At 70.9% G+C, this 205,991-nt stretch carries 169 protein-coding genes, 3 tRNA genes and 7 pseudogenes (1 of these 179 running past the window's edge); 93 read left to right on the plus strand and 86 right to left on the minus strand.

Annotated elements, in window-relative coordinates:
• The 9 genes from rodA to ACWGJM_RS16105 all read right to left on the minus strand — a co-directional run.
• Positions 1 to 283, minus strand: the 5' portion of a protein-coding gene (gene rodA, locus ACWGJM_RS16065) for a rod shape-determining protein RodA (protein ID WP_453412296.1). 914 nt of this gene lie to the left of the window's left edge; only the first 283 of its 1,197 coding nucleotides appear in the window; the start codon lies at positions 281 to 283; the stop codon falls past the left edge of the window.
• Entirely contained in the window at positions 280 to 2,529 is a 2,250-nt protein-coding gene (mrdA, locus tag ACWGJM_RS16070; protein ID WP_453412297.1) for a penicillin-binding protein 2, read from the minus strand. Before mrdA ends, rodA begins: the two co-directional genes overlap by 4 nt.
• A 152-nt stretch (positions 2,530 to 2,681) precedes the next feature.
• A complete protein-coding gene (gene mreD / locus ACWGJM_RS16075; protein ID WP_453412298.1) occupies positions 2,682 to 3,356 on the minus strand; it encodes a rod shape-determining protein MreD in 675 nt (224 codons plus the stop codon).
• A 14-nt stretch (positions 3,357 to 3,370) separates the two neighbouring features.
• On the minus strand, positions 3,371 to 4,312 hold the full coding sequence (mreC, locus tag ACWGJM_RS16080) for a rod shape-determining protein MreC (RefSeq protein ID WP_453412299.1): 942 nt from the start codon (positions 4,310 to 4,312) through the stop codon (positions 3,371 to 3,373).
• Positions 4,313 to 4,440: 128 nt separating this feature from the next.
• On the minus strand, positions 4,441 to 5,460 hold the full coding sequence (locus ACWGJM_RS16085; protein WP_453412456.1) for a rod shape-determining protein: 1,020 nt from the start codon (positions 5,458 to 5,460) through the stop codon (positions 4,441 to 4,443).
• A gap of 1,383 nt (positions 5,461 to 6,843) precedes the next feature.
• The gene (gene ndk, locus ACWGJM_RS16090) at positions 6,844 to 7,257 is read right to left on the minus strand and encodes a nucleoside-diphosphate kinase (protein WP_453412300.1); all 414 of its coding nucleotides are present in this window, start codon (positions 7,255 to 7,257) and stop codon (positions 6,844 to 6,846) included.
• A gap of 63 nt (positions 7,258 to 7,320) precedes the next feature.
• Positions 7,321 to 7,680 (minus strand): DUF4233 domain-containing protein, encoded by a 360-nt coding sequence (locus ACWGJM_RS16095; protein ID WP_453412301.1) that lies wholly within the window; start codon positions 7,678 to 7,680, stop codon positions 7,321 to 7,323.
• A gap of 8 nt (positions 7,681 to 7,688) precedes the next feature.
• Positions 7,689 to 9,212 (minus strand): bifunctional tetrahydrofolate synthase/dihydrofolate synthase, encoded by a 1,524-nt coding sequence (gene folC, locus ACWGJM_RS16100; protein WP_453412302.1) that lies wholly within the window; start codon positions 9,210 to 9,212, stop codon positions 7,689 to 7,691.
• An 88-nt stretch (positions 9,213 to 9,300) separates the two neighbouring features.
• A complete protein-coding gene (locus tag ACWGJM_RS16105; RefSeq protein ID WP_453412303.1) occupies positions 9,301 to 11,958 on the minus strand; it encodes a valine--tRNA ligase in 2,658 nt (885 codons plus the stop codon).
• 137 nt (positions 11,959 to 12,095) lie between these two features.
• Between ACWGJM_RS16105 and ACWGJM_RS16110 the strand changes: the two genes are divergently transcribed.
• A complete protein-coding gene (locus tag ACWGJM_RS16110) occupies positions 12,096 to 13,049 on the plus strand; it encodes a hypothetical protein (protein ID WP_453412304.1) in 954 nt (317 codons plus the stop codon).
• A gap of 69 nt (positions 13,050 to 13,118) precedes the next feature.
• Here the strand turns inward: ACWGJM_RS16110 and ACWGJM_RS16115 are convergent, their stop codons facing one another.
• The 6 genes from ACWGJM_RS16115 to ACWGJM_RS16140 all read right to left on the minus strand — a co-directional run bounded on the left by ACWGJM_RS16115 (position 13,119) and on the right by ACWGJM_RS16140 (position 18,965).
• Positions 13,119 to 13,400: a hypothetical protein gene (locus ACWGJM_RS16115; RefSeq protein WP_453412305.1), complete on the minus strand. Its 282-nt coding sequence runs from the start codon at positions 13,398 to 13,400 to the stop codon at positions 13,119 to 13,121.
• Between the two features lie 696 nt (positions 13,401 to 14,096).
• On the minus strand, positions 14,097 to 15,383 hold the full coding sequence (gene clpX, locus ACWGJM_RS16120; RefSeq protein WP_453412306.1) for an ATP-dependent Clp protease ATP-binding subunit ClpX: 1,287 nt from the start codon (positions 15,381 to 15,383) through the stop codon (positions 14,097 to 14,099).
• A 192-nt stretch (positions 15,384 to 15,575) separates the two neighbouring features.
• Positions 15,576 to 16,241 (minus strand): ATP-dependent Clp protease proteolytic subunit, encoded by a 666-nt coding sequence (locus ACWGJM_RS16125; protein WP_453412307.1) that lies wholly within the window; start codon positions 16,239 to 16,241, stop codon positions 15,576 to 15,578.
• 70 nt (positions 16,242 to 16,311) lie between these two features.
• Positions 16,312 to 16,917 (minus strand): ATP-dependent Clp protease proteolytic subunit, encoded by a 606-nt coding sequence (locus tag ACWGJM_RS16130; RefSeq protein ID WP_453412457.1) that lies wholly within the window; start codon positions 16,915 to 16,917, stop codon positions 16,312 to 16,314.
• A gap of 398 nt (positions 16,918 to 17,315) precedes the next feature.
• Positions 17,316 to 18,710, minus strand: a complete 1,395-nt coding sequence (tig, locus tag ACWGJM_RS16135) for a trigger factor (RefSeq protein WP_453412308.1) — start codon at positions 18,708 to 18,710, stop codon at positions 17,316 to 17,318.
• 178 nt (positions 18,711 to 18,888) lie between these two features.
• Positions 18,889 to 18,965: transfer RNA gene (locus tag ACWGJM_RS16140), tRNA-Pro, on the minus strand.
• A gap of 165 nt (positions 18,966 to 19,130) precedes the next feature.
• Between ACWGJM_RS16140 and ACWGJM_RS16145 the strand changes: the two genes are divergently transcribed.
• Positions 19,131 to 19,201, plus strand: a tRNA-Gly gene (locus ACWGJM_RS16145).
• A gap of 614 nt (positions 19,202 to 19,815) precedes the next feature.
• Here ACWGJM_RS16145 and ACWGJM_RS16150 read toward each other — a convergent pair.
• Both ACWGJM_RS16150 and ACWGJM_RS16155 read right to left on the minus strand, forming a co-directional pair.
• A pseudogene (locus tag ACWGJM_RS16150) lies at positions 19,816 to 20,328 on the minus strand (protein kinase domain-containing protein); the annotation flags it as partial.
• 57 nt (positions 20,329 to 20,385) lie between these two features.
• Complete coding sequence (locus ACWGJM_RS16155; RefSeq protein ID WP_361796989.1) at positions 20,386 to 20,580, minus strand: hypothetical protein; 195 nt, start codon at positions 20,578 to 20,580, stop codon at positions 20,386 to 20,388.
• 432 nt (positions 20,581 to 21,012) lie between these two features.
• On the opposite strand from ACWGJM_RS16155, the gene ACWGJM_RS16160 reads away from it, so the two are divergent.
• The gene (locus ACWGJM_RS16160) at positions 21,013 to 22,212 is read left to right on the plus strand and encodes an acyltransferase family protein (protein WP_453412309.1); all 1,200 of its coding nucleotides are present in this window, start codon (positions 21,013 to 21,015) and stop codon (positions 22,210 to 22,212) included.
• Between the two features lie 6 nt (positions 22,213 to 22,218).
• On the opposite strand, the gene ACWGJM_RS16165 is transcribed toward ACWGJM_RS16160, so the two are convergent.
• Positions 22,219 to 22,686, minus strand: a complete 468-nt coding sequence (locus ACWGJM_RS16165; protein ID WP_453412310.1) for an HD domain-containing protein — start codon at positions 22,684 to 22,686, stop codon at positions 22,219 to 22,221.
• Positions 22,683 to 24,275 (minus strand): annotated as a pseudogene (locus ACWGJM_RS16170) (ABC transporter permease); the annotation flags it as partial. The gene ACWGJM_RS16165 and the pseudogene ACWGJM_RS16170, both read right to left, overlap by 4 nt.
• A 78-nt stretch (positions 24,276 to 24,353) precedes the next feature.
• On the opposite strand from ACWGJM_RS16170, the gene ACWGJM_RS16175 reads away from it, so the two are divergent.
• Positions 24,354 to 25,013 (plus strand): GNAT family N-acetyltransferase, encoded by a 660-nt coding sequence (locus ACWGJM_RS16175; RefSeq protein WP_453412311.1) that lies wholly within the window; start codon positions 24,354 to 24,356, stop codon positions 25,011 to 25,013.
• Between the two features lie 12 nt (positions 25,014 to 25,025).
• Here the strand turns inward: ACWGJM_RS16175 and ACWGJM_RS16180 are convergent, their stop codons facing one another.
• The gene (locus ACWGJM_RS16180) at positions 25,026 to 26,204 is read right to left on the minus strand and encodes a PP2C family protein-serine/threonine phosphatase (protein ID WP_453412312.1); all 1,179 of its coding nucleotides are present in this window, start codon (positions 26,202 to 26,204) and stop codon (positions 25,026 to 25,028) included.
• A gap of 452 nt (positions 26,205 to 26,656) precedes the next feature.
• On the opposite strand from ACWGJM_RS16180, the gene ACWGJM_RS16185 reads away from it, so the two are divergent.
• Positions 26,657 to 27,910: a GNAT family N-acetyltransferase gene (locus ACWGJM_RS16185; protein ID WP_453412313.1), complete on the plus strand. Its 1,254-nt coding sequence runs from the start codon at positions 26,657 to 26,659 to the stop codon at positions 27,908 to 27,910.
• Between the two features lie 25 nt (positions 27,911 to 27,935).
• On the opposite strand, the gene ACWGJM_RS16190 is transcribed toward ACWGJM_RS16185, so the two are convergent.
• On the minus strand, positions 27,936 to 28,754 hold the full coding sequence (locus ACWGJM_RS16190; RefSeq protein ID WP_453412314.1) for an Fpg/Nei family DNA glycosylase: 819 nt from the start codon (positions 28,752 to 28,754) through the stop codon (positions 27,936 to 27,938).
• 228 nt (positions 28,755 to 28,982) lie between these two features.
• Positions 28,983 to 29,471 carry a ribose-5-phosphate isomerase gene (locus ACWGJM_RS16195; RefSeq protein WP_453412315.1) on the minus strand — a complete coding sequence of 163 codons (489 nt, stop codon included), beginning with the start codon at positions 29,469 to 29,471 and terminating at the stop codon, positions 28,983 to 28,985.
• Positions 29,472 to 29,695: 224 nt separating this feature from the next.
• Here ACWGJM_RS16195 and ACWGJM_RS16200 point away from each other — a divergent pair, with 224 nt between their 5' ends.
• The gene (locus ACWGJM_RS16200; protein WP_453412316.1) at positions 29,696 to 31,117 is read left to right on the plus strand and encodes an amino acid permease; all 1,422 of its coding nucleotides are present in this window, start codon (positions 29,696 to 29,698) and stop codon (positions 31,115 to 31,117) included.
• 61 nt (positions 31,118 to 31,178) lie between these two features.
• Here the strand turns inward: ACWGJM_RS16200 and ACWGJM_RS16205 are convergent, their stop codons facing one another.
• Positions 31,179 to 33,020 carry a serine/threonine-protein kinase gene (locus tag ACWGJM_RS16205; RefSeq protein ID WP_453412458.1) on the minus strand — a complete coding sequence of 614 codons (1,842 nt, stop codon included), beginning with the start codon at positions 33,018 to 33,020 and terminating at the stop codon, positions 31,179 to 31,181.
• 252 nt (positions 33,021 to 33,272) lie between these two features.
• On the opposite strand from ACWGJM_RS16205, the gene ACWGJM_RS16210 reads away from it, so the two are divergent.
• Positions 33,273 to 33,986, plus strand: coding sequence for an LPXTG cell wall anchor domain-containing protein (locus ACWGJM_RS16210; RefSeq protein ID WP_453412317.1), 714 nt, complete (start codon positions 33,273 to 33,275; stop codon positions 33,984 to 33,986).
• 159 nt (positions 33,987 to 34,145) lie between these two features.
• On the opposite strand, the gene ACWGJM_RS16215 is transcribed toward ACWGJM_RS16210, so the two are convergent.
• A complete protein-coding gene (locus ACWGJM_RS16215; RefSeq protein ID WP_453412318.1) occupies positions 34,146 to 34,724 on the minus strand; it encodes a biotin transporter BioY in 579 nt (192 codons plus the stop codon).
• A 431-nt stretch (positions 34,725 to 35,155) separates the two neighbouring features.
• On the opposite strand from ACWGJM_RS16215, the gene ACWGJM_RS16220 reads away from it, so the two are divergent.
• From ACWGJM_RS16220 to ACWGJM_RS16270, 11 genes and pseudogenes are all read left to right on the plus strand, one after another.
• Positions 35,156 to 36,355 (plus strand): ROK family protein, encoded by a 1,200-nt coding sequence (locus tag ACWGJM_RS16220; RefSeq protein WP_453412319.1) that lies wholly within the window; start codon positions 35,156 to 35,158, stop codon positions 36,353 to 36,355.
• A 204-nt stretch (positions 36,356 to 36,559) separates the two neighbouring features.
• Complete coding sequence (locus tag ACWGJM_RS16225; RefSeq protein ID WP_453412320.1) at positions 36,560 to 37,627, plus strand: ABC transporter substrate-binding protein; 1,068 nt, start codon at positions 36,560 to 36,562, stop codon at positions 37,625 to 37,627.
• Positions 37,624 to 38,475, plus strand: coding sequence for an ABC transporter permease (locus ACWGJM_RS16230; protein WP_453412321.1), 852 nt, complete (start codon positions 37,624 to 37,626; stop codon positions 38,473 to 38,475). The genes ACWGJM_RS16225 and ACWGJM_RS16230 overlap by 4 nt, the downstream gene beginning before the upstream one ends.
• Positions 38,451 to 39,185, plus strand: a complete 735-nt coding sequence (locus ACWGJM_RS16235) for an ABC transporter ATP-binding protein (protein ID WP_453412322.1) — start codon at positions 38,451 to 38,453, stop codon at positions 39,183 to 39,185. The genes ACWGJM_RS16230 and ACWGJM_RS16235 overlap by 25 nt, the downstream gene beginning before the upstream one ends.
• Positions 39,182 to 40,516, plus strand: a complete 1,335-nt coding sequence (locus ACWGJM_RS16240; RefSeq protein ID WP_453412323.1) for an LLM class flavin-dependent oxidoreductase — start codon at positions 39,182 to 39,184, stop codon at positions 40,514 to 40,516. The genes ACWGJM_RS16235 and ACWGJM_RS16240 overlap by 4 nt, the downstream gene beginning before the upstream one ends.
• A 20-nt stretch (positions 40,517 to 40,536) precedes the next feature.
• Complete coding sequence (locus ACWGJM_RS16245) at positions 40,537 to 41,439, plus strand: TauD/TfdA dioxygenase family protein (protein WP_453412324.1); 903 nt, start codon at positions 40,537 to 40,539, stop codon at positions 41,437 to 41,439.
• 120 nt (positions 41,440 to 41,559) lie between these two features.
• Positions 41,560 to 42,936: an amino acid permease gene (locus ACWGJM_RS16250; RefSeq protein ID WP_453412325.1), complete on the plus strand. Its 1,377-nt coding sequence runs from the start codon at positions 41,560 to 41,562 to the stop codon at positions 42,934 to 42,936.
• Positions 42,937 to 43,037: 101 nt separating this feature from the next.
• A pseudogene (locus ACWGJM_RS16255) lies at positions 43,038 to 43,193 on the plus strand (Fe-Mn family superoxide dismutase); the annotation flags it as partial.
• A 192-nt stretch (positions 43,194 to 43,385) separates the two neighbouring features.
• Positions 43,386 to 45,566, plus strand: a complete 2,181-nt coding sequence (locus ACWGJM_RS16260; protein WP_453412326.1) for an MMPL family transporter — start codon at positions 43,386 to 43,388, stop codon at positions 45,564 to 45,566.
• Between the two features lie 5 nt (positions 45,567 to 45,571).
• Positions 45,572 to 46,774: a sensor histidine kinase gene (locus ACWGJM_RS16265; protein WP_453412327.1), complete on the plus strand. Its 1,203-nt coding sequence runs from the start codon at positions 45,572 to 45,574 to the stop codon at positions 46,772 to 46,774.
• Positions 46,771 to 47,409 carry a response regulator gene (locus tag ACWGJM_RS16270; RefSeq protein ID WP_453412328.1) on the plus strand — a complete coding sequence of 213 codons (639 nt, stop codon included), beginning with the start codon at positions 46,771 to 46,773 and terminating at the stop codon, positions 47,407 to 47,409. The genes ACWGJM_RS16265 and ACWGJM_RS16270 overlap by 4 nt, the downstream gene beginning before the upstream one ends.
• 8 nt (positions 47,410 to 47,417) lie before the next feature.
• On the opposite strand, the gene ACWGJM_RS16275 is transcribed toward ACWGJM_RS16270, so the two are convergent.
• Positions 47,418 to 48,029, minus strand: coding sequence for a histidine phosphatase family protein (locus tag ACWGJM_RS16275; protein WP_453412329.1), 612 nt, complete (start codon positions 48,027 to 48,029; stop codon positions 47,418 to 47,420).
• Positions 48,026 to 49,474 carry an FGGY-family carbohydrate kinase gene (locus ACWGJM_RS16280; protein ID WP_453412330.1) on the minus strand — a complete coding sequence of 483 codons (1,449 nt, stop codon included), beginning with the start codon at positions 49,472 to 49,474 and terminating at the stop codon, positions 48,026 to 48,028. Before ACWGJM_RS16280 ends, ACWGJM_RS16275 begins: the two co-directional genes overlap by 4 nt.
• Positions 49,475 to 49,638: 164 nt before the next feature.
• On the opposite strand from ACWGJM_RS16280, the gene ACWGJM_RS16285 reads away from it, so the two are divergent.
• The 9 genes from ACWGJM_RS16285 to ACWGJM_RS16325 are packed head-to-tail and all read left to right on the plus strand — an operon-like array spanning position 49,639 to position 58,493.
• On the plus strand, positions 49,639 to 51,072 hold the full coding sequence (locus ACWGJM_RS16285) for an ABC transporter substrate-binding protein (RefSeq protein ID WP_453412331.1): 1,434 nt from the start codon (positions 49,639 to 49,641) through the stop codon (positions 51,070 to 51,072).
• A gap of 7 nt (positions 51,073 to 51,079) precedes the next feature.
• Complete coding sequence (locus ACWGJM_RS16290) at positions 51,080 to 51,961, plus strand: carbohydrate ABC transporter permease (protein ID WP_453412332.1); 882 nt, start codon at positions 51,080 to 51,082, stop codon at positions 51,959 to 51,961.
• The gene (locus ACWGJM_RS16295) at positions 51,958 to 52,788 is read left to right on the plus strand and encodes a carbohydrate ABC transporter permease (RefSeq protein WP_453412333.1); all 831 of its coding nucleotides are present in this window, start codon (positions 51,958 to 51,960) and stop codon (positions 52,786 to 52,788) included. Before ACWGJM_RS16290 ends, ACWGJM_RS16295 begins: the two co-directional genes overlap by 4 nt.
• Positions 52,785 to 53,873 carry an ABC transporter ATP-binding protein gene (locus ACWGJM_RS16300; protein ID WP_453412334.1) on the plus strand — a complete coding sequence of 363 codons (1,089 nt, stop codon included), beginning with the start codon at positions 52,785 to 52,787 and terminating at the stop codon, positions 53,871 to 53,873. The genes ACWGJM_RS16295 and ACWGJM_RS16300 overlap by 4 nt, the downstream gene beginning before the upstream one ends.
• Complete coding sequence (locus tag ACWGJM_RS16305; RefSeq protein WP_453412335.1) at positions 53,873 to 54,694, plus strand: DeoR/GlpR family DNA-binding transcription regulator; 822 nt, start codon at positions 53,873 to 53,875, stop codon at positions 54,692 to 54,694. The genes ACWGJM_RS16300 and ACWGJM_RS16305 overlap by 1 nt, the downstream gene beginning before the upstream one ends.
• Positions 54,672 to 55,745 carry an ABC transporter ATP-binding protein gene (locus ACWGJM_RS16310; protein WP_453412336.1) on the plus strand — a complete coding sequence of 358 codons (1,074 nt, stop codon included), beginning with the start codon at positions 54,672 to 54,674 and terminating at the stop codon, positions 55,743 to 55,745. Before ACWGJM_RS16305 ends, ACWGJM_RS16310 begins: the two co-directional genes overlap by 23 nt.
• Entirely contained in the window at positions 55,742 to 56,770 is a 1,029-nt protein-coding gene (locus ACWGJM_RS16315; protein ID WP_453412337.1) for a 2-hydroxyacid dehydrogenase, read from the plus strand. Before ACWGJM_RS16310 ends, ACWGJM_RS16315 begins: the two co-directional genes overlap by 4 nt.
• A 50-nt stretch (positions 56,771 to 56,820) precedes the next feature.
• Positions 56,821 to 58,248, plus strand: coding sequence for an FGGY family carbohydrate kinase (locus ACWGJM_RS16320; RefSeq protein ID WP_453412338.1), 1,428 nt, complete (start codon positions 56,821 to 56,823; stop codon positions 58,246 to 58,248).
• A 38-nt stretch (positions 58,249 to 58,286) separates the two neighbouring features.
• A complete protein-coding gene (locus tag ACWGJM_RS16325) occupies positions 58,287 to 58,493 on the plus strand; it encodes a hypothetical protein (protein ID WP_453412339.1) in 207 nt (68 codons plus the stop codon).
• Between the two features lie 28 nt (positions 58,494 to 58,521).
• On the opposite strand, the gene ACWGJM_RS16330 is transcribed toward ACWGJM_RS16325, so the two are convergent.
• On the minus strand, positions 58,522 to 59,184 hold the full coding sequence (locus ACWGJM_RS16330; RefSeq protein ID WP_453412340.1) for a mycothiol-dependent nitroreductase Rv2466c family protein: 663 nt from the start codon (positions 59,182 to 59,184) through the stop codon (positions 58,522 to 58,524).
• A gap of 145 nt (positions 59,185 to 59,329) precedes the next feature.
• Between ACWGJM_RS16330 and pepN (ACWGJM_RS16335) the strand changes: the two genes are divergently transcribed.
• Positions 59,330 to 61,909, plus strand: coding sequence for an aminopeptidase N (gene pepN / locus ACWGJM_RS16335; RefSeq protein WP_453412341.1), 2,580 nt, complete (start codon positions 59,330 to 59,332; stop codon positions 61,907 to 61,909).
• A 213-nt stretch (positions 61,910 to 62,122) separates the two neighbouring features.
• Positions 62,123 to 63,178, plus strand: coding sequence for a hypothetical protein (locus tag ACWGJM_RS16340; RefSeq protein WP_453412342.1), 1,056 nt, complete (start codon positions 62,123 to 62,125; stop codon positions 63,176 to 63,178).
• A 29-nt stretch (positions 63,179 to 63,207) separates the two neighbouring features.
• Here the strand turns inward: ACWGJM_RS16340 and ACWGJM_RS16345 are convergent, their stop codons facing one another.
• Complete coding sequence (locus ACWGJM_RS16345) at positions 63,208 to 64,425, minus strand: glycosyltransferase (RefSeq protein WP_453412459.1); 1,218 nt, start codon at positions 64,423 to 64,425, stop codon at positions 63,208 to 63,210.
• 160 nt (positions 64,426 to 64,585) lie between these two features.
• Positions 64,586 to 65,413 (minus strand): SDR family oxidoreductase, encoded by an 828-nt coding sequence (locus tag ACWGJM_RS16350; RefSeq protein ID WP_453412343.1) that lies wholly within the window; start codon positions 65,411 to 65,413, stop codon positions 64,586 to 64,588.
• Between the two features lie 83 nt (positions 65,414 to 65,496).
• Here ACWGJM_RS16350 and ACWGJM_RS16355 point away from each other — a divergent pair, with 83 nt between their 5' ends.
• Positions 65,497 to 66,111: a TetR/AcrR family transcriptional regulator gene (locus ACWGJM_RS16355; protein WP_453412344.1), complete on the plus strand. Its 615-nt coding sequence runs from the start codon at positions 65,497 to 65,499 to the stop codon at positions 66,109 to 66,111.
• Positions 66,112 to 66,115: 4 nt separating this feature from the next.
• Here the strand turns inward: ACWGJM_RS16355 and ACWGJM_RS16360 are convergent, their stop codons facing one another.
• The 5 genes from ACWGJM_RS16360 to ACWGJM_RS16380 all read right to left on the minus strand — a co-directional run bounded on the left by ACWGJM_RS16360 (position 66,116) and on the right by ACWGJM_RS16380 (position 71,191).
• A complete protein-coding gene (locus ACWGJM_RS16360) occupies positions 66,116 to 67,276 on the minus strand; it encodes a serine hydrolase domain-containing protein (RefSeq protein WP_453412345.1) in 1,161 nt (386 codons plus the stop codon).
• A gap of 93 nt (positions 67,277 to 67,369) precedes the next feature.
• Positions 67,370 to 69,127 carry a TIGR03767 family metallophosphoesterase gene (locus ACWGJM_RS16365; RefSeq protein ID WP_453412346.1) on the minus strand — a complete coding sequence of 586 codons (1,758 nt, stop codon included), beginning with the start codon at positions 69,125 to 69,127 and terminating at the stop codon, positions 67,370 to 67,372.
• 247 nt (positions 69,128 to 69,374) lie between these two features.
• A complete protein-coding gene (locus tag ACWGJM_RS16370) occupies positions 69,375 to 69,845 on the minus strand; it encodes an NUDIX hydrolase (RefSeq protein ID WP_453412347.1) in 471 nt (156 codons plus the stop codon).
• Positions 69,846 to 69,854: 9 nt separating this feature from the next.
• Positions 69,855 to 70,742, minus strand: a complete 888-nt coding sequence (locus ACWGJM_RS16375) for a pyridoxamine 5'-phosphate oxidase family protein (RefSeq protein WP_453412348.1) — start codon at positions 70,740 to 70,742, stop codon at positions 69,855 to 69,857.
• Between the two features lie 2 nt (positions 70,743 to 70,744).
• Positions 70,745 to 71,191, minus strand: a complete 447-nt coding sequence (locus ACWGJM_RS16380) for a VOC family protein (RefSeq protein WP_453412349.1) — start codon at positions 71,189 to 71,191, stop codon at positions 70,745 to 70,747.
• A 107-nt stretch (positions 71,192 to 71,298) separates the two neighbouring features.
• On the opposite strand from ACWGJM_RS16380, the gene ACWGJM_RS16385 reads away from it, so the two are divergent.
• On the plus strand, positions 71,299 to 71,838 hold the full coding sequence (locus ACWGJM_RS16385) for a CGNR zinc finger domain-containing protein (RefSeq protein WP_453412350.1): 540 nt from the start codon (positions 71,299 to 71,301) through the stop codon (positions 71,836 to 71,838).
• A gap of 38 nt (positions 71,839 to 71,876) precedes the next feature.
• On the opposite strand, the gene ACWGJM_RS16390 is transcribed toward ACWGJM_RS16385, so the two are convergent.
• The gene (locus ACWGJM_RS16390) at positions 71,877 to 72,617 is read right to left on the minus strand and encodes a hypothetical protein (RefSeq protein WP_453412351.1); all 741 of its coding nucleotides are present in this window, start codon (positions 72,615 to 72,617) and stop codon (positions 71,877 to 71,879) included.
• A gap of 1 nt (position 72,618) precedes the next feature.
• Positions 72,619 to 73,152, minus strand: coding sequence for an RNA polymerase sigma factor (locus ACWGJM_RS16395; protein WP_453412352.1), 534 nt, complete (start codon positions 73,150 to 73,152; stop codon positions 72,619 to 72,621).
• A 371-nt stretch (positions 73,153 to 73,523) separates the two neighbouring features.
• Between ACWGJM_RS16395 and ACWGJM_RS16400 the strand changes: the two genes are divergently transcribed.
• Positions 73,524 to 74,564 (plus strand): aspartate-semialdehyde dehydrogenase, encoded by a 1,041-nt coding sequence (locus tag ACWGJM_RS16400; RefSeq protein WP_453412353.1) that lies wholly within the window; start codon positions 73,524 to 73,526, stop codon positions 74,562 to 74,564.
• Between the two features lie 964 nt (positions 74,565 to 75,528).
• Here ACWGJM_RS16400 and ACWGJM_RS16405 read toward each other — a convergent pair.
• Complete coding sequence (locus tag ACWGJM_RS16405; protein WP_453412354.1) at positions 75,529 to 76,014, minus strand: DUF1203 domain-containing protein; 486 nt, start codon at positions 76,012 to 76,014, stop codon at positions 75,529 to 75,531.
• A 112-nt stretch (positions 76,015 to 76,126) separates the two neighbouring features.
• Between ACWGJM_RS16405 and pepN (ACWGJM_RS16410) the strand changes: the two genes are divergently transcribed.
• Positions 76,127 to 78,703 carry an aminopeptidase N gene (gene pepN, locus ACWGJM_RS16410; RefSeq protein ID WP_453412355.1) on the plus strand — a complete coding sequence of 859 codons (2,577 nt, stop codon included), beginning with the start codon at positions 76,127 to 76,129 and terminating at the stop codon, positions 78,701 to 78,703.
• A gap of 124 nt (positions 78,704 to 78,827) precedes the next feature.
• Here the strand turns inward: pepN (ACWGJM_RS16410) and ACWGJM_RS16415 are convergent, their stop codons facing one another.
• The gene (locus ACWGJM_RS16415; protein WP_453412356.1) at positions 78,828 to 80,288 is read right to left on the minus strand and encodes an FAD-dependent monooxygenase; all 1,461 of its coding nucleotides are present in this window, start codon (positions 80,286 to 80,288) and stop codon (positions 78,828 to 78,830) included.
• A gap of 143 nt (positions 80,289 to 80,431) precedes the next feature.
• Between ACWGJM_RS16415 and ACWGJM_RS16420 the strand changes: the two genes are divergently transcribed.
• Positions 80,432 to 81,004, plus strand: a complete 573-nt coding sequence (locus ACWGJM_RS16420; RefSeq protein WP_453412357.1) for a TetR/AcrR family transcriptional regulator — start codon at positions 80,432 to 80,434, stop codon at positions 81,002 to 81,004.
• A 67-nt stretch (positions 81,005 to 81,071) separates the two neighbouring features.
• Here the strand turns inward: ACWGJM_RS16420 and ACWGJM_RS16425 are convergent, their stop codons facing one another.
• The 3 genes from ACWGJM_RS16425 to ACWGJM_RS16435 all read right to left on the minus strand — a co-directional run bounded on the left by ACWGJM_RS16425 (position 81,072) and on the right by ACWGJM_RS16435 (position 83,738).
• Complete coding sequence (locus ACWGJM_RS16425; RefSeq protein ID WP_453412358.1) at positions 81,072 to 81,347, minus strand: hypothetical protein; 276 nt, start codon at positions 81,345 to 81,347, stop codon at positions 81,072 to 81,074.
• A gap of 63 nt (positions 81,348 to 81,410) precedes the next feature.
• On the minus strand, positions 81,411 to 83,492 hold the full coding sequence (malQ, locus tag ACWGJM_RS16430) for a 4-alpha-glucanotransferase (RefSeq protein ID WP_453412359.1): 2,082 nt from the start codon (positions 83,490 to 83,492) through the stop codon (positions 81,411 to 81,413).
• Complete coding sequence (locus ACWGJM_RS16435; RefSeq protein WP_453412360.1) at positions 83,493 to 83,738, minus strand: hypothetical protein; 246 nt, start codon at positions 83,736 to 83,738, stop codon at positions 83,493 to 83,495.
• 217 nt (positions 83,739 to 83,955) lie between these two features.
• On the opposite strand from ACWGJM_RS16435, the gene ACWGJM_RS16440 reads away from it, so the two are divergent.
• From ACWGJM_RS16440 to ACWGJM_RS16450, 3 genes are read left to right on the plus strand one after another with little or no spacing between them, the layout of a single operon-like run.
• On the plus strand, positions 83,956 to 84,489 hold the full coding sequence (locus tag ACWGJM_RS16440; protein WP_453412361.1) for a PadR family transcriptional regulator: 534 nt from the start codon (positions 83,956 to 83,958) through the stop codon (positions 84,487 to 84,489).
• Positions 84,486 to 85,184, plus strand: coding sequence for an ABC transporter ATP-binding protein (locus ACWGJM_RS16445; RefSeq protein ID WP_453412362.1), 699 nt, complete (start codon positions 84,486 to 84,488; stop codon positions 85,182 to 85,184). The genes ACWGJM_RS16440 and ACWGJM_RS16445 overlap by 4 nt, the downstream gene beginning before the upstream one ends.
• Positions 85,184 to 86,539: an ABC transporter permease gene (locus tag ACWGJM_RS16450; protein WP_453412460.1), complete on the plus strand. Its 1,356-nt coding sequence runs from the start codon at positions 85,184 to 85,186 to the stop codon at positions 86,537 to 86,539. Before ACWGJM_RS16445 ends, ACWGJM_RS16450 begins: the two co-directional genes overlap by 1 nt.
• Positions 86,540 to 86,809: 270 nt before the next feature.
• Here the strand turns inward: ACWGJM_RS16450 and ACWGJM_RS16455 are convergent, their stop codons facing one another.
• Positions 86,810 to 87,346 (minus strand): HNH endonuclease, encoded by a 537-nt coding sequence (locus ACWGJM_RS16455; protein ID WP_453412363.1) that lies wholly within the window; start codon positions 87,344 to 87,346, stop codon positions 86,810 to 86,812.
• Between the two features lie 310 nt (positions 87,347 to 87,656).
• On the opposite strand from ACWGJM_RS16455, the gene ACWGJM_RS16460 reads away from it, so the two are divergent.
• From ACWGJM_RS16460 to ACWGJM_RS16525, 14 genes are all read left to right on the plus strand, one after another.
• Positions 87,657 to 88,763, plus strand: coding sequence for a mechanosensitive ion channel family protein (locus tag ACWGJM_RS16460; RefSeq protein ID WP_453412364.1), 1,107 nt, complete (start codon positions 87,657 to 87,659; stop codon positions 88,761 to 88,763).
• Between the two features lie 441 nt (positions 88,764 to 89,204).
• Positions 89,205 to 90,416 (plus strand): ROK family transcriptional regulator, encoded by a 1,212-nt coding sequence (locus tag ACWGJM_RS16465; RefSeq protein ID WP_453412365.1) that lies wholly within the window; start codon positions 89,205 to 89,207, stop codon positions 90,414 to 90,416.
• A gap of 68 nt (positions 90,417 to 90,484) precedes the next feature.
• A complete protein-coding gene (locus ACWGJM_RS16470) occupies positions 90,485 to 91,828 on the plus strand; it encodes an ABC transporter substrate-binding protein (protein ID WP_453412366.1) in 1,344 nt (447 codons plus the stop codon).
• 2 nt (positions 91,829 to 91,830) lie between these two features.
• Positions 91,831 to 92,799: a carbohydrate ABC transporter permease gene (locus ACWGJM_RS16475; RefSeq protein ID WP_453412367.1), complete on the plus strand. Its 969-nt coding sequence runs from the start codon at positions 91,831 to 91,833 to the stop codon at positions 92,797 to 92,799.
• A 2-nt stretch (positions 92,800 to 92,801) separates the two neighbouring features.
• Positions 92,802 to 93,695, plus strand: coding sequence for a carbohydrate ABC transporter permease (locus ACWGJM_RS16480; protein WP_453412368.1), 894 nt, complete (start codon positions 92,802 to 92,804; stop codon positions 93,693 to 93,695).
• Positions 93,696 to 93,701: 6 nt separating this feature from the next.
• On the plus strand, positions 93,702 to 94,967 hold the full coding sequence (locus ACWGJM_RS16485) for a 6-phospho-beta-glucosidase (RefSeq protein ID WP_453412369.1): 1,266 nt from the start codon (positions 93,702 to 93,704) through the stop codon (positions 94,965 to 94,967).
• Entirely contained in the window at positions 94,958 to 95,929 is a 972-nt protein-coding gene (locus tag ACWGJM_RS16490) for an N-acetylglucosamine kinase (protein ID WP_453412370.1), read from the plus strand. The genes ACWGJM_RS16485 and ACWGJM_RS16490 overlap by 10 nt, the downstream gene beginning before the upstream one ends.
• A gap of 136 nt (positions 95,930 to 96,065) precedes the next feature.
• Positions 96,066 to 97,493, plus strand: coding sequence for a hypothetical protein (locus tag ACWGJM_RS16495; protein WP_453412461.1), 1,428 nt, complete (start codon positions 96,066 to 96,068; stop codon positions 97,491 to 97,493).
• A 14-nt stretch (positions 97,494 to 97,507) separates the two neighbouring features.
• Positions 97,508 to 98,515 carry a glutamate ABC transporter substrate-binding protein gene (locus ACWGJM_RS16500; protein WP_453412371.1) on the plus strand — a complete coding sequence of 336 codons (1,008 nt, stop codon included), beginning with the start codon at positions 97,508 to 97,510 and terminating at the stop codon, positions 98,513 to 98,515.
• A gap of 73 nt (positions 98,516 to 98,588) precedes the next feature.
• Positions 98,589 to 99,920 carry a hypothetical protein gene (locus ACWGJM_RS16505; protein WP_453412372.1) on the plus strand — a complete coding sequence of 444 codons (1,332 nt, stop codon included), beginning with the start codon at positions 98,589 to 98,591 and terminating at the stop codon, positions 99,918 to 99,920.
• The gene (locus tag ACWGJM_RS16510) at positions 99,917 to 102,427 is read left to right on the plus strand and encodes a tetratricopeptide repeat protein (protein ID WP_453412373.1); all 2,511 of its coding nucleotides are present in this window, start codon (positions 99,917 to 99,919) and stop codon (positions 102,425 to 102,427) included. Before ACWGJM_RS16505 ends, ACWGJM_RS16510 begins: the two co-directional genes overlap by 4 nt.
• A 3-nt stretch (positions 102,428 to 102,430) precedes the next feature.
• The gene (locus tag ACWGJM_RS16515; protein WP_453412374.1) at positions 102,431 to 103,813 is read left to right on the plus strand and encodes a PP2C family serine/threonine-protein phosphatase; all 1,383 of its coding nucleotides are present in this window, start codon (positions 102,431 to 102,433) and stop codon (positions 103,811 to 103,813) included.
• A gap of 101 nt (positions 103,814 to 103,914) precedes the next feature.
• Entirely contained in the window at positions 103,915 to 105,261 is a 1,347-nt protein-coding gene (locus ACWGJM_RS16520) for a vWA domain-containing protein (protein WP_453412375.1), read from the plus strand.
• A 57-nt stretch (positions 105,262 to 105,318) separates the two neighbouring features.
• Positions 105,319 to 106,944, plus strand: a complete 1,626-nt coding sequence (locus tag ACWGJM_RS16525) for an FHA domain-containing protein (protein WP_453412376.1) — start codon at positions 105,319 to 105,321, stop codon at positions 106,942 to 106,944.
• Between the two features lie 26 nt (positions 106,945 to 106,970).
• On the opposite strand, the gene ACWGJM_RS16530 is transcribed toward ACWGJM_RS16525, so the two are convergent.
• On the minus strand, positions 106,971 to 107,960 hold the full coding sequence (locus ACWGJM_RS16530) for a methyltransferase domain-containing protein (RefSeq protein WP_453412377.1): 990 nt from the start codon (positions 107,958 to 107,960) through the stop codon (positions 106,971 to 106,973).
• Positions 107,961 to 108,037: 77 nt separating this feature from the next.
• Here ACWGJM_RS16530 and ACWGJM_RS16535 point away from each other — a divergent pair, with 77 nt between their 5' ends.
• Positions 108,038 to 108,451 (plus strand): globin, encoded by a 414-nt coding sequence (locus ACWGJM_RS16535; protein WP_453412378.1) that lies wholly within the window; start codon positions 108,038 to 108,040, stop codon positions 108,449 to 108,451.
• Positions 108,452 to 108,478: 27 nt separating this feature from the next.
• Here ACWGJM_RS16535 and ACWGJM_RS16540 read toward each other — a convergent pair whose 3' ends face one another.
• Genes ACWGJM_RS16540 through ettA form a run of 3 tightly spaced genes read right to left on the minus strand, consistent with a single transcriptional unit; the run spans position 108,479 to position 111,231 of the window.
• Positions 108,479 to 109,153: a hypothetical protein gene (locus tag ACWGJM_RS16540; RefSeq protein ID WP_453412379.1), complete on the minus strand. Its 675-nt coding sequence runs from the start codon at positions 109,151 to 109,153 to the stop codon at positions 108,479 to 108,481.
• Entirely contained in the window at positions 109,150 to 109,560 is a 411-nt protein-coding gene (locus ACWGJM_RS16545; RefSeq protein ID WP_453412380.1) for an acyl-CoA thioesterase, read from the minus strand. Before ACWGJM_RS16545 ends, ACWGJM_RS16540 begins: the two co-directional genes overlap by 4 nt.
• Before the next feature lie 6 nt (positions 109,561 to 109,566).
• Entirely contained in the window at positions 109,567 to 111,231 is a 1,665-nt protein-coding gene (gene ettA, locus ACWGJM_RS16550; RefSeq protein WP_453412381.1) for an energy-dependent translational throttle protein EttA, read from the minus strand.
• Between the two features lie 821 nt (positions 111,232 to 112,052).
• On the opposite strand from ettA, the gene ACWGJM_RS16555 reads away from it, so the two are divergent.
• Positions 112,053 to 113,078 (plus strand): cytochrome P450, encoded by a 1,026-nt coding sequence (locus ACWGJM_RS16555; protein ID WP_453412382.1) that lies wholly within the window; start codon positions 112,053 to 112,055, stop codon positions 113,076 to 113,078.
• Positions 113,079 to 113,105: 27 nt separating this feature from the next.
• Positions 113,106 to 113,459 (plus strand): DUF190 domain-containing protein, encoded by a 354-nt coding sequence (locus ACWGJM_RS16560; RefSeq protein ID WP_453412383.1) that lies wholly within the window; start codon positions 113,106 to 113,108, stop codon positions 113,457 to 113,459.
• 39 nt (positions 113,460 to 113,498) lie between these two features.
• Here the strand turns inward: ACWGJM_RS16560 and crcB (ACWGJM_RS16565) are convergent, their stop codons facing one another.
• The 7 genes from crcB (ACWGJM_RS16565) to ACWGJM_RS16595 form a co-directional block, all read right to left on the minus strand.
• Positions 113,499 to 113,873, minus strand: a complete 375-nt coding sequence (gene crcB / locus ACWGJM_RS16565) for a fluoride efflux transporter CrcB (RefSeq protein ID WP_453412384.1) — start codon at positions 113,871 to 113,873, stop codon at positions 113,499 to 113,501.
• On the minus strand, positions 113,870 to 114,220 hold the full coding sequence (locus ACWGJM_RS16570) for a DUF190 domain-containing protein (RefSeq protein ID WP_453412462.1): 351 nt from the start codon (positions 114,218 to 114,220) through the stop codon (positions 113,870 to 113,872). Before ACWGJM_RS16570 ends, crcB (ACWGJM_RS16565) begins: the two co-directional genes overlap by 4 nt.
• Positions 114,220 to 114,708, minus strand: a complete 489-nt coding sequence (gene crcB, locus ACWGJM_RS16575) for a fluoride efflux transporter CrcB (protein WP_453412385.1) — start codon at positions 114,706 to 114,708, stop codon at positions 114,220 to 114,222. The genes ACWGJM_RS16570 and crcB (ACWGJM_RS16575) overlap by 1 nt, the downstream gene beginning before the upstream one ends.
• Positions 114,709 to 114,830: 122 nt before the next feature.
• Positions 114,831 to 116,282, minus strand: a complete 1,452-nt coding sequence (locus tag ACWGJM_RS16580) for a Cys-Gln thioester bond-forming surface protein (RefSeq protein WP_453412386.1) — start codon at positions 116,280 to 116,282, stop codon at positions 114,831 to 114,833.
• Positions 116,283 to 116,454: 172 nt separating this feature from the next.
• Positions 116,455 to 116,898, minus strand: coding sequence for a single-stranded DNA-binding protein (locus tag ACWGJM_RS16585; RefSeq protein WP_453412387.1), 444 nt, complete (start codon positions 116,896 to 116,898; stop codon positions 116,455 to 116,457).
• A gap of 212 nt (positions 116,899 to 117,110) precedes the next feature.
• Positions 117,111 to 119,417, minus strand: coding sequence for a GTPase (locus ACWGJM_RS16590; RefSeq protein ID WP_453412388.1), 2,307 nt, complete (start codon positions 119,415 to 119,417; stop codon positions 117,111 to 117,113).
• A gap of 3 nt (positions 119,418 to 119,420) precedes the next feature.
• Positions 119,421 to 121,028 (minus strand): dynamin family protein, encoded by a 1,608-nt coding sequence (locus ACWGJM_RS16595; RefSeq protein ID WP_453412389.1) that lies wholly within the window; start codon positions 121,026 to 121,028, stop codon positions 119,421 to 119,423.
• Positions 121,029 to 121,295: 267 nt separating this feature from the next.
• Here ACWGJM_RS16595 and ACWGJM_RS16600 point away from each other — a divergent pair.
• Positions 121,296 to 121,368 (plus strand) — tRNA-Arg (locus ACWGJM_RS16600).
• Between the two features lie 610 nt (positions 121,369 to 121,978).
• Here the strand turns inward: ACWGJM_RS16600 and ACWGJM_RS16605 are convergent.
• Positions 121,979 to 122,231 (minus strand): annotated as a pseudogene (locus ACWGJM_RS16605) (hypothetical protein); the annotation flags it as partial.
• On the opposite strand from ACWGJM_RS16605, the pseudogene ACWGJM_RS16610 reads away from it, so the two are divergent.
• The 6 genes and pseudogenes from ACWGJM_RS16610 to ACWGJM_RS16635 all read left to right on the plus strand — a co-directional run bounded on the left by ACWGJM_RS16610 (position 122,157) and on the right by ACWGJM_RS16635 (position 127,099).
• Positions 122,157 to 122,886, plus strand: a pseudogene (locus ACWGJM_RS16610) (GntR family transcriptional regulator). The pseudogenes ACWGJM_RS16605 and ACWGJM_RS16610 overlap by 75 nt on opposite strands.
• Positions 122,887 to 122,990: 104 nt before the next feature.
• Positions 122,991 to 123,470 (plus strand): hypothetical protein, encoded by a 480-nt coding sequence (locus ACWGJM_RS16615; RefSeq protein ID WP_453412390.1) that lies wholly within the window; start codon positions 122,991 to 122,993, stop codon positions 123,468 to 123,470.
• Positions 123,471 to 123,879: 409 nt separating this feature from the next.
• On the plus strand, positions 123,880 to 124,404 hold the full coding sequence (locus ACWGJM_RS16620) for a hypothetical protein (RefSeq protein ID WP_453412391.1): 525 nt from the start codon (positions 123,880 to 123,882) through the stop codon (positions 124,402 to 124,404).
• Between the two features lie 47 nt (positions 124,405 to 124,451).
• A complete protein-coding gene (locus ACWGJM_RS16625) occupies positions 124,452 to 125,156 on the plus strand; it encodes a hypothetical protein (RefSeq protein WP_453412392.1) in 705 nt (234 codons plus the stop codon).
• Between the two features lie 5 nt (positions 125,157 to 125,161).
• Positions 125,162 to 126,277 carry a hypothetical protein gene (locus ACWGJM_RS16630; RefSeq protein ID WP_453412393.1) on the plus strand — a complete coding sequence of 372 codons (1,116 nt, stop codon included), beginning with the start codon at positions 125,162 to 125,164 and terminating at the stop codon, positions 126,275 to 126,277.
• 576 nt (positions 126,278 to 126,853) lie between these two features.
• The gene (locus tag ACWGJM_RS16635) at positions 126,854 to 127,099 is read left to right on the plus strand and encodes a PhzF family phenazine biosynthesis protein (protein ID WP_453412394.1); all 246 of its coding nucleotides are present in this window, start codon (positions 126,854 to 126,856) and stop codon (positions 127,097 to 127,099) included.
• A gap of 73 nt (positions 127,100 to 127,172) precedes the next feature.
• Here ACWGJM_RS16635 and ACWGJM_RS16640 read toward each other — a convergent pair whose 3' ends face one another.
• Complete coding sequence (locus tag ACWGJM_RS16640; protein WP_453412395.1) at positions 127,173 to 127,664, minus strand: molybdopterin-dependent oxidoreductase; 492 nt, start codon at positions 127,662 to 127,664, stop codon at positions 127,173 to 127,175.
• 197 nt (positions 127,665 to 127,861) lie between these two features.
• Here ACWGJM_RS16640 and modA point away from each other — a divergent pair, with 197 nt between their 5' ends.
• Genes modA through ACWGJM_RS16655 form a run of 3 tightly spaced genes read left to right on the plus strand, consistent with a single transcriptional unit; the run spans position 127,862 to position 130,646 of the window.
• Complete coding sequence (gene modA / locus ACWGJM_RS16645; RefSeq protein ID WP_453412396.1) at positions 127,862 to 128,689, plus strand: molybdate ABC transporter substrate-binding protein; 828 nt, start codon at positions 127,862 to 127,864, stop codon at positions 128,687 to 128,689.
• Positions 128,686 to 129,549 (plus strand): molybdate ABC transporter permease subunit, encoded by an 864-nt coding sequence (modB, locus tag ACWGJM_RS16650; protein WP_453412397.1) that lies wholly within the window; start codon positions 128,686 to 128,688, stop codon positions 129,547 to 129,549. Before modA ends, modB begins: the two co-directional genes overlap by 4 nt.
• Positions 129,546 to 130,646, plus strand: a complete 1,101-nt coding sequence (locus ACWGJM_RS16655) for an ABC transporter ATP-binding protein (RefSeq protein ID WP_453412398.1) — start codon at positions 129,546 to 129,548, stop codon at positions 130,644 to 130,646. The genes modB and ACWGJM_RS16655 overlap by 4 nt, the downstream gene beginning before the upstream one ends.
• Positions 130,647 to 130,763: 117 nt before the next feature.
• On the opposite strand, the gene ACWGJM_RS16660 is transcribed toward ACWGJM_RS16655, so the two are convergent.
• A complete protein-coding gene (locus ACWGJM_RS16660; RefSeq protein WP_453412463.1) occupies positions 130,764 to 131,225 on the minus strand; it encodes an ABC transporter permease in 462 nt (153 codons plus the stop codon).
• 110 nt (positions 131,226 to 131,335) lie between these two features.
• On the opposite strand from ACWGJM_RS16660, the gene ACWGJM_RS16665 reads away from it, so the two are divergent.
• Together ACWGJM_RS16665 and ACWGJM_RS16670 are read left to right on the plus strand one after the other, a co-directional pair.
• A complete protein-coding gene (locus tag ACWGJM_RS16665) occupies positions 131,336 to 132,103 on the plus strand; it encodes a TetR/AcrR family transcriptional regulator C-terminal domain-containing protein (protein ID WP_453412399.1) in 768 nt (255 codons plus the stop codon).
• Positions 132,104 to 132,225: 122 nt separating this feature from the next.
• A pseudogene (locus tag ACWGJM_RS16670) lies at positions 132,226 to 132,330 on the plus strand (chaplin); the annotation flags it as partial.
• Between the two features lie 247 nt (positions 132,331 to 132,577).
• Here the strand turns inward: ACWGJM_RS16670 and ACWGJM_RS16675 are convergent.
• On the minus strand, positions 132,578 to 134,791 hold the full coding sequence (locus tag ACWGJM_RS16675) for an MMPL family transporter (RefSeq protein WP_453412400.1): 2,214 nt from the start codon (positions 134,789 to 134,791) through the stop codon (positions 132,578 to 132,580).
• A gap of 312 nt (positions 134,792 to 135,103) precedes the next feature.
• Between ACWGJM_RS16675 and ccrA the strand changes: the two genes are divergently transcribed.
• Complete coding sequence (gene ccrA / locus ACWGJM_RS16680) at positions 135,104 to 136,414, plus strand: crotonyl-CoA carboxylase/reductase (protein WP_453412401.1); 1,311 nt, start codon at positions 135,104 to 135,106, stop codon at positions 136,412 to 136,414.
• Between the two features lie 588 nt (positions 136,415 to 137,002).
• On the opposite strand, the gene ACWGJM_RS16685 is transcribed toward ccrA, so the two are convergent.
• From ACWGJM_RS16685 to ACWGJM_RS16695, 3 genes are all read right to left on the minus strand, one after another.
• Complete coding sequence (locus ACWGJM_RS16685; RefSeq protein WP_453412402.1) at positions 137,003 to 138,091, minus strand: right-handed parallel beta-helix repeat-containing protein; 1,089 nt, start codon at positions 138,089 to 138,091, stop codon at positions 137,003 to 137,005.
• 163 nt (positions 138,092 to 138,254) lie between these two features.
• Positions 138,255 to 139,535 carry an IPT/TIG domain-containing protein gene (locus ACWGJM_RS16690; RefSeq protein WP_453412403.1) on the minus strand — a complete coding sequence of 427 codons (1,281 nt, stop codon included), beginning with the start codon at positions 139,533 to 139,535 and terminating at the stop codon, positions 138,255 to 138,257.
• Positions 139,536 to 139,654: 119 nt separating this feature from the next.
• Entirely contained in the window at positions 139,655 to 140,401 is a 747-nt protein-coding gene (locus tag ACWGJM_RS16695; RefSeq protein WP_453412404.1) for an IPT/TIG domain-containing protein, read from the minus strand.
• 790 nt (positions 140,402 to 141,191) lie between these two features.
• Here ACWGJM_RS16695 and ACWGJM_RS16700 point away from each other — a divergent pair.
• Positions 141,192 to 141,635 carry an ATP-binding protein gene (locus tag ACWGJM_RS16700; protein ID WP_453412464.1) on the plus strand — a complete coding sequence of 148 codons (444 nt, stop codon included), beginning with the start codon at positions 141,192 to 141,194 and terminating at the stop codon, positions 141,633 to 141,635.
• A gap of 687 nt (positions 141,636 to 142,322) precedes the next feature.
• On the opposite strand, the gene ACWGJM_RS16705 is transcribed toward ACWGJM_RS16700, so the two are convergent.
• The 4 genes from ACWGJM_RS16705 to ACWGJM_RS16720 form a co-directional block, all read right to left on the minus strand.
• Complete coding sequence (locus tag ACWGJM_RS16705) at positions 142,323 to 143,618, minus strand: macrolide family glycosyltransferase (RefSeq protein ID WP_453412405.1); 1,296 nt, start codon at positions 143,616 to 143,618, stop codon at positions 142,323 to 142,325.
• Between the two features lie 153 nt (positions 143,619 to 143,771).
• Positions 143,772 to 144,674, minus strand: coding sequence for an alpha/beta hydrolase (locus ACWGJM_RS16710; RefSeq protein WP_453412406.1), 903 nt, complete (start codon positions 144,672 to 144,674; stop codon positions 143,772 to 143,774).
• Positions 144,675 to 144,841: 167 nt separating this feature from the next.
• Entirely contained in the window at positions 144,842 to 151,534 is a 6,693-nt protein-coding gene (locus ACWGJM_RS16715; RefSeq protein ID WP_453412407.1) for an SDR family NAD(P)-dependent oxidoreductase, read from the minus strand.
• Positions 151,535 to 151,577: 43 nt separating this feature from the next.
• Positions 151,578 to 153,320 carry a fatty acyl-AMP ligase gene (locus ACWGJM_RS16720; RefSeq protein WP_453412408.1) on the minus strand — a complete coding sequence of 581 codons (1,743 nt, stop codon included), beginning with the start codon at positions 153,318 to 153,320 and terminating at the stop codon, positions 151,578 to 151,580.
• A 209-nt stretch (positions 153,321 to 153,529) separates the two neighbouring features.
• Here ACWGJM_RS16720 and ACWGJM_RS16725 point away from each other — a divergent pair, with 209 nt between their 5' ends.
• Positions 153,530 to 154,981, plus strand: a complete 1,452-nt coding sequence (locus ACWGJM_RS16725) for an MFS transporter (RefSeq protein WP_453412409.1) — start codon at positions 153,530 to 153,532, stop codon at positions 154,979 to 154,981.
• A 91-nt stretch (positions 154,982 to 155,072) separates the two neighbouring features.
• Here the strand turns inward: ACWGJM_RS16725 and ACWGJM_RS16730 are convergent, their stop codons facing one another.
• A complete protein-coding gene (locus ACWGJM_RS16730) occupies positions 155,073 to 155,729 on the minus strand; it encodes a GAF domain-containing protein (RefSeq protein WP_453412410.1) in 657 nt (218 codons plus the stop codon).
• A gap of 272 nt (positions 155,730 to 156,001) precedes the next feature.
• On the opposite strand from ACWGJM_RS16730, the gene ACWGJM_RS16735 reads away from it, so the two are divergent.
• Positions 156,002 to 157,018, plus strand: a complete 1,017-nt coding sequence (locus ACWGJM_RS16735; protein WP_453412411.1) for an alpha/beta fold hydrolase — start codon at positions 156,002 to 156,004, stop codon at positions 157,016 to 157,018.
• 86 nt (positions 157,019 to 157,104) lie between these two features.
• Here ACWGJM_RS16735 and ACWGJM_RS16740 read toward each other — a convergent pair whose 3' ends face one another.
• The 5 genes from ACWGJM_RS16740 to ACWGJM_RS16760 all read right to left on the minus strand — a co-directional run bounded on the left by ACWGJM_RS16740 (position 157,105) and on the right by ACWGJM_RS16760 (position 159,262).
• Positions 157,105 to 157,383 (minus strand): hypothetical protein, encoded by a 279-nt coding sequence (locus tag ACWGJM_RS16740; protein WP_453412412.1) that lies wholly within the window; start codon positions 157,381 to 157,383, stop codon positions 157,105 to 157,107.
• A 54-nt stretch (positions 157,384 to 157,437) separates the two neighbouring features.
• Complete coding sequence (locus ACWGJM_RS16745) at positions 157,438 to 157,713, minus strand: hypothetical protein (protein ID WP_453412413.1); 276 nt, start codon at positions 157,711 to 157,713, stop codon at positions 157,438 to 157,440.
• Positions 157,714 to 157,961: 248 nt separating this feature from the next.
• Positions 157,962 to 158,234, minus strand: a complete 273-nt coding sequence (locus ACWGJM_RS16750) for a hypothetical protein (protein WP_453412414.1) — start codon at positions 158,232 to 158,234, stop codon at positions 157,962 to 157,964.
• Between the two features lie 238 nt (positions 158,235 to 158,472).
• A complete protein-coding gene (locus ACWGJM_RS16755) occupies positions 158,473 to 158,748 on the minus strand; it encodes a hypothetical protein (RefSeq protein WP_453412415.1) in 276 nt (91 codons plus the stop codon).
• A gap of 235 nt (positions 158,749 to 158,983) precedes the next feature.
• Positions 158,984 to 159,262 (minus strand): hypothetical protein, encoded by a 279-nt coding sequence (locus tag ACWGJM_RS16760; RefSeq protein ID WP_453412416.1) that lies wholly within the window; start codon positions 159,260 to 159,262, stop codon positions 158,984 to 158,986.
• Positions 159,263 to 159,572: 310 nt separating this feature from the next.
• Here ACWGJM_RS16760 and ACWGJM_RS16765 point away from each other — a divergent pair, with 310 nt between their 5' ends.
• Complete coding sequence (locus ACWGJM_RS16765) at positions 159,573 to 159,842, plus strand: chaplin (RefSeq protein WP_453412417.1); 270 nt, start codon at positions 159,573 to 159,575, stop codon at positions 159,840 to 159,842.
• Between the two features lie 71 nt (positions 159,843 to 159,913).
• Here the strand turns inward: ACWGJM_RS16765 and ACWGJM_RS16770 are convergent, their stop codons facing one another.
• The 3 genes from ACWGJM_RS16770 to ACWGJM_RS16780 form a co-directional block, all read right to left on the minus strand.
• A complete protein-coding gene (locus tag ACWGJM_RS16770) occupies positions 159,914 to 160,780 on the minus strand; it encodes a tyrosinase family protein (protein WP_453412418.1) in 867 nt (288 codons plus the stop codon).
• A complete protein-coding gene (locus ACWGJM_RS16775; RefSeq protein WP_453412419.1) occupies positions 160,777 to 161,268 on the minus strand; it encodes a tyrosinase family oxidase copper chaperone in 492 nt (163 codons plus the stop codon). The genes ACWGJM_RS16770 and ACWGJM_RS16775 overlap by 4 nt, the downstream gene beginning before the upstream one ends.
• 1,047 nt (positions 161,269 to 162,315) lie before the next feature.
• A complete protein-coding gene (locus ACWGJM_RS16780; protein WP_453412420.1) occupies positions 162,316 to 162,951 on the minus strand; it encodes a hypothetical protein in 636 nt (211 codons plus the stop codon).
• 340 nt (positions 162,952 to 163,291) lie between these two features.
• Between ACWGJM_RS16780 and ACWGJM_RS16785 the strand changes: the two genes are divergently transcribed.
• Genes ACWGJM_RS16785 through ACWGJM_RS16820 form a run of 8 tightly spaced genes read left to right on the plus strand, consistent with a single transcriptional unit; the run spans position 163,292 to position 172,727 of the window.
• The gene (locus ACWGJM_RS16785) at positions 163,292 to 164,359 is read left to right on the plus strand and encodes a DUF3344 domain-containing protein (RefSeq protein WP_453412421.1); all 1,068 of its coding nucleotides are present in this window, start codon (positions 163,292 to 163,294) and stop codon (positions 164,357 to 164,359) included.
• A 50-nt stretch (positions 164,360 to 164,409) separates the two neighbouring features.
• Positions 164,410 to 165,684 (plus strand): glycosyltransferase family 4 protein, encoded by a 1,275-nt coding sequence (locus ACWGJM_RS16790; RefSeq protein WP_453412422.1) that lies wholly within the window; start codon positions 164,410 to 164,412, stop codon positions 165,682 to 165,684.
• The gene (locus ACWGJM_RS16795) at positions 165,681 to 167,105 is read left to right on the plus strand and encodes an exopolysaccharide biosynthesis polyprenyl glycosylphosphotransferase (protein WP_453412423.1); all 1,425 of its coding nucleotides are present in this window, start codon (positions 165,681 to 165,683) and stop codon (positions 167,103 to 167,105) included. The genes ACWGJM_RS16790 and ACWGJM_RS16795 overlap by 4 nt, the downstream gene beginning before the upstream one ends.
• Before the next feature lie 6 nt (positions 167,106 to 167,111).
• On the plus strand, positions 167,112 to 168,449 hold the full coding sequence (locus ACWGJM_RS16800; RefSeq protein WP_453412424.1) for an O-antigen ligase family protein: 1,338 nt from the start codon (positions 167,112 to 167,114) through the stop codon (positions 168,447 to 168,449).
• Positions 168,446 to 170,137 carry a murein biosynthesis integral membrane protein MurJ gene (gene murJ, locus ACWGJM_RS16805; protein WP_453412425.1) on the plus strand — a complete coding sequence of 564 codons (1,692 nt, stop codon included), beginning with the start codon at positions 168,446 to 168,448 and terminating at the stop codon, positions 170,135 to 170,137. The genes ACWGJM_RS16800 and murJ overlap by 4 nt, the downstream gene beginning before the upstream one ends.
• Complete coding sequence (locus ACWGJM_RS16810) at positions 170,121 to 170,885, plus strand: polysaccharide deacetylase family protein (protein ID WP_453412426.1); 765 nt, start codon at positions 170,121 to 170,123, stop codon at positions 170,883 to 170,885. Before murJ ends, ACWGJM_RS16810 begins: the two co-directional genes overlap by 17 nt.
• Before the next feature lies 1 nt (position 170,886).
• Positions 170,887 to 172,047: a glycosyltransferase gene (locus ACWGJM_RS16815; RefSeq protein WP_453412427.1), complete on the plus strand. Its 1,161-nt coding sequence runs from the start codon at positions 170,887 to 170,889 to the stop codon at positions 172,045 to 172,047.
• Positions 172,044 to 172,727 carry a lipopolysaccharide biosynthesis protein gene (locus ACWGJM_RS16820; protein WP_453412428.1) on the plus strand — a complete coding sequence of 228 codons (684 nt, stop codon included), beginning with the start codon at positions 172,044 to 172,046 and terminating at the stop codon, positions 172,725 to 172,727. Before ACWGJM_RS16815 ends, ACWGJM_RS16820 begins: the two co-directional genes overlap by 4 nt.
• A 29-nt stretch (positions 172,728 to 172,756) precedes the next feature.
• Here the strand turns inward: ACWGJM_RS16820 and ACWGJM_RS16825 are convergent, their stop codons facing one another.
• Complete coding sequence (locus ACWGJM_RS16825) at positions 172,757 to 174,058, minus strand: glycoside hydrolase family 26 protein (protein WP_453412429.1); 1,302 nt, start codon at positions 174,056 to 174,058, stop codon at positions 172,757 to 172,759.
• Positions 174,059 to 174,274: 216 nt separating this feature from the next.
• Here ACWGJM_RS16825 and ACWGJM_RS16830 point away from each other — a divergent pair, with 216 nt between their 5' ends.
• Together ACWGJM_RS16830 and ACWGJM_RS16835 are read left to right on the plus strand one after the other, a co-directional pair.
• The gene (locus ACWGJM_RS16830) at positions 174,275 to 175,528 is read left to right on the plus strand and encodes a carboxylate--amine ligase (RefSeq protein ID WP_453412430.1); all 1,254 of its coding nucleotides are present in this window, start codon (positions 174,275 to 174,277) and stop codon (positions 175,526 to 175,528) included.
• On the plus strand, positions 175,528 to 176,796 hold the full coding sequence (locus tag ACWGJM_RS16835) for an NAD(P)-binding domain-containing protein (RefSeq protein WP_453412431.1): 1,269 nt from the start codon (positions 175,528 to 175,530) through the stop codon (positions 176,794 to 176,796). The genes ACWGJM_RS16830 and ACWGJM_RS16835 overlap by 1 nt, the downstream gene beginning before the upstream one ends.
• A 68-nt stretch (positions 176,797 to 176,864) precedes the next feature.
• Here the strand turns inward: ACWGJM_RS16835 and ACWGJM_RS16840 are convergent, their stop codons facing one another.
• The 3 genes from ACWGJM_RS16840 to ACWGJM_RS16850 form a co-directional block, all read right to left on the minus strand.
• The gene (locus ACWGJM_RS16840) at positions 176,865 to 177,437 is read right to left on the minus strand and encodes a chaplin (protein WP_453412432.1); all 573 of its coding nucleotides are present in this window, start codon (positions 177,435 to 177,437) and stop codon (positions 176,865 to 176,867) included.
• Between the two features lie 213 nt (positions 177,438 to 177,650).
• A complete protein-coding gene (locus ACWGJM_RS16845) occupies positions 177,651 to 178,541 on the minus strand; it encodes an ABC transporter permease (RefSeq protein ID WP_453412433.1) in 891 nt (296 codons plus the stop codon).
• Positions 178,538 to 181,189, minus strand: coding sequence for an alpha/beta fold hydrolase (locus tag ACWGJM_RS16850; protein WP_453412434.1), 2,652 nt, complete (start codon positions 181,187 to 181,189; stop codon positions 178,538 to 178,540). The genes ACWGJM_RS16845 and ACWGJM_RS16850 overlap by 4 nt, the downstream gene beginning before the upstream one ends.
• A 115-nt stretch (positions 181,190 to 181,304) precedes the next feature.
• Here ACWGJM_RS16850 and ACWGJM_RS16855 point away from each other — a divergent pair, with 115 nt between their 5' ends.
• Positions 181,305 to 181,727, plus strand: a complete 423-nt coding sequence (locus ACWGJM_RS16855) for a GNAT family N-acetyltransferase (protein ID WP_453412435.1) — start codon at positions 181,305 to 181,307, stop codon at positions 181,725 to 181,727.
• A 3-nt stretch (positions 181,728 to 181,730) separates the two neighbouring features.
• Here ACWGJM_RS16855 and ACWGJM_RS16860 read toward each other — a convergent pair whose 3' ends face one another.
• Positions 181,731 to 183,128 (minus strand): APC family permease, encoded by a 1,398-nt coding sequence (locus ACWGJM_RS16860; protein ID WP_453412436.1) that lies wholly within the window; start codon positions 183,126 to 183,128, stop codon positions 181,731 to 181,733.
• A 292-nt stretch (positions 183,129 to 183,420) separates the two neighbouring features.
• Here ACWGJM_RS16860 and ACWGJM_RS16865 point away from each other — a divergent pair, with 292 nt between their 5' ends.
• On the plus strand, positions 183,421 to 184,257 hold the full coding sequence (locus ACWGJM_RS16865; protein ID WP_453412437.1) for a hypothetical protein: 837 nt from the start codon (positions 183,421 to 183,423) through the stop codon (positions 184,255 to 184,257).
• A 49-nt stretch (positions 184,258 to 184,306) separates the two neighbouring features.
• Here ACWGJM_RS16865 and mmsA read toward each other — a convergent pair whose 3' ends face one another.
• From mmsA to iolC, 5 genes are read right to left on the minus strand one after another with little or no spacing between them, the layout of a single operon-like run.
• On the minus strand, positions 184,307 to 185,818 hold the full coding sequence (gene mmsA, locus ACWGJM_RS16870; protein WP_453412438.1) for a CoA-acylating methylmalonate-semialdehyde dehydrogenase: 1,512 nt from the start codon (positions 185,816 to 185,818) through the stop codon (positions 184,307 to 184,309).
• A gap of 14 nt (positions 185,819 to 185,832) precedes the next feature.
• Positions 185,833 to 187,725, minus strand: a complete 1,893-nt coding sequence (gene iolD, locus ACWGJM_RS16875) for a 3D-(3,5/4)-trihydroxycyclohexane-1,2-dione acylhydrolase (decyclizing) (RefSeq protein WP_453412439.1) — start codon at positions 187,723 to 187,725, stop codon at positions 185,833 to 185,835.
• Positions 187,722 to 188,537 (minus strand): 5-deoxy-glucuronate isomerase, encoded by an 816-nt coding sequence (iolB, locus tag ACWGJM_RS16880; RefSeq protein ID WP_453412440.1) that lies wholly within the window; start codon positions 188,535 to 188,537, stop codon positions 187,722 to 187,724. Before iolB ends, iolD begins: the two co-directional genes overlap by 4 nt.
• A gap of 7 nt (positions 188,538 to 188,544) precedes the next feature.
• Positions 188,545 to 189,474, minus strand: a complete 930-nt coding sequence (locus tag ACWGJM_RS16885; protein ID WP_453412441.1) for a Cgl0159 family (beta/alpha)8-fold protein — start codon at positions 189,472 to 189,474, stop codon at positions 188,545 to 188,547.
• A 14-nt stretch (positions 189,475 to 189,488) separates the two neighbouring features.
• Positions 189,489 to 190,439: a 5-dehydro-2-deoxygluconokinase gene (iolC, locus tag ACWGJM_RS16890; RefSeq protein WP_453412465.1), complete on the minus strand. Its 951-nt coding sequence runs from the start codon at positions 190,437 to 190,439 to the stop codon at positions 189,489 to 189,491.
• Between the two features lie 126 nt (positions 190,440 to 190,565).
• Between iolC and ACWGJM_RS16895 the strand changes: the two genes are divergently transcribed.
• The 3 genes and pseudogenes from ACWGJM_RS16895 to ACWGJM_RS16905 all read left to right on the plus strand — a co-directional run bounded on the left by ACWGJM_RS16895 (position 190,566) and on the right by ACWGJM_RS16905 (position 193,030).
• Positions 190,566 to 191,483, plus strand: coding sequence for a sugar phosphate isomerase/epimerase family protein (locus ACWGJM_RS16895; protein ID WP_453412442.1), 918 nt, complete (start codon positions 190,566 to 190,568; stop codon positions 191,481 to 191,483).
• Between the two features lie 150 nt (positions 191,484 to 191,633).
• A pseudogene (locus ACWGJM_RS16900) lies at positions 191,634 to 192,425 on the plus strand (helix-turn-helix domain-containing protein); the annotation flags it as partial.
• Between the two features lie 404 nt (positions 192,426 to 192,829).
• Positions 192,830 to 193,030, plus strand: coding sequence for a helix-turn-helix transcriptional regulator (locus ACWGJM_RS16905; RefSeq protein ID WP_453412443.1), 201 nt, complete (start codon positions 192,830 to 192,832; stop codon positions 193,028 to 193,030).
• Between the two features lie 52 nt (positions 193,031 to 193,082).
• Here ACWGJM_RS16905 and ACWGJM_RS16910 read toward each other — a convergent pair whose 3' ends face one another.
• A complete protein-coding gene (locus tag ACWGJM_RS16910) occupies positions 193,083 to 194,126 on the minus strand; it encodes a zinc-dependent alcohol dehydrogenase family protein (protein ID WP_453412444.1) in 1,044 nt (347 codons plus the stop codon).
• Positions 194,127 to 194,376: 250 nt separating this feature from the next.
• On the opposite strand from ACWGJM_RS16910, the gene ACWGJM_RS16915 reads away from it, so the two are divergent.
• The 4 genes from ACWGJM_RS16915 (at position 194,377) to ACWGJM_RS16930 (ending at position 198,564) form a co-directional block, all read left to right on the plus strand.
• A complete protein-coding gene (locus ACWGJM_RS16915; protein WP_453412445.1) occupies positions 194,377 to 194,895 on the plus strand; it encodes a hypothetical protein in 519 nt (172 codons plus the stop codon).
• A gap of 31 nt (positions 194,896 to 194,926) precedes the next feature.
• Positions 194,927 to 195,871, plus strand: coding sequence for a PrsW family glutamic-type intramembrane protease (locus tag ACWGJM_RS16920; RefSeq protein WP_453412446.1), 945 nt, complete (start codon positions 194,927 to 194,929; stop codon positions 195,869 to 195,871).
• A gap of 73 nt (positions 195,872 to 195,944) precedes the next feature.
• Positions 195,945 to 196,184: a heavy-metal-associated domain-containing protein gene (locus tag ACWGJM_RS16925; RefSeq protein WP_361453067.1), complete on the plus strand. Its 240-nt coding sequence runs from the start codon at positions 195,945 to 195,947 to the stop codon at positions 196,182 to 196,184.
• Between the two features lie 82 nt (positions 196,185 to 196,266).
• Positions 196,267 to 198,564, plus strand: a complete 2,298-nt coding sequence (locus ACWGJM_RS16930; protein WP_453412447.1) for a heavy metal translocating P-type ATPase — start codon at positions 196,267 to 196,269, stop codon at positions 198,562 to 198,564.
• Positions 198,565 to 199,388: 824 nt separating this feature from the next.
• Here ACWGJM_RS16930 and ACWGJM_RS16935 read toward each other — a convergent pair.
• A complete protein-coding gene (locus tag ACWGJM_RS16935) occupies positions 199,389 to 200,678 on the minus strand; it encodes a citrate synthase (protein ID WP_453412448.1) in 1,290 nt (429 codons plus the stop codon).
• A 212-nt stretch (positions 200,679 to 200,890) separates the two neighbouring features.
• A complete protein-coding gene (gene recD2 / locus ACWGJM_RS16940; RefSeq protein ID WP_453412449.1) occupies positions 200,891 to 203,182 on the minus strand; it encodes an SF1B family DNA helicase RecD2 in 2,292 nt (763 codons plus the stop codon).
• Between the two features lie 53 nt (positions 203,183 to 203,235).
• On the opposite strand from recD2, the gene ACWGJM_RS16945 reads away from it, so the two are divergent.
• The 3 genes from ACWGJM_RS16945 to ACWGJM_RS16955 form a co-directional block, all read left to right on the plus strand.
• Positions 203,236 to 203,763, plus strand: coding sequence for a hypothetical protein (locus ACWGJM_RS16945; protein WP_453412450.1), 528 nt, complete (start codon positions 203,236 to 203,238; stop codon positions 203,761 to 203,763).
• 99 nt (positions 203,764 to 203,862) lie between these two features.
• On the plus strand, positions 203,863 to 204,702 hold the full coding sequence (locus ACWGJM_RS16950) for a GRP family sugar transporter (protein ID WP_453412451.1): 840 nt from the start codon (positions 203,863 to 203,865) through the stop codon (positions 204,700 to 204,702).
• A 108-nt stretch (positions 204,703 to 204,810) separates the two neighbouring features.
• The coding region (locus ACWGJM_RS16955) for a MerR family transcriptional regulator (protein ID WP_453412452.1) at positions 204,811 to 205,991 on the plus strand (1,181 nt) is incomplete at its 3' end.

The raw sequence follows: 205,991 nt of genomic DNA on the forward strand, positions 1-205,991 counted from the left end.
GCAGGGTGCGGTGGCCGAGCCAGATCGTGCCGATCATCAGGGCGAGCCCGATGCCGGTGTTCATCAGGTGCCGGAGCAGGAAGTAGTAGGGGTCGCCCTGGTTGATCTCGGTACGGTTGCGGGTCGCGGAGTAGACGAGCAGCGAGCCGAGCATCGACAGGGCGAGGCCCGCGAGCAGTATGGGCCAGTCCAGTCGGCGGGCCACCGAGTCACGGGCGAGGAGCCGGGTCCAGCCGGCCCGCTCGGGGCCGTACCCGGAGACGGAGAAGCTGTTGCCGGTCATGCGGGCATCCTCCGGCTTCCCCTCTTGCGAGGTCGCCTGCGGGTGTTGCGGTTGCCGGTCCCGGGCGAGGCGGTGGTCGCCGGGGGCTGGGACTCGTCCGGGGCGGGCGAGCCGGACGGGGTGGCCTGGATGTCCTTGGCGGGGTCGCCGGAGATCTTCGGGGCGGCGATCGTGCCGTCCGTGCGGACCTTGGGCAGGCCCTTCTGCGGGGTGGGCAGCAGCGCCTTCTTCTTGTCGATCGAGCCGTCGGACTGGACGCCGTAGAGCGCGCTGTAGATGTTGCGCACGGCCTCACCGGAGGCGCCGGAACCCGTACCGGCCTGGGCGATGGTCATGATGACCGTGTAGTCCTTGGAGTAGGTGGCCAGCCAGGACGTGGTCTGCTTGCCGTAGACCTCGGCGGTACCGGTCTTGGCGTGCAGCGCGATCTTGTCCTGCGGCCAGCCGCCGAACTTCCAGGCGGCGGTACCGCGGGTGATGACGCCCGCGAAGGCGTCGTTCATGCCCCTGAGGGTGGCCTGGCTGACCGGCAGCCTGCCGTTCTTCTTGGGCTTGATCTCCTGGACGGTCTTGCCGTCGGCGCTGATGACCGCCTTGCCGATGGTCGGCTGGTACATGGTGCCGCCGTTGGCGACGGCACCGTAGATCGCGGCCTCCTGGATCGGGGTGACGAGGGTGTCGCCCTGGCCGATGGAGTAGTTGATCTCGTCGCCCTCGCGCATCTTGTTGCCCTCGAGGCAGTTCTCGTACGCGATCTTCTCCACGTACGAGCCGTCCTTCTTGCCGGTCTTGCACCAGGCGTCCTTGTTGGCCTTCCAGTAGTCCAGCTTCCACTGGCGGTCGGGGACGCGGCCGGTGACCTCGTTGGGCAGGTCGACGCCGGTCTCCTTGCCGAGGCCGAACTGGTGGGCGGTCTTGAAGAAGTAGTCCTTGGGCTCGCCCTTCTTGGGGTTGATGCCGCCGTCCTTCTTCCACTCCCGGTCGGCGAGGCCGTAGAAGACGGTGTCGCAGGAGACCTCGAGGGCGCGGCCGAGCGAGATCGGGCCGAAGTTCTCGCCCTCGAAGTTCTTGAAGACCTGGCCGCCCACCGAGTACGAGCTGGTGCAGGGGTAGCCGCCGTCCCAGACGTAGCCGGCCTGGACCGCGGCGGCCGTGGAGACCACCTTGAAGGTCGAACCGGGTGCGGCCTGACCCTGTATGGCCCTGTTGAGCAGCGGGTAGTCGGAGTTCTTGCCGGTGAGGGCCTTGTAGTCCTTGGCGGAGATGCCGCCGACCCAGACGTTGGGGTCGTAGGTCGGGGCGGACGCCATGGCGACGATCCGGCCGGTCTTGGCCTCCATCACGACGACGGCGCCGGAGTCGGCCTTGTAGTTCTCGCCGGTGATCTTGTCGTACTGCTGGCGGGCGACCTTCATGGCGTGGTCCAGCTCGTACTCGGCGACGCGCTGGACGCGGGAGTCGATGCTGGTGACGAGGTTGGCGCCGGGCTCGGCGGCGTCGGACTCGGCCTTGCCGATGACGCGGCCGAGGTTGTCGACCTCGTAGCGGGTGACTCCGGCCTTGCCGCGCAGCTCCTTGTCGTACTGGCGCTCCAGGCCGCTGCGGCCGACCATGTCGGAACGCAGGTAGGGCGAGTCGGTGTCCTTGGCCTGCTGGATCTCGTTGTCGGTGACCGGCGAGAGGTAGCCGAGGACCTGCGCGGTGTTGGCCTTGCCGGGGGCCCCGTAGCGGCGCACGGCCTCGGGTTCGGCGGTGATGCCGGGGAAGTCCTCGGCGCGCTCCCGGATCTGTAGGGCCTGCTTGGGGGTGGCCTCGTCGGTGATCGGGATCGGCTGGTACGGGGAGCCGTTCCAGCACGGCTGCGGGGTCTTGGCGTCGCACAGCCGGACCTTCAGCATGACCTCTTCGGGGTCGATGCCGAGGACCCCGGCCAGCTTGGTGAGGACCGCCTTGCCGTCGTCCTTCTGCTTCAGCAGATCGGTGCGGGAGGCGGAGACCACCAGCCGGGTCTCGTTGTCGGCGAGCGCCACGCCCCGCGCGTCCAGGATCGACCCGCGTACGGCGGGCTGGACGACCTGCTGGACGTGGTTGCCGGACGCTTCCTTCTGGTACTCGGCGCCCTCGCGGATCTGGAGGTACCACAGGCGGCCGCCGAGGGTGCCGAGCAGGGAGAGGACGAGGATCTGGATCACGACGAGCCTGATCTGGACCCGTGGGGTCCGTCCGGTCTCGGGAATGTTGGTCACTGCGGCTGCCTCCCCCTCTCAGTGCGTGTATGTGTCATATACGACGAAGCTGTGCGCGTCCGGGTGCGGCCCCCGCGCTCGTCCTGGGCGCGGGCCCCGCGTCTGTCCTGGGCGCGGGTCCCGCGTCTGCACAGCCGTCAACTGTCCGCCGGTCACAGCCGCTTGACCCCCTTGATACGGCTCACGCGCGCGGCGCGGGTGCGGGTCTTGGCTTTCAAGCCGCTGAGGCCGCCGCGCTGGCTGCCGATGCGGAGCCCGGTGCCGGAGGAGAGCCAGCCGGAGGAGATGTCGGTGGCCTTGGCGGAACCGGTCTCCGCGAGCGGGTCGTTCTCGGCGCGGCGGGCCAGGGCGATGATTCCGGGGACGACGAACGGCGCGAGGAGCAGGTCGTACACGGCGGCCGAGGTCAGCAGGCCGACGAGCCCGACATGGCGGGCGGCGGTGTCGCCGACGAGGGCGCCGACCCCGGCGTACAGCAGCGTCGAGCCGATCGCGGCGGCGACCACGACGACCATCGGGCCGGTGGCGGATTTCAGGCGGCCGTTCTCGGGCTTGATGAGTCCGGCGAAGTAGCCGATGACGCACAGCACCAGCGCGTAGCGGCCGGCGGCGTGGTCGGCGGGCGGGGCGAGGTCGGCGAGGAGTCCCGCGCCGAAGCCGACGAGGGCGCCGCCGACATGGCCGTAGACGATGGCCAGGCCCAGCACGGTGAGCAGCAGCAGATCGGGCACCGCGCCCGGGAGGTGGAGGCGGGCGAGGACACTGACCTGGATGACCAGGGCGACGACGACCAGCGCGGTGGAGAGCAGGATCCGGTTGAGGCGCATGGGACTTCGAGCTCCTACTGCTGCTGCTGGTCGTTGGCGGTCGCGTCGGACGACGGGGTGACCGTCACGGTCACCGTCGGCGTCGGGGTCGGCTTCGGCTTGGCCGGCAGCACCTCGTCACGCGGGTCCTTCTTCGGGGCCTCGACGACGACACCCACGATGTCCAGCTTGGTGAAGCCGACGAACGGGGTGACGTAGAGGGTGCGGGTCAGGCCGCCGCCGGAGGGGTCGATGCGGGAGACGACACCCACGGGGACACCGGGCACGAACGGCTTGTCGGCCTGGGAGCCGAAGGTGACGAGCCGGTCGCCCTTTTTCACCTCGGCCTTGCCGTTGAGGAGTTCGACGCGCAGCGGGCGGTCGCCCTGCCCGGAGGCGAAGCCGAGCTCGTCGCTGCCCTCCATGCGGGTGCCGACGGTGAAGTCGGGGTCGTTGGCGAGCAGCACGGTGGAGGTGTTCGGGCCGACGGTGGTGACGCGCCCGACGAGGCCGTCCCCGTTGAGCACGGTCATGTCCCGCTTGATGCCGTCGTTGGCGCCGACGTCGATGGTGACGGTCCAGGAGAAGCCCTGCGCCGATCCTATGGCGATGACCTCGGCGCCCTTGATGCCGTACTGCCCCTCGCCGGCGATCTTCATCATCTTGTCGAGCTGCTTGAGGCGGCTGCGGTTGCGGTCGCTGCTGCCGAGCTTCGCCTTGAGGGCCGCGTTCTCCTTCTCCAGCCGGGCGAGCCGGTCGTGTCGCTCACCGGAGTCACGGACCGCGGAGACGGCGTTGCCGACCGGGTCGACCGCCGACGACACCCCGTTCTCGATCGGGCCGAAGGCCGCGGCCGCGGCCTGCCGGGCGCCGTCGACCGGGGAGTTCTCGCCGCCGCGGATGTCCACCGTGATCAGTGCGAACGCGATGGCGATCAGCAGCACCAGGAGCAGCCGGCTCTCTTTCGTGTCCCTCACGTGCGACGGCCGTGCCCTTCCTCATTGGAATGCGACTTGGGAATGAACTTGTGGGAGCTTATGCCTCTATATCAACGATCCGCCGTACGAGAGGAGATCATCTCGTACGGCGGAATCGAAGAGTCACGTCATCTGCGCGGCTGGGCGTCGAGCACCTGCTGGAGCGCCTCGAACTCCTCGACGCACTTGCCGGAGCCGAGCGCCACGCTGTCCAGCGGGTCCTCGGCGATATGGATGGGCATTCCGGTCTCGCGACGCAGCCGCTCGTCGAGGCCGCGCAGCAGGGCGCCGCCGCCGGTGAGCACGATGCCCCGGTCCATGATGTCGCCGGACAGCTCCGGCGGGCACTTGTCCAGGGTCGTCTTCACGGCGTCGACGATCGCGTTGACGGGCTCCTCGATCGCCTTGCGCACCTCGGCGGCGGAGATGACGACGGTCTTGGGCAGCCCGGAGACGAGGTCCCGGCCGCGGATCTCGGTGTGCTCGTCGTCTTCGAGTTCGTACGCCGAACCGATCGTGATCTTGATCTGCTCGGCCGTCCGCTCACCCAGGAGGAGGCTGTACTCCTTCTTGATGTGCTGGATGATCGCGTTGTCCAGCTCGTCGCCCGCGACGCGGATGGACTGGGCGGTGACGATGCCACCGAGCGAGATGACCGCGACCTCGGTGGTGCCGCCGCCGATGTCCACCACCATGTTGCCGGTGGCCTCGTGGACCGGCAGGCCGGAGCCGATGGCCGCCGCCATGGGTTCCTCGATGATGTGCACCTGGCGGGCGCCGGCCTGGGACGACGCCTCGATGACGGCGCGGCGCTCGACGCCGGTGATGCCGGAGGGCACGCAGACGACGACGCGCGGCCTGGCGAGGTACCTCCGCTTGTGGATCTTCAGGATGAAGTAACGGAGCATGCGCTCGGTGATCTCGAAGTCGGCGATGACGCCGTCCTTCAGCGGACGTACGGCGACGATGTTGCCGGGGGTCCGGCCGATCATCTTCTTCGCTTCGGCCCCGACCGCGAGGATGCCACCGGTGTTCGTGTTGATCGCGACGACGGACGGCTCGTTGAGTACGATCCCGCGACCCCTGACGTACACCAGCGTGTTGGCGGTCCCGAGGTCGACAGCCATGTCACGGCCGATGAACGACATTGAGTTCCCCATCAGGATTCTTCTGGCCTTCCCACGAGCTTTTGAGGGCTTTTCAGGTAGGCGAGGTGGGTGCTGTGACGTGAAGGCCTCCATCGTAAACGGGCCTGCACGAACACTGCGCGAGGGTCTTCGCCATTGTCAGCAGATGGGCGAGTGCCTCGCTTGTGGAGACGGCCCAACGGGGGCATGCGTTCCCCCGATCGGCACGCATATGCCAAGCGACGGTCGAAAAGGTACGGGCGCCGCAGCTCAGCGGGCGGGTCGAGGTGACACACCCTCAGAAAAATCCTCGGAAAATTCGCCTCGCGAAGGCCGACACCACCGACACTCCGAGCTCACGCAACCCGAACGGACGCCGCTACGCGGGGCTTGACCGAGCCGGGTGGACACGAGCGGGAACGCCGCAACACGAGCACGCCCGTCCAGCAGACAGCACGCGGCCTCCGGTACGGGGGCTTGGCCGAGCCAGGTGGGCACGAGCGGGAACGGCGCAACACGAGCAGGCCCGTCCAGCAGACAGCACGCGGCCTCCGGCACCCGAACGGACCCCGCTGCGCAGGGCTTGACCGAGCCAGATGAGCACAAACGGGAACGGCGCAACACGGGCACGCCCGTCCAGCAGACAGCACGCGGCCTCCGGCACCCGAACGGACCCCGCTGCGCAGGGCTTGACCGAGCCAGATGGGCACAAACGGGAACGGCGCAACACGAGCACGCCCGTCCAGCAGACAGCACGCGGCCTCCGGCACCCGAACGGCTCGCCCGAGCACGGGCACGAATCCGCCCGCGAGCACGGCGGCGCGGAACGGCCCGACAGTCGCGCCGCTGACGCCGCTGTGGCAGCACAACCCGGCAGGAGCCGCAGGCATCGGGTGAGGCCCGGCCGGACGTGGCCCGCCCGCCCCGGCCCGGCGGGCATGGCGCCGGCCGATGCGCGGGGCCTGGCCGAGACAGCCCGCCTCCGGTCCCCGGCGCCCGGCGGACACCCTCCCCGCCCTCCCGGAGGGACCCGGCGGGGGTCCAGCATGGCCCCAGAGCCTGACATGCCTGGACGGGGCCGGACGCCCGGTCCGACGGGACGGTGCGGACGCTGGTGCCCGGGGCCCGGCCTGGGCTGCCCGCCCGCAGTCCACGGCGCCCGGTCCCGGCGGGCCCTCGCCGCGCAACCCCCGGCAGGGGCCGGCAGGGATCAGGGAGCCTGACACGCCCTAACGCGGGACGTCCGCCGCGGCGGGACGGGGCGGGCGCCGATGTGCGGGGCCCTGCCGGGTCAGCCCGCCTCCGGTCCCCGGCGCCCGGCCCGGCGGGCACCGCACCATGCGCACCCCCGGAGGGACCCGGCCCGGGCTGCCCGAACCCGGCCCGCTCAGCCCCCGGCAGGGATCAGGCGTGGGTGGGGAAGAAGATCTTGACCTCGCGGTTCGCCGATTCCTCGGAGTCGGAGGCGTGGATCAGGTTCTCGCGGACGATGACGCCGTAGTCGCCGCGGATGGAGCCGGGAGACGCCGCGATCGGGTCGGTGGGGCCGGCCAGGGCGCGCAGGCCCTCGATGACCCGCTCGCCCTCGACGATCATGGCCACGACCGGGCCGGAGGCCATGAACTCCACCAGCGGCTCGTAGAAGGGCTTGCCCTTGTGCTCACCGTAGTGCTGCTCCAGCGTGTCCTGGTCCAGCGTGCGCAGCTCCAGCGCGGTGATCTGCCAGCCGGCCTTGCGCTCGATGCGGCTGATGATCTCGCCGGTCAGGCCGCGACGGACGGCGTCGGGCTTGAGCAGGACGAGGGTGCGCTGGGTCACTGGGAGGCTCCTTCTGACTGACGTATACGTGGCACGAGATTACAAGGTCGGGCTCCGCGGTTGTTACGCAGCGTCAGCTGTGGTCGAGCTCTCCGCCTGCGCCGCGAATCTCGCCTTCGCCTCGTCCACCTTCCGCCCGAAATGCACCGACGCCCACCACAGCGCCGCGAACACCACACCCAGGATGAACATCATCGGGACGAAGAACCCGGAGGCGACCAGCGCGATCTGAAGCGCCCAGCCGAGGGCCACGCCCCCGGGCCGGGTCACCATGCCGCACAGCGCCACGCTCAGGAACATGGCGATGCCGCACACCGTCCACACGGTCGACGTGGACAGGTCCTGGTCCTTCATCGCCACCAGCCCCGCGAAGCCGATGATGAAGAACTCCCCGATCAAGGTCGAGGAACAGAGCGTACGCATGGGAGCCCTCAGCCCCTTCCCAGCAGCAGCCGGGCCTCGCCGACCGTGATGACGGAACCCGTGACGAGCACACCGCCGCCGGCGAACTCGCCCTCCTCCTCGGCCAGCGTGATCGCCGCCTCCAGCGCGTCCGGCAGCCGCGGCTCGACCTGCACCCGCTCCTCGCCGAACACCTCGACGGCGACAGCGGCCAGCTCGTCGGCGTCCATCGCCCGGTGGCTGGAGTTCTGCGTGACGACGATCTCCGCGAAGAGCGGCTCGAAGGCCTCCAGGAGACCGCGCACGTTCTTGTCGCCGCTGGCTCCGACCACACCGATCAGACGGCTGAAGTCGAACGCCTCCCCCACGGCATCCGCGGTCGCCCGCGCGCCCGCCGGGTTGTGCGCCGCGTCCAGCACGACGGTGGGCGACCGCCGTACGACCTCCAGCCGGCCCGGCGAGGAGACCGCCGCGAAGGCCTTGCGGACGGTGTCGATGTCCAGCCGCTCCGCCCGCTGCGCGCCGACCCCGAAGAACGCCTCGACGGCCGCGAGCGCCACAGCCGCGTTGTGCGCCTGATAGGCACCGTGCAGCGGGAGGTAGACCTCCTCGTACTCGCCACCCAGCCCGCGCAGCGTCAGCAGCTGCCCGCCTACCGCGACCTGCCGCGCCACGACGCCGAACTCCAGCCCTTCCCGGGCCACGGTCGCGTCGACCTCCACCGCCTTCTTCAGCAGCACCTGCGCCGCGTCCACCGGCTGCTGGGCCAGGATCACGGTCGCGTCCTGCTTGATGATCCCGGCCTTCTCGCCGGCGATCGCGGCGTGCGTCTCCCCGAGCCGGTCGGTGTGGTCGAGGTCGATGGGGGTGACGACGGCGACGTCCCCGTCGATGACGTTGGTGGCGTCCCAGGAGCCGCCCATGCCCACCTCGACGACGGCCACATCCACGGGCGCGTCCGCGAAGGCCGCGTACGCCATGCCGGTGAGCACCTCGAAGAAGGAGAGCCGGAACTCCTGCTGACCGTCGACCATCTCCACGTACGGCTTGATGTCCTGGTACGTCTCGATGAACCGCTCGGCGGTGATCGGGGCGCTGTCCAGGCTGATCCGCTCGGTGATCGACTGCACGTGCGGCGAGGTGTAGCGGCCGGTGCGCAGCTCGAAGGCGCCCAGCAGCGCCTCGATCATGCGGGCCGTGGAGGTCTTGCCGTTGGTTCCCGTGATGTGGATCGAGGGGTACGAGCGCTGCGGCTCGCCCAGGACGTCCATCAGCGCGGAGATCCGGCTGACGGAGGGCTCCAGCTTGGTCTCGCCCCAGCGCGTCGCCAGCTCCCCCTCGACCTCGCGCAGCGCCTTGTCGACCTCGGGGTCCTCGGGCCGCGTCGGGACGTCCGCCTCCGGCGGCCCGCCCTGCGTGCGCAGGGTACGGCTGCCGGCCTCGATCACCGCGAGGTCGGGGTCACGGTCCGTCTCCGCCGCAACGATCTCGTCGAAGGAGTCGAGGGGGTCGAGCGGGTCGGGCTGGTCGCTGTTGCCGGGGAGGTCACTCACGAGGCCAGTCTACGGAGCCGCGGTGACAGAGGTGGGCGAAGGCCCCCGGAGCTGGATGTTCCGGGGGCCCTGACCTAGGTACGACCGCTCAAGCGGAAGGGAGCCGGTCCAGCTGGGCCTGGATGCGGGCGATGTCCTCGTCCGCCTTCGCCAGCCGCGTGCGGATCTTCTCCACCACGTTCTCCGGCGCCTTCGCCAGGAACGCCTCGTTGCCGAGCTTGGCCGTGGCCTGGGCCTTCTCCTTCTCCGCGGCCGCCAGGTCCTTGGCCAGACGCTTGCGCTCCGCCGCCACGTCGATCGTGCCGGAGAGGTCGAGGGCGACCTCGGCGCCCGCGACGGGGAGGGTCGCGGTCGCCGTGAAGGAGTCGCCCTCCGGCTGGAGGCGCAGCAGCTGGCGGATGGCGGCCTCGTGCGGGGCGAGCGCCGTGCCGTCGAGGGCCAGACGGGCCGGAACCCGCTGGCCCGGCTGGAGGCCCTGGTCGGCGCGGAAGCGGCGGACCTCGGTGATGACGGACTGGAGGGTCTCGATCTCCTTCTCCGCCGCCGTGTCCCTGAAGCCACCCGGTGCGTCAGCACCAGGAACCGACACAGCGGTCGGCCACTCGGCGATGACGACCGACTCACCGCCCGTGAGGGTGGTCCACAGGGTCTCCGTGACGAACGGGACCACCGGGTGCAGCAGCTTCAGCGTGACGTCGAGGACCTCGCCGAGGACCCGCTTGCTGACCTCGGCCGCCTCGCCGCCCGCCTGGAACGTCGTCTTGGACAGCTCGACGTACCAGTCGAAGACCTCGTCCCACGCGAAGTGGAAGAGGGCGTCGGAGAGCTTGGCGAACTGGAAGTCGTCGTAGAACGCGTCGACTTCGGCGATGACGGAGTTGAGCCGGGAGAGGATCCAGCGGTCCGTCGCCGACATCGCGGACGGGTCCGGCAGGGGGCCGTCCACCGTCGCGCCGTTCATCAGCGCGAAGCGCGTCGCGTTCCAGATCTTGTTGGCGAAGTTGCGGGAGCCCTGGACCCAGTCCTCGCCGATGGGGACATCGACACCCGGGTTCGCGCCACGGGCCAGAGTGAACCTGAGCGCATCGCTGCCGTACTTGTCCATCCAGTCCAGCGGGTTGACCGCGTTGCCAAAGGACTTCGACATCTTCTTGCCGAACTGGTCGCGGACCATGCCGTGCAGGGCGATGGTGTGGAACGGCGGGGTGCCGTCCATCGCGTACAGGCCGAACATCATCATCCGGGCGACCCAGAAGAAGAGGATGTCGTAGCCGGTGACCAGGACGGAGTTCGGGTAGAACTTCGCGAGCGACTCGGTCTGTTCGGGCCAGCCGAGTGTGGAGAACGGCCACAGGCCGGAGGAGAACCAGGTGTCGAGGACGTCGGTGTCCTGCTTCCAGCCCTCCGCCTCGGTGCCGGGCGGCTCCTCGTCGGGGCCGACGCAGACGACCTCGCCGTTCGGGCCGTACCAGACCGGAATCCGGTGACCCCACCACAGCTGCCGCGAGATGCACCAGTCGTGAAGGTTGTCGACCCAGTCGAAGTACCGCTTCTCCATCTCCTGCGGATGGATCTTGACCTTGCCCTCGCGGACGGCGTCACCGGCGGCCTTCGCCAGCGGGCCGACCTTGACCCACCACTGCATGGACAGCCGCGGCTCGATGGTGGTCTTGCAGCGCGAGCAGTGGCCGACGCTGTGGACGTACGGCCGCTTCTCGGCGACGATCCGGCCCTCGGCGCGCAGCGCGGCGACGATGGCGGAGCGTGCCTCGAGCCGGTCCAGGCCCTGGAAGGGGCCGTGGGCGGTGATGACGGCGTGCTCGTCCATGACGGTCAGGGACGGCAGGTTGTGGCGCTGGCCGATCTCGAAGTCGTTCGGGTCGTGGGCCGGGGTGACCTTGACGGCGCCGGTGCCGAACTCGGGGTCGACGTGCTCGTCCGCGACGACCGGGATGGAGCGGTCGGTCAGCGGCAGCCTGATGAGCTTGCCGACCAGGTGCTTGTACCGCTCGTCCTCGGGGTGGACGGCGACGGCGGTGTCACCGAGCATGGTCTCGGCACGGGTGGTGGCGACGACGATGGTGTCGTCCCCGTCGCCGTACTTCATCGAGACGAGCTCACCGTCGTCGTCCTGGTACTCGACCTCGATGTCCGAGATGGCCGTCAGGCACCGGGGGCACCAGTTGATGATGCGCTCGGCGCGGTAGATCAGCTCGTCGTCGTAGAGGCGCTTGAAGATGGTCTGGACGGCCTGCGAGAGCCCCTCGTCCATGGTGAAGCGCTCACGCGACCAGGCGACACCGTCTCCCAGGCGCCGCATCTGCCCGCTGATCTGCCCGCCGGACTCGGCCTTCCACTGCCAGACGCGCTCGACGAAGGCTTCCCGTCCCAGGTCGTGCCGGGACTTGCCCTCCTTGCCGAGCTCCCGCTCCACGACGTTCTGCGTGGCGATACCGGCGTGGTCCATGCCCGGCTGCCACAGCGTCTCGTAGCCCTGCATCCGCTTGCGGCGGGTCAGGGCGTCGATGAGCGTGTGTTCGAAGGCGTGCCCGAGGTGCAGGCTGCCGGTGACGTTCGGCGGCGGGATGACGACCGTGTACGGAGGCTTGTCGCTCTTCGCGTCGGCCTCGAAGTAACCGCGCTCTACCCAGCGCTCGTACAGCGGCCCCTCTACATCGGCCGGCGCGTACTGGGTCGGCAGTTCGGTGTCGGGCGCTGGTGGCTGCTGCTGAGCGTTCTCGGTCACGGGGTCAGTTTAGAGGTGTCACGGGGTGGTCCCGAAACGCCTTTGTTCTGTAACGGTGGGGGCCCCGATGCGGTGTGCCTCCTGCGCCTGAGCCAGGATGTCAGGAACACATAAGCAGTCTGGAGGGGAACCCAGAAATGAGTCACAACCAGCCGGGCCCGTACGGCGGGCAGCCCCAGCAGCCCGGCCCGTACGGCCAGCCGGGCCCGTACGGCCAGCAGCCGCCGCAGGCTCCGCAGCCCGGCTACGGCTACCCCCAGCAGACTCCGCCGGCCCCGCCGCAGCCCGGGTACGGCTACCCGCAGCAGGGCGCCCCCCAGCAGCCGAACCCGTACGGCCAGCAGCCGCCGTACGGCCAGCAGCCCTACCCCACCGTCCCCCAGCCGCCCGTGCCCGACGGGGGCAAGAAGAAGACGGGCCTGATCATCGGAGCCGTGGCGGTCGTGGCGGCGGTCGCGGTGGGTGTCTTCTTCGTGGTCGGCAGCGGCAGCGGCAGCGGCAGCGGCGGTGTCACGGACGACGGCGCGCACAAGCTGACGACGCCGGCGAAAGTGATCAACGGGACGTACAAGAAGTCGGACAGTGCCGACTCCGCGGACAAGATGACCGCCGACGACAAGGCGGACTTCGAGAAGTGGGGCGTGAAGGACCCGACGGACGTCAGCGCGGGCTACGGGCAGGGCACGGGCCTCAGCGCGAAGAACCTCTCCTTCAGCGGTGTCTACGGAACCATCGACGACCCCGAGGCCGTGGTCGACGCCATGTTCGCCAAGGTCAAGTCGGAGTCCGAGAAGGACAAGGACACCAAGGGCACGATGCTCGGGAGCCCCGAGGCGGTACACCCGTCGGGCTTCTCGAACGGCATCATGAAGTGCCAGGTGGCCGAGATCCAGAACGACAGCTCGGCGAGCTCGGGCGCCGGCGCGGCGAAGACCGTCAAGTTGCCCATGTGTATCTGGGGTGACCACAGCACGGTCGCGGTGGTCACGTCGTTCAGCCTCGCCCAATTCGCCAGCGGTGACGGCGGCTCGGTCGACGACGTGGCAGCCCTCGCGGCCAAGCTCCGCAATGACGTGCGCGTCAAGGCGTAGCCACAACGACGCGAGGGGGCACCTCGTCAGCGAGCGCCCCCTCGCGTCACAGCAGTAACCATCAAGGCGTCAGGCCCACAAGCAGGCCTTCGTCGCCACACTGTTCGATACTCCCACTTCAACGAGCTTGGTCACACATATCGGATTGGCCGCCTTTTGACTTCCCAGCCCGGTGGGCAGCGCCCCGTGGGTACAAGCGGTTGTCACCTTCGCGCCGACGGTGTACCCGTAGGTCTGGACAACACCGGTGCACTGGGCGACGGTGGCCGAGGCTGACGAAGCCGTGACGAGCGGCGCAGCCCCCGCCGCCACAATCACACCAACCGTTGCCAAAATACGCTTCGCCTTCATTGCTTGGAACCCTCCCGTTTCAGAGACACCAGTCACTCGAACACATGACCGATGCGGTCGAGTTCATAAGATCATGAAATTGGATTACCTCCAAGACGTGGCGTGGACCTGACCAAATTCCATCGCTGCGCGGGCTGAATAACGAGGCCGGACACCACATGACGATGAACCTTGCTGAAGGGTTCTGTCGGTCCAGGCGGCGGGCACTTTCTACGTGCAGGTGAGACACGAGGTCGCGTGTGCTGAGTGGGTGCTCCTGGAAAGGGGGCCGGCGATGGCGCCGAAGTCAAAGTATCCCCGGGTCCGTGTCCGATGGCCCGTCCCCACCCGGACGTGCGTGGCTGGTAACGGCGGGCTGGGAGCTCCGGGGAGAAGCCCAAGTGCCGCCGTACCAGCCGGGTGCGGCCTTCTCTGAGCGTTGCGAACACGGTGGCCCGCTGCGTCATACCCTGCGCCTTACAAAGAGCGGCGAGTTCATAGCCACACTCCGTGTCGAGCATCTCCCGCTGGATCTCGTCGATGCGGGCGCACCTCTCCGGAGCAACGTCGGCGATCAGGTTCGCCATGGCGCCGAGTTCGGCTTCATGCCCTCCTTCTCCCTCAGTTCTTCCGCCGTCGGCCGCCGCAGGGAAGATCCCAAAAGGGAAAGGCGCCCAGCGATATCGCCGGGCGCCCCCTGTGACGTACCAGAACCGCCTACGCCGTCTTCTGCTCCCCCGAGCCCCGTCCCCGCGCATCCCGCGGGATCAGGGTCGGGTTGACGTTGGAGCGGACGACGTCGGCGGTGATGACGACGCGGGCCACGTCCTTGCGGGACGGGACCTCGTACATCACCGACATGAGGACCTCCTCCATGATGGCGCGCAGGCCTCGCGCGCCGGTCTGGCGGAGGATGGCCTGGTCGGCGATGGCCTCGAGGGCCTCGCGCTCGAAGTCCAGTTCCACGCCGTCGAGTTCGAAGAGGCGCTGATACTGCTTGACCAGGGCGTTGCGGGGCTCGACCAGGATCTGAAGCAGGGCCTCGCGGTCCAGGTTGTGGACCGAGGTGATCACCGGGAGACGGCCGATGAACTCGGGGATCATGCCGAACTTGACCAGGTCCTCCGGCATGATGTCCTCGAAGACGTCCTTGGCCTCCAGCTCGCGCTTGGAGCGGATCGTCGCGCCGAAGCCGATGCCCTTCGCGCCGGCTCGCGACTCGATGATCTTGTCCAGGCCCGCGAAGGCACCGCCCACGATGAACAGGACGTTCGTCGTGTCGATCTGGATGAACTCCTGGTGCGGATGCTTGCGCCCGCCCTGCGGCGGCACCGAGGCCGTGGTGCCCTCGAGGATCTTCAGGAGGGCCTGCTGCACGCCCTCGCCCGAGACGTCCCGGGTGATCGACGGGTTTTCGCTCTTTCGGGCTACCTTGTCGATCTCGTCGATGTAGATGATCCCGGTCTCGGCCTTCTTGACGTCGTAGTCCGCCGCCTGGATCAGCTTCAGCAGGATGTTCTCGACGTCCTCGCCGACGTACCCCGCCTCCGTGAGCGCCGTCGCGTCAGCGATCGCGAACGGCACGTTCAGCATGCGCGCCAGGGTCTGGGCGAGGAGCGTCTTGCCCGAACCCGTGGGGCCCAGCAGGAGGATGTTGGACTTCGCCAACTCGATGGCGTCGTCCCGGCCCTGGGCCCCGCCGTTCTCACCGGCCTGGACCCGCTTGTAGTGGTTGTACACCGCGACTGAGAGCGCCTTCTTGGCGGCCTCTTGCCCGACTACATAGCCCTCGAGGAACTCGTAGATCTCGCGGGGCTTGGGAAGTTCCTCCCAGCGCACCTCGCTCGTCTCCGCGAGCTCCTCCTCGATGATCTCGTTGCAGAGATCGATGCACTCGTCGCAGATGTACACACCGGGCCCTGCGATGAGCTTCTTGACCTGCTTCTGGCTCTTGCCACAGAACGAGCACTTGAGCAGATCGCCGCCGTCACCGATGCGTGCCACGGTGTGCTTCCCCTTCGCCTGGGAGACGCCTGGACGCTAAGAGTCCAGCGGCTCCTGGTGCTGCCTTATTCCGACGGTACCTTGCCGGGCCCCCCGTTCGGGCCCCCCTTGGCACGGTTCACTTTGACGTGCACCTTTCCGCGCACAGGGTCAAATCGTGCCAAGGGTGGCAGACGACAACATCACCCCGCGTCAGCGGACGGATTCGTTGTTCATCTTCCGGGTCGAGATGATCTGGTCGACGATGCCGTACTCCAGCGCTTCCTCGGCCGTGAGGATCTTGTCGCGCTCGATGTCCTCGCGGACCTGCTCGATCGGCCGGTTGGAGTGCTTGGCCAGCATCTCCTCCAGCTGGGTGCGCATCCGGGCGAACTCGTTGGCGATGATCTCCAGGTCGGAGAGCTGTCCGCGGCCGGTGCTGCCGGCCGGCTGGTGGATCAGCACGCGGGAGTTCGGCAGTGCCATGCGCTTGCCCGGCGTACCGGCGGCGAGCAGGATGGCCGCGGCCGAGGCGGCCTGGCCCATGCAGACCGTCTGGATGTCCGGCTTCACGAACTGCATCGTGTCGTAGATCGCCGTGAGGGCGGTCATGTCGCCGCCGGGGCTGTTGATGTAGATCGAGATGTCCCGGTCGGGGTCCATCGACTCCAGGCACAGCAGCTGCGCCATGACGTCGTTGGCGGAGGCGTCGTCGATCTGGACGCCGAGGAAGATCACCCGCTCCTCGAAGAGCTTCGCGTAAGGGTCGTACTCGCGGATGCCCTGGGAGGTGCGCTCGACGAAGCGCGGGATGACGTAGCGGCTGTCGGGGCGCGGCCCCTCGTACAGGCCGCTGGCGGCGCCGGGGAAGTCGTTCATGTGCGTATTCACCGTCCTGGTGGCGTTCTGGGGAGTGGAGTCTCGGCGGTACGGGGCGAAGCCGGGCCGGTCAGGCACCGGTGCCGCCGCCTCCCGGAACACCGGAGGCATGCGTGATGATCTCGTCGATGAGACCGTACTCCTTGGCCTCCTCCGGGGTGAACCAGCGGTCGCGGTCACCGTCGCGGACGATCGTCTCCACCGTCTGGCCGGAGTGGAGGGCTGTCAGCTCCGACATGCGCTTCTTGGTGCGCAGCAGGTACTCGGCCTGGATCTTGATGTCCGAGACCGTACCGCCGAGGCCCGCGGAGCCCTGGTGCATCATGATGTCCGCGTGGGGCAGCGCGAAGCGCTTGCCCGCGGTGCCGCCGGTGAGCAGGAACTGGCCCATCGAGGCCGCCATGCCCATGGCGATGGTGACCACGTCGTTCGGGATGTACTGCATGGTGTCGTAGATCGCCATGCCCGCCGTCACCGAGCCGCCGGGGCTGTTGATGTAGAGGTAGATGTCCTTGTCCGGATCGGCGGCAAGGAGCAGCAGCTGTGCGGTGATCTTGTTGGCGATGTCGTCGTCAACCTGCTGGCCGAGGAAGATGATCCGCTCGTTGAGCAGCCGGTTGTAGACCTGGTCGCCGAGGCCACCACCGATGGAAGGCTCGCCGGCGGCGGAGGGCATCAGATTCGTCACGTATCCACCTGCTCGTCTTACGACGGCGCCGGGCCGTCTCACGTGTTCCCTGCCAGGGGGCTGGGGCGGGTTCGGGGACTCCCCTGCCCCCGTATTCATGGACCCTAACGCGCGGGTCCCTTCGGGGAATCCCGTGGAAGGGGGTGTTCGCCGGGGGCGTAGCGGTGGCCTCCGGTGGCCTCCCGTGGATCGGCGGGTGCGGCAGCGGTGGGGGGCGGTGCGGCGCCGATGCCGGGTGCGGGTGCGTTGGGGCTTGTCGCGCCCCTCGGGGAGCCGCCTTCGACACAGCCTCGTGCCCCCCAGGCAGGCCCCTCAGGGGGGCAAACGGGCCCCGGGGGAGCAATTCCCCGGGGCCCGTCCTGAGTGCTTCAGAGGCGCCGTAGGGCTCAGCCCTCGGTCTTCTCCTCGGCGGCCTCGGCGGCCTCGGCGGCCGGAGCCTCGGTCTCGGCCTCGGCCGTCTCGGTCTCCTCCTCGTCGTCCAGGTCGACGATCTCGCCGTTGGTGTCCTTCACCGTGGCGGCCTCGACCACGACGGCCAGGGCCTTGCCGCGGGCGACCTCGCCGACGAGGAGGGGCACCTGGCCGCCCTCGACGACAGCCTGGGCGAACTGGTCGGGAGACATGCCGGAGGAGGCGGCGCGCCGCATGAGGTGCTCGGTGAGCTCCTCCTGGTTGACGTTGAGCTTCTCCAGCTTGACCAGCTCGTCGAGGACGAACTGGGTCTTGATGCCCTTGACCGCGGCCTCGCGGGTCTCGGTCTCGAACTCCTCGGCGGTCTTGCCCTGGAGCTCCAGGTACTTGTCGAGGTCAAGGCCCATCTGGCCGAGCTGGTGGTGCTCGAGGTTGTGCTTACGGGTGTTGATCTCGTCCTCGAGCAGCTTCTCGGGGACGGGCACCTCGACGAGCTCCAGCAGCTTGTCCAGCACGCGCTCCTGGGCCTGCGTGGCCTGGTCGTACTGCTTCATGTTGGCCAGCCGCTTGCGGCTGTCGGCCTTGAGCTCCTCGAGCGTGTCGAACTCGGAGGCGAGCTGCGCGAAGTCGTCGTCCAGCTCGGGCAGTTCGCGGGCGGCGACCTGGGTGACCTTGACGGTGACCTCGGCCTCCCTGCCCGCGGCGGAGCCGCCCTTGAGCTCGGAGGCGAAGGTGGCCTCCTCGCCGGCGGACAGGCCCTTCACGGCGTCGTCGATGCCCTCCAGCAGCTCACCGGAGCCGATCGTGTAGGAGACGCCCTCGGCGACGCCGTCCTCAAGGACCTCGCCGTCGACCTTGGCCTGGAGGTCGACGGTCACGACGTCGCCGTCCTCGGCGGCGCGCTCGACCGGGGAGGTGGAGGCGAAGCGCTCGCGCAGCTGCTCGACCGACTTCTCCACGTCCTCGTCGCTGACCTCGACGGCGTCGACCTCGACCTCGATGCCGGAGTAGTCCGGGATCTCGAGGGCCGGGCGGATGTCGACCTCGGCGGTGAAGTTCAGCGTCTCGCCGTCCTTCAGCTCGGTGATGTCGACCTCGGGCTGGCCCAGCGGGCTGAGCTCGGCCACGTTGACCGCCTCGGTGTAGAACTTCGGAAGCGCGTCGTTGACGGCCTCCTCCAGCACCGCACCGCGGCCGAACCGCTGGTCGATGACACGGGCCGGGATCTTGCCCTTGCGGAAGCCCTTCACCGTGACCTGCTGGTTGATCTTCTTGTACGCCGCGTCGAGGCTGTCCTTGAGCTCCTCGAAGGGCACCTCGACAGTGAGCCGAACCCGGGTCGGGTTCAGGGTCTCCACGGCGCTCTTCACGGTTCGGTCTCCTTGTGGCTGACTTCTTGGTTTCTGCCGAGCCAGACAGGTCCGGCGGATTTCGCCGCCCGGAGGAGTTCGTAGGCCGAGTGGGCCGGGACACACGGGCGCGCAGCTTGCATAGTAACCGCAGCCGCTCAGCGCCCCAAAAGGCGATCATCACGGTGACGTGACTCTGTGGTCGGGGTGGCGGGATTTGAACCCACGGCCTTCCGCTCCCAAAGCGGACGCGCTACCAAGCTGCGCCACACCCCGTGCTGGTGCGACACGTAGGGTACATGCCCAGGCCGGTCACGTCGGCCGCTTTCCCGCACGACCGCCCCCGCGAAATCCCCGCAGACCAACGCGTTGGCCTGTGCGGCATGCGACCCGCTACGATGCCTTCTGTCGCCGCGGTCCCGGGACCAGCGGCGCACGCGTGCGGGCGTAGCTCAATGGTAGAGCCCTAGTCTTCCAAACTAGCTACGCGGGTTCGATTCCCGTCGCCCGCTCTGTACGGCCCTGGGGCCCGGTTTCCGTTTCGGCGGGGCCGGGCCCCTGGCGTTTTCTACAGGTGGCGGATGTCCGCGGAATAGACGGCGCGAATGCCGTACGGGACGTAGAGGGCGTCGCCGTGGACCAGGGGGGTCGGGCCCACGTACACGAAGACGTGATCCGTGCGGGCGTCGACCCCCGGCCCGCCCGCCGGTTCGACGGAGGAGTGGGTGTCCCACAGGGTGCGGCCGGTGGACGGGGTGACGGCCCGGACCTCGCCGATGTTGAGCGTGAAGTCGAGGGTGCCGCGGACCACGGTGGGCGTGGAGCCGGACGGTACGGCGCGGGCCAGGGGGACGACACGGGGTGAGCGGTCGCTCACGTCGAGCAGGGTGAGGCGGCGGTAGGCGGGGCCCGAGGCGTCGTCGGGGGCGTTCGGGGACGTGAGGAGGACCAGACGGCCCTCGGACCGGCCGGCCAGGGTGAGGGCGCCTTCCACCCTGGCGGCCCATCGGGCTCTGCCGTCGGCCGGGCCGATCTCGGCGATCCGGGTGTGCTTCCCCTTGGGGTCGACGCACAGCAGGTAGCCGTGGCCCGCCGCGGCACGGACCTCGAGCGCGTCGCCTGCGGCGGACTCGGTGGCGCGGGAGATGCCGAAGTCGATGACGCGGGGGCCGTCCTCGGCGAGCATCACGTCGGCCGGCTTGAGGTCGCGGTGGACCACGCCGGCGCGGTGGATGTCGCGCAGCGCCTCGGCGAGGCCGGCGGCGAGTTCGCGCAGCCGGGGTGGGGGAAGCGGGCCGTGCCGGCGGACGAGGTGCCGAGGTCTTCGCCCGGTTTGTAGAGCGTGGCCATCCAGGGGCGCGGGGCGTCGGCGTCCACCACGGGCGCCGTGAAGGCGCCGCTGACCTGGCGGGCGGCGGCCACCTCGCGGCGATGGGGGTCCCCCCGCTCGAGCGAAGCCGAGAGTGGGGGAGGGTGCGGTACTCGTCGTCGTCGGCGTACTGGGCGTGGACGACCTTGACGGCCAGGCGGCGCCGGAGGCGGAGCGGGCGAGGTAGACCACGCCCATGCCGCCGCTGCCGAGGCGGTCCTCGATCCGGTAGCCGCCCACCTCGGCCGGGTCCGAGTCGCGCAGCGCCATCCCCGTAGGTTCCCCCCCCCGTTGTCCCGTTGTGCGTCGGGTGCCGCCGACCGCGGGTCAGAAGTTGATGGAGTTGATCGAATCCGCTATCGAGTTCAGGAACCGTTGGATGGACGGAGCCATCCCGGTCGAGGCCAGGAAGAAGCCGAAGAGCACCGCGACGATGGCGGGGCCGGCCTTGATGTTCCCCCCTCTGATCAGCACCACAAGGATGATCGCCAACAGCAACACCACGGACAGTGAAATGGCCACAACTGATCACACCCTCGGTCGGTCCGCACTCCCGGAACCATCGTGCCACCAACCGGGCCGTCCTATGCGGCACGTGACACAACGTCGGCCCCGCCCGTTCCAAGTCCGGCGCCCCGCACACTAATTCGAGGCCCCACACGCGTCGGCATCCACCGGGAACCCACAGGGAATTACACGACTTCGTTTCCCTGTCCACACATCCTGTGCGCGGGTAATTCGAATTGTTGGCGCAGAGACGACGTTATGCACCAATTAGTCGGGATGAATCGGGACATCGGGGCCATCTGGCGTTCCCTCGCGGCTCATTGATGTGCTCACCATCACGTGGACAGACAGGTCGAGTTCGTTAAATCCGGGGTACCCGCAGTCCGATAACCAGGAATGACGTACGGGGTTTTACGAAATCCCGGAGCCGACGCTAGGGTGCCTGAGATGTTTGACGCCGCCTCGCCCCACGGCCAGCACCGAAGGCCACTCCCCCCGGCACAGTCGCCGACGGAAGGAGTGCCCAGTCCGCGTACCCCGACGGGCGCGCAGCAGTCACGGCAGCAGCCGACACGGGCGGACAGACCGGGCAAACAGCGCGACGCGTTCTTCGACAACGCCAAGTACCTCGCCATCGTGCTGGTCGCCATGGGGCACTCGTGGGAGCCCCTCAAGGGCGACAGCCGCATCCTCGAGGGCCTGTACTCGGTCGTGTACAGCTTCCACATGCCGGCGTTCATCATCATCTCCGGCTTCTTCTCGCGCAGTTTCGACATGCGCCCCGACCGGCTGAAGCGGCTGATCACCGGCGTCGCCGTGCCGTACATCGTGTTCGAGACCGCCTACCCGCTCTTCAAGCGGTTCGTCGACCACTCCCCCGGCCAGGAGATCAGCCTCCTCGACCCCTGGTACCTGACCTGGTTCCTGTGCGCGCTGTTCATCTGGCGGCTGACCACGCCCATCTGGAAACTGGTCCGCCACCCGCTCCCGGTCGCGCTCGGCATCGCCATGCTGGCCGCCGTCACTCCGAGCATCGGCGACGATCTGGACCTTCAGCGCGTCCTCCAGTTCCTGCCGTACTTCGTGCTGGGCCTGTGCATGAAGCCCGAGCACTTCCAGCTGGTGCGCCGCCCCTGGGTGCGGGCCGCCGCCGTACCGGTGTTCGCGGCCGCGCTGGCGGTCGGCTGGTGGGCGGTGCCCCGCATGAACACCGCCTGGTTCTACCACCGTGACTCGGCCCAGGAACTGGGCGCGCCGTGGTGGTCGGGACCGGTCATGGTGGTCGCGATGTTCGGCTGCTCGCTGCTGCTGACCGCCTGCTTCTTCGCCTGGGTGCCCGGCCGGAAGATGTGGTTCACCACGCTGGGCGCGGGCACGCTGTGCGGCTACCTGCTGCACGGATTCCTGGTGAAGTTCGCCGACTACCAGGGCTGGTTCGACCACGCGGCCCTGCACCGCCCGCTCGGCGAGATCCTGGCGACCGTCACCGCGGCCGCCGTCGTCACACTCCTGTGCACCAGCCCCGTACGGCGCGTGTTCCGCTTCGCCATGGAGCCGCAGATGAACTGGGCGTTCAAGCAGGACGCCGCCGAACTCGCCCGCGAACGCCGGCAGCGGGAACCCGAGCGCGAGAAGGTCAGCGTCTAGCCCCCGTCATTCCCCGGGCGTCCCGAGACCGAGAAGTGCGCGCATCCGTGTGTACTTCTCGGTCAGTCGTCTCCGGGTCGCCCCGTCCAGCACGGCCAGCCGGTCCGGGTCCGCGTTGTGGGCGAGGTCGGCCTCCTTCACCAGCAGCGCGCCGGGCGTGGCGAGAACGCGCCGGGCGTAGGCCTCCGGGCTCTCCCCCGCCCGCTTGGTGAGCGCCAGCACGATGTCCTTCGTGCGGCGGCTCAGCGCGGCCTCCGCCAGCCACTCCTCGGAGAGGGCGTCGTCCTCGACCGCGTCATGCAGCCAGCCCGCCGCGATCTGCGCCTCGTCGCCGCCCCGGGCCCGGACGCCCTCCGCGACGGCCCGCAGATGCCCGGCGTACGGCCGCCCCGCCTTGTCGGTCTGCCCGGCGTGGGCGGCGCACGCCAGGGTCTCCACCTCGGCGAGGGTCAGCGGGGGGCGCGTCTCGGTCATTCCCCCAGTGTCTCCCGGCGCAGCGCGGCCCGGGCCGGAAGGGTCGCCGCGGCCACCCCGAGCAACACGACACCGCCCGCGAACGCCCCGTAGACCAGCGGCGGTATGTACGGCGCCTGTCCCGTCAGCCCCTTCATCATCGGCACCAGCGTGGCCAGCGCGATCGCGGTGCCCAGGCCGATGCCGGTGAGGGCGACCAGGAGGGCCTCCCAGCGGATCATGCGCAGGATCTGCCGGCGGGTGGAGCCGATGAGCCGGAGCGTGCCGAGCTCCCGCCGCCGGTCGAGGACCGTCATCACCAGCGTGTTCACGGCGGCCACGGCGGCGAACCCGCCGAGCACGCTCGCCATCACGGCGTTGGCCCAGGCGTTCAGCTCCCGGTCCAGCGACCGGGCGGTGGTGTACCCGCCCCGGTCCAGCACCGTCCCCAGGGGCGCCGGCGCCCGTGCCGTGCCGCCCTTCGTCCACAGCTCGGTGTCGAAGGCCGCGCTGACGTGGCCGGCCAGCGCGGCGCGGCCGAGGGTGACCTGTGAGAGTCCCATGCCGCGCGCGTACGTCGCCACGACCAGCGGCGTGGTCCTGGTCCCGTCGGGCAGGTACAGGCGCAGCCGGTCGCCGACCCCGACGTGGGCGTTCTGGGCGAGGGAGGCGTCCAACGCCACCTCGCCGGGCCGCAGCGACAGCCGTCCCCGCCGCGCCCCCAGGTCCTGTACGGCGGCCAGGTCCCGTACCGTCCCCGTGACCCCCTGCGCGCTCGCCGACTCCAGCGACCCGGAGACCGGCACGAGCACCGAGGTCCGCAACAGGCCTACGGCGGCGGTGACTCCGGGGGTGTCCTGGGCCCGCCGCACGGCGTCCGGGGCGAGCCCCGGATCGGCGGTGACGATGTGGTCGGCGGTGACGCCGGCGCGCTGCTGATCGCCGGTCACCTTCTCCTCGCTGGTCTGCATGAACACCAGCACCGAGGAGAACGCCATGGCGAGCACGATCGGCGTGATCGCCGAGGCCAGCCGGCGGGCGTTGGTACGGGAGTTGGCGGCGGCGAGCGCCCCGGCCGCCCCCGCGCCCCGCAGCGCCGGCCCGAACAGGGCCGCGAACGCCCGGGCGAGCAGCGGCCCGAGCAGCGCCACGGCCAGCATGAACAGCAGGACGACACCGAGGGCGGCGTTGGCCGCGTCATCCCCGGTCAGCGAGGAGGCCAGCCCCGCGCAGACGAACCCGCCGGCGGCCGCGGCGATCCCGAGCGGCGTACGGATCCACCCGATGCGCAGCCGCTCCACGGACGCCTCGCCGAGCGCCTGCCCCGGCTTGATCCGGGAGCGGGAGCTGCGGCGGGCGGCCGTGTACCCGGCGCACAGGGCGGTGAGCAGGACCGTGCCGACGGCGGAGACCAGCGGGATCCAGCCCACGGCCAGGTCGACGGCCCCCGGAATCGCCCCCCTGTCCTTCAGCTGTCCGAACCACCACCGGGCCAGGACGATCCCCGGCAGGCAGCCGGCCGCGCCCGCGAGCGGGGCGAAGAGGAGGTGCGCGGCCCGCACGGCGACCCGCTCACCGCTGGTCGGGGCGGGGGAAAACCCCACTCCTCGATTCCCTCGCACCCGTCGCCGCACTCATGTTGTAATAGACACTTGGTCATTTCAGCTATTACATACTTCGGAGGGGTCATGCCGTTCGCGAACACCACGGACGCCGTACGGGCATGGGTCGACGGATGGGTCGTGTCGCGGGGCGCGGGCGAACCGGTGTCCCGGCCCTGGGGTTTCACGGTCGACGTCGGCCTGCCCAAGGAGGTGGCGCGGCATGTCCTGCCCGCCGCCGACGAGGCGACCGTGCGCAAGATCGTGGAGAACACCACGGCACCCGGCATCTGGCTGAAGACCTTCGTGGCACCGCGGACCCTGGAGGCCTGGCTGCCACCCGGTTGGGCCCTCGCGGGCGGCCGTGCCTTCCTGATGACCGCCTCGCTGCGCACCGCCGAGGCCCCGGCCGACGTCCCCGACGGCTACCGGCTGAGCAGTTGGAACCGGGCCGGGGTGACCCGCGTGCTGGTACGCGCCGCCGACGGCGCGTTCGCGGCGCGCGGGCAGATCGCGGTCACCGATGGGACCGCCGTCGTCGACCAGGTGGAGACCGACCCGGCGCACCAGCGGCGGGGCCTCGGACGTCTGGTGATGGGAACGCTCGCCCGCACCGCCGCCCGGGCGGGGGCGACAGCGGCCGTACTGGGCGCGACCGAAGAGGGACGGGCCCTGTACGAGACGGTGGGCTGGCGGGTGCGGGCCCCGCTGACCGCGGCCACGCGGGTCACGGAGGAGGCCCTGTAGGCCCGGGCCGTCTCAGCGGGCCTGCTGGGCGGACGGGCCTTCCCGGCAGATCAGCAGCAGCGCCCGGTCGTCGTTGACGTCCTTCGCCACGGCCTCGATGAGATGCCAGGCCGCTCCGTGGAAGCCGCCCGCGACATAGCGGTCGGCCTCGCCGGTGAGCCGGTCGATGCCCTCGACGATGTCACGGTCGGACGTCTCCACCAGGCCGTCCGTGAACAGCATCAGCACGTCTCCCGGCCGCAGCGAGCCCTTCACGGGGTCGAACTGGGCACCGTCGTACACACCGAGGAGCGGACCCTCCGCGGCCTTCTCCTCCCAGCGTCCGCTGCCCGCGCTGAGTTGCAGGCCCGGCGGATGCCCCGCCGAGTACAACTCGTAGTCCCCGGAGTCGAGATCCAGCACCAGATGGATCGAGGTCGCGAAGCCCTCGTCCCAGTCCTGGCGCAGCAGATAGCCGTTGGCCGCCGGGAGGAAGGCATGCGGCGGCAGCGAGCCCAGCAGCCCCCCGAACGCCCCCGACAGCAGCAGCGCCCGCGACCCCGCGTCCATGCCCTTGCCGGACACGTCCGTGAGCACGGCCTCCAGCGTGCGCCCGCCGTTGGTACGGGCCGCCACCACGAAGTCACCGGAGAAGGACTGCCCGCCCGCGGGCCGCAGCGCCATCTCCCGGTGCCAGCCCTGTGGCAGTTTCGGCAGCTTGCTCTGCACCCGGATCCGCTCGCGCAGGTCGAACAGCATGGTGCCGCCGCGCCGCCACGGCACGCCGACCCGGCTGCGGAACTGCGCGGTGAGCAGCCCGAAGAACCCGCAGGCGGCGACCACGAGCACCACACCCGGCGTGACCCTGGAGGGCCCCTCGGTGTACGGGCCAAGCCGCACCGACTCCACGATCAGCGCCGTGGCCGCCGCCGCGTACAGCCCGAGCAGGCTCGCGGGCCGCAGCAGCAGGCCGCCCGCGACGATCGGCAGCACCAGCGTGGCGGGTGAGCACCACACCGAGTTGGCGAGGGTCATCGACGCGAGCACCGGGATGGTCAGCAGCAGTCCGGCCAGCGCGATCCAGTCCGAGCCGTCGCCGCGGAAGTAGTCCACCGCGCTTCTGCGCAGGCCGACGCGGGCCCGGTGCCACTGCATCTTCCACCGGGCCGTGAACGTCTCGGCCTTCGAGCGCCGCTCTCGTCCTGCTGCCATTAGTTCGGGACCCTATCCATCGGACCAGGCGCTTGGCACGGGAGGTCCGACTTATCCCCCGTCCGAGATCTCACCTCACAGTCAGCAACGATGGTGACTGTCACCATCGTGGCCGTGAACGACCGGGCTTGTGTACTCGGTCGTTCCCACCACGTCGCGCTCCCGACTGTCCCCTACGACAGGACGGTCACGGGCCGTATCCACCACACCCCTGGTTCCGGTCCACCACACCCCTGGTTCCGGCGTCGGCAGCAGCTTCACCTGGACCACCAGCTTCACAAGCCCGGACGGTAGTACGACTGACGGACGCATGGGCGGAACTCGTCAGACGATCACTGCGACCAGTTACTCGTGGCACAGCCGTTCGCATTCCACCGGCTCGCCTGGCAGGCGTGCCGCAACCCGGCGGAAATTCGTTCGCCCGCCCCACGATGCGCTGGTACGCATGGTCCATGGGGACAGAGCTCGCGAGTAGCCCTTCGGCCGATCTGCGGGTGCTGCGGCCGGACGACTGGGACCAGTGGTACGACAGCCTGCTCCGGTCCTTCGGCGGGGTTCCGGAGGCGGCAGAGGAGCGGGAGCTGTGGAACTCGCTGACCGAGACCGAGCGTTCGATCGGCGCCTGGGACGGTGACACGGTCGTCGGTACGGCGTCGGCCTTCAGCTTCCGGCTGACGGTGCCCGGCGGAGCCTCGGTGCCGGCCGCGGGGGTCACCATGGTCAGTGTGGCCGCCACGCACCGGCGGCGCGGTGTGCTGACCTCGATGATGCGGCGGCAGTTGGACGACGTACGGTCCTGGGGATGGCCGCTGGCGGTGCTGACGGCGTCCGAACCGGCCATCTACGGGCGGTTCGGGTACGGCGTGGGGACGTACAACGTCAACGCGCGGATCGACACCACCCGGGTGCGGTTGTCGGTACCGCCCGGCACCGATGACGTACGGCTGCGGTACGCCGCGCCGGCCGACGTCCTCGACGCGTGCGAGGCCCTGTACGCCCGACGGGTGCCACTGCGGCCGGGAATGGTGGCGCGGCCGCCCGGCTGGGAGCGGCTGATGCTTCTGGACCCGGCGAGCGAGCGGGACGGGGCGTCGCCGTTGCAGTGCGTGGTGGCCGAGCGGGGCGGGGAGTTGGTGGGGTACGCGCGGTTCCGGGTCAAGCCGGACTGGGAGCCGGCTGGGCCCAGGGGGACCGTGGTGCTGGAGAACATGGAGGCGCTGGACCCTGCGGCGCACGCCGCGGTGTGGCGGTTCCTGTTCGGCATCGACCTGACCACGGTGATCGACGCGCGACGGCGGCCGGTGGACGAGCCGTGGCAGTACCTGGTGTCCGACGTCCGGCGGTGCGAGCTGCTGGTGCGGGACTCGCTGCACGTGCGGCTGGTCGACGTGGGCGCGGCGCTGGCGGCGCGCGCCTATCAGGCACCGGTGGACGTCGTGTTCGAGGTCGAGGACTCCTTCTGCCCCTGGAACGCGGGGCGTTGGCGGCTGACCGGCGACGCGAAGGGCGCGTCCTGCGAGCGGACCGAGGACGCGGCCGATCTCGCGCTTTCCGTCCGGGAGTTGGGGGCCGCGTACCTGGGCGGCGCCTCACTCGCCTCACTGGCGGCGGCCGGGCTGGTGCGGGAACTGCGGGAGGGGGCGTCGGCGGAGGCTTCGGTGGGGTTCGGGTCGGCGGTGGCGCCTTGGCTGCCGCACGGGTTCTAGGGCCGGCGGCCGCGTCCCGGTGTCCTCAGCGCTGCTGGCAGGTCGGGCACCAGAAGAGGTTGCGGGCGGCGAGGTCGGCGGTGCGGATGCCGGTGGCGCAGATGTGGCAGCGCAGGGTGGCCCGGCGGTAGACGTACACCTCGCCGCCGTGGTCGTCGACGCGGGGCGGGCGGCCCATCGCCTCGGGGGTGTGCTCGGGGCGGACGGTGTCGATGCGGTTGTTGCGGACGCCCTCGCGCATGAGCTCGACGAGGTCGGCCCAGACCGCGTCCCATTCGGCGGGAGTGATGTCGCGGCCCGCGCGGTACGGGTCGATGCGGTGCCGGAAGAGGACCTCGGCGCGGTAGACGTTGCCGACACCGGCGATGACCTTCTGGTCCATCAGGAGCGCGGCGATCGTCGTACGGCTGCGGGAGACGCGCCGGTACGCGGCTTGCGGGTCGGCGTCCGTGCGGAGAGGGTCGGGGCCGAGGCGGTCGTGTATCGCCTGCTTCTCGGTGTCCGTGATCAGGGCGCAGGTGGTGGGGCCGCGGAGGTCGACGTACGAGGTGGCGTTCGCGAGGCGGAGGCGGACGGTGTCCGTGGGCGGGGGGGCGGGGGCGTCGCCGAAGGTGACCTTGCCGAAGAGGCCGAGGTGGATGTGGATCCAGTCGGTGTCCTCGGGGTCCCGGAAGCCGAGGAAGAGGTGCTTGCCGTGGGCTTCGGTGCGGGTGAGTTCCGTGCCGGTGAGGAGTTCGGCGGCGTCGGAGAACTTGCCCTGGGGGCTGGTTACGCGGGGGGTCGTGCCGGAGAATCGGGCGGCGTAGTCGTGCGCCAGCCGGTGAATCGTGTGCCCCTCTGGCAAGGTGGCCGTACCTTCCCCCGGGGCTCCGCCCCGGACCCCGCCAGGGGCTGTCGCCCCTGGACCCCGTTTCCCACTCACCCACCCGTGACGGTCGGCTGAGAAGTTGCCCCACCTGGGGCTCCGCCCCAGACCCCGGCCGGCAGCATCCAGCCTGTGCGGCGTTTGCGGACGAGGCCCGTTCAGGGCCGGGGCCGATGCGGGGGTCTGGGGGCGGCAGCTCCCAGGGGCTCAGTCCTGCTGGGGGTGGTGGGCCGGGATGGGGGGCAGGTCACCCGTCGTCTCGTAGGCCGACAGCATGTCGATGCGGCGGATGTGACGCTCGTCACCGGAGAACGGCGTGCCCAGGAACGTCTCGACGAACTTGGTCGCCTCCTCCTGGGTGTGCATGCGCGCACCCACCGCCACGACGTTGGCGTTGTTGTGCTGGCGGCCGAGGGAGGCCGTCTCCTCGCTCCAGGCGAGGGCCGCGCGGACGCCCTTGACCTTGTTCGCGGCGATCTGCTCACCGTTGCCGGAGCCGCCGATCACGACGCCGAGGGAGTCGGGGTCCGCGGCCGTGCGCTCCGCGGCGCGGAGGCAGAAGGGCGGGTAGTCGTCCTGGGCGTCGTAGATGTGCGGGCCGCAGTCGACGGGGTCGTGGCCCGCCGCCTCGAGCCATTCGACGAGGTGGTTCTTGAGTTCGAAGCCCGCATGGTCGGAGCCGAGATACACGCGCATGAGATGAGTGTGTCATGGGTGTTTCGGGGCAGCAGCCCCGGGATGCCGCGAGGGAAAATGTGAGCCGCACCATAGAAGCTCAAGGAAACCTCAAGTAACAATCCGGATTCAGAGGTTCCCGAATTCATTCACCTCGGATTCACTGGACCGGCTCGTACAAGGCCGCACAACGGCATCCCCCCGTGTACGGGAATCCGCTCCACCGGCGCAAAGGAAATCCGTCCATGACCCCTGGTTCCGGACTTCAGGCAGGACTCAAGAACCGGCATCTGACCATGATCGCCATCGGCGGCGTGATCGGTGCCGGACTGTTCGTCGGCTCCAGCTCCGGTATCGCCACCGCAGGGCCCGGCATCCTTCTCTCCTACGCCCTCGTCGGCACGCTCGTCGTGCTGGTGATGCGGATGCTGGGTGAGATGTCCGCCGCCAACCCCACCTCCGGCTCCTTCTCCGCGCACGCCGACCGGGCGCTGGGCCGCTGGGCCGGGTTCTCCATCGGCTGGCTGTACTGGTTCTTCTGGGTGGTGGTGCTGGCCGTGGAGGCCACCGCCGGCGCCAAGATCCTCGAGGGATGGATGCCCGCCGTCCCGCAGTGGGGCTGGGCACTCATCGTGATGGCCGTGCTCACCGCCACCAACCTGGTCTCCGTCGGCTCCTACGGCGAGTTCGAGTTCTGGTTCGCCGGCATCAAGGTGGTGGCGATCGGCGCGTTCATCGTCGTCGGCGCGCTGGCCGTCTTCGGCGTACTGCCGGGCGTACACGCCGACAAGGCGAGCTTCGGCAACCTGACCTCCCACGAGGGCTTCCTGCCGCACGGCCCCGGCTCGATCCTCACCGGTGTGCTCCTGGTCGTCTTCTCCTTCATGGGCAGCGAGATCGCGACCCTGGCGGCCGGCGAGTCCGAGGACCCGCAGCGGGCGGTGACCAAGTCGACGAACAGCATCATCTGGCGTATCGGCGTCTTCTACCTGGGCTCGATCCTCATCGTCGTCTCCCTCCTTCCCTGGAACGACCCGTCGATCAAGGAGAAGGGCTCCTACGTCGCCGCCCTGGACTCCCTCGGCATCGCGCACGCCGGCGAGATCATGAACTTCATCGTGCTGACGTCGGTGCTGTCCTGTCTCAACTCCGGTCTGTACACGGCCTCCCGCATGGCGTTCTCGCTCGGCCAGCGCGGTGACGCGCCCAAGGCGTTCGCACGTACGACGTCCCGCGGTGTGCCGATGGCCGCGATCCTCGCCTCCGTCGTCTTCGGCTTCGTCGCCGTCTTCTTCAACTACAAGTTCCCGGACTCGGTCTTCCTGTTCCTGGTCAACTCCAGTGGCGCGGTGGCCCTGTTCGTCTGGCTGGTCATCTGCTTCTCGCAGCTGCGCATGCGGCGGATCATCCAGCGGGAGGCGCCGGAGAAGCTCGTCGTGAAGATGTGGCTGTACCCGTACCTGACCTGGGCGACGGCCGCGCTGATCGTGTTCGTCCTCGGCTACATGCTGACCGACACCGAGCACGACGGCCGCGAGACCGTGCTGCTGTCGCTGCTGGTCGCGGCGTTGGTGATCGCGATCGCCGTGGTGAAGGAGAAGGTCGTCGGCGGCCGTACGGCCGAGGCCGTGGAGCCGGCGCCGGCCGACGAGGTGTCCGTCGGCTGATCCGGCGAACCACTGCCGCGTTCCGGGGAGGAGTCCGTGAGGGCTCCTCCCCTTCGCCTGTTCACAGCACCGTGAAGCTCTGCTTGACCTTGTCGTACGTCGCCAGCGCCTGGGCCTCGATCTCCGGCTGGTACCAGGTGTTGACCTGGTACGACTTCCCGTTCGCGTCGAAGCCGAGCAGCTGGGCGTGCCAGGCGACGCCCTTGAGCGTGAAGGTGTACTCCCAGACCACCGCCGGGTGACCGTGGAAGGTCGTCTGCGCCAGGCGGATCTTCGCGTAGCCCTGGCCCTGCCGGGCGTCGCGCTCCGAGGCGCGCCAGGTGTCCATGAGGTCGCCGTGGGCCAGGGAGGACTTGGCGACCAGTTCCTGACGGCCGTCCGGCGAGGTGTAGTGCACCTCGGCGCCCGTCTTCACGTCGCGCCGCCAGCCGTCCGGCGTCCGCCAGGCGTACCCGCCCGCCTCCCGGTGCGCGCCCGGCGGCAGGCTCTGCGGGCGGGAGGTGCCCTCCACGGCGGGCGACGGGCCGCTCGGGGCGGTGGTGGAAGCGGCTGAGGTGACGGGCGAGGGCTTCGCCTGCGCACCGCCGCCGCCCGGGCCGCCGAGCGAGGTGGCGAGCAGGACGCCTGCCACCGCGGCGGCGGCGACCGAGCCGAGGGCGGCGAGCAGAGCGGCGCGGTGGCGGCCTCGGCCCGGGGCGGTCGCGGGCCGTTCGCCGGGGGGCCGGCCCGCGGTACGGGTGCCGTGCGGGTCCTGTGGACCGGCGAGCGGACGGCACTGGGTCTCCGCCTCGGACGGTACGGCGCCGCGGCCGGGCTCGGTCACGGGACCTGGCTCGGCCGCAGGAACCGGCTCGGGCTCCGGAGCGGGCTCAGTCGCAGAGACCGGCTCGGGGACGGGCTCGGGGACGGGCTCGGCTCGCGGCGACGTCTCTTCGCTCGACGGCACCGCATCGCACACCGGTTCGGGCTCGGGCTCGGGGACAATCTCCGGCTCCGGCAGCCGGGGATCCCGGGCCGGGCGCAATTCCGGCACCGCCACGAACGCCAGTGTGGGCCGTTCTCTCGGGGGCCAGGGAAAGACAGGGGTCGCTTCCGCCGTTCCCGTTCCCGAAGGGCCCTCCCTCACCTGGAGCGTCGGCGTCGGCGTCGGGTCTGAAGACGCCACAGGGCGCAGGGCCGCCTCGATCTCGGTCAGTTCCGGCCTGGTCGAGGGTTCCTTTTCCAGGAGGGCGGCCAGGATGTCGCGCAACGGACCCGCTTCGGGCGGCAGTTCGGGTTTCTCGTAGAGGACGGCGTGCAGGGTGGCGAGGGTCGTGTCGCGGGAGAAGGGGGAGCGGCCGGCCAGGGCCGCGCAGAGGGTGGCGCCCAGGGACCACACGTCGGAGGGCGGCCCCTGACGGCGGCCGGAGATGCGCTCGGGCGCCATGTAGTCGGGGGAGCCGACCAGCATGCCGACCATGGTGAGCGCCTTGGCGTCCTGGATGGCCGCGATGCCGAAGTCGGTCAGGACGACCCGGTTGCCGACGGCCTCGACCAGGACGTTCCCCGGTTTGATGTCCCGGTGCAGCACGCCCCCGGCGTGCACCTGCCGCAGCGCCGCCACCAGCCCCAGCCCGATCCGCGCCGCCTCGGGCGGGCCGAGCGGTCCCTCGGTCACCATGATCTGCTCCAGCGAGCGTCCGGCGATCAACTCCATGACGATCCACAGGCGTTCACCCTCGTCGACGACGTCGTAGACGCGTACGACGTTGGGGTGGTCGATCCGGGCCGTGGCCCGCGCCTCGCGCAGTGTGCGTTCGCGGCGGGTGCGGGCGTCCTCCGCGTCGAGTCCGTCGATCCGCATTTCCTTGACCGCGACCTGCCGGTCGAGTATTTCGTCGACGGCCCGCCACACCCGCCCCATTCCCCCCTGACCGATGCTCTCGATCAGCCGATAACGCCCCGTCACCAATAACCCGGGAGCACCACCGCTCCCCGTATTTCCCGTCGTTCCCGTATTCCCCGGCAATCCGCTGCACCCCCCTCAACGACCGCCCCAGCCGAAACACAACGGTCACACTTCGTGCCGTACCAGCATAGTGCGGAGAAATCTTGTGGTACCTCTTCAAGTACTGCGGATTCAGGCGCAGTCCAGGGGGTTGCAAGGGGGACGAACATGAGTTCTCGTCAGATGGCGGCCATCGCGGGATCGCTGCTCACGGCATCTTTTTCGGCCGTGCTGCTCCTTCCGTGCTCGGCCGTCGCGGACGATCAGGGACCGGCAAGCGGCAAGGGGGGAAAGGCCGTTGACGAGGCGCCGGCGGGCGTGAAGCTGAGCACCACGCTGCCGTCGCGGATCTCCGTCGACAACAGCTCGCAAAAGACGGCGATCACCGTCACGGTGAAGAACGACGGAAGCAAGGACAGCGGAGACATCAGGCTTTTGGTGGTCGGTTTCGACGGCCTGAAGGTCAACGACGTCAAGGGCTGCTCGGCGATCGCGAAAAAGGACCTGCCGGAAGGTTCGAACAGCGGTTTCAGCTGCCCGGTCGGCTCACTCGCCGCCGGCAAGTCGAAGTCGTACGCGGTCGACGCCAGGTACGACCTGGACAAGGCGGGGAAGATCTGTCTGCCGGTGAAGACCGCCGACGGGAAGAAGACCTTCTGGCAGCAGGGACCGGTGCCGTTCGGGACGACCAACCCGTCACCGAACGCCCCGGCGACCCCACTGCTGCTCGGCACCGACAACAAGCCGGTGGGCCCGGCCGGCGACCAGTTGCCCAAGACCGGGGTGGGCCATGACGTCCTGCCGCTCGGCGCCGTCGGCGGCGCTCTGATCGCGGCCGGCGCGGCCGGGATCTGGTGGACGCGGCGCCGGCCGCAGGGCTGAGCCGGAAATCGCGCAGGGCGGCCGCGTCACCTGACGGAACCCGTGAGGGAACCTGCCAGGTGACGCTGCCGCCCTGTGCCGTGCGACCGATCAACGTGCGACCGATCAACGCACGACCAATCGACGTACGACCGATCAACGTACGACCGATCTACGGCCTCAGCGCTTGACGAGCTTCCAGGCGGTGGGCAGCAGGCCCATCGCCAGGGCGGCCTTCAGGGCGTCGCCGAGCAGGAAGGGGGTGAGGCCGGCGGCGATCGCGGCGGACGCCGAGATGCCGGCGGCGTAGGCCAGGTAGGGCACGCCGACGGCGTAGATGACGGCCTCGCCGAGGATCATCGTGCCGGCCATGCGCCAGGCGTTGCGGTCGGCGCCGCGGCTGGCCAGCTCGCCGACGAGCGCGGAGGCGAGCAGCATGCCGAGGACGTAGCCGAAGGACACCGCGCCGGAGCCTGAGGTGCCGTCCGCGAACCAGGGCACGCCGGCCACGCCCGCGAGCGCGTACAGCGCGAGGGAGAGGAAGCCTCGGCGCGCACCGAGGGTGGTGCCGACCAGCAGGGCGGCGAAGGTCTGGCCGGTCACCGGCACCGGGGAACCGGGCACGGGGACGGACAGTTGGGCCGCGAGGCCGGTGAGCGCGGCGCCGCCCAGCACGAGCGCGGCGTCGCGGACGCGCGACGCGGGCAGGAGGTCGGCGAGGACTGCACCGGGGCGAGCGGTGGCGGTGGCGGTGCTCATGGGGACTCCGCGAGAGGTGTGGGCAGGTGGGAACACCGTGACGCTATACCGGTGTCCTCGAGCCGATCACCGTCAGCGCTCGACAAAGGGTGGAACGCGGGCTTGGTGGAGTCCTGACAAATGGTGCTGGTTACACCGGGTACGGCGTGACACCGGTCACTGAGGCAGGGATGTTTCGGTCACCTTCCGGGCCGCCGCGGCGGCTGTAGGGTTTCACCAAAGGAATCCTAGTGGGCTGGTCGGATTCACCGTTCCTGCCCTACCCTTCCAAGCATGGTTGCCCAGGCCCGGTACTTCACGTCGCGTCGCTATGTCGACCTGCGACGCCAGGGCACGGCCACCTGTCGCCGTCCGATGTGAGGCGGGCGGAGCGGACTCGGCACGCCTCGATCCCGAGACGTGTCAGCCCCGTTCCTTAAGGACGGTTTCCCATGCCCCGTACCGCGGCATCCACCCTTGCCTCCCCCGTCCCCCGTGCCGCCGACAGCGACCGCCGGCGCACCAGTGCCAGCGTCGTGCTTCGGTCCGTGCTGGAGCACGGGCCGGTGGCCCGCAGCACCATCGCCCGGCTGACCGGGCTGTCCCCGGCGTCCGTGACCGACTACTGCGCCCGCTTCACCGAACTCGGACTGATCCGCGAGGCCGCCGCGCCCCGCCGGTCGAACGGGGTCGGCAGGCCCCATGTGCCCGTCGATCTGGACGACTCGCGGTTCGTGGTCGGCGGGGTGCACATCGCCGTGCCGTACACCACGGTCGCCCTGCTGGACCTGCGCGGGCGGGTGCTGGCCCGCCGGGAGCTGAAACACGAACGCGTCGATCCCGGCCGGGTGCTGGCGCGGGCCGCCGACGGGCTGGCGGCGCTGCTCGCCGAAACGCCGGGCGCCAGACCCCTGGGGGTCGGGGTGGCCGCCGGGGGCTGGGTGGACCGGGACTCCGGGACCATCGTGGAGCACCCGCTGCTGGGCTGGCGGGACGTGCCGGTGCGGGATGTGCTCGGCGCGCGCACCGGGCTGCCCGTCCATGTCGACGGGCACGCGCGGGCGTTGGTCAACGGGGAGCGGCTGTTCGGGCGCGCGCGGGGCAGTACGAGCGTGCTGCACCTGTTCGTCGGCAATGTGGTCGACGCGGCCTTCGCCACCCATGACGCGGTGCACTACGGGCCGCGTTCGCAGGCGGGCGCGATCGCCCATCTGCCGGTGCCGGGCGGCACCGAGCCCTGCGCGTGCGGGCGCACCGGCTGCCTCCAGGCCGAGCTGAGCGAGCGGACGTTGTGCCGACGGGCCCGGGAGGCCGGGGTCGTCGACGGGACGAACCCGATGCACGTGGTCGGTGCGGCGGCCGCCGGCGACGCGGTGGCCGTGCGGCTGCTCGTGGAGCGGGCCACGATGATCGGGCGGGCCGCGCGGCTGCTGCTGGACGTGCTCAACCCGGAGACGGTGGTGGTGACCGAGGTGGGTGTCATGCGCCGCGAGGACTGCCTGAACGCGTTGCGCGAGGCGGTCGGGGCGGACCGTGCCGGGGATGTTTTCGCGACGAGTTTCTCCGACAGCGTGCTGGCCGTGGCGGGCGGATCCGTGGTTCTCGATGTGCTCTATCGGGATCCGCTGGGCGCGTCACCTGAAGCTAGTTAATTCAGAAACTCCGAATGTTGACAGGGGGCGCTCATGACCGGGAACATCCTGGTCATGACCTGTCGCACCCTTTGTTGCTGACGTGTTGACGCGCCGTGAAGCGCGTATCTCCCCTGCGTGAATTCCCCTTCCTCGGCCTTCTGCTGCCCGGAATTCCGCATGCTTTCCCATCTGCCTGCGCATAACAACTCAGGGAGCACTCCCATGTCTTCTCCGCCCGTTTCCGGCTTTGACCGCCGTCTGTTTCTCACCTCCCTGCTGGGCGCCTCCGCGGCGGCCGCCGGCCTGAGCGGATGCGCGGGCGGCAGCGCCGCCGCCGACAGCGAGGGCGTCTCCACCAAGCCCCTCGCCGACAAGGTCCCGGCGGGCACCAGCCTGAAGATCGCCTCCTATCTGAACCAGCAGCAGCTCCAGTTCAAGCTGGCGAAGCTGCCCAAGCTGCCGTTCACGGTGTCGAGCTGGGTGAACATCGGGGCCGGTCCGGACGTCATCAACGCCTTCCGTGCGAAGTCCCTCGACCTCTCCAACAACGCGGGCATCCCGCCGATCCAGGCGCACTACCAGGGCTTCGACGCGAAGATCGTGGCGATCGACATCACCCGCAAGCCCAACTACCTCTTCGCCACCAAGCCCGGCAGCGACATCCGCACGGTCGAGGACTTCCGTGGGAAGCAGCTCGCCTTCTCGCAGGGCCAGGCGCAAGGGGTCGTGCTGCTGCGGGCGCTGAAGAAGGCGGGCCTGAAGTACGACGACGTGAAGCTGGTCCCGCTGACCAGCAACCAGTTCTTCACCGCCCTTCAGTCCGGGCAGGTGGACATCGCCCCGCTCGCCATCAACCAGGCCCCCGCCTACCTGAAGCAGTACGGGGCCAAGGGCGCCCACGTCGTCAAGACCGACGTCGTCGACCTGCTCAACCTGCTGTGGGCGCCGCAGTCCGTGCTGAACGACTCCGCGAAGGCCGCCGCGATCGCCGCGTACATCCCGCAGTGGGCCAAGGGCCAGGTGTGGCAGTACGAGCACCCGGACGTCTGGAACCAGGAGTTCTACGTCAAGACGCAGAACCTGACCCTCGCCCAGGCCAAGTCGATCAGCGACCTCGCCAACAAGCCGCTGTTCCCGCCCAGCTGGGACGAGGCGATCAAGTGGGAGCAGGAGACCGCCGACCTGCTCGCCGAGGGCGGCTTCGTGAAGAAGTTCGACGTCTCCTCGCTCTTCGACCACCGCTTCGAGTCCATCGCGGCCAAGGCCGTACCGGCGGAGTACCGGAGGTGAGCGCCGTGACCACCACAGTGAACGCGACCGGCGTCGCCACCGCCGAGGACGAGGCCCACCGGGTACGCCGGCGCCGCCGGCTCGCCCCCGGCAAACCCCTCCCCGCCGCCCGTCTGATCGGCCCCGCCGTCCTCGTCGCCCTCTGGGCGGCCGCCTCCGCCGCCGGAGCCCTCGACCCCGGCGCGATCCCGGCCCCCTGGACGGTCCTGAGGACCACCGGCCACCTGTGGACCGACGGCACCCTCCCCACCGACATCCTGACCTCCCTGGAACGAGCCGCCTACGGCTTCGCGATCGGCCTGACCGCCGGTGTCGCCCTCGCGCTCGTGTCGGGGCTCAGCCGGGTCGGGGAAGCCCTGATCGACGGGACCGTGCAGCTCAACCGGGCGATCCCGACCCTCGGTCTGATCCCGCTGTTCATCCTCTGGCTGGGCATCGGCGAGACCTTCAAGATCGCCATCATCGCGATCGTCGTCTACATACCGATCTACCTCAACACGCATTCCGCGCTCTCCGGCATCGACAGCCGGTTCGTCGAACTCGCCGAGGTGCAGGGCCTGTCGAGGCTCGCGTTCATCCGGCAGGTCGTCATCCCCGGTGCGCTGCCCGGATTCTTCGTGGGACTCCGGCTCGGCGTCACCGGGTCCTGGCTCGGCCTGGTGGTGCTGGAGCAGATCAACGCCACCAGCGGCCTCGGCTACATGATGTTCCAGGCCCAGAACTACGGCCAGACCGACGTCATCCTCGTCGGCCTGCTGATCTACGGCGTCTTCGGCCTGGTCTCCGACAGCGTGGTCCGTATCGTCGAACGGAGGGTGCTGTCGTGGCGACGCACACTGGGCAGCTGACCCGTCCCACCGTCCAGCTGCGGGGCCTGACCCGGTCCTTCTCGGGCCGCACGGTCCTCGACGGCATCGACCTCGACCTGCCCGCCGGGCAGTTCACCGCCCTGCTCGGGCACAGCGGCTCGGGCAAGTCGACGCTGCTGCGGGCGGTCGCGGGCCTGGACCACGGCGTCGAGGGCAGCGGGCAGCTCACCGCGCCCGAGCGGGTGTCCGTGGTCTTCCAGGACTCACGGCTGCTGCCGTGGCGCCGGGTCCTGGACAACGTACTCCTCGGCACCGAGGGCAAGGACGCCGAGGAACGCGGCCGGGCCGCCCTCGAAGAGGTGGGGCTGGGGGGCCGCGAGCGGGCCTGGCCCGGCGAGCTGTCCGGCGGCGAGGCCCAGCGCGCGGCCCTCGCCCGCTCCCTGGTCCGCGATCCCGAACTCCTGCTGGCCGACGAGCCGTTCGGCGCCCTGGACGCACTCACCCGGATCAAGATGCACAACCTGCTGCGCGAGCTGTGGAAGCGCCACGAGCCCTCCGTACTGCTCGTCACCCACGACGTGGACGAGGCGATCGTGCTCGCCGACCGGGTCCTCGTCCTGGAGCAGGGCCGCATCGGCCTCGACCTGACCATCGACCGCCCGCACCCGCGCTCCTACCGGGAACCGGTGCTCGGCGAATACCGCGAGCGGCTGCTGGCCGCGCTGGGCGTGACGGAGGACCACGCATGACGAGACAGCTCCACCTCAACGCGTTCCTGATGAACACCGGCCACCACGAGGCGTCCTGGCGGCTCCCGGAGAGCGACCCGCACGCCCACGTGGAGCTGGACCACTACGTCCAGCTGGCCCGGATCGCTGAGCGCGGCACCTTCGACTCGCTGTTCCTCGCCGACGGCCCCCAGCTGTGGGGCAACCTGGCCCAGCGCCCGGCCGGCGCCCTGGAACCGCTCACCCTGCTCACCGCGCTGGCGACGGCCACCGAGCACATCGGTCTGATCGCCACCGCCTCCACCTCCTACAACTCCCCCTACAACCTGGCCCGCAAGTTCGCCTCGCTGGACATCATCAGCGGCGGCCGGGCCGGCTGGAACATCGTCACCACCGCCGGTGCCGAGGCCGCCCGCAACTTCGGCCTCGACGCCGAGCCCGCGCACGCCGAGCGGTACGCCCGCGCCGCCGAGTTCCTCGACGTGGCTCTCAAGCTCTGGGACAGCTGGGAGGACGACGCGATCGTCGGCGACAAGGCGGCCGGTGTCTGGGGCGACGACGCCAAGATCCACCCGCCCCGGCACAAGGGCACGTACTTCAGCGTCGAGGGCGCCCTCAACGTCCCGCGCTCCCCGCAGGGTTACCCGGTCCTCGTGCAGGCGGGCTCCTCCGAGGACGGCAAGGCCTTCGCCGCCCGCTACGCGGAGGCGGTGTTCACCGCCCAGCAGACCATCGAGGACGCGCGGGCCTTCTACGCCGACCTGAAGTCCCGTACCGCGCAGGCCGGCAGGGACCCCGAGCACGTCAAGGTGCTGCCCGGCATCGTCCCCGTACTCGGGTCGACCGAGGCGGAGGCGCGGGCGAACGAGCGGGTCCTCGAGGACCACATCGTGTACGACCACGGCACGGCCCGCCTGGAGAGCCTGCTGCAACTGGAGCCGGGCACCCTGGAGCTGGACGAGCCGCTGCCCGCCGATCTGCCTCCCGAGTCCGCCATCGAGGGCGCCAAGAGCCGCTACACGCTCGTGGTGGAGCTGGCCCGGCGCGAACGGCTCACCGTCCGGCAGCTCATCGGACGGCTCGGCGGCGGGCGCGGGCACCTCACCTTCGCCGGTACACCCGAGCAGGTCGCGGACCAGATCGAGCGCTGGTTCACCCAGGGCGCCGCCGACGGCTTCAACATCATGCCCGCCGTACTGCCCTCCGGCCTGGAGGCGTTCGTCGAGCACGTCGTCCCGATCCTGCGCACCAGAGGCCTGCTCCGCGGCAAGTACGGCCCCCGCCGGACCCTGCGGGAGCGCTACGGCCTCCCCCGCCCCGCCAACCAGTACCTGACACCCGCGTTCGCCTGAGTCGTCCGGAAGGAATCCTCATGTCCATCGAGATCACCAAGGTCACCGCACGCATCGGCGCCAAGGTCTCCGGCGTCGACATCTCCCAGCCGCTCGCCCAGGAGGAGGCCGCCGCGATCCGCGAGGCCCTCGACGTCCACAAGGCGCTGGTATTCGACGACGTGCACCTCGACGACGCCGGCCAGCAGGCCTTCGCCCGCCACTTCGGCGACCTGACCACCGCCCACCCGACGGTCGGCGCGGTCGAGGGCGCCCCGAACGTGCTGCCCGTGGACAGCGAACGGGGCCGCGCCAACCACTGGCACACCGACGTCACCTTCGTCCTCAACCCACCGCAGGCCAGCACCCTGCGCAGCATCACGATCCCGCCCTACGGCGGCGAGACCCTGATCGCCAGCTCGGCCGCCGCCTACCGCGACCTGCCCGAGCCGCTGCGCCGGCTGGCCGACACCCTGTGGGCGGAGCACACCAACGACTACGACTACGCGGTGCCGGACGAGGAGGTCGACGAGGAGAAGGCCGCCCAGCGCGCCCAGTTCACCTCGATCAAGTACCGCACCGCCCACCCGGTGGTCCGGGTGCACCCGCTGACCGGCGAGCGCGGACTGTTCATCGGCGGGTTCGCCCAGCGGATCGTCGGCCTGTCGACCGGCGAGTCCCGCAAGATCCTCGACCTGCTCCAGGCGTACGTCACCCGGCCGGAGAACGTGCTGCGCTGGCGCTGGTCGCCGAACCAGCTGGTCCTCTTCGACAACCGGATCACCCAGCACTACGCCATCGACAACTACGACGGGCAGCCACGCCGGCTGCACCGGGTGACCGTCGCCGGTGACGTCCCGGTCGGTATCGAGGGCAAGGAGAGCTACTCGATCGAGGGCGACGCCTCGCACTACACGCCCGTACTCACGCCGGTCGCCGCGTAACCGGACGGGCACCGCCCGTACGGCGGGCGTCCGGATAGTGGGCGGCTTCTCCGTGCGAGCGGAGGGGCCGCCCACACTGTGGGCGTTTTTGCCCATCTATCGCACTGGACGAGCCGCGCCATGCCCAGCACCACCGTCAAGGCTCCACCGGAGTCGGACACCTCCCTCTCCCACGGCCTCAAGCAGCGCCATCTGTCGATGATCGCCCTCGGCGGCGTGATCGGCGCGGGCCTGTTCGTCGGCTCCGGCGCGGGCATCGCCGCCGCCGGACCGTCGATCGTGATCGCCTACACCCTCTCCGGCCTCCTGGTGATGCTGGTGATGCGGATGCTCGGCGAGATGTCGGCCGCGTACCCGTCCTCGGGCTCCTTCTCCGCGCACGCCGAGCGGGCGATCGGCCCGTGGGCGGGCTTCGCCGCGGGCTGGTCCTTCTGGGTGCTGCTGTGCACGGCGGTCGGCCTGGAGGGCATCGGCGCCGCGCACATCGTCACCGGCTGGCTGCCGGGCACGCCCGAGTGGGCGTGGGTGGCGCTGTTCATGGTGGTGTTCTGCGGCACGAACCTGGCCGCCGTGAAGAACTTCGGCGAGTTCGAGTTCTGGTTCGCCGCGCTGAAGGTCGGCGCGATCAGCCTCTTCCTGGTCCTGGGCGTGCTGGCCGTCGCCGGCGTGCTGCCCGGCGCGGACTCGCCCGGCGCCTCGCATCTCACCGACTTCCTCCCGAACGGCAGCGAGGGCCTGGTCATCGGCCTGCTCGCCTCCGTCTTCGCGTACGGCGGTCTGGAGACCGTCACCATCGCGGCGGCCGAGTCGGAGAACCCGGTGCGGGGTGTGGCGAGCGCCGTCCGCACGGCCATGTGGCGCATCGCGCTGTTCTACATCGGCTCGATGGCCGTGGTGGTCACCCTCGTCCCCTGGAACTCGAAGGCGGTCGTGGAGAAGGGCCCGTACGTCGCCGCCCTCGACCACCTGGGCATCCCGGGCGCCGGCCAGTTGATGAACGTGGTCGTCCTGGTGGCCTTGCTCTCCGCCATGAACGCCAACATCTACGGATCCTCGCGCATCGCCTACTCGCTGGTGCTGCGCGGCCAGGGCCCGAAGACGCTGGCGAAGATCTCCGGCGGGGTGCCGCGCGCCGCCGTGCTGACCTCCTGCGTCTTCGGCTTCGTCTGCGTGCTGCTCAGCTACTGGCGCCCGGACGACGTCTTCCCCTGGCTGCTCAACATGATCGGCGCGGTGATCCTGATCGTCTGGATCTTCATCGCCGTCTCCCAGCTGCTGCTGCGCCGCCGCGTGGAGCGGGACGCGCCGGAGAAGCTGGTCGTACGGATGTGGGCGTTCCCGGTGCTGACCTGGGTGGCGCTGGCGGGCATGGCGGCGGTGTTCGTCCTGATGGCCCGGGAGCCGGACACACGGGTGCAGCTGTACTCGTCCGGCGGGATGACACTGTTCCTGGCCGCGGTCGGCTACGTCTGGCAGCGCAGGCGCGCCAAGTCCTGATCCCCTCCCCGCTTCCCCTCCCGAAACGCCCCCGCGACACCCTCGCGGGGGCTTCTTGTTGCTAGCGTGTAATTGCAAGCTCATTGCAATAAGCCTCGAGGGTCTTCGACGCCTCGGAGCATGCCTTCTACCTCCAGTACAAGAACCGGAAGGTCGACTTCATCGAGGCCATGTGGCAGGTCGTCAACTGGCAGGGCGGGGCCCGCCGGTACGAGGCCGCCAAGTCCCGGGCGGACGTCCTGCTCCTGGCGTCCTGACGGCGCCCCCCGATCGTCCCGCCTCGTGATCGTCTTCTCACCCTTCACGACGGCGGGCGGAGAGAAGGAGGCCCTCGTGAGCACGTGACTCACGGGGGCTTTCCCCTCCTTGCGGGTCCACCGATCGGTGGACGGCAGGTTCAACCGGGTACCCGTTTCCCGCAACTGCCTTGCACGGCAAGGCTTTGGGGCATGAGAACACCGACTGTGCGCATAGCGAGCTGGAGTGCGCGGCACCCCTGGAAGGCGGTCCTCGGCTGGCTGCTGTTCGTGGCCTTGTGTCTGGGCGTCGGCGGAGCCGTCGGCACGCACGGGGCGACGACCGCGGACTACCGGGTCGGCGAGGCGGGCCGGGCGGAGGCCATGGCGGCCGAGGGGCACCTGGAGCGGCTGTCCACCGAGCAGGTGCTGATCTCGGCGCGCTCGGGCGCCCTGGACGACCGGGCCGACTCCGCCGCGCGGGACCTCGGCGCGCGGATGAAGCGGCTGCCCGAGGTCGCGTCCGTGGCCGCCCCGGTACGCTCCTCGAACGGCCGCCTCCTCATGGTCGAGGTGTCCGTGAAGGGCGAGGAGCGGGACGCGAAGGACAAGGTCGGCGCCCTGGTCGCACAGACCCAGGCCGTGCAGCGGGCCCACCCCGAGCTGCTGCTCCAGGAGACCGGAAGTCCCTCCATCAGCAAGGGGGTCGACGAGCAGCGCGGCGACGATCTCGCCCTCTCCGAGAAGATCACGCTGCCGGTCACCCTGGTCACCCTGCTGGTCGCCTTCGGGTCCGTCACCATGGCCGCCGTACCGCTGCTGCTCGCGCTGTCGTCGATCGCGGCGGCCGTCGGGCTGGCGATGGTCGCCTCGCACGCCTCGCCCGACGCGGGGGTCGGCACGAACGTGATCCTGATGATCGGGCTGGCGGTCGGCGTCGACTACACACTCTTCTACCTCAAACGGGAGCGGGAGGAACGGGCCCGCTCGAGCGGCCGGCTGGGCAGCGAGGCGCTGGTGGAGCTGGCGGCGGCCACCTCCGGACGGGCGGTCGTGGTCTCCGGGCTCGCGGTCGTCACCTCCACCGCCACGCTGTATCTGGCCTCGGACGTCATCTTCTCCTCGCTGGCCACGGGCACGGTCGTGGTCGTCCTGGTCGCGGTGGCCAGTTCGCTCACGGCACTGCCCGCGCTGCTGGTCCTGCTCGGCAGGCGCGCCGAGCGCCGGGCGCTCCGGCGGGCGGGGCGCGGGAAGCCCGCCCGGCGGCTGAGGGGTGAGGGCGGCGGACGGTTCTGGTCGGCCCTGTTGCGGCCCGCCGCCCGGCATCCGCTGGCCGCGCTGTGCGTCCCGGTCCTGGCGCTGCTCGCCCTCGCCGCCCCGCTCGGCGGCCTGAAGATCACCGAGATGAGCCGGGACACACACTCCCGGGAGATCCCCGCGATGCGGGTGTACGACCGCCTCAACGCCGCGTTCCCGGAGCACCGGGTCACCCACCAGGTCGTCGTACGGGCCACCCCGGAGCGGTCCGGTGACGTCACCGCGGCTCTGCGCGCCCTCGCCCACCGAGCCGCCGGCGACCCGCTGTTCACCGGCGCGTCCCGGATCCGCACCTCCGCCGACCACCGCACCAGCACCCTCGAACTACGGGTGCCGTACCTCGGCAACTCCCCCCAGGCGTACGACTCCCTGGACCACCTGCGCCACACCTACCTGCCCGCCACCGTCGGCCGGATCACCGGCGCCGAGTACGGCGTGACCGGCGACGTCGCCCGCTACACCGACTATCCGGACCACCAGAACGGCAAACTGCCCCTCGTTCTCGGCGCGTTGCTGCTCGTCACCTTCGCGATGACCCTGTACGCGTTCCGTTCCGTCGTCCTCGGCCTGATCGGCGTCGCCCTCAACCTGCTGTCCGCGGCGGCGGCGCTCGGTCTGCTCGTCCTCGTCTTCCAGCACACCTGGGCCGAGGGGCTGCTCGGCTTCCACTCCACCGGGTCGATCGGCTCGCGCGTGCCGCTGTTCCTGTTCGTGATCCTCTTCGGACTGTCCATGGACTACCAGGTGTTCGTGGTGAGCCGGATCCGGGAGGCGGTCCTCGCCGGCACCCCGACCCGGCGGGCGGTCCTCGACGGGATCCGCCGGTCGGCGAGCGTGGTGACCAGCGCGGCCGTGGTGATGACGACGGTCTTCGTGAGCTTCGTCTTCCTGCACATCATCGAGATGAAGCAGATCGGCTTCGTCCTGGCGGCGGCCGTCCTGCTGGACGCCTTCGTCGTACGGATCCTGATCCTGCCCGCGGCACTGCTGCTGCTCGGCGAGCGCAGCTGGTGGCCGGCACGGCCGGCCGCGCGTCCGGAACCCGCTCCCGGCAACGCGCTGGTCGACGTACGTTGATCGGTATGACCGCTCTCGCCGTGCCCTCCGCCGACGCCTTCTGGGCCGTGTCGCTGCGCCGGTGGAACGCGGTGTGCTGGGTGCTGTTCGCCGCGATGGCCGTCGGGATCGCCGCGATCGGCGGTCCCGACCGGGACACCTACGCGGCCCTCGCCCTGCTGGCCTGCGTGGCGGTGAGCTTCGCGGTGCTGCACCGCTTCCCGGCCAACGCCGTCGTACGGCCGCACGGCTATCTCGGGGCGCTGGTGGCCGCGCTCGGCGGCCTGGCCTACCTGGGCTCCAGCTACGCGGCCCTGTTCATGGTGACGCTGCCGCACTACTGGATGTTCGGGCGGACCCGGCGGGCCTCGATGGCGTTCCTGGGGCTGGCCACCGTCGGCACGCTCGCGGGCAGCTGGGTGCGGCAGGGCTGGTCGGCGGAGTTCTTCGGCGAGACGGCGGTGTCCACGCTGATCGTGGTCGCGGTGGGCGTGCTGATCGGGCTGTGGGCGCGAGCGGTGGTCGAGCAGAGCGCTGAACGCGCCCGGCTGATCGTCGAGTTGGAGCGCACCCAGGCCGAGCTGTCCGAGGCGCACCAGCGGCAGGGCGCGGCGGACGAGCGGGAGCGGATGGCACGGGAGATCCACGACACCCTCGCGCAGGGCTTCGCGTCCATCGTGGTCCTCGCCGAGGCCGCCCGATCCGGGCTCGCCACCGACCCCGAGCGCACCGCCCGGCAGCTGCGCTCCATCGAGTCGACAGCCCGCGAGAACCTCGCGGAGGCACGCGAGCTGGTCGGCTCGGCGCAGCACGGCGGGCGGGCCGCGGCCGGGTCCGTGGCACAGACGCTGCGCCGGATCCTGGACCGGTTCGCGGAGGACACCGGGCTCACCGTGGAAGCCGAACTCGCCGACCTCGACTGCGACCAGCAGAACCGGATCGCGCTGCTGCGCTGCACCCAGGAGTCCCTGGCCAACGTGCGCAAGCACGCCCGCGCCTCCACGGTCGGCGTGGTGCTGGCCCGGCGGCCGTACGGGGTGGAGCTGGAGGTCACCGACGACGGCACCGGGTTCGTGGTGGAGGCCTCGACGGGCTTCGGTCTGGACGGGATGCGCAAGCGGCTGGCGGAGCTGGGCGGACGGCTGACGGTCACCAGCTCGGTCGGGGACGGCACGCGGATCCTGGCGATGATTCCATTGGGGCCGGTCGACGGCGGGGGGACGGCATGACGAGCGGGGTGCTGCGCGTGGTCGTGGTGGACGACCACACGGTGATGCGGGCAGGGGTGATCGCGCTCCTCGACGGCGAGGCGGGCATCGAGATCGTCGGTGAGGCGGGTGACGGCCGCGCGGCCCTCGACCTGGTCGCCCGGCACGATCCCGATGTGGCGCTGGTGGACCTGCGCATGCCGGTCCTGGACGGGGTGACGACGACCACCGAGATCGTCGCCCGGTATCCGCGCACCCGGGTGCTGATCCTGACCACGTACGACACCGATGCCGACGTGGAGCGGGGCGTGGAGGCCGGGGCCATCGGCTATCTGCTGAAGGACACCACCCGTGAGCAGCTGGCCGACGCGATCCGGGCGGCGGCGCGCGGGGAGACGGTCCTGGCGCCCCGGGTGGCGGAGAAGCTGGTCGCGCGGATGCGGCGCCCGGTGCAGGAGCCGCTGACCGCCCGGGAGACCGATGTCCTGGGCGCGGTCGCCGACGGGCTGACCAACGCCGAGATCGGCCGCCGGCTGGTCATCTCGGAGGCCACCGTGAAGACGCATCTGCTGCGCCTGTTCGCGAAGCTGGATGTGAACGACCGCACGCGGGCGGTGGTGGTGGCGATGGAGCGGGGGCTGCTGCGGCGGCCCTGAGCCGGGCCCTACGGCTCGCAGGGCAGGTTGAGCGACAGCAGGGAAGTGGTGTCGCCGTCGATGCGGACCTCGCTCACGGCCGTGTTCTCCAGGCGCGGGAACACCCGGCGGTACTCGGGCAGGGGAATGGACAGCAGTCGGCACAGCACCAGCCGGAGCAGGGTGTTGTGGGCGACGACGAGGACGCGCCCGCCGGGGTGCGCGGCGGCGATGCGGCGCAGGGCGGCCGTGCCGCGGGTGGCGGCCGCGAGGGGGTCCTCGGCATCCGGGAAGGGGTGGGCTACCGGGTCGGCGCGGAAGGCGTCGGCCGCGTCGGGGTTCTCGGCGGCGAACTCGGCCAGCGTACGGCCCTCCAGCACCCCGAAGTCGCTTTCCCGCAGGCCGGGTTCGCGCTGCGGGGTGAGATCGAGGGCGTGGCAGGCGGGGTCGGCGGTGCTGATCGCGCGGGAGAGGGGGGAGGTGACGATCGCGTCGACCGGGTGGGCGGCGGCCCACCGGCCGAGCGCCTCGGCCTGGGCCCGGCCGGTGTCGGTGAGGGCGATGTCGCTCACCCCGGCGTAGCGGTTCTCGGCGTGCCAGACGGTCTGCCCGTGCCGGGCCAGGAGGAGGGCGGTGCTCATGCGTCCGCAGTATTCCCCTCGAGGCGGGCGCGTGCGTGGGCGGCGACCGGGCCGGGCAGCCAGCCGCGTGCCTGGAGGCCGTCGAGGAGGCGGGCGTACGGCTCGGTGAAGCGGGCGGTGCGGTCGGGGCGGGGGTCGACGACCGTGCGGACGTGGACCATGCGGTCGGCGGCGTCGGCGAGGGTGGGGGCGGCGCCGGTGCCGTAGGCCGCCAACGCGGCCATGCCTAGGGCCGGTTCGGTCTGTTCCGGTATGCGGGCCGGGCGGCCCAGGATGTCGGCGCGGAGCTGGTTCCAGTAGGCGCTGCGGGCGGCTCCGCCGGTGAAGGTGAGGGGGCCGCCGAGGGGGGCGCCGAGGTGGTGGAGGTAGTCCAGGCAGAGGCGTTCCACGAAGCCCACGCCCTGAAGCAGGGCGGCCCACAGGTCGGCGTCCGACACCGGGTCGCCGAGCAGCAGGGCGGTGGCGTCCGGGCGGCGGAACGGGAACCGCTCGCCCGGTGAGACCAGCGGGTAGGCGACCGCGTTCGACGGCTCGAAGGCGGCGGCACGGGCGTCCAGGGCGGCCGGGTCGGCCCCCGGGAAACGCGCGGCCAGGACCCCCGCGCCGGCGCTGGAGGCACCGCCGGGCAGCCAGCCGCCGTCCGGCGCCCGGTGGTTGTAGACCACGCCGGCGGGATCGCGGACCGGGTCGGCGGCGGCGCCCTTGAGCACCAGGGTCGTCCCGAGCACCGAGTTCCAGGCGCCCGGGCGCAACGCCCCGGCGGCGATCTGTGCCGCGCACCCGTCGGTCATGCCCGCGATGACGGGCGTACCGGCGGGAACGCCGGTGGCCTCGGCGGCTGCCGGGCAGACCTCGCCGAGCCGGGTGCCGGGTCGTACGACGTCGGGGAGGGCGTCCGCCGGGACGCCGGGGATCTCCGGCCAGGCGTCGCGCCGGAGGTCGTACGCCGTCTTGAGGGCGTGGCTGGAGTCGGTGGGGACCGGGTGGCCGACGAGGTGTGCGGTGACGACGTCGGGCTGGTGGGCCACCTTCCCGGAGCTCCCGTTCGCGAGCAGCCACAGGACCTTGGGCAGCGCCCAGGTGTCCTGGACCGCGAGCCCGGCCTCCCGCAGGCGCGCCGCCTCGGCCCTGGCCCGCCCGTCGTCGTACATCAGCGCGGGCCCGAGCGGCTGCTCGTCCGGGTCCGTCAGCAGCACGGTCCCGGAGGTACCGCACACCGCCAGCCCGCCGACCCGGCACGCGGCCGGCAGCGCCTGCCGGGCGGCAGCGCACACCGCCTCCCACCACTCCCCCGGCTCCTGCTCGTGTCGCGTCCCCTCGCGCCGCCCGTGCCGCAGCGGGGCCGAGCCGCTGCCCACGACCGCGCCGTCCGCCGTCACGAGCAGCGCGCGCACGCCCTGCGTCCCCAGGTCGATCCCCAGCCATGCCTCGGCCCCGGGTCCCATCCGGACCTCCCACACATCGCGACCCGTTCTGTGAACTTCCCACTCTGCACCGAGATTTCACCCCGCACGAGGGATTGACGGCCTTCTTTCTCCGTTACACCCTCTGTTATCGAGTCGACTCGACGTGTTAACCCGACCGGCCCCGACCCCCACGGAGGTCACGGATGGACAGGCACGCGCACGACCGCCGACGCTTCCTCGCCCTCACCGGAGGCCTCACCGCCGCCACCGTCGCGGCCCCGCTGCTCACGGCCTGCGGCGCGGGCTTCGGCGGGAACGACGACAAGGGCGGCGGCTCGGCCGCGGACGACGTCACCGGCTCCTTCGACTGGAGGCGGGAGAAGGGCACCACCGTCAAGGCGCTGCTGAACAAGCACCCGTACACGGACGCCCTGATCGCCGACCTGAAGTCCTTCACCGCGAAGACCGGCATCAAGGTGGAGTACGACGTCTTCCCCGAGGACAACTACTTCGACAAGCTCACCGTGGACCTCTCCAGCGGGCGTGCCTCGTACGACGTCTTCATGCTGGGCGCCTACATGGTGTGGCAGTACGGGCCACCGGGCTGGCTGGAGGACCTCGGGCCCTGGATGCGCAACTCCTCGGCCACCGGCGCCGAGTGGGACCAGGCGGACTTCTTCCCCAACCTCCTCCAGGCCGACCAGTGGTCCCTGAAGGCCGGCGCGCCGCTCGGGCAGGGCGGGCAGTACGCGCTGCCGTGGGGCTGGGAGACGAACGTCGTCGCCTACAACACCGAGGTGTTCGGCAAGCTGGGCCTGAAGCCCGCCGAGACCTTCGACGAGCTGCGCGAACTCGCCGGGGTGATCAAGAAGAAGGCGCCGGGCGCCGGCTTCGACGGCATGTACGGGATCGCGGTACGCGGCTCGCGCAGCTGGGCCACCATCCACCCCGGCTTCATGACGATGTACGCCCGCAACGGGCTGCACGACTTCACCGTCAGGGGCGGGAAGCTCACGCCCGCCATGAACAGCCCGGAGGCCGTCGCCTTCACCCGGGACTGGGCGGGCATGGTCAAGCAGGGCGGGCCGCCCTCGTGGACGTCGTACACCTGGTACCAGTGCTCCAGCGATCTCGGCGCGAAGAAGGCGGGCATGCTCTTCGACGCGGACACGGCCGCCTACTTCCAGGCCGTGAAGGGCGCCTCGCCCGCCTCCGGGAAGATCGCCTTCCACCCGGGGCCGAAGGGCCCGGACGGTTCCCTCGCCACCAACATGTGGATCTGGTCGCTCGGCATGAACGCCAAGAGCAGGAAGAAGAGCGCCGGCTGGCTGTTCCTCCAGTGGGCCACGGGCAAGGAGCATCTGCGCAGGGCCGCGATCACCAACAACCACATCGACCCGGTGCGCAAGTCGGTCAGCCAGGACGCCGCCTACAAGGACAAGATGAGGCACCTCCCCGGCTTCATCGAGACCTTCGAGACGGTCGTGGACCAGACGAAGATCCAGTTCACTCCGCAGGCCCAGTTCTTCGACGCCACGACCAGCTGGGCGGCGGCCCTCCAGGAGATCTACGGCGGCAAGGACGCGGGATCCGTGCTCGACGGACTGGCGGGCGACCTCAAGTCCAAGGTGGGGTGAGGAACGGATGGGCTGGCGGCTCACTCTCCGGCCGTACTTCCTGATCGTCCCGGCGCTACTGCTGACCTGCGGGATCCTCTACCCGTTCGGACTTGGGCTCTACTACACGCTGTTCGACTTCTCGGCGAGCAAGCCGCAGCCGGACATGGTCCGCCTGCACAACTACGAGACGGTCTTCACGCAGGACGCCTTCTGGAACTCGGCCTGGGTGACCGTGCTGTACGCGGTCGGCGCCGCCGCCGTGGAGACCGTGCTCGGGGTGACGGTCGCCCTGCTGCTGCATCGGTCCTCGCTCGTCGGCCGGATCCTGGAGAAGATCCTGATCCTGCCCCTGATGATCGCCCCGGTGATCGCGGCGATCATGTGGAAGCTGATGCTCCAGCCGTCCGTGGGGGTGGTCAACCACCTGCTGAAACCTTTCGGGTTGGGGGGAGTTCAGTGGACGGACACCCCGACGGGCGCGCTGCTGTCGTCCATAGCCGTGGACGTGTGGGTCTACACCCCGTTCGTGGCGATCCTCGCCCTGGCCGGGCTGCGGTCCCTGCCCGTCTCCCCGTTCGAGGCGGCGGCCGTCGACGGCGCCCGCTGGTGGTACACCTTCCGGCGGCTGACCCTGCCGATGCTGTGGCCGTACGTGCTGGTCGCGGTGATCTTCCGGTTCATGGACTCGCTGAAGGTGTTCGACATCATCTACGCCCTGACGGAGGGCGGGCCGGGCGACTCGACGGTGGTCCTCCAGATCCGGGCGTATCTGGAGGCGATCCGCTTCCAGCGGTACTCCTTCGGGATCAGCTACACGATCGTGCTGTGGGCCGTGGTGTATCTGGCCGCGATGGTGCTGGTGCGGCATCTGGGGCGGATCCAGCGGCGGGCGGCGGAGGTGAAATGACGTACCGAAAGCGCCTGTCGGGGTGGCTGGCCGACGCCGCCCTCGTCCTCTACTTCGTCTTCGCGCTGTTCCCCGTCGCCTGGATGGTGATCCTGTCTCTGAAGCCCGCGGACCAGCTCTTCAGCACCTACTTCTCCTTCTCGCCGACGCTGGACGGCTACCGGACCGTCCTCGGCGACAGCGAGGGCATCCCCTTCGTCCGGTTCTTCGTCAACAGCCTGGTGGTGTCGGTGGGCGCGGTCGCGCTGTCGCTCGTCGTCGGCCTTCCGGCGGCGTACGCCTCGGCGCGCTGGCGGTTCAAGGGCTCGGAGAACCTGATGTTCACGCTGCTGTCGTTCCGGTTCGCACCCGAACTGACCGTGATCATCCCGCTGTTCGTGCTGTACCAGAAGCTCGGGCTGTTCGACACGTACGTCGGCATGGTGTGGGTGCTGCAACTGGTCACCCTGCCGCTGATCGTGTGGATCATGCGGTCGTACTTCGCCGATCTGACCCCCGAGCTGGAGCAGGCGGCCCTGCTCGACGGCTACACGCGCAAGCAGGCGTTCTTCCGCGTCGCCCTTCCCCTGGTCAAGCCGGGGATCGCGGCCGTGTCGCTGCTCGCGTTCATCTTCGCCTGGAACAACTTCGTCTTCCCGCTCATCCTCACCTCCAACGAGGCCCAGACGGTGACCGTGGGAGCACTGTCCTTCCTCGGCGGCGACCGGCCCAAGTACAACCTCACGGCCGCCGCCGCGCTGGTGTCCGTCGTACCGCCGCTGCTGCTGGCCCTGACCATCCAGCGGTACCTGGTGCGGGGGCTGTCCTTCGGGGCGGTGAAGTCATGATCGGGCTGCACGGCATCCGCAAGGCCTACGGGCGTACCACCGCCCTCGACGGCCTGGAACTGGATGTCGAGGAAGGGGAGTTCTTCTGTCTCCTCGGTCCCTCCGGGGCGGGGAAGACCACGACCCTGAAGACCGTTGCCGGTCTGGAGCAGCCCGACTCGGGCACCGTCGAGATCGACGGCCGTGACATGCGCGGGGTCGAGCCCTACGACCGGGGCGTGGCCATGTGCTTCGAGAGCTACGCCCTTTACCCGCACCGGTCCGTGTACGACAACCTCGTCTCGCCCCTGCGCTCTCCGAGGCACCGGTTGCCGACCGCCGAGGCACGGGACCGGGTCGGCGCCATCGCGGAACTCCTCGGCATCAGCGCGCTGCTGAACCGGTCGGTGGGGCAGCTGTCCAACGGGCAGCGGCAGCGCGTGGCCCTCGGCCGGGTGCTGGTCCGCCCCGCCCGCGCCTTCCTCCTCGACGAGCCCCTCTCCCACCTGGACGCCAAGCTGCGCCAGCAGATGCGGGCCGAACTGAAGGCGATCGGGGCAGTGCGGCGCACGACCACCCTGTACGTCACCCACGACTCGGTGGAGGCGCTGGCCCTCGGCGACCGGATCGGGGTCATCCGGGACGGGCGGATCGTGCAGACGGGGACCCGGGAGGACATCTGGTACCGGCCCTGCGACACGGAGGTCGCGCGGGCGTTCGGGCGGCCCCGGATCAATCTGCTGCCGGGGGTGGTGACGGAGAGCGGGGTGCGGTCGGACGGCGGGGTCGAACTGCCGGTCCGGGCGAAGGCGTCCCCGGGGACCGAGGTCCTGGTCGGCGTACGTCCCCGCGACCTCACGCTGAACGGCGATGGCCACGAGCTCACCGGCACCGTGTACGTCACCGAGGTGCTGGGCCGGTCCGTCGAGGTCACCGTCCGGCTCGGCGAAGGGAAGCAGCACGTGTCGCTGGTCGCCCCGCGCGGCGACGCGGCGCGGCTGCGTCCCGACGATCCGGTGCGGCTGACGGTACGGCCTGAGAACCTGCTGCTGTTCGAGGCCGACCGGCCGGAGCGCCCAGGACGACGGATCGGGAAGAGCGCGTGATGAGCAGCAGTGGTGCACAGCAGGGTCCCGCGGCCCGCCAGGCCGCCATGGCCGAGCGGGTGCTGGCCGACGGCTCGGCGACCGCGGCGGAGCTGGCCGAGCGGTTCGGGGTGAGCCTGATGACCATCCACCGGGATCTCGACGAGCTCGAACGGCAGGGGATCGTGCGGAAGTTCAGGGGCGGGGTGACCGCGCAGCCGTCAGGTGTCTTCGAGTCGAACGTCCAGTACCGGCTGAAGACCATGCGGCCTCAGAAGGCCGCCGTCGCCGAGCAGGCGCTGAAGCACATAGAGCCCGGCATGGCGATCCTGCTCGACGACTCCACCTCCACCCTCGAAATAGCCCGCCGCCTCCGGCTCGGCGAGATCACCCCGCTCACGGTCGTCACCAACTTCCTGGAGGCGATCAACCTGCTGTCGGACCAGCGGGGCATCCACCTGATGGCGCTGGGCGGCGACTACGACCCGCTGCACTCGTCGTTCCTGGGGGTGTCCTGTGTGGAGGCGGTCGGACAGCTGCGGGTGGACGTCTGCTTCGCGTCCACGTCGGCCGTGCACGGGGGTTACGCCTACCACCAGGAACAGCACATCGTGTCCGTGAAGCGGGCGATGCTCGACGCGGCCGCGCGGAACGTCCTGCTGATCGACCACACCAAGCTCGGCCGGGTCGCCCTGCACCGGGTCGTCCCGCTCTCCCGCTTCGACCTGCTTCTCGTCGACGACGGGGCGTCGCAGGAGGCGCTGCGGGACCTGGACGAGCACAAGGTCCGTTACGAGGTTTGCGTGACGAAGGGCAGCCATGACGGGACTGGAGCTACGTGAACTGCGCAAGACCTACCGGGCGCGGGGGCGGCCGGCGGTGGACGCCGTACGCGGCATCGACCTGGGTCTCGGTTCCGGGGAACTGCTCGGGCTGCTCGGCCCGTCCGGGTGCGGCAAGTCGACGACCCTGCGGATGATCGCCGGTCTGGAGACGGTGACCGACGGGGACATCCTGGTCGGGGGCGCGTCCGTGGTGCGCCGGCCCGCGCAGGAGCGGAACATCGGGGTGGCGTTCGAGAACTACGCGCTGTATCCGCCGCTGACGGTGGCGGAGAACCTGGCGTTCGGGCTGCGGGCCCGCCGGCGGGCGGCCCGGGGGGACGTCGCCCGCAAGGTCGCCGAGATCGCCGAGCGGGTCGGCCTCACCGGTATTCTCGACGCCCGCCCGGCCGGGCTGTCCAGCGGGCAGAAGCAGCGGGTGTCGCTGGCCCGCGCCCTGATCCGCGAGCCGGACGTGCTCCTCCTCGACGAGCCGCTCTCCCATCTGGACGCCGCCCAGCGCGACACCACGCGCCGCGAGCTCAAGCGCATACAGCGGGAGCTGGGGCACACCACCATCCTGGTCACCCACGACCAGGAGGAGGCCCTCTCCCTCGCCGACCGGATCGCGGTGATGAAGGACGGCGTGATCCAGCAGCTCGGCACGCCGTTCGAGATCTACGACAGTCCCGCCACCACCTTCGTCGCGGACTTCGTCGGCGAGCCCGCGATCAACCTGCTGCCCGGCATCGCCACGGCGGACGGCCACGCCCGCCTCTCGGCCACCATGCGGATCGCGCTGCCGGTACCGGTGGCCGAGGGCCGCGCGGTGGTGGTCGGGATCCGCCCGGAGGACCTCGAGCTGACGGGTGCGGACGGCATCCCCGCCCGCGTGGTGGCCCACGAGCCGCTCCTGGAGTCGGGGATCGCCACCCTCGCCCTCGACGGGGTGGAACGCCCCCTCGTCGTCCTCACCGGCCCCGAGGTGCGCCTCGCGCACGACGACCAGGTCCGGGTGGCGCCCGGGCTCACCCATGTCTTCGACGCCGAGACAGGAGACTCTCTGCGATGACCTCCGCCCGCAGTGTGCGTGTGGTGGCCGCCGGCGACCACTTCGTCCTGCCGTCGCTCATCACGGAGGCGCTCGCCGACGAAGCCTCCTGCGATGTCGAGGAGTTGACTCTCGGGTGGCCACTGGAACCCTTCGGCCAGGTCGCCGAGGTGAGTGAGGCGAGCGACGCCGAGGACGAGCTGATCGAAGCGCTCGCCGACGCGGAGGTGCTGGTGACCCAGATGGGCCCCGTCACCGCGCGCGTCCTCGGCGCCTGCCCCCGGCTGCGGCTGGTCGTGGTCTGCCGGGGCGGCCCGGTCAACGTCAACCTGGACGCGGCCAGGGCGCACGGCGTCCGGGTGTGCTTCGCGCCCGGCCGCAACGCCGCCGCCACCGCCGAGTTCACCGTCGGCCTGCTGCTCGCCGCCCTGCGCCGCATCCCGCAGGCCCACGACCTGCTCGCCCGGCAGGGCAGTTGGGCCGGGGCGGCCTACTACACCTATGAGCACAGCGGCCTGGAGCTGGAGGACCTGCCCGTCGGCCTGGTCGGGTACGGGGCGGTGGGCAGCCGGGTCGCGCGGGTGCTGTGCGCCTTCGGGGCGCGGGTGATGGTGTACGACCCGTATGTCCGCGGGGAGGTCCACGGCCTGCGGCTGGCCTCCCTGGACGAGCTGCTGCGCCGCTCCCGGGTGATCACCCTGCACGCCCGGCTCACCGACGAGACGCGCGGGCTGATCGGCGCCCGCGAGCTGGCGCTGCTGCCGCCCGGCGCGGTGGTGGTGAACGTGGCGCGCGGCCCGCTCCTCGACGAGGACGCGCTGTGCGACGCGCTGGAGAGCGGGCGGCTGTCGGCGGCGGCCCTCGACACGTACGCGGTCGAGCCGCTGCCGCCGGACGCGCGGCTGACGGGGCTGGCGGAGCGCGTCGTGCTGACCCCGCACCTGGGCGGGGCCAGCCGGGCGGTGGCGGAGAAGGCCGCGCGGATCGCGGCGGCGGAGGTGGGGCGCTGGGTGCGCGGGGAGCCGCTGGCTCACTGTCTGACGTGACGGTCGTACCGGAAATGGTCGTAGCGGGAATGGTCGTACCGGGAGGGGACATGTACGTCGGGATCGATGTGGGCACGTCCATGGTGAAGGCCGCCGCGTTCGACGCGACGGGGCGGCAACTCGCCGTCGAGGCCCGCCCGGTGGGCCTCGATCTGCGTGAGGGGCGCGCGGAGCAGGACATGGCGGAGGTGTACGGGGCGGTCGTCGCCGTGCTCGGCGCGCTGACCGCGCGGGTGTCTCAGGGGGTGGAGCTGGCCGGGCTGACCGGGCAGGGCGACGGGGTGTGGCTGGTCGACGCCGAGGGGCGGCCGGTGCGGCCGGCGGCTTCCTGGATGGACGGCCGGGCGCACGAGCTGCTCGACCAGTGGCTGGCGGACGGGACGTTCGAGACGGTGTTCCGGCGCACGGGCAGCGCCATGTTCCCGGGGTGCCCGGGGCCGCTGCTGGCCTGGTTCGACCGGTACGAGCCCAAGTCGCTGGACGCGGCGACGGCTGCGGTCTACTGCAAGGACATGGTCTTCCAGCGCCTGACGGGCGCGGCCCGGGCGGTGACGGACGCGTCGGACGCGTCGATGCCGTTCCTCGACCCGCGCACCCGGTCCTACGACAACCGGGTCGTGGAGCTGCTGGGGCTGACCCACCGCAGGCGCCTGCTCGCCCCGGTCAGCGACCCGGTGGCGACCGGCGAGGCGCGCGGCGAGGGGCTGCCGCCCGGCACGCCACTCGCCAACGGCCCGTACGACCTGCCCGCCTGCGCGCTCGGCGCCGGAGTCACCCGGCCCGGCGACGGCCTGCTGATCGTCGGCACCTGCCTGGCCGCCCTGGTCGCCACCGACGACCTGGACCTGACCGGTGAACCGGCCGGCCTGTACATCTCCACCGACCGGCCGGGCCACCGGCTGCGCGCGATGCCCGCGATGGTCGGCACGGCGGCCCTGGACTGGGTGCTGTCCACGACGGGCGTGCGCCACGACGAGGTGGACGCCCTGCTCGCCGAGACCCCGCCCGGGGCCCACGGAGTCCGCGTCCTGCCCTATTTCGCGCCCTCCGGTGAACGCGCCCCCTTCGTCGAGCCCCGGCTGCGGGCCGAACTCACCGGGATCTGCCTGGAGTCCACCCCGGCCGACCTGATCCGCGCGACCTGCGAGGGCATCGGCTACGCGGCCCGGCACTGCCTGGCGGCGGCGGGTCTGACGGGGACCCTGGCGGTGTGCGGCGGCGGCACCCGCAGCCCCGCCTGGATGCGGCTGCTGGCCGATGTGCTGGGCCGGCCGTTGCGCGTGGTCGAGGGCGAGGTGGGCGCGCGGGGCGCGGTACTGGCGGCCGCCGAACGGTACGGGGTGGCCCTGGACGCGGACACCTGGACCCGGCCGACGCTCGTGGTGGAGCCGGACGCGGACCGGGCGGCGTACTACGCCAAGGGCTACGAGCAGCACCTGGAAAGGCTGGCGGAGGCCAGGGCCCGGGCGCGGCGGTGACCGCGACCCGGCCCGGCGCCCCTTACGGAAGGCGGTACATGGAGTTCAAGCGATGCCCGAGCTGCGGCGGCCCGTTGCAGGCGTTCCGCCCGCTCACCGACGAGGAGAAGGAGTATGTGCGCAAGGAGAAACCGGACCACGCGCCCGACGCCTACGTGCGCTGCACCCGGGAGGGATGCCGCCGGTACCAGCGCAGCTGGAACTGGACCGACGGTGGTTGGTTCCCCCCTCCCGAGGATGCGTGAGGGTCGGGCGCCGATCGGCGGCCGGGGATCAGAGGTTGCTGAAGTCCGGGCCCTTGGTCCGGGTCCGCTTGATCTCGTAGAAGCCGGGGACGGAGGCGACCGCGAGAGTGCCGTCCCAGAGGCGGGCGGCTTCCTCGCCCTTGGGGGCGGGGGTGACGACGGGGCCGAAGAAGGCGATCTGCTCGCCGTCGGGGCCGGGCACCGCGATGACCGGGGTGCCGACGTCCTGGCCGACCTTCTCGATGCCCTCCTTGTGGGAGGCGCGCAGCTCGGCGTCGAACTCGAAGTCCTCCTGGTCGGCGTAGTCGATCAGGCCGGCGGGCAGGCCGGCGTCCTCGAGGGCGCCCGCGATGGCCTCGGGGGTCGGGCCCTCGCCGTTGTTGTGGAAGCGGGTGCCGAGCGCGGTGTAGAGGGGGCCGAGGACGTCGGCGCCGTGCTTCTGCCAGGCCGCGGTCACCACCCGGACCGGCTTCCACGCCTTGGTGGCGAGCATGTCCCGGTACTCCTCGGGCAGCTCGTCCAGCCTGTTCTCGTTCAGCACCGCGAGGCTCATGATGTGCCAGCGGACCTCTATGTCCCGGACCTTCTCCACTTCCAGCACCCACCGGGAGGTCATCCAGGCCCAGGGGCACAGCGGGTCGAACCAGAAGTCGACGGGGGTCTTGCCGGAGGCGGTCGTGGTCTCGGACATGGCTCTCCTCGGAAAACGGGTCGTTTCCTGGGGCAACACCAGGATCGCCGGGCCCATTCCCGCTGTCCGACGTCAGGGGCGCATGGCAGGATCGGTCCTGTTGTCCTGTTCAGACGTACCCCCGAAGATGAGGGAGCTGCCGCCCGTGCCCGGTGAGAATCTGTCCCGCGACGAGGCCCGGGAACGGGCCGCCCTGCTGTCCGTCGACGGGTACGAGGTGTCCCTGGACCTGCGGTCCGCGGTCGGTGACGGCAACGGCGAGCCGCGCACCTTCCGCTCGGTCACCACCATCCGGTTCCGGTGCAACGAGCCGGGCGCCTCGAGCTTCGCCGACCTGATCGCTCCGAGTGTGACCGCCATCACGCTCAACGGGAAGGATCTGGACCCGGGCGAGGTCTTCGACGGCTCACGGATCGCCCTGGAGGACCTGGCCGCCGAGAACGAGCTGACCGTCGACGCCCGGTGCGCGTACTCCCGCACCGGCGAGGGCATGCACCGCTTCGTCGACCCCGAGGACGGCGAGGTCTACCTCTACACCCAGTACGAGCCGGCCGACTCCCGCCGTGTCTTCGCGAACTTCGAGCAGCCCGACCTCAAGGCCCCCTTCCGCTTCGAGGTGCGGGCGCCGCAGGGCTGGACGGTGTGGAGCAACGGCACCGGCGAACTCACCGACGGTGTCTGGCGGTTCGCGGAGACGAAGCCGATCTCGACCTACATCACATGTGTCGTCGCGGGCCCGTACCACTACGTGACGGACTCCTACTCGCGCACCTTCGAGGACGGCTCCCGGCTGGAGATCCCGCTCGGCGCCATGTGCCGCAAGGGCCTCGCCCCGTATTTCGAGGCCGACGACGTCTTCCTGATCACCAAGCAGGGGCTGGACTTCTTCCACGACCACTTCGACTACCCGTACCCCTTCGGGAAGTACGACCAGGCGTTCGTGCCCGAGTACAACCTCGGCGCGATGGAGAACCCGGGGCTGGTGACCTTCCGCGAGGAGTACATCTTCCGCGGGAAGGTGACGCAGGCGTCGTACGAGAGCCGGGCCAACGTCATCCTGCACGAGATGGCCCACATGTGGTTCGGCGACCTGGTCACCATGGAGTGGTGGGACGACCTGTGGCTCAAGGAGTCCTTCGCGGACTTCATGGGCACGTTCGCGAACGTGGGCGCGACCCGCTTCACGAACGCCTGGATCACCTTCGCCAACCGCCGCAAGGCCTGGGCCTACCGCGCCGACCAGCTGCCCTCCACCCACCCCGTCACCGCCGACATCCGCGACCTCCAGGACGCCAAGCTCAACTTCGACGGCATCACCTACGCCAAGGGCGCCTCCGTACTGAAGCAGCTGGTGGCGTACGTCGGCCAGGACGCCTTCCTGGAGGGCGCCCGCCGCTACTTCAAGCGCAACGCCTACGGCAACACGCGCCTCGGCGACCTGTTGTCGGTCCTGGAGGAGACCAGCAGCCGGGACCTGACCGGCTGGGCGCGCTCCTGGCTCCAGACGGCCGGGGTCAACTCGCTCACCCCGCAGGTGCTGCTGGACGGGGAGGGCCGGATCGCCGAGCTGGCCGTGCTCCAGGAAGCCCCCGAGTCGCACCCGGAGCTGCGCCCGCACCGGGTGGCGGTGGGCCTGTACCGGCGTACGCCCGAGGGAACGCTGGAGCGGTACGCGCGCGTGGAGGCGGACGTCGAGGGGCCGCGGACGGTGGTGGCGGAGCTGGCCGGTGCCGACGCACCGGAGCTCGTCCTGGTCAACGACGACGACCTCACGTACTGCAAGATCCGCTTCGACGAGACCTCGCTGGCCACCCTGCGGGAGCACCTCGGCGCGATCACCGACCCGCTGGCCCGCGCTCTGTGCTGGTCGGCCCTGTGGAACCTGACCCGGGACGCGCTGCTCCCGGCCCGGGACTTCGTCGACCTGGTGCTGCGCTTCGCGGGCCGGGAGTCCGAGATCGGCGTGGTGCAGATGCTGCACGCCTGGGCCGAGTCGGCGCTGGTGCACTACGCGGCCCCGGACTGGCGGGAGACCGGCGAGCGGCTGCTCTCCGAGGGTGCCCTGCGGGAGCTGCGGGAGGCCGAGGCGGGCAGCGAGCACCAGCTGGCGTGGGCGCGCTTCTTCGCGTCGGCGGCCACCGGCGAGGACGATCTGGCGCTGCTGAAGGAACTGCTGGACGGCACCGACACGATCGAGGGGCTGGAGGTGGACCAGGAGCTGCGCTGGGCGTTCCTGGAGCCGCTCGCGGCGCACGGGGTCGCGGACGAGGGCGTGCTGGCGGCCGAACTGGCCCGCGACGACACGGCGTCCGGCAAGCGCCACCAGGTGCGCTGCCTGGCCGCCCGTCCGTCGGCGGCGGTGAAGGCGCAGGCATGGGCCCAGGTCGTGGAGTCGGACGTGCTCTCCAACGCGCTGGTGGAGGCCACCATCGCGGGCTTCGCGCAGGCCTCGCAGCGGGAGTTGACGGCGCCGTACGCGCCGAAGTACTTCGCGGCGATCGAGCGAGTGTGGGGCGAGCGGTCCATCCAGATCGGCATGGACGTGGTGCGGGGACTGTTCCCCTCCTTCCAGGACTCGCCGGAGACGCTGGCCGCGGCGGACGCCTGGCTGGCGGCGCACCCGGACGCGGCGCCCGCCCTGCGCCGGCTGGTGCTGGAGGCGCGGGACGATCTGGCGCGGGGGCTGCGGGGGCAGGCGTGCGATGCGCGGGAAGCCGTGGCCTGAGCCCAACCTTTGGCCTGAGATCGGCCGGTCTGTGACCGTTACGGAATTCAGGCAATAGGAGCCGTAACCCCTGGTCCGCACCCGAACGGACCAGGGGTTTTCCACGCCTACTCGGCATCCGAACATCCGTCCTTTAGTCCTGGCTTGTCCGCATTTAGCGACGGGCGTGTAACAGCGGTTAGAGGAGGGACCGGACCCGGGAATCGGGTCGGCATGACGCACAACACCCCGCTCTCCCCCCGCCCCCTCCGCCACCTCTCCGAGGTGCACCGCCGTGTGATGACCGCGGCCCAGCTCCGCTCCCACGGCGTCACCCCCGCCGAACTGAACGACCAGTGCCGCCCCGGCGGCCCATGGCAGCAGCTCCTGCCCGGCGTCACCCTGCTCCACCCCGGCCCGCCGACCAGCGAAGAGCGCCTGCACGCGGCCCTGATGTACGCGACGAAGGATCCGATGACCAGGGCGCCCGGGGCACCCGGGGTGCCCGAGCAGCCCAGCGCGGAGACCCCGCACCGCCCGGTGTACGCGGACGCGATGATCACGGGCCTGGCGGCCCTGACGCTGCACGGCTTCACATCGGCGCCTCCGCTGCCGTCCCTGGAGCACATCGACGTCCTGGTCCCGCGGCTGCGCCGGCTGCGTTCCGCGAGCTACGTCCACGTCGTCCGCGCGGTCGGCCTGCCCGCTCCGCGCCAGGTGACGGGCCTGCCGGTGGCACCGGTGCCGCGGGCGCTGGCGGACGCGGTGGCCGGGCTCGCGGACGCGGCGGCGGTCCGCCGGCTGCTGACCGAGGCGGTGCGCGCGGGCCACTGCGAGCCGGCCGCCGTCGTACGGGAGTTGACCCAGGCGAAGCTCCTGACCCGCCCGCACGTGGTGGACGCCGTGGACTCGCTGCTGGCGGAGGGCCGGGCGATCGCGGAGGGCCGCCTGTACCGGATGGTGCGCGAGTACGGCCTTCCCGACCCGGTCTGGAACGTCGACCTCCGCCTCCCCGGCGGCCCACACCTCGGCGGCCTGGACGCCTACTGGCCCCAGCAGGCGGTCGCGGTGGAACTCGACACGCGGGCCCCGCGGCAGGAAGAGGACGCGATGTGGTCCGAGTACGCCCGAAAGCGGGAGCACCTGGAGCGGCTGGGCATCACGGTCGTCCACATCACCCCGAGGAAGCTCCGGGACTCGATGGAACAGCAGGCGACGGTCATCCGCACGGCCCTGATGGCGGCGGCGGACCGCGACCCGGCCGCGTATGTCGTGGTCCTGCCCCGGTAGTGGGGGTGGAGCGCCCACTGTCCCTACCTCTACCTCTCCCAGGCGCCGCCGAGCAGGTCCGGACGGAGTCCGTCGGCCGGCTCGCCGGCGTGGGAGGAGTGGACCCGCTCGAGCAGTGCGGCGTACGCCGCGATCATCCGGGTGCGGCTGAAGCGCTCGCGGCTCCGCAACAGGGCCGGGGCGAAGCCGGCGCGGCCGGCGACCGCGCCCGACCAGGCCAGGGCGATGGCGTCGGGGTCGGGCGGGGTGACGACGCCGTGACCGGAGACCAGGGCCGCGCTGTCGCCGATGTCGGTCGTCACGGGGACGGCCCCGCACATCATGCCCTCGATGAGGCAGAGCGGTGCCGCCTCCCCGGAGGAGGAGGTGAGGGCGACCACGTCGGCGGACGCGTACACCGCTTCCATGTCACCCCGCACCCCCAGCAGGTGCACCCGGTCGGTGAGGGACGCCCCCCACTCCCCGAAGGCGGCCTCGATGTCGGCCGCCAGAGCCGGGTTCCCGGGCGTCATCCCCGCCCCGCACATCAGCACATGGCCCCCGCCCTCGCGCCCCAGCCAGGCCCGCGCCGCCCGCAGGAAGAGCGGGACGTTCTTCATGGCGGCGTACCGGGCGGCGAAGACGACGACCGGCGCCGGGCCGGGTATGCCGAGTGCCGTGCGCAGGGCCAGCCGCCGGGCCGGGTCCGGGCGGAACCGGTACAGGTCCACCCCGTTGGGGATGACGTGCAGCAGCTCGGCCGGGATCCCGGCGTCCCGGTACGCGGCCCGCGTCGACTCCGCGCAGCACACGCACGCCACCACCGTGCCATCGGTGATGGCGGCCTTCAGCTCGTCCAGGGCGGTTCCCTGGTTCTCGGGGTCGGAGCGGTGCAGGCAGACCACGACCGGACGGCGGGGCAGCCCGGCCTGGTTCAGGAGCGCCAGCGGCTGCTCCTTGAGGGAGAGGATCACGTCGGCCGCCGCCATCGCCCGAGCCGTATCGGCCAGTTCGGGCCCGCCGAAAACAGCCGGACGATCGTCCGAACCGGCATGGCCGCGCCCGAGGGTGCCGACACCTACCCCGGCCGCCGTCAGCGACCGGTAGCAGGTGTCGTCCTGCATCCGCTGCCGGGTCGCCTCCCGGTGCACCTCGCCGTGGATGCTGAGTACCCGGTGGTCCTGGCCGCCTTCCGCCAGCCCCAGTACGACATCGCTGTGCACGATCCGGGCCCCTCCGGAGAAGAAGCCCTCGTAGACCGACAGCACTCGCAGTCCGTGTCCCGTACGCATGCGATCACCCGCCTTGCACATGAATCGAGCCAAACCCGTGAACAGCGGGTCAGCCGATATGAGGCGGTACGGACGTTTCGTACGGATGAACTGGACGTCTCGTATCGAAGTCGGGTCAGTTACACCCCCTCACGGCTCACCGGAACGCCTCGACGTTCCGCGCCGCCCACTCCGCGAAGGTGCGCGGGGCCCGCCCCAGGACCCGCTCCACATCCGGGCTGGCCTGCTGTTCCTCCGGCATGGGGGCGCCGAGCAGGGCCAGCGTGCCCGTCACCACCGGCAGCGGCATGAACGCGGCCATCTGCGCCTCGGCCTCCTCCCGCGTCTGCTCCACGAACCGGACCGGCTCGCCGAGCGTCGCCGCGAGGTCGGCCGCCCGCTCGCGCGGGCTCGTGGGCGCGGGGCCGGTGAGGGTGTAGGTCGCTCCGGCGTGGCCGGGGCCCTCCGCACGGAGGACCGCCGCGCCCACCGCCGCCACGTCGTCGGGGTCGACGAAGGGCAGGCCCACGTCACCGAAGGGCGCCGCGGCGGTGCGGTGCAGCCGTACCGGCTCGGCCCAGGCGAAGGCGTTCGACGCCAGGCCGCCGGAGCGCAGGATCGTCCACTCCAGGCCCGATTCCCGCACGGCCGCCTCGAAGCCGGCCGCGTGCCCGTACACCTGCGGGCGGGTGCCGGCCCCCTGGCTGGAGAGCAGCACCAGCCTGCGTACGCCCGCCGCCTTGGCCGCGCCCACGATGCCCTGCGGGTCCTCTCCCGCCACCAGCAGGAACACGGCCTCGGCGTCTTCGAGGGCGGGGCGCAGGCTCTCGGCCTCCCCCAGGTCGGCGGCCACCGCCCGCACCCCCGGCGGGACGTCCGCGTCGGTGATCCGGCGGGCCACCCCGGTCACCCGCTCTCCGGCCCCCGACAGCAGCCGCACCAAGGTCCGGCCGACGTTGCCCGTTGCACCCGTCACGACGATCATCTGATCCCCCAGCAAGTTAGTTAGCTGACTGACTTACTTCGACGAGGAGACCGTAGCACGGATCGCCGCCTAAAGTTAGTCGGGTGACTGACTCACAGAGTTCGGGACAGAATCCGAGAGTGAAGGCCGCCGGAGCCAAGCGGCGGCGGCTGATGGCCGCCGCGGCCGAGGTGGTACACCGGCAGGGCGTCGAGCGGACCACGATCGCCGACATCGCCCGCGCCGCCGACGTGCCGACCGGGAACGTCTACTACTACTTCAAGACCAAGGACGATCTCGTCGCGGCGGCACTCGCCGAGCACTCCCGCCAACTCGACTTCCTGGTCGACGAGTTGGAGCGAATCCCCGGCCCCCGCGAGCGCCTCATGGCGTTGGTGAGCGGCTGGGTGGAGCAGCGTGAGCTCGCGGCCCGCTTCGGCTGCCCGACCGGGACGCTGGCCGCGGAACTGGACAAGCGGGCGGAGGGCGGCCTCGACGCCGAGGCCGGAAAGGTCATGAGGCGGCTGCTCGACTGGGTGGCAGCGCAGTTCGGGGAACTGGGCCTGCCCGACCCGGACGGGCTCGCGCTGACGCTTGTGGGCGCCTACCAGGGCATGTCGCTGCTGGCCAACGCCCTGCGCGACCCGGAGATCATGACGAAGGAGGGAGCACGGCTGATCGACTGGCTGAGCTCCCTCCCCGGCGGAGAAGAGGACTAGCGGCTCACTTGCCGCAGTACTCCGCGTCGACCACCGCGTCGCTGTCGCCCGTCCAGTCCCCGTTGAAGTTGAACGCCAGCGCGTGGCGGCCGTCCGCCGTCGTGGACGCCCAGGACGAGGAGCCGTGGATGCCGCCGTCATGGCCCCAGACGTGCACACCGCAGGAGAGGGTGGTGTCCATGAGGCCGAGGCCGTAGCGGATGTCGGGGGCTTGTTCGATCTTCACGGTCGTTTTCATCTCCTTCAGCTGCCGCGGCAGGAGGAGGTTGCCGCGCAGGAGGGCGCGGTAGAAGCGGGTGAGGTCGGCGGAGTCGGAGATGATCTCGCCCGCGGAGGAGGCGATGGAGGGGTTGAGGCGGGTCACGTCGTACGTGGGGCCCGTCGCCGTCTGCGCCAGCTTGCCGTAGGCGTGGCTGCTCGGGTGCGGCACGGTGACCCGTGTACCGGGGACCGAGGTGCCCGTCAGCTTGAGCGGGTCGATGATGCGGTGGGTGATCTCCTGGGCGTACGAGTGGCCCGTGACGCTCTTGATCACCATGCCGGCGAGGACGTAGTTGGTGTTGGAGTACTTCCAGGAGGTGCCCGGCGCGAAGTCCGGCTTGTGGCGCATGGCGATGGCCACCAGCTGCCGCGCCGTGAGGGTGTCGTAGCGGTGCTTGAAGAAGCCGTCCTTGAGGAAGTAGGTGCGGCCGAAGTCCTCGTCGGCCGTGTAGTTGAAGATGCCGCTGGTGTGGTTGAGGAGCTGGCGGACGGTGATCGCGCGGCCGTCGTGACCGTTGCCGTACACCACGCCCGGCAGCCATTTCTCCACCTTGTCGTCCAGGGACAGGCGGCCCTCCGCCTCCAGCTGGAGCAGGACGGTGGAGACGAACGTCTTGGTGATGCTGCCGACGCGGTAGCGGTCGTCCGCCGAACGCGGGGCGCCCGTGCGGAGGTTGCCGGTCCCGGCCGTGGTGGACCAGGTGCCGTGGGCGTCCTTCGCCGTGAGGGTCACTCCGGGGACGCCGGCCTCGACCGCCGCATCGACCGCCTTGCGGGTGGCCGAGTGGCCGGTGGAGCGGTCGGTGGCCCCCGCGGCGGGAGCGGCCGCCAGGGCCGGTCCCGCCAGGGTCGCCGACAGGGCCAGGGCGGCCGCCGCTCCGGCCAGTACCTTGCGTGCACGCATGTCTTCCCCCATCAGTGCCGTCGAGCTCGGTCGCCGGGAGGGACACTACGCCGCGTGCGGAGGTTGACTCGGGGTGGGCCGGTTGGGTGAGTTTCAGCCCTTCTTCAGAACCAGCTCCGTGTTCCGGTCGGCCGGGTCGCCCGCGAGTGTCTTGTTGGCGCCGGGGGCGTTGTAGGAGAGCTCGCGGTAGAGGGCGGCGAGGCCGGTCTGGGAGAGGTCGGTGAAGTCCGTGCGGTGGGGGGCGGCGGACTCGACGAGCGTGGTGAACAGGGAGATGGTGCCGTCCTTGTTGTCCACCAGCTCGATGACGCGGGCGAGCTGGGGGAAGTCGACGTGGGAGGCGGTGGAGATCTCCCAGAACGAGCGGTTCCCCGAGGCCTTGTGCGGGGTGACGACGTTCCGGTGGATGTGGCCGTTCACCCAGGCGAGGACGTTCGCGTGGCGGGCCAGGACGGACACGACCTCGCCGCCGTTGTGGCGGCGCTCGGACGGACGGGCCGGGTCGGGGCGGGTGTTCGTCATCGTCTTGCTGGTGTGGTGGCTGAAGACGACGGCGTACGAGTCCTTGTTGTCGGTGAGGGTCTTGTCCAGCCAGTTCAGCTGGGCGGTGCCGATGGAGCCCTCGTAGTGGCCGCCCGGGTCGGTGGTGTCGAGGCTGATGCCGATCACGTCGTCGGAGATGCGGAAGGCGTAGTACTGGGTGCCCGCGTCCACGTTGGCCGAGGAGTAGCCGTGGCCGACCGGGCCGAGGCCCTGATAGGCCGGATCCAGGTGGGCCTTGAGGTAGTCGGCCGGGGTGTAGGGGGCGCGCTTCTCGTCGGGGGTGACCGAGCGCATGGACCGGGTGTGGGCCTTGAGGAAGTCCCGGTACTGCACGCCCTTGGGGTCCTTGGCGTTCTTGATGGCGTCCTGGAGCTTCTTGGCCTCGGCGGCGGACACGCTGAGCAGCTTCTTGCCGCCGATGGCCGCCTCGGCGAGGTAGGAGTCGCCGTGCGAGCCGTAGCAGCCCAGCGGCAGGGAGTCGTGGTTGCCGACGGTGGAGTACCAGGGCAGGTTGAGGCCGGGGCTGCGGGCCTCGCGGACGGCGGCGGCCAAGTAGCCCTTGAGGTGCGGGAAGCCGAGTGCCTTGTCGTTGTCGCGGAGGGTGGAGTCGGGCTGCCAGTACAGCTTCATACCGCTGTTCTGAGCGCCCTCGTAGTGCCTGGGGTCACCGGAGTTGGGGGTGATCCGGCCGCCGGACATCACCTTCATGAACCACTCCAGTTCGGAGTGGGCGTTGTTGTCGGTGTTGTCGCCGGTGGTCATGACGAAGTGGAGCGGGGCGCCGGTGACGGGGGCGCCCCGCAGGGCGTTGACCCGCTCGACGAGCGAGATGGCGCCCTGCACGGTCAGCGCCTCGTGCGGGCGCCAGGCGTGCGGGTCGGTGGAGCGCAGGAACTCCAGGCGCAGCGGGTGCTGGACGTCCATCAAGTGCAGGTCGGTGAACTGCACGAACGCCGCGAGGGCCGTACGGCGGTCCGCGCGCCCGGACTTGGGCGTGGCCAGGTCGCCCCTCACGACGCGTTTCCAGCCGGCGCCGTCGCCGAGACGGCGATAGCCGGAGCTGTTGCGCGGGGCGGCGACACTCGCGACCGTCGTTCCCTTGGTGTACGGGGCGAGCGGCGGGGCAGGCGCTTTCCGGGAGTTGGCGACCGGCGCCTGTCCGGACGTCGTGGTGGTGGCGGCCTGGCTGTCCGTCGGGCGCAGGGCGTATCCCACGCCCGCGGACAGCGTCACCGCCCCGGCGGTGGCCAGGACGGTACGGCGGTTGACCCCCAGCGCGGTGCTGGCGACAGAGCGTATGCGCGACATGGCGCGATCTCCCCGAGTGCGAACTGCGTCGGCAGTGGTCGCGGGCGGTCGCTTTGGCGAACATCCCGCTCACTGTGGATCGTTGGCACCGGGGATGACCTGCGCGTGAACGAGACGGCAACGCGCAGCGCCGATCACCGTACGTGGATCATGGTGTATCCGGCGTGGTCATGGAGCGGTCCGCGGGTGGCCGGAGGGCGGTCACTCCGCGTTCATCTGGCGGGGTAGGGGACAGGCCCCGGGGCCGTTACCCGGAGCCTTCCGCCCCGCCCGGGACACGGCCCGCCACCGGGCGTTCGCGCCACAGGCGCAGGGCTACGTCGACCAGGCGGACCCGGGTGAGGCCGGGTACCGCGTCCAGGTCCTGCCATGCGGCCAGGTCGGTGGAGCCGTTCACCTCGTTGCGCAGTTCGCCGCCGGTGACGCGGCCCTCGTAGATGATCCGGACGCCGTGGTGGTCGGTCAGGGGGCGCAGGGTCCCGCGGCGGAAGACGTGGCGGGAGGAGTCCACGCCCAGGAGGCCGGTCACCTCGATCCGGTAGCCGGTCTCCTCGGTCAGCTCACGGCGGACGGTGTCGTACGGGTCCTCGCCGTGCTCCATGCCGCCGCCGGGCAGGACCCATTCGGGCGTGCCGTCGGGGGCCGGTGAACGGGCGAGCAGGATCTGTCCGTCGCGGACGCACACGGCGTAGGCCGCCACCCTCAACTTTCGGCGCATGGATGGACGTTAGCCTGCCGGGTCCGGGTTGGCCGGTGAGTATTCCGGCGGTGACCAGCGCAGCGGCAGCGCGGACTCGGTCTCCACGGCCTCCGTGAGGGTGAAGCGGACCCGGCGTTCGCCGTCCGTGCCGTACTCGGTGCGCGCCTCGCCGGTGAGCTGGAGGGTGGTCCCCGTCGTCCAGTCCATCAGGAGCAGTCCGGCGCGGGGGTCGGTGAGGAGGTTGCCGAGGGTGAGGAACATGGAGTTGCCCGGATAGTCCCCCCAGGTCAGTTCCCGGGGTGACGCGAGGTGGACGAAGCCGGGGTTGCCGCCGCGGTGGCTGGTGTCGGCGCCGTGGGGGTGGACGGTGGCGAGGAAGAAGGTGTCGGCCGCCTCGATGAACCGTGCCTGGGCAGCCGACAGTTCGGCGGTCCGGCGGGGGGTGCCCGGGACTCGGTCGGGCACGGTCTCGTAGGTCTGCCTCTTCTGGAGGTACTTGGGGCAGTTGGAGAACACCTGGTCCGCCTCGACCGCGAAACCCCGTTCCGTGGGACGGAGGCGGCCGTTCAGGCGCATGCGGCGGCGGGTGCGGGGGTCCAGGGCGATGGTGCCGACGGGGGTGCCGGGCGTGGTGAGGGCCGTCGCGAGGGGGTCGGCCGGGGGTGGCCCTCCCGCGACGGACATCCGGTGCGGGCCCGTCGCCCGCACGAAGCCGGGGGTGCCCCACAGGGGCGTGGCCCAGACCCTGCCGGTCCCCGGGTCCGCCGCGCCCACGATCAGCAGCGGCTGGAGCTCCAGGAAGGCGGCGGCGACCGGTTTGATGCCGGTGCCCATGGCGCGGCCCACGTGGTCGGCGAGTTCACGGACGCCGACGCGGTCCTGCACGGCTCGGGAGCCTTGGTGGTAGACGGCCATGGCTAGAAGAAACCGCAGGTCGGCGCGGAGGTGTGCGGGGCGGGGGCGCCTTCGAGGCCGTGCGGCACGGAGATCTCCAGGCGGGTGCCGTCGGGGTCGTGGAAGAAGATGCCGCCCGAGGCCGCGCCTTCGCGGTGGGCGACCACGCCCTCGTAGGCGAAGTCGACGCCGTGGGCGCTCAGCGCCTGCTGGTACTGCTCGACCCGGGCGAAGGAGTCGGCGGTGAACGCGAGGTGGTGCAGGCCGGCCCGGGCGGGGTCGTACGGCCCCTCGGCCTGCTGCCAGATGGTGAGGACGGGACTGTCGCCGCCGTCGCCGAGGAACGCGTACCGCCGGTCGTCCTCCTTGCCCTCGGCGAGCAGCGTGAAGCCGAGGACGTCCCGGTAGAAGGCGAGCGAGCGGTCGAGGTCGGTGACGTTCAGGCCGGTGTGGCCGGTGCGCAAGGTCATGGTTGTTCCCCTCATTCGATATAACCTCTATGAAGATGTTAAGGGGTTAGAATCGTGCGCGTCAACCGGTCACGTACCCTTGAGTGGTTAGCGAAGAAGGAGTGCCGATGCCCGCCGCCGCCCTCGACCCCCGCCCCCTCACCGGTGAGCCGCTCGCGCTCGACCTGCTCAACACGCGGTGGAACCGGGAGGGCGTCACGCAGGACCTGCTCACCGGCACCGACGGGCTCGCGGTGTGGCTGGCGGGCAACGGGCTGGAGTACGAGCCCGACGCGCGTACGCTGCGGCACCTCCTCCAGGCCCGGGACGCCCTCAAGGCGGTCGTGGACGGGTCGCCGGAGGAGGGGGCGCCGCTCGTCGACGCCGTGCTGGAACACGGGCGGATCCGGGCCGGGCTCAGTGCGGAGGGGCCGACCGAGCGGGCCGAGTTCAAGGACGCCTCCTGGGGGCCCGCCTGGCTCGCCGCCCGGAACTACCTGGAACTGCTGACCACCGCGCCGGACCGGATCCGGACCTGCGCGCACGAGACGTGCGTCCTGCACTTCTTCGACACCTCACGCAACGGCACCCGCCGCTGGTGTTCGATGGCCGCGTGCGGCAACCGCGCGAAGGCGTCCCGCCACTACGCCCGCTCGAAGGAGAGCTGAGCCGCGGGGCGGGCGCCCTCAGGACGCCCGCCCCTTCGTCATTCGCAGGCGACGTCGCCGGACGCGGGCAACTCCTCGGTGATGGCGGCGCGCTCCCGGGCGATCCCGGCGGCATCGGTGATCCACAGGTCCGGGTTCGTGGCCTCCTTCTGGATCCCCGCGAGCACATGCTGCCCCGGCCGTGGGTCGGGGACGGCCGCCCGCTCCACCTGGAAGGTCACCTCGGCCTTGCCCTTCGCGGGGATGTAGGAGCGGGTCACGCGCAGGGTGACGCGGTCCTCGCCGGTGCCGTGGACCGGCTGGACCTTCGTGACGTCGCCCTCGACGAGCAGGCGGGCGCAGGTGAGGCGGGCGGGTCCCTGGGCGCTGCTGCCGGACGGCACCGACTTGTCGCTCGCGGAGCCGCCCGAGTTCTCGTCGGCGCCGTTGTTCGACGCGACGAGCCAGCCCAGGCCCAGCACGGCGGAGGCGACGGAGGCGGTGACGAGCGCGCCGAAGGAGAGGGTCCGCACGCCGGGGTGGCGGTACCAGCGCTCTCTGGGCGGGGCGGGTTCCGGTGCGGGGCGGGGGCGGGGCGCGGTACCGGCCAGCGTGTCGCCGATGATCCCCAACTGCTCCCGCAGCAGGGCCACATCGGCCGCGGCCGCCCGGTGTTCGGCCATGAAGGCAGCGTCTGCGCGGGCCTCGCCGGGCAGCGGCTCGTCGGCGAGCACGGCCAGCAGCGCGTCCAGCTCGTCGTTGCCGTCGTTGCCGTCGTAGCCGTCGTGTTGGGCGGTCACGTCACACCACCTCGTCCTCGTGCAGGCGGGCGCGCAAGGCGCGTACCGCCGAGTGCAGCCTGCTCTTGACCGTGCCCTCGGGGATGCCGAGTTCCTCGGCGATCCCGCGCACCGGCAGGTCGGCGTAGAAGCGCAGGACGAGGATCTGGCGCTGGGCGTCGGGCAGGTCGTCCAGGCCCCGGGCGACGGCGAGGGAGATCAGGCTGGTGTCCTCGCCGGAGGGGTGGTCGGCCTGCCGGAGCGCGGCCAGGCGCTCGCCGAGCCGTTCCTGGCGGCGCTTGGCGCGGTGCCAGTCCATGGCGAGGTTGGAGGCCACGACCGCCGCCCACGCGGACACGTCGCGCGGCGCCTCCTGCCCGCCCGCGGCCCGCTCCAGCAGCCGCAGGCGGACCTGCTGCACCCCGTCCGGCAGGTCCGCCTGCGGTACCCCGCCCAGCGCGAGCACCGCCCGCACCCGGCGTTCCTGTGCCGCGTCCAGCGGGTCGTCCCCTACGTGGTCCGCCCCCTGGCCGCGGCGGGCCTTTCTGCGCAGCACAGCCGCTCCTCCCCTCGCCGCGTTTCCCCTATGACGCCGGAGCGGTGGGAAACGTTCGGCCCGCCGCGGTCCCTTTTTCGGCCTCCCCTTTCACCGGTGCGGGCAGAGGCATACGTCACACCGCCGTGTGCGCGACGCGGTGACGGGCAGGGACCGGGCAGCACAGCTTGCGGCGGAGAGCGCCCGTCGGGGAAATTTCTCCAGCTCAGCGCGGTGCGGACGGCAGGACCGCAACCGGCCGCAGGGTGATCGCGTCCCATCCCTCGGGCACGCGCGCCAAAAGATTGGACACACTGGCCGGGGACGGCCGCATGATGGAAAGGCCCCCAGCCACGCAGGGGGCATCCGCCAGCCACGGAGAAGGAGTCGCAGTGAGGGTCGGAATCGTCGGAGCCACCGGTCAGGTCGGCACGGTCATGCGCAGGATCCTCGCGGAGCGTGACTTCCCCGTCACGGAGCTGCGGCTGTTCGCCTCGGCCCGCTCGGCCGGGACGGTGCTGGACGGCGTGACGGTGGAGGACGCGGCGACCGCCGACTACACCGGGCTCGACATCGTGCTCTTCTCCGCGGGCGGCGCCACCTCCAGGGCGCTGGCCGAGAAGGTCGCCTCCCAGGGCGCCGTGGTGATCGACAACTCCTCGGCGTGGCGCAAGGACCCCGAGGTGCCGCTGGTGGTGTCCGAGGTGAACCCGCACGCGGCCGTGAACCGGCCCAAGGGGATCATCGCCAACCCGAACTGCACGACCATGGCCGCCATGCCGGTGCTGAAGCCGCTGCACGAGGAGGCGGGCCTCGAGGCGCTGGTCGTCGCCACCTACCAGGCGGTGTCCGGCTCGGGCCTCGCGGGCGTGGCGGAGCTGCACGGACAGGCGCAGAAGGTGGTCGCGGACGCGGACAAGCTCACCCACGACGGTGAGGCGCTCGACTTCCCCGAGCCGCAGGTCTACAAGCGCCCCATCGCCTTCAACGTGCTGCCCCTGGCCGGCAACCTGGTCGACGACGGCCTGAACGAGACCGACGAGGAGCAGAAGCTCCGCAACGAGTCCCGCAAGATCCTGGAGATCCCCGCGCTGAAGGTCTCCGGCACCTGTGTGCGCGTCCCGGTCTTCTCCGGCCACTCCCTCCAGGTCAACGCCCGTTTCGCCCGCCCGATCAGCGTGGAGCGCGCGACCGAGCTGCTGGCCGGCGCCCCGGGCGTCGCCCTCACCGACATCCCGACCCCGCTCCAGGCGGCCGGCAAGGACGCGTCGTACGTCGGCCGCATCCGCGGTGACGAGACGGTGGAGAACGGCCTGGCCCTGTTCGTCTCCAACGACAACCTCCGCAAGGGCGCGGCCCTGAACGCCGTGCAGATCGCGGAGCTGGTGGCGGCGGAGCTGTCCTCCGCCAAGAAGGACGTGACACCCGAGTAGGACGCGTCACCCGAGCAGGACGTCTCGCCCAGGGGGCGGTCGCCTTCGGCCTCTGTGGCCGGGAAGGCGACCGCCCCCTCGGCGTGTACGTGACACGCTGACCGGCGTACCCGCCGAGCCGGTGCGGATCGCCGTGTGCCGGCGCAGCGCCCCCGGCGTGCCGGTGGTCGACGTCTCCGCCCTTGGTCCTGGCGGAGTACTGGTCCACCGCCCGCACCCGTCGCGCCCCGCTTGAGGTGGCGAACCCGACGCCCGGCGCGCCGGTGGTCCTGGAGTACGACCTCGTGCCGAACTCCCCCGTCGGCTGGTTCGAGGCGTACGAGAGCGACGCCGGCGGTGCCGAACGCCCGCCGCCGCTCCCGCCCGGCTCCGGGACCCGCGGCCGTGCCCTGCTCTTCGCAGACGGCAGGGCCGCGACCCGGATCGGTTCAAGGGGCTGGCCCGCTGGTCGCTGCGGCTGCTGCCGCTGTCCTCGGCGCGGGTCCTCGCCGACGGCATCGAGGGCCGGGGCACGGAGGTCCTGGCGCACCGGGGAGACCCCGTCCTGCTCACCCTCACCTCCCCGGCGCGCCGCGCCGGCTTCCACCAGGTGCAGGCGGGCCCCTCGACGCGCTGTCCCCGGCCGTGGTCCTGGCCCAGACGGGTGGCGAGGACGGCCGGGGCCCCGTCCAGGCCCACCCCGGAACGGTCACCTGGGTCACCGTCGGCACCCGCGACGGCCAGCCGTGGGCCCTGGGAGTGACAATCCACTACACCGGCCGTCCCGGCGACGCCCGCCTGGAGTGCGGCGAGGAAGCGGCCGGGGAGCCGGTCGACCTGTGGCTCCTCGACAAGAACCTGGCACCCGACCGCCGCCTCGCCTCCGGCCGCGGCCGTCACCCCCGTCGAACCGGGCCTGATCCAGGTACGCGGCCGCTCCCGCTGGACCCTGACCGTGGGCGGCTGACGGCGCGGACGAGGGCCCTCAGGGGCGGCGCACCTCGTACAGGAAGCACCCGTACTCCACCGCCCGCACATGGACGACGGCCACCGCGGGGTCGGTGAAGGCCTCCGCGAAGGCCGCGTCGAACCCCTCGGGGCCCGCGGGGTTCTCGACGAGCCGTCCGCCCAGGATGTGCCCGTCGGCGGAGTAGCGGCGGACCGTGCGGTGGGCGTTGGTGAAGGGGTGGCCGTCGCCGTCCGGGCCCGGGCATTCATCCGCGTGGATGAAGACCGGGCCCTGTTCGTCGTAGGCGCCCGGGACGGCGCCGTGCTCCGCGGCCCAGCGGCGCAGGGGCGCGTAGGAGACGAGCGCGATCCGCTCGCCGGGGGCGCTGTGGCGCAGGCAGCAGCGCAGCGGGGAGCCACCCTCCTCGTCGGTCAGGGCAACCGTTCGCCGTCCGGCGTCGTCAGCACCGCGGAGTTCCTTCAGGGCCCGCGGTTCGATGGGTCGTGCCGTGTAGGTCGTCATGGGCCCAGGCTGGCGCGATCCCGTGCCGGCCACCGGCGGGATCCGGACATCGCGTTCGGCGCGGGTCACGTGGAAGGATGGCGCAACCGACACATAACGAGGAGATGACCGCGTGCCTGGCACAAACCTGACTCGCGAAGAGGCGCAGCAGCGGGCGAAGCTGCTCACCGTTGACTCGTACGAGATCGATCTCGACCTCTCCGGCGCGCAGGAGGGCGGTACCTACCGGTCCGTGACCACGGTGCGCTTCGACGTGGCGGAGAACGGCGCCGAGTCGTTCATCGACCTGGTGGCCCCGGCCGTGCACGAGGTGACGCTCAACGGCGATCCCCTCGACCCCGCCGAGCTCTTCAAGGACTCGCGGATCGCCCTTCCCGGGCTGCTGGAGGGCCGCAACATCCTCCGCGTGGTCGCCGACTGCGCGTACACCAACACCGGCGAGGGCCTGCACCGCTTCGTCGACCCGGTCGACGACCAGGCCTATCTCTACACCCAGTTCGAGGTGCCGGACGCCCGCCGGGTCTTCGCCTCCTTCGAACAGCCCGACCTGAAGGCGACCTTCCAGTTCACCGTGACGGCGCCGACGGGCTGGACCGTGGTGTCCAACTCGCCGACGCCCGAGCCGAAGGACGACGTCTGGGTCTTCGAGCCGACCCCGCGGATCTCGACGTACATCACCGCGCTGATCGTCGGGCCGTACCACTCGGTGCACAGCGTGTACGAGAAGGACGGGCAGAGCGTGCCGCTCGGCATCTACTGCCGGCCCTCGCTCGCCGAGTTCCTCGACTCGGACGCGATCTTCGAGGTGACCCGGCAGGGCTTCGACTGGTTCCAGGAGAAGTTCGACTACGCGTACCCGTTCCAGAAGTACGACCAGCTCTTCGTGCCGGAGTTCAACGCGGGCGCGATGGAGAACGCGGGTGCCGTGACCATCCGCGACCAGTACGTCTTCCGGTCGAAGGTGACGGACGCGGCGTACGAGGTGCGCGCGGAGACCATCCTGCACGAGCTGGCCCACATGTGGTTCGGCGACCTGGTCACCATGGAGTGGTGGAACGACCTGTGGCTGAACGAGTCGTTCGCCACCTACACCTCCATCGCCTGCCAGGCCGCCGCGCCGGGCTCGAAGTGGCCGCACTCGTGGACCACCTTCGCCAACTCGATGAAGACCTGGGCGTACCGCCAGGACCAACTGCCGTCCACCCACCCGATCATGGCGGACATCCGCGACCTGGACGACGTGCTGGTCAACTTCGACGGCATCACCTACGCCAAGGGCGCCTCCGTCCTGAAGCAGCTGGTGGCGTACGTCGGCGAGGACGAGTTCTTCCGGGGCGTGCAGGCCTACTTCAAGCAGCACGCGTTCGGCAACACCCGTCTGTCCGACCTGCTCGGTGCCCTGGAGGAGACCTCCGGCCGGGATCTGAAGACCTGGTCGAAGAAGTGGCTGGAGACGGCCGGCATCAACGTCCTGCGGCCGGAGATCGGGACGGACGCCGAGGGTGTCATCACCTCCTTCGCCGTCCGCCAGGAGGCCCCGGCCCTGCCCGCCGGTGCGAAGGGCGAGCCGACACTGCGCCCGCACCGCATCGCCGTCGGCCTGTACGACCTGGATGCCGCGAGCGGCAAGCTGCTGCGCGGTGAGCGGGTGGAGCTGGACGTCGACGGCGAGCTGACGGCCGTACCGCAGCTGGTCGGCAAGCGCCGTCCGGCGGTGATCCTGCTCAACGACGACGACCTGTCGTACGCCAAGGTCCGGCTGGACGAGGAGTCGCTGAGGGTCGTCACCGAACACCTCGGCGACTTCCAGGAGTCCCTGCCGCGCGCCCTGTGCTGGGCGTCGGCGTGGGACATGACCCGGGACGCCGAGCTTCCCACCCGGGACTACCTCTCCCTCGTGCTGTCCGGCATCGCCAAGGAGTCGGACATCGGTGTCGTGCAGTCGCTCCAGCGGCAGGTGAAGCTGGCGATCGAGATGTACGCCGACCCGGCCGCCCGTGAGGCGCTGCTCACCCGCTGGACGGACGCCACGCTGGCCCACCTGCGGGCGGCGGAGCCGGGCAGCGACCACCAGCTGGCGTGGGCGCGGGCGTTCGCGGCGACGGCCCGTACGCCGGAGCAGCTGGATCTGCTGGAGGCGCTGCTGGAGGGCACCCAGACGGTCGAGGGCCTGGCCGTCGACACCGAGCTGCGGTGGGCGTTCGTGGAGCGGCTCGCGGCGGTCGGCCGGTTCGACGAGGCGGAGATCGCGGGCGAGTACGAGCGGGACAGGACGGCTGCCGGTGAGCGGCACGCGGCGACCGCGCGGGCGGCCCGGCCGACGGTGGAGGCCAAGGAGGAGGCCTGGGCGTCGGTCATCGAGTCGGACAAGCTGCCGAACGCCGTGCAGGAGGCCGTCATCGCCGGCTTCGTGCAGACCGGCCAGCGGGAGCTGCTGGCGGCGTACACGGAGCCGTACTTCGAGGTCCTGAAGGACATCTGGGACTCCCGTTCGCACGAGATCGCCCAGCAGATCGTGATCGGTCTCTACCCGACGGTCCAGGTCTCGCAGGACACCCTCGCCAGGACGGACGCCTGGCTGGCCTCCGCCGAGCCGGGCGCGGCCCTGCGCCGGCTGGTCTCGGAGTCCCGTGCGGGCATCGAGCGCGCGCTGAGGGCACAGGCGGCGGACGCGGCCGCGGCCGGCTAGTCCTTCGCGACACGTACGCCCACGGGGCGCCCGGCAGCACGCCGGGCGCCCCTTTCCGTCACCCGGCGCGTGAGCGGCGCGGCGGGCGGCGCCGTCTGGCAGAGCAGACGGCCGGGGGCGTAGCTCACCCCACGTGGGCGGTGAGGGCCGCCTCGATCGCCGCCGTGCCGGCCGCGTCGGCCGCCCAGGCCACGTATCCGTCGGGGCGGACCAGCACGGTCGTACGGCGGTCGCTCGCCCAGCGCGCCACGACCAGCCGGTCCGCGCGCCCGGGCCCGTCCTCGTACGCCTCCGGGGTGATCAGCACGAACCGGCCGCCGCGCAGCGCCTCGTAGAGGCGGCTCCCGCCGGACAGGCGGACGTCCGGGACACGGGTGCCGGTGAGGCGGTGGGCGCCCTTCGGCGCGCCGTAGTCGTAGCCGATGCCGGTGACCTGGGCGGCGACCTTGCGGCGGGCCGGGCCGACCGCGTCGAGGAACGTGGTGAGGGCGGCCCGCAGCGCCAGCTCCCAGGGACGCTTGGCCATGGCGAGGCGGACGATGCCGCCGCTGCTGCGCAGCACGGACCTGCCGACGGGGTGGCGCTCGGCCTGATAGGTGTCGAGCAGGGCCTCGGGGGCGTGGCCGTGCACGACCTGGGCGAGCTTCCAGCCGAGGTTGGCCGCGTCCTGGAGGCCGGTGTTCATGCCCTGCCCGCCGGCCGGGGTGTGCACATGGGCGGCGTCGCCGGCCAGGAAGACCCGGCCGACCCGGTAGGCGGGCGCCTGGCGTTCGTCGCTGTGGAAGCGGGACATCCAGCGGGCGTCGTGCATCCCGAAGTCGTGGCCGAGGGCGAGCCGGGTGATCTCCTTGACCTCCGCCAGCTCCAGGGGCTCGTGGTCCGGGACGTCGCGGCCTCGGTGCCAGCCGATCACGCGGTAGTAGCCGTCGCCGAAGGGGGCGATGAAGGCGAAGGCGTCGCCGACGGCGTTGACGGTGAGCAGGCTCTCCGGCTTCTCGGCGAGCAGCACGTCGGCGAGGACGACGGAGCGGATCACCGACTTGCCGGGGAACGGCAGCCCGATCGCGTCCCGCACGGCGCTGCGCATGCCGTCGGCGCCGACGGCATAGGCGGCCCGCAGTGTCCCGGCGCCGCCGTCCGGGCCGCGGACCTCGACGGTGACGCCGTCCGCGTCCTGTGTCAGGCCGGTCAGCTCGGTCTCGTACCGGAAGTCGACGCCCGCCTCGGCCGCGCGTCGCTCCAGCACCTTCTCGACCTCGTACTGCGGGAGGACGAGCAGGTGGTTGAAGCGGGACGGGAGGGCGCCGAGGTCGACGGTGAGGCGGCCGAAGAGGCGGAGCCGGTCGAGCGGGCGGCCGACCCCCTCCAGGTCGTCGGCGAGGCCGCGGGCGTCGAGCTGCTCGAGGGCGCGGGCGTGCAGGACGAAGGCGCGGGAGAGGTTGCTGATCCGGTGCGGGCGCTTCTCCACGAGGGTGACGGGGACGCCGGCGGCGGCGAGGTCGCCGGCGAGGAGGAGGCCGGTGGGCCCGGAGCCCACGACGATGACGCGGTGGGCGGTGCGGGTGGTGCCAGTCGTGCCGTTCATGAGGGCCTCCTGGGGCGCGGTCGCCTATTCGTCAACAACCGTTGGCCAACGCCTGTTGGTCAACGCCTGTTGGCAAGCCTAGGGCCGCGGCGGCAACAGGTCAACACTTGTTGGCCTACGACCGTTGACCTAACCTCTTGGGCATGAACGCCAGCACAGGCTCCCGCCGCTCCGAAGCCACCCGCAACGCGATCCTCGCCGCCGCCCGGGAGCGTTTCGCCACCGACGGATACGAGCGGGCCACCATCCGCGCGATCGCCGGGGACGCGCACATCGATCCGTCGATGGTGATGCGGTACTACGGCAACAAGGAAGGTCTGTTCGCGGCGGCCGTGGCGATCGACCTGCGGCTGCCGGACCTGGACAAACTGCCGCACGAGGAGATCGGGCGGGCGCTCGTGACGCACTTCCTCGGGCTGTGGGAGGACAACGAGGAGCTGACCGCCGTACTGCGGGTCGGCCTCACCAACCAGGCCGGGGCCGAGCGCATGCGGGGCATCTTCCGGGACCAACTGCTGCCCGCGGCCCGGCAGGCCTGCCCGGACCCCGATCAGGCCCCGGTGCGGGCCGCCCTGTGCGCCTCGCAGCTGCTGGGGCTCGCGCTCACCCGTCATGTGCTGCGCTTCGGGCCGGCCGCGGACCTCACCCTCGAGGAGATCGTGGGATGGCTCGCGCCGACCGTCCAGCGCTATCTGACGGCGCCCGGTCCCGCCTGAACCGGGGCGCCGGGAAACACGCCGAGGGCGCCGGCGTCACCGGCGCCCTCGGCGGGAGTCGCGAAGGTCAGGCCTTGGCCTGGACCTTGGTGTTGATGTTGGAGCTGGTGTCGTCCGCCTTCTTGTGGGACTTGTCCAGCACCATGACCAGGCCGGTGATGACCGCGAAGATCACGATGGGCAGCACGACGTAGAGGCCCAGCGTCGCGCCAAGACCCAGCGGCTGGCCGGGATCGTCACCGTCGTCGCGGGTCAGCGCGAGCGCGGGGGACGACATGAGCAGCATCATCAGCGTCGTACCGGCGGCCAGGGCGCCGGCGCGCAGGGCGTTCTTCTTGTCCACGTTGCCAAAGTATCGAACGCCGGAATGAGCCGCGCGCCCGGGGTGGCCTATGCACCCCACGGCTCAGCCCTCCCCCAGCACGGCGAGCAGCGCCCGCAACCTCGGCGACCCCGTCAGCTCCTCCAGCGTCACCGGGCGTCCCGCCGCGTCGGCGATCGGCAGTCGCCAGTTCGGATACTGGTCCCAGGTGCCGGGGAGGTTCTGCGGGCGGCGGTCGCCGATGCCGTCCGGGAGCCAGACGCCGATCATGCGGGCCGGGGTGCGCAGCAGGAAGCGGTGGACGGCCTGGATCTCGGCCTCCTCCCCCGCGGCAGCCGCGGACTCCTCCCCCAGTGAGGCCGCGGAGCCGAGCAGACCGAGCCGGTCGAGGACGGCCAGCCACTCCCGGGCGTCGGCGGCCGCCTCCGCGCGCTCCTCGGCCAGGGGGCGGGTGAGCAGGCCGAGGGAGTCGCGGAGTTCGACGTGCTCGCCGGTGAGGCGGGCGGCGGTGGGCGGCAGGTCGTGGGTGGTGGCGGTGGCCAGGCAGTCGGCGCGCCAGCTCTCCGGCGGCAGCGGACGGCCGTCGCCCTCCCAGTCCCGTTCGAACCACAGCACCGACGTGCCGAGCACCCCGCGCCGCTGGAGCGTCTCGCGCACCCCGGGCTCCACCGTGCCCAGGTCCTCGCCGATGACCACGGCCCCCGCCCGCGAGGCCTCCAGCGCCAACAGGGCGAGCATGGCCTCGGCGTCGTACCGGACGTACGTGCCCTCCGTCGGCGGACCGCCCTGCGGCACCCACCACAGCCGGAACAGACCCATGACGTGGTCGATGCGCAGGGCACCCGCGTAGCGGAACAGGGCACGCAGCAGGCGGCGGTAGGGGGCGTGGCCGGAGGCGGCCAGGCGGTCGGGGCGCCAGGGCGGCAGGCCCCAGTCCTGGCCACGGGCGTTGAAGGCGTCGGGCGGGGCGCCGACGGACATGCCGGCGGCGAAGTGGTCCTGCTGCGCCCAGGCGTCGGCGCCGCCGGGGTGCACACCGACGGCGAGGTCGTGGACGATGCCGACCGGCATGCCCGCCTCGCGGGCGGCGCGCTGGGCGGCGATGAGCTGCTCGTCGGTGAGCCAGGCGAGCCAGGAGTGGAAGTCGACGCGGTCGGCGAGGCCGGCGCGGGCGCGGGCGGTCTCGGGCGAGCGCGGATCGCGCAGCCCGGCGGGCCAGGCCTGCCAGTCGGAGCCGTGCACCTCGGCGAGGGCGTACCAGGTGGCGTGGTCCTCGAGGGCCCGGCCCTGTCCGGCACGGAAGGCGGCGTAGGCGGCCTGCCGTCCCGGCCCGAGCGGGACCCGGCGCACGCTCTCCAGCGCCTCCCGCTTCACCTCCCACACCGCGTCACGGTCGATCAGCGCGCCCTTGCCGAGCACGCCGGCGCGGAGCCGGGCGGCCCGCTCCAGGACGGCCTGGAGGTGCTCGCGGTCCTCGGCGTAGGCGTACTCCGGGACGTCCTCGACCCGCAGGTGGACCGGGTCGGGGAAGCGGCGGGAGGAGGGCCGGTAGGGCGAGGGGTCGGTGGGGGCGCCCGGTACGGCCGCGTGCAGCGGGTTGACCTGCACGAATCCGGCGCCCGCCGTGCGCCCGGCCCAGGCGGCCAGCTCGGCGAGGTCACCGAGGTCGCCCATGCCCCAGGAGCGGGAGGAGAGCAGGGAGTAGAGCTGGACGAGGAGCCCGTAGGAGCGTCCGGTGCGTGTGGGCAGCCGGGGCGGCGCGACGATCAGGTGTGCCTCGGCCGTGCGCCCGTCGGGGGCGGTGGCGGTCACGCGGTGGACGCCCGGCGGGAGCCCCTCGGCGGCGGCCCGGGTCTCGCCCTGCTCGGTCTCGACGCTCAGCCGGGTACCTGCGGGCAGGGCGGCGAGGGCGGCCGGACCGGCTCCGGCGTCGGTCCAGTGGACCAGGGTCGGCGGCAGCAGGCGCTCGCGCAGCTCGCGTTCCCGGCCGGCGAGGGCTTCACGAGTGGCCTCGGGGGTGGAGGCGTCGACGCCGAGGGCGGCCAGGACGGCGACGACGGCATCGGCGGAGGCCGCGACCGTGCGGTCCGGGGACGGGCTGTAGGAGGTGGCGACGCCATGCAGCTCCGCGAGCCGGGACAGCTCCTCGTCGAGGGGTTCGGCCATCTACAGCGCCGGGCCGTAGGAGTCCGGGATCGGGTCGGACTCGCTGGTCAGCGGGGCGGTGTCGGAGAGCGGCGGTTCACTTGTCAGGGGCTCGGCGTCGGGCAGCGGCGGCTCGCTCGTCAGCGGCGCCTCGACGTAGCTGCCCTCGGCGCTGAAGACGCAACCGTGCGGGTCCTGGGGCTCGGCGGGCGACTCCGCCGCGGGTTTGAAGAGGGCGGGCAGCGGGGGGTGTGTCAGTGCGGCCACGGGGGACTCCTTGAGGTTGCGATCGGTACGGCGGTAGGTGCGGGATATCGCAGGCCTACCCAGTGGACGCGACGGCAGACGTGCGACCGGGAAGTACGTGATGAATACCGCATGCCGTTCGGCCGTCCCTTGTGTCGCGCTGAGGTGGCGCTCTCGCACCGTCCGTTCCCGCGACGACTATTCACTCAGTACATGTAGCTAGTGCATACTGATCTCCATGAGCACCCGGCACATCCTTCTGGGGCTGCTCGCGGCGGGGCCGAGCCATGGCTACGACCTCAAGCGACGCCACGACGAACGGTTCCCACAGGCCCGGCCACTGGCTTACGGGCAGGTCTACACCACATTGCAGCGCCTCGTCCGTGACGGTCTCGCGGAGATCGACGGCACGGACGCGGACGGCGGACCGGAGCGGACCCTGTACCGCTCGACGGACGCCGGTTCGCACGAACTGACCCGGTGGGCGGCCGAGATCGCCCCGCCGGCACCGTTCGTGACGAACGAGATCTTCGCCAAGGTCGTCGTGTCGATCCTCGCGGGCGGCGAACCGGCCGCCTACCTGGGCGCCCAGCGTGCCGCCCACATGGAGCGGATGCGGGAGCTGACGGTCCTCAAGACCGCCGTGAACTCCGATCTGGCGACCGTGCTCTCGGCGGACTACGCCCTCAACCACCTCGACGCCGACCTCCGCTGGATGAACACCACGGCGGCCCGGCTGATCACTCTGACCGCGGAGGTCGACGCAGCATGAACAGCAAGGGGGACCCCTCGGTGCCGCTTCTCGCGGGCCGGGACCTCGTCAAGGCGCACGGCAGGACCCAGGCGCTGCGCGGCGCCTCGGTCGAACTGCACGCCGGCGAGATCCTCGCCGTCACCGGGGCCAGCGGCAGCGGCAAGTCCACGCTGCTGCACTGCCTCGCGGGCATCGCCCGCCCGGACCAGGGCTCGGTGGCGTACGACGGGCAGCGGCTCGACCGGATGCCGGAAGGACGGCTGAGCGAGCTGCGCCGCTCCGACTTCGGCGTGGTCTTCCAGTTCGGGCAGTTGATCCCGGAGCTGACCGCCGTGGACAACGTGGCGCTGCCGCTGATGCTGGCCGGAACCGCTCGCGCCGAGGCGCGGGAGCGGGCGGGCGAGTGGCTCGAGCGGTTCGGGGTGCGCGGGCAGGAGGAGCTGCGGCCGGGCGAGCTGAGCGGTGGCCAGGCGCAGCGGGTCGCCCTGGCCCGGGCGCTGGTGACCGGCCCGAGGGTGGTCTTCGCGGACGAGCCGACGGGGGCGCTGGACTCGCTGGCGAGCGAGCAGGTGATGACGGCGCTGGTGCACACGGCCCGCGAGTCCGGCACGGCGGTGCTGCTGATCACGCACGACGCGCAGGTCGCGGCGTACGCCGACCGCGAGGTGCGGATGGGTGACGGGACTCTGGCGCCGGCGGGGGTGGCCGCGTGATCGCCGCAGACGTCCGTCTCGCCGTGCAGCTGACCCGGGGTTCCGACCGGCGTGAGTGGTGGCGGGTCGCGCTCACCGCGGTGGGGGCGGCGCCGGCGACGGGGCTCTCCCTGGCCGCCGTCACCCTGGCCTCGGTCCGGGGGTATCGCAACGTGTCCGTCGGCAGCGGACTGCTGGACAACCCCGGCGAGCGCTCAGGGGTGATCGTCTGCCTGCTGCTCCTGCTGGTGCCGGTGCTGGGCTTCCTCGGGCAGTGCGCCCGGATCGGCGCCGTGCACCGCGACCGGCGGCTGGCCGGGCTGCGGCTGGCGGGCGCCACCCCGGCCCAGGTGCGCCGGATCGCCGCGGTGGAGACCGGGCTCGCCTGTCTGCTGGGCTCGCTCCTGGCCACCGCCGTCGCGGTCCCGGTCCTGCTGGGCCTGTGGGCCGACCCGACCGCCGTGACCTGGGCCGGCCTCGTGCTGGTCGCCCTCGGTGTGCCGGTGCTGGGCGCGGCGACGAGCGCGCTGGCGCTGCGCCGGGTGGTGGCCTCGCCGCTCGGGTGGGTGCGCCGGGTGCGGCCGAGCAGCGGCCGGGGGCCGGGACTGGTGTTCACGGGCGCGGTGGTGGTCGTCCTGCTGCCGGCGCTCTGGGCCGTCGCGAACACGTCCAGTACCGACCGCGGCCAGCTGCCGCTGACGGTGTTCGGCCTGGTCGTGGTGGTAGGCGCGGGCACGGTGTGGCTCGCCGGTGGCACGGCCGGGCTGACCGGGCGGCTGCTGGCGGTCCGGGCCCGCTCGGCGGCGACGCTGATCTCGGCGGAGCGGCTGCGCGACGACCCGTGGGCGGCGGCCCGTACACACGCGGCGGTGCTGCTCGTCACGATCGTCGGCACCGGCTTCGTCGGCGTCCGCCAGGTACTCCTCGCCGATCTGCACGCCATGGACCGCGAAGGCCACCTGGGCATGAGCATGCCCTTCTACACGACGGGCATCGACCTGACGGCCGCCGCGATCCTCGTCGCCCTCGCGATCACCCTCTCCGGGCTCGCCGTCGGCACCGCCGAGTCCCTGGCGAACCGCCGCCGCGGCCTGGCCGCGCAGGTCGCCGCCGGGGTGCCGCGGGCCGTGCTCGGCCGGGCGCTGCTCCTGGAGACGGCGCTGCCGCTGGCCCCCGCCGTCGCGCTGGCGGGCGCGGGCGGCATGGCGATCGGCATCTGGTACGCCTCGGTCGCCGGCGACCACGTCGCACCGGCCGTGCCGTGGGTGGCGCTGCTGGTCCCGGTCGTGGTGTACGCGTGCTGCCTGCTGGCGGCGGCCACCTCGCTGCCCATGCTGCGCCGCTCGGCGCACCCGGCGGAGCTGCGCTACGCGTGACCGCCGGGTGAGTGTCCGGCCCCGGGGGCACGGGGGACCCCCGGGACCGCACCACGCGCGCGCTGCGGGACACGCGAAGGCGCAGGTTGCCGCCGGAGTGCCGCGGGCCTTGCTCGGCCGGGCGCTGCGCCTGGAGACGGCGGCCGCTGGTCCCGGTCGGGGGGCGCGTACTGCCCGTCGGCAGCGGCCACCTCACTGCCCGGTCCCGCGGGCACGGGGGACCCCCGGGACCACGCCGCGCGCCCCGGGGGTGTACGAAAGCCCGGACCGTCAGGCGGAGATGCCGTCGATCCGGGCCAAGGCGTCGTCCGCGCCGAACGGCTGCAAGTACGGCAGCCAGCGCGGGTCCCTATGGCCGGTCCCGATGATGCGCCAGGCCAGACCAGTGGGCGGGGCGGGTTTGTGGCGCAGCCGCCAGCCGATCTCGACGAGATGACGGTCGGCCTTCACATGGTTGCAGCGGCGGCAGGACGCCACCACGTTGTCCCAGACGTGCTTGCCCCCGCGGCTGCGCGGGATGACGTGGTCGACGCTGGTTGCGACGCCACCGCAGTACATGCACCGGCCCCCGTCGCGCGCGAAGAGCGCGCGCCTTGTCAGAGGAACGGGCCCCCGGTAGGGAACCCGTACGAATCGCTTGAGCCGGACCACGCTGGGTGCGGGGACTGTGATGGTCGCGCTGTGCATGTAGGCGCCGGATTCCTCGAGGGAGACGGCCTTGTTCTCCAGTACGAGGATGAGCGCGCGGCGGAGCGGTACGACGCCGAGTGGCTCGTACGACGCGTTGAGGACCAGGACGTGCGGCACGGGTGCCTCCTTGGGCGTCGGCGGCGCGTGGCTCGCGCCGGGACGATCTGTAGTCAGTCTCCCCTCAGGGCTGGTGGAAGCGCCACCATCTCCCGGTAACGGGCTGGGAGTGTTTTCGACCACATCGCATTCATCCCCCGGATCATGGCCTGTTCAAGCGCAGGTGAGCACGGTCTCTCCTTCACGGATCCGGCGTTGGCACACACAATGCCCCGTTAGTGTGGTGGTTCTGCCCGTCCGGTGACCTTTCCGTGACCTGAGCGACATTGACGTCGCACCGGACGGGTGCTTGCGCCTGGAGGTACCTGCCGTGTCCTTGCCCGCCGTCCTACTGGCCGCCGGTGCGTCGCCGTCGCCGTCGCCGTCCCCCTCGGGGACGACGGCCACCGTGCCGTCGCTCCAGGACGCCCAGGAGAGCGCGACGAACGCCGCCAGCTGGGTGGAGCAGAACTGGTCGACCTGGCTCGCCATGGGTCTTCAGATCCTGCTGGTCCTGGTCGTGGCGATCGCGCTCAGAGCGGCGGTGCGGCGGGCGATCACCAAGCTCATCGACCGGATGACCCGGACCGTGCAGGCGGTGGACGGCTCCGCGCTGGGCGGGCTGCTGGTCAACGTCGAGCGGCGCCGGCAGCGGGCGGCGGCGATCGGCTCGGTGCTGCGCTCGGTGGCGAGTTTCCTGATCCTCGGCACGGCCGCGCTGATGATCCTGTCCACCTTCAGGATCAACCTGGCCCCGCTGCTGGCGTCCGCCGGTGTGGCCGGTGTGGCGATCGGTTTCGGTGCCCGCAACCTGGTCACCGACTTCCTCTCCGGCGTGTTCATGATCCTCGAGGACCAGTACGGCGTCGGTGACGTGATCGACGCGGGCGTCGCCTCCGGCGAGGTGATCGAGGTCGGGCTGCGCGTGACCAAGCTGCGCGGCGACAACGGGGAGATCTGGTACGTCCGCAACGGCGAGGTCAAGCGCATCGGCAACCTCTCCCAGGGCTGGGCGACGGCGGGCGTGGACGTCACCGTCAAGGCGCACGAGGATCTGGACCGGGTGAAGGCCACCCTCGACGAGGTCGCCGAGAAGATGAGCAAGGAAGAGCCCTGGAACGAGCTCCTGTGGAGCCCGATCGAGGTGCTCGGCCTGGACAGCGTGCTGCTGGACTCGATGGTCGTGCGGGTCTCCGCCAAGACCATGCCCGGCAAGTCCCTGGCGGTCGAGCGCGAGCTGCGCTGGCGCGTCAAGCGCGCCTTCGACGCGGCGAGCATCCGCATCGTGGGCGGCGCGACGGCCGTCCCGGGGGAGGACGAGACCCCCGACCCGACGGCCGCGGTGGCCGCCCCCTCGGTGTACTCCAACTCGGACTCCCCGCAGGTGGCGGCAGCGACGCCGATAGCTCCGCAGAGGTCGGCGCCTCCGGGCAAGTAGCGGAAGGGCTCGGCACACACGTTCGAGTGAACGGCAGGGGCATCCGGCGCCGAGTGGGCGCTGGGTGCCCCATCGTCCTGCCGGGGCACCCAGCGCGGGCTCAGCCTGGCGTCAGCCCCATCGATCTGTTGATCGCGATCGAGGAAGCGTCGGTGGCGCCGATTCGACCCGAGTACGTCGCGGGGACGGCCATCGTGCCACCGCAACCGAACGACACGGCCCCGTTCCTCACCGTCCGAACCGGCCGGAGGCCACCCGCCCCCGAGGTAACGACTCCGTTGCCTCGGGGGCGGTGTCTATTGACGCCCGCTTCGTCCTGGGCATACCTTCCTCCCACCCAATAGGAAACTTTCCTAACAATGATCGATCAGTGATCACCGGGTGGACGTGATCCCCAGGTCACTGGGAAGCTGGGCAGTTGGAAAGGCAGGTGTCGAACCCATGGCAGGATCCGCCGGCACGCCGGGCACCCCGCGCGTCCTGCGCGCCATGAACGACCGCGCCGCCCTCGACCTCCTCCTGGAGCACGGGCCGCTGTCCCGCACGCGGATCGGCAAGCTCACCGGCCTTTCCAAGCCGACCGCCTCTCAGCTCCTGGCCCGTCTGGAAGCGGCGGGCCTGGTCCTGGCCACCGGCACCAGCGAGGGCCGCCCGGGACCCAACGCGCAGCTGTACGCGGTCAACCCCGCCGCCGCACACGCCGCGGGGCTCGACGTCACCCCGGGCCGGATCCGCGCCGCCGTCGCCGACATCACCGGCCGCACGGTGGGCGAGTACGAACTGCTCACCCCCGGCAGGCGCCCGGAGCAGCCCGTCGTCCGGCAGGTCACGGACGCCCTCGACGGCGCGGTGAAGGCCGCGGGACTGGCCCGGGACGACGTCCACCGGCTGGTCATCGGCACCCCGGGCGCCTTCGACCCGGGCACCGGCCGGCTCCGCTACGCCTCCCACCTGCCCGGCTGGCACTCCCCGACGCTGCTCGACGAACTCGCCGCCACGCTGCCGATGCCGGTCGAGTACGAGAACGACGTCAACCTCGTCGCGATCGCGGAGCAGCGGCTCGGCGCGGCCCGGGGCCACGCGGACTTCGTCCTGCTGTGGAACGAGGAGGGCCTCGGCGCCGCCCTGGTCCTCGGCGGGCGGCTGCACCGCGGCTGGACCGGCGGCGCCGGGGAGGTCGGCTTCCTGCCGGTGCCGGGCACCCCCCTGGTCCGTCAGGTGACCAAGACCAACAGCGGTGGTTACCAGGAACTGGCGGGTTCGCAGGCCATCCCGAAGCTGGCCCGTGAACTCGGCCTCGGCGACCTGCCGTCGGGCCCGTACGCCGAAGTCGCCGCCGAGTTGGTGGCCCGCTCCGCCGATCACGCGGGCGGACCGCACCGGCAGCTGCTCCAGACCTACGCGACCCGGCTCGCCACCGGTCTCGCCTCCCTCGTCTCCGTCCTCGACCCCGAACTCGTCGTCCTCAGCGGAGCCTCCCTCACCGCCGGCGGCGAGGTGCTGCGCGCGCTCGTCCAGGCCGAACTGGAGGAGCTGGCGGCACCGCGCCCGCGCCTGGTCGTGGGCGACGTCCGTGAACATCCCGTCCTGCGCGGCGCGCTGGAGAGCGCGCTGGCGACCACCCGCGACGAGGTCTTCGACACCTCGCGCTGAGCCTCCCGCACCACCCCCTTCCCGCACGACCCCCTTCCCTCATCGCCCCGCCCCAGGGAGACCCCGTCATGCCCGAAGCCATACCCGGAGCTGTCCGAAAGACGGCTTTTGCCCTCACTGCCTCGCTGGCGTTGCTCACCACCGCCTGTACCGGCCAGACCGGCTCGAGCGCCTCCGACGACGCCTCGAAGGACACCACCATCAACTTCTGGCACGCCTGGAGCGCGCCGAACGAGGTGAAGGGGGTCAAGGCGCTGATCGCCGGATTCGAGAAGGCACACCCCAACATCCACGTCAACGTCGTCGGCAACATGACCGACGACAAGATGAACCAGGCGCTGCGCACCGGCGGGGACAAGGCGCCGGACGTCATCTCCTCCTTCACCACCAACAGCGTGGGCACGTTCTGCTCCTCGGGCGCGCTGGTCGACCTCAACCCGTTCTTCAAGAAGTCGGGGATCGACCCGGAGAAGACGTTCCCGAAGGCGATGAACGAGTACACCCAGTTCGACGGCGACCGCTGCTCGGTGCCGCTGCTCGGTGACGCCTACGGGCTCTACTACAACAAGACGGCGTTCAAGAAGGCCGGCATCACCAGCCCGCCCAAGACCTGGTCCGAATTCAAGGCCGACGCGAAGAAACTGACGATCACTCAGGGGAACGGCTACAAGCAGCTCGGTTTCATGCCGGACTACCACGGCTGGGAGACCACGACCGAGCACTATCTGGGGCAGTTCTCCCCGACGTACTTCGACAGCAAGGGCAAGTCGAACGTCGCCAAGGACCCGGCCTTCGCAAAGGCCTTCACGCTCCAGAAGAACCTCGTTGACGAACTCGGCGGATATCAGAAGCTGGAGAAGTTCCGGGCCACGCTCGGCGACGAATGGGGCCCCAAGCACCCCTTCCAGACCGGCCAGGTCGCCATGCAGCTCGACGGTGAGTGGCGGCTCGGCATGGCCCTGGCCGCCAAGCCGAAGTTCGAGACAGGCGTCGCCCCGCTGCCCGTGAACGACGACCAGGCGTCCCAGTACGGCAAGGGCTACATCACCGGCACCATCGCGGGCATCGCCGCCACCAGCAAGAAGCAGAACGCGGCCTGGGAGTTCGTCAAGTACATCACCACGGACACGGACGCGGTGGTGAACTTCTCCAACGCCATCCACAACGTGCCGTCCACACTGGCGGCCCTCAAGTCCCCGAAGCTGAAGTACGACCCGCGCTTCAAGACGTTCCTGGACATCGCGGCGAACCCGGAATCCACCACGGCTCCCGCCTCGATCAACGGCGGTGTGTACCTGACGACGATCCAGCAGTTCGGTTACGACTACGAGAGCGGAAAGGCCACCGATCTCAAGGCGGGCCTGAAGCGGGCCGCCGCGCAGATCGACACGGACATCGCGCAGGCCAAGTAGCGATGAACACGATCACCCTCGCGTCGAAGCGCCGCCGGGCCGGCCTCGTGGCGAAGCGCCGTAGAAGGGCACTGCGCACGGCCGCCTTCATGTCGCCCTGGCTGATCGGATTCGCGGTCTTCTTCGCGTATCCGCTGATCTCCACGGTCTATTTCTCGTTCATGCACTACGACGGCTTCAAACCGCCGACGTGGAGCGGAACGAAGAACTGGAAGTACGTCTTCGAGCACTATCCCTTCTTCTGGCCCGCGATGCGCAACACCCTGTGGCTGGTCGTGGTGATGGTGAGTCTGCGGGTCGTCTTCGGACTCGGCGTCGGCCTCCTCATCACGAAGATCAAGACGGGCACGGGCGTCTTCCGCACCCTCTTCTACCTGCCCTACCTGGCCCCGCCGGTCGCCGCGACCATGGCCTTCGCCTTCCTCCTCAACCCCGGCACCGGCCCGGTGAACTCGCTCCTGGAGAAGGTGGGCATCCCGGCCCCGGGCTGGTTCAACGACCCGACCTGGTCCAAGCCCGCGCTGACCCTGCTGGCCCTGTGGGGCGTCGGCGACCTGATGGTCATCTTCATGGCCGCGCTGCTGGACGTACCGGCGGAGCAGTACGAGGCGGCTGAGCTGGACGGGGCGTCGGCCTGGCAGCGGTTCCGGTACGTGACGCTGCCGAACATCTCGCCGATCGTCATGTTCGCCGTCGTCACCGGCGTGATCCAGACCATGCAGTACTACACACAGCCACTGATCGCCGGCAAGGTCGCCTCGGGCGTGATCCAGGGCGCGGGCACCCAGTTCGAGCCCGGCTACCCGGAGAAGTCCACGCTGACCCTCCCCCAACTGGTCTACAACCTCGGCTTCCAGCGCTTCGACTACGGCTCCGCGTGTGTCGTCGCCCTGGTCCTCTTCGCCCTGTCGATGGTGTTCACCGCGTTCCTGATGCGGCGCCGGGGCGGTCTCATCCAGGCAGGTGAATGACGATGACCCAAGTGCTGGACAAGCCGGTCGGGCTGACGGCTCCCGTCTCCCCCGCCGAGCGCACCGCCCGCCGCAGGGCGCTCCTGGAGTGGGTCGCGATCCACTCCCTCGGCGTGGCGGCCGCCCTCTTCTTCACCCTCCCGTTCGTCTTCGTCGTCCTGACCTCGCTGATGAGCGACAGCCAGGCGCTCAGCCGGGACCTGATCCCGCACACCTGGGAGTGGGGCAACTACCGGAAGGTGTTCGACACCCCGGGCTTCCTGACCTGGTGGAAGAACACGCTGATCTATGCCGGCCTGGGCACCGTCCTGACCGTGGTGTCCTCGATCCCCGTCGCGTACGCGCTCGCCAAGTTCCGCTTCCGGGGCCGCAATCTGTCCCTCATGCTGGTGATCTCGATGATGATGCTGCCCCCGCAGGTGATCATCATCCCGATGTACCTGTTCTGGGCGAAGCAGCTGGACCTGTCGGGCACGCTGTGGCCGCTGATCATCCCGATGGCGTTCGGCGACTCGTTCTCCATCTTCCTGCTGCGGCAGTTCCTGACGACGATCCCGAACGAGTACCTGGACGCGGCGAAGGTGGACGGCTGCGGCGAACTGCGGACCCTGCTGAAGGTCGTCCTGCCGATGGCGAAGCCCGGCATCGCGGCCGTCGCGCTCTTCCAGTTCTTCTACGCCTGGAACGACTACTTCGGGCCCCAGATCTACGCCTCCGAAAATCCGGGCGCCTGGACCCTGAGTTACGGCCTGGAGTCCTTCAAGGGCGCGCACCACACCGACTGGAACCTCACCATGGCCGCCACCGTGCTGGTCATGGCCCCCGTGATCCTCGTGTTCTTCTTCGCCCAGAAGGCGTTCGTCGAGGGCGTCACGCTCACCGGAGTGAAGGGTTAACCACGTATGAAACTCACCGTGGTCGGCGGAGGCTCGACCTACACGCCCGAACTCATCGACGGATTCGCGCGCCTGAGGGACACCCTGCCCATCGAGGAACTGGTGCTCGTCGACCCGGCCGCCGACCGCCTGGAGCTGGTGGGCGGCCTGGCCCGCCGGATCTTCGCCAAGCAGGGCCACGGCGGCCGGATCGTCACGACCGCCGACCTGGACGCGGGCGTCGAGGGCGCGGACGCGGTGCTGCTGCAACTGCGCGTCGGCGGGCAGGCGGCCCGTGAGCAGGACGAGACCTGGCCGCTGGAGTGCGGCTGTGTCGGGCAGGAGACGACCGGCGCGGGCGGCCTGGCCAAGGCGCTGCGCACAGTCCCGGTGGTGCTCGGCATCGCCGAGCGGGTCCGCCGCGCCAACCCGCGCGCGTGGATCATCGACTTCACCAACCCCGTCGGCATCGTCACCCGTGCCCTGCTCCAGGCCGGGCACAAGGCGGTCGGGCTGTGCAACGTGGCGATCGGCTTCCAGCTGAAGTTCGCCGGCCTGCTCGGCGTGACACCCGCCGACGTCCACCTCGACCACGTCGGCCTCAACCACCTCACCTGGGAGACCGGCGTCCGCCTCGGGGGCCCCGAGGGCGAGAACGTCCTGCCCAAGCTGCTGACCGAACACGGCGAGACCATCGCCGGCGACCTGCGTCTGCCGCGCCCGCTCCTGGACCGCCTGGGCGTGGTCCCGTCGTACTACCTGCGGTACTACTACGCGCACGACGCGGTGGTGCGGGAGCTGCGCACCAAGCCGTCCCGGGCGGCCGAAGTGGCCGCGATGGAGAAGGAGTTGCTCGCGATGTACGGCGATCCGGCCCTGGACGAGAAGCCGGAGCTGCTCGCCAGGCGCGGCGGCGCCTACTACTCGGAGGCGGCGGTCGACCTGGCGGCGGCCCTGCTGGGCGGAGCCGGCAGCCCGTACCAGGTGGTGAACACCCTCAACCGGGGCACCCTGCCGTTCCTGCCCGACGACGCGGTGATCGAGGTGCAGGCCGCGGTCGGGCCGACGGGTCCCGCCCCGCTGCCCGTGCCCGAGGTCGACCCGCTGTACGCGGGGCTGGTGGCGAACGTGACGGCGTACGAGGAGCTGGCCCTGGAGGCGGCGCTGCGCGGGGGACGGGACCGGGTGTTCCGGGCCTTGCTGTCCCATCCTCTGATCGGCCAGTACGAGTACGCCGAAGCCCTCACCGACCAGCTGATCGCGCACAACCGGGAGCACCTCGCGTGGGCCTGACCGCAAGTGTCCTCGCCATCGACGCGGGCAACAGCAAGACCGACGTCGCGGTCCTGGCGGCGGACGGCCGCGTCCTGGCCACGGCCCGCGGCGGCGGGTTCCGCCCGCCGACGGTGGGCGTGCCCGCGGCGGTGGACGAGCTGGCGCGGGCGGTGGCCCGGGCCTGCACAGCCGCCGGCGTGGACTCCGTCTCCCATGTCTCCGCCTGTCTCGCCAACGCCGATCTGCCGGTGGAGGAGGAACAGTTGGCGGCCGCGCTGCACGCGCGCGCGTGGGGTGCGACGGTGGAGGTCCGCAACGACACCTTCGCGATCCTGCGGGCGGGGGTCGCCGAGCCCCGGGGCGTCGCGGTGGTCTGCGGCGCGGGCATCAACTGCGTGGGCATGCGCCCCGACGGGCGCACCGCCCGCTTCCCCGCCCTGGGCCGCATCTCCGGTGACTGGGGCGGCGGCTGGGGCCTGGCGGAGGAGGCCCTGTGGTTCGCCGCCCGCGCGGAGGACGGCCGGGGCGAACCCACCGAGCTGGCGCGCACGCTCCCGGCCCACTTCGGGCTGGACTCGATGTACGCCCTCATCGAGGCCCTCCACCTGGAACGCGTCGAGCACCTGCGGCGGCACGAGCTGACGCCGGTGCTGTTCGCGACGGCGGCGGACGGCGACGCGGTGGCACGGGCCGTGGTGGAACGGCTGGCCCAGGAGGTGGTGACCATGGCCTCGGTGGCGCTGTCCCGGCTGGACCTGCTGGACGAGGAGACGCCGGTACTGCTCGGGGGCGGGGTACTCACGGCAGGGCACGCCCAGCTCGACGACCGGATCGGGGAACTGCTGGCCGTGCGGGCGCCGAAGGCCGTGGCACGGGTGGTGACGGCGAGCCCGGTCCTCGGGGCGGCGCTGCTGGGGCTTGACCGGTTGGGGGCGGCGGCCGAGGCGGGGGAACGGGCGCGGAGCCACTGGGAAGCCTGAGGACGCCGGCGGCGCCCCTCCCGTGGAACCGAACAGAATCCCGGCGCGTATTCATGGGCAACGGGGAGGTGACAAAGCCGCCCCCCGCTGCCCAATGTCGGACCCGGCGGTGATACTGGTCGGCAAGCAGATGACCATGGGGGAGGTCAACGTGACACAACCGCCGACGAGCAGCGCGGCGCCACCGGTTCCGGCACAGGCACCGGTACCGGTTCCGGCCCGGACACCGGCGCCCGTCCCCGCGCCGCCCCGGCGCACCGCGTTCGCCGAGGGCGTCGACCGGTTGCGCGCCGCGGCGACCACGGAACCGGGCCGGCTGCGTGTCATCGGTGCCGTGCTGGCCCTGCTGGTCGTCGTGTTCGGCGCGGTCACCGCATGGCAGGAGAGCGACCGGGCGGCCGCGGCCGACGACGTGCTGCACAGCAGCCAGCCGCTCAGCTCGGGCGCGGCCGACATCTACCGCTCCCTGGCGGACGCCAACACGGCCGCGTCCAGCGGTTTCCTGGCCGGCGGTCAGGAGAGCTCGGCCTCCCGCGATCGGTACGAGAACGACATCCGTACCGCCGCGGCGGGGCTCGTCACGGCCGCCGCCGCCTCCGATCCGGGCTCCCCCTCGGAGGCGACCGTCACCAAGCTGAACAAGCTGCTCCCGGAGTACAAGGGCCTGATCGAGCGTGCCCGCACGTACAACCGGCAGGGCTATCCGGTGGGCGGCGCGTATCTGCGGTACGCGAACGAGAAGATGCAGGAGGAGATGCTCCCGGCGGCCGAGGAGCTCTACAAGAAGGAGAACCAGCGGCTGAGCGCGGACTACGCGGACGCCACGCCCTATCCGTGGGCCGCGATAGCGCTCGGCGTTCTCGCGCTGGCCGGGCTCGCCTGGGCCCAGCACCGCGAGTACCGGCGCACCAACCGGGTCCTGAACCACGGCCTGGTCGCGGCGACGGCCGCCGCCACGGTGGTCCTGCTCTGGCTGGTCGTCGGCCACGCCGTCGCCCGCGCGGGCCTCGACGGCTCCTACGACCACGGCGTGCGCTCGCTGAACGTGCTGCACGACGCCCGCATCGCCTCCCTGAAGGCGCGGGGCAACGAGAACCTCAGCCTGGTGGCGCGCGGCGCCGAGACCGTCAAGGTCGGCGACACGACCTACGACGCCTACTACTACGCCTTCGACAAGGACATCAAGGATCTCGGCAAGGGCCTGTCCAAAGCGGCCGGCCTCGCCGACGACCAGGCGGGCACCAAGCCGGTCCAGGCGGCCGAGGGCAACATGACCGAGTGGAAGAAGCGCCACACGTCGGCCCGTTCCGAGGACGAGAACGGCAACTACGAGCAGGCCCTCGACCTGGTGATCGGTGCGAAGGGCGCGACCGGCGAGTGCTTCGACGCCGTGGACCGCAACCTGAAGGACGCGCTCGCGCACGAACAGGCCGAGTTCCAGCAGTCCGCCGGCGACGGCCGCGACGCGATGACGGGCCTCCCGACCGGCGCCGCCGCCCTCGCCGTCCTCGGCGCGGCCGGCGCGGTGTTCGGCATCGGCCGCAGGCTTTCGGAGTACCGGTGACAGGGGGCATGAGCATGCACGCACAGCGAGTGCGGGCCGCGTTGCGGGGCTGGGGCGGGGTGGGCGCGATGGCGGTCGTGTGCGCGCTGGCGCTGGGCTTCGTGCTGTTGTTGCCGCTGAGCCAGTCGCACGGAAGCGGTGGGCAGGACCTCGGCGGGCAGGGTGTCGCCGAGGGGCGTCAGGCTCGGGCCGAGACGTGCTCGGCTCCCGAGAAGCAGACGCTGTCGCCATCGGGCGCGGACGGTCCCACGATCGACAAGATCAAGGCCCGCCAGGGCGACAAGCGCAAGATCATCGTGGGCGTCGACCAGAACAGCTACCGCTGGGGCTACCGCAACCCCAACACCAAAGGCGCGGAACTCGAGGGCTTCGACATCGACCTGGTGCACCAGATCGCCGAGGACATCCTCGGCGACCCGGACGCCGTCCAGTTCAAGGCCATCCCCACCAGCCAGCGCACCGAGGCCGTCAAGACCGGCCGCGTCGACATGGTCGTCCGCACGATGACCATCACCTGCGAACGCCTGGACGAAGTCGCCTTCTCCGCACCGTACTTCAAGACCGGCCAGCAGGTGCTCGCGCCCAAGTCGTCGCCCATCAAGGGATACGGCCCCACGCTGGCGCACCAACGGGTGTGCGCGGCCGCCGGTTCGACCGCCTACGCCCGGCTGGACCACGACAAGATGGCCGGCAAGCTGGTCGCCGTCCCCAACCAGCTCGACTGCCTGGTACGGCTCCAGCTCGGCGAGGTCGACGCCGTCGTAACCGACGCCGCGCTCGCCGCCAGCCAGGCAGCCCAGGACCCGACGGTCGAACTGAAAGGCGACCCCTTCACCACCGACTACTACGGCGTGGCGATGAACAAGGACGCCAAGGATCTGGTACGCCGGGTCAATCAGATCCTGGTGCAGTACCGCGCGAGCGGCTGGCAGGCGTCGTACGACAAGTGGCTGTCGGCGACACTGGGGGCGGACTCCGGCCCGTCGAAGCCACCCGCCCCGGACTATCTGCGCAAGAGCTGACGGGGGCGTCGCGCGGGCGATCTTCGGGCATGAACTCCAGCAGACTTGAGGCGACGGAAGCGAGAGGTGATCGATGGGCGTCACGGACCCCGCCGGGCCGGTGATGGACCGGGACGAGGTGGACCGTGCGCTGGCGCGGCTCGGCGCGGAGCACGAGGCGATCGAGACCTCGTTGCTCGCCCTTCAGGACCACGCGGGCCGCAGACTCCTCGAAGGCGCCGAACTGACCGGCATCACCCAGGAGCGCTGGACGGCCACGGAGGCGTCGATCACGCTGCTGTGGACGTACTTCGACGCGTACACGGCCGCGCTGCGCAGCGCCCGGGAGATCCGCGCCCGGCGCCGCTGGTCCAGCCGCGAGGACCTGGTGGAGCTGACCGAGCTGCTGCGCGGCGAGTCCGTCACGGTCGCGGGCAGCGCGACGGCGACCGCGAACGCGCCGACGCTGCTGTCCGCCCCGGGCCGGCTCAGCGAACAGTTCTCGCTGGCCGGTCTGGTGGACCGGATGAACGAGCTGTACGCGCGCTCGCTGGACATGGTCGTCGCCGCCGACGCCGTGTGGTCGGCGCTGCCCGCCCGGATCGATTTACTGGCCGCGGAGCTCCAGCGCACGCGCAAACTGGCGCACTCGGTCGGCGTGCGCCCCGGAGAGCATCCGGCGGGCGACGACCTGGAGCGCATCACGCGCACGCTGACCCGGCTGCGCGAGCAGGTGGTCTCCGACCCGCTCGCCTTCTGGGTGCCGGCCGAGGGCAGTTCGGCGCCGGGCGGCGGCAGGCCGGACACCACCGTGTACGACCGTGAGGCACGCGCCCTGGAGGACGTACGGCGGGAGATCGACGCCGTACTGACGGTCCGCCAGGACGCCGAGCAGCGGCTGGTGAAGCTGCGGGACGTGCTCTCCCGCGCGGACCGCACGCTCGCCGAGGCCCGCACCGCGCGCGGCGAGGTGCTGGCGAAGATCGCCGCCACGGAGGTGCCGGTGGTCAGCGGCCCGCCGACCGTGCTCCAGGAACAGCTGGCGGCGGCCGCCGAGTACCGCAGACAGGCCCAGTGGCACCGGCTCTCCCCGCTCCTGGAGTCGCTGGAGCAGAAGGCGGAGGACGAACTGCTGCGCGCCCGCGAGTCCCTGACCGCGGTCACCGCACCGCTGGCGGTCCGCGCCGAACTGCGCGGCCGCCTGGACGCGTACAAGGCGAAGGTCGCCCGGCACGGGCTCGCCGAGGACCCGTTCCTCGTCGAGCGCTACGACGCGGCGCGCCGCATGCTGTGGAGCGCGCCCTGCGACCTGCGGGTCGCCGAACAGGCCGTGCTGCGCTACCAGCACGCGGCGGCCGAACTGATCGGCGCGCCGCGCGTGCCGCAGCAGGGCGGGCCCGAGGACCGTAGGGGGGAACAGACGTGAGTCAGGCACAGCAGACGTGTCAGCGGCCGGGCTGCGAGGGCAGTTACGAGGACGTGGGCGGCGGCGAGCTGTACTGCGACACCTGCGGTCTCGCCCCGGTCGTCAGCCCGAGCGGCATGGTGGGCTCGCCGCCCACCGGGATCACCGGCGGCGGCAAGGGCTCCTCCGGCAGTTCCAGCGCGCGTTCCAGCAGCCGCAGTTCGCGGACGTCGTCGCACTCGTCGAAGTCCCGCCGTTCGGTGTCGGGGCGGCTCTCGCGGTCCGTGTCGGGCAAGTCGACGGGCCGCTCGGTCTCGGTGCGCAGCTCCGGTTCCAACGCCGGGTCGTCGGGGCGCAGCAGGCTGGGCGCCGGGCTGGTGACGGTGCCGCAGGTGCCGCGGCCCGACCCGCGCGCGATGGTCCAGGAGAACCCGGAGGTGCCCGAGCGCAAGCGGTTCTGCTCGCGCTCGGACTGCGGCGTGCCGGTCGGCCGGGCGCGCGGGGAGCGGCCGGGGCGCACGGAGGGCTTCTGCACCAAGTGCGGCCACCCGTACTCCTTCGTGCCCAAGCTGAAGGCCGGGGACATCGTGCACGGCCAGTACGAGGTCGTGGGCTGCCTGGCGCACGGCGGCCTGGGCTGGATCTACCTGGCGGTGGACCGCGCGGTCTCCGACCGGTGGGTGGTGCTCAAGGGCCTGCTGGACACCGGTGACCAGGACGCGATGGCGGCGGCGATCTCCGAGCGGCGCTTCCTCGCGGAGATCGAGCACGCCAACATCGTGCGGATCTACAACTTCGTGGAGCACCTCGACCAGCGTACCGGCTCCCTCGACGGCTACATCGTCATGGAGTACGTCGGCGGCAAGTCCCTGAAGGAGATCGCCAACGCCCGCCGCGGCCCGGACGGCAGGCGGGATCCGCTGCCGGTGGAGCAGGCGTGCGCGTACGGCATCGAGGCGCTCGAGGCGCTCGGCCATCTGCACAGCCGCAACCTGCTGTACTGCGACTTCAAGGTCGACAACGCCATCCAGACCGAGGACCAGCTCAAGCTGATCGACATGGGCGCGGTGCGCCGCATGGACGACGACGAGTCGGCGATCTACGGCACGGTGGGCTACCAGTCGCCGGAGGTCGCCGACGTCGGCCCGTCGGTGGCGTCCGACCTGTACACGGTGGGCCGTACGCTCGCGGTCCTCACCTTCGACTTCCAGGGCTACACGAACGTCTTCGTGGACTCCCTGCCCGACCCGGACAACATCGAGGTCTTCCGCCGGTACGAGTCCTTCTACCGGCTGCTGGTCCGCGCCACCGACCCGGACCCGGCCCGCCGGTTCGCCTCCGCGCAGGAGATGTCCGAGCAGCTGACGGGCGTCCTGCGGGAGGTCGTGTCCCTCCAGACGGGACGGCCCCGGCCCGCGCTGTCGACGCTGTTCGGGCCCGAGGTGAAGGTCACCGACACGGAGCTGTTCCCCAAGCCGGCCGGGGACGTGTCGCTGCTGGGGGCGAGAGCGGCGCAGGTGAAGGGCGGAGCCACGCCCGCCGCCCTGCCCGCGGTCCCGGGGCACTCCCCCGACGGCACCGCCGGCCTCGTCAGGCCCGTCCACACGGCCGCAGCCGCCCTCGCCCTGCCCGTACCGCACGTCGACCCGGCCGACCCCAACGCGGGCTTCCTGGCGGGCCTGATGGCCTCCGCGCCGGGTGAGCTGATCGGCGCGCTGGCGGCGGCGCCGCAGCAGACCGTGGAGACGCGGCTGAAGCAGATCCGCGCCCGGCTGGAGCACGGCGACTCCGGGGCCGCGCTGACGTCCCTGGCGCGGCTGGAGAAGGAACGGCCCGACGACTGGCGGGTGGTGTGGTACCGGGGCGTGGCCGCGCTGGTGACCGGGGACTTCGAGGGCGCCGCGCTCTCCTTCGATGCGATCTACGACGCCTTTCCCGGTGAGAGCGCCCCCAAGCTTGCTCTCGGCCTGTGCGCGGAGGTGCTCGGGCAGCTCGACAACGCCGCCGAGTACTACCGCCTGGTGTGGTCGACCGACCCGAGCCATGTCAGCGCCGCCTTCGGCCTGGCCCGCGTGCAGCTCGCGGCCGGGGACCGGCGGGACGCCGTACGGACGCTGGAGTCGGTGCCGGAGTCCTCCATCCACTACACGGCGGCACGCGTGGCCGCCGTACGGGCGCGGCTGAGGCAGCGCACGGCGACCGCCGCCGACACGCCGTTCCTGGAGGACCTGACCGCCGCCGCTGCCCAGGTCGAGGCGCTACAGGCGTACGGTCTGGACCCGGCGCGCCGCGAGCAGTTGTCGGCGGAAGTGCTCGGCAGCGCGCTCGACTGGATACTCTCCGGGGGCGAGAGCACCCAGCCCGCCGCCGGCGGCCGGGTGTTGCTCGGCAGCGGTCTGGACGAGCGGGGCCTCCGCTTCGGCCTGGAGCGCGCCTACCGCACGCTGGCCCGGCTGGCGCCCGGCGGTGAGGAGAGGATCGACCTGGTGGAACGGGCCAACCGTTACCGCCCCCGGACGTGGGTGTAGTTGATGTCGCAGATGCCCCAGCAGGCCGCGCTGTCGCAGTGCCCGAACTGCGCGGAGCCGCTCGAGTCGGATGACCGTTTCTGCGGTGTGTGCGGGTACGACCTGTCGGCGGTGCCCGCACCGCCGCAGGACCACCCGACGCTCACCATGAACGGCTCGGACGGTCCCGGCCGGGTCACCGGCCGGATCCCCGGCCAGGGGGCCGCCTGGCCCGGTGTGCCGGCTCCGGAGGGAGGCTCCGGCACGCCCGCGGCGGCGCACCTGCCGACGGACCTCCCGGGCACCGACTCCGGCGGCTCCCCGCTGCCACCGGACACACCCGCGCCTGAGGCGGTCCCCGCGCAGGCGCCGGGCTCCCCCGCGTCCCCGGTCTCCGGCGTCCGCTTCGACCGGCCCCCGCAGCCCGACGACTACCCGTTGCAGGCGCCCGACCCGCGGGCCGCCGCCGACGCCGCGAGCGCGGCCGAGGAGGCCAAGGTGTGCGTGGCGTGCCGGGCGGGCCGGGTGGACAGCGACGGCTACTGCGAGAACTGCGGGCACGCCCAGCCCCGCGAACGCGACCACATGGAGCAGGAGTCCGGTCCGGTCGCCGCCGTCAGCGACCGCGGTCTGCGCCACCACCGCAACGAGGACGCCTTCGCCGTCGGCCACGCCGCGCTGCCCGACGGCTCGCCCGTGGCCCTGGCGATCGTCTGCGACGGCGTCTCCTCCGCGACCCGCCCCGACGATGCCTCGATGGCCGCGTCCCGGGCGGCGGGCGAGTCGCTGCTGGCCGCCCTGACGCACGGCACCCACCCGCAACAGGCCATGCACGACGCGATCGTGGCCGCCTCCCACGCGGTCAACGCCCTCGCGGACGAGCCCGCCGGGGCACGCGAGCACGCCGTGCACCAGAACGCCCCCGCCTGCACGATCGTCGGCGCGGTGGTCACCTCCGGCCTGCTGGTCGTCGGCTGGGTCGGCGACAGCCGCGCCTACTGGGTGCCGCTGGACCGCGCGGCGCCCCCGGCCCGGCTCTCCGAGGACGACTCCTGGGCCGCGCAGATGGTCGCCGCGGGCCTGATGAGCGAGGCGGAGGCGTACGCCGACGAGCGGGCCCACGCCATCACCGGCTGGCTCGGCGCGGACGCCTACGAACTGGAGCCGCACACCGCGTCCTTCAAGCCGGACCGGCCGGGGGTCGTGGTGGTGTGCACGGACGGGCTGTGGAACTACGCGGAGACGGCCGGGGAGATGGCCGAGGCCGTCCCGCTCGACGTCGCCGCCCGCCCGCTGCACGCCGCCCGGGTCCTGGTCGGCCACGCCCTGGACGGCGGGGGCCACGACAACGTAACAGTGGCCCTGCTGCCGTTCCCGGCCCCGCCGCAAGGGGCAGGATCGGCCTGAGGGGCCGCACACGGGGAGGCCCCGTGCGGACCGGAGGGGACCGGTCCGCATAAAGTCATCGCCCACGGCATCGTGGGTTCGGAGGGGGATTCAGAGCGATCATGGCCAATTTCTCGAAGTCGAACGTGCCGCAGTTCTCGGTGGACGTGTACCAGAACGAGTACCTGCCGGAGAGCGGCCGCGAGGTCAACGCGATCGTCACGGTGACCGCGACCGGAGGCGGGACGATCGGGAGTGCGGCGACGGCTCCCCACTTGTACACCGCCGGCCAGGGCCCGTCCGCCGCCGTGGCGATCATGGTCGACTGTTCGGGGTCGATGGACTACCCGCCGACCAAGATGCGCAACGCCCGCGACGCCACCGCCGCGGCGATCGACACCCTGCGCGACGGCACGCACTTCGCGGTGATCGGCGGCACGCACGTGGCCAAGGAGGTCTACCCGGGCGGCGGCCGGCTCGCGGTGGCCGACGCCACCACCCGGGAGCAGGCCAAGCAGGCGCTGCGCCGGCTCAGCGCGGGCGGCGGTACGGCCATCGGCACCTGGCTGCGGCTCGCCGACCGCCTGCTGTCCTCGGCGGACGTCGCCATCCGGCACGGCATCCTGCTCACCGACGGCCGCAACGAGCACGAGTCGCCGGAGGATCTGAGGGCCGCCCTCGACGAGTGCGCCGGACGCTTCACCTGTGACGCGCGGGGCGTGGGCACCGACTGGGAAGTGAAAGAAGTCACAGGGATCGCCTCCGCGCTGCTCGGCACCGCCGACATCGTCGCCGATCCGGCCGGTCTCGCCGCCGACTTCACGCGGATGATGGAGACGGCGATGGGCAAGGAGGTCGCCGACGTCGCTCTCAGACTGTGGACGCCGGTCGGCACCACCATCCGGTTCGTCAAGCAAGTGGCTCCGACGGTCGAGGAGCTGACCGACCGCCGCACCGAGGCGGGTCCGCGCGCCGGGGACTACCCCACCGGCTCCTGGGGCGACGAGTCGCGTGACTACCACGTATGCGTCGAGGTCCCCGCGGCCGGCATCGGCCAGGAGATGCTGGCCGCCCGTGTCTCGCTGGTCGTTCCGCAGCCTGGGGGCACGGTGCAGAACCTGGGCGCCCAGGGCCTTGTACGGGCCGTGTGGACCGACGACATGACCGCCTCCACCTCGATCAACCCGCAGGTCGCGCACTACACCGGGCAGGCCGAACTGGCGCAGGCCATCCAGCAAGGACTTGACCTTCGCAAAGCGGGCGATTTCGATGGAGCAACGGCCAAATTGGGGCGGGCGGTTCAGCTCGCCAGTGCCTCCGGGAACGCGGATACTGCGAAACTGCTTGCGAAGGTGGTGGACGTGGTCGACGCCGCGACAGGTACTGTGCGACTGAAGGCGAAGGTCGCGGAGGCCGACGAGATGACTCTCGAGACACGGTCCACAAAGACTGTTCGTGTAAAGAAGTGACGTAGAACAACCCGGATCGACCCAGCAGGAACCTGCGAGAGAGGGGGACGCGCCGACATGCCGACCTGCCCGAACGGACACCAGTCGGGTTCCGACGACTGGTGCGAGGTCTGCGGTCACCGCATGGCCGGTGCCGTACCTCCGCCCCCTCCGCCGCCGCCCGCCGGCGGTGGGTACGGGTTCCCGCCGCCGCCTCCCGGTCAGGGTGGCCAGCCCGGCGGGCGCCATCTGTCCTCTGTGCCGAACCATGAGCCGGAGCTCTGCCCGCAGTGCCGCACGCCCCGCGAGGGCGGTGCGCCGTTCTGCGAGGAGTGCCGCTGGAACTTCCTGACCAACACGGCCACCTCCTACACCCCGGCCGCCCCGCGCCCGCCCGCGTCGGGCCCGGCCGCCCCCCGCTTCCAGCCGCCAGGCCCGTCCTACGGCGGCGGCGACTCGTTCGAGTACCAGGGCTCGCGCCCCTCGCAGATGAACCGGCCCGCCGAGCCGATCCCGCCGAACCCCTTCGGCAGCGAGCCGTCCGGCCCGACGCCGTTCGGCGGCGAGCGCGGCCCCGGCGGTCCGGGTGGTCCGGGTCAGGGCCCCGGCCCCCAGGGCTTCGGCGGCGAGCGCGGTCCGGGTGGTCCGGGTCAGGGCCCCGGCCCCCAGGGCTTCGGAGGCGAGCGCGGCCCGGGCGGTCCCGGTCAAGGCCCCGGCCCCCAGGGCTTCGGCGGCGAGCGCGGCCCGGGTGGTCCCGGTCAGGGCCCCGGCCCCCAGGGCTTCGGAGGCGAGCGCGGCCCGGGCGGTCCCGGTCAGGGCCCCGGCCAGGGCGGTCCCGGCGGTCCCGGCCCGTCCGGCTTCGGTGGCGGTCAGGGTCCGGGCGGTCCCCCGCCGTTCGGCCGCGAACCGTCGGGCCCCAGCGGTCATCCCGGTCCGCCCGCCCCTCCCGGTCCCGGCGGTCCCGGCGGCTTCGGTGGCCCCGGTGGTCCCGGTGGCTTCGGCGGGGACCCGTCGCGGCCGGTTCCGCCGCCGCCCGGTCCCGGTGCCACGGCCGGTGGTCCGCCGCCCGCGTTCCAGCAGGCCGGTCCGCCCGCCCCGCCGGCCTTCCCGCAGGAGACCCGTCGGCCGCCGTCGGGCGGTCCGTCCTTCGGCGGCGGTGACGACGACTGGGTGATCTCCCCGCCGTCGTCCGCGAACCCCTCCGGCCCGGGCGGGGGCTACGGCTACCCGCAGCCCGGCGGCACCCAGGCCCCCCAGGCCCCGTCCGGCTACGGCTACCCGCAGGCTCCGCAGGGCCCGGCCACCTGGACGGCGACCATCGGCCCGGACCGCGAGTACTTCATGGCGATGATGCAGCGCTCCGGCCCCGAGGCCACGGGCCTGAATCTGCCCGCGTACTCGCCCGAGCAGCAGCGCACGCTCGCCGGCAACCAGGTCACCATCGGGCGCCGCCGCCACTCCACCGGCGACACCCCCGACATCGACCTGTCGGTGCCGCCGGAGGACCCGGGCGTCTCGCACCAGCACGCGGTGCTGGTCCAGCAGCCGGACGGCAGCTGGGCGGTCGTCGACCAGAACTCGACCAACGGCACGACGGTCAACGGCGGGGAGGAGCCGATCCAGCCCTTCGTGCCGGTGCCGCTCCAGGACGGCGACCGGGTGCACGTGGGCGCCTGGACGACGATCACCATCCGGCGCGGATAGTCGCGGGCCCGGCGCCGGGGCACTGGTCACGGGAGGGGCCAGGTGTGCGGCCCCTCCGGGTCGTCCAGCCAGGCCCACTCGCGGTCGCCGCCGACCGTGACGCCGTACCGCTCGCGCGGGGGCCTGCCCTCGCGCTCCCACAGCGCGTACGCCTCCTGGGGGGTGAGGCTGCCGCGGGTGAGCGCGAGCAGGAAGCGGAACAGCTCCTGCTGGCGGGCCCGAGGAGGCAGCCCCTCCAGGGACATCGGCTCTCGCTCGGGCCGGTGCTCGCCGCGCAGCGGGACGAAGAACGCCGGTGTGGCGAGGAAGTGGCCCTCGGCGTGCCCGGCGTCCCGTACGGTCAGCGCCACCAGGCCGGTGGCGAGCGGCGTCAGGATGCGCGCGCCGGGACGGCACTGGGCGAGCCAGGCGCGCGGCACCGACGGCAGGGCGCAGGTCGCGATGATCCGGTCGAAGGGGGCGCGCTCGGGGACTCCGCGCGCCCCGTCCCCGGTGGCCACGGCCGGGTGGTACCCGGCGGCGGCCAGGTGGCGCCGGGCCGACTCGGTGATCTCCGGCTCCAGGTCGACGGTGGTGACCAGGTCGTCGTCGCCGAGCCGGTGGGCGAGCAGGGCGGCGTTGTAGCCGGTGCCCGCGCCGATCTCCAGCACCCGGTCGCCGTCCCTCACCCGCAGCTCGGCGAGCATCTGGGCCATCAGCGAGGGCTGGCTGCTGGAGGAGAGCAGTTCCCCGTCCCGCAGCCGGGTGGCCAGCGGGGCGTCGGCGTAGGCGCCGCTCAGCCAGCGCTCCCGCGCCTCGGCGTCCGGGCTCTCGCCCCATCTGCGCTCGTAACCGCCGGCGGCGCCGACGTAGTAGTACGGCACGAAGAGGTGCCGCGGCACCGCCGCGAAGACCTCCCGCCACACCGGATCGGCGTTCCAGGCCCCGCTCGCGTCGATCTCCCGCACCAGCGCGGTCCGCGCGGCGGCAGCGAGTTCGGCGAGTCCCTTGTCGTCGTCGAGAGCGTACGAGCCCATGCGTCCACTGTGCGGCGCCGAGCGGCCGGAGGCGAGTGGTCCTAGGGCCTCAGTCCTCGGCCGGGGCGTCTGAGACCATGGGGTACGTGAATGAGATCCGGCGCGGCACGCTTCAGGAGAAGACCTTCTACGAACAGGTCGGCGGGGAGGAGACCTTCCGCCGGCTGGTCCACCTCTTCTACCAGGGGGTCGCCGAGGACCCGCTGCTCAGGCCGATGTACCCGGAGGAGGACCTGGGTCCGGCCGAGGAGCGGCTGACGCTCTTCCTCATCCAGTACTGGGGCGGCCCGACGACGTACAGCGACAACCGCGGCCACCCCCGCCTGCGCATGCGCCACGCCCCCTTCACCGTCGACCGGGCGGCGCACGATGCCTGGCTGAGGCACATGCGGGCGGCCGTCGACGAGCTCGGCCTGTCCGAGGAGCACCAGCGCCAGCTGTGGAACTACCTGACGTACGCGGCGGCCTCGATGATCAACACCGCCGAGTGACCGAGGCGGGCCGAGCCCCGGTCGCGGTCAGCGCACGCTGAGGCCCAGGGTCCCGAGTCCCGCCGTGCGCACGGCGACGGACCCGTACGGCGTGCGCAGCCTGAGCCACGTGCCCGACGAGAACAGCCCCAGGCCGCCCTCGCCGCCGGGTCGCAGGAACCCCAGCGACTGGGCCGCGTGCACGGCCCGCACCGGGAGGCCGGTGTCCGCGACCGTCCGGGACCAGATCTCCCGCCCGATCCGGTCGAGCTCGGCGCGGGTACGCAGCTCGGGCGCCAGCTCCTGCGTACGGGACCGGAATTCGGCGACGGCGGCGGCGACCATGGTCCGCAGGGCGTCGGGCGCCGGCAGTCCCGGCTCCGCCCGCCAGCCGCCGCGCGGCGGAAGCACCCCCGCCCACGGCGGCCCTGTCACCGCGCCCGGGACGACGGCCGTGGCCGCCGTCTCGTCGACGGACTCGAGGAACTCACCCGCGGACACGGTCACGTCCAGTGTGCGGTCCAGTCCGTCCTCGTACGGCTTCTCGAGCCGCACCGCGCGGATCGCCAGCACCTCGAAGGACGGCGGCCGCCCGAACACGGCGAGCGCGGTCCCCGCGGCCTGAAGACGCACGGCGGCCCCACGGTCGTAGTGGAGCAGCCGGGCGAGGAAGGCGGCGAGATCGGTCGCCTCCTTCTCGTCGGCGAGCTGGAGCACCGTCATGCGGCGACGGCCTCCTCCTCGTCGTCCATGTACCCCTGGAGGAACTCCCGCTCCTCCTCGGTGATCCGCCGCGGCCGCTGGGCCTCGAAGTCGAACGGCACGACCACCGTCGAGGCCCGTACATAGACCAGGTCGTCGTCCTTCACCTCGTAGGTGATGGTGAAGGACGCGGCCCTGATCTCACTGACCCACAGCTCGATGTCCACCGGGTGGTGGCGGTGGACGAGCTGCCGCTTGTAGTCGATCTCATGGCGCGCCACCACGGACCCCTGCTTGAACTCCTTTTCCGGGCGGAACAGGAAGTTGATACGGGCCTCTTCCAGGTAGCGGATGAAGACCGCGTTGTTGACGTGCCCGTACGCGTCCATGTCCGACCAGCGGAGCGGGCAGCGGTAGATGTGGCGCAAGACCGATCAGCCCCGGGTCAGCTTCTTGTAGGTGGCGCGGTGCGGACGCGCGGCGTCCGGGCCCAGCCGCTCGATCTTGTTCTTCTCGTACGACTCGAAGTTGCCCTCGAACCAGAACCACTTGGAGTCACCCTCGTAGGCGAGGATGTGCGTGGCGACACGGTCGAGGAACCACCGGTCGTGGGAGACGACGACGGCGCAGCCGGGGAACTCGAGCAGAGCGTTCTCCAGGCTCGACAGGGTCTCGACGTCGAGGTCGTTGGTCGGCTCGTCGAGGAGCAGCAGGTTGCCGCCCTGCTTGAGGGTGAGCGCGAGGTTGAGCCGGTTGCGCTCACCGCCGGAGAGGACACCGGCGGGCTTCTGCTGGTCCGGGCCCTTGAAGCCGAAGGCGGAGACGTAGGCACGGCTCGGCATCTCGACCTGACCGACGTTGATGTAGTCGAGCTCGTCGGAGACGACGGCCCACAGCGTCTTCTTCGGGTCGATGTTCTCGCGGCTCTGGTCGACGTACGAGATCTTGACCGTCTCGCCGACCTTGATGTCACCGGAGTCGGGTGTCTCCAGCCCCTGGATCATCTTGAAGAGCGTGGTCTTGCCGGCGCCGTTCGGGCCGATGACCCCGACGATGCCGTTGCGCGGCAGGGTGAAGGACAGGTTGTCGATCAGCACCTTCTCGCCGAAGGCCTTGTTGAGCTTGTCGACCTCGACGACGACGCTGCCCAGCCGCGGACCCGGCGGGATCTGGATCTCCTCGAAGTCCAGCTTCCGCATCTTCTCGGCCTCGGCGGCCATCTCCTCGTACCGCGCCAGACGCGCCTTGGACTTGGCCTGCCGCCCCTTGGCGTTGGACCGCACCCACTCCAGCTCGTCCTTGAGCCGCTTCTGCCGCTTGGCGTCCTTCGCGCCCTCGACCTTGAGGCGGGTGGCCTTGGTCTCCAGGTACTTGGAGTAGTTGCCCTCGTAGCCGTGCAGACGGCCGCGGTCGACCTCGCAGATCCACCCGGCGACGTTGTCCAGGAAGTACCGGTCGTGGGTGACGGCCACGACAGTGCCCGCGTACTTGGCGAGGTGCTGCTCCAGCCAGTTCACGGACTCGGCGTCGAGGTGGTTGGTGGGCTCGTCGAGGAGCAGCAGGTCGGGCGCTTCGAGGAGCAGCTTGCACAGCGCGACGCGGCGCTTCTCACCACCGGAGAGGTTGGCGACGGGCCAGTCGCCGGGCGGGCAGCCCAGCGCGTCCATGGCCTGCTCGAGCTGGGCGTCGAGGTCCCAGGCCTCCGCGTGGTCGAGCTCCTCCTGGAGCTTGCCCATCTCGTCGAGCAGCGCGTCCGAGTAGTCGGTGGCCATCAGCTCGGCGATCTCGTTGAACCGGTCGAGCTTGCCCTTGATCTCGGCGACACCCTCCTGCACGTTCTCCAGGACGGTCTTCTCCTCGTTCAGCGTGGGCTCCTGCATCAGGATGCCGACGCTGTAACCGGGCGTGATGAAGGCGTCGCCGTTGGACGGCTGCTCCAGCCCGGCCATGATCTTCAGCACGGTCGACTTACCGGCACCGTTCGGACCGACGACGCCGATCTTCGCCCCCGGCAGGAAGTTCAGGGTGACGTCGTCGAGGATCACCTTGTCGCCGTGCGCTTTGCGCGCCTTGCGCATGGTGTAAATGAACTCAGCCAAGAGAAACCGTCCGGCAGCTTGAAATCTGGCAGTGGGCAGATACACCCCATCTTGCCCGACGGCTACCCCTGGACGGAAACCCGTTGGGCTGGGGGCTTCTGACCTGGGGCTTCCCTACCGCGGCCGTTGCCGCACCTGTCGCTGCCCGAGCTACCGCCTTGCTTCGCTGAAGCACTGTGACGGTCCAGGGGCACCGGCCGCGGTCGGCCAGTCGTCGGAAGCTGGTCGGCCAAGGGCCCGGATACGGCGATCGGAGTTGGGTGCGTGCGACCGATGTCCTATATCACACATATAGGACATATGTGGCAGCATTGCGTATGTGGCATCCGGTGCTGAAGACAGACGAGAGGAGTGCATCATGATCGCCAAGCTGCTCGGCAAGCTGTCCTTCGCCCGCCACTACGGTGCGTACGGGGAACACGAGTGGGACGCGTACGCCGGCGACGACTCGGCCTGACCGCACTGCCGGCGGGCGCCCCCGGGCGTCCGCCAGCCACACTGCCGGCGACATCGGCCTGACAGATAAGAGAGTCAGGGACGATCTCATGGGCCGAACGAATGAGCCGCCGCGGTTGCCCGAAGGAGGCTTCGCGGCCTGGAGCCGCGACCGGCTGGCAGTGGCGCGCCGTGGCGCTGACGAGTGCGGGGACGTCTGGCAGCTGGAGCAGGGTGTCTACGTAGCCGCTTCGGCCGAGCCGTGTGAAGAAGTCCTGCGCCGCGCGCAGGACTACCCCAAGGCGCCCTCACCACTCTTCCCGCCCTTGAAGCGGTCGAGCGGAGCACCGACGCCTGAGGAGCGTGCGCGCGCTCACGCCGCCCGCATGCGCGGACTACGCCCGCATGCGGTTGCAGCCCGGATCGGTGAGATCGCGCCCGGCGCCGCTCGATTTGCCGACCAGTGGCCCGCCGGCCAGGACGTCGAGATTCTGCCCCCGGTCCGGCACGCCCTGGCAGAGATCGGTATGCGCTACCTCTTCTCCGAAGACGCTCCCACCCTGCTGCCCTTTGCCCAACAGCTCTTCCTGGCCCGGGAGGTGCTCGTACGCCCCTCGCGCTGGATATTGCCGCGCTGGATCCCCACACCGGCACGGCGGTTCCGTACACGGCAGCAAGTCGCCTTCACCAACGCTTTGCGGCCCATCGTCCGCCGGCGCCGGTCATCGGGCCGACTCGGTGACGACATGCTGGGACAGATACTCCAGCCCTCCTCCCGCCACGGCCTACTGCCGGAAGAGGCCATCCTCGACACCCTCCCCGGAATCACCGTCGCCACCTTCGAGACACCTTCCCGGGCAGCCGGATGGATTCTGCTCTACCTGGCCCGGTACCCCCAGGCAGCCGGCCGGGTCGCGGACGAAGCCGCCTTGCTGCCCGCAGACCCCGCCGCGACGACCAGCACCCACCTCGACGGCCTGCAATACACCCAGGCACTGGTACGCGAGGTGCTCCGACTGCACCCCCCGAGCTGGCTACTGACCCGCCGCGCCGCGCGAGAGACCCAGCTCGCCGACTACACCATCGCCGCCGGGTCCACCGTTCTCGTCTGCCCCTACACCGCCCACCGCGACGCACGGGAACACTCCGACCCGGACCAGTTCCAGCCCGAGCGCTGGCTCGATCATTCGGGCTCGCCGGCGGAACCCGGGGTATTCCTCTCGTTCGGTACCGGGCCGCATGGCTGCGAGGGAGCCGCTCTGGCCATGGCGATGCTGACGCTCCTGACCGCGCAGACCGCCCGCCGCTTCCACTTGAGCGAGCCGCCCGGACCGGAACCCAGCTACCAGGTCACCACCTTCGAAGGTCTCACGACTGCCGGCTTGCGCCTGCGTGCCACTTTGCGCAGCTGAGGGCAGTCCTGCTTGCAAAGAGATCAGATGAAAGACATGGGAACGGCCCTACAGCTGACGATCTTCGTCGAGGAAAGCGACACCTGGCAGCACAGGCCCCTGTCCGCCGAGATCGTGCACCGCGCCCATGAGGCGGGGCTGGCCGGTGCGACGGTCCTCCGTGGAGTCGAGGGATTCGGGGCCTCATCCGTGATACACGGCCCGCGGCTCCTGTCGCTCAAGCAGGACCTGCCGCTGGCGATCATCATCGTCGACGACGAGGAACGCGTGCGCCGCTTCGTTCCGGTACTGCGCGAACTGGTCGACGAAGGGCTCGTGATCGTCGAGCGGATCGAGGTCGTCCAACGCGCGGAGCGGGATCCCGTTCAGGCGCGTGCCTGAACGGGCTGTGGGGGTTGTGGGGCTCGTGGGGACTGTGGTCTAGCCGAAGGCGGCCTGGGCGAAGGTCATGCCGATGAAGACGGCTCCCAGCCCGGCGATCACCGAGGCCACCACGTTGGCGGCGGCGAGGAAGCGCGCTCCGGCCTCGACCAGGCTGAGCGTCTCGTAGGAGAACGTCGAGTACGTGGTCAGGGCCCCGCACAGGCCCGTGCCCAGGAGAAGCTGGATGCTCTGCGAGCCGGATCCGGTGAGCGCCGCTCCCGCCAGCGTGCCCAGGATCATCGATCCGGTGACATTGGCGGCGAACGTTCCCCAGGGGAACGTACTGTCGTGGTGCGCCTGGACGGTCCGGTCGATCAGATACCGCAGGGGGGCGCCGACGGCTCCCCCGAGGATGACGAGCAGATACCTCATGGGGCCGCGGTCTCCCGGCCCTTGTAGTGGACCACCTCCACTTCCTGCATGGTGATGAGGCCGCTCACGGGCAGTTCTTCGAGCTGGGACATGAACGCCCGGATGCGGTCTTCCTCGTCGACGATGACGACGGCCGTCGGCAGGTCGTCGGCCATGGACAGCAGTCGTGTGGTGTGCACGACCGATGTCGCTCCAAAACCCTCCACACCCCGGAAGACCGTCGCCCCCGCCAGGCCGAAGGCATGGGCGCGGTGCACGATTTCCGTGAACAGGGGCTTGTGGTGCCAGGTGTCCGTGTCGTCGACGATGATCGTCAGGCGCAACGCGCGTCCGTGGAGTCTCATGATCACGGTCCTCTCGTCACCAGGATGCGCCGGATGGCGACCATGCCGGTCTTCGCGGCGGCCAGTGCGATGACCACGGTCGCCGCCAGGTAGGCCAGGGCGATGCCGGCCCTGTCCGCACGCACCAGACGTTCGATGTCGACGCAGTACGTGGAGAAGGTCGTGAAGCCGCCCAGAACCCCCGTGCCGAAGAATGGGCGCAGCAGCGGGTGCACGGTGAGGACTTCCGTGATCAGCACCATGAACATGCCGATGACCAGGCATCCCACCCCGTTGACACCCAGCGTCGTCCACGGGAACCCGGCCTTGCCCGTCGGCCAGAGCAGTGCCGCTTCGTAGCGGGCGGTGGCACCGAGGGATCCGCCCACGGCGATGACTGCCAGTACCTGGAGGTACCTGCGGCGGGCCTCCCGGCGCACGCGTGCCTGTGCCGCCGCGGACTCTTCCACCGCTGCGGTCGCAACCGAGTGCTGCCCAGGCTCATCACTCACGTCGCCTCGCCCCACATACTCCGAGGCCATCCAGCTCAAGGCGAACCTTTAAACCAACCCTAAACCTTGACCCGGGGGGCGCCAGACGACGTCTGGTACGGCCGCTTCCCGGACTCCCGTTTCTAGGACTCCCGCCGCCGGAGCACCACCAGCACCCCGCCCCCGATGACCACCAGCCCGATCGCCACGCCCGCGATCAGCGGGGTGATCGCGGAGCCGCCCGTCGCGGCCAGGTTCGTGTCGGTGGTCGTGCCGCCCACTGACGCGGGGCTCGGCTCGCTGAGTGTCTGGACCGCGTCGCCTGCTTCGTCGGACTGGGTGTGGCAGTCCAGGACCCCCGTGAAGCGCTGCTGGAAGCCGTTCGGGCCGGTGATGGCGAAGTCGTAGGCCTGGTCTTCCTGGAGGGGGATCGTCACCGTGCGGGTGGCGCCCGCGGGGATGGTGTACTCGGTTTCCATCAGCGAGAACGTGAACGGTTTGTCGCCCGTGTTGGCGCCGGTGATGTCCAGGACGCCCTTGGCACAGTTCTCGGTGGCCGACAGCGCCGGTATCGCGCCCTTGGCCGCCCAGCCGGCGCTCGCGGTGGCGGAGACCGTCGACTCGCTGGAGCCGGCCAGGATCTGGGTCTGGCTGCGGCTCTCGGAGGTGAAGGCGCGGCCGACCGGGACGCTGGTCGATGCCTGCACCGTCAACTCGGCCGATCCTCCCCCACTGCTGAACGCGTGGGCGGTACCCCCAGCCGCGTCCTCGGGGACGTCGAAGAAGAGGCGGCTGCCGTCCGCGGCGGACGTGACCGGCTTGCCGGTCTTGTCGACGATGCGGACGCCGGTGATCGCCGCGTCGGCCGGCGGTGTCACCGTCACGCTGCGCGCATTGGTGTGCACGGTCACCGGGCCGAGCAGTCCGCCGGGCCGGCCGGAGACCGCGGGCGGGTCGAGGGTGAGGGAGGCGTCGGGCTCCGCGATGGAGCGGGCGCTCTTCTCCAGGTAGTCCGCGAGCTTCTCGGCCTGCGGGTCGACCGCCTCGACGTCGGCGCCGTCGGAGTAGCGCCAGACGGCGACCTGTGTGCCCGCCGCGGCGTCCTGCTCGGTGAGCCCGCGGACACCCGCCCGGCCGGCCAGCGCCGCGAGGTCGTTGACCTGGGGGTAGGAGTTCTGAAGGATCCAACGGATCCTGCCCGCGTTCTTGTTGGTGCCGAGCGAGGTCTCGCTCCAGGGGGCCTCCTGGTACTTGGCGTCCTTCTGCGTGGGGTTGCGCAGGTCGACGCAGTACGTCTGGAGGGTGCCGCCGCCCTCGACGGACATCTCGAACAGGCCCGCGGACACCCGCTGGTCGCCGCCGTCCTCGTGGATCACGGCCTCGCCGTACGTCTTCAGGCCGCCGATGGTGGCGGTCGCGCCGCCCTGGTGCTGCGACGTCCCGTCGGCGGCGGCCGCACCGGCTCCGGCCAGCAGGCCGGCGGCCACCAGCCCGGTGACCAGGGTCGCGGCGGCGAGGCGGGCCGGCCCGCGTCCGCGCGCGGAACGCGCGGACGCTGTGGCGCACCCCGAGGACCCAGAGAACGCAGAAAGCACTAAATTCCCCTTCGAGCAGGACCCGTTGACGTGGGGGGAACGGTCCCACCAGCAGAATCAGCAGCCCCGAGAGCTACGCCCGGCATCTTATGGATCAAGCGCACCGCGCTTGGCGGTCATATCGTCGGATGACCGATCCGACTCGGAATCGTTATCGCGGCTGTGGCTGACGTCACGTCACCGTGGCCGGTTCCGGCTGCTGTTCCGCGGGCGGTGTCTCCCACGTGGGTTCCGGCCGGCGCGGGAGCGCCGCCTCGGGCCTGGGCGCGCGCAGGAAGGCCGAGGTGCCGCGGGCCATGTCGTGGCCGATCGCCGCGGCGTCGATGTCCGCGGAGACCCACTTCTGCCCGTCGCGCGTCTCCTCACGCACCTTCAGCCTGCCGTGGACGACGACGGGATCGCCCAGGTTCAGCGAGGCCGCCGCGTTGGCGGCCAGCTGACGGTTGGCCCACACGGTGAAGTAGTTCGTGCTGCCGTCCGTCCAGACGTTCTTCTCGCGGTCCCAGTAGCGCGGCGTCGCCGCCAGCCGGAACCGCACCGACGGGCCCGAGGCCAGGTCGCGGTACGTCAGCTTCGTCGCCACGTTGCCCACCACGCACACCATCGTCTCGTTCATCGCGGATCCCTCCCTCACGCGTACGGGCCCGTCCCGTACGGCTGCGTCCGGTCCGTCGATCGCGTATCGCCGCCGCAGAGCGTCGTGCGTCGCGATCGCCGTGGGACCAGACTGCCGCCGTCGGGACGAGCCCGCCGAGCGCTGTGGACCACCGGCCGGCTGTGGAGAACTCCCTCACCCGGACGAGTGGTTCACCCTCCCGATGGCAGGGATCACCCCACTGTCGCCCCCGCCCTCGTCACCCGCCCGTACTGCTCCCGCACCTCCCGGTACCGCAGCAGCTCCGCGGCCACCGGATCGAGCACCCGGGCCCGGCCGCAGCCCGCCGCGGCCTCCCGTAGCCGGCGTTCCGCCTCGAGGCCGTAGCGCCGTGCCGGGCCCCGTGCCGCCATCCGGCAGCCCCATTCGACGAGCGGCCCGCCGACGATGCCGGACACCATCAGCAGCACCGGCACGCCCAGATTGGGCGTCATGACGCCGACGATCTGCCCCAGCAGCCACAGGCCGCCCACGATCTGAAGAAGGGTCATCGCCGCCTGGGCCAGCACGGCCACCGGCCACCAGCCCGGCCGCGGTGGGCGCCCGGCCGGCATTCCGGCCCGCGCCGCCAGCTCGTCCAGCGTCTCGGGCAGCCCCTGGGAGCCGCGTACGGCCGCCTCGCGCACCGCCTGCGCCCAGGGTGTGGGCAGCCCCGCCGAGGCCCGGTCGGACACCGTGCGGACCGCCTGCTCGACGCGCTGGCGGGCGGTGGCCTCCTCGTCCGCCGGGGGACCCACGGGAAGCCGTCCCGTGGTGGGTTCGTGCCGGCCCTGGCACCACCGCCACAGCCGCATCCAGGGCGTGCCGCAGGCCCGGTTGGCGTTGCGCAGCCAGGCGCGTTCGGCGGCCTCGCCGGCGGCGGTGGCGCCCACGGCGTCCGCGAGCCGGGCGGCGAACTCCTCCCGCGCGTCCTCGCTCAGCCCGATGCGCCGCCCGGTGGCGTACACGGGCCGCAGCCGGTCCGCGGCGGCGTCCACGTCGGCCGCGATACGGCGGGCCGCCGCACCGCGCTCGGACACGAACTGCCCGAGCGCCTCACGCAGATCGCCGATGCCGTCCCCGGTGAGCGCGGACAGGGCCAGCACGACGGCGCCCGACTCGCCGTACTCCCCCAGGGCGACGCCGTCCTCGTCGAGCAGCCGCCGCAGGTCGTCCAGGACCTGGTGGGCGGCCTCGCCGGGGAGCCGGTCGACCTGGTTGAGGACGACGAACATGACCTCCGCGTGGCCCGCCAGGGGCCGCAGATAGCGCTCGTGGAGCACCGCGTCGGCGTACTTCTCGGGGTCGACGACCCAGATGACCGCGTCGACCAGCCGCAGGATGCGGTCCACGTGCTCCCGGTGCTCGACGGCCGCGGAGTCGTGGTCGGGCAGGTCGATCAGGACCAGCCCGCGCAGCTGGTCGTTCTCCGCGCTGAGCATCGGCCGGCGGCGCAACCGTCCGGGGATGCCGAGCCGGTCGATCAGGGTGGCCGCGCCATCGCTCCAGCTGCACGCGATGGGCGCGGCGGTGGTCGGCCGCCGTACACCGGTCTCCGAGATGGCGACCCCGGCGAGGGCGTTGAACAGCTGCGACTTGCCGCTGCCGGTGGCGCCGGCGATGGCTACGACGGTGTGCTGGCCAGAGAGCTTGCGACGAGCCGCCGCCTCGTCGAGGACCCGGCCCGCCTCGGCGAGCGTCCGGCTGTCGAGCCGGGTGCGGGAGAGCCCGACCAGTTCGCGCAGGGCGTCGAGGCGTGAGCGCAGGGGGCCGTCGTAGGCGAGGGGGGTGACCGGCTGGGCGCTGGGCTTCCTGGTGTCGAAGGCGGAGACCTGCTCGGCGGCGGCCGCGGCGGTGGTCTCGGTCACGCGCCGGGCGATGAGGCCGTCGTCCCAGACGTCCACGGGGTCGTCCGCCGGTTCGGGGGCGGCGGCGTCCCGCACGCGCGCGTGCTGCCCGTTCCGCGCCTGCTCGCCCTTGTCCGTCGCCTCGCTTCCGTCCGCGTCCTGCGCGGCCTGCGCGGCCAGCGCGGCCAGCGCGGTCTTCGCGGCGGTCTCCTCCGGGCGGGCCGGACGGGGGGCGCCTGGTGACGAGTCCTCGGCGGGGTGGCCGTTCCCCTCGCTCACGGGAGTGGGGGGCGGCTCGTGGGGGGCCGCTTCGGCGGTGGGATCGGGGGCGCTGTGATCGGCGCGGTCGGCGCTGCTGTCCGCGCTAGGGGCCGCGTCGCGCTCCGCGTTGCGATCCGTACCGCGGTCCGCGTTGCGATCCGTACTGCGGTCCGGGCCACGATCCGTACGGCGGTCCGTACCGCGGTCCGTACCGCGGTCGGGGCCGCGATCCGTACTGCGTTCGATGGGGTCGGCCTGACCCATGCGACCGACGTGGTCGATGCGGCCGGGTTGATCGTCCATGTGACCTGTGGTCTCCATGTGCCCGGTGGTCTCCATGTGGCCGGTGGTCTCCATGTGGCCGGTGTGGTCCTGGTCAGTGACGGCGGTCACCGGTCACCTCTCCTTCTGCAGCACGGACAGCGCGGCGATGAGTTCGGCCTGGGGTTCGGGATGGACCTCGAGGGCGTCGAGCGGGGCGAGACGGCGTTCGCGTTCGCCGTGCATGACACGGTCCACGTAGTCGGCGAGCAGCCGTCCGGCGCGGTCCCGCAGCCGCAGCGCGCCGTGGGCGCCGATCCGCTCGCCGAGCCCCTCGCTCGCGGAGCGCGCCCGGCGGCCGCCGAGCAGCGCGGTGGCGACCAGGGCGGCGACGACTTCCGGGTCCGGGGCGACGCTGCGGTCGAGCTCGCGCACCTCGTCCTCGGCATACTCCTCGAGCTCGCGCCGCCAGCGTCGTACGGCGAGTCCGATGCGGTGTTCGGCGCTCTCCGGGGACGGATCCCGTTCGGTGAGACCGGGGGAGTCCGCGGCCGGCTCGCGCCGCCAGGAGTCGTCCACGCGCTCGTCGGCGGCGGTGACGGAGCACAGCAGCAGTGCGGCCAGGCTCTCCGCCAAGGCGTCGAGGAGTTCCCCGGCTGTGCAGTCGAGCGGGAAGGCGCGCCAGCGCTTGAGCGCGTCCCCGGCGAGTACGGCTCCGCCCTGGAGCCGTCCCCGTACGCGCGCGTGCTCGCTGTCGTACGCCGCGTCTACGGCGGCCGTGAGCCGCAGGGCGGCCGCGTACTGGGCGGAGGCGGCGGCGGCCAGTTCGGGCAGCCGCGCCTTGAGCGAGTCGAGGAGGCCGTACGCCGTGCGCCCCATGACGTGCTGCCGGGATCCGGGATCGTGCGCCTGCTGGAGGAGCCAGGCCCGCAGCGGGGCGACGGCGGTGGCCGGCAGCAGGCCCCCGCCCCAGGCCGACTCGGGCAGCTCGGGCACCGTGAACCGGGGTACGTCGCCGAGTCCGGCCTTGGCCAGCAGCGCGCCGTACTGCCGCGAGACCTCGGAGACCACCTGGTGGGGCACCCGGTCGAGGACGGTCACCAGGGTGACGTCGTACTCCTTCGCGGTACGCAGCAGATGCCAGGGCACCGCGTCGGCGTACCGGGCGGCCGTGGTCACCATCACCCAGATGTCGGCCGCGCAGATCAGTTCGGCGGCGAGGACACGGTTGTCGGCGACCAGGGAGTCGATGTCCGGCGCGTCGAGCAGGGCGAGCCCGCTCGGGAGGCTTTCGGCGGTCTCGATCCGCAGCACGCGCACGGGATCGTCGTTGGGGATCGCGAAGTCGTCGCCAGCGTCCCGCTGGGGCGCCCACGCGCGATTGAGGTCGGGCAGCACCCGCATCCCGCTGAACCAGTGATGGTCCTCCGGGTTGCAGACCAGCACCGGCGTCCGGGTCGTCGGCCGCAGCACGCCTGCCTCGCTGACCCGTCGCCCCACGAGGGAGTTGACCAGCGTCGACTTGCCGGCCCCGGTCGAACCTCCCACGACTGCCAGCAACGGCGCTTCGGGCTCCCGCAGGCGGGGCACCAAGTAGTCGTCGAGCTGCGCGAGCAGTTCGTCGCGGTTGGCACGCGCGCGTGGGGCCCCCGCCAGGGGCAGCGGGAAGCGTGCGGCGGCGACACGGTCGCGCAGAGCGGAGAGTGCGTCGAGCAGCTGAGGCCGTACGTCCAAGGTCACCACATGCGAAGAATGCCCAATTTTGGGGGAATTCTGAAGCATATAGACGTGTCTGCGTGCCGACAGAACAGAAAGGGCACAAGGGACGACTGGGGCACGGGCACAGTCCAGGCATAACGAGTGCACAACACCCGATGGCGTCGGACGCCAAAAGCGGTGCACGATTCGTACCTGCCTGCGATTATCAGGACCGCTTCACCGAACCTCCACATCGAGCCACGGAGGCGAAGCAACAGGGACAAGGAACCGGGAGCCCTATCCTTGTCCCCGGCCCCCGTAGCTCAGTGGATAGAGCAGGCGCCTTCTAAGCGCTTGGCCGCAGGTTCGAGTCCTGCCGGGGGCGCCCATGTTCCGCCCTCCTTCGGGAGGGCGTTTTTGCTGGTCAGGACGGGTGCCGACCGACACGACGAAGCCCCGGACACCCCCTTGATGATCAAGGGCAGACTCCGGGGCTGTCCGGCTGTCACCGGGCTTTCGCGGGTGGCTGTGTCGAATGCGTGTCGAAGTTCTCGAACGGGCGAGGATCAGCCAGCGCCCGGCACCTCCGGCTCCGGGAGATCGCCCGCGGCTTCCAGCCGCCGTTTGAGGTCCGGCAGCTGCGGCGGGATTCCGTCGTCGAGCCACTTCGTCAGGCGCGTGTTCCGGTTGTCCCTTACGGGCGCTGCGCCACGCCCGACGGATGACGGATCCGGCGAGGATGCCGCCGGTCTCCCCCTGGAAGAGCAGATCACCCGGCTGGAGCTGTTCGTCCTCGATGTGCTGGCGCAGGATGCGCGTGAGCCGGCAGGTCGATCGGTGCGGAGACCGGCGAGGACTCCGTGCAGGCAAGGTGCGTGCCGATACAGCAGGCAGTCGACCGGTAGGGGACGGCCCAGGCATCGGCGATCTGGGGCTGTCGGCGAGGAGGCATCAGCCGACTCCGGCGAGTCGCGACCAGGCTTCAGGCCCTCCAGGCCGCCGGCCGTCCCCGCCTTCCCTTCGACCGCTGACGCGGCGACGGCGGTGCGGCCGTTCAGGCTGGTGCCGAGGAGCCCGAACCGATCGGCCTCGGCCACCACTTCCAGGACCTCCCGCCATAAGTCGGCGGAGAGCGATTCCGGTACCTCCGCTTCGACCGACGGTGTACCGGTCGTGCTCCTCCACGCGTGTGGCAAGCCCGACGGCGGACAGCCCGCCGACGAACTCCGGCGGCGGATCGAGGAGCACGTATGGGAGCCAGGGGATCGTCTGCCCTCCCGCGCTCAGATCGGCCAGGAGTGCTGCTGATTTCCCAGGGTGTGCTGGAGGGCCGCGCCGGTACGGGCACGTACGTCGCCGAGCCCCGGCAGCGGGTGCGAGTGGTTCGTTCCTCCGCGCGTGAGCGGCCCGACGGATCGCCGTTCCGGGCGGACATGAAGGCCTTGGGCAGCCAAGGGGATTGGGAGAGCCGGACCGATGCCAAGGTGTCGGCTCCGGCGGACATCGCGACGCGGCTCGGCATCGCCGAGGGCGACCTGTGCGTCCGGACGACGTACGAGTTCCTGGCCGACGGCAGGCCGGTGCAGCTGTCGACGAGCTGGGAGCCGTACGACCTCACCGCCGGCACTCTCGTCGTCCTCCCCGAGGGAGGGCCGCACGCCAGGGCGGGTGTCGTGAACCGCATGGCCGCGATCGGCGTCACCGTCAGCCATGCCGTGGGACAGCCGGAACCGAGGCAAGCGACCAGCGAAGAGGCGTCGCTCCTGGGCGTCCAGAAGGCCGCGCTTGTCACGCACATCCGGCGTACTACAGCGACCAGGGGCGCCCGGTGGAGACGGCGGACATCGTGGCGCCCGCCGCTCACTGCGAGATCGTCTACGAGATCCCGATCAACCGTCACTGATGGCTGTCCCGCAAACGCGAGACGATCTCGCCAAGGACTACGGCGCCCACTTCCGTGGTGAGAGCCACTGGTACCGGTGCACTGGTTGAGCCAAGCTGCGGCACATGGACTGGATGCCGCTCCTCTCGACACTGACCGGTGCCGTCATCGGCATCACAGCCACTTTGATCGCCGATCGCGACCGGTGGCGGCGGGAGGAGGCCAGGCATGCGTTGGAAGTACGGCGCGAGGTGTACACGGAGTTCGTGTCCGCCCTCAAAGCGGCAGGAGAAGAGATGCGGGCCGTCGCCTTGGGCGATCACATGTCCGAGTCGGCGCGTGATGCGGCCGTGAGGGAGGCCGTCCGTGGTACCGGCCTCTATACAGCCAGTGAACGCCTTTGGCTCGTGGGCCCGCCGCAGGTTGTGGCGGCGTGTAACGAGGCATTTCACGGCCTGCGCGCGATACGCGACGCTTACGCTCGGGGGGTGGCAGTCGGCTCCGCCGAGGAAGCGTCCCTGGTAGGAAGGCGTCGCTCGGCCATGGCTCAGATGCGTCGTCTCATGCGTGAGGACCTAGGTTTTGGGCCCCTCGGGATCGAGTGATCGTCACCAGACCCCGAGAACAGGCATGTTCAGGCAGCTTGCGCCGTCGGGCCGGCCGCGACAGCCCGTCCCTCACGCCGACGGGTGCCCTGTCAGCCATTCTTCTTCCGCGATGACCTTTCGGCCGCTACTCTCGCAGAAGCGTGATTCTCCGTTTTCACTCTGCGGTAGATCAACTGGAGGGCAGATGGTGCGCCGGTGGATTCCCGACACCAGTGAGATCGAAGTGGCGTGCACTGAGAAAGCGAACGATCCGTCGGAAGCCGCCGATCTTCTGATAACTGGGGAAGAGTCAGAGGTGGCGCTCAGCAATTCGCTCACCGAGGGCACGGCCTGGCAGCTCGTCAACGGGACATCGGGGTCTCTGGGCGTCGTGGGCAAGAGTGTCTGGCGCCGTCGGTAGTCGGGTATGGGCGCGCTGTCCGCTACAGTGGCGATATTGCTACTGATTGCGTTTCTCGTTCTCATTCTTTCGCTCGTGGCGTCGATTATTTCTTCGGCCTTTCCAGGGAAGATCAACCCTGCACCGCTCACCATCGCTCCGGACTGGCGCCTCTTCGGTCCTCGCCCCATTTCTACCGACCGTCACCTGGTCGCACGTCGCCGGGATCGAGGGAGCAGCCATTTCACGGCATGGGAGACGCTGTGGAGCCAACAAGGGCCCCGGCCGACCCGTTTCCTCTGGAATCCCGACCGACGTGTGACAACAGCGCTGTTCCAGTTGGAAAGCCAACTGTCCAAGGCTGCCAGGTCGAACCGCGCCGTGACCGAATCAGCCGCTTATCTGGCACTACGGGACATGACCGTTGCCGCCATGGCAGGTGACGGAGAAGACGGGGATCTCCAGTTCGCCATCCTGGCCAGCGATTACTCGGCGGGTGAGCACGCATACCGAGTGGTGATGCGCTCCGAGGTAATTGCGATGGGGACATGAGTCCGGATGGGGCGCTGCAGTCAGCTTGTGCACTGACGTCGATAGGCGTGATCATCGGATCCGCCGAATGGCTGTGGCTCTCCGGCCGGCCCCTCACCCGAACCGCGCTGTCAGCATTCTCATCGACAGACGGGCTTCCTCTGCTCCTGTCACGATCGGTCTTATCCGGACGCATCATCTCTGCGACCGGAACACTGGTCGGTGTTTTTCATCCACCATTACTGACTCCGTCGGTGGTTCTGGTGGTGTTTTTCTCCGTCCTGGCACTGCTCCTTCACCCCTTGGGTCTGGAAGCGGCCGACTTCATCGCACTCGGTACATTTATTGCCATCGCAGTCAACCGACTCCGACCGGATGAGATTGACGCGCGACTCGCATGCATACTGCTCTGCATCATGGTCTCCCTGAGCTACGTTGCCGCCGGTACATGCAAGTTCTTCTCGGACGTATGGGGAACCGGAAGGGCTCTCCCGGGTGTTCTGAAAACGGTCGCGTTCGGTACGCCGACGCTGTCCGCCCGTGTACAGGGGCGGGTCGTCACGCGGTACGCCGAGTGGGCGGTCATCTCCGCGGAGATCAGCTTTCCTGTGGTTCTGCTACTGCCCGGGTGGGCCGCGTTTGCCATCCTGTCCGGACTGGCGCTCTTCCATCTCCTCATCGCCATGACCATGGGTCTCAACTTGTTCTTCTGGGCATACGCGGGAGTGCTGCCATGCGTCTACTACGTATCCCGCGCACTGACCGGAGGGTGAACACAATGACGACGTCAGGAGAAAACGAAAACGGTCGAGACAAGAAGCAGATCGCCTTCGCCATCACCGTTCTGACGCTTTTGGTGGTGCTCCAGACCCCGTTACCGGTGCTGCTGCTGCGTAACTTCATCTCGGCCGATGACGCGGACAACCTCACCTCGTCCCTGCGCGCATCGGTTCCCGGCATCATCGTCGCACTGCTGGTCGCCTTCACCTACGAGCGAGCCAAGGACAAGGCGTTCACCACGGATCTTTCCGAGCTGAAGCGGTCGCTCGGCGAGGCCCGGCAGGAAATCGCCGACGAGCGCATCACCCTCGCCAACGAAATCCTGAGTCATCGCGACCCGGCCGATCTGGTCAAGTTCGGACTGGAAAGGGTCTACGGGGCGAACGGGCACATTGAATCGCTGATGAGCGCCATAATCTCGGACCGGCACATCTACCGGGATGTCGACTGCTTCCACTATCTTTCGGACACACCAGGCGGCGATGCGTGGAAAGTGGAGACGACGTACCGCGTGACCGTGCATGATCTGCCCGTCTACCTCACGGCACTCACCATCGGCAATTCCTCGGCCGCGCACCTCGCTGCGGAATGCCCCAAGCTGATCCAGATCCTCTCCTACGAGGATGACATGGGAATCGCCCGGGCTGTCGACTCACTGAAGTCCTCGCACGACTCGGTGCGCTTCATGGTGTCCACGGACGACGGGGCGAACCGTTCGGTGGTCTCCTCCCGGATGGAGGAAGTTCCCGAGGACGAGTACGAAGGCTATGGTGTGCCGCTGACCGGACCGTTCGGAGAACCGGTCAAGCTGATGCGGAACATCATCCCCAACGGGGCGAACAACCAGGTCACGGTCACCACCAGGTCGATCGGGGAAATCCCCCGCGATACGCGCTTCTGTTACTACTGGGAGGATCGGCCGGCTTATGTACGGCGCGTCATCTTCGACTGGAGCCGTATGACGTTTTCCGCCGACAGCCCACCGAATCACCGGGTTGTGCCGTTCTTCATTCCACGGGGAACGACTCCGGTCGTGGACAGTTCCACCAACCGGATCGAGATCGCGGTCGAACAGTGGCTCACGCCGGGGCAGGGCGTCGTTCTGCTCTGGTGACCACGGCTTCGGCAAAGTTGCTCGGTGCCCAGATGCCCGCTCACATTCCTCGCCCCCCGTCTGGTCCGCAGCATCCTGGGCAGCGGCTACCGCGTCACAGTTCTGAGAGAGGAGGGGACTGCCCATGCCGGAGCATCGATCTTCGGTCGACCAGGTGCCGTTCGCGCTGGTCGACGTCTTCGCCGACGCGCCGTTGAGCGGCAATCCGTTGGCCGTCGTCGATGTGAGCCGAAGGGCGCGGCGGGGCGGGATGTGGCGGCCCGGCTGCGTTCCTTCACCGCGGGCGGGAGCCCATGGTGGTGGCTCTTCGAGACCGGCCGCGTGGCACGGCCGGACGACGGCGGCTGTGTCACGCAGCAGATCGGCGACCGGGAGTCGGACGTCCTCGTCCTCGGTGACGCCCTCGGATGGTGCAGGAGCCCGCGCGCTTCGGCCAGGAAGCGGAGCGGGAGGCCGTGGCCGACGCCCTGCGGCTCCGTGTGGAGGACCTCGACCTTCCGCTGACCCTGCGGAGCGTCGACACCGGCGCCGGCCATCTCCTCGTCCCGGTCACGGACACCGCGGCGCTCACACGATGTGCGCCCGAGAAAGCCGCGCTGGTCCGGGTGGCACGCCACGTGCCGGGCGCAGGGTGTCTACGTGGTGGTCATCGGCGACGAACGCCCCGTAGCCCATGTGTCGGCACGATTCTTCAACCCCGGCTCCGGACTCGACGAGGACCCGGCCACCGGAAGCGCCCCGGCCCAGCGTCATCGACATCCATCTCGACCACGGTTCCCGGCCGGTGGTCACGGGTCGCTGCGCCACCTCCGTCAATGGTGAGTTGAGCGCTGGTTCGATGCGGCAAGGTGAGTGATCCGCCTCCCCGCCTGCGGCCCGGAACAACCCGAAGCTCTCACCAGGGTCCGCTCGTCGCCGGGTAGCCGCCGTCCACCCGGATCGCCTCGATGCCGCTGATGTGTCTGGCCCCGCAGCGGTCCTGGGGCAGGACGAGCTGGGGGCCGGCACGGTCGAGCGGGGTGTCGTCGACGGTGGCCGCGAGGAGGACGGGGGCGCGGCCGAAGTCGGGGTCGATCTCCGCCCAGGACAGCAGGGCGTGGTGGCCGTCCGCGCCGCGTACGGCGATCAGGAAGCGCAGTCGGTCCTTGCGGCGGGCGGGGTCGAAGACCGGACCGGCGGCCGACAGGACGTCGTGCAGGAGCGGGCCGGTGAAGGTGTGGTGCCGGCTGCCGCTGGTGGCGCATTCGAAGCTGACCCGTGTCCGGTGCTGGGGCCAGGCGAGCAGTGCGGCCACCGTCAGACGGGCCGGCCGGGCCAGGTCACCGGTGAGGACGACTTCCGCCGCCGGAGCGGCGGCCGTACCGGCGGCTGCGAGGGACTGACTCACGGGCTACCACCTCCCGGATGACCGTACCCGCCGCCACATGTCGTACAAACGCATATACCAGCCCCACCGGCCAGCAGCCCTGCTCATGCGGCGAGACGCGGACTTTCGCCTTGCATCTGCGGCATTATCATCGGTCCATGGGGGGATGCCCCTGGTCAGCCGGGAGCCGGCTGAGGAACAGAGGGAGTGGACCCGTGATGACCCGTTCCGTGCGTCGGACCCGCCGGATGCTTCAGGTGACCGGCGCGGGCGCCGCCGCCCTGCTGGCCCTGAGTGCCTGCTCGTCGTCCGACTCGGACTCCTCCACGAAGTCGGACTCCTCGGCTTCGGCTTCCTCGTCGGACAAGTTGTCCGGCACGGTGACGGTGTTCGCCGCCGCCTCGCTGAAGGAGAGCTTCACGACGCTGGGCAAGGAGTTCGAGAAGGAACACCCGGGTACGAAGGTCACCTTCAGCTTCGGCGGCAGCGACTCCCTGGCCGCGAGCATCACCGGCGGCGCCCCGGCCGATGTGTTCGCCTCCGCCAGCCCCAAGACCATGGCGATCGTGACCGGCAAGAAGGACAACGCCACCGAGCCGGTCACCTTTGTGCGCAACCAGCTGGAGATCGCCACCCTGCCGGGCAACCCGGACAAGGTCTCCTCCCTGAAGGACCTCACCACGTCCGGTCTGAAGGTCGTACTGTGCGACAAGGCGGTGCCGTGTGGCGCCGCCGCGCAGAAGGCCCTGGACGCCGGCAAGCTCAAGCTCACGCCCGTGTCCTACGAGCAGGACGTCAAGGCCGCGCTCAACAAGGTGGTGCTGAAGGAGGCCGACGCGGCGGTCGTCTACAAGACCGATGTGCACGCGGCGGGTGACAAGGTGGAGGGCGTGGAGTTCCCCGAATCGGCCAAGGCCGTCAACGACTACCCCATCGCCCTGCTGAAGGACTCGAAGAACGCCGAGACCGCCAAGGCGTTCATCGCGCTCGTGCGGTCCGCCGAGGGCCAGAAGGCCCTGACCGAGGCCGGGTTCCTCAAGCCGTGACCTCCCCGCACGACGAGTCCGGTGCCGTGGCCGACACCCTGGCGGGTGGGCCACGGCGCGGACGTGTCCGGGCGGGCGTCGGACGGGGCGCTCCGCTGCCGCTGCTGGTTCCCGCGTTGGTGGGGCTGGCTTTCATGGTGCTGCCGCTGATCGCCCTGCTGATCCGTACGCCCTGGCGCACCTTGCCGGACCTGCTGACCAGCACGGAGGTGTGGCAGGCGCTCCAGCTGTCCTTGGTGTGCGCGACGGCGGCGACCGCGGTGAGTCTGGTGCTCGGGGTGCCGCTGGCCTGGCTGCTGGCGCGGGCCGAGTTCCCGGGACGCGGGCTCGTCCGGGCGTTGGTCACCCTGCCGCTCGTGCTGCCGCCGGTGGTCGGCGGTGTGGCGCTGCTGATGGCGCTCGGCCGCAACGGGGTCGTGGGGAAGTGGCTGGACGCCTGGTTCGGCGTCACGCTGCCGTTCACCACGGCGGGCGTCGTGGTGGCCGAGGCGTTCGTGGCGATGCCGTTCCTCGTCATCAGTGTGGAGGGCACGCTGCGGGCGGCCGACCCGCGCTACGAGGAGGCCGCGACCACCCTGGGCGCCTCCCGGTTCACCGCGTTCCGCCGGGTCACCCTGCCGCTCATCGCCCCTGGTGTCGCCGCCGGTGCCGTACTGGCCTGGGCCCGCGCGCTCGGCGAGTTCGGCGCGACGATCACCTTCGCCGGCAACTTTCCCGGCCGTACGCAGACCATGCCGCTCGCCGTCTACCTGGCCCTCCAGAGCGACCCGGAGGCCGCGATCGCCCTCAGCCTGGTGCTGCTGGCCGTGTCGATCGCGGTCCTGGCCGGTCTGCGTGACCGCTGGATGACCGCCTCATGACCGACACGGAGAAGGTGACCCCCCATCCCGCCGCCACGGGGGGTTCCGGTCCGGCCGTGGAGGGGCTGGACGCCCGCCTGGTCGTCGAACGCGGCGCTTTCCGTCTCGACGTCGCCCTCACGGCCGCCCCCGGTGACGTCGTCGCCCTGCTCGGTCCCAACGGCGCCGGCAAGACCACCGCCCTGCGCGCCCTCGCCGGTCTCGTTCCCCTCACGGACGGCCATCTGCGTCTCGACGGCGCCCGGCTGGACCGTACGCCGCCCGAGTCCCGCCCGGTCGGCGTGGTCTTCCAGGACTACCTGCTGTTCCCGCACCTCACCGCCCTGGACAACGTCGCGTTCGGCCCGCGCTGCCACGGCACCGGCAAGGCGGAGGCCCGCGCCCAGGCGGCCGAGTGGCTGGACCGCATGGGCCTCGCCGCCCACGCCGGCGCCAAGCCCCGCCGTCTCTCCGGCGGTCAGGCCCAGCGTGTCGCCCTGGCCCGCGCCCTGGCCACCCGTCCCCGGCTGCTGCTCCTCGACGAGCCCCTTGCCGCGCTCGACGCCCGGACCCGTCTGGACGTCCGCGCCCAGCTCCGCCGTCACCTCGCCGAGTTCGAGGCCGTCGCCGTGCTCGTCACGCACGACCCGCTGGACGCCATGGTGCTGGCCGACCGGCTGGTCGTCGTCGAGGAGGGCCGTGTCGTCCAAGAGGGCACGCCGTCCGACATCGCCCGCCATCCGCGTACGGACTACATCGCCCACCTCGTCGGCCTGAACCTCTACCGGGGGCGGGCCGAGGGTCACGCGGTCCATGTCGACGCGGGGCCAGTGATCACGACCACGGAGGATCTCACGGGGCCGGTCTTCGTCGCGTTCCCGCCGAGCGCGGTCACTCTGCACCGTGAGCGCCCTACCGCTTCCAGCGCCCGCAATCTCTGGCGGTGCGAGGTCGCGGGTCTGGAGACCCACGGCGATCAGATCCGTGCCGATCTCAGCGGCGGACTCTCCCTCGCGGCCGACCTTACGACGGTGGCCGCGGCCGAGCTGGGGCTCCACCCGGGGGCCGTGGTGTGGGCGACGGTCAAGGCCGCCCAGACGCATGCCTACCCGGCCTGAGCGGGTCCGCGCGCCTCGGCTTCGCCGTCGGGGGTTCCGGGTTCCCACCCGCACCACCCGTACAGCTCTGCGGGTGGCCCCCGTGGGACTGGTTCGCCGTCGACGGCTGACCACTCGTCACTTGGCGGCCGGGGCCGTCGCCGCCGGGGCGGTCGAGGTGCGGTTGAAGGAGGACTTGGACCAGGTGTAGCCGAGGGCGGTGAGGGCGAGGCACCAGGCGAGGGAGAGCCAGGCGTCGTTGCCGATGGGGGTGCCCTCGAGGAGGCCGCGGAGGGTGTTGATGACCGGGCTGAGGGGCTGGTAGCGGGCGAACTGCTCCACGCCGGCCGGCATCGAGCTCGTCGGCACGAAGGCGCTGCTGATGAAGGGGAGGAACTGAAGCGGCAGGGTGAGGCTGTTGGCGCCCTCCAGGCTCTTGGTGGCGAGGGCGAAGGCGGTGACCAGCCAGGTGAGGGCCAGGGTGAGCAGGGCGGTGACACCGACCACCGCGAGCCATGCAAGGGGTGAGGCGTCCGGGCGGAAGCCGAGGGCGACGGCGAGGCCGAGGACCACCGCGACGCTGACGAGGGTGCGGATCAGGGCCTACAGGACGTGGCCGGCCAGGATCGGGGAGCGGGCGACGAAGCGACTTGCACGGCGTGCAAATCCGAACTCGAACACTGTTTAAGTTCGTGGGCTACGCTGGCCGCATGGCGCGTGAAACGTTGAATCGCGATCAGATCGTCGAAGCAGCGATCGAGCTCCTCGACGACGAGGGAGTCGAGGGCCTGAGCATGCGGCGCCTCGGCAAACGGCTGAACTCAGCCGCGACGGCCATGTACTGGCACGTCGGCAACAAGGAGAACCTCGTCGTCCTCGCCGCCGACCGGGTGTGGGGCGAGATCGAGCTGCTCGACCCCGCCGAGACGGGCTGGCGCACCGCCGCGCGTGCCCTGGTGCAGGACACGTACGCGATGGTCAAACGCCACCCCTGGCTGGTCCCCGCGATCAGCACGCACTTCGTCTACGGCCCCGGCATGGCCCGCTTCCAGAACCATTCGTACGCCGTCTACGAAGCGGCCGGATTCACCGGACGCGACCTCGACCGGGCCGTGAACACCGCCTTCACCTTCGTGGCGGGCACCGCCCTGCTGGACGCCACCCAGGCCGCCGCGTCCCGCGCGAAGTCCACCGACGTCGCCGCCCAGGCGGACGAGATCGCCGCCACCTATCCCCGGCTGCGCGAGCGCATGGAGGCCCTCGGCGACGCCGATCCGGCCGAGCTGCTCAGCCAGAAGTTCGCCTTCGGCCTGGAGACCATCCTCGACGGCCTCGAGGCCCGGCTGCGCGGTGAGGGCGCCCGCTCCCCCGTGAACGCGCCGGCGGCCGCCGAGCCCGCGGAGGAGGAGACGTCCGGTGCCGCCGGGGTACCGACGGCCGCCGGTGCCGCCCACGCCGTGCGGGGGCTGTTCCACTGAGGACCGCGGCGCCCTCATGACGTCCGCCGCCCGGCCGGCGTCAGCAGCAGCCGGTCCGCGATCAGGGGCAGCAGGAGCCCGGGCACCTCGTCGACGCAGAAGTGCCCGCCGGGCAGAACGTGATGTCGCACATCGCGAAGGCGGCCGCCGTGACCATCGGCCCGGGTGCTCACGGCGCGGCCGCCGATTCGCCCGGCGGCGGGTCGGCCGACGTCGTCCAGGTCCCGGCCCATGTGCCGGTGGAAGTCTGCGAGAACACCGCCGACGCCATCGCCCTGCTGAACCCCGGCCTTCGGCAAGGCCTGCGTCAACTGAGGCCGCCACCACAAGCACGACCAGGGCGCGACCCGGCGCCAAGGCCACTGATCCGACCGCATCGCGCGGAAGAACCGCGCCACCTCGAGCGCCGGCAATTTCTTCTTCGGCCCGGTCGCGCGTGCCGACGAGATCTTGCGGGAGGCCCTCACGTCGGGCTCACGACGCGGCCGGCACGTCGGTGTGGTCGGCGTCCTGTCGCGTGGCGTGGCGCGTCGGCAGGCCGGCGCCTTCGATGTCGACATCGGGCAGCACGCGTTCCAGCCGCCGCGGCAGACTCCACGCGCGACGGCCGAGGAGGTACAGCACGGCCGGGACCAGGGTCAGGCGGACGACGAAGGCGTCCACGACCACTCCGACGGCCAGCGCGAAGCCGATGGACTTGATCACTGGGTCATGGCTGAAGACGAAGCCGCCGAACACGGCTGTCATGATGAGCGCGGCCGCGGTGACGACGCGTCCGCTGCGGGCCAGGCCCTGGATGACGGCTGCCCGGGCGTCACCTGTGTGACGGAAGTGTTCCCTCATACGGCTGACCAGGAAGACCTCGTAGTCCATCGCGAGCCCGAACAGCACGCCGATGAGCAGCACGGGGAGAAAGCTCACCACCGGGGCCGCCGCGGCGATCCGGAAGACACCGGCGAGGTGCCCTTGCTGGAACACCCAGGCCACGACGCCCAGCGTGGCGGCGACGGACAGCAGGAAGCCCAGAACGGCCTTGACCGGAACCAGCACGGAGCGGAAGGCGATCGCCAGCAGGAGTACGGCCAGCGCCACGATGACGCCCAGGAACAGCGGCAGGGCGGCGGAGAGCTTCCCGGAGACGTCGATCGCCGCGGCCGTGGCGCCGGCGACGTAGGCGGTGCCGCCCGCCTTCCGGACCGCTGCCGTCGCGTCGTCCCGCAGCCGGTGCACCATGTCGGTGGTCGCCGGGTCGTCCGGGCCCGTCCCGGGTACCAGCCCGATGACCGTCACCGTGCCGTCCCGGTTGACCACCGGCCGGGTCACCGTCACCACATCGGGATCCTTCGCCAGGGCGGCCGTCAGTTCTCTGATCGCCCCGGGCCGATCCGGGGCCGCGACGTGCGTGGTGTCGGCCACCACGGCCAGCGAGGCGTTGAAACCGGGGCCGAAGCCCTCGGCAAGGAGTTCATAGCTCTTGTGCTGGGTACTGGCTTTCGGCTGTGTCTCGTCGCTGGGGAGGCCGAGGCGTAGCTCGCGGGCCGGCAGGGCGAGCACGAACAGTGCCACCACCGCGGTCAGGGCGACGGCCCATGGAGCTTTGGTCACCGCTCGGCCCCAGGCGGAGCCCCATGTGCCCGCGGTCCGGGGCCGGTCCGCAGGGCCGCGCCGGGCGGTGTTCCCCCTGGGCCGCAGGCGCTCCCCGGCAAGTGAGAGCACCGCGGGCACCAGCGTGAGGGCGACCAGAATGGCCACCAGAACAGTGGCCGCGGCGGCCAGGCCCATCACGGTCAGGAAGGGGATGCCGGTGATCGTGAGTGCGGAGAGGGCAACGACCACGGTCACACCGGCGAAGAGCACCGCACTGCCGGCGGTTGCGACCGCCCGGGCCACGGAGTCGCCGATGTCCGAGCCCGGCTCGGCCAGTTGCTCGCGGTGCCGGGCGACGATGAACAGTGCGTAGTCGATACCGACCGCCAGTCCCAGCATCAGGGCGAGCACCGTCGCCGTGTTGGTCATCTGTACGAAGCGGGACACGAACTCGACGCCGAGGACGCCGATGCCCACCCCGACCAGCGCGGTCATCAGGGGAAGCCCGGCCGCGAGGAGCGAGGCGAGAGTGACCGCGAGGACCAGATAGGCCAGGAGCGCACCGAGGCCCTCGACGGGACCTCCCAGTTCGGCCGGTGGCGACGAGACGGATCCCGCGAATTCCACCCGCAGTCCGGCCGCCCGGGCCGGCTCCATGGCGTCATCCAGTCTGTCCTTGGCGGACTGCAGAACGTCGCCCGGCGACTGGCGGAAACGGACGTCGGCATAGCCGATGGTTCGGTCCTTTGCGAGGGTGCCGCCCTGAACGGGATCGGTCACCCGCAGGACCCCGGGAACGCCGGCTGCGCGCCGCAGCGCGGAGGCGATCGCCGTCCGCGACCTCCGCGTCGTGAGATCCGAGCCGGTCGGGGCCTGTAGCACCACCCGGGCCACACCCCCCGCGGTCTCGGGGAACTTGCTGTCGAGGAGGTTCTGGGCCTGCTGTGATTCGACCGCGGGAACGGAGAACTCCGTGCTGAGCCGGCCGTGCAGGGTCGTGCCCAGGCTCGCGACCGCCAGCAGAAGCAGCAACCAGGCGCACAGAACTCGGCCACGGTGGCGGATCACCCATCGGGTCGACATGTACAGGCACACGGCCACGTATGTTCTCCCTAGGGGTGCGCTGGTCCGCCGGGGTTCGGTAACCCCTGACACTTGGCACCACTATGGTGCGTAATGCACTGAAGTGTCCTGTGTACTTACTCCCTTCGGAACGGGGGGACGTAGCCGGAACGGCGAACGGACACGTGTCCGGCACGGACGCCTTGCTCTCTTGGCGGTATCAGTCCGTTTTTGCGGTTGCGGCATCGGTGGGGCAGAGGCTTGCTGGAGATCAGTTCCTCGAGAATCCGGCAGGCGTGCGTCGAGCGTGCGCCACACCATCCGCCAAAGGGAGACCCGATGCAGTCCTCCATGTCTGAAGCAGTCCTTGCAGGTGCCGACGCCGCGGACTTGGAGTCCCTTCCTGTGCCGGAGCACTTCCCTGCCGCCACCGTCCGTGCGGAGGACGTCGACGCCTTCCAGTCCGTGGAAGACAAGGACGTCCGGAAGTCTCTCGCCGTCACCCAGGTTCCCATGCCGGAACTGGCCCCCGACGAGGCCCTCATCGCCGTCATGGCGAGCTCGGTCAACTACAACACCGTGTGGACGGCCATGTTCGAGCCCGTCCCGACGTTCCAGTTCCTCAAACAGATGGGAAAAGCGGGGGGTTGGGAGGCACGGCACGACCTCCCGTACCACATCGTGGGATCGGACGCATCGGGCGTCATCGTCCGTACGGGCTCCTCGGTGCGCAAATGGAAGGTGGGCGATCACGTGGTGATCTCACCCGCCTACGTCGATGAGCAGGACCCCGACACCCATCGGGACGGAATGCTCGGCGAAGGACAGAAGGCCTGGGGTTTCGAGACCAACTTCGGTGGGCTTGCGCACTACGCCATCGTGCGGGCCAGTCAGCTGATGCCGAAGCCCGCCGCACTGAGCTGGGAGGAAGCCGCCGTCAATCCGCTGTGCGCCAGCACCGCCTACCGCATGCTGGTCAGTGAACGCGGAGCCCGGATGAAGCAGGGCGACGTCGTCCTCGTATGGGGCGCGACCGGCGGTCTGGGCGCCTATGCCGTCCAACTCGTCCTCAACGGAGGCGGCATCCCAGTCGGGGTGGTCAACTCCGCGGAAAAGGCGGAGGTGCTCAGATCACTCGGATGCGAAGCCGTCATCAACCGCTCGGAGATCGAGGAGGGGGATCACACCCTCCTGCAACGGCCCGACGGCTGGAAGAAAATGGGTCGCGCGATCCGTGAGGCCGTTGGGGAGGACCCGCACATCGTGTTCGAGCACGTCGGCAAGAAGACCTTCGCCGCGTCGGTCTTCCTCGCCAGGCGGGGCGGCACCGTCATCACCTGCGGATCCAGCACGGGTTACGAACACCTCTACGACAACAGGTATCTGTGGATGCGGCTGAAGAAGATCATCGGGAGCCACGGTGCCAACCTTCACGAGCAGTGGGAGGTCAACCGGCTCATCGCACTGGGACACCTGGTTCCTGCCCTGTCCGAAACATACCCGCTGGACGAAGTGGGTGCGGCGGCACGCACTGTCCAGACCAACCAGCACATCGGCAAAGTCGGGGTCCTGTGCCTTGCCCCCCGGCCCGGGATGGGCATCACCGACCCGGAGGCGCGCTCACGAATCGGCGAGCGGCGCCTCAGCGCGTTCCGCAGGTGACCGGCGTTCCTGGCAGGTGACAGGCATTTCCTGGACAGTGTGAACCGCCCGGCGGATCGGCCCCGGCACAAGAGGCGATCCGCCGGGCCTCTTACGGCGTCGTGATGCCCACGTCGACGCGGCAGGCAGGCCACACGGTGGCCCCCGCTCAGGGCCGCTCTCGCTCAGTCAGCCGCTCCGATGCATGCCTCGGTGAGCGGATCCGCTTCTGGCACGGGTGACGACACCATCGGCTCGCGCAGTCGCCAACGCCCGGGAATCGGGGCGACCTTGCTCCGCAATGAATCACACCGGCGGCATCGAGCGCATCGATCACCGCTGCTGACGGGTCTGACGCCCGCCGGGGCAGCGGGCAACGTGGCGGTTCAGGTGACCACCCCGGCGAGTAGCGCGACCGTGTCGGGCGGGTTCACCTGCACCGCCTAGGTGTCGCGTCCACCGAGGCCGGTGGCGCACACCACGGACAACCGAACTCGAACGGATGAGGGCCTTCTGCCCCGGTACGGACCGCAAGATCCGTACCGGCGACCGGAAGGCCCTCGTGCCGCTGTGCCGTAGGGGTCGCTCCGACGTCTCGTCGACCGCACGTCACCGGGTGCAGCCGGTGACGGCGCCGGTCGGAGCGCAGTTGTCGGGGGCGTTGCCGTTGACAGGGGTGCGCACCAAGGTGACCGAGCCGCCGGCCCGGAAGATGCCGCCGCCCTGGCCTGCTGCCCGGTTGGCGGTGACCTTGCCGGCGAGGAAGTAGGAGGTGCCGGCCTGGTTGTACAGGCCGCCGCCGTCGAGTTCGGCTGTGTTGCCGACCACCGACGTGCTCAGCAGGCGCACAGCGCTGCCGAAGTTGGCAATTCCGCCGCCGTGGGAGGCCGCCGTGTTGCCGCTGATGTCACCGCTGTTGACGGTCAGGGGCCCGATGGCTGTGAAGATGCCGCCGCCCTCAAAGGTGTCGGTTGTGTTGCCGCGGACGAATGTGCCGTTGAGCACGGTGGTTCCGTTAGTGGCCAGTCCCCCGCCGGTGAAGGTCGCGGTGTTGCCGTAGATGGATCCGCTGTTGACGGTCAGCCTGCCGGAGGTGTCGACGTGAATTCCGCCGCCGTCGGAGGCGGTGTTCTGTGTCACGGCGCTGCTGGTCAATCGTGCGGTGCCACTGGAGGCCACCTCGATGCCCCCGCCCGTCACCGAAGCGGTGTTGCCGGTGATCCGGCTGGCGGCCAGGCTGAGGGTTCCCCGGGTCAGGATGCCGCCACCTACGCTACCGGGCTCCGATGTGGCACTGCCGTTCGACAGGGTGATCCCCTTGAGTGTGAGGGATCCCTGGGGTGCGACTTCGGCGATGCGGAACGGAGTCGCCGTAGCGCGGGTGACGGTTGCGGTGCCGGTGTCGGCGACGATGGTCAGGTTTCCGGTGATGACGGGAAGACCGTCGGCGCCGTGGGGGCCGGTGGGTACCGCCGGAACGGTGAGCTTGTACTCGCAGCGCGACGAGAGAGCGATCGTTCCGGTGCCACGGGCGTTGGCGCGGTTGATCTGTCTGATCAGCTCGTCGACGTCTCCGCATGGCACCACCGCACCAGGTGCCTGCGGGCTTGCGGCAGCGGCCGACGTGGCAATGCCCGAAACGGACGTGCTCAGCAGTGCGGCCAGGACCAGGGCACGCGTCTTCTTCACGGTCAGCACCGGTTCTCCCTTTGTTTGACTGTTGGGCGGCAATCTCCTGAGCCGGGTCGTGGGCGGGAATTGCCGCCTCGACAGTCCAACCTGACCGTGATCGTGGGCGGACTGCATCCAGTGGAATCCGGATGGGTGAGGGCGTGCGTCTCCGCGACGTTTCCGCGCGGATTCAGATAGCTGGGGCCGCGATCCGGGTGTAGGTGAGGGAGTTGCTGGTGCCGGCAGCGGTGATGACCGTGACCGGGACCGGCCCGGCGGTACCCGCGGGGGCCACTGCCGTGAGCTGGGTCGGTGAGAGCACCGTGAACGCCGCCGGAGTGGAGCCGAACTGGACAGCGGTGGCGGTGGTGAGGCCGCTGCCGGTCACGGTGATGACGGTGCCGGCGTTGGTGGGTCCCTGGTTGGGGACGACGGAGACCAGCGTGGGTGCCGCGAGGTACTGATAGGTGACGGCGTTGCTGGTGCCGCCGGGGGTGGTCACCGTCACCGCCGCCGCACCCGCCGCATGAGCGGGAGCCACCGCCGTGATCTGCGTGGCCGAATCCACCGTGAACGACGTCGCGGCCACCCCGTCGAACCGCACCGCCGACGCACCGAGCAGGCCTGTGCCGGTCAGTGTCACGATGGTGCCGCCCGCGGAGCTTCCGGAGACGGGCGTGACGGCGGTCAGCGAGGGCACGGCGGCGTAGAAGAAATAGGCCTGAGGGTTGTCGGGGTTGCTCGTACCCCCCGGCGTGGTCACCGTCACCGCCGCCGCACCCGCCGCATGAGCAGGAGCCACCGCCGTGATCTGCGTGGCCGAATCCACCGTGAACGACGTCGCGGCCACCCCGTCGAACCGCACCGCCGACGCACCCGAGAGATTCACCCCCGTCAACGTGACCGCCGTCCCCCCCGACACCGGCCCCTGCACAGGCGACACACCCGTCACCGACGGCACCCCAAAATAGGTGAACGTCAGAGAATTACTCGTACCCCCCGGCGTAGTCACCGTCACCGCCGCCGCACCCGCCGCATGAGCAGGAGCCACCGCCGTGATCTGCGTGGCCGAATCCACCGTGAACGACGTCGCGGCCACCCCGTCGAACCGCACCGCCGACGCACCCGAGAGATTCACCCCCGTCAACGTGACCGCCGTCCCCCCCGACACCGGCCCCTGCACAGGCGACAGACTCGACAGGGACGGAGCGGACGCGGTGCCGTAGATGAACGGGACCGTCTGGCTACTGGTGCCCTGGCTGGTGGTCACGGTCACGTTCACCGTGCCCGTGCCGGGCGGGGTGACCGCCGTGAGCTGAGTGCTGTTCATCACGGTGAACGACGGCGCGACGGTGGCGCCGAACCGTACGGCGGTGGCGCCGGTGAAGCCGCTACCCGTCACGATGACGGTGGTACCGCCGGCGGTCTGCCCCTGGTTGGGACTGACCGAAGAGACCACAGGGGCAGCCATCGCTGTAACTCCTCCAGTACAGACACGTCCGCGTACGCGGGTGTGGGCCGTCCGGGCGGAGGGGGGCCGCCGCCCGGACGGGGTGCATTGCCTTCGCTGCGCGAAGGGCGCCGGGTGGGTCAGATGCCGGGCCCTGCGACGTAGGTGAACGCACCGGCCGCCGTGTCGGACCCGGCCGGGTTGCTCACCACCACGTCGGCCGCGCCGGCCGTACCGGGCGGGGTGACCGCCGAGAGGGTGGTGGCGTTGATCACCGAGAACGGTGCCGGGCTACCGGCGAAGGTGACCGACTCGGTGCTGCCGAGGTTGGTGCCGGTGATGGTCACCGCGGTCCCGCCCGAGGTCGGGCCGGAGGTCGGGGTGACGGTCGTGATGGTCGGGTCGTCGATGTAGGTGTAGCTCAGACCGTTGTTGGTGCCGCCCGCGGTGGTCACGCTGACTCCCACCGGTCCGGCTGCGGCACCGGCCGGGACGGTGACGGTGAGCTGGCTGTCGGTGACCACGGTGGGCGTGGCGGTCACCCCGCCGAAGGACACGCTGGTGGCCGTGGACAGACCGGTACCGCTGAGGGAGATGGTGTTGCCCCCGGCCAGCGGCCCGGAGGTGGTTCCCAGGGACGACTTGAACGGGGCGCCCACGTAGAAGAAGGACACCGGGTTGCTGGTTCCGCCCGGAGTGGTCACGGTGACACCGACCGTGCCGGTGCCCGAGGGGGACACGGCGGTGACCTGGGTCGGCGACACCTGGGTGATGCTGGTGGCGGACTTGGTGCCGAACTTCACCGCGCTGGTGTTGGACAGGTTCGTACCCGTGATGGTCACGAGCGTCCCTCCACCGGTGGAACCCTGATTCGGAGTAATCGGCATGACGCGACTCCTCGCTCATTGATGGGGACATGAGAGGAACCGGCAGGGGACGCCCGGTCACTGATGTGGCGTCGTCGGGGATCGAGCCGCCGTCAACGGCATGCCTCGTCCGTGTCCCGACCCCTTCAGGCGCCGGCAGCGGTACCGGACCCAGGGCGATCGAGAAGACATCCCCGCACGCACGGCGGGGGTCACAGCAGCCGGCGCCGCCTCCCCTGGGCAAGGAGAAAAACCGGCATGCGCTGCCCGTCTCCACGTTCCCCCGGCACGGGGATGGGCAGCCCGCCGGTTCACACACTCAGTGACCCACAGCTCCAGTCGAGTGACAAGGGCCGGTCAATCGCATCACCCGAACGGAGTAGTCAGCGATCGTGCGGACCCGCCCTTCACGGGAGTTCCCGGGACTCCGGTCGAGACAGGTCCTCCGAAATGGTGAGTTCGGGAAGCGGTCGGAAGCGACTCGCTCGCCCAAACGCCTCCATGTGAGCGCACAGGGGCATTCAGACGATCCGACTAACCACTCCGAACCCCCTTGCCTCCACAATCAAATCCCGAATCCCCCTCTCTCCCCCGTTCCCCCGGGTACGGTCTGACTGCCCATCACCGATGGACCGGCAATAATAACGACTAATGGACCGGATTACTTCACCAGGGGCGGAACGTGGAAGAAGTCAATCAACCGGTGTGCGATTCCTCCGATGCAACATGCCGATACCGGGATTTCCTTCACGGTATTCCGGGAACGTGCCCACAGTTACAGACTCCCTTAGTCGGCCAGGGCTCCGAAGCGGTGCTCATCAGGCTCCCATGCACGGCCAGGTCGGTTTCCATCACGCGGCGACACGTACACGAATCCCTGCTGTCATGGCAGGTCAGCCCTTCAGTGATGGACAGGCTGATCCTCGTCGTCTCCGAGCTGGTCACCAACGCCGTACAGCATTCCGCATTGCCTCAACAAGCCGCCCGTAGCGGCGTCCAATCCTATTTCGAACTGGTCATATATTTACTCATGGACCGGATCCGCGTCGAAGTACTCGACACAAACCGCAGCCTGCCGGTCCGCCTCGCCGGCCATGAGTACGCCGAGGCCGGAAGAGGAATGGAAATCATCCAGTACTGTTCACGCGACTGGGGCGCCGAAAGACTGTGCGCGGGCGGAAAGATGGTCTGGTGCGATGTGGATATGGACGAATCTCCCGCTGATCGCGGCGGCACGGTGCAGGCACCTGCCTGACACATGACCGGCCCACAGTCCGGAGGCCGGGCTCCCCTCACCGCAGGTGTCCGGGGAAACCGATCGAGCCCCCGCAATGCGCCCCTGCAATGCGCCCCTCCGATGGGGTGACGATCCGTCATCTTCCTTGCGGCATATGCCCCTTCCTGCGTCACTGGAGACATCCAACCGGTGGGCAGCCCATCCCTCCGGGGAGCGCGACTGCGGTGTCGCCTTCGGCTGCCCTCAGGGGCAGTGCAGTACTGGCCGCGCCGAAGCCGCGATGGGCGTCCCCGGAAGGGGTTGGATAGCCAGTCGGTGCCACATCCGTGGCACCGACTGGTCGGTTGCCCGGCACCGGCCTTCATCCGGTGCTCACACCGGGAGCGACAGGACCACACCCCATCGAGATTCGGATCACGCCAATGAGACCAACACAGGTGACAGCGGATGAGAACTTCGACGAAGGGTGCCGCGTGAGCCAGACGGCGCGCCGTCTCACCGTCGCCGACGTCGCGTGCGCTTTGGCACCTCTGGACCTCGCCGTTCTGCGAACGCTGTCGGCGGACGAACTCGAGCAGCAGCTCGAGGCCCGCTGGGCTCTGTACCGCCACCTGGACGCCGCATCCAGCGGACGGTACGAACGCCGGCGCAGAGACGGGAAGGGGGAGATCTCAGCGTTGCTCGACCTGATCGGCTCCTTGGTCGTCAATGTGCACGAGGCAGAGGCTCACTTGGCGGTACGGCGCCGTGAGGCTCTCCGCTCACCGCACCGCACGGCGCACCGGCATGCGGCAACGACGGCCGGACGCTCCTGACCGCGCGCTCCACCACGTCCGCGGCCGCCCGCGCGCCCCCGGCCGCCCGGGCCTCCAGCTGCATGTTCCTCACCTGTGCCGCGATCCGGCCGTCGCCGACGACGTCCAGGAACGCTTCACGAAGCGTCTTTGGTGTCAGGTCCCGCGGTGGCAGGCGTCGGCCCAGGCCCAGTCGCTCGACCTGGCGCGCGTTGACCATCTGCTCGGCCATACGCGGGATGACCACCAGCGGAACCCCGTGGTACACGGCCTCCATGATGCTGCCCATCCCGCCGTGGCTGACGAAGGCGCCCGCCTGGGAGAGGACCCTCAGTTGAGGGATGCTGTGCATGATGTGGATGTTCTTCGGCACGGCGGACACGGTCCGCGGACCGGGCTGGTCCCCGACGGCCATGACGACGTCCCAGGAGACCGGCTCGAACGCCTCCAGGCAGGTCTCGACAAACGAACCGGAGACGCCGGGGGACGATCCCATGGCAATGGCCAGGAGAGGCCGGCCGTCGGATGGCGGGTGCCAGTCCCCCTGGAAGTTTCGCGGCCCCAGTGCCGGTCCGACGAACGTGTGCACCTCGCCGACCGTCTCGAGTCGCCGCTGGAAGGACTCGACCGTGAACACCACGCTGGACGACGGCTCGGTGAGGAAGGACTCGACGCCACCGCGGACACCGTTGCCGCTCAACAGTGAGCGGATGACTTCGTAGAACTCGGTCTGGCGGAGCGAGGAGACGCCGCACATCTCGCTCTCCCAGCCGGCGTACGGAGCATGGCTGCAGTTGAGCTGCACGGCCGGAACCCCGATGCGGTCCGCCACCACCTGCCCGGCCCAGGCCAGCAGATCATGGAGGATGACGTCCGGTCTGTCCCGGGTGAAGACGTCGAGCAGCCGCGGTACCAGCTCGCATGCCTGGCGGGCGAGCAGGACAATCCCGGCTTCCAGGTCGCCGTCCGGGATGGCGCCCACGGGCGGGCGGGACACCAGGGGAAGAAAGACGTCGGCACCGGCTTCAAGGACCGGCACGGCGAACTCCTCGCTCGCCACGAATGTCACGCGGTGCCCGCGCAGCACGAGTTCGCTGACCACCGCCAGAGTGGGCAGGACATGGCCGGGCTGAGGAATGGTGACTACGGCGACGTGCGCGCCACGCGCCTCCTCGAGTGGGCGGGACGGCTGAGCCTGGCCTGTCACGGTGGCTCCTTTCAACCGTGGGTCGCGATGCACGAGTGCCTGTGAACAGGCATTCTCAGGTGCCATGCCAGCACAGCGGACAGGCAACGGCATCTCAAGGAGTTCCGGACGAGCGCCGGCGGACGCCGTCGCGTGCAGCCCGTACTACTCCGATCAGGTCTTGCCTTCAGCCTCGAGTGCCGAGAGCACCAGGGGCCACATGCGGTGCAACTCGCGTTGCCAGTACGGCCAGGAATGGGTGCCGGGCCGGAACAGGTCGGTGGTCACCTTGACGTCGGAGAGGCGCAGTGCGCGGGCGAACGCCGCGGTCGAGGGACCCAGAGGTTGCTCCAGCAGGGAGGCGGCCGGGTCGAACGCGCTCTCCAGTCCCCCCGGTACGCCCGTTCCGGCGTAGAGGTAGACCCACACCTTCTTGAACCGGCTCACCATACGGGAGGGGTTGTGGGCATCCCAGATCCGTCGCTGTTCGTCCGGGCGCCCCCACAGGCGTTCAGGATCGACGTTCTCCCGCAGGCATGTGGCGCCGATCCCGAATCGCATGACCGGGTCGGAGGTGTCGACGATGCCGCTGAGTGAGCCGGCGAACCGGTAACCGCCGGGGTGACGTGCGGCGTAGTCCAGAGCCCCCAGCCCGCCCTCGGACAGCCCGATGACGGCCCGTGAATCGTTCGCCCGGAAGGCGCGTTCCATCAACTGCGGCAGCTCTTCGGTGTGGAACGTCTCCCAGCGGGGACCTGACCCCGTGCCGTGGTCCCACCAGTCGGTGTAGAAGCCGGCGCGTCCCCCTTCCGGCATGACGACGAGGACGTCCGCGGGACCGGAGAGCTCCTCCACGTCGGTTTCACGGGTCCACGACGTGTAGTCGTCGCTGGCGCCCTGAAGCAGGTAGAGAACCGGGAAGGTTCGCGTCGACTCCTTCCGCCAGTGCCTGGGGAGGATGACACGCACCGGAATACCGTCTCTCATGGCCGGTGATTCCACCGTGAGGTCGAGTGTGCGCTCGTCGAGGTACCGCGCATGGCTGATGTAGGCGCCGTCGTCGGCGTGGGGGGGCACGTTGCCGGATCGAGCGACCGCGGTTTGCCCGGCGGACGTACCCAGCAACGACATCAGCAACATGCCGCTGAGCAGAAAGGCCTGGCCGCGCCGTGAGCGGCCGGTGGGAAAGGCGGCTCGGGTACGGCCACGGACGCCTGTTGAGCACGGCGGCCACGATCGACGGCTCACCCGGACACCGCCAGCGACTGAGTGACGTGGTCCGCGATCGCCGTCACGTGCGGCGGGTCGATCAGGGACAGGTGGTCGCCCTCGACGGGCACGACTTCGAGACAGGGGCACAGGGGCGCCCAGCCCAGGTCGGCCTCCGTTCTGAGGTAACGCGGGTCGAGGGCCGTCGTCAGGCGCTGCGCCCGCTGCGCGCGGTAGAGCACCACAGGGCCGCTGTACGGACGGGGCACGTATCGCTCACCGACGCGGGCGTCGATGTAGGAGGTGCGCTGGTGTTCCATGACGCCCGGGCTCATGTCGAGCCCCGCCGCCGCCACCGCGCGCATGACGACGTTGATCTGCTGGTCGTCGGGCGTGGCCGCGAGTTCGTCGTAGGGCAGCTCAAGGCGCTGTCCGTAGGTCTTCTCGATGTACGCGGCGAAGCGGCGGAAGCGTTCGAGCAACAGCTCCGGCGAGTTCATCTCCGGCAGGGCGGCGGGCAGGATGGTGTCGATCAGCCCGAGGAAGGTGATGCTTTCGCCCGCCTCCCTCAGCTGCTGCGCCGTCTCGTAGGCGAGGCAGCCGCCGAAGGACCACCCGAGGAGTTGGTAGGGCCCCTGCGGCTGGATCCGCCTGATGAAGGACAGATAGCGCGCGGCCTTCTCCTCCATCGTGTCCACGGCGTCCAGCCGTTCCATCCCGTACACCGCCTGGTCCCGGGGCAGGAGCTGGGACAAGGGCCGGTAGACGGACGTGGGACCGCCGGCGGGGTGGAAGGTGAACAGGGGAAGCCTGGAAGAACCCGGCCGGGGCGGTCGCAGCGTGCTCACGACTCCGTCGCCGGCCGGGTTCACGGCCGGCCTGATGAGTTCCGCGATGGCGGCCACCGTCCCGTGCTTCAGCACGGCCTCGGTGGTCAGCGTGAGCTCGACGTCCTCGCCCAGGCGGCGGCGGATCGCCTCGATGAGTCCTTCCGCGGTGCGCAGGTCCGCGCCGGCCTCGAGGAGGTGGCAGCGGACGTCCGAAGGGGGGTCCCGCAGGACTTCACCCCAGGCGCCGGCCACCAGACGCTCGGCGGCGTCCCGCGGTTGGATGGAGGACGGCAGCGTCGGGGCGGGCATGACCGTGAAGGCAGGGGCGGGACTGCTCGTGTGGGGTTCCGCGGCAGTCGGTGCCGAGGCGGTGGCCCGCGCCGGCGCGTCGTGAGTGTCGCGTCCGAGCCCGAGCTCTGCCCGGACGGTCTCGCCGACCTCACGTAGTGTCGCCCCGCGCAGCATGAGGTCCGCGGGCAACTCGACGGCGAAGTCATGCAGCACGGCGTTGCGGATACGCACAGCCATCAGGGAGTCCAGCCCGAGCGCGGGCAGCGGCACCGCGTCGTCGAAGTCCGGCACTCGGAAGCCCATGATCGCAGCCGTACGTTTCACCAGCCGCTGGTAGACCATGCCCGCGGCATTCTCACCGAGGCTCTCGACGGCGCCGGGTCCGGGCCAGTCGTCCCAGGACGTGTCCTCGGCGCGGAGGCTGTCGGTGAAGAAGGGGATGTCGGCCAGCCCTGGGAAGGCCCCCAGGATGCGCCGGCTGTCGAGATGCACGACGCCTGTGTGCGTGCTGTTGTGGACGACGAGGGTCTGCAGGGCGTCCAGTCCTTCCGCCGTGCTGAGGGATTCCAGAGCCGGATTGGCGGGAGCGGCGCCGGTGTCCCTCCAGGGGCCCCAGGCGATGGACGTGGCGGGCTTGCCTTCCGCTCTGCGGCGATGTGCGATCGCGTCCAGCCAGGCGTTGGCGGCCGCGTAGCCGGACTGACCCGGTGAGCCGAGCAGGGCGGCCGCGGAACTGTAGAACACCCACCAGTCGATGTCGTGGGTGTCGATGGCCGCCTCCAGGTGGAGCGCACCCGTGACCTTGGGCCGTAGGACCAGGCGGATGTCGTCGGCGTCCAGGTCGGTGATCATCCGGTCGTGCAGGACGCCGGCGCAGTGGGCGACCCCACGCAGTGCGTGTCCCTCCTCCAGTGCGGCCCGGACCAGGCGCGGCGCCACTTCGGGGTCGGCGATGTCCCCCTGTACCACGGCGATGGACGTCCCCAGCTCGCGCAGGCCGGTGATCACCTCTTCCGCTTCCGGCGTAGCCGGCCGCCGTCCGTTGAGCACGAGCCGGCCGGCTCCCTGTTCGGCCAGGCGACGGGCCGTTGCGAGGCCGAGGCCGGTGAGGCCGCCGGTGATGACGTACGAGCCGTTGCGGCGTACGAACGGTGCCGCGTACTGCTGTTCCGTCCAGTCGGCGGGAGAGAGCCGGGCGACTCGGCGGGTGCCCGCTCTCCACACGACCTCGTCTTCGGGACTGTTGCCGAGGAGCTCGTGAACGAGGTCCTCGACGTTGTCGAACTGGTCGTCGATGTCGACCAGGCAGGCGCTCAGGGCGGGTTGCTCGACGGCGAGCACGCGCACGAGGCCGCGCAGGCAGGACAGCGGCGGCTTGCCGAGCTCACCCGGTACGGCGGCGCGGGCCCGCACGGTGACGAGCCAGAGGCGGGGCTGATGCCGCGCATGGGGGGCGGAGGCGAGCTGCCGCGCGACGCGCGTGGCGCTGCACAGGGCGTCGCTCTGGGACTCGGGCGTCCCGGTGAGCAGCAGCACGACCGCTCGGGGAGCTGTCGGCATGGTTCCCTCCGGCCAGTCGTCGAGCAACCGGTCGCAGGGTGCGGCGAGCGCGCGGGTCGTCGTGCGGACGCCCTTCTCCTCCAGTGCCTTCGCGAGGGCGGCGGACAGGACGCTGTCACCGCCGGTCGTGGGATCGTCGACGAGGAGCAGGGCGCTGTCGAGCGGTGCCGGGAGCGGGACGGGCGACTTCTGCCACTGGATGTCGTAGGCGAGCGTTTCCAGGGGGCGGGGCACCTCGCCGTGCTCGGCGGGGCGCAGCCGCAGCCCTTTGGCGGTGATGCGCGCGTCGGCCCCGCTCGCGACGATGTCCCAGCCGGAATCCGCGGTCCCGTCCGGCGACGGAGAAGCCTCGATGGTGTATGCCGCGCTCAGGTCGAAGGGGTTGTGGATGCGCAGGCATCGCAGGACCGCAGGGGCCACCTCCGCTCCGGTGGCAGCGCCGTCGCGGACGCTGTCGCCGGGTTCACGGGAGCCGTGCTCGTCACCGTGCTCGTCGCTGCCGTGCCCGTCGGATACGCCCGCTTCGGCCGGTGCGTACAGCATCGCGGCGAGGAGTTCCTCCCACGGTTCCCCGGTGCGTTCCTCGGCGTCGGCTCGGCCCCAGTGGCTGACGACCGCCGGTGGCACAGACGGGATGCCGTCGTCCGGTGCGGGACGGGTGGGGATCCGCGCCGACGCGTGGCAGGTCCAGGAGCCGCTGGTGGTGCGGGCGTTGACCGTGACGGCCGCGTGGGCGCCGGAGGGTTCCCAGACGACGGTCACCGGTGTCCTGCTGGCCAGGGACAGCCATCGGTGGATGACCAGGTCCTCCAGGCACAGTTCTTCGAGGCCGTCCCGCCCGTGGATCTCCTGGGCCGCCGCGATCATCAGTGCGGCGGCCGCGGGCAGGGTGAGGACCGGCCGGCCGTGCAGCGTGCGTACGGCGGTATGGGTGGCGTGGGCACCCAGGTCGGTCTGCCACAGGACGGCACCCGTGCGCGGGTCGTCGGTTCGACGGCCCAGCGGGGAGTGGCCCGCGTCTCCGGTCGCCGGGCCGCGGCGGGCGAACCAGTGGCGCTCGTGACGCCAGGGTGGGCTGGGCAGCGGGATCCGCGTCCCGGCGGTCCAGAGCCGGTCCTCGTCCACCCGTGCTCCGGCGAAGTGCAGCCGGACGAGTGCGCCGCGCAGGTCGACCGCCTCGTCGGCCCGCTTGCGCAGTGTGGGGACCACCACCGCTTCGGGTGTGTCGGTCGCCTGGAGGGTTTCGGTGAGGGGAATCAGTGCGACGGGGTGGGGCGACACCTCCAGGAAGAGATCGTTTCCGTCTGCCGCGGCGGCTGCGACCGCCTGCTGCAACCGGACGGGGCGGCGGACGTTGGCGCACCAGTAGGCGGCGTCGGCGTCGACGGGGGCACGCGGGTCGTCGAGGACGGTGTTGTACCAGGTGACCTGCGCGGTGCCGGCCCGAACTGTGCCCAGGGCCTCGCGCAGCCCGGGCAGGATCGGATCGACGGCGGCCGAATGCCCCGCTCCGCCGACGTCGAGGAGCCGTGCCATACGGCCCTGTCCGGCCAGTTCGTCAACCAGGCTCCGGACGGCCGGGGCCGGTCCGGCGACGGTGCATCTGCGCGGGGAGGAGTGCACGGCGATCTCCACGCCGGGAAAGCGCGGCAGAATCTCGGCGCGCTCCTCGTCGGCCAGTTCGACCGCGGCCATGGCGCCGGCGCCTTCGCTGTCGATGCCGGCGAGCCGAGCCGACCGGTCGAGGACGACACGCAGACCGTCGGCGACGTCCAGTGCGCCGGCGACGACCGCGGCGGCGACCTCTCCCATCGAGTGGCCGATGACGGCAGCGGGTCTCACTCCGTGGGCGAGGAAGGTGTGTGCCAGGGCGATGTGCATCCCGAACAGCAGCGGCTGGATGTGCTCGACGCCCGCTTCCCGCTCGTCCCGCAGCAGGTCCCGCAGGGACCGACCCGTCCGGGCGAGGAACACCGGGTCCAGCGAGCGCACCGCCGCGTCGAATGCGGGCTCGTCCCTCAGCAGGCCCAGTCCCATGCCCGGCCACTGAGAGCCGTGGCCTGAGAAGACGAAGACGGGACGGCGGGCGCCGGACGACCGCGCCGGGAGGTCGTCGGTGCCGGGAGGTACGCAACCCGGCGCTTCCTCTCGGCGTGCCAGGGCTCCGAGCAGTCCGGCCGCCTCCTGACGGGTGCGCGCGACGACGGCGGCGCACACGGACCCTCTGCGGTGGCGGGCCAGTGTGTGGGCGACGTCCCCGAGCTGAGGTGCGTCGTCGGCTGACAGCAACCGGGCCAGGCCTGCTGCCACGTCGCCGATCCGGTCGTGGGACCGGGCCGAGACGACGAGGACGTGGGCGCGTGCGGCCCTGCCGTCCTGGTCCTCGGTCCGCGGTCCGGTCGCCGGTGCCTGTTCCAGGACGACGTGCGCGTTGGTGCCTCCGAAACCGAAGGCGGACACGCCGGCGCGGGCCGGACGGGTGCCCCGGTCCGGCCAGTCGGTGGGCTCGGTGACGATGTGCAGGCCGAGGGAGTCGAAGTCGATGTGCGGGTTGGGCTCGTGGAAGTGCAGGCTTCCCGGGATACGGCGGTGGTGCAGCGCCAGTACCGTCTTGATCAGGCCGACGATCCCCGCGGCGCCTTCCAGATGGCCGACGTTGCTCTTCACGGAGCCGATGAGCAGGGGCTGGTGCGCCGGCCTGCCACAGCCGACCACGGCACCGAGCGCACCGGCCTCGATGGGGTCTCCCAGCAGGGTGCCGGTGCCGTGTGCTTCGACGTAGTCGATGTCGGCGGCATCGACCCGGGCGTCGTGCAGCGCACCGCGCAGCAGGTGTTGCTGGCCCGCGGGGCTGGGAGCCATCAGGCCCGCCGAACGGCCGTCGCTGTTGACCGCCGTCCCCCTGATGACGGCCAGCACCCGGTCGCCGTCGCGCAGGGCGTCGGAGAGCCGTTTCAGCACGACGACTCCGCAGCCCTCTCCCCGGGTGATGCCGTCGGCGGCCGCGTCGAACGGCTTGCAGCGGCCGTCCGCCGCCAGCGCTCCGGCCTGTTGGAAGGAAGCGGTGACCATGGGCGATAAAAGGACGTTGACACCTGCCGCGAGCGCGGTGTCGCACTCACCGGCGCGCAGGCTGCGGCATGCCTGGTGCACCGCCACCAGGGACGAGGAGCAGGCCGTGTCGACGGTGATACTCGGTCCGTGCAGGTCGAACAGGTACGAAATCCTGTTGGCGGCGATGCTTCCGGCGGCTCCCGTGCTGGTCCACGGGGTCAGTCGCGTGGGATCCGACGTGGTCAGATGTCCGTACTCGAGGGCGCTGAGACCGACGAACACCCCGGTTTCGCTGCCCTGGAGGCTGTGCGCGGGAAGTCCGGCGTGGTCCAGGGCTTCGCAGCTGACTTCCAGCAGCAGGCGCTGCTGCGGGTCCATCATCTCCGCCTCACGCGGCGTGATACCGAAGTGGTCGGCGTCGAACGCCTCGATGTCGTCGAGGAAGGCGCCGTGACGCGTGGTCCGTTCCAGCAGGGCCGCGATGCCGGGCACGGCGGCGAAGTCACGCCAGCGCCTGGCGGGGACGGTGCCGACGAGGTCGCTTCCCGCGGTCAGGTGTTTCCAGAAGGACTCGGGGCCATTGACGTTGCCGGGAAGACGGCAGCCGACCCCGATGATCGCGACGGGGGACGACGGTCGGGCGACGTCACCCCCGGCGGCCGGAACAGGCGACGGCTGCCGCGGCTCCTCCTGGTCCTCCTCCGGCACGGGCCCCGTGCTCCTGGCCAGACGCTCCACGAGGGATCCGATGGTGGGGTTCTCCCACAGCAGCGTGGCCGGCAGAGGTGTGCGCCGGAATCGCTCCAGTCGTCCGGCGATACCCACGGCCGCACGGGACGTCAGGCCGTACTCCACCAGGGGACGGGCGTCGTCCAGGTCCGCCTCGGAGATGCCGCAGGTCTCGCAGACGAGTCGGCGCAGGAACGCCCGCAGCTCTGCGGCCGAGACGGGTACCGGCTCGGGCTGGGCGGCCGACTGCGTTCCTGCTTCCATCTGTCCCTCTCCCTGCACCTTCACGAACTGCCGGTCGTAGGTTTCAGGCGCCTGTCCCCGCAGCCCACGCGCCCGCCAGGTACTGGTCACGGCAGGCGCTGCGGGCGACCTTGCCGCTGGTGGTGCGCGGGACGGTGCCACGTGGTGCCAGCACGAAGGCATGCAGGGCGACGCCGTGCCTGGCGGCGACCGCGGAGCGCACCGCACGGGTCACCTCCTCCGCCAGCACCTCGGGCTCGGTCACCTCCCGGGCGTGCTCGGCCACGACGGCCAGTCGCTCGCCGTCGGTGGTGGACAGGGAGAACGCGGCGATGTGGTGCGGGCGGATCGCCGGATGAGCCGCCTTGACGGTCTCCTCGATGTCGTGCGGGTAGTGGTTGGTCCCGTCGATGATCACCAGGTCCTTCAGACGGCCGGTGACGTAGAGCTGCTTGTCGTGCCACACGCCCAGGTCACCGGTGCGCAGCCAGGGGGCGGCCGGGTCGTCGCCGCCGAGTACCGCGCGGAAGGTGGCCTCGCTCTGCTCGTGGTGGTTCCAGTAGCCACGTCCGATGTTGGGGCCGCGCAGCCAGATCTCACCGACGGCTCCCTCTTCCCGACGCCTGCCTGTCGCCGGATCGGCGATCGCGATGTCCTGTCCCGTCGGCCGGCCGCATGCGACGAGTTCGGTCACCGCCCGGTCGTCGGAGCTCTCCGAGACGCGTGCTACTCCCTCCCCGATGGCTTGCCGGTCGAAGGAGGTGACGGTCGGCTCCTCTCCCGCCGGTGTGGCGCACACGAAGACGGTCGCCTCGGCCAGACCGTAGGAGGGCCGCATCGTCGTACGCCGCATACCGACGGGCGCGAAGGCCGTCTGAAAGCGCTCAAGAGTGCGAGGCCCGATGGGTTCGCTGCCGTTCACCATGGCAGCGACGGAGTCCAGCGACAGTTCGGCGCGTTCCTCGGCGTCCACCCTCTGTACGCAGTAGTCGTAGGCGAAGTTGGGCGCGGCGGTGAGCGCTCCGTGGTACTGCGTCAGCAGGCGCAGCCAGCGCACGGGTTGCTGGATGAACGCCAAAGGATCCATGAAGACCGACGGCAGGTGACCGATGATCGGCAGGGCGATGGCCAGTACCAGCCCCATGTCGTGGTAAAGCGGCAGCCACCCGACGGTGCAGTTACGGCCTCGCCGGATGTCGTAGGCCTCGAGAGCCTGCCGGGCATTGGCGCACACATTGGCGTGTGTGATCACCACTCCGGAGGGAATTCTGGTGGAGCCCGAGGTGTATTGCAGATAGGCGACGTCATTCGGCAGCGGTTCGTCGAAGTCCTCCCGCACTCCCACCGAGTTCTGTGCCAGCTCCCGCTCGGTGACGACCTGGAAGTCGGCGGACATGCCGTGCGTCGCACAGAAATCCGTGAGCGGCTCGCGCTGTTCCTCGACGGTCAACAGGATTTTGGGTGATGCGTCCCGCAGCACCGCCGCGAGCTTCTCCGCGTGCCCCGGCAGGGACGGCGAGAACAGGGGAACGGCGATTGCGCCGGCACAAGCGGCGGCGAGGAAACCCACAACGTATTCGAGGCTTTGCGGAGCGACGACCGCGACCCTCTCCCCCATCGCATCGGCGCAGCGCAGAGCCCAGGCGGCCCGCCGTACCCGCTCGTCCAGTTCCTTCCAGGTGAGTGTGGAGGCCACACCCCGGGTGTCGGTGCTGTGGTCGACGAATGTGAAGGCCACTTCGTCGGGTGTGAGAGCAGCGACTCGGGCAAGGTGGTGGCTGATGGTGTCTGTCACCGAGAATGGCACTGGCTCACCGCACCTTCGTTTTTCAGCAGGTCACAGCGCCCGTCAGCGCAAGCAGTGGAACAACAGCGAAACATGAAGCTGTCCGCCTTCTCCGGTGACACGCCGATACAAGCCTGCGCCGCGCTCACCTCATGGCTCCGCAACACCTATATTTCGCACGTGAAGGCAATCCGGGTACCGCGCCGGGCATATCACTGCGGCCAGGAACCATGAGTCGGCTACGCACCGCGAGCGTCGTTACGGCGGTCATTCTCGCCACGTTCCTGACGGCTCTCGACAACAGTGTGGTGAATGTCGCCCTGCCTCAGATGCGCAGGGAACTCGGTATGAACGACACGAGCTTGAAGTGGGTGGCGACCGCGTACCCGCTGTCGCTTGCCAGCTTTCTGCTGTTCGCCGGCCAGCTGACCGATGCCAGGGGGCGGCGCTGGTCCCTGCTGACCGGGCTTACGGCGTTCACCGCGGCCTCCGCCTGCTGCGCGCTGTCGGGCACCGCGGGGGTGCTCGTCGGCTTCCGCACCGTACAGGGCGCCGGCGCGGCGTTCATCCTGCCCGCCTCGTTGGCGGTGCTGTCCCACGACCTGCCGCGCGGTGTGCGCACAGCCGGATTCGGTGCGACGACCGCGGCACTGGCGTCCGCGCTGGCCTTCGGACCGGTCGTCTCCGGCGTCGTGACACAGCACTGGGGCTGGGAGTGGCTCTTCGTGCTGAACATTCCGCTGGGAATCGCCGGCTTCCTCGTCGGCATCCTTGCCCTGCCCGGCGCCGGACGCGACCCACGCCCGTCGCCCTACGGCGTCGCCGCAGTGCCCCACCGCGTGCTCGCGCTGACGTGCCTCTCCCTTGCCGCCCTGGTCTACTGTCTGATTCAGGGACCCGCATACGGATTCGGTGAGCCGACGGTGATCGTCTCGGGTGCCGCCGCCGTCTGCGGTGCGGTCGCACTGTGCCGCCGGCGAGGACCGCGCCACAGTGCCGCGCTGGGCGAGTTGCTGCACCGGCGGCCCTTCATGGGTGGGCTGGTCACCCAGCTGTTGTGGGGGCTGGGGGTGAGTGGCGTCTACTTCTACACCTCCCAGTTCCTGCAGAGCGGTTTGCGGCTCAGCCCTACACAGTCCGGGCTGACCTTCACGCCCGTGGTCGCGGCGCTGTGCCTCACCGCCCCGTTCGTGGCGGCCATGGCCAGGCGGTGGGGAGACGGCCGGATCGCCGCATCGGGGCTGATCCTGGTGGCCTGCGGACTGCTCCTGGTCGCACTGGGCAGTCGCTACGGCGAGCTTCTCGACCTGACGCCGGGACTGGCCGCGGTGGGCGCGGGTTCGGCCCTCGCGCTGCCCATGACGACGCGAGCCCTGGAGTCCTCCCCCGGCCATCTGTCCGGCTTCGCCGCCGGCTTGTTCAGTGCTGTCCGTGAGCTGTCAGGTGTCTTCGGCATCGTGCTCGTGGGCGCCGTCGTGACCTTCGTGCAACGCTCGGCGCTGTCCGGGGGAGCCGAGTACCAGGAAGCCCTGCGGACGGGGTACCAGGCCGGTCTGTGCATGGCGGCGGCGCTGGTCGGAGCGGGTGCACCGGTCGCCGTCTGGGCCCTGCGCCGCCCTCCGGGAAATGACCGGGAGCGCGGCTGCCGGGTCGTCGAGTCATCGGCCGGAGGCAAGCCGTAGTCCCCCTTCCGCGCTCAGTTCCCGTTCGTCTCGCTGCTGCCGTCGTCCGCCGTGTCGCTTTGTGCGGTGGCTCCCTCGTATCCCGCCGCGATCACCGGCCGGGTTCCCATGGCCTTCTCGGCGCGCCCATCGCCGGTCCGTCGGCCGGCCCGCGGTCCGCCATGTGCACGGCCCCCAAGAGCAGCGAGAACAGACGTATGAGGCTTTCGCCTGTCTCCGCGAAGGCGTCGACGTGGGGCGCGTCCAGTATGAGCACCCCCACGGGCCGGTCCCCCGCGTGCACGGGGGCGATGATGGACGACCGGTAGCCGTCCCCCAGGTTGATCATCGGGTAGCCGCTGGTCGAGAGTGTGTCGTCGATCCTGACGGTGGTCTTGCGGCCGAGGGCCCACAACAGGTCCCTACCGTCCGGCTCGTCGGTGGTGTACTCATCGGGAGCCTGGCTCACGTCACCGTACTGTCCTCGTCGCCGAAGGCTGCGGCCGTCTTCGGCGAGGGCGTAGTAGGCGCACCTGGTGCCGGGATCCCCATGGGTGGCGGCCAAGGAGCAGAGGTTTTCGCTGAAGGCGGTGATCTCCTCGTCAGCGAGCTTCGCCTTCGAGCGCAGCGCGACATAGGCGGCCAGGCTCGAGCATGCGGTTCCCGCGGTGATGAACGTGATCTGCACGACGCCGGCCACGTAATTGACGACTGAGCCCGCGGCGAATGCCGCGCCGGGGAACAGCGCCGCCGCCGCGGTGATCAGCATGCGCCGGCTCTTCCTCGATCGTCCACCCATGGCTGCCCCTTGACCGAATCCTCAATCACCGCGGTTTTCCGGTGCAGTGGATGGGCAGCGCACTGACGTCTGCATCCAGTGACTCCGACCGCAGCAGCCACGGACAACAAGCATGGACAACAATCATCCGAACGGATTAGGGATCCACCGGAATAGTCACATAATGCGGGAGCGTCTCATACGCGGCGACTTCTGAAATACCAAGGCGCACATCCATTCAATTTCACCGGAATCGCCCACAAATGACGGATTACGTCAAGAAGGTGGCATTTCGCGCAATCATGGCAGGGTTCGCCATCGTTCCATCTACCCGGGAGCCGTTCATGCGCAGTGCCGTCACCACCGCCCAGGTCGAGGAGCGGAGTCTCGCTTTCGAGGGTTTCGCTTACGGGTGCCGCATCGTCCACCAAAGAGCCCCGCAGACGGCGCCGCTGGTGTTGCTCGGAGGCTCGTCCCAGAACAGATATTCGTGGCAGGGACACGAGAGGTGGCTGGCACCGCTGTGCACGTTGATCACCGTGGATCTTCCTGGTTACGGCTCCTCGAACTTCCTGCCCGCGGAATACGGCATCGACTTCCTTGCCGCCGCGGTCAAACACATGCTGGTGGAGATCGGGATGCCGCGGGTGAATCTCTTCGGCGGCTGCTTCGGTGAGGTCGTGGGTCTCCGATTCGCGCAGCTCCATCCGGAGTTCATCAGTCGCATCGTCTTCTGCGGCGCGGCGAGACGCCTTCCTGAGATCTATTCCGAAGCTGTGCCGCGTCTGTCTCGCGCGCTCGAACGCGGCGAGATCGCACAGGCCGCCGGCGGACTGGTCCGGCTGTTCATGTCGAACCCCGGTGCCGGTCAGGTGCGCAGGCACGCGGCCGTGGCACGCCTCCTCCATCGGCAGTTCATGGACCAGACGCCGGACGAGCTGAAGAAGGCGGTCGAGCACAACACGCGGCTGATGACGCACGGCTGCTTCCGGCCATTGCCCATCCCCCATGTGCCGTCTCTGGTGTTCACCGGGGAGTACGACACCCTGTGCACGCCCCAGATGGGTCGTGAGGTCGCCGCGGCGATGCCATCAGCGCGGTTCACGACGATCAAGGACGCCGACCACCTGGTCACCGTCGAGCGCATGCAGGAGACCGCGGACCTGATCGGCCGGTTCTGCACCGACCGGCCCATCGACGGTCTGCCGTACTGCAACGCCGTCGAATCACCGTCTGCCGGCCCTGTTTCCGCACATCGCTGCCGCATTCCAGCACAGTGAGCGACCACGGGCGGAGCGACATACGCAGAATGGCCGGGCCCTGATATCGGGTTCCGGCCATTCTCCGCTGTGTGGACTCGTGGGCGTCAGGACTTCTCGCCAGGGATGGCAGCGCTGCTGACACAGGAGACCTGACCGCCCGCAGCCGGGCAGTTCTGCGTCGAGTAGTTCACGACCGTGACGTTTCCGTGCCTGTCGGTGGTGACCTGGTACTCGCTCACCTGTACGCAGCGCACGTGGCCCTTGCCGTCGTCGGCGCACTTGTCGGAGCCGTCACCGGCGAAGGCCTGGGCGGCCCCGGCGCCGATCAGAGCGAAGCTCCCCATGACGCCGACTGCCGCGGCGATTTTCTTCGAATTGAGCATCTGCCTTTTCCTTTACAGTCGGTCCCCGTGCTGCCTAGATCACCTCACAAGTGATCACTTGCCGACGGGGGCGGCCTGCGTGCAGTTCACCGACTTGTGCTTGCTGAGGTCGTTGACCTGGAGGCCGAGGACGTTGACCACGACATTGACGTCGTGGACGTTGATAAGGCCTCCCTGCCAGGTCGACTCGTTCGCCGAACACGTCTGGCTCTGCTTGGGGTCGACCTTGGTCTGCGAGTCCCCATCCGCAGCGTGGACGACGCCGGCGCCCAGGAAGCTGACGCTGCCGAGCATGGCCACAGCGACTGCCGCCTTCTGGTACTTGCGCATTGCTTCTCCGCTTCTTGAGTTGACACAGCTCGTAATGGGCTAGCAACTGACAGTCGCCAACTGTAGGGGACGTTTGCGGCCTTTGGCGGATGAAACGCTCAAGCGCCCAAGCTTACAAAAAATGCCACAATCCTACACTTCTGCATATGACTTGGGCGCCCGAAGTGGGCATCGAGTCAAACGGCAGGCCCCGGGGCTCGATAACCTGCTTCGAGCCCCGGGGCCTGCCTAGATCACCCGATCGGCGATCAGTGACCGATGGTGAAGATCTGGGTGCAGGTCACCGACGTGTGCTCGCTGGTGTCACTCTTCTGGGCGCCCAGCGCGTTGACCGGGGCGGTGTTCCCACTGAGCGTCTCGGAGCCCTCGGCGTAGCTCTTGTTCGCCGAGCACTGCTGGTTCTGCTTGTTGTCCAGCTTGACAGCCGCGTCGTCATCTCCGGCCTGACTGACGCCCGCGCCGAGGAAGCCGACGCTGCCGAGCATGGCCACCACGACTGCAGCCTTCTGGTACTTGCGCATTACCTCTCCGTTTCTCGTGTCGACACAACCCGTAATAGGTTGGCCACCGACAGTTATTAACGTAAGTGACTTTTGCGGCTTTTGACAGGAGAAACGCTTAAACGCGCAGATTTCTTGAATAATGGCATAATCTGATTGACATAGGCGGTCAGGACTTCCTGGAAAGCAAACGGCAGGCCCCGCGGCTCGAACACGATGGTTCCAGCCGCGGGGCCTGCGCAGATCACCCGATCAGTGACTACTTGCCGATAGTGAAGAGCTGGGTGCAAGTCACCGAGGTGTGCTCGCTCTTGTCGTTGTACTGCAGGCCGGCGGCGTTGACCGGGGCGAAGTTTTCGCTGCCCGTCTTGGAGCCCGTCAGGTAGGTTCCGTCCGCCGAGCACGACTGGTTCTGCTTGTTGTCCAGCTTCACCGTCGCGCCGTCGTCACCATGGGCCTGGCTGACGCCCGCGCCGAGGAAGCCGACACTGCCGAGCATGGCCGCGACGACCGCAGCCTTCTGGTACTTGCGCATTACCTCTCCGTTTCTCGTGTCGGCACAGTCCGTGATGGACTTGCCACTGACAGTCACCAACACTAGGCGACATTTGCGGCTTCTCATAGGAGAAACGCACGCACGCTTAAATTTCTTGAACAGTCGCAGTATCAGGGACTTCTACGCATGCATCGAGTGGCCGAACGGCAGGCCCCGCGGTTCGAACGCACCGGTTCACACCTCGCGGGGCCTGCCCAGATCATCCGTTCGGCGATCAGTGACCGATGGCCAAGACGTTGGTGCAGTCGTTGGAGGAGTGCTCGCTCTTGTCGGCGAACTGGAGGCCGGTCGTGTTGGTCGGCAGCAGGAGGTCGCTGCCCGTCTGGGTACCCGCGAGGTAGGTCCTGTCCGCGGAGCACAGGTTGGTCTGCTTGTTGTCCAGCTTGAACTTCCCGCCGTCCTCATCGCCGTGGGCCTGGCTGGTGCCCGCACCGAGGAAGCTGACGCTACCGAGCAGAGCCATGACGACTGCGGCCTTCTGGTACTTGCGCATTACCTCTCCGTTTCTCGTGTCGACACAACCCGTGAGGGGTCGGTCACTGACAGTCCTCAACTTAGAGGATCTTTTATGCTTTTCCCATGAGACACGCGCGATTGAGCATGTTTTCTGACAAAGGGATGTTCTGACATCGAGCTGCGCAACCCTACGGATGACGGCAGAAGTCACGCCTGTCCGGCGAAGTCCCCATGTAAGGGTGATCTGGTGACAAACAGCCGTAACCGGCTCCGGGTCGTCGCGTTGAGCGGGGAGTGCGGTCGCGCGTCATGCCGCCGCGCTTATACAAGTCACAAAGGAGAACGTGATGTCTCTCATCGCGAAGGCGGGGATCGCTGCTCTCGGCACGGGCGCCGTGGTCCTCAGCGGGGCGGGTCTCGCTGCGGCAGGCGCCGGCGCCGAGGGCGCGGCGATCGGCTCGGGCGGCCTGGCGTCCGGCAATGTCATCCAGGTGCCGATCCACGCGCCGATCAACGTGTGCAACAACACCGTCCACGGGCTCGCTGCTCTCAACGCGACCTTCGGCAACGCCTGCAAGAACGGCCACCACCACAAGAAGCACAATTACGGCAACTGACCTCTGTCGTTCTGGCCAGAGAGCCCCGGCGCGATCAAGCGCCGGGGCTCTTCCCATGAATCTGCGTCAGATCACGCGTACCGGTAGATCCGGCCGACGTCCTCGAGTTCGTCCGGAGTCACGTCCCACGGCGGCAGCTTCTGGTGCCGTGCCACGATCCGGTCGCGCTGCTCGTCGCCACGGCCGGGCGGTGTCGCGGGCAGATAGCGGGCCCCGCGGTGCCTGCGCTGCCAGCGGTACCACTGGAGATCGACGAAGGCGTGATGCAGCCAGAAGACCGGGTCGTTGACGGAGGCGCCACCGAGCATCGCCCCGCCGACCCAGCGGTGCACCCGGTTGTGGTTGTACCAGGAGGCGCTGCCCCGGCCGGTGCTCCAGCCCTCCAGCCTGTTACGGAAACCTCGTGTGACCGTCGAGTCCCAGGGCGCCGTGTCGTAGGCGGGTTCCTGCAACGCCCACTCCAGCTCGCTCTTCGTGGGCAGGTCGATCGGATCGCGGGAGCGGCCGAGGTCCCGGGTGAGGAACTCCTCGTCCGTCTCGCCCACCTTGATGGTCCAGTTGCCCTCCCGGTGGGCGAACGGACCGGTCATCACCTGGTGGTCGGCACGGCGTCCGTCGCCGCCGAGCAGGTCCGCCGTCCAGGGGACGGAGGTGGTGGTGCGGTCACGCGTCCAGTCCCAGTACGGAACGGTCACCGAGGAGTCCACACGGCGCAGCGCGCGCTCGAGGTCGAGAAGGAACCGGCGATGCCAGGGCAGGAAGGAGGGTGCCATGTGCGCGGTACGCAGTCCCTGCTCGCCGTCGGGCGAGAAGTACTCGATGTGCATCCGCACGAACTCGTCGTACTCGCCTCGCCGTTTGACCTCCAGCAGCGCTTTGACGAACCGGCGCTTCTCGGCTCCCGTGAGCGTGCCCGCGTCCTTGCGCACGTACGTCATGCCCGTCCCCCCATGTGGGAGTGCTCCGCGCCCACCGGCCCCGGAGCCAGGTCGCGCAGCCGCCGGCCGGGGCCGAGTTCGTCGACGGCGGCGCGGGCGGCCTCGAGCGGTGTCCGGTACGAGCAGTAGTGGTCGACCATGCTCAGCCAGGTGCCGTCGGCACGGCGCATCAGATGCAGCGGGCGGCCGTCCACGGTGACGTGCCACCGGCCGTCCTCTGCGGCTCCTCGCTCGGGGACCCACATGCCCAGGATGTGACGGCCGCGGTACGTCTGGTCGAAGGCGGTGCCGTTCGGGTGGTCTCCGGCGGGGGATCCGTGGCGTGAGGACCGGAGCGCGGCGGCCACCGGAGCCAGGGCGGCCGCAGCCGCGCAGGCGAGCAGACCGAGCGTCGCGTTCCGTCGTGTACCGCCTGCCGGTCCGGGTCGACTCGGGCCCGGTGCACCGTCCTCGGCGCCCACCGGCACTCCGCCGATGCCGACGACCATCGTTCACTCCTCGTCCGGTTCGGTTGTCCCGCTAGCGCGGTCCGGTCACCGATAGGGACGCGTGTTCAGGTCGGTCCTACGCACGGTCCCCGGCGTCGTCGCCAGCCCTGTACACGGAGGGACGGCCCTCGGATTCCACCGAGGGCCGTCCCTCCGTACGGCATGGTCCGAGCCCTACAGCCACAGATTGCCGTGGACCGGCTTGACCTGGCTGACCGCGTTCGAGGCGTCCTTCGCCGAGGGGATCAGCGAGTTGTGACCGCTCACGCTGAGGGGGAACTTGGTGGTCACGCCACCGCTGAGGTCCGTGTTCGCCAGGTCCGGGGTGCTCGGGACTGCGGGGGCGCTCTGCGCGACCGGAGCACTTGGAGCCGCCGGAGCAGCGGGAGCACTCTGAGCGACCGGAGCACTCGGAGCCGCCGGAGCAGCGGGAGCACTCTGAGCCACCGGAGTAGCGGGAGCGCTCTGAGCGACCGGAGCAGCGGGAGCGCTCTGAGCGACCGGAGCCGCCGGAGCACTCTGAGCCGCCGGAGCAGCGGGAGCACTCTGAGCAACCGGAGCACTCGGAGCCGCCGGAGCACTCTGAGCCGCCGGAGCAGCGGGAGCGCTCTGAGCGACCGGAGCACTCGGGACCACCGGACCAGCGGGAGCACTCTGAGCGACCGGAGCACTCGGAGCCGCCGGAGCAGCGGGCGCACTCTGCTCGACCGGAGCACTCGGAGCCGCCGCAGCGCTCTGGACGTCAGGCGCACTCTGGACGCCGGTCGCACCCGGGGCGACGGAGGCGTCCTGGGCGAACGCAGGCGTGCCGACGCTGGCAGCAATCATGGATCCGGCAAAGACGGCGACAGCCTTCAGGGGCTTCATCGTGTTCCTTTCTGCGGCAACGCGGGTTGCCGGAGGGGACTCTGTCGCCGTGTGTAACGAGCTCTGACCGGTGCGGAAACCGGAGGCGCCGAAGATTGCGAGTCCTCATATGAGATCACTCGCGGTGCCGTTCCGGCGGCCGGCACCACGACTGGACGGGGAGAACCGTACGGGAGGCGCTCACCAAGCCTGCGGCACCACCGTCGTCGGCAGCGAGATCGCGGGGAGCGTCACGGCCGGCACCTCGGACACCGATGTCGACGGGATCTCGGTCGGCGCCGGCAGCGCGTTGTCGACCAGCGTGGCGGTGAGGAGCTTGATCGCGTCGGTCAGCAGCTCGGTGGCCGACGGATACACCTGGTCGATGTCACCGGAGACGGCCGCCTGCACGAGATTGTCGATGGCCTCCTCGAGGGCGTCCAGGGCGTCGCTCGTGGGGTCGGCGGCTCGCCGCTCGGCCGCCCCGGGTGCGACGGTGCCCCGAGTGAGCGCGGGCAGCGCGCCCCTCGTCGCGGCCTTGGCAGCCGCCTTGGCCAGGGCGCGCTTCGCGGCGTCGCCGAGTTTCCGGGCCTCGGCGGCGGACAGCCGGCCGTTGTCCGCCTGGAGCGCCGCGTCGACCAGGTCGGTGACCGCGGTGGCCTCAGCGCCGAAGGAGTTGAGGCTTCTGAGCTTGGCGACAAGCGCGTCCGCCCCGGGGAGCGGCGTGTCGGGCGACGCCGCGTGGCTGCGCTCGAGGGCCGGGTCGGCCGCCATGGCGGCGGGCCCGGTGATCCCGACCAGGACTGCGGCGCACAGTGCGCCGGACGCGATACGCATGGGGGTTCCTCTCGACGGGTGCCGATCTTGAACCCACCGTGGAAGCACTCAGGGCTGCCTGCAACCGGGCGTACGCCAACCAGGGAGAGCACCCGCCGAAGGGGCGAGTGCGGACGGGGGCCGACCGTTCGGTGACACGCGGGACGGCGCCGGTTTTGTGCGCCGATGGCGTGATTCTGTGAAGCTGACTGACTTCACGATTCCGACACACATGCCCGGTTTCACCATACTTGTCTGGTTAGCGGTTAGCGTGCGGACTTCCCGACGCACCCCTCCGGGCGGACACATCGCGCTCTGCCGCTGCTGCACCGCCACCTGTTCCGAAAGGGCAACGACGGTCATGCCCCATTACCTGGGTCCGCTGCTTCGCCGTGCGACGGTGGGCGTCCTCGCCCTTGCCGCGATGGGGGCAGCCGGCAGCTCCCCGTCGGCCGCGACGGCCTCACCGGAGGCAACGAGCCTCACGTTCGCCCAGCGGTACCGCGCCCACCTGCACGGCGGCATCGTGCGCGCGGCCAACTCCTCCATCAGCTGCCGCACGGCACCCGCGTGCTCCGACGTGCAGTCCGGCGGGGGCGGTGTGAACGGTGACTTCGACATGTTCTACGTCGACGTCGACGGCGACCCGAACACCTACAACTCCTCCCGCGCGGAGGTCCGTCTGCCCGCCGGCTCCCAAGTGACGTACGCGCGTCTGTACTGGGGCGGCAACCTGCGCGTGGGCGAGCAGAAGCCGCCGGAGGACAACGAGAAGGTACTGATCGCCGAGCCCGGCGGCGAGTACAAGCCGCTCCGCGCGGACACGGTCGTCGGACACCGCGTCGCCGACGGCGCGGAAGCCTTCCAGGCCTCGGCGGACGTGACACAGATGGTCCGGGACAGCGCGCCGGGCATGTACAGCGTGGCCCAGGTCAACGTGGCGATGGGCAGGTCCCAGGCCGGGGCATGGGGAGGCTGGACGCTGGTCGTGGCGTACCAGAACCCGGCGGAGCCCGTGCGGGACCTCGCGATCTGGGACGGTTTCGCACGGCTGAAGTCCCACGACGCGGAGCTGCGGCTCCGTGACGCCAACTTCGCCGCCGGCGCGGGCGGCTACGCGGGCCTGGTGGCGTACAACGGCGACCGCGGCGTCACCGGCGACTCGCTCACCATGTCGACCGGCCACGACGGATCCATCGCTCTCACCGGCCCCGCCAACCCGCCGGACGACGTCCTGAACTCCACCATCGCCGACTGGGGGACCGCGCGCGTGCCGGCGTACGCCAACAACCTCGGCTTCGACTCCGACGTGTTCGACCTCGGAAGGGGCCTCCAGCAGGCCGGTGACCGGGTGAACCTGCGGCTCGCCTCCAACCGGGACTCGGCCTGGGCCGGCGTTCTCTTCGCCGCCGTCGACGCCCAGCAGTGAATCCGTCGCCCCCCGTTCCGGGCGCTTTCGCGAGCAAGGAAGCCGTGCATATGCATCCGTCATCCACCAGCCGCCGGCCGCGGGTCATGCACCTCACCCAACCTGTGGACGGCGGGGTCGCGCGCGTGGTGACCGACCTGGTCCGGGAACAGCTGGCCGACGGCGCGGACGTCGTCGTCGCCTGTCCCGACAGCGCGCTCACGGCGGAACTGCGGGCGCTCGGCGCGACCGTACGGCACTGGTCCGCGACACGGTCGCCGGGGCCGACGCTCGCGCGGGAGGTACGGCACCTGGCGCGGCTGATCGACGAGGTACGCCCCGATCTGGTGCACGCCCACAGCGCGAAGGCCGGCCTCGCCGGGCGGCTCGCGGTGCGCGGGCGGATCCCGACGGTCTTCCAGCCGCACGCGTGGTCGTTCGAGGCGGTCGGCGGGATCACCGCGAACCTCGCGCTCAAGTGGGAACGACGGAGCGCCCGTTGGGCGACCCGCGTAATCTGTGTGAGCGAGGCGGAGCGCGCCACCGGGGTACGCGCCGGGATCTCCGGCCGGTGGACCGTCGTCCCCAACGGCATCGATCCCGAACGCTTCCACCCGGCCCCGGCCGGCACCGTGCGGGCCGGCCTCGCACCGCTCGCCGGCATCGACCCGGCGGCGCCGCTCGCGGTCTGCGTGGGCCGACTGTGCCGGCAGAAGGGTCAGGACGTCCTGCTGCGGGCGTGGGACACCGTCGCACGCCGAGTGCCCGACGCCCGCCTCGTCCTGGTCGGTGACGGACCGGACAGCGACCGGCTCCGCCGGGAAGCCCCCCCGTCCGTGGTGTTCACGGGCGCCGTCGCCGACGCCTCGCCCTGGTACCAGGCCGCCGATCTCGTCGTCCTGCCCTCCCGCTGGGAGGGCATGGCGCTGGCCCCGCTGGAGGCGATGGCCTGCGGCCGGCCCGTGGTGGTGACAGACGTCGACGGCGCCCGCGAGAGCCTGCCGCCCTCCTTCGCCGCCCATTGCCTGGCCCCCCCGGAGGACCCGGCGGTGCTGGCCGGGGCAGTCACGGAGCTGCTGCTCGACCCGCCGCTGCGCGAGTCGCTCGGCGACCGGGCCCGCCGGCACGTGCTGTCCACCCATGACGTGCGGCACACCGCCCAGGCGGTCGCGGACGTCTACCGCGACCTGCTCGGCACCTGGCCCGCCACCCGAAGGGCGGGCCGGTCCCGAGCGCACGAGCGTGCCGAGCCCGGCCGGCCGCTCGGCACCGGCGGTGGCGCCGAGGCGAACCAGACAAGACAGCGCGTCGCGCCCACCGAGCACAGGGAGTCGAACCACTCGTGACCGCCGAACGTACCGTCCCCTCCCCCGGCCTACAGCCGCGGGACCACCAGTCCTCACCCGTCTCGGTCATGCCGCCGCGCGGCACCGCCCCCGGCATCCGGTTGCCCGCCCAGCGGCCACCGGCGCGCTCGGACTCGCCGGTGCCGCTGCTCGTCGCGGACGGCATCGCCGCCCTGGTCGGCAGCCTGGCACTCACCGAGGGCCACCACCCGGTGGTCATGGCCCTGCTGATCGTCGCATCTCTGCTGCTGCGCCCTCGCGAGACCCGGCCACCGGTGCCGGCGCTGCTGGATGAGCTGCCCGCCGTGTGGGGCCGCATCACGGTGGCCTGGCTGGCGCTCGCGGCGCTCGTGGCGGCCTACCAACCCGAGCACACCCTGTCCGTCCGCACCGTACTGACCGGCCTCGCCCTCCAGGCGACGGCCGGCTTCGCGCTGCGCGGCGCGGTGCACGGACGGCGACGCGCCGCGCTGCTGCGCCACCCGCACACCGCGCTCCTCATCGGCCCGGTGGCGACAGCGCAGCGCGTGGCCGCCGCCGTGCTGCGCCACCCGCGCTGCGGTGTACGTCCGGTGGGGATCGTCGCCGGCCAGCCCGACGGCACCGAGGGCCTGCCGGTGCTGACGACCAGCGAGGAAGTCAAGCGCGCCGTCATCCAGAACGGGGTGCGGGCGGTACTGGCCGTTCACCCCTCCGTGCGCACCGAACAGGGACCGCTGCTGGGGGCGCTGGCCGAAGCGGGCTGCGCCGTGTGGGAGGTCGACCCCGACTCCCCGTCGTACGGGACGAAGGAGCGGCTGGCCGGGTTCGCCTGCCGGCGTCTGGACATGTCCGAGGCCCGCCGCGAGGGCATGGGCAAGCGGATGCTCGACATCCTCGTGTCGGGGACGCTGTTGCTGCTGGTCAGCCCGCTGCTGCTGGTGTGCGCGGCGAACCTGCGGATCATCGACGGGCCGGGCGTGGTGTTCCGGCAGGAGCGCATCGGCAAGAAGGGGAAGCCCTTCACGCTGCTGAAGTTCCGTACGCACCGTCCGGTCGACGAGCACGAGTCGGCGACCCGGTGGAGCGTGGCGAACGAGCACGAGATGCGCTGGTTCTGCCGTATGTTGCGGCGCACCTCGCTCGACGAGCTGCTCCAGCTGTGGAACGTCCTCCGCGGCGACATGAGCCTGGTCGGCCCCCGGCCCGAACGCCCCTACTTCGTCTCGCAGTTCGGCCAGACCTACCCCGGATACGCCGCCCGTCACCGGATGCGGGTCGGCATCACCGGCCTCGCCCAGGTCCACGGACTGCGCGGTGACACCTCCATCGAGGACCGCAGCCGCTTCGACAACGCCTACATCGACAACTGGTCGCTGTGGCAGGACATCTGCATCCTGCTGCGCACCGCGGTCGCCCTGGTGCGCCCGACGGGGAGCTGACAACACGTGAGTCACGCCCTGACACCGCTCCCGCGCCGGGCCGCAGCACTGGCACCGGTCTCGCCGGCGGTGGCTGTGATGGTCCTGCTGGCCGTGCCGGTGACGCCGGGCGGTGCGGAACCCGCCGACATGGTCTCCGGGCTGATGGTGGTGTACTGCGTGATCCGTCTCCTGCGCGAACGGCGGCGCCCGCTGTCCCCCGCGGCGGCCGTGGTGCTGGGCCTGCCGGTGGTGGGGCTCACGCTGGCCGCCATGGGGGCTTCCTCGCCGACTGCCGGGCTCACCGGCCTCGGCCGCTACCTCCAGGTCTTCGTGCTCGTCCCGGCGGCCGTGCTGCTGCTGATCCGCGACCGCGGGGACTTCCAGGTGCTGGCCTGGTCGTTCGTGGGGCTCGCGCTGTGGCAGGGGGCCATCGGCGTGCACCAGTACGTCACCCGGACCGGCGCCTCCTACCAGGGGGCGGACATCCGGGCGGTCGGCACCTTCGGGGCGCAGGACGTGATGGGCATGGCGTCGGCGGTCGCTCTCGGCCTGGTGTGCGCGACCGGGATCGCGCTGAGCCGCACGTCCGTGCGCCGGCGAGCCGTCGCCGCCGGCTGCGCGCTGGCGCTGCTGCCGCCGCTCGCGGTCTCGTTCAGCCGGGGTGCCTGGATCGCGACCGCGGTGACGTGCGCCGTGCAGCTGGTGCTCACCGGGGTGCGGCGCGCGCTGAGGGTGGCCGCGGCCGTGGCCGCCACGGGGGTGATCCTGGTGGGCGGGTTCGGCGTCGGTACGACACTGCTGCAACAGCGGATCGACAGCATCGCGCAGGTCACCGACGCCCCCGACCAGTCCGTCGTCGACCGGTACACGCTGTGGGCGTCCGCCACCGGCATGTGGCGCCAACACCCGCTGACCGGCGTCGGGCTGAAGGGCTTTCCCGAGTACCGGGACGGGCACGCCACCCTGGCGCTGTCGTCGGGCGCCGAGATCGCCGGCGCCGGAGTGACGTACCGCAGGCAGGCACTGCTGTCGCCGCACAACATGTACCTGCTGGTACTCAGCGAGCAGGGCCTGATCGGGCTGCTGACGCTCGCCGGGGTCTGGCTGGCGCTGCTGGTGCGCGGGCTGCGCAGACGCCACCGCGACCGCGGACCGGGAGGCGACTGCGCGCTCGTCGCCTGCGGACTGCTCATCTGGCTGCTGACCGACTTCATGTACGGAGACATCGGCGGCCCCTCGACCGTGCTGACCGGCATGTGCCTGGGGCTCGCCGCGTGGTGGGCGCTGACCGGTGACGAGCAGGCGGACGTCCTGCCCCGGGCCGGGATGCGCGAGCGCGTCGAGGAGGCCCTGGCACGATGACGGTGAGGCCCTCGCACACCCCCGGATCCACAGCCGACGGCGCGACCCTGCCCACGGCGCGTACCCCCACCGTCACCGGGGACGGCACCGACCCGACCTCGGCCCCGGCCTCCCGGAGATTCCTCGCCAGAGCCGCGCTCGTCACGGCGACGCTGTCCATCGCCGGCTCCCTGCTGGGCCTGGTGCGCGACCAGTCACTGGCGCGGCTGTTCGGCGCCGGAAGTGACACGGACGCCTTCCTGGTCGCGTGGACCGTGCCCGAGTTCGCCGCCACGCTGCTCATCGAGGACGGGCTGGCGCTGGTGCTGATCCCGGCGTTCAGCATGGCGCTGTCCCGCCGCGCCCGGGGCGGCCCGGGCGACCCGGTCCGCGCCCTGGTCGTCTCCACCCTGCCCCGTCTGTGCCTCGCCTTCGCCGCGGTGGCCGCGGTGATCGCCGGCGCGGCGCCCTACCTGGTCCAGGCCCTGGCGCCCGGCCTGCCCGACCCCCAGCTCGCCGCCGACTGCACCCGGCTCACGTCGACCTGCGTGCTGACCTTCGGGCTCGCCGGCTACTGCAGCGCCGCTCTGCGGGCACACCGCCGGTTTCTCGCGCCCGCGGCGATCTACATCGTCTACAACGCCGGCATCGTCGCCGCGATGTTCCTGCTCGGCGCGAACTGGGGCGTGCGCTCCGCGGCGGTCGGGGTCGCGGCGGGCGGCTGCCTGATGGTGGTGGTACAACTTCCCTCGCTGTGGCGGCAGCTGACGTCGCGCCGGCGACCGCCTCGCACGTCCGGGACCGGCGCCGAGGAGCGGCCGGTGCAGCTCCCCGTGGTCGCCTCCGTACTCCTCTTCGCCCTGTGCCGCCAGTCGCAGGTCCTCGTCGAACGCTTCCTCGGCTCCACCCTGCCCGCCGGGGCCATCTCGCACCTGAACTACGCGCAGAAGGTCGCCCAGATCCCGATGACGCTGTCGCTGATGGTGTGCACCGTCACCTTCCCGGTGGTGGCGCGGGCGCTCGCGGACGGCGACACCGAACGGGCCCGCAGCCGCGTGGAGCGGGATCTGGCGGTGGCCTCCGGTCTGGTGCTGCTGGGCATGTGCGCGGTGATCGCCTGCGCCCCGCAGATGATCCAACTGCTCTTCCAGCGGGGCGCGTTCACAGCGCAGGACACCGCGGCCACGGCCGACGTGATGCGCGTGTACTCCTTCGGCCTGCTGGGCCAGACCCTGGTGGGCGCGCTGACCCGTTCCTACTTCTCGGCGGGCCGGCCCAGCTGGTACCCCGTCGGCGCGATGGCCGCGGGCATCGCCGTGACCTCCTGGATCGGCGCCGCGACCGTGGACGCCTGGGGGGTGGGCGGGATCGCCGCCGCCAATGCCATCGGCATCACCTTCACTGCCGCCGTGATGCTCGCCGGCCTGCGCACGGGCCGGCAGGAAAACCCCCAAGGCGTCTCGATCCGCATCCGGCAGGTACTGGCCGAGCTGAGCAGGCCGGTGCGCGCGGCGATCGTCGCCACCGTCGCCGGGGCCTTCGTCGCGAGCCGGCCGGAGTCCCCGGTGACGGGCCTCGTGGCCGGCTGCCTGACCGTGACCGTCGTCTTCCTCCCGCTCACCCTGGCCCTGGGCGCCCAGGGCCACGCATCCGCACTGCACTCCGTACGCACCGTCACACGAAGGCTCACACATGGCCGCTTCCGTTGATTCCGTCGAGACCGGCAGACTCCCCGCCCCGCGCCCGGGTCCCGTCCCCTGGGTGGCGATGTACCACTCGGTGGGCGACTGCTCGGACGACCCGTACCGCATCACGGTCACACCCGGGCGGCTCGAGCGGCAGCTGGCGTGGCTGCGCAGGCGCGGGCTGCGGGGCGTGTCCGTGGCCGAGCTGCTCGCCGCCCGCGCCCGCGGGGAGGGGCGGGGGCTGGTCGGGCTCACCTTCGACGACGGGTACGCCGACTTCGTCAGCGACGCCCTGCCGCTGCTGCGCCGCTGGGGCTGCGGCGCCACCCTCTTCGTCCTGCCCGGACGGCTCGGCGGCAACAACGCCTGGGACCCGCTGGGCCCGCGCAAGCCGCTGCTGACCGCGGACGGCATCCGGCGCGCGGCCGCCGAGGGCGTGGAGATCGGCTCGCACGGGCTGACGCACGTCGACCTCACCAAGGCGGACGATCTCACCCTCAAGACCGAGGTCACCGAAAGCCGGGCGCGGATCGCGGAGTTGACCGGCTCCCGCGTCGACGGCTTCTGCTACCCGTACGGCACGGTCGACGCCCGCGCCGTCGAGGCCGTACGGGCGGCAGGATACGCCTACGCCTGCGCCATCGACCCCGGCCCGCTGACCGGTCCGCACGCACTGCCGCGCGTGCACGTCGGCCAGAACGACACGACCTGGCGCCTGCACCTCAAGCACCGGCTGCACCGGCTGCGCCGACGCCCGGTGGAGGGCCTCTGAGATGAGGGCTCTGCACATCATCACCGGCCTCGGCGCCGGCGGGGCCGAGCAGCAGCTGCGCCTGCTGGTGCGCCACCTGCCCGTCGACTGCGACGTCGTGACGCTCACCAACCCCGGCGCGGTCGCCGACGGCCTCACCGCGGACGGCGTCCGTGTCGCGCACCTCGGCATGAGCGGCAACCGCGACCTGGCCGCGCTCCCGCGCCTGGTCAGGCTGATCCGCGCCGGCGGCTACGACCTGGTGCACACGCACCTGTACCGGGCCTGCGTCTACGGCCGGCTCGCCGCGCGCCTCGCCGGGGTCCGCGCGGTCGTCGCCACCGAGCACTCCCTGGGCGACTCGCAGATGGAGGGCCGCAGGCTGACCGCGGGGGTACGCGCGCTGTACCTCGCCAGCGAGCGCCTCGGCTCGGCGACGGTCGCCGTCTCCCCCACGGTGGCCGACCGACTGAAGCGCTGGGGCGTGCCCGCGCCCCGCATCGAGGTCGTCCCGAACGGAATCGACCTGGACCGCTTCCGCTTCGACCAGGAGCGGCGCGAGCTCACCCGCCGGCGCCTCGGTCTGCCCGAGGACGCGTTCGTCGTCGGCGGGATCGGCCGACTCGCCAAGGGAAAGCGGTTCGACGTCCTCGTACGCGCCCTCAGCCGGCTGCCGGACGACCACTGGCTGCTGCTCGTGGGCGGCGGTCCCGAGGAACACCTCCTGCGCCGCACGGCTCACGAGGCCGGCGTGGCCGGGCGCGTCCTGCTCACCGGCGAACGCCCCTACGTTCCGGACGGCTCCCCGGGCCCCGATCTGCCCTCGCTCACCGCCGCGATGGACCTGCTCGCGTCCCCGTCCGCGGACGAGGCCTTCGGCCTGGCAGTCGTGGAGGCGCTGGCCGCCGGCCTGCCCGTGCTCTACGCCTCCTGTCCCGCGATCGAGGACCTGCCGCCCCAGGCGACCGCCGACGCCCGGTGCGTGCGCGGCGGCCCCGGCGCGTACGCCCGCGCGATCGCCGAGGTCCGGGCGGCGGGCCCCCGTCCGCGCGCGGTCCCGGAGGCCGCGCACCGCTACAGCATCACCCGCAGCGCGGACCGCCTCATGGACGTGTACGCGGCAGCGGTCTCCAGTTCGTCCCCGTCGTCGTCCCCCTCACCTCTGGGAGCCAGCCCCTCATGACCGACACTCCCACCCGTCAGCGCCGCCTGTCCCTGGCCATGGCCGGTGTCAGGAAGCTGCCGTCCTGGTCCCTGCTCGCGGCGGGCACCCTCGTCGGCGGCCTGGCCGGCGGCGCGTACGGCATGCTGACACCGCCGACGTACACGGCCACCAGCTACGTCGTCGCCGTACCGACCGGGAAGTCCGACCCGAGCTCCGCCCTGGGCTTCGCGCAGGCGTACGGCCGGGTCGCCACGCAGCTCACGGTGCTGGCGGACGCGCAGGACAAGGCGGGCGTGCCGGTGCGCACGTTGCAGCGGAACGTGCAGGCGGCGACCTCACCGGACGCTCCGATGGTCGCCGTGTCGGCCACCTCCTCACGCCCGGGTCTCGCCTCGGACATGGCCAACGCCGTCTCCCGTGCGCTGACCCGGCAGGCGAACGCCGCCAAGAAGAACACCCATGTCCAGCTCGTGCAGTTCTCGAAGGCGGCCAGGCCGACCGAGCCGACGTCCGCGTCGTCGGCGGTGACCACTCTGGTGGGCGCGAGCTCGGGCGGGCTGCTGTGCGGCCTGGCCCTGCTGGCGCGGCCGAGGCGGCCCCGCCAGGACGAGGACCCCGTCCCCGCCTCCGCCTCGGTGCCCGCCCCGGCCACCGCCCCCACTGTTCCGGGCAAGCAGGGCAAGCGGGGCAAGCGGTGACCAAGGCGTACCCGGGCGAACGCGGCGCGCTAGTGGCTGCGCGGCCACCAGCGGACGCAGAGCTTGCCGCCGAGCCACTCCTCCATCCAGCTGCCCAGGTTCAGCTTCGAGCAGTCCTGGGGGGTCGTCGGCGCGGTGGGCGTCGGCTTCGGGACCGGTGCGGGAGTCGGGGTGGGGGCCGGGGTCGGCTCGTCGGTGCGGCCGAAGAGGTAGGACCGGTAGACGTCGGCCGACTTCGGGTTGGCCCGGCACAGGAACACACCATGCGGGCAGTAGTCGGTCAGCGTGTTGTAGAGCGGTCTGTGCTCGTCCATCCACGCGAGCATGCGCCGCATGTACTCGGCGTTGTCGCCGTTGCGGAAAAGCCCCCATTCGGGGTAGGAGATGGGTTTTCCGTGGGCCTTGGCGAAATCCACCTGCGCCTGGAGCCCGTACGGCTCTTTCACCTGCTCGTCGAACGACTCTCCGGTCGGCTGGTCGTAGGAGTCCATTCCGATGATGTCGACCATGTCGTCCCCCGGATAACACCGCGTCCAGGGAACGGAGTCCTGGCCGCGGCTCGGTGCGTAATCGAACCGGAACTTCTGGCCCGGCACCGACCGCATGGTGGTGACGATCCTTCTCCAGTACGTCTTCCAGGCCTCCGGGTCGGGCCCGCACCGATGGGTGTACGTGACGCCGTTCATCTCCCAGCCCAGCACGAGAACCGTGTCCGGCGCCTTCAGCCGGACCAGCCGCTCGGCGAGGGCGCGGAAGTGGCGGTCGAACTCCCCTGCCGCGCCTCGCCGCAGCAGCCGCCGTACATCGGAGTCGGAGACACCCGCCTCGTCGCGCTCCTGGAGGGGGACGTTGAGGATGAGCATCCGGTCGGCCTTCTCGTTGCGCCAGCGCGCCCACGTGTCGAGAAAGTCGAGGTCGCCCTCGATCTCGCTCCAGTTGTTGCCCGGCAGATAGGTGTGTCCGACGCGGAGTTCGGCACCGCCCAGCCAGTGGCTGAGCTGCGGAATGCGGGCCACGCCGTCGGCTTCGGAGCTGAGGAAGGCCCCGAACGCCGGCCCGAGCCCCTCGAACGACGGTGGCGTCACGGCGGGCGGCTTCGGCACCGCCGGGATGGCCGGAGGGGGCACGGCCGGTGGTCTGACCGTGGGTACGGGAACGGCCGGAACGGTCACCGCGGGCCTGGGCGGGGGCGGCAGCGGACCGGGAGCACGGGCGGCTGTCAGCACCTCCACCCCGGCCGCGTGACCGCAGGCCAGCGCAGCGGTCGCGACGACCGCCGCCGCGCCCACGGCCAGTCGGCTGATCCGGGCCCGCTCGTGCTGTGGGGCCATGCCTGCACCTTCTTCACTCTCGTCCGACTTTCTGTCTTGGTCCGCATTATTGACGCACTGTCATATGAAGTCAGGCACAGGAAAGCCGATGGCGCCACCGCCATTGCGACTTTCGAGTACCGCGCTCGCCCGTACGGGTGAGCCGATCCGAGAGACCGATCCGAGAAACAGATCCGGAAGCCGATCCGGAAGAAATTCCGAAAGAAAAGAGAATTCGTGTCGCTGCTCGACACCCGAGTCCCCGCCGTACTGCTGCGGACCGACCGGAATCCCTTTCACCACGGAACGCTGGGGGCCGTGCGTTCGCTCGGCCGGGCGGGAGTGGAGGTGCATGTCGTCGCCGATTCAACGGGAAGTCCGGTGAACCGGTCGCGTTTTGTACGCCGGATGCACCCCCCGCCGCCCCCCGGCGCGTCCCCGGACGAGATCAGCGCCGTGCTGCGGTGTGTCGCCGACCGGATCGGCCGTCCCGCCGTCCTGATCCCGATGGACGACGCGACCGCGATTGCCGCGGCACGGATGCGGGAGAAACTCGCACCCTCCTACCTCCTGCCACCGCTGCCGGGCGAACTGGCCGAACGCGTCGCCGACAAGGCGGAACTGGCCGCCGTCTGCGCCTCCGCGGACATCCCGCATCCGGTGACGCTGACCCCGGACAGCCCGGCGGAGGCCGCCGACGCCGTACGCCGGCTCGGGCTGCCGATGGTGGCCAAGTGGAGCCGGCCATGGCTGCTGCCCACCGGCAGCGACCTGCGCAGCACCGTGCTGGTGCACTCCACGCAGCAGGCCCTGGAACTGCACTCGCGCACCGACGAGGCGGGCAGCAGGCTGCTGCTCCAGGCCTACCTGGCGCCGGGAGAGGACCGGGACTGGTTCTTCCACGGCTACGCCGACCGCTCGGGCACCTTGCGCGCGGGCGGGCCGGGCCGCAAACAGCTGTCCTGGCCGCGCGGCGCGGGCCTGACCGCGGTGGGCTGCTGGACCCCCAACCCGCAGGTGCAGGCGCTGGCCGAGCGCCTCATCGACGAGCTGGGCTACCGCGGCGTCCTCGACCTCGACTTCCGCCGCTGCGGCACGACGGGCCGCTACCACCTCCTCGACTTCAACCCGCGCCCCGGCGCCCAGTTCCGGCTCTTCGCCGACAGCGCGGGCCTGGACGTCGTACGCGCCCTGCACCTGGACCTGACGGGCCGCCCCCTGCCGGACGGCACCCCGCTGGCCGGACGGGCGTTCGTGGTGGAGAACTACGCACCGTTCGCCGCGCTCCGTCCGGCGCCCGGCGGGCGCGAACTCGCCTGGTACGCCCGGGACGACCGCGTCCCCGGATGGGCGATGTGGGCCCTGTGGTGCCGTCATGTCTCCCGTCGGCTGCGGGAGCGGGTCGGCGCGAAGAAGGCGGCACCCGCACCACTCCTGATCCCCAGGGCGGCCTCGCCCGCCCTGACCGACAACGAGAAAGCGAGCAATTGATGCAGTACGACCTATTGGTTGTGGGTGCAGGCCCGTACGGCCTGTCGATCGCCTCCCATGCCGCGGCCGCCGGGCTGAACCTGCGCGTCTTCGGCCGACCCATGGCGTCCTGGCGGGACAACATGCCCCGAGGCATGTTCCTGAAGTCGGAGCCGTGGGCATCCAACCTCTCCGATCCGGGCGGGCGCTGGCGCCTGGACGTGTACTGCGCGGAGCACGGCCTGTCGGCACGTCACGCGGAGCCGATCCCGGTCGAGGCGTTCGCGTCGTACGGCATGTGGTTCGCGCGGCACGCGGTACCCGAGGTCGACGAGCGCATGGTGACCCGGGTGGCGTCCGGCCCCGGCGGCTTCACGGCGGTCACCGAGGACGGGGAGATGCTGTACGCGCGGGCGGTGGCGCTGGCGGTCGGCGTGATGCCGTTCGTCGAGGTACCGCAGGCGCTGCGCGGACTGCACCCCGCGCTGGTGACGCACAGCAGCCACCACAGCGACCTCGACCGCTTCCGCGGCGGCGACGTCACGGTGATCGGCGGCGGCCAGGCGGCCCTGGAGACCGCGGCCCTGCTCGCCGAGCAGGGCACCCGCGCACGGGTGCTGGCACGGGCGGACAGGCTACGGTGGAACGATGTGCCGCCGCCCCTGGAGCGCCCCCTGTGGCAGAACATCCGCTCCCCGCACAGCGGCCTCGGCCCCGGCTGGCGGAACTGGTTCTACAGCGAGCGCCCCGGCCTCTACCGGCACCTGCCGGAGGCGACCCGGCAGCGCATCGCGGCCACCGCACTGGGGCCGGCGGGCGCGTGGTGGGTCCGGGACCGGGTGGAAGGCCCGGTGGAGCTGCTGCCGGGCCACGAGGTCACCTCGGCGAGCGCGGTGCCGGGCGGTCTGCGGCTGAACCTGATGAACCTCAAGGGCACACTGCGGACCCTGGAGACGGAACACGTCATCGCCGCCACGGGATTCAAGGCGCGCTGCGACCGGCTCGGACTGCTCTCCGAGGAACTCCGCGGGACCCTGGCGACCCTGCCCGACGGCTCCCCCTCGGTCGGACGTGACTTCGAGTCCTCCCAGCCCGGCCTGTTCATGGCGGGCCTGGTGACCGCCTCCGGGTTCGGTCCGGCCATGCGCTTCGTCCAGGGGGCGACCTTCACGGCGGAGGCCCTCGTCCGAGGGGTGCGCCGCCGGCTCAGGAAGACCCCGGTGGGCGGGGCGATCCCCGTACCGGGAGGCAGCAGCCGGGACTGGTCGCCGACGCCGGTGCGCCGCTGACGGCAGCCGTGCACGGCCGCCTCCGGGCCGCTGACGCAGAGCGAGTCGTCAGCGGCCCGTCCGGGGGGCTACCGCTGGGCGGCGGCCCGGCCGCGGCGGTACATCATGACCCCGCCCGCGATCAGCGCGGCACTGGCGGCCGAGGTCGCCAGCATCGTCTTGCTGCCGGTCTCGGCCAGCTGGGGCGGATCGGCGACGGTCTGCTCGGACGGAGGCGTGTAACTGCTCCGTGTGGGCGGAGGCGTGTAGCTGCTCCGTGTGGGCGGAGGCGTCGGACGTGGCTTGTGCACGACGCGGGTGGGCGGGGTGGGGCTGCTCGAGGGCGTGGGGGTGTCGCAGTCGTCGCTGGGCGAAGGCGTCGCACTCGCGGTCTGCGTGGCGTGCACGCCGTCCGCGGAGTACTTCGACGCCGGGCTGTTGTCGCAGTCGCCGCCGAACAGGGGGTTGAGTGCCGCGATCCCGTGGACGGTGTTGCCGCACACGTTCACCGGCATATCGACCGGCACCTGAAGGCTGTTCCCTGCCAGGACACCGAAGGAGTCCTTGGCGGTTCCCGCCGCGTTCGTGTCAGCGAGGGCGGAGCTGTAGGACAGGGAGAGAATGCCCGTGGCGGCGGCCGTCGCGAGCACCCCCCTGCGCATGGTCTGTCGCAATGTGGTTATCTTCCTGCTTGAAGAATCGGGAAAGCCGGCCTCGGCCGCGGGGATCGACGTCCGAGGCCGGCCATGACACAGCCGGGAAGTGTGACCGATCTGCCGTACAGGTCGATCGGAATGGGCGGGTCACATGCCCCACTGCCTCATCAACCCGATGGCGGGGAATTGGTTTCGGGGATTCACCCGGTTGGACGGCCCCTACGACACCACGTCTTTCCGGGCGAAACCCCGGAAGGCAAGAGCGAACAGCACCACGGCGTACGTCACGGAAATCGCCGTGCCCTGGACCATGCCGGACCACTCGGGACGCGGCTGTACGGCGTCGGCCCAGGCGAACTGCCAGTGCGCGGGCAGGAAGTCGCGCCAGTGCCCGAGGGCGGTGACGGCGTCGAGGACGTTGCCGACGATGGTGAGGCCCACCGCGCCGCCGACCGCGCCCAGCGGGGCGTCCGTCTTCGTCGACAGCCAGAACGCGAGCCCGGCGGTGACCAGTTGGGACACGAAGATGTACGCGACGACCACCAGCAGCCGCTGGGTCGCCGTGCCCGAGTCGAGCGCGCCGCCGGTGGGGATCTGAAGCGGGCCCCAGCCGTAGGCGGCCGTGCCGACGGCCAGCGCCACGACCGGCAGCAGCACCATCGCGGCCAGGCTGAGCCCGAGCCCCACGACGAGCTTGGACCACAGCAGCCGGGCCCGGGGCACGGGCGCGGCCAGCAGATAGCGCAGCGAGGACCAGCTCGCCTCCGAGGCCACGGTGTCCCCGCAGAACAGGGCGACCGGGATCACCAGCAGGAAACCCGCCGACACGAACAGGTTCACCGCGGCGAAGTTGGCCCCGGACGCGGTGGCCGTGTCCATCAGCGTGACCTGGTTGTTGCGGCCCCCCGGGTCGCCGCCGATGGCGAAGGCGATGACCAGGACGAACGGCAGGACGGCGAGGATCCCGCCCATGATCAGTGTGCGGCGCCGCTTGAGCTGGCGGACCAGCTCCACCCTCAGGGGCAGGGTACGGCCGGCCCGGTAGCCGGAGGCGGTCTCGACGGGCTCCGTGTGCGCGACGGGCTCCGGTTGCTCGGCGAGCGTGCTCATGCCGTGCCTCCGATCAGGGTGAGGAAGGCGTCTTCCAGGCGGCGGTGCGGGCCGACGGACTCGACGGGGATGTCGAGCCGGACCAGTTCGGCGACCAGGCGCGGTGCGCTTCCGCCGGTGTCGAGGCGGATGAGGATCCCGCCCTCGGCGCGGACGGCCGAGGCGACCCCGGGCAGCGCGGCCACCTTCTCCACGACCGGCTCCTCCACGGGCGTGGCGGTGCCGACCAGCAGGGTGTCGCCGGAACCGACGATCTCGGCCACCGGTCCCGCCTGGACGAGCCGGCCCCGGTCCATCACCACCAGGTGCGTGCAGGACTGCTCGACCTCCGCCAGCAGATGGCTGGAGACGATCACCGTGCGCCCGGCCGCCGCGTACCGGATCATCACCTCGCGCATCTCGCGGATCTGGGGCGGGTCGAGGCCGTTGGTGGGTTCGTCGAGGATCAGCAGGTCCGGCAGGCCGAGCATGGCCTGGGCGATGGCCAGACGCTGGCGCATGCCCTGGGAGTAGGTGCGCACCGCGCGGGCGAGCGCGTCGCCCAGGCCCGCGATCTCCAGGGCCTCCTCCAGGTGCGCGTCCTCGGCGGGGCGGCCGGTGGCCCGCCAGTACAGCTCGAGGTTCTCCCGCCCGGACAGGTGCGGCAGGAACCCCGCGCCCTCCACGAACGCGCCGACCCGGGACAGCACCGGCGCGCCGGGCCGGATCGCGTGCCCGAAGACGCGGATCTCGCCACCGTCCGGCCGGATCAGGCCCATCAGCATGCGCAGGGTCGTCGTCTTGCCCGCGCCGTTCGGCCCGAGCAGGCCGAGGACCTGACCCTTCTCCACACGGAAGGACAGCTCCCGCACGGCGTACCGGTCCGCGGACCTCGCGTACCGCTTGCTCAGGTCGGTTATCACCAACGGCACTTCGGCCAGCTCGGGGTCGGGGCCGGGCCCCGCCGTGCGGCGGCGGCCGGTGACCAGCAGCACCAGCGCGACCGCCGCGCCCGCCAGGGGCAGCCACCACACCCAGGCGGGCAGTGGCGCCGACGCCGTGGTCACGCCGGGGGCCGTCGGCACGCTCAGGTCGCCCTTCAGGGAGACGGTGTACGTGGCCGGGGCCGCCGGGGAGGCGTAGCCGAGGTCGGTGGAGGCGAGGACCAGCCGCAGCCGGTGGCCCTTGAGCACGTCGTGGTCGACCGCCGGGAGCGTGAGGGTGACGTCCTTGCCGGACTTGGCGCCCTCGACCCGGACCGGTGCGACCAGCTGGGAGGGCAGCACCTTCTGGGTGCCGTCGGGCGAGACGTCGTACACCTTCCCGAAGAGCACGGCGTCGTCGCTCGTCGAGGTGACGTGGACGGTCACGGTGGGCGAGCCGGTGATCTGGAGGTCGCCGCCCACCGGCCGGGAGTCGAAGGCGGCGAACTGGCCGGGGAAGTCCAGGGACACCCCGACGCCGAGGGAGGACAGCTGGGCGAGGCCGCCGGAGCCGCCGAGGCCGGGCAGGGCGGAGACACCGGGCGGGCTGGCACCCGCCGGGTTCGCGATGCGCTGCTCGCCGCCGCTGAGCGCGACCTTCCGCCGGCCGCTCGCCAGCCCGGGATAGGTGTCGGCGGTGGCGCCCCGCAGCTGGGCGGCGCCGTCGGTGGAGTCGACGCCTCCGGTGCGGGTGATCCGGAAGGCCGGGCCGGTGTCGGCGCCCTTGTCGCCCTTGAGGTAGCGGTCGAACCAGGCCGTCACGCGGGCCTGGACGCGGCTCGTCTCCAGGTCGCCGCCGTCGTGCCCGCCGGCGATCCAGTCGACGTCGACCGGGGCGCCGTTCGCGTGGATCGCCTTCTCGGCCGCGTCGGACTGGGCGAGCGTGAACAGGGAGTCGGTCTGGCCCTGGGTCAGCAGCGTCGGCACCTTGATGCGGTCGGCCACGGCGGACGGCGAGCGCTCCTCGAGCAGTTCGCGCGCCGCCGCGTCCGGCTTGCCCGACTCGGCGACCCGGTCGTACATCCGGCACAGCGCGGGCTCGAACCTGGCGCAGCCGCCGCCTTCGTTGAAGAAGATCCCGGCCCACAGCTTCTTGTACACGCCGTCGGGGAACAGAGCGTCCGCGAGGTTCCAGTACGTGATCGACGGGGCGATGGCGTCCACCCGGTGGTCGTATCCGGCGGTGAGCAGGGAGATCGCCCCGCCGTACGAGCCGCCGGCCATGCCCACACGCGGGTCGCCCGCCTTGTCGAGCCGGACCTGCGGCTGCTTCGCCAGCCAGTCGATGAGCCGGGAGACGTCGGCGACCTCGCCCTTGGGGTCGTTGATGCCGATCTTCCCCGTCGAGTGCCCGAAGCCGCGTGCCGACCAGGTCAGCACCGCGTACCCGTCTCTCGCGAGGTCCTGGGCTTGCTGCCGTACGTCGTCCTTGCTGCCGCCGAAGCCGTGCGCCAGCAGGACGGCCGGGCGGCGGCCGGAGCCGCCGGTGATGAAGTACGAGGTGTCGACGCGCACCCCGTCGCCCATGTTCATCACCCGGTCGGTCTGGCGGACCGGGGGCGTGTCGTCGGAGGCGACGGCCGTCCACGTACCGGCACCGGCGAGCACGACGACGGCGGCCGCGGCGGCCACCATCCGCCGCGGCCCCCGAAGCAACCCGCGCACGCCGGGCAATCGAAGATCCATGCGTCCACGGTACGGGCCACCCTCGGCAACCGATGCAACCACCGGGTTGAACCCCCGCCCCTCCCCTGGGAGTACGAGCCGGCCGCCGCCTACACCAGCCGTGGTACGAAGGCCCATGGAGATTCGCCGCGCAAACTCCGTCGCCGAGGTCACCGCCGCCGAACACCTCTTCGACCACGCCGTCCGCCCCGAGTGGGCCGAGCGCTTCCTGACGTCCGCCGGACACCATCTGCTCCTGGCCTACGAGGTACGGAACGGCGAGGACTCCCCCGTCGGCTTCGTCAGCGGCGTCGAGACGGTCCATCCCGACAAGGGCACCGAGATGTTCCTGTACGAGCTCGCGGTCGCGGAGCGGTTCCGGCGGCGGGGCATCGGGCGGGCGCTGGTCGGCCGGCTCGCGGCGCTGGGCCGGGAGCTGGGCTGCTACGGGATGTGGGTCCTGGTCGACACCGGGAACGACGTCGCCCTTGCCGCGTATCGCAGTGCGGGCGGCAAGGGCGACGGTACGTGCTCGGTGGTGACGTGGGACTTCGCGTGAGTGTCAGACCTGGGCGTCCTCCGGGAGGGACACCAGCCAGCGGGTGTCGCGGCGCGGGCGGAGGTAGAAGGCCCAGTAGAGGGTGGCGACGGCGGTGATGCCGCCGGTCCACAGCAGATAGCTCATCTCCTGCTGGCTGAGGATGTACGCCAGGACCGCGATCAGCAGCACCGGCATCGCGGGCCACAGCGGCATGCGCCAGGCGGGCGTGTGCCGGTGGTGGCCGCGGCGGGCGAACAGGGCGGCGATGGCGACGAGCAGGTACATGCCGGTCACGGAGACGCCCGTGACGCCGTACAGGGTGTCCAGGTTGACGAAGCAGAGCAGCGCGCCGGGGACGCCGACCGCGAGCGTGGCGACCCAGGGGGAGCCGAAGCGGCCGAGCTTGGAGAAGACGTTGTTGACCGGCTCGGGCCAGGCCTTGTCGCGGGCGGAGGCGAAGAGGACGCGGGAGTTCTGGATGACCATGACGATGCCCGCGTTGATGATCGCGAGGGCCACGCAGAGGCTGACGAAGGTGCCGACGGCGGAGTCGGACCAGGCGGTGACCATGGAGCTGATGTCACCGCCGGTCAGCTCCTTGAGGTCGGAGGCGCCCAGGGTGATGGCGGCGACCGGGACGAGGATGACCACGGTGGAGATGGCGAGGGTGGCCAGCACCGTGCGGGCGACGTTGCGGCGCGGGTGCTCCAGTTCCTCGGAGAGGTAGACGGCGGTCGAGAAGCCCTGGGTGACGAAGAGGGCGATCGCCAGGCCGGAGACGACCAGCATGGCCGTCACGGTGTCGGTGTGCCCGTCGGTGGCGGCGACCCGCATCGAGGTGAGGCTGCCGAGGCCGCGGTGGGCGTGCGTGAAACCCAGTTCGGCGACGACCCCTGCGGCGACGACCTCCAGGACCAGGAAGACGCCGGTGATCCAGGCGTTGGCGCGCAGGTCGAGCAGGCCCGCGAGGGTGGCCAGCAGCATCACGCCGGCGCCGGTCATGGCCGGGTCGAGGTGGACGATCGGGGCGAGGTAGTCGGCGGTGCCCATGGCGATCACCGGCGGCACGATCACGACGACCAGCAGGGACAGCACGAAGACCAGCCAGCCCGCCAGCCGCCCGGCCAGCGTCGACACCATGGCGTACTCGCCGCCCGCGCTGGGGATGAGGGTGCCCAGCTCCGAGTAGCAGAACGCCACGGCGATACAGAGGAGGGAGCCGATGGCGATCGTCAGGGCGGTGGCGGTGCCGAGCGAGCCGAACAGGTCAGGGACGACCACGAAGAGCGTGGAAGCGGGGGTCACGCAGGACAGCGTGAGGAGGGTGCCGCCGACCACCCCGATGGAACGCTTGAGTTTCTGGGGGCTGTCGGCCGCCTCTGGGGCGGCGTTCTCGACAGGGCGGAGCGTGTCGGTCATGCGGCGGTTCCGATCGACTCGTGCGGATGCCTCCGGCGGCTGGGATCGAGGTGCATCGAACCCCGACGAAAACCAACGCGTCAATGGGTGTTTACCTACGGAATTCGTAGATCGAGAGCACCGTTCATCTCGTTTACAGCAATTCGGCTCAGTCCGTTCCGCCCCCTTGGGCCGTGCGGTAACCGCAGGACGGACGTCAAAAAAATGTCAGGACGTCCGGGATCCGGACCTGTCAGTGTGTCCCGTTAGAGTTCACCGGTCACAGCCGGAACACAGCAAGGGGTGGGGATACATGAAGCTGGGCAGGAGTGCCGCCTGGGTGGTGTGCACGGCGGCGGCGCTGCTGGCGACCTCCGCGTGCGGCACCGAGGGGGCGAAGACCGCCGCCAAGACGGTCGACAGCGCCGGCAAGGCGATGGCGGCGCTGGCCAGGGCGACGGACCGGACCGAGACCCTGGGATCCGCCGAGGTACGGACGACGACGGACCTCGGCACCGGCACCCCGATCGCCATGGACGGCACGTACTCGTGGGGCGACGGATACGCCATCGACGTCGAGATGGACACCAAGACCGCGAACATGCAGGCCCTACAGCACTCCCCCAAGATCCGCTGCCTGTTCGTCGACGGTGCCTACTACTACAACGTCGACACGCCGGCCTCCGGCCCGTACAAGGGCAAGACGTGGATCAAGGTCGACGGCTCGGCCGTTTTCGGGGAGAAGGGCGCGCAAGCCCTCACGGGGAGCAACGGCAGCCCTTCGGCCTCCATGAAGGGGCTGAAGTACGCCAACGATGTCGAGAACCTCGGCACGCAGACCGTGGACGGGCGGCGTTCGACCCACTACCGGGCCGTCATCGACCAGGCGCACATGGGCAAGTTCAAGGAGGCCTACGGCAAGGACTCCCCGATGGGCACGGCGCTCGGCGTCAACTCGATCACCATGGACGTCTGGGTCGGCTCCGGTGACCTTCCGGTGCGGATGAGGCAGAAGATGGGCACCATGACGGTGACCATGGACTTCGACAAGTTCGGCAAGACGGCCACCGTGAAGGCCCCGCCCGCCTCGCAGACCGCCGACCTCACCGACGTGGTGAAGCGGCAGCAGCAGCAGCGCAAGCAGGGCTGAACACACCGGTGCCCTGCCTCCCCTCAGAGAGGCAGGGCACCGTACGGCGTCAGTGGTTGCGCGGGAAGCCCAGGTCCACGCCCGCCGGGGCGTCGGCCGGGTCGGGCCAGCGGGTGGTGACGACCTTGCCGCGGGTGTAGAAATGCGTGCCGTCGTTGCCGTAGACGTGGTGGTCGCCGAAGAGCGAGTCCTTCCAGCCGCCGAAGCTGTGGTAGCCGACGGGGACCGGGATCGGCACGTTCACGCCGACCATGCCCGCCTCGATCTCCAGCTGGAAGCGGCGGGCCGCGCCGCCGTCCCGGGTGAAGATCGCGGTGCCGTTGCCGAACGGCGAGCCGTTGATGAGGGCGACACCCTCCTCGTACGTCTCCACGCGCAGCACGCACAGCACCGGGCCGAAGATCTCGTCCTGGTACGCCTTCGCGGACGTGGGCACCTTGTCGAGCAGCGAGATGCCGATCCAGTGGCCGTCCTCGAAGCCCTCCACGGTGTAGCCGGTGCCGTCGAGCACCACCTGGGAGCCCTCGGCGGCCGCACCCTCCACGTACGACGCCACCTTGTCGCGGTGGGCCTTGGTGATCAGCGGGCCCATCTCGGAGGCCGGGTCGTTGCCCGGGCCGATCTTGATCTTCTCGGCGCGCTCGCGGATCTTCTCCACCAGCGTGTCACCGATCGCGCCGACCGCGACGACCGCCGAGATCGCCATGCAGCGCTCCCCCGCGGAGCCGTAGGCCGCGCTCACCGCCGCGTCGGCAGCCGCGTCCAGGTCGGCGTCCGGCAGGACCAGCATGTGGTTCTTCGCACCGCCGAGCGCCTGTACGCGCTTGCCGTTGGCGGAGGCCGTGGTGTGGATGTAGCGGGCGATCGGGGTGGAGCCGACGAAGGAGACGGCCTTGACGTCCGGGTGCTCAAGGAGGCGGTCCACGGCCACCTTGTCACCGTGCACGACGTTGAACACACCGTCCGGCAGGCCCGCCTCGGCCAGCAGCTCGGCGATCTTGATCGACGCCGACGGGTCCTTCTCCGACGGCTTCAGCACGAAGGTGTTGCCGCACGCGATGGCGATCGGGAACATCCACATCGGGACCATCGCCGGGAAGTTGAACGGCGTGATACCCGCGACGACACCCAGCGGCTGCCGGATCGAGGACACGTCCACACGGCTGGCGACCTGCGTCGACAGCTCGCCCTTCAGCTGCACGTTGATACCGCAGGCCAGGTCCACGATCTCCAGGCCGCGGGCCACCTCGCCGAGCGCGTCGGAGTGCACCTTGCCGTGCTCGGCGGTGATCAGCTCGGCGATCGCGTCGCGGTTGGCGTCCAGCAGCGCCCGGAACTTGAACAGGATCGAGGTCCGCTGGGCCAACGAGGACTGGCCCCACGTCAGATACGCGTCCTTCGCGGCGGCGACCGCGGCGTCCACCTCGTCCACCGACGCGAACGCCACCTTCGTGGTGACCGCGCCGGTCGCCGGGTCCGTGACCGGCCCGTACGTACCCGAGGCGCCTGCGGCGGATTCAACGGGCTTGCCGCCGATCCAGTGGTTGACGATCTTCGTCATGACCGAGTACTCCTTCACAGATGGCGGCGTCGGGTCGAGACGTGCCGTTCGTACAGCTCACGTGCCTTGACCGCGGACGATCGGGTCGCGGTCTCGGCCACAGGAACATCCCACCAGGCCTGCGCCGGAGGCGCGCCCGACACTGTGTCTGCGGTTTGAGTCTCCACGTAGACACATGTGGGAGTGTCGGCGGCCCGCGCCTCGGCGAGCGCCGCGCGCAGGTCCCGTACGGTCTTCGCACGCAGCACCCGCATGCCGAGGCTGGCCGCGTTGGCGGCGAGGTCCACGGGCAGCGGGGCCCCGGTGAACGTGCCGTCCTCCGACGCGAAGCGGTAGGCGGTGCCGAACCGCTCGCCGCCGACCGTCTCCGACAGGCCGCCGATCGAGGCGTACCCGTGGTTCTGCACGAGCAGGATCTTGATCGCGATCCCCTCCTGCACCGCCGTGACGATCTCCGTCGGCATCATCAGATACGTCCCGTCACCGACCAGCGCCCAGACCGGCCGGTCCGGGGCCGCCATCTTCACACCGATCGCGGCCGGGATCTCGTAGCCCATGCAGGAGTAGCCGTACTCCAGGTGGTACTGGTCGCGCGACCGGGTGCGCCACAGTTTGTGCAGGTCGCCGGGGAGGGAGCCGGCCGCGTTGATGATCACGTCCGTCTCGTCGACGATCGCGTCCAGCGCGCCCAGCACCTGCGGCTGCGTCGGCCGTACGTCCGGCTCGTCGGCCTCGTAGCAGGCGTCGACGCGCTGCTCCCAGCGCTCCTTGTCCTCGGTGTACTCGGTGGCGTACGAGTCGGCGACCCGGTGGCCGTGCATCTGGAGTGCCTGGGTCAACTCCTGAAGGCCGCTGCGGGCGTCCGCGACCAGGGGCATGCCGGCGAGCTTGTGGCCGTCGAAGGGCGCGATGTTGAGGTTGAGGAAGCGGACGTCCGGGTTCTCGAAGAGGGTGCCGGAGGCGGTGGTGAAGTCGGTGTACCGGGTGCCCACGCCGATCACCAGGTCGGCGGTGCGGGCGAGTTCGTCGGCGGTCGCGGTGCCGGTGTGGCCGACGCCTCCGACGTCCTGGGGGTGGTCGTGGCGCAGGGAGCCCTTGCCGGCCTGGGTGGACGCGACCGGTATGCGGGTCGCCTCCGCGAACTCGGCGAGAGCCTCCTCGGCGCGGCTGTGGTGGACGCCGCCGCCCGCGATCACCAGGGGCCGGCGAGCGCCGAGGATCGCCTGTACGGCCTCGGCGTGTTCGGTCGGGTCGGCGCCCGGACGGCGTACCACCCAGACACGCTCGGCGAAGAACTCCTCGGGCCAGTCGTACGCCTCGGCCTGCACGTCCTGCGGCAGCGCGAGGGTCACCGCGCCCGTCTCCACCGGGTCGGTGAGCACGCGCATCGCCTGGAGGGCGGCCGGGATCAGGGCCTCGGGCCGGGTGATCCGGTCGAAGTAGCGCGACACCGGGCGCAGGCAGTCGTTGACCGACACGTCCCCCGCGTACGGCACCTCCAGTTGCTGGAGCACCGGGTCCGCCGGGCGGGTCGCGAAGACGTCGCCGGGCAGCAGCAGGACCGGGAGGTGATTGACGGTCGCCAGGGCGGCGCCGGTGACCAGGTTGGTCGCGCCGGGGCCGATGGAGGTCGTCACCGCGTGTGTGGACAGGCGGTTCGACTGACGCGCGTAGCCGACCGCCGCGTGCACCATGGACTGCTCGTTGCGGCCCTGGTGGTACGGCATGTCGCCGGCGTACTCGATGAGCGCCTGCCCGATGCCCGCCACGTTGCCGTGGCCGAAGATGCCCCAGGTGGCGTCGATCAGTCGCTGCCGTACGCCGTCCCGCTCCGTGTACTGGGCGGACAGGAAGCGGACGAGCGCCTGCGCGACCGTGAGCCTCGTCGTTGAGGTCTGCACCGTCATCGGTAACCCTCCGTATGGTCCGGGTGGAAGCAGATCCGCCACTCCCGCGTCTCGCCCGGACCGGCCATGACGTTCAGGTAGTACATGGCGTGGCCGGGCTGGGCGACGGACGGGCCGTGCCATCCGTCGGGGACGAGGACGGCGTCGCCGGTGCGGACCTCCGCGAGGACGTCCGATCCGCCCTCACGGGAGGGGAATACGCGCTGATAGCCGAAACCGTTCGGACCCTCGATCTCGAAGTAGTAGATCTCCTCCAGCTCCGCTTCCTCGCCGGGCCGGTGCTCGTCGTGCTTGTGCGGCGGGTACGAGGACCAGTGCCCGCCCGGGGTGATCACCTCGACGGCGATCAGCCGGTCGCAGCCGAACGAGTCGGCGGAGGCGAAGTTGCGCACCTGGCGGGCGCAGGTGCCGCTGCCGCGGTCTTCGACGGGGACCTCCGGCGCGGGGCCGTAGCGGGCGGGGAGTCGTCGCTCGCACTTCGCTCCTGCCAGGGCGAAGCGGCCTCCCGCGCCGGAGGCGATCTGGACCCGGGCGTCACGGGGCGCGTACACGAAGTCGGAGGCTCCGTCGAACACGCTGTCCCTGCCCAGGATTTGGAACTCCTCGTCCTCCACCCGCACCGTACAACCGCCGCTGAGCGGAAGCACGATCCATTCGCTGTCGCCGGTGGTGAACGTGTGTGTACCGCCGGGCGCCAGCTCGACCACGCGCAGGCTGCAATACGTCCAGCCGGCCCGCTTGGGGTCGATGTCGAGCACATACTGGGCGCCCGCGGTCGCGCCTTGGCGGAAGTGCAGGTCGTTGCTGGTCATGCGGCCCTCACAGCAGTCCTACGGCGGTGTCCACGGCGGCGGCCACATCGCCGTCCGCCGGGTACAGCAGCGAGCGGCCGACCACCAGACCGCACACGGTGGGGAGTTGGAGCGCGCCCCGCCACTTCTCGTAGGCGGCGTCCTGGTCCTCGGGCGAGTCGCCGATGTCGCCGCCGAGCAGTACGGCGGGCAGCGTGGAGGTCTCCATGACCCGCGCCATGTCATCGGGGTTCTCGGTGACCGGGACCTTCAGCCAGGTGTAGGCCGAACTGCCGCCCAGACCCGACGCGATGGCGATGGACTTGGTGACCGCGTCCGCGCTCAGGTCATTGCGCAGCCGGCCCTCGTCCGTGCGGCGGCTGATGAACGGCTCGACGAAGACCGGGAGCCGGCGGGCGGCCATCTCGTCGATGGCGCGGGCCGTGGACTCCAGGGTGGTCAGCGAGCCCGGGTCGTCGTAGTCGATGCGCAGCAGCAGCTTGCCCGCGTCGAAGCCCAGACGCTGGATGTCCTCGGGGCGGTGGCCGGTAAAACGGTCGTCGAGTTCGAAGGAGGCGCCCTGGAGACCACCGCGGTTCATCGAACCCATGACCACCTTGTGGTCGAGGGCGCCCAGCAGCAGCAGGTCGTCCAGGATGTCGGCGGTGGCCAGGACACCGTCCACGCCCGGCCGGGAGAGGGCCAGGCAGAGGCGTTCGAGGAGGTCGGCGCGGTTGGCCATGGCCAGCTTGCGGTCGCCGACGCCCAGGGCGCCGCGGGCCGGGTGGTCGGCGGCGACGATCATCAGGCGGCCGTGGTCGTTCACCAGCGGCCTGCGGGCGCGGCGGGCGGCGGCCTCGGCGATCGCCTCGGGGTGGTGGGTGCGGGTGTGGACCAGTGCGGAGACGTCCACCTTCGGAAGCCCGACGCCGTCCCCGCCGTCGTGCTGCGCCCCCATGACCCGGCCGGCCCTCACAGCACCGCTCCGGCTTCGAGGGCGGCGGCCACCTCGTCCTGGGTGGGCATCGCGGAGGAGCACTCCAGGCGGGAGGCGACGATGGCGCCGGCCGCGTTGGCGTGCCGCATGATCGTCTCCAGGTCCCAGCCGGCCAGCAGGCCGTGGCAGAGGGAGCCGCCGAAGGCGTCGCCGGCGCCGAGTCCGTTCAGGACGTTCACCGGGAGCGGCGGGACCTCGGCGGTGTCGCCGTCGCTGTTCACCGCGAGGACGCCCTTCGGTCCCTGCTTGACGACCGCGAGTTCCACACCTGCGTCGAGGAGCGCGCGGGCCGCGGCGTGCGGATCGCGCACCCCGGTCGCGACCTGCACCTCGTCGAGGTTGCCGACGGCGACCGTGGTGTGCCGCAGGGCCTCGGCGTAGAAGGGGCGGGCCGCGTCCGGGTCCGTCCAGAACATGGGCCGCCAGTCGAGGTCGAAGACCGTCGTGCCGGCCTTGGCCCGGTGGGCGAGCGCCGCGAGCGTCGCCGTACGGCTCGGCTCCTCGCTCAGCCCCGTACCGGTGACCCAGAAGACGCTCGCGTCACGGATGGCGTCCAGGTCGAGGTCGTGGGCGTCGATCTCCAGGTCGGGCGCCTTGGGCTGCCGGTAGAAGTACAGCGGGAAGTCGTCCGGCGGGAAGACCTCGCAGAAGGTGACCGGCGTGGGCAGCCCGGGGACCGGGGTGACCCAGCGGTCGTCGACGCCGAAGTCCCGCAGGGCCTCGTGCAGGTAGGTGCCGAAGGCATCGTCACCGGTCCGGGTGATCACGGCGGTGCTCCGGCCGAGGCGGGCCGCGGCGACCGCGACGTTGGTCGCGGACCCGCCGAGGAACTTGCCGAAGGACGACACCTGCGCGAGCGGTACACCGGTCTGCAACGGGTAGAGGTCCACCCCTATCCGCCCCATGGTGATCAGGTCGTACGCCATCCGGCTTCCCTTCGTCACGGCTCTCCCCCGGTTTGTAGCCCCGCACCCGGCAGCCTGTCAATGTTTTGTCCAGACATTCGGACCAGACCTTGACACGCGCTTTCCGGCGACCGCACGCTGACGGCCATGACGTCGTTGTCACCTCAAGCCCCACTGTCCCGCATCCGCATCGGATCGGCGCCCGACTCCTGGGGGGTCTGGTTCCCGGACGACCCCGTACAAGTACCCTGGCAGCGCTTTCTCGACGAGGTCGCCGGCTCCGGTTACGAGTGGATCGAACTGGGCCCCTACGGCTATCTGCCGACCGACCCGGACGTGCTCACCGAGGAGACGGCCCGGCGTGGCCTGAAGGTGTCGGCCGGCACGGTCTTCACGGGCCTGCACCACGGCGAGGCGGTCTGGGACAAGACCTGGGCGCACGTCTCGGACATCGCCGCGCTCACCCAGGCGATGGGCGCCTCCCACCTGGTGGTCATCCCGTCCTTCTGGCGCGACGACAAGACCGGCGAGGTGCTGGAGCCGGACACGCTCACCCCCGAGCAGTGGCGCAACCTGACCTCGCTGACCGAGCGGCTCGGGCGGGAGGTACGGGAACGCTACGGCCTGTCGATCGTCGTCCACCCGCACGCCGACACCCACATCGACAGCGAGGACAACGTCACCCGCTTCCTCGACGGCACCGACTCCTCACTGGTCTCGCTGTGCCTGGACACCGGGCACTACGCCTACTGCGGCGGCGACAGCGTCAAACTGATCGAGACCTACGGCGAACGGATCGGCTACCTCCACCTCAAGCAGGTCGACCCGGAGATCCTCGCGGACGTACGGGCGAACGGCACCCCGTTCGGCCCGGCGGTCGCCCAGGGCGTGATGTGCGAGCCCCCGGCGGGAGTGCCCGCGCTCGGCCCGGTCCTCGAGGCGGCTCAGAAACTGGACGTCGACCTGTTCGCGATCGTCGAGCAGGACATGTACCCGTGCGACCCGGACAAGCCCCTCCCGATCGCCCGGCGGACCCGGGCGTTCCTGAGGTCCTGCGGGGCGTAGCCGTCCTACCGTGGGCGCATGACGGCTGCGGTGCGTGCGGTACGGACTCGTTCGGGGCACGGGCCCGGCGGATCGTGGGAGACCGCGCTCTCGCGGCCGCATCCCCGGCTGCGGCCCGGTGTGATCGGCTACCGCGGGATCCGGCTCGCCCTGGACCGGCCGCGCCGCCGGCTGGAGGCGCCGATCGGGGCGGCGACGCTGCTGCTCGGCTTCGAGCAGCCCGTGCACATCTCCCGGGCGGGCCGGCCCGCGGCGACGCTCGTCTCGGTGTACTCCGGGCCGAACACCACCGCGGCCGTCGGCGAGCACGACGGGCGGCTGACCGGTATCGAGGTACTGCTCATGCCGTGGGCCGCGTTCACCCTGTTCGGCACCCCGCAGCACGAACTCGCCGACCTCGCCGTGGACCCCGACGACCTGCCGCACGCGCTCGCCGCCCGGCGGGACACCGGCCACTGGCGCAGCGTCCGTGAACTGGCCGCCGCGCTGGCCGCGTTACCGACCTGGACGGACCGGTTCGGACTGCTGGACGAGGTGTTCACCCGGTGGTCGGCGGCCGGGACGCCGAGTTCCGCCCGGGTGGTGCGGGCCTGGTCCGAGCTCGTGCGCACCGGCGGCGCGCTGCCGGTGCCCCGCCTTGCCGCCGAAGTCGGCTGGAGCGTACGGCACTTGGAGAACCGCTTCCGGGAACAGATCGGCCTCGGACCGAAGGCGGCGGCCCGGGTACTGCGCTTGCAGCGGGCCCGGCGGCTGCTGGCGGCGGGGCACGGCCAGGCGGAGACCGCGACGGTGTGCGGCTTCTACGACCAGGCCCACCTCAGCGGTGAGTTCAGGGCGATGACCGGCTGCACGCCCGGGGAGTTCACGGCGGCCCGGCGGTCACCGTCGACGGGGTCACCGGCGGCCGACCGGATGACGGGGGAGGCGACGAGCCTGCTGCTGGCACCGCCGCCCGGCCCGAGTTCGCTTTTTTCCAAGACCGCCGAGGACGGCCCGGGGCAGGCTGATCACCGAGCCGTCCGACCCCGGGGGAAGCGGGGAAGCCGGCGGGCCGGATCCGGCGCAGCGGGTCCGGCCCGCCCTCCGCCGGCCGGGCCGTCTCTCAACGCGCCCCGCCGACGCGCCCGCATAACGCCTTTCGTGTCACCTCTGTCACAAACTTTCGCACTCTGTCACACATGTCCCGTCTTCGCGGACCTCCCGTCACATCCCTTCGACAGACCCTCCCTGACGGTCACCGTGTGTCGTTCACCGGGCACAGGCTGGTGATCGCCAGCGCAGCGCCCGGCTCCACCGACGGCCGCCCCCCGGCCGCCGACCGCGGCGCGCGCGGGGAGGTGCAACTCATGACCGACCGAAGACTCTGGTCGTACAAGGAGATCGCGGCGCACATCCGGGTGCAGCCGGACACCGTACGGTCCTACCGCAAGCACGGGCTGCTGCCCCCGCCCGACCATGTGGAGGGCGGCAAGCCCTACTGGTACGCCGACACCGTCCGCGCCTGGGTCGCCTCCAGGCCCCGCAACCGCGGCCGGAACCAGACCTGAGCCCGTCCGTCCCGTGCCGTGCCCCGTCCCTCCTGGGTGGGGCACGCGGGTCTCAGCTCCACGGTTCGATGACCGTGACGCCCGCGCCCGGTGCCGTGTCCATCGCGGCGAGCGCGGCGGGGGCCGCGTCCAGCGGGATCGTCGACGTCACCAGCAGGTCGGGGCGCAGTACTCCCGCGCGGACCAGTTCCAGCATGCCCGGGTAGGCGTGGGCGGCCATGCCGTGGCTGCCGAGGAGTTCGAGCTCCAGGGCGATGGCGCGCGCCATGGGCACGGGGGTCGTGCCGTCGGGAGAGGGGAGCAGTCCGACCTGGATGTGCCTGCCGCGGCGGCGCAGCGAGCCGACGGAGGCCGCGCAGGTGACAGGGGATCCGAGCGCGTCGAGGGAGAGGTGGGCGCCACCGCCGGTCAGTTCACGGATCGCGGCGGCCGTGTCCCGCGTCCGCGCGGCATCCACGCACTGAGCCGCCCCGAACTTCCGCGCCAGCTCCAGCGCCGCCGGTGACACGTCGACGGCGACGACCCGCGCCCCCGACGCCGCCGCGATCATCACCGCCGACAGTCCCACGCCCCCGCAGCCGTGCACCGCGACCCACTCCCCCGCGGCCACGCGCCCCTGCTGCACCACCGCCCGGAAGGCCGTCGCGAACCGGCAGCCGAGCGAGGCCGCCGTCGCGTAGGACAGGTCGTCCGGCACGGCGACCAGGTTCACGTCGGCGTGCTCCAGCGCCACGTACTGCGCGAACGAGCCCCAGTGGTGGAAGCCGGGCTGGGTCTGCCGCTCGCACACCTGCTGGTCGCCGGCCGCGCAGGCGGGACAGCTTCCGCAGGCGCAGACGAAGGGCACGGTGACCCGGTCACCGGGGCGCCAGCCGGTCACCCGGTCGCCGACCGCCTCCACGGTCCCGGCGAGTTCGTGGCCGGGCACGTGCGGCAGCGTGATGTCCGGGTCGTGGCCCATCCAGCCGTGCCAGTCGCTGCGGCACAGGCCGGTGGCCTCGACACGCACCACGACGCCGTGCTCGGCGGGCTCCGGATCCGGCACCTCCTGCACCTCGGCCGGCTCTCCGTACCGCTCGAACACCACAGCGCGCATCCGTCTTCGCCCTCGCCTTCCGTGCGACCGCCCGCGGGCAGACCGACCGCGGGCCACCGCGAACGCTAGCCCCTGTCCAACTGCGCGCGTCGATCTTGTCCCGTTCCTCCTCGGACTCGGTGGCGGGCCGGACCGCCTCGCCCTCGCCGAGCCCGAACCGTTCGTGCAGCCGTCGCAGGGGGCCGGCGCCCACCAGGTCGCGCGGCCGGCGAGCCGCATGATCGCCGGGACCAGCAGGCTACGGACGGCCATGGCGTCCATCAGCACCGCCGGCGCGATACCGAGGCCGAGCATCTCGGTGTTGGTCACCCGGGAGGTGCCGATCGCGGCCACCCCGCTGGAGGAGGCCGTGGGCGCCGCCGTCGACCGGTTCGTCGCCTTCAACACCGAGCAGCCGGTGTTCTTCGCGCTGATGCACGGCCCCGACATCCCGGGCCGGATCGCCGAGGAGCACGACGCCCTGCACGCCACCCTGGTCGGTCGCACCGATGGCCTGCTCGCCGTCCTCCTGGCCGACGCCTCCCCCGCCGAACTCACGCGCACGGCCCACGTCTGCCTCGGCATGTACAAGGCGGGCCTGGAACTGGTCCTCGCCCACGACGGCGCCGAGCGCGCGGCGTACGTCCGCGAGCTGAAGCACGTACTGGTCCGCTACCCCGCCCCCCCCCCTTGTCGGCGACCGGCTCGGCCGCGCGGACGCCACCGGCACGGACACCACCGGCCTTCCCCGGACTGCGACATAAAGGTCACCTGCATAGGGTTCGGGTAAATCGCCCAGCAGAAGCCCGAGGGGGACTGCCGTGACCTACCCGCCGCCCGGCGCCCCCCGCGCCCGCATCCCCGGCCCGCAGCAACCCCCTCCCCCGTACCCGCGGATTCGCGCGGGCCTGTGGCGACGCTGCCTGTGCGGCGGGCTGGCCGTGTGGGCGCTGACCGGGCTGGTGACGTACGCGACGGCGGACACCACACTCCTGCCCACCGTCATCCTGCTCGGCGGCTTCCTCCTCCCCGTCACCTTCGTGCTGTGGGCGTACGAACGGCACGTCCGCGACCTGGGCGTCAGCGCGGTCCTCGGCTGCTTCCTGGCCGGCGGCGCGCTCGGCGTGCTGGGCGCGTCGGTGACGGAGCACCACCTGCTCCACCCCTCACTGCGGATGTTCGCCGGTGTCGGACTGACCGAAGCGGTCAAGCTCGGCGCGCTGGCGTTCGTACTGCGCCGGCTGCCCGGGATCCACGGCATGCGCGCCGGGCTCGTCCTGGGCGCGGCCGTCGGCTGCGGCTTCGCGGCCTTCGAGGGCTCCGGCCACGTCTTCGACACGGCCCTGTCCGCCGACGGCCTCGACCTGCGGACCCTGCTGGAGACCGAGATCCTGCGCGGGATGCTCGCACCGCTCGGGCACGGCCTGTGGACCGCGATCGCGGGCGGCGCCCTGCTCGCGCACCGCCGGCCGAACGGCCGTTTCCGTCTGGGCGGACCGGTCCTCGGCGCCTGGCTCGGCGCCGGCCTGCTGCACACGCTGTGGGACTCCACCCACGGCGTCGCCCTCTGGCTGGTGACCCAGCTGGCCGGGCCGTACCCGGCCCGGCAGCTGTCCGCGCAGGGGTACGTCCCCCGGCCGACGGCCGTACAGGAGCACCTCCTGGCGGTGTTCTCGGTCGGCGGACTGGTACTCGTCTCCCTCCTGGGCATCGCCCGGGTGCGCTCGCTGGCGCGCCGCGGCACCTCTTGGATAAATACCCCCTAGGGGTATAGTCTCAAGAATGCAGGCCCCACTGTGGGCCTCGTCGGCCCCACCAGTCACGACGAGGAGTAATGACATGACCGCCCCGACCGACACCCCGGGCTCCGTCACCACCGTCTACAAGGTGAGCGGGATGAGCTGTGGACACTGCGAGGGCTCCGTCTCCGGTGAGATCTCCGAAATTCCCGGCGTCACCTCGGTGAAGGCCGTCGCGTCGACCGGCGAGGTCACCGTCGTCTCCACCGCCCCGCTCGACGAGGAGGCCGTCCGCGCCGCCGTCGACGAGGCCGGCTTCGAGCTCGCGGGCCGCGCCTGATCTCCGTTCACTCTCCGACCGGGCCGTACCGACCAGCTGATACTGGCTCCGTGCGGCCCGGTCCGTCGTCTGGAGTCCGGACATGACCAGCACCACCACCGCAGAGACAGCCATAGGCGCGCCCTCGGGTACGGCAACGGACGTCTCCGAGGTCGAACTGCTCATCGGCGGGATGACCTGCGCCTCCTGCGCCGCCCGCGTCGAGAAGAAGCTCAACCGCATGGACGGCGTGAGCGCCACGGTGAACTACGCCACCGAGAAGGCGAAGGTCGCCTACCCCCCGGGGGTCCAGGTCGCCGACCTGATCGCCACCGTGGTGAAGACCGGGTACACGGCCGAGGAGCCCGCGCCGCCGGAGCCCGCCGAGGACCACACACCCGCCGAGACCGAGCAGGACCCCGAACTGGCCGCACTGCGCCAACGGCTCGCGGTCTCCGCCGCGCTCGCCCTTCCCGTGGCCCTGCTCGCCATGATCCCCGCGCTCCAGTTCGACAACTGGCAGTGGCTCTCACTCACGCTCGCCTCACCGGTCGTCGCCTGGGGCGGATGGCCGTTCCACCGGGCCGCCTGGACCAACGCCCGGCACGGCGCCGCCACCATGGACACGCTCGTCTCCGTCGGCACGCTCGCCGCGTACGGCTGGTCGCTGTGGGCGCTGTTCCTCGGCAACGCGGGCATGCCCGGCATGCACGACGAGTTCCGGTTCACCCCCGGAGCGGTAGCGACCGATGTCACAGCCCGCATGGACGGCGCCTCCACCATCTACCTCGAGGTGGCCTCCGGAGTCGTCGCCCTGATCCTCCTCGGCCGCTACCTGGAGGCCCGCTCCAAGCGGCGCGCGGGAGCCGCACTGCGGGCGCTGATGGAGCTGGGCGCCAAGGACGTCGCCGTTCTGCGGGACGGCCGCGAGGTGCGTGTACCGGTGGCCTCCCTGGCCGTCGGCGACCGGTTCGTGGTCCGCCCCGGCGAGAAGATCGCCACCGACGGCACGGTGGTCGAGGGCGTCTCCGCGGTCGACGCCGCCATGCTGACCGGCGAGTCGGTGCCGGTGGACGTCGGCCCCGGATCCGCCGTGACGGGTGCGACGGTGAACGCGGGGGGCCGGCTGGTCGTCACGGCCACCCGGGTCGGCGCCGACACCCAGCTCGCCCGGATGGCGAGGCTGGTGGAGGACGCGCAGAACGGCAAGGCCGAGGTGCAGCGCCTGGCGGACCGCATCTCGGCGGTCTTCGTACCCGTCGTCATCCTCATCGCGCTCGGCACCTTCGCGGTGTGGCTGGGCGTCACCGGTGACACCGCCGCCGCCTTCACGGCCGCCGTCGCCGTACTGATCATCGCCTGCCCATGCGCGCTCGGCCTCGCGACGCCGACCGCCCTGATGGTCGGCACCGGGCGCGGCGCGCAGCTCGGCATCCTCATCAAGGGTCCGGAGGTGCTGGAGTCCACGCGCCGCGTCGACACGGTCGTCCTGGACAAGACCGGCACCGTCACCACCGGCCGTATGACGCTCCAGGAGGTGTACGTCGCCGAAGGCACCGACAAGGACGAGGTGCTGCGGCTCGCCGGAGCCCTGGAGCACGCCTCCGAGCACCCGGTCGCCCGGGCGATCACCGCGGGCGCCGAGGAGCGGGTCGGGCCGCTGCCGGCGGCCGAGCACTTCGAGAACGTCCCCGGGCGGGGCGTGCGCGGGCGTGTGGCGGGCCGCGAGGTGACCGTGGGGCGACTCCCCGAGAACACGGACGATGTACCGGAGGAGTTGGCCGCCGCCCGCTCCCGGGCCGAGCAGGAGGGCCGTACGGCCGTCGTGGTCGGCTGGGACGGGGTGGCACGCGGTGTCCTGGCCGTCGCCGACGCCGTCAAGGAGACCAGCGCCGAGGCAGTGCGCGAGCTGCGCGCGCTGGGCCTGACGCCGGTGCTGCTGACCGGTGACAACCGGACGGTGGCCGAGGCGGTCGCGCGGGCCGTGGGCATCGAGGAGGTCGTCGCCAAGGTACTGCCCGAGGGCAAGGTGGACGTCGTACGGCGGCTTCAGGGCGAGGGGCGGACCGTCGCCATGGTCGGCGACGGGGTCAACGACGCGGCCGCGCTCGCCGCCGCCGACCTGGGCCTGGCCATGGGGACGGGCACGGACGCGGCGATCGAGGCGGGCGACCTGACCCTCGTGCGCGGGGACCTTCGGGTGGCGGCGGACGCGATCCGGCTGGCACGGCGTACCCTGGCTACGATCAAGGGCAACCTGGTGTGGGCCTTCGGCTACAACGTGGCCGCGCTGCCGCTGGCCGCGGCGGGGCTGCTGAACCCGATGATCGCGGGCGCCGCGATGGCCTTCTCCTCGGTGTTCGTGGTGACCAACAGTCTGCGGCTGCGGACGTTCCACTGAGCCCCACAAAGTTACTCCGGGGTTCCGGCGGTCGAAGTAGGAGTCCCCCTAGAGTCCGACGCGCACCTCACATAAGCTCTTCACAAGGCTCGCGCATCATCCTTACGCTTGAGTCCCGATCGACGTATCGGGGCTCTTGCGTATCTATCGGACATATGCAAGAGACACAGATCACAGTGATGCGAACGTAACCATCGAAGGGGTTCGAAGGTCTAAGTTGGCGATGTCAGACCAGCGTCTTGGGGGGCGCTGACTGGCATCTGGGGATGTCTTGGGGGACTTCCTCAGAGATGCGTTGCCGGGGCACGTACACCGGGAAGCTTTGAGCGGCCCTCCCTACGTGCGTTGTCCCGGCAGATCGCACCGCATCACTGGAGTACGACGGGTTTTGCTCGTTGTGCTCAGACAGCGATTCAGGCGCTGTCCTCTCCGAGCGCCCGGCCGGATCCCGTGGGGGGAATCCGCACCGGGACATGGGAAGGCGCCCTGGTCGTCGGCCCGTGGGGGGACCGGCGACTCAGGGCGCCTTCTGCTGTGCGCTGTCAGGCATCCAGGCACCGTCGGGCACCTGCGCGCCATCAGGCGTCCGAGAGGCTCGCGCACTCCCGGACGCCGGGGAAGAAGCTCAGCGCTCCTCGACCGGAACGAAGTCCCGCTCCACCACACCGGTGGCCGTGCCGACCCGGGGGACAACCCCCGGACCCCCGGCCACCGCCACGGAACCACCGCGTTCCCACGCCAACACAACCCGGTGAGCACCCAGCCCCACCAGACGCACCACCACGACGGAACACCGAGAACCCGGCGCCCCACACCGGCAGGTGTCAGCGCTCCTCGACCGGAACGAAGTCCCGCTCCACCACACCGGTGTAGATCTGGCGCGGACGGCCGATGCGGGAACCCGGCTCCTTGATCATTTCCTGCCACTGGGCGATCCAGCCCGGCAGGCGGCCGAGGGCGAACAGGACCGTGAACATCTCGGTCGGGAAGCCCATGGCCCGGTAGATCAGACCGGTGTAGAAGTCCACGTTCGGGTAGAGGCTGCGCGAGACGAAGTAGTCGTCGGAGAGCGCGTGCTCCTCCAGCTTCAGCGCGATGTCCAGCAGCTCGTCGGACTTGCCGAGGGCGGACAGCACGTCGTGCGCGGCGGCCTTGATGATCTTGGCGCGCGGGTCGAAGTTCTTGTAGACCCGGTGGCCGAAGCCCATCAGACGGACGCCGTCCTCCTTGTTCTTCACCTTGCGGATGAAGGAGTCGACGTCGCCGCCGGAGTCCCGGATGCCCTCGAGCATCTCCAGCACGGACTGGTTGGCACCGCCGTGCAGCGGGCCCCACAGCGCGTTGATGCCGGCCGAGATGGACGCGAACATGTTCGCCTGGGACGAACCCACCAGACGGACCGTCGACGTCGAACAGTTCTGCTCGTGGTCGGCGTGCAGGATGAGCAGCTTGTCGAGCGCGGAGACCACGGTCGGGTCGAGCTCGTACTCCTGCGCCGGCACCGAGAAGGTCATGCGCAGGAAGTTCTCGACGTAGGAGAGGTCGTTGCGCGGGTAGACGAACGGGTGACCGATCGACTTCTTGTACGCGTACGCCGCGATCGTCGGAAGCTTGGCGAGCAGGCGGATGGTGGAGAGGTTGCGCTGCTTCTCGTCGAACGGGTTGTGGCTGTCCTGGTAGAACGTGGACAGCGCCGAGACCACCGAGGACAGCATGGCCATCGGGTGGGCGTCGCGCGGGAAGCCCCGGTAGAAGTTCTTGACGTCCTCATGCAGCAGGGTGTGCCGCGTGATGTCGTTCTTGAACGTGGTGAGCTCGTCGACGGTCGGCAGCTCACCGTTGATCAGCAGGTAGGCCACCTCCAGGAACGTGGAGCGCTCGGCCAGCTGCTCGATCGGGTAGCCGCGGTACCGGAGGATGCCCGCCTCGCCGTCGAGGTAGGTGACGGCGGATTTATAGGCGGCCGTGTTGCCGTAACCGCTGTCCAGGGTCACCAGACCGGTCTGGGCGCGGAGCTTGCCGATGTCGAAGCCCTTGTCGCCGACGGTGCTGTCGATCACCGGGTAGGTGTACTCGCCGTCGCCGTACCGCAGTACTACAGAGTTGTCGCTCACGTCTTCCCTCACCGACGTAGTGCCTCTTCTTCGAGGTGCCCTGACTGTCTCTACCATCCCCCATTTGGCTCAGGAGAGTGCACTCGGGGTCGACCATTGGGCCTACTGGCGGCACTCAGTGCCGCCAACCTGCTCATCCTGCCCCCTCGGTCCAGCATCTGGAAGTGCTCTGTGACCTTCACGACTCATTTGATCGATCATTTTTCGGGATGTCAGGTCCGTCCGGCTCCATGGAGCCTGAAGTCGAGTGCCGTACAGCGTCTCCCCGCCGACACCGTGCGCACCGCCTGGCCGATCGCCTTGCGCGAACCGACGAGGACCACCAGCCTCTTGGCGCGGGTGACCGCCGTGTAGAGCAGATTGCGCTGGAGCATCATCCACGCGCCGGTGGTGACCGGGATCACCACCGCCGGATACTCACTGCCCTGCGAACGGTGGATGGTCACCGCGTACGCATGGGCCAGCTCGTCCAGTTCATCGAACTCATACGGAACCTCCTCGTCCTCGTCCGTCAGCACCATCAGGCGCTGATCGACCGGGTCGAGCGAGGTGACCACGCCCACGGTGCCGTTGAAGACTCCGTTCTTGCCCTTCTCGTAATTGTTGCGGATCTGGGTGACCTTGTCGCCGACACGGAAGACCCGGCCGCCGAACCGCTTCTCGGGCAGGTCGGGGCGGCCCGGGGTGATGGCCTGCTGGAGCAGACCGTTGAGGGTGCCGGCGCCCGCCGGGCCGCGGTGCATGGGCGCGAGGACCTGCACGTCCCGGCGCGGGTCGAGGCCGAACTTGGCCGGAATGCGCCGGGCCGCGACATCCACCGTGAGCCGGCCGGCCTCCTCCGTGTCGTCCTCGACGAAGAGGAAGAAGTCCTTCATGCCGTCCGTGACCGGGTGCTGCCCGGAGTTGATCCGGTGCGCGTTCGTCACCACCCCCGACTGCTGGGCCTGGCGGAACACCCGGGTGAGGCGCACGGCCGGAACCGGGCTCCCCTCGGCGAGCAGATCGCGCAGCACCTCGCCCGCGCCGACGCTGGGCAGCTGGTCGACGTCCCCGACGAAGAGGAGGTGGGCGCCGGGCGGGACCGCCTTCACCAGCTTGTTGGCGAGCAACAGGTCCAGCATGGACGCCTCGTCCACGACCACCAGATCGGCATCGAGCGGACGGTCCCTGTCGTAGGCCGCGTCACCGCCCGGCTTCAGCTCCAGCAGACGGTGCACCGTGGAGGCCTCGGCCCCGGTCAGCTCCGCCAGCCGCTTGGCGGCCCGGCCGGTGGGCGCGGCGAGCAGTACCTTCGCCTTCTTCGCGCGGGCCAGCTCCACGACCGAACGGACGGTGAAGGACTTGCCGCAGCCGGGACCACCGGTCAGTACGGCCACCTTCTCGGTGAGCGCCAGCTTCACCGCGGCCTCCTGCTCGGGCGCCAGCTCCGCCCCCGTACGACCCTTCAGCCAGCCCAGCGCCTTGTCCCAGGCCACGTCCCGGAACCCCGGCATCCGGTCCTCGTCCGTCCGCAGCAGACGCAACAGCTGCCCGGCGAGGGAGAGTTCTGCCCGGTGGAAGGGCACGAGGTAGACGGCCGTGACCGATTCCGAGTCGCCGTTGGGGCCGGGCACCTTCTCCCGTACGACCCCCGGGTCCTCGCCCTCCTCCGCAGGCTCCGCCAGCTCGGCGAGGCACTCGATGACGAGACCGGTGTCGACCTGGAGCAGCTTCACGGCGTCGGCGATCAGCCGCTCCTCCGGCAGGAAGCAGTGCCCCTGATCGGCGGACTGCGACAGCGCGTACTGAAGGCCCGCCTTCACCCGCTCCGGGCTGTCGTGCGGGATGCCGACCGACTGGGCGATCTTGTCCGCGGTGAGGAAGCCGATGCCCCAGACATCGGCGGCGAGCCGGTACGGCTGGTTCTTGACGACGGAGATCGAGGCGTCCCCGTACTTCTTGTAGATCCGCACCGCGATGGACGTGGACACCTCGACGGTCTGGAGGAAGAGCATGACCTCCTTGATCGCCTTCTGCTCCTCCCAGGCGTCGGCGATCTTCTTGGTCCGCTTCGGCCCGAGCCCGGGCACCTCGATGAGCCGCTTCGGCTCCTCCTCGATGACCGTCAGGGTGTCCAGCCCGAAGTGCTGCGTGATCCGATCGGCGAAGACCGGCCCGATGCCCTTGACCAGCCCCGATCCGAGGTAGCGGCGGATGCCCTGGACCGTGGCGGGCAGCACGGTCGTGTAGTTCTCGACGGTGAACTGCTTGCCGTACTGGGGATGGGACCCCCAGCGTCCCTCCATGCGCAGGGACTCCCCCACCTGGGCACCGAGCAGCGCGCCGACCACCGTGAGGAGATCACCACCACCCCGGCCGGTGTCCACGCGGGCGACCGTGTAGCCGTTCTCCTCATTGGCGTACGTGATCCGCTCCAGCACGCCTTCGAGCACGGCGAGCCGCCGTTCGCCCGAGGGGTTCGTGGAGTTCGTGGGGTTCGTGGGGATCCCCGCCTGTTGAGCCATGATCCGACGGTACCGGTGGGGTGTGACACTGGGCACTGCTACCGTGCGTGCCCATGACAGGAGCCGACTGCACGGGCGCGGACGAGGACACGGTCGAGGAGTTCCACACCCGCATCGAGGCCGCCGTCGCCGGGACGCCGTACCGCCGTCGCCGAACGGAGTGGGGCTTCGAACTGACCGTGGACGTCAACGCCCCGCAATGGCAGGAGCTGTTGACCCGGCACCGGGTCGACCAGGTGCACACCTACCGCGTCGCGCTGCGCCCGCAGGAGAAGGCCTTCACGATGACGGACGTCGTCCGCACCGTCGAGTACGAGGCGGGCCTGGGCGGCGTGCGCCTGGGCAAGACGGTGTCCACCGGCCGGAGCGTGTACGTCAGCAAGACCTGGAGCCCGGACGGCACCCAGCAGTACAGCTTCTCCTCCGCCGAGGGCCACCGCCTGATCCGGGGCGTGGCCCGGGAACTGGGCTGGCGGGAGATCAAGCCCACCAGCGTGAAGATCGCCATCGGCTTCGGGATCTTCGGCGGCGTGATCGCCGTGGGCACCCTCATCACGCTTGCGGCTGTGTTCTGGCTCTGAGGGGCTTTGGCCCTGAGGGGCTTTCGACCTCTGGGCCGCAACGTGATCCGGACCCCCACCGGGCGTTGGCCCCTCCTAATTCAGGGCACCTGTGAGCGAATGGGTGCCCTTCTCGCGCTGGCCTCCGCCTTGTGCTACGGCATCGTCGACTTCGCCGGCGGGGTCCTGTCCCGCCGTGTCCCCTTCACCGCGGTGACTTTTCTCGGTCAGCTCGGCGGGCTGCTGTTCGCCGTGGGGGCCGCCTTCCTCGTCCCGGCCTCCTCCGTTCACCTGGCTGACCTCTGCTGGGGAGCCATGTCCGGTATCGGCAGCGCCGCCGCAATGCTGTTGCTCAACCGTGGACTGAGCCGCGGTGCGATGAGCGTGGTGATGCCCGTGAGCGCCGTCACGTCCGTAGCCCTTTCCGTACTGGGCGGAGTTCTCGTCCTCGGTGATCGCCCCACACCTTTGGCCTGGACGGGCATCGCTGTCACGGTGCCCGCCCTGTGGCTCGTCTCCGGCGGCAGGAGCACCTCCCCCGACGAGCCGGACGCGACCATGGGCCGAGGCACCTCGGACGGCCTGTTGGCGAGCATCGGGGTCGCCGTGCAGTACTTGGCACTCGCGCAAGCCGGTCCCTCGAGCGGGCTGTGGCCAGTGGCCGCAGGCCGTCTCGCCGCCGTCGCGGTACTACTGCCGACTGCGGTACGCCACCTGCGAGTTCCCGCGATACGCGGTGCCCAGGCGGTCCTGACCGGAGCGGGCGCGGCCCTGGCCCTGATTCTGTACCTGCTTGCGACTCAACGGCAGATGCTCGCGGTCGCCGTCGTCCTCGCCTCCCTGTACCCGGCCCTGCCCGTGATCCTGGGACTCTCCGTGCTGCACGAGCGGGTCGACCGGCGCCAGGTCGCCGGCCTGCTGGGCGCGGCGGCGGCCACCGTGCTGCTCGCAGTCGGCTGAGCTTCCTGCGACCTTGAGTCTCCAGTGACTGGAGACAGCAGAGTTGGGGACATGGACGTTACGACCCTCTGCTCGATCGGGGAGCTTTCCCGGCGGACCGGCTTGCCCGTGAGGACCATCCGGTTCTACTCCGATTCGGGGGTGGTAGCGCCGACCACCCGAAGTCCCGCCGGTTATCGACTCTACGACCTCGACGCGCTGCTTCGTCTGGAACTCCTCCGCACACTGCGCGAGCTGGGCATGGACCTGGCCACGATTCAACGGGTACTGGACCGCGAGCTCTCGGTGGCGGAAGTCGCCGCGGCTCACGCCGACGCCATGGACGTCCAGATCCGGGTGCTGCAACTGCGTCGGAGCGTTCTGCGAGTCGCGGCCAGACACGGATCCAACCCCGAGGAGATCAAGCTCATGCACAGGCTCACGCAGTTGTCCGGCGAGGAACACCGGCGTCTGATCGACGATTTCATGGAGGGCACCTTCGGCACAGTGGATGCCGACCCGGCCGCGGTGGCAATGGTTCGCGCTGCCACTCCCGACCTCCCCGATGATCCGTCCAGCGAGCAGGTCGCCGCGTGGGTGGAGCTCGCCGAGCTGGTCGGCGACCAGGACTTCCGGGCCCAAATGCGCCGTCTGACCATGCGTCAGGCCGCCGGGCGCACGCTCGACATCGAGAGCGAGGCCGGCGAGGAACTGATGAAGTTCACCCGTCAGAAGGTGGCCGAGGCCATGGAGTCGGGCATCGACCCGCTCAGCAGCAGGGCCGCACCCGTCATCGACGACCTTGATGAGGCCCCCAGTGGCACCCGTCGCCGCCCCACGCCCCGCGCACGCCACCGCCACACCGCCCCGGAGCCCCGCCCCCACCCACCGCCCGCCCATCCCACACACCGAGCGCACCCCCACCCCACCCACCGCAAGCCGCCAATCCAGCCCGGCGTGCCGCCCCTCGCCCGACGCGCACCCCACCCCCCACCCACCGATCGCCGCCAAGCCCACCCGGCGTGCCGCCACCCCCACCCGGCGTGCCGCCACCCCCACCCGACGCGCACCCCAGCCCCCCACCCACCGCAAGCCGCCAATCCCACCCGGCGTGCAGGCGAGGCGCCACCGCGCCCCCGTACCGGCGGCCACACCCCCAACCCACCCAGGGGCCCACGCCCCCCAACCCCGCCCCACAGCCCAACCCACGCAAGGGCCCCACCCACCCCGGCCACCGCCCTTCCCAGGCCGCCCGCTCGCTTCTCACCCGTGCTGGAGCGAGCCGAGTCAAGGGTCGGCCGCAAGGCCGA

Source organism: Streptomyces sp. NPDC054834, assembly GCF_053611185.1.

Coding starts and splice junctions, on each gene's coding strand:
- mreD (WP_453412298.1), bottom strand. CDS start 3,356: ATGCGCCTCAACCGGATCCTGCTCTCCACCGCGCTGGTCGTCGTCGCC.
- ACWGJM_RS16085 (WP_453412456.1), bottom strand. CDS start 5,460: ATGTCGTTCATCGGCCGTGACATGGCTGTCGACCTCGGGACCGCCAAC.
- ACWGJM_RS16095 (WP_453412301.1), bottom strand. CDS start 7,680: ATGCGTACGCTCTGTTCCTCGACCTTGATCGGGGAGTTCTTCATCATC.
- ACWGJM_RS16110 (WP_453412304.1), top strand. CDS start 12,096: ATGAGTCACAACCAGCCGGGCCCGTACGGCGGGCAGCCCCAGCAGCCC.
- ACWGJM_RS16115 (WP_453412305.1), bottom strand. CDS start 13,400: ATGAAGGCGAAGCGTATTTTGGCAACGGTTGGTGTGATTGTGGCGGCG.
- ACWGJM_RS16125 (WP_453412307.1), bottom strand. CDS start 16,241: ATGAACGACTTCCCCGGCGCCGCCAGCGGCCTGTACGAGGGGCCGCGC.
- ACWGJM_RS16130 (WP_453412457.1), bottom strand. CDS start 16,917: ATGCCCTCCGCCGCCGGCGAGCCTTCCATCGGTGGTGGCCTCGGCGAC.
- ACWGJM_RS16160 (WP_453412309.1), top strand. CDS start 21,013: ATGTTTGACGCCGCCTCGCCCCACGGCCAGCACCGAAGGCCACTCCCC.
- ACWGJM_RS16165 (WP_453412310.1), bottom strand. CDS start 22,686: ATGACCGAGACGCGCCCCCCGCTGACCCTCGCCGAGGTGGAGACCCTG.
- ACWGJM_RS16175 (WP_453412311.1), top strand. CDS start 24,354: ATGCCGTTCGCGAACACCACGGACGCCGTACGGGCATGGGTCGACGGA.
- ACWGJM_RS16180 (WP_453412312.1), bottom strand. CDS start 26,204: ATGGCAGCAGGACGAGAGCGGCGCTCGAAGGCCGAGACGTTCACGGCC.
- ACWGJM_RS16185 (WP_453412313.1), top strand. CDS start 26,657: ATGGGGACAGAGCTCGCGAGTAGCCCTTCGGCCGATCTGCGGGTGCTG.
- ACWGJM_RS16195 (WP_453412315.1), bottom strand. CDS start 29,471: ATGCGCGTGTATCTCGGCTCCGACCATGCGGGCTTCGAACTCAAGAAC.
- ACWGJM_RS16200 (WP_453412316.1), top strand. CDS start 29,696: ATGACCCCTGGTTCCGGACTTCAGGCAGGACTCAAGAACCGGCATCTG.
- ACWGJM_RS16205 (WP_453412458.1), bottom strand. CDS start 33,020: ATGGGGCGGGTGTGGCGGGCCGTCGACGAAATACTCGACCGGCAGGTC.
- ACWGJM_RS16210 (WP_453412317.1), top strand. CDS start 33,273: ATGAGTTCTCGTCAGATGGCGGCCATCGCGGGATCGCTGCTCACGGCA.
- ACWGJM_RS16215 (WP_453412318.1), bottom strand. CDS start 34,724: ATGAGCACCGCCACCGCCACCGCTCGCCCCGGTGCAGTCCTCGCCGAC.
- ACWGJM_RS16220 (WP_453412319.1), top strand. CDS start 35,156: ATGCCCCGTACCGCGGCATCCACCCTTGCCTCCCCCGTCCCCCGTGCC.
- ACWGJM_RS16225 (WP_453412320.1), top strand. CDS start 36,560: ATGTCTTCTCCGCCCGTTTCCGGCTTTGACCGCCGTCTGTTTCTCACC.
- ACWGJM_RS16240 (WP_453412323.1), top strand. CDS start 39,182: ATGACGAGACAGCTCCACCTCAACGCGTTCCTGATGAACACCGGCCAC.
- ACWGJM_RS16245 (WP_453412324.1), top strand. CDS start 40,537: ATGTCCATCGAGATCACCAAGGTCACCGCACGCATCGGCGCCAAGGTC.
- ACWGJM_RS16250 (WP_453412325.1), top strand. CDS start 41,560: ATGCCCAGCACCACCGTCAAGGCTCCACCGGAGTCGGACACCTCCCTC.
- ACWGJM_RS16260 (WP_453412326.1), top strand. CDS start 43,386: ATGAGAACACCGACTGTGCGCATAGCGAGCTGGAGTGCGCGGCACCCC.
- ACWGJM_RS16265 (WP_453412327.1), top strand. CDS start 45,572: ATGACCGCTCTCGCCGTGCCCTCCGCCGACGCCTTCTGGGCCGTGTCG.
- ACWGJM_RS16270 (WP_453412328.1), top strand. CDS start 46,771: ATGACGAGCGGGGTGCTGCGCGTGGTCGTGGTGGACGACCACACGGTG.
- ACWGJM_RS16275 (WP_453412329.1), bottom strand. CDS start 48,029: ATGAGCACCGCCCTCCTCCTGGCCCGGCACGGGCAGACCGTCTGGCAC.
- ACWGJM_RS16280 (WP_453412330.1), bottom strand. CDS start 49,474: ATGGGACCCGGGGCCGAGGCATGGCTGGGGATCGACCTGGGGACGCAG.
- ACWGJM_RS16285 (WP_453412331.1), top strand. CDS start 49,639: ATGGACAGGCACGCGCACGACCGCCGACGCTTCCTCGCCCTCACCGGA.
- ACWGJM_RS16290 (WP_453412332.1), top strand. CDS start 51,080: ATGGGCTGGCGGCTCACTCTCCGGCCGTACTTCCTGATCGTCCCGGCG.
- ACWGJM_RS16295 (WP_453412333.1), top strand. CDS start 51,958: ATGACGTACCGAAAGCGCCTGTCGGGGTGGCTGGCCGACGCCGCCCTC.
- ACWGJM_RS16300 (WP_453412334.1), top strand. CDS start 52,785: ATGATCGGGCTGCACGGCATCCGCAAGGCCTACGGGCGTACCACCGCC.
- ACWGJM_RS16305 (WP_453412335.1), top strand. CDS start 53,873: ATGAGCAGCAGTGGTGCACAGCAGGGTCCCGCGGCCCGCCAGGCCGCC.
- ACWGJM_RS16310 (WP_453412336.1), top strand. CDS start 54,672: ATGACGGGACTGGAGCTACGTGAACTGCGCAAGACCTACCGGGCGCGG.
- ACWGJM_RS16315 (WP_453412337.1), top strand. CDS start 55,742: ATGACCTCCGCCCGCAGTGTGCGTGTGGTGGCCGCCGGCGACCACTTC.
- ACWGJM_RS16320 (WP_453412338.1), top strand. CDS start 56,821: ATGTACGTCGGGATCGATGTGGGCACGTCCATGGTGAAGGCCGCCGCG.
- ACWGJM_RS16325 (WP_453412339.1), top strand. CDS start 58,287: ATGGAGTTCAAGCGATGCCCGAGCTGCGGCGGCCCGTTGCAGGCGTTC.
- ACWGJM_RS16330 (WP_453412340.1), bottom strand. CDS start 59,184: ATGTCCGAGACCACGACCGCCTCCGGCAAGACCCCCGTCGACTTCTGG.
- ACWGJM_RS16340 (WP_453412342.1), top strand. CDS start 62,123: ATGACGCACAACACCCCGCTCTCCCCCCGCCCCCTCCGCCACCTCTCC.
- ACWGJM_RS16350 (WP_453412343.1), bottom strand. CDS start 65,413: ATGATCGTCGTGACGGGTGCAACGGGCAACGTCGGCCGGACCTTGGTG.
- ACWGJM_RS16360 (WP_453412345.1), bottom strand. CDS start 67,276: ATGCGTGCACGCAAGGTACTGGCCGGAGCGGCGGCCGCCCTGGCCCTG.
- ACWGJM_RS16365 (WP_453412346.1), bottom strand. CDS start 69,127: ATGTCGCGCATACGCTCTGTCGCCAGCACCGCGCTGGGGGTCAACCGC.
- ACWGJM_RS16370 (WP_453412347.1), bottom strand. CDS start 69,845: ATGCGCCGAAAGTTGAGGGTGGCGGCCTACGCCGTGTGCGTCCGCGAC.
- ACWGJM_RS16375 (WP_453412348.1), bottom strand. CDS start 70,742: ATGGCCGTCTACCACCAAGGCTCCCGAGCCGTGCAGGACCGCGTCGGC.
- ACWGJM_RS16380 (WP_453412349.1), bottom strand. CDS start 71,191: ATGACCTTGCGCACCGGCCACACCGGCCTGAACGTCACCGACCTCGAC.
- ACWGJM_RS16385 (WP_453412350.1), top strand. CDS start 71,299: ATGCCCGCCGCCGCCCTCGACCCCCGCCCCCTCACCGGTGAGCCGCTC.
- ACWGJM_RS16405 (WP_453412354.1), bottom strand. CDS start 76,014: ATGACGACCTACACGGCACGACCCATCGAACCGCGGGCCCTGAAGGAA.
- ACWGJM_RS16415 (WP_453412356.1), bottom strand. CDS start 80,288: ATGAACGGCACGACTGGCACCACCCGCACCGCCCACCGCGTCATCGTC.
- ACWGJM_RS16420 (WP_453412357.1), top strand. CDS start 80,432: ATGAACGCCAGCACAGGCTCCCGCCGCTCCGAAGCCACCCGCAACGCG.
- malQ (WP_453412359.1), bottom strand. CDS start 83,492: ATGGCCGAACCCCTCGACGAGGAGCTGTCCCGGCTCGCGGAGCTGCAT.
- ACWGJM_RS16440 (WP_453412361.1), top strand. CDS start 83,956: ATGAGCACCCGGCACATCCTTCTGGGGCTGCTCGCGGCGGGGCCGAGC.
- ACWGJM_RS16445 (WP_453412362.1), top strand. CDS start 84,486: ATGAACAGCAAGGGGGACCCCTCGGTGCCGCTTCTCGCGGGCCGGGAC.
- ACWGJM_RS16465 (WP_453412365.1), top strand. CDS start 89,205: ATGGCAGGATCCGCCGGCACGCCGGGCACCCCGCGCGTCCTGCGCGCC.
- ACWGJM_RS16470 (WP_453412366.1), top strand. CDS start 90,485: ATGCCCGAAGCCATACCCGGAGCTGTCCGAAAGACGGCTTTTGCCCTC.
- ACWGJM_RS16475 (WP_453412367.1), top strand. CDS start 91,831: ATGAACACGATCACCCTCGCGTCGAAGCGCCGCCGGGCCGGCCTCGTG.
- ACWGJM_RS16480 (WP_453412368.1), top strand. CDS start 92,802: ATGACCCAAGTGCTGGACAAGCCGGTCGGGCTGACGGCTCCCGTCTCC.
- ACWGJM_RS16485 (WP_453412369.1), top strand. CDS start 93,702: ATGAAACTCACCGTGGTCGGCGGAGGCTCGACCTACACGCCCGAACTC.
- ACWGJM_RS16495 (WP_453412461.1), top strand. CDS start 96,066: ATGGGGGAGGTCAACGTGACACAACCGCCGACGAGCAGCGCGGCGCCA.
- ACWGJM_RS16500 (WP_453412371.1), top strand. CDS start 97,508: ATGCACGCACAGCGAGTGCGGGCCGCGTTGCGGGGCTGGGGCGGGGTG.
- ACWGJM_RS16505 (WP_453412372.1), top strand. CDS start 98,589: ATGGGCGTCACGGACCCCGCCGGGCCGGTGATGGACCGGGACGAGGTG.
- ACWGJM_RS16515 (WP_453412374.1), top strand. CDS start 102,431: ATGTCGCAGATGCCCCAGCAGGCCGCGCTGTCGCAGTGCCCGAACTGC.
- ACWGJM_RS16520 (WP_453412375.1), top strand. CDS start 103,915: ATGGCCAATTTCTCGAAGTCGAACGTGCCGCAGTTCTCGGTGGACGTG.
- ACWGJM_RS16525 (WP_453412376.1), top strand. CDS start 105,319: ATGCCGACCTGCCCGAACGGACACCAGTCGGGTTCCGACGACTGGTGC.
- ACWGJM_RS16530 (WP_453412377.1), bottom strand. CDS start 107,960: ATGGGCTCGTACGCTCTCGACGACGACAAGGGACTCGCCGAACTCGCT.
- ACWGJM_RS16535 (WP_453412378.1), top strand. CDS start 108,038: ATGGGGTACGTGAATGAGATCCGGCGCGGCACGCTTCAGGAGAAGACC.
- ACWGJM_RS16540 (WP_453412379.1), bottom strand. CDS start 109,153: ATGACGGTGCTCCAGCTCGCCGACGAGAAGGAGGCGACCGATCTCGCC.
- ACWGJM_RS16555 (WP_453412382.1), top strand. CDS start 112,053: ATGCGCGGACTACGCCCGCATGCGGTTGCAGCCCGGATCGGTGAGATC.
- ACWGJM_RS16560 (WP_453412383.1), top strand. CDS start 113,106: ATGAAAGACATGGGAACGGCCCTACAGCTGACGATCTTCGTCGAGGAA.
- crcB (WP_453412384.1), bottom strand. CDS start 113,873: ATGAGGTATCTGCTCGTCATCCTCGGGGGAGCCGTCGGCGCCCCCCTG.
- ACWGJM_RS16585 (WP_453412387.1), bottom strand. CDS start 116,898: ATGAACGAGACGATGGTGTGCGTGGTGGGCAACGTGGCGACGAAGCTG.
- ACWGJM_RS16615 (WP_453412390.1), top strand. CDS start 122,991: ATGGACTGGATGCCGCTCCTCTCGACACTGACCGGTGCCGTCATCGGC.
- ACWGJM_RS16620 (WP_453412391.1), top strand. CDS start 123,880: ATGGGCGCGCTGTCCGCTACAGTGGCGATATTGCTACTGATTGCGTTT.
- ACWGJM_RS16630 (WP_453412393.1), top strand. CDS start 125,162: ATGACGACGTCAGGAGAAAACGAAAACGGTCGAGACAAGAAGCAGATC.
- modA (WP_453412396.1), top strand. CDS start 127,862: ATGACCCGTTCCGTGCGTCGGACCCGCCGGATGCTTCAGGTGACCGGC.
- ACWGJM_RS16655 (WP_453412398.1), top strand. CDS start 129,546: ATGACCGACACGGAGAAGGTGACCCCCCATCCCGCCGCCACGGGGGGT.
- ACWGJM_RS16665 (WP_453412399.1), top strand. CDS start 131,336: ATGGCGCGTGAAACGTTGAATCGCGATCAGATCGTCGAAGCAGCGATC.
- ccrA (WP_453412401.1), top strand. CDS start 135,104: ATGTCTGAAGCAGTCCTTGCAGGTGCCGACGCCGCGGACTTGGAGTCC.
- ACWGJM_RS16690 (WP_453412403.1), bottom strand. CDS start 139,535: ATGGCTGCCCCTGTGGTCTCTTCGGTCAGTCCCAACCAGGGGCAGACC.
- ACWGJM_RS16695 (WP_453412404.1), bottom strand. CDS start 140,401: ATGCCGATTACTCCGAATCAGGGTTCCACCGGTGGAGGGACGCTCGTG.
- ACWGJM_RS16715 (WP_453412407.1), bottom strand. CDS start 151,534: ATGGAAGCAGGAACGCAGTCGGCCGCCCAGCCCGAGCCGGTACCCGTC.
- ACWGJM_RS16725 (WP_453412409.1), top strand. CDS start 153,530: ATGAGTCGGCTACGCACCGCGAGCGTCGTTACGGCGGTCATTCTCGCC.
- ACWGJM_RS16730 (WP_453412410.1), bottom strand. CDS start 155,729: ATGCTGATCACCGCGGCGGCGGCGCTGTTCCCCGGCGCGGCATTCGCC.
- ACWGJM_RS16735 (WP_453412411.1), top strand. CDS start 156,002: ATGACGGATTACGTCAAGAAGGTGGCATTTCGCGCAATCATGGCAGGG.
- ACWGJM_RS16740 (WP_453412412.1), bottom strand. CDS start 157,383: ATGCTCAATTCGAAGAAAATCGCCGCGGCAGTCGGCGTCATGGGGAGC.
- ACWGJM_RS16745 (WP_453412413.1), bottom strand. CDS start 157,713: ATGCGCAAGTACCAGAAGGCGGCAGTCGCTGTGGCCATGCTCGGCAGC.
- ACWGJM_RS16750 (WP_453412414.1), bottom strand. CDS start 158,234: ATGCGCAAGTACCAGAAGGCTGCAGTCGTGGTGGCCATGCTCGGCAGC.
- ACWGJM_RS16755 (WP_453412415.1), bottom strand. CDS start 158,748: ATGCGCAAGTACCAGAAGGCTGCGGTCGTCGCGGCCATGCTCGGCAGT.
- ACWGJM_RS16760 (WP_453412416.1), bottom strand. CDS start 159,262: ATGCGCAAGTACCAGAAGGCCGCAGTCGTCATGGCTCTGCTCGGTAGC.
- ACWGJM_RS16765 (WP_453412417.1), top strand. CDS start 159,573: ATGTCTCTCATCGCGAAGGCGGGGATCGCTGCTCTCGGCACGGGCGCC.
- ACWGJM_RS16770 (WP_453412418.1), bottom strand. CDS start 160,780: ATGACGTACGTGCGCAAGGACGCGGGCACGCTCACGGGAGCCGAGAAG.
- ACWGJM_RS16775 (WP_453412419.1), bottom strand. CDS start 161,268: ATGGTCGTCGGCATCGGCGGAGTGCCGGTGGGCGCCGAGGACGGTGCA.
- ACWGJM_RS16780 (WP_453412420.1), bottom strand. CDS start 162,951: ATGCGTATCGCGTCCGGCGCACTGTGCGCCGCAGTCCTGGTCGGGATC.
- ACWGJM_RS16785 (WP_453412421.1), top strand. CDS start 163,292: ATGCCCCATTACCTGGGTCCGCTGCTTCGCCGTGCGACGGTGGGCGTC.
- ACWGJM_RS16790 (WP_453412422.1), top strand. CDS start 164,410: ATGCATCCGTCATCCACCAGCCGCCGGCCGCGGGTCATGCACCTCACC.
- murJ (WP_453412425.1), top strand. CDS start 168,446: ATGACGGTGAGGCCCTCGCACACCCCCGGATCCACAGCCGACGGCGCG.
- ACWGJM_RS16810 (WP_453412426.1), top strand. CDS start 170,121: ATGGCCGCTTCCGTTGATTCCGTCGAGACCGGCAGACTCCCCGCCCCG.
- ACWGJM_RS16815 (WP_453412427.1), top strand. CDS start 170,887: ATGAGGGCTCTGCACATCATCACCGGCCTCGGCGCCGGCGGGGCCGAG.
- ACWGJM_RS16820 (WP_453412428.1), top strand. CDS start 172,044: ATGACCGACACTCCCACCCGTCAGCGCCGCCTGTCCCTGGCCATGGCC.
- ACWGJM_RS16825 (WP_453412429.1), bottom strand. CDS start 174,058: ATGGCCCCACAGCACGAGCGGGCCCGGATCAGCCGACTGGCCGTGGGC.
- ACWGJM_RS16835 (WP_453412431.1), top strand. CDS start 175,528: ATGCAGTACGACCTATTGGTTGTGGGTGCAGGCCCGTACGGCCTGTCG.
- ACWGJM_RS16840 (WP_453412432.1), bottom strand. CDS start 177,437: ATGCGCAGGGGGGTGCTCGCGACGGCCGCCGCCACGGGCATTCTCTCC.
- ACWGJM_RS16845 (WP_453412433.1), bottom strand. CDS start 178,541: ATGAGCACGCTCGCCGAGCAACCGGAGCCCGTCGCGCACACGGAGCCC.
- ACWGJM_RS16850 (WP_453412434.1), bottom strand. CDS start 181,189: ATGGATCTTCGATTGCCCGGCGTGCGCGGGTTGCTTCGGGGGCCGCGG.
- ACWGJM_RS16855 (WP_453412435.1), top strand. CDS start 181,305: ATGGAGATTCGCCGCGCAAACTCCGTCGCCGAGGTCACCGCCGCCGAA.
- ACWGJM_RS16860 (WP_453412436.1), bottom strand. CDS start 183,128: ATGACCGACACGCTCCGCCCTGTCGAGAACGCCGCCCCAGAGGCGGCC.
- ACWGJM_RS16865 (WP_453412437.1), top strand. CDS start 183,421: ATGAAGCTGGGCAGGAGTGCCGCCTGGGTGGTGTGCACGGCGGCGGCG.
- mmsA (WP_453412438.1), bottom strand. CDS start 185,818: ATGACGAAGATCGTCAACCACTGGATCGGCGGCAAGCCCGTTGAATCC.
- iolD (WP_453412439.1), bottom strand. CDS start 187,725: ATGACGGTGCAGACCTCAACGACGAGGCTCACGGTCGCGCAGGCGCTC.
- iolB (WP_453412440.1), bottom strand. CDS start 188,537: ATGACCAGCAACGACCTGCACTTCCGCCAAGGCGCGACCGCGGGCGCC.
- ACWGJM_RS16885 (WP_453412441.1), bottom strand. CDS start 189,474: ATGGGGGCGCAGCACGACGGCGGGGACGGCGTCGGGCTTCCGAAGGTG.
- iolC (WP_453412465.1), bottom strand. CDS start 190,439: ATGGCGTACGACCTGATCACCATGGGGCGGATAGGGGTGGACCTCTAC.
- ACWGJM_RS16895 (WP_453412442.1), top strand. CDS start 190,566: ATGACGTCGTTGTCACCTCAAGCCCCACTGTCCCGCATCCGCATCGGA.
- ACWGJM_RS16905 (WP_453412443.1), top strand. CDS start 192,830: ATGACCGACCGAAGACTCTGGTCGTACAAGGAGATCGCGGCGCACATC.
- ACWGJM_RS16910 (WP_453412444.1), bottom strand. CDS start 194,126: ATGCGCGCTGTGGTGTTCGAGCGGTACGGAGAGCCGGCCGAGGTGCAG.
- ACWGJM_RS16915 (WP_453412445.1), top strand. CDS start 194,377: ATGGCGTCCATCAGCACCGCCGGCGCGATACCGAGGCCGAGCATCTCG.
- ACWGJM_RS16925 (WP_361453067.1), top strand. CDS start 195,945: ATGACCGCCCCGACCGACACCCCGGGCTCCGTCACCACCGTCTACAAG.
- ACWGJM_RS16930 (WP_453412447.1), top strand. CDS start 196,267: ATGACCAGCACCACCACCGCAGAGACAGCCATAGGCGCGCCCTCGGGT.
- recD2 (WP_453412449.1), bottom strand. CDS start 203,182: ATGGCTCAACAGGCGGGGATCCCCACGAACCCCACGAACTCCACGAAC.
- ACWGJM_RS16945 (WP_453412450.1), top strand. CDS start 203,236: ATGACAGGAGCCGACTGCACGGGCGCGGACGAGGACACGGTCGAGGAG.
- ACWGJM_RS16950 (WP_453412451.1), top strand. CDS start 203,863: ATGGGTGCCCTTCTCGCGCTGGCCTCCGCCTTGTGCTACGGCATCGTC.